Raw genomic sequence first — 230,686 nt, 5'->3', positions numbered from 1 at the left:
ATCGCCGTATTAATTAAATTGGACATAGGGTGTTGTTCCTTTTACACAGGCTTTTCCGCCCTGCGCGATTAACCAAATGCTGAAAGAGCAAATACGCCACATAAGTTAAATACTTTATCGGTCAGGGCGCGTAAATCTTGAATAAAAAAATCAAAATAGCCGGCTCAAATCGTGCGTATATGCTTTCGCCACTTTCTCACCTGAGTTCTTCATTTGCTGGATCATGCTAACCAGCTTCTGAGCATATTGCGGATCCGTTGCATAACCCGCTTTTTGTAGCGCATGAGCTGCCTGTTCAGCCGTTCCGGCACTCATCACCGCTGAATAACGTGGGTTGTTGGTGAGCAATTTCACATAGTCACCAATCGCTTCAATATAGGAATCGTACACTCGGAAACTAGCCTTGACCTTCTTGGCCACGCCCTGTTCATATTCTGTCGTGGTGATCTCCGTTGTCGGCCCATTCCAGCTACCGCCGGCTTTGATACCGAACAGGTTGTGACTAGGGCGCCCATCTTCGGTAGGAATTTCACGCTGACCCCAACCGGACTCAAGTGCCGCCTGAGCAATAATAAGATGGTGAGGTATGCCGCTATGCTGACTGGCAATCTGAGCGGGCAAGGAAATCTGAGACACAAAGTTACTATTGGATAGCGGTAAGGCTGAACCCGTAGCGGGCAGTTTAGGCAACGCTTTACGCACCATCTGTTCCACTGCCGCAGTTGGCATGGTTTTTAGCACATCGCCATCGAATGCTAATGGAACAGAGGGAACCGGCGCTTTAGCTGCTGTGGCATCGGGAGATTGTCGGGTTAATTGCTCAACCATGACATCCGCAAGCCCCAATCCCTTGCCCTTCGTTGAGATCTCCTGGGCAATTTGCTGGTCATACATTGAGGTATACAGACGCGTCTGATCGCTGTTGAAGAGACCGTCCTGCGGAATCGCAGAACGCATACTTTTCATCATCAATTGGACAAACACGCCTTCCATTTGTTGCGCAACTGCCCTGATACCCTCTTTACTTTGAGGATTACCTGAAACTTCACGCTTCAACGTATTCAGGGACTGCGCATCATAGGCCGCATTATTCAGCGTCTGCATATCACTCATCAGATAATTTCCAGTTTGGCACGCAAGCAGCCAGCACTTTGCATCGCCTGCAGAATAGACATCAGCTCCATCGGCGTCGCCCCCAGAGAATTCAGTGCACGCACAACATTGTTGAGGTTGGCGCTGGAATTGACTTGTTGTAAAGAACCGCCCGCTTGCTGCACCGAGATCTGTGTTTGAGGCGTTACCACCGTCTGGCCGCCACCAAATGGTGTATTAGGCTGGCTAACATTGGCCTGCTGGTTGATCGTCACAGAAAGGTTGCCCTGAGCGATAGCACAGCTATCCAGCGTGACATCGCGGTTCATCACAACAGATCCAGTACGGGAATTGATGATAACCTTGGCGTCCTGAATACCAACATTAACGTCAATATTCTGGATATCGGCCAGAAAGCGAACCTGAGAGCTGTTACCATGCGGGGCAAGTACCTGAATAGTCCTAGAATCCAATGGAGTCGCGCTACCACCGTATCCAGAGCGATTTATCGCATCACTCACCTTCTGCGCCATCGAAAAGTCGTCGTTCTTCAACTGCAGCATGATGGTATTCGATGTACCAAACGTGCTTGGCAACTCTCTCTCGATAACCGCACCATTACTGATTCGACCACCTGCAAGCTGGTTAACCTGAACACTGCTTCCGCCAGCGGATGCGCCAGCACCGCCAACCAACACGTTACCTTGAGCAAGGGCATAGACCTGATTATCGACCCCTTTTAATGGGGTCATTAACAGTGTCCCGCCGCGCAGGCTCTTCGCGTTACCGAGTGAAGACACAACAATATCAATATTCTGGCCAGCTCTGCCGAAAGGCGGAAGTTCCGCCGTGACCATCACCGCAGCAACGTTTTTCAACTGCATGTTGGTTCCAGCCGGGACGGTAATCCCTAACTGGGAAAGCATGTTAGTTAAGCTTTGTGTGGTAAACGGCGTCTGCATGGTCTGGTCACCAGAACCATCCAAACCAACAACTAAACCGTAACCAATCAACGCATTACCACGTACGCCCTGGATGTTTACCAGATCGCGAATTCTCTCTGCCGACGCGGGAGCAATATTCAGCGTCAGTAACGTCAGCAGTACAGTGAAAAATGATGCAATCCGCATGGCAGGCCTCTTAAGCTTAGAACGGAGAAACATTGAGGAAGAACCGCTGTAACCAGCCCATGTTTTGCGCTTCGTTAATATAGCCATTGCCGACATATTCAATACGCGCGTCCGCAACCTGGGTTGATGGCACCGAGTTATTACCACTGATGGTTCTCGGATTAACTACCCCAGAGAATCGGATAAACTCTGTTCCCTGATTAATTGCAATTTGTTTTTCGCCAACGACCTGTAGGTTGCCATTGGCCAGCACTTGCCCCACCGTGACCGTGATGGTGCCACTGAATGTATTATTGGCGTTAGCGCCACCTTTCCCGGTGAAATCATTCGTCCCAGTAGCATTCAATGCTGCACGATTATTGCCTAACGGCCCATCAAGGTACCGTGGTGTTGTCGCCACACCAAACGTCGAGGCGCCATTGCGAGCAGCATTAGCAGATGAACTTTTACTGGCGCTGACATTCTCCTGCAACACGATCGTCAATGTGTCGCCAATATTACGTGGGCGACGATCCTCAAACATCGGCTGGTAGCCATAATTCATCGGCTGCACAGTCTGGAAAATAGAACCATTGGGGCCCGCCAACACTGGCGATGCAGGCTGGGCGGTCGTAGGCCCAGTGACAACTTTATCATGCGGAATATAGGCGCAGCCGTTAAGTGCTAACATCGCGATCAATGCCAACAGACGGGGTCGGCGGAGTGGTTTGATAACCGACTTTGCATTTATTATCACTGCGGATATCGCCTTAAATTAATCTATTTCACATATTCACGGGGTAAATCAAAACCATATTTGCCCACTCACCGGGTGCTTATGGCCATCATTACCCCGTTAAACACTGTCTATATTGCTAACATCAGGCCACCAGAGCGCCCGCCCTCGTTCCTGAAAGTAGCGGGTTATTCATTACAGCTGGGTCAATTTCTGCAACATTTGGTCAGAAGAAGAAATTGCTTTACTGTTGATTTCATAAGCACGCTGCGTCTGAATCATCGATACCAATTCCTCTGCCACGTTGACGTTGGAGGTTTCGACATATTTCTGATACAGCAAGCCTGCGCCATTCAAACCCGGGTTTGTTTCATTTGGCGCACCAGAGCTCGCGGTTTCCAGATACAGGTTCTCACCGATGCTTTCAAGGCCGCTATCATTAATAAAGGTCGTCAGCGTCAGCTGGCCGATCTGGTTTGTTGCCGCCTGCCCCTGTACTTTAACGCTGACAATACCGTCACGGCCGATATTTAGCTCTGTCGCATTCGCCGGAACGGTAATAGCGGGCTGCACCTGATAACCGCTGGACGTCACTAACTGACCGTTACCGTCAAGCTGGAACGCACCATCACGCGTATAAGCCGTTGTACCGTCAGGCAGTTGAACCTGAAAGAAACCCTGCCCTTTGATGGCAACGTCTTTAGAGTTACCGGTTTCGGAAAACGTCCCTTGAGTATGAATACGCTCCGTTGATACCGGACGAACACCGGTACCTAACTGCAAGCCGGACGGTAACATCGTTTGTTCTGAAGACTGAGCGCCGGGCTGACGAATTGTTTGATACATCAAGTCTTCAAATACCGCACGCTGACGCTTGAAACCATTGGTGCTGACGTTTGCCAAGTTATTGGAAATAACGTCCATATTGGTTTGCTGAGCATTCAAGCCGGTTTTTGCAATCCACAAAGAACGGATCATTTATTCACTCCTGTGCGCACTCGGCGCTTAACCCATTGCTAATATCTGATTAGCGCGTTGTGCATTATCGTCGACGCTGCTAATGACTTTCATCTGCATTTCAAAGCGGCGAGCATTGGCAATCATATCGACCATAGTATCGACCGTGTTCACATTACTGCCCTCAATCACTCCCGGCATAATACGCACGGTGGGATCGTTTTGCAGAACATTACCACGTTGTTGCTGAGCCTGTTGCGTTAAGCGGAATAACCCGTCATCAGACCGCTCAACCTCTTGTCCTGTAGCCTTGACGAGCTTCAAACGCCCCAACTGAGCAATCGTATTCGGTGGATCCCCAGGGTTAAGAGCAGAAATCGTACCGTCAGGAGAAATACTGATCTGGGCCTGCGGTGGCACGTCAATCGGCCCACCGTCGCCCATCACTACACGCCCCTGGATAGTTAACTGCCCATCAGCGTTGATCTCCATATTACCATTACGGGTGTACGCCTCACCGCCGTTAGCCGTTTGTACTGCCAGCCAACTCTCTTTCGGTAAAGCGACATCCATTGCACGGCCGGTATAATTCATCACGCCTTCGGTCATATCAGCACCAGGCGTAGAGGCAACAACCAGCGTACGGGTAGGCAATGTCTGCCCATTGACTGGTACAGCTCGCAGTGCTGAGAGCTGTGCCCGGAACCCCGGCGTTGAGGCGTTCGCCAAGTTGTTCGCAGTAATCGCCTGCTTTTCCAATGACTGGCTCGCGCCACCCATTGCCGTATAAATCGCGTGATCCATGCAATGTCCCCGTCAGGATAATTAACGCAGGCTAACCAGCGTTTGCAGAATGGAATCCTGCGTTTTGATAGTTTGCGCATTCGACTGGTAGTTACGCTGCGCAACGATCATGTTGACCAACTCTTTACTTAGATCAACGTTCGACATTTCGGTGGATTTACCCACTAACTTACCCAGACTTCCAGTACCTGCCAGACCAACCACCGCTTGACCAGAGCTCGCGGTTTCAGACCAGGCGTTATCGCCTTCAGGTGACAAACCTTCTGGGTTGGCAAAGCTAGCCAGCAGAATTTGGCCCAGCGCTTGTTTCTGACCATTACTGTAACTGCCTTCGATCGTGCCATCATCATTGATAGCAAAACCAGTCAGCGAGCCAGGAGCGAAACCATTCTGAGTTGGGCTCTTATAGCTATATTCGGTATTTTGTTGGATACTGCCGGTTAGGTCGAGAACAAAACGATTCGTAGCAGCACCATTCGTACCCGCGATTTGAATAGAAAATCCAGGAACCGTTGTCGGCGTTGTGGAAGTCTGAGAGACTAAGGCACCATTCGCTCCAAAACTCAATGTTCCTGCATTTTGATACGAGGCTGATGTTACTGGTGTTATAGCACCATCCAGAGCGTAAGTTTGCCACGTATTGGGTGCTGTTTTAACAAAATACAGCGTGAAATCGTGCTTGTTACCTTGGCTGTCATAGGTTGTCAGCCCAGTTTTGCTGTTATAAGTGCCTTCTGCGCCAGGATTGGTAGCCCAGGCCGTTGTTGGAACAGAATCGGAGGATTTAAGGTTTGCTTTCAAAGCAGCCGTCGTTGTCGCACTCGACAGCATGTCCCCATCAGGAACAGTCAACGGAACCGGATCGGCACCCGTTTGTACGACTGGAGGTGTCCCCGCAACTGGGTAACCCGTCAGTTGCATACCTTGTGCGTTAACAATATTACGGCCGTTCAGCATAAACTGACCATTACGGCTGTAATAGATGGAACCGTTGGTATCTTGCAGACGATAAAAACCACCGCCGCTAATCGCGATATCCAGGTCTCGTGAAGAGGAGGTTACGGTACCATTACCGAAATCCTGCAATACCGATGCAACCTTCACACCCATACCCACTTTAGAGCCTGCAAACATATCGGCAAATGTGACAGTACCGGATTTAAACCCCACTGTTGCTGAGTTAGCGATGTTATTACCGATAACATCCAGGTTATTAGATGCCGCGTTTAAGCCACTGACCGCCTGAGAAAAACCCATGTCGTTCTCCAGATGAATTGATTAAGTCATATTCCAGGTAGTGCGTTTCACTGGAATAATGTGAAATTTCTAGCGTTACAGAATCTGCCTGACATCGTCCATGGTGGCTCTGCCACGCAGTCCTAAATCCAGCAATGCACCGCTATCGCCGCGAACGACACTATTTACCACCGCATAGCTCAATGGCTGAACAACTTGCTGTGCGCCGCCCGTGCTGGCAGCGACAGTGAAGGTATAGGCCCCATCTGGCGCAACTGTGCCATCAGAAAGTTTACTATCCCAGTTAAATGAGTGAACGCCAGCTGAAAGCGTCCCCAGCTCGATCGTACGAACGGCTTTACCTGTCGCATCATTAATGGTGACGGTAACCACTTCTGCGGCTTTCTCCAGTTCCACACCAAAGGGCGTACTGGTTTCTTTACCCACGAGAATGTCTTTCCCTGGGATCATGACACTGTGGCCAATCAGCGTTGTTGCCTGCATGGATTGGTTGTTATTGATCTGTCCGGAAATAGAACCCAGTGTGGTATTCAATTTTTCAATACCGCTCACCGTATTAAGCTGAGCAAGCTGGCTGACAAGCTGATCGTTGCTCATCGGGTTCGTCGGGTCCTGATTCTTCAACTGCGCAACCAGAAGGGTCAGAAACTGATTCTGTAGGTCAGCGCTGCTATTTTTCTCTACCGCTGTTGTCGGCGAAGTACTCGACGTACTCTGTGTTCTCGTTGCCGAGGACGTATCATTAATGGTTACAGACACTATTTCGTCTCCCGATTATTGCCCGATCGTTAACGTCTTCAGCATCATCGATTTTGTCGTATTCAAGACTTCGACGTTTGCCTGATAGCTGCGTGATGCAGAAATGGTATTTACCATCTCTGCCACTGGGTCAACATTCGGCATGCGAACGTACCCCTGCCCATCAGCCAGCGGATTACCCGGTTCGTAAACCAGACGTGCAGGTGATGGATCTTCAATAACATTAGCAACACGCACACCGCCAGTTGACTGGCCTGGAGCCGCATTCACTTCGAATACAACCTGTTTGGCGCGATAAGGTTCGCCATCAGGGCCCGTGACGCTGTCTGCGTTAGCCAGGTTACTAGCGCTCACGTTCAGACGCTGAGATTGCGCAGAAAGCGCTGAGCCTGAAATTTCGAATATATTTAATAACGACATGAATCTTTACCTTCTCATCGCGCTACGATCATGAACCTGACTGCAAGACCGACATCATGCCTTTAATCTGCCCGCCCAGAATGGTCAGACTGGTTTGATATTTCAGGCTATTATCGGCAAAATTAGTGCGTTCCCGGTCCATATCGACCGTATTACCATCCAATGCAGGCTGATCGGGTACGCGATAGAGCAAATCAAGTTCCGGCGGCTGAAAATTCTGTGCCGGTATATGCCGTACAGATGTGGTTTTCAGCGCGATACCCGTACCGTTTACCCGCCCTTGCTCCATCGTTTTACTGAGCTGGCTGGCAAAATCGATATCCCTGGCCTGATAGCCTGGTGTATCCGCATTAGCAATATTCGCGGCCAGAATTTCCTGCCGCTGGGCACGCAAGTTCAACGCTTCCTGCTGAAACCGCAACGAGGCGTCTAATTTATCAAGCATGCTCCCTCCGCAAGTTAGAATTTGGAGTGAGTAGGATAATTCTCATGATGACTATGCCATCGAACGAATAGACACCAAATGCAGCGCTATTTATTGCCTTAACCTCACGCTGACATCGTTACACTTAATGCCCGATATAATCAGAACCAGGAGAGCCGAACAGGAATGAAAACAATACATTATTACCTCTACCTGGCGGCGTCCTGTTTTTTCATCCTGTGTGCCCCTGTCAATGCGAACGATCTTCCTGCACAGATCAATCAATTTTTTGCTTCACGCTTTCAGGGAAGCGCGAATACCGTAAACGTTGTGATAAAATCGCCGGAATCACAGTGGCCACAGTGCGAAGTCCCCCAAATCACGTTGCCCGGGAATACGAAAATGTGGGGTAATGTCAGCCTGTCCATACGTTGTGGACAACAGCGTCGCTTCATTCAAACCGAAGTGCAGGTGACAGGGAACTATGTTACCAGCTCACGGCCGATAAACCGTGGAACAACGCTGACAGAAAAGGACATTCGTTTGACAAAAGGCAGGCTCGATTTATTGCCGTTGCGCCCTATACTGACGTTACAAGGCGCACAGGGTGCAGTCCTTTTGCGCGATCTCACTCCGGGCCAGGTGATTACCGCTTCCATGATCAGACGCGCCTGGGTCGTCAAGGCCGGTCAGTCGGTGCAGATTATCGCCCAGGGAGAAGGTTTCACGATTAATGGCGAAGGAAAAGCCATGAACAACGCGACCGCCGGACAGGCAGTCAGAGTCAGAACGGCAAATGGACAAATAATCAGCGGAATCACGAACGAAGATGGGATTATTCTGATCTCACAGTAATTAATTAAAGATTTGCTCACATTTGCCGATGATAGTTACAGAGTCATTACTGACGACGTTTTAAAATTGAACACCAATGTGATGGAAAATCCTGTAACACATTGATGATTAACTATTTATCCTCAAACCAGAGGGATGTATTATGAGTATTGATCGCACCCAGTCGCTGAAGCCGGTCAGTCAAGTGCAACAACGCGAATCTGGCGATATCGCTAAAACCAAACGCAAACAGGCTGAAGCTCAGTCTGAAGTCAGCGCCACGCAGGTAAAACTGAGCGATGCACAGGCAAAATTGATGCAGCCAGGTACGCAGGATATCGACATGAACCGCGTTGAAACCTTGAAGCAAGCAATTCGTGATGGTTCACTAAAAATTGATGCCGGAAAAATCGCGGATGCCTTGCTGAAAGAAACACAGGATTTTTTAGCAGGTAATTAATATCTATGGAAAATCTGCAATCGATTCTGGAACAGCTGCTGCATAATCTGCGTGAGCTTGATGCCGTGATGTCTGACGAGCAAGCGTTACTTTGCGCGGGGCATATTAATAGCATTGCTCTGCAGCAAGTGACAGAGAAGAAAACCTCCTTGCTGGCAACGATGCAGCATTTGGAAGCTCGACGTCATGAAGCCGAATCTGCACTTAGGCTACAAGCACCTTATGATGGTATTGAAAAGCTGTCTACTTGCTGGCAGCAGGTTCAAGAATTAACCAGACGTTTGAACGATCAGAATAAGCACAATGGTCTTCTACTGAGTCGGCATATTGCCTATACCAATGAAGCCATCAATATACTGAAGCCTCGTCATGGTCAGGGACTGTATGGTCCTGATGGTCAGTCGAAGGGGGTAACAGTGGGCGGTAGAAAAATCACGTTCTAAAAGTCTCTGCATTTCAGCGGAGACTTTCATCATCTAAAACTATTACTTTTTACATCAACTACTTATAGTTTACCGCAATATCGATCGTACGAACGCTGAACGTATGATTAATACGCCCATTCCCTGCAATGTAGTAGACAAAGCGAAACTCATTGTTAGCCGCCAGTCCCTCAAATGCCTGAGTCTGTCCGTCACCACTTCCGCCTAAATCAACACAACGCTGCGGTGTTTGTGAACAGAGCTTAACCGCAAGCCCTGTCGGTATCTCCGAATCAATAAGATGCCGCCAATATATTGTTGTGATAGTTTCCTCTGGCTTAACGGCAATGTTAGGCGTGAAAGCCGACGTGGTAACCATTTCACCACGGTAATCCAGTTTTATTCCGGCCATACTTCCGTTCCAACTACCAGGCGTCGCCATAGCACAGAGCGGAAGTACCAGCACAGCTACAGACAGAAAGCGTATCACCGTTCTCACCTCTGAGCTTCCCCTATAATCGATGTCATACGGATCTGGCGATGATCGCTGATTTCCAAATTAGACAGCACGGCCATGTTTGGCAGGCTACGATGCAGGAAGCGAGCGAGCAAAGCACGTAAAGCATGGTTCACAAGCAGAACTGGCGGTGCACCCAGCATTTCCTGCCGCTGTAGCGCCTGTTTCGCCTGTTCAAGCAGGCGATCGGCAAGACCAGGTTCAAGGCCACCGCCTCCCTGAAGCGCCTGTAACAGAAGACGCTCCAACGACCCTTCCAGACCGATCACCTGAAGCTCGCTGTCTCCTGGGAACCACTGCTGAGTGATGGCGCGTCCCAGAGCAACCCTGACTACAGTAGTAAGTTCATAAGGATCTGGCTGCACTGGAGCATGTTCAGCCAATGTCTCCATGATGGTGCGCATATCCCTAATAGAAACTCTCTCGCTAAGCAGATTTTGCAACACTTTGTGCAACGTTGTCAGTGTCACCACGCCAGGAATGAAATCTTCTGTCAGTTTTGGCATTTCCTGCGCAACGCGATCCATCAGTTGCTGAGCCTCCTGCCGTCCAAACAGTTCACTGGCATGCAATGCGATTAAGTGGTTCAGGTGCGTTGCTACTACGGTACTTGCCTCTACGACCGTGAACCCTTGAGCTTGGGCTTGATCTTTGAGAGCATTATCAATCCAGACCGCCGGCAGCCCAAACGCCGGATCCTGCGTGATATCGCCAGACAAAGAGCCAACCGCATTGCCAGGGTTGATCGCCATCCAACGACCTGGATGAGCCTCACCGCTACCCACCTCAACACCTTTCATCAATATACGATAGCTGGCAGGCTGAAGCTCTAAGTTATCCCGGATATGAACCACTGGCGGTAAATACCCCATCTCCTGAGCAAATTTCTTCCTGATGCTACGAATCCTGCCCAACAACTCGCCATCTTGCTGTGCATCAACCATTGGAATCAAGCGATAACCCACTTCCATACCTAGCGGGTCCTCAAGCTGTACGTCAGACCAGCTGGCTTCAATAACCTGATGCTTCTCCATCGCTGCGGGTATAGGCTGCATCTCAGGTTCTTTTTGCTGTTCCCCACGCATCCACCAGGCAAGCCCTAACAGAGATGCAGTGAATAACAGAAAGACAAAATTAGGCATTCCGGGAACCAACCCAATAAGCCCGATAACCGCCGCACTCAACACCATGACCCGTGGATTGTTGAATAGCTGGGTGACCATCTGCTGGCCAACATCCTGATCGGTACTCACACGAGTAACAATAACACCCGCTGCAGTAGAAATAATCAGAGCAGGAATCTGGGCAACCAGGCCGTCACCGATGGTGAGCAACGTATAACTTTCCGCTGCCTGCCCTACCGGCATGTTGTGCTGTACAACACCGACGATCAATCCACCCACAATATTGATGACCATGATAATCAGTCCGGCGATAGCATCGCCGCGCACGAACTTACTGGCACCATCCATTGAACCGTAAAAGTCTGATTCCTGCGTCACCTCAGCACGGCGTTTTTTCGCCTCTTCTTCACCGATGATCCCAGCATTAAGATCGGCATCGATCGCCATCTGTTTACCTGGCATACCATCCAGCACAAAACGCGCGCCTACTTCAGCAATACGTCCGGCACCTTTGGTGATAACCATGAAGTTGATTAAGACAAGAATGATAAAGACCACAATACCGATGGCGAAATTCCCCCCCACCAGAAAGTGACCAAATGCTTCAACGACTTTACCGGCAGCAGCGGTGCCCGTATGGCCTTCCAGTAAAATAATACGGGTAGATGCAACGTTGAGTGACAAACGCAGCAACGTAGAAAACAGCAGGATAGTAGGGAATGCAGCAAACTCTAGCGTCCGTTGCGTGAACATCGCAACCAGCAATACCATGATTGACAGTGCGATGTTAAAGGTAAATAGCAGATCCAGAATGAATGGCGGCAGCGGCAATACCATCATGGAAAGTATCAGCAGGATCAGTATAGGTCCGGCTAATATTTGCCATTGGGTACCTTTCATATTACTCGGTAAACGAAGCAAAGAGGCCAAATTAGCCATCAGTAGTATTCTCTTTAGCAAAATCCAGCGCATCAGGCACTGGTAAATGTTTCGGTTTTCTAGGAATTAATCCACCTTCCCGCTTCCAGCGTTTCAGTTGATAAACCCAAGCTAAGACTTCTGCAACAGCAGCATACAACGCAGCCGGAATGTGCTCTCCGACCTCTGAATGACGAAATAGCGCTCGCGCCAACGGTGGCGCTTCTAAAATAGGGACGCGATGCTCGGCCCCCAACTCACGGATACGTAACGCGATCTCACCCGCCCCTTTAGCCAACACTTTCGGCGCATTCATTTTTTTCTCATCATAACGTAATGCTACCGCATAATGCGTCGGGTTGGTGACTATCACATCAGCCTTAGGCACATCAGCCATCATTCTGCGTTGGGCTATCGCCCTTTGTTGCTGGCGGATACGGCCTTTAACATGGGGATCACCTTCACTCTGTTTATGCTCGTCCCGAATTTCCTGCTTGCTCATCCGTAACTTTTTGATGTGGCTCCAGACTTGCCAAAACACATCAAAAGCGACCATAGGAATAAGGCCCATAATGATGAGAAAGCCACACATTACGGCCAATTCTAACGCATCACCTAACGCCGCAATCGGCGATTCGGATATTAAATGCAATATTTTTGGCCAGTTATGAATCAAGAACAACGTACTAATGATCCCGACCATGACTGATTTTAATATTGCTTTAAAAAGCTCAGCCAGTGATTGGGCAGAAAATAACCGTTTCAGCCCAGAAATAGGATCTAATTTTTTGAAGTCAACTTTTAATGATTTGGTACTAAACAGTACCCCACCGAGCAGCAAAGGCGCAGACAGTGCAACCAAAACAGCCCCGAGCATAATGGGTATTAACGCCGATGCCGCCTGACGCAATAATGAGCCAACATGCCGTAGCATTTGGGTGTCATCACCAATCGTTGCGTAATCAAAATTTAACGACTGTGAGACAATTCTGGCCAATCGGCCAGCCATCGCATCGCCACCTATCCACAAAATAGCCAATCCTGCGACCATCATCAGAACAGAAGTCAGCTCTCGCGATCGTGGGATCTGGCCTTCTTCACGCGCCTTTTCCTCCTTTTGGGGAGTGGGGGCTTCTGTTTTTTCTAGATCGCTATCATCGGCCACTATGGCGTTCCTGTTACGACTTTCGGGATAGGAATTTGCTGCCTAGCATGACAAATACGGAAAAGTTTTATGGCTGGAACAACGAGAAAAACCAACGCTTCTTTAACGAATAGTACGGGTGAAAGGCGGGAAAAAATCGGATTTAGCTATTTATGGCCATAGATGCTGGCCATAAATAACTGGTCGATGGTGTTCAAAATTTTTTCAAAAAAGGGAATCATTCCCTTTCCTGAGGCAAAATGCATTAGAACCCAAGGCTATCCAGAAGGTCATCAACCTGATCCTGATTGGCGACGATGCCTGCTGCGCCTTTGTCCAACTGTGGTCCGTTCAGCAGACCATCATTTGCACGCTTAGGCGCATCTGGTTTTTCTGGAATATTTTCCAGCAACACCATCAGCAGTTGTTTTTCAATCTCCTGGACAACATCCATCATACGCTTGATAACCTGACCGGTAAGGTCCTGGAAATCCTGCGCCATCATAATTTCCAACAGTTGAGCGTTGGTAAATGAGGTATGCTGTGGTACATCTTCAAGATAGCTACGCGTATCCGTCACCAATTCACGCGCATCAGCCAGCTCAATTGGATTCTCAAACCATTCATCCCAACGATTTTTCAGAGACTTAGCATCAGCTTCTAGTTGGTTTTGACGTGGCTGTGCAGCCTCTACGCAACTCAGCGCGCGCTCTGCCGCTTGCGCAGTCATCTGGACAACATAGTCAAGACGATCGCGGGCATCAGGAATAGCTTCTGCTGCTTCTGCTATCGCATTATCCAGACCCAGCTCTTTCAAGCTGTCGCGCAACATACGAGTCAATTGGCCAATACGCGAAATGATCTCGGTTGCTGAAGCTGTGTCGTTCACAGACGGCATATGTGGCGTCATAAGATCCCCTTACATACCCAGTTTTTCGAAAATCTTATTCAGTTTTTCTTCAAGGGTAGCTGCAGTAAATGGTTTAACTACATAGCCGCTAGCACCCGCTTGTGCTGCAGCGATAATGTTCTCTTTCTTCGCTTCCGCAGTTACCATCAGCACGGGAAGGCTGGAAAGCGCACCGTCAGCACGAATAGTCTGGAGCAGCTCCAGTCCGTCCATGTTGGGCATATTCCAGTCAGAAATGACGAAATCAAAAGCACTAGCGCGAAGCTTGTTTAGCGCATCAGCACCATCTTCTGCCTCTTCTACGTTATTAAAGCCCAGTTCCTTCAGCAGGTTACGGACAATTCGGCGCATCGTCGAAAAATCATCCACTACCAGAAATCTGAGTTCTTTATCGGCCATACCTACTCCTAAAATATTTATTGCTCACCGAGAGCTGCTTATATACGTAATGCCTGTCCGGCAGAGATTTGTGCCAACATGCGCTGGCTCACCTGGTGCAAATCCACCACTTCATCAACGCCACCCATAGCAATCGCTTCACGTGGCATCCCGAAAACCACACAACTTGCTTCATTTTGGGCCAAAGTATAAGCACCAGCCTGGTGGAGTTCCAACATGCCGGCCGCCCCATCATTGCCCATTCCAGTAAGGATTACCCCTACGGCATTTCGCCCGGCGTATTGTGCAACCGAACGGAATAACACATCGACTGATGGACGATGCCGATTAACGGGAGGTCCATCATTTAAACGTACCTGATAGTTTGCTCCGCTACGCGCCAATTCAAGATGGCGAGCGCCCGGCGCAATGTAGGCATGGCCAGGAAGAACACGCTCCCCGTCTTCTGCTTCTTTCACCGTAATCTGGCACAACTTGTTCAATCGCTCGGCGAAAGATTTCGTAAAGCCTGGCGGCATATGCTGTGTAATCAGTAGTGCAGGGCTTGTCGGCGGCAGAGGCTGTAATACATGCCGTATCGCTTCCGTTCCTCCCGTCGATGCACCAATCGCGATCAATTTCTCACTACTGAGCAGTGGCATATGCTGAATAATTTTTGTCGGCTCTGCTGCGGTACTACGCTGCGGCAGGCGCGCCTTCGCTGCCATGCGAATTTTTTCCGCAATCAGCTCGCTATACGCCAACATCCCCTCACGAATACCTAACTGAGGTTTAGTGACAAAATCAATCGCACCAAGCTCCAGAGCACGAAGCGTAATTTCCGACCCTTTTCCCGTCAGGGACGACACCATGACAACCGGCATCGGGCGCAAACGCATAAGCTTCTCAAGAAAATCCAACCCATCCATACGTGGCATTTCAACATCCAGCGTTAATACCTGAGGATTGAATTTTTTAATCAAGTCACGAGCAACTAATGGATCTGGCGCAGTCGCGACAACTTCCATATCGGAATGGCTATTAATTATTTCAGTCATGATCTGACGCATGAGGGCAGAATCATCAACGCATAATACTCTTATCTTGCTCATTATCTTTCCTTAGCCAGCCCGTATACAGTTTGCCCACGCAAATAGAATTCGCGACTGATCTGGCTGAAATTCTCTGAATGCCCGGCAAATAACAATCCCCCCGGCTTAAGCATCGGGACGAATCGACGGAGAATACGCTCTTGAGTTTCTTTATCGAAATAAATCATTACATTACGACAAAAAATAGCATCGAATGGCGCGGGAACAGACCAATCAGGCGCGAGTAGATTGAGTTGTTGGAAATGTACCATTGACGCAAGCTCAGGACGAACACGCACCAAACCACTATGTGGCCCAGTACCGCGTAAAAAGAATCGCTGTAGCTGCTGTGGAGAAAGAGAGCGCAACTCTTCCTGACGATAGATGCCAGCCGTTGCCTTTTCTAATACCTGGGTATCGATATCACTGGCCCATACCTGGCATCCACTCGCTTTATTACCTAAGACTTCTGCAAGTGTCATCGCCAGCGAATAAGGCTCTTCACCTGTAGAAGCCGCCGTACTCCAGATAGTGTAGCCATTTGGACGTTTTCTGGCATGCTCAGCCAATATAGGAAAATGATGCGCTTCACGGAAAAACGCCGTTAGGTTTGTGGTTAACGCATTAACAAAGGCTTGCCATTCTGCGCTGTTAGGATCTGATTCCAGTAGCGCTAAATACTGACCGAAATCATTGATTCCAAGTAAACGAAGACGCCTAACCAAGCGGTTATAAACCATTTCACGTTTGTGATCGGCCAGGACAATGCCAGCACGCTGATATATTAATTGGCTGATTCGTCGGAAATGAGTGTCCGACAACGGCAACCGATCAACCATCTGCGTCAGAATAGAGGCAGACTCAGGGCGATTTTGCGACGGTGTACTTTTCATATCAAACCGCTCGAATAGTGTTTTTTGCTATGGTTTTTTTCAATCTGAACTTTCCTCTACAGCTAACGCAGGGTTTTTATTGTCATTCGTCAATTGCTCATCGCATTGCGATTAAAACTGACACTGTATTGGTAATACACTTTACAAGTTCTGCAAGCAGAGCCGGTTAGCGTGTTCGTTCTACCAAAGCCACATGCTGTTGGGTGGCATTTCCCTCTCATCACAGCTGTGCTACCTGCTTTATTCTTTGGCCTTAATGCCAAAGCCAGCCTCACCCCATCCTATCCATAACATAAGTTACAGATTGAACAATACCATGAATTACTCTGCTTCAAAGCACCAAGTGCTATATCGCTTATAAACCCCCAGGCACGCAGTGACAAATTACTCGCATGTTCATTTTTTAAATTATGACGAGTAAACAATCACCCAGCCACCTTATACATAAGCGGCTGGGGATTGGCTCAGTAACGCGCCCTACAGCTTGGTTATTTATAGCCTATACGACGGTTTTTATCAGAACGTTTCCCAATTATCATTGGGTGAACCTTCTTTCGCTTTCTTACCGCCATTTGCTGATGGCGCCAGCAATACAGGTTTTTGGCCTGTCGTTACTGCTGCCGTTCTTCTAAAAGAACCCGCATCTTCAGACAGACGGAATACAGCAACAGCCTGATTCAGCACTTTCACCTGTTCTTCCAGAGCAACCGCTGCGGCCGCAGACTCTTCGACCAAGGAGGCGTTTTGTTGCGTTACGCGATCCATTTCAGTCACAGCCTGACCAACCTGATCGATACCTTTACTTTGCTCATCTGAAGCTGAGGCAATTTCGCCCATAATATCTGTTACACGAGTGACCGCACTGACGATTTCTCCCATCGTCTCGCCAGCACTCTCAACCAGTACAGAACCTTCATCGACCCGGCTGACAGAATCTTCAATCAGACTTTTAATTTCTTTCGCAGCCTGAGCACTACGCTGTGCCAAGCTACGTACTTCGCCTGCAACAACCGCAAACCCACGCCCTTGCTCCCCTGCTCTGGCTGCCTCAACCGCCGCATTCAGCGCAAGAATGTTGGTTTGGAAAGCAATACCATCAATCACACTAGTAATATCGGCAATTTTTTGCGAACTTCCAGCGATATTGTGCATGGTTTTGACAACATTATCGACGACCTTGCCGCCCTTCTGTGCCGTCTCTGACGCGCTCAGCGCCAACTGGCTAGCCTGACGAGCATTTTCCGCATTCTGTTTAACGGTTGCGGTCAACTGTTCCATACTAGCTGCCGTTTCTTCTAGCGAAGCAGCCTGCTGCTCAGTACGTGAAGAAAGATCGTTATTTCCGGCACTAATCTCCGTTGCGCCGGTATAAATCGCATCGGCACCTTGTCGAACTGCGCTAACCGTTGAAACAAACTCACTTTGCATATGGCGAATACTGTCAGCCAGAATCCCCATTTCATTACTGCTGTGAAAATTAGTCGTTTTTGTCAAATCACCTTTCGCAATATGACGAATGTGTTCAACAATATTATTTAGCGGCTTGATTAATAGTTGTTGAATACCAATCCAGGAAATCAGCGCTAGCGCAAAAACCAGTATGACAATGAAACCAAGGATCCAAAGCGCTGAGTCGTAAGCGGCGTCATTTTTCGCTATACCAGCCTGATAAAGTTTATCGCTTTCAGCTTTATAGGCGTAATACGCTTTTTCAAAGTTGTCCTGAAAACTTTGTGTCGGTTGCTCAACAAACTTCTTGAATTCGCCTGCATTCAAAAACTGAATTAACTCCGTTAATGCGCCATTCAGAGCCACGTAATTGTCTTTTACGCCCCGAGTAACGTTTTCATCCTGACGCGCGTCCTGCGGCACTTTCTCATAGCGAGAGAAAAAATCATTTGCCACAGACAGCTGTTTTTGGGCAGAAACCAGAAGTTCTTTACCACCAGCACCAGCACCGGTCCCACTCGAATCAAGGGCAAAACGTGTACCTGCCCGGTTAAGTGTATTGCGAGTCTGTAATAAATATGACCATGCTGAATCCAGTTCAGAACGCTTTTGGTTAATAACCTGCGTTGAGCTGAAGATATCCTTATCATTTTTTAATGCACTAAAGAATAAACCACCAGAAATAAGCTGAAGTGCCCCAAACAACACCAGTACAAGCATCAAACCTGTAACAACTTTTATACGGTTAAACATATAACGCCTTTTGAGTAGACCAACCACCGATGATATCGGCACTATTCTGGATATCTTTACGAATTTCTGAACTGACAAGGATACGACTAAGGAAGGTTTTCGGGGCTACTTTCATAGCCCCAGAAGGCCGATGGATTAGGCTCTCAATACGCTATCAACCAGCGCCATTTCTTCGCTGCTCAACAGTTTTTCGATATCAACCAAAATCAGCATTCTCTCGCCCAGAGAACCCAAACCAGTCAGGTACTCCGTTGACAGGGTTACGGCAAACTCTGGTGCAGGGCGAATTTGGTCTGCGGTCAATGACAACACATCCGACACACCATCAACGACAATACCAACAACACGCTGACCAAGATTCAGAACAATAACAACCGTGTTGTCATCGTATTCAACATCCTGCTTGGCGAATTTAATACGCAGGTCAACAATCGGTACAATGACGCCGCGCAGGTTGGTAACACCCTTGATAAAGGAAGGTGTGTTGGCAATACGTGTTACCTGATCATAACCGCGAATTTCTTGTACTTTTAAAATATCAACGCCGTACTCTTCGTCACCCAGCGTAAAAATCAGGAATTCCTGTCCTACTGTTTCGCCAGTTAATTTCGTGACGCTTGCAAGTCCAGTCATGTTTTCCACCCTTTATTAACGATCTGTTTTATTAAGCAGCAGTTTCAACCACACGCTTTTCACGATTAAGCGCTTGTAACGCTGAAACATCCACAATCAGCGCAACGCTGCCATCACCAAGAATGGTAGCGGCTGAAACGCCTGGTACCTTGCGATAATTACTTTCCAGATTTTTAACGACGACCTGATGTTGCCCAATCAACTGATCGACCAACAAGGCATAACGTCGGCCCGCACTCTGCAGAATCACAACTATACCCTGAGTCGCATCCGTTTTAGCGCCATCCACATCAAAAATATGGAATAGCTCAACGAGAGGTAAATATTCACCACGAACTTGCAGTACACGCTCGCCACCGGCTAATGGGTACAGGTCTTCCGACTGAGGCTGCAGGGATTCCATCACAGCATTAAGCGGGAGAATAAAGACCTCGTTGTTAACTTTAACGGACATACCATCGAGGATGGCTAACGTTAATGGTAACAAGATTCTGATAGTCGTGCCTTTTCCAGCCTGGAAGTGGATTTCGACATGCCCACCCATTTCCTGGATATTCCGCTTCACCACGTCCATGCCGACACCGCGGCCAGACACGTCTGTAACCTTCTCTGCGGTGGAGAAGCCTGGGGCAAAAATCAACATGCCCACTTCTTCATCAGACATCGTGTCGCTCACGGCCATCCCTTGAGACAGAGCCTTAGCCAGAATTCTTTCACGGTTGAGCCCTGCGCCATCATCGATAACTTCAATACAGATGTTACCGCCCTGATGTTCCGCAGACAGCGTCAGGTTACCCACCGCAGATTTACCTGCAGCAACGCGTTTATCTGGAGATTCGATACCGTGATCAAGGCTGTTACGCACCAAGTGTGTCAGAGGATCGATAATACGTTCGATCAAGCTCTTATCCAATTCAGTCGAACTCCCCATCAGCGTTAGCTCGACCTGCTTATCCAATTTCGCAGCCAAGTCACGAACCAAACGAGGGAAACGGCTAAATACATATTCCATCGGCATCATACGAATGGACATGACCGATTCTTGCAGATCGCGGGCGTTGCGTTCCAACTGCCCCATACTGTTGAGCAGGTCGCCATGTGCCACAGGGTCGAGTTCGCTTGAGCGCTGTGCCAACATAGATTGCGTAATCACTAACTCACCGACGAGGTTGATAAGTTGGTCAACCTTCTCAACCGCTACACGAATACTGGTATCACCGGTTTTTGCTTTATTTTTTCCATTTTCCGGTGCAGCTTGCGGTTTTGCAGCAGCTGGCGCAGACGGTGCAACTGGCGCTACCGGTGCCGGTGCTTCGACTACCGCCAGTGTCTCCACAACTTCAGCAACGACAGGTTGGCTGGCTACGGTAGATTTAAAGCTAATTTGCTCAGGTTCAAGAACAAAACACAGTACAGCACTAATATCGTCTTCACTTTCAGACGTGACCAGTGTCACTTCTACGCTAGTATCAGTCTGGTGAGGATCTTTAACGGTCCCCAGATTACCAAGCTCTTCCAGCATCTGAGGTATTTCCTGAGATTTCAGGCCGGTTAATGCAATACGCATTTCACCTTTACCTGCAGCGCTAGAAGCCGAGCTGGCGGCGTTCTGTGTTGCAGCTGGTGCCTCAACCTGGGCAACATCACCATCAGCTTTAGACTCCAGAGCGAGCTGGCGCAGGGCCTGACAGATATACTCAAAGCTTTCAGCATTGGGTTCCTGCGCGGTTTTATAAGCGTCCAACTGATCCTGCATAATGTCTTTTGTTTCCAGAAACAGGTTGATGATATCAGTGCTAAGACGCATTTCTCCGCGTCTTGCCCCATCGAGTAGGTTTTCTAAAATGTGTGTAGTTTCCTGCAATACTTTAAAACCGAACGTGCCCGCGCCCCCTTTGATGGAGTGAGCTGCTCGGAAAATCGCATTCAATTGCTCGGTATCAGGCTCTGACGGATCCAACAATAATAAATGTTGTTCCATATCTGCCAGTAATTCATCTGCTTCATCAAAGAACGTTTGATAGAAAGCACTCATGTCCATGCTCACGTGGTCACCTCTGCTGTGAATCGCGGCTTATTGAGAAGGCGTCGCCTGACTATCGGGCGCAGCAGGCAACGCGGTGGTTGGCTGTTGACGCTCTGGAGCAGGAACTCCATTAGTTGGTTGTGGCGATGCTCCACCACTTCCACTCGTATTATTATCACTATTTTCGGCAGCCGGAGTGGTAGGTTTAGGCTTATCCAACCCCATATTTTGTAAATTTTCCGCCTTGTCTATATTTACAGCAGAGCTTTCTGCATTTTCTTCTTCAATATCCTTTTGAGCTTGTCTGCTCAATACCAACAAACTGATGCGTCGGTTAATCGCATCATTTCCACTTGCCGCCTGTTTAAGGTTCATTGTCGCAGCCATACCCACAACGCGCAAAACTTTTCCATCAGACAAACCACCAAAAATAAGCTCTCGGCGTGATGCGTTGGCACGATCTGCAGACAGTTCCCAGTTACTATAGCCACGTTCCCCTGTCGTATACTGAACATCATCAGTATGGCCTGAGATACTCAGTTTATTGGGGAAATCGTTCAGGATAGGCGCTATCGCACGCAGGATATCTCGCATGTAAGGCTCAACCTGTGCGCTCCCGGTTTTAAACATGGGGCGGTTTTGACTATCGATGATCTGGATACGTAACCCTTCATCGATCATCTCAATTAACAGATGTGGACGCAGTGCGCGTAGTCGAGGATCGGCCTCAATTAACTGATCCAGACGTTCACGCAATCTATTAAGTCTAACCTCATCCAGCTTTTTTTCCACGTTGTCTGTTTTGATGGCCTTTTTCACTTCACCATCTTGCTGGGTTGGATCGTTTCCTCCACCGGGAATCGGGCTGGAACTGTCGCTTGATTTAGAACCTGAAGTTAACGCGACCTTTAACGGGGTACGGAAATACTCTGCGATTTGGGCTAACTGCATTGGCGTAGAAATTGCGATAAGCCACATTACAAGAAACAATGCCATCATTGCTGTCATGAAGTCAGCGTAGGCAATCTTCCAGGAGCCACCATGGTGACCCCCATGTCCAGACTTACGCTTTTTGCGAATAATGGGATGTTGATGCTTCATGCGTTACTGTCCGACGCTTGCTGAGTCGGCGATTTCACACGACGAATGTGTTCTTCCAATTCGGTAAAGGAAGGACGCTCCGTTGAGTACAGCGTTTTACGACCAAACTCAACGGCAATTTGCGGAGCATAGCCATTAAGGCTCGACAGTAAAGTGACTTTAATGCACTGCAATACTTTGATTTTTTCTGAATTTTTCTGGCGCAGTAAAGCTGCCAATGGCGAGACAAAACCGTAAGCAAGAAGGATCCCCAGGAAAGTTCCCACCATAGCGTGAGCGATCATCATCCCCAGTTCAGCAGCAGGTCGGTCAACATAAGCCAGCGAGTGAACAACCCCCATAACGGCGGCTACAATACCAAATGCCGGGAGACCATCCCCCATTAGCGTCAAGCTCGTCGCTGGCACTTCGCTTTCATGTTCAATCGTTTCGATCTCTTCATCCATCAGCGTTTCAATCTCAAACGCATTCATGTTGCCGCTGACCATCAAACGCAAATAATCGGTAATAAATTCAACGATCGTGTTATCAGCAAGGATATTCGGATAGCTTGAGAAAATTTCACTCTCGCGAGGGTTATCAATATCAAATTCTAGGGAAAGCATGCCTTGCTGACGGGATTTGGCCATCACACGAAAGAGTAAGGCCATCAGATCCATATACAGGGCTTTATTATACTTGGAACTTTTGACCAAAAGCGGTAACGCTCGTAGTGTTGCTTTTATCGCCTTTCCATTGTTACCAACGATGAAAGCACCTACCGCCGCACCGCCGATAATCAACAGCTCCGAAGGTTGATAAAGCGCACCCAAGGCCCCACCGACCATGAGATAACCGCCGAGTATCGAGGCCACAATTACGATATAACCCAATATAACCAGCACAAGGAATCCTTATAATAAAAAAGGTGGGCGGAAAAAGTGAGATAAAACTGTGGAGCCGTAGCCAGGACGTTCTTGAAGGAGAAATCTATCACCGTCTTCACAACCAACAGTGATAGATTCACAAATCGCTACAGACTCAGACTGCGTGTTTTACCTGTTCATCCAGCAGTTGAGGTATTATATCGGCAAGATTTTGCGAAAGTTTACGCTTTTTTACCGCTCTGGAAGGGGGTTGGCACAAACTACAAACAAAACTGTTTTTAGGTTGATGAGCATGAGTAATGAACATCCCTTTGCAGCAATTGCATGACGACAGTTGCAGCATACCGCTGTCAACAAACCGGACTAATGTCCAGGCTCGCGTCAATGCCAACAGTGGAGAATCGCTCTGTGGCGCACACTGTTCGAGATAGAGCCGGTAAGATTTAATAACCGCTTCAACACCACTGCACTGTCCATTCTTGATTAAAAAGCTGTATGCGTTGTAGAACATTGATGAATGAATATTCTGTTCCCAGGTCATAAACCAATCCGTTGAAAAAGGTAACATTCCCTTAGGCGGCGGACTTCCTCTCAGTTCTTTATACAGTTTAATCAAACGTCCGCGACTTAACTGAGTTTCACTTTCTAACATCTGTAAACGAGCGCCAAGCGAAATGAGTTCCATTGCTAATTGGATATCTTTCGCTTCCTGAACAATACTTTTCTCCGCCATTACTTATGCCCTTTTCTTAGGCAGGTTTTCTTCTTTCGAAGTTAACTGTTGTAATAAGTGGCTCGACAACAGAATCCCTGTATGAATTTGCTGTAAATCATCCACACGCGATTCCTGAGTCAACACTTTGATTGTATTGTGATCGTTAAAACGGAAATGGCATATCAACTGGTTAGTTTCTGCCAATTTGACCATCTGCGGTAAAGTCAGTTGCATCAAGGTATCTGCCATCTCGTCATTGATTCCAAGACGAAACATCGCAGAAGCTTTTTCATCATTAATTAAGCGTTGCGCCAGTAACAAATAAGACAGATTAATGTCATAAATGTGTTTGAGTAATTCAGAGGTACCCATATTTCCCATCCCGACAGGCTATGTTTAAAACATAAGTTAGGTGATAGACCATATCGCCCAGTTCGAAAATCACTCTCCATTGATGGCATAAAAAACTATCGGTGCCAGATACTGCGAGTTACTACTTTATCATTTCTTATTCGGGCAATCGTTACTTGCCAACTTTACGCATCACGCTGCGAATCCGTTCATCCGTGGCTTTTTAGTCCCATCCAGGAGACCCACTCCAACCAAAGCATAGGATTAATCCTAAAACAGCGCAACTGTACCGCCTAATCCGTAGCACATACAACGCGACTGAAGAAGGATTTTGGTCATTATGTGATGCGGATCACATAAATGAAAGCGTTATGAGCCAAACCGTGTCTGGTCAGATCACTTTTATGCCTATTTTTACGCCAAAAACGCGCACGAAACGTTACAAAAAGATCCTTGAAAAGGATAAAAAAGAAACAATTTGCTTGCTATGTAAGTGATAGATATACAAAAAATCCATTGCATCTAAAACGCATACCTTTATGTAAGTTTATACCTTTCACGAAAAACTTACACTTTTTACCCAAAAAACTCTTAACCGCATGTTCTGAAGCAGAATTTATCCCTCTTCTGCCAGAGCACTGCCGTAACGATAACAAAACATATAGATATGACAGGAAAATGTAAGGAAAAAGATATTGCATTGATATTAAAGAAATTAGTGAGTTATCAGGATTGATTGCAGGTGCTATAGCATGAAATTATTCCGCTCTCAAACTTCACGCTACAGGCCGTGTCTTCAGGGCGCTACGTGAGTTGGGTGACCGAAGCAGTTACCGATCGCTTTTCACAACCCGGTTAACCAGCCAAATACCTGAACACACCAGGACGAGTGCAAAGAAATATTTCCACTCCAGGATGCTTTCATTAAGGAACAGCGCTGACAGTAGCGTACCAGATACCGGAATGAGGAAATTAAATGGCGCAACCATACCGACCCGATTGTATTTCAGCAGTTGGCTCCATAACGAAAAAGCAACTGACGAGAGCAAAATAAGATAGCCCAGCATCAGTACCGCTTTCCAATCCGGTATGATGAGTGTCCCGCCTGTACAGTATCCCGATATCGTTAAAATGATCCCGCCAATAGCCAGCTGATAACCGGTCATCACCATTGGATCCATCGTTTGTGATATTCGCTTACCATATATAGTAGATGCTGACAAAATAAAGGCCGCAATCACAACGAATCCATCACCTAACAGCGTAAAACCGATGCTCATTCCGTTACTATTGATATTAACGACCATCACACCGGCAAAGCCTAATATACAGCCAGTTAGCTTGTTGATATTTAATTTATCATTCTGGTATAAATAATGAGCAAGCAGCACACTGAAAAAAGTACTGGTTGCATTCATGATCGAACCTTTAACACCCGTGGTATAAGCCAGACCGATATAGAAAAAAACGTACTGCAGTGATGTCTGGAATATTCCCAGGATGCTTAGCTGGACTAACTGCCCACGCTGGAAGCGCCCGATAGACCGACCACTTAGCACGGCAAGCGCTAGCAGCAACAGCCCGGCGAACGCGAATCGGTAGCCTGCGAAAACGAGTTTTCCAGGAATATCATTATCTGGAATGTGAAACAGTTCATAACCATTTTTAATTGCCGGATAAGCACTTCCCCAGAGCAAACAGCATAATGTGGCGATAAAAAAAACAACTTTTTTATCAGAAAAAAAATGCGTGCGCTTTTCCAAGAAAAATTCCCCCGAAGATAGATTCGACATAATAGCGTTGAACCCCAGACAAATAAAGTTAGGAAACCAGACTCTTTATTTTTTATTATCATTCTGTATGATTTCGCATCACGTATTTCTCTTTTCTTTTTAAAGAGTTAAAAACGTGATCGGGATCGCACCGAATTTGATTAAGGTTTCTCAATATATGCCGATTATCTTTTACATTGGTTGTTTAGCTAATGGATTGTCATTAATGTAGACACTAAAATCTAAACGCCAATGCCACCACTAGTGGCATGGTAAATCATAAATTCCTGAGAATGAGTGAATGGATATGAAAATAACTTCAAGGTCTGAGCAGCACGCCGAGGCTGGCATGCTGAGCAATTTACGGCTAGTTCCCTTATTCGTCATTATTCTGGGTGGTATCATGCTGTTATTTGCAGCATCTATCGGCACATCCAGCTATTTTCTACAAAGCAGCAATCAGTCATTAGACGACGTTACACAAGAAATCGATACCCGCATGGGGATCTCAAACAGTTCCAACCATCTTCGTACTGCGCGTCTGTTGCTCATTCAGGCCGCTGCGGCTGCGCGTATTGGTGATTCTCAGGTCTTCAATGACAACCTGAAGCAAGCTGAACAGCGGCTGGAACAGTCAAAAAAAGCCTTCATGGTCTATGAAGAGCGTCCGGTTAAAACACCGCAGGATATGGCGTTGGACGGCGATCTGCGCAAATCTTATGATGCTTATGTCAATCAAGGCCTTATGTTGATGCTTACTGCTGCAAAACAGGGGCTGTTTGAAGAGGTCATTACTCTCGAATCTGAAGAAACTCGGGTTTTGGATTTGGCCTATAACAAATATTTGTTAGAGGCTGTCGCTTACCGCACGCAAAGAGCGAAAGAATTAAACGAAACTGCGCATAAAAACGCGCTACTCGGGTATTCGTTAATGGGGGGCAGCTTTGCTCTGGCGACCGTTTTAACGCTTCTGACGTTCTTCATTCTGAGAGGCATTCTCATCAAACCAATGAATCAGTTGGTTATGAGAATCCAGCGAATTGCGCAAGGCGATTTGACTCAAATGTCAGAACGTTATGGCAGGAATGAAATCGGTACGCTAGCCAGTAATGTTCAGCAAATGCAGTCTTCTCTGGTCACCACCGTCACTACCGTCCGGGAAAGTGCAGATTCGATTTATCAAGGTTCGACGGAGATTTCATCCGGTAACACAGACCTTTCCTCGCGAACCGAGCAGCAAGCCGCAGCACTTGAACAGACCGCGGCAAGCATGGAGCAATTGACTGCAACCGTGAAGCAAAACTCAGAAAACGCGCATCACGCAAGCCAGCTCGCAGCAAATGCTTCTGGAAAAGCCAAACAGGGTGGCGATATCGTTGCAAACGTCGTCAACACGATGAACAGTATTTCGGGTAGTTCAAAGAAAATCTCTGAAATTACCAATGTCATTAACAGCATTGCATTCCAGACGAATATCCTTGCGCTAAATGCGGCGGTTGAAGCAGCCAGAGCGGGAGAACAGGGGCGCGGTTTTGCCGTCGTCGCCAGTGAAGTTCGTAGCCTCGCACAGCGTAGTGCGCAAGCCGCAAAAGAGATAGAAACGCTGATTTCCGAGTCCGTCAACTTGGTCAACAGTGGTTCTGTTCTGGTTGATAACGCGGGCCAAACCATGAAAGAAATCGTCGATGCCGTGACTAACGTCACTGACATCATGGGTGAGATTGCCTCTGCCTCTGACGAACAAAGTCGGGGAATCACTCAGGTTGGCCAGGCGATATCTGAAATGGATAGCGTGACACAGCAGAATGCCGCGCTTGTTCAGGAAGCCAGTGCTGCAGCCGCATCGCTGGAAGAGCAAGCCGCGCTGCTGACCCGTGCCGTTGCGACATTTAAGCTATCCGGACATTTATCAGACGCACCTTCATCCCCTACCCGGCCGAACGCTCTGGTCGCGAAGGACCGTTCCTCACTAGCCCTCCCCCGCCAAGCCAATACGGAAAACGGTAACTGGGAAACGTTCTAATAGTACGACGGATATCATTGCGAGCATTGTTCACACGGACAATGCTCGTCTACCGATATCTTCCTTTTACTCTTTTTCCGGCAACGTCTTTGGCTCAACAAACGTACCATCTTTACTGTCAGCTTCATTGAAAAACCAGATACCGGCTGGGTAATCTTTTAATGCAACTAAATACATTATCCCTTCCTGGAACGTTTCCACAGCCAGAATCGTCCCTTCCCGGCGCGTTTTCCCATCGGTTTTAACTGTAACCAGATCATTAACTTTCATAAATTTATCTCAAAATAGCTTCTAACATCAAAAAAACAGCATTATCATTTGCAACTACGGTAGTAATAGTACCTGTATGAAATGATTAATTTTATTTGTTTTTAACAACGCCATATTGACCCTCTCTGTCATTAAATATCGATTATTCAGGCAAAAAATTGATTGTTTCTATCCTAGTACATCCGACATATTCGCAAAAGAGATTAAAAGTTGAACGAACTATTGAACGTTAATGAACAGAGAGATAACGGTGAGTTGGACTACAATCAAGTCATAACATCAGAATGGATGCAATTGATAGCCACAACCTCACAGAAATCTTTTAATCTACTGCGAACCCTCTCCGATCAGAAAGCGTCCGACTTTGCTGACGAGTTCTACTCTTACATGCTCAAAGATCAGGAAGCCTCCCTTTTTCTTTCCAGCCAGCAAGTCCACGATCGTCTCCATGGATCGATGAGCAAATGGATAGTAGATATTCTAACGAATACCGGGGAACATCTGTCTGACCTGATTAATCATCAAAAGAAAATTGGTCAGATTCATGCGCGTATTGGTATTCCCGTCGATCTGGTTGAGCGCGGAGCACGGCGTCTAAAATGGCACCTTTATGAAGACATCGCACAGGTCGCCGAGGATAAAGCACTGTGTTTTGACGCCATGCGTTTTGCCTCTATCTCTATGGATATTGCCATAGAAATCATGAGTAAAACCTATTCACAATCGCACGATCTCGCGGCCAAAAATGAAGAATCCTATCGGCTATTTTCCATTCTGGAAAATGCCAGTATGGAGAGAGAACGTCAGAACGCATCGCTACTAAACTGGGAAAATGCCTTTATTTTCAGCGTTGCCACGGGTACGCCTCTTTCCAGTATCCAAGACCTGAGTGATTCAGAGTTCGGGCTGTGGTTTAACCACAAGGGGAAATCCAGTTTCAGTAACATTCAGGGGATACGCACTATCGCCTCGATCATGACGGAAACGGATGAGTATATTCGCGGCTATAGCACGACGACACTACTGACCCAGCAGGATTACGCTCCGCTACTTAAATCTGTCAGAAGCAAGATTTATAAAATAAATATGCTGCTGGGGTCGCTATTTGACGAAGTCCAAAAACTGGAAAGCGGTAAGGATACATTGACCCTTCTGCTAAACCGTCGCTTCCTGCCAACCATTCTTCGGCATGAAATATCGCTGACAATGCACTCAAGTACCCCGCTCAGCATTGCCATGATTGATATTGACCATTTTAAAACCGTCAATGACACATATGGCCATGCGGCTGGCGATAACATCCTGAAAAGGATTGCAGAAGTTCTCTATGAAAGCACGCGGAACAGCGACTATGTTTTCCGTTACGGCGGGGAAGAATTCATGATCGTGCTTATTGAAACGCCCAAAGTTGCCGCCTACACCATCATCGAGCGACTGAGAAAGAAAATTCAGGATCACCCGATTTATCTCCAAAATGGTGAAAGCGTTACAATGACCATCAGCGCAGGCATCGCCGTGTATAGTGGCCATCCAGATTATGAATGTCTGATAAAAGCAGCGGATGATGCGCTCTATCAGGCCAAGGCCAACGGCAGAAATAGGATAGAATACGCGCCGGAAGAATAACGATTTACCTTGTTGCAAACCTGCGCGTATGGTCACAGTCGCAAAAGAATAGCCCGCTATTCTTCATCGCAGGTTTGCATCCTCTCGCTAATCAAACAGATGGATTCCCCCGCCATTGAACAAATTCACAGCATAAAAACAATAAACTATCGATTTTACTAACCAACCCGCCAGAAATTTGATACATATTCAATAAATAAGCATGATCGTCGACAATGCATCATGCAGTGAATCGTTGATAGTTTGATCTTATTTTACGCTGGGGAGGAACGAGCATTGCAGCGACAGCAGGTTTCATCGTCACGAATTTATTCGATTGGGTACGATCCAAAGACGCATAACCTTGAGATAGAATTTCATAATAAAGAGATCTATCAATATGTTGGCGTACCTGAATCTATCTATAAAAAATTTATTTCTGACGCTGTCGTCTCTAAAGGTCGTTTCTTTGATGGCGTGATAAAAGATAAATTTTTATGCCGAAAAATCAGATAAAAATTTAGCCATCACAGCGTCAATATTTGCCGTTGTTTCTTAACGACGACGTAAAGCGTCGCCTTGCGCCACATCTATTTGCCCTTTACTCTCTCAACCGTCTTCCAGCACCACAACTGATCATGTGAATTAACCATATATTCGGGAGGTATCTTCCCGATAACATCCCTTCAGACTGTGTGAGTATCTATCCTGTCTAACTAAGGAGAGTACCTATGATCGCATCGGATATTCAGGGGGCTAATCTTTTATTTGCCCAATCCAGTAAGCACGCAATTGCGCCAGATGAAGATACTTTCAAGATGGCACTTGAGAAGGCACAAGATAGCGGACAGATCTCCAGACACGAACCCAGCGCTAAAGTTGAGCCCCAGCGTTCAAAAGCAGCACAGGAATTTATGGACTGGGTCTCCATGTCTCATGAAGAAAGATTATTTTTCTCCGTACTTGCATCCATGGGAATATCCAAGGAGCAATATGAGGCAATGTCATTAGAAGAACGCATGGCATTAGAGCTCAAAGTACAAGAGCGTATCAAAGAAATGGCGGAACAAGGTCAACAACTCGCGTAATGACAATAAACACGCCTGTTATAGAGGTATGGGCGACACCTTAACGTCATTAACCTTATCGCCCGCCAAGTCAGCAAGTAAAAAATCCAGTAACGTACGCGTACTGGAGGGTAAGTATTTGCGTGAACTGTATAACGCATAGACACCTAGTTCCGGCAGTGAGTAGTCCGCCAAAATGCGAACCAAAGCGCCGGTACGAAGGTAGGGAGCCGTCGTAAAAGCAGGCAAATGCACGATACCTCCTCCTGCAAGTGCGGTGTGCAGAAGTACCATGCTGTCATTCGCTGCAAAGTTGCCCGTGACGTCCACTTCATCCATCATCAGATCTGTACCGTTAGCTGACGGAGCTTGAAAGCGCCAAACATTGCCAAAGCGAGTATGGTACAAGCAGTTGTGTTGCCTGAGATCGTCTGGCCGCAGGGGCGTTCCGTTGCGCGCCAGATAATCGGGCGACGCACAAACGACAGAAGCACAACGGGTTAGCTGGCGCGAAATCGCACTCGGTTCGAGCTTGTCACCGACATGAATAGCCAGATCAATCCGTTGCTCCACCAAATTCACCGACGCATCCTTCAGCACCATTTCGATAGCCACTTTAGGATATTTGGCAGCGTAGCGCCTCAGTGCATCCGCCAGGTAGGATTGACCAAATGAAATGCTGCTAGCAACCCGGATTAGACCGTTAGGTTCCTGATTTCGACTCTCAAGGGCCGCTCCAATGTCATCATTCAACGCTAAAATTTGTCTACAGTAGGACAAAATCTCGCTACCGGCACTCGTCAGCCCCAAACTGCGACTGGAACGATGCAATAACCGAACGCCAAAGGCTTTTTCCAGCGACGCAATGTAGCGCGTAGCCATGGCCCGGGAGATATCCAGTTTGTTTGCGGCGGCTGTAAGGCTCCCGAGCTCAACCACATCGACAAATACCTGCATGGCAACAAAGCGATCCATACCCCACCCTATTGTTCGAAATATGCAACGTTAGTTTGCATTATCTCCCATTTATTCGTCCGGATACTGCAACTATAGTCTGGGTTTTACTATCCGGACAAGAGATAAAGAATGAAAAACCAACGTCTTACCCCTCTGGCCATTTTCTTGCTTTGCTGTAGTACGGCCGCGATGGCTCATACCTCCCCTATGCAAGATGCCAACACCAAAAGCACCACGACTCCCGCACCGACAGGATGCGGGCCATCCTCAACCATCAACCAGCTTTTTGAAGAATTTGGAAGCAGCGGAAAAATGCCGGCAGAACTTGGACGCTGGCTGAATAATGCAAAAGCCCAGACTGTCGAGCCCTACAAGGCCTTTGATAATGTTTACTATGTCGGCATTTGCTGGGTTTCGGCATGGCTCATTAAAACCAGCGAAGGGCCGGTGCTGATTGATACGCTGTACGGTGAATTTACGGACCAGCTTATCGAGAACATAAAGAAAGTTGGCGTCGACCCGGCAGAGATCAAAATGGTACTGCTGACGCACGGACATTTTGATCATGTTGGTGGTGTATCTAAACTCAAGCAGTTAACCAACGCGCATTTTGTCATGTCTACGGAAGGCTGGCAGGAAGCACAGGCAGATGCGGCAAAATCACAAGGGAGAGCCGATGCCTGGGTTATGCCTGCTCCAACAGCCACGGACATTCAGGTTAAAGAGGGAAGCGAGCTGAAGGTCGGTGATACCACCTTTTATGCCTATCACACTCCTGGCCACACTTGGGGAACCACATCTTATGCGCTGGATGTCAAAGAGGGAAAGAACACCTATCACGCGATTACTATTGGAGGATTGGGGCTAAATGCTATCGACGGCACGCAGCAGGTTGAGGCCTATATCCGTAGCATCGATCATATCAGAGCAATGGTGAAAGACACCAAACGCCCCATTACCGTACACCTCACCGCACATCCTTTCAGCAATGGGCAAATTGAGGTGCAAAATCAGTTAAAAGTGCGTCAACCTAATCAGCCTCACCCTATGGTGGATGCAAAAGGACTACTCCAGCAGCTCGCTACGCTCCGCGCTGGTGCCGTGGAACGACTAGCAATCGAACAGGCGGGGGGCAAAAGTAAACGTTTAGAGGAAAGAAACAGTCCTTCTAGATAAGGGAAATGAGCCGAAAAAATGAAACTCCTGACCATCAGCCAGGCTGAGTTGATACCTACCGTAAAACCCCGATGATTGGTGGTCAGAATAAAAAACAAAAATAGTGCATATCTAGCGCTGATACAGAAATCATATTCGGAAAGATATTAGGAAAGGGACTTTCAGGCACAAAAAAACCGCATCTCGGCGGTCTACGACATTGCACGCAATGTGCTTATTTTAATTCGTTTTAAATCAATGGTGCCGGGGCGGGACTTGAAAAACAAACCCATCTTATTGAAAATAAAGACACATCATAAGTGAACATAGACGATATATCCTCATTTGTATACTCAGTCTTTTTCCCTTCACACCAGTGACTACTCGCCACACAATTCAACAGTGATGTTAAAAACGTTGCGATGCAAAATCTGATGTATAAATAACATCGGTACAACTTCATTCAGTGGTTAGATGCTATCGTGGTTTACTCTAGATAGCAAAACCGTTATCAAGACAGCGAGTGCATTTCTGGCAATCGGTTCACCGCTATCATCAGGTCTGGGGGGCTTTAGGTTGCTCCCTGTCCTCCATAAAATCAGAAGTGGCATCCTCGGTAGCAAACCAACCATCCCAGCTCTCCCCCGATGACGTAGTGATACGTGAGTGATCGATCGCAGTCGTATCTGCGTCTTTCACATCATCGGTCAATGCGGCAGTTTTTGAGATACTGCTATTCCCTTTTCTCATCATCGCCCTTCTCCCGCCAAACGATACGTGGCACATAACATGTCGTATCCCCCTTTTACATTACCAGACTAACATTACCATCAACGTAGCAACGAGATAGGTAACCTCCATCCAGCCCCCTAGCCTGTCGATAATCACCTTGCCGCCAACATCCCTGGATAATGTTTGGCAATTATATCGTTCATCTGATCGATCAGGTCAGGGCGTTTAAACGTGAGATGCCCAGTGCCTTTCTGAAAGTAACGCACGCTAAAGAACTCATCCTCGTATTCCTGCTGATGCGGATTATCACGGATATGGTCCATCAGCCGGATGGTGACATCGCCACGATTGTCGGGGATCGGTTTGCCATCCAGCAGATACAGCATACGCTCTAGATCGGCCAGTTGATCGCGTCGCCAGCCCCAGTTCAGGCCAAAGCCCCAACGGTTGTAGGTCACCAGATTGTTGATAATGATTCTCTTGCCGAAGTAACAAGGGTGATTGGTCTTGTAATCCCACGATAGCCCTTTGAATACATTGATTACCCCGCGCTCGAATACCTCCAGCTTACTCTGGTGAAGTTGCTCAAACGTGCTGAGAATATTGGCTTCACTGATGGCCGGTAGTTCCCCTTCATCGAGATTTTTATGCCACTGGCTACGCGCTTCGGCATCCATCAGCGACAGCATGCCGGATTTCAGCATCAGATCGCGCCAGATATTGCGATCCAGCGTGCGGGTGATGGCTGGCATCGCCTTATCAGGCGTTTCTGTCAGCCAGCACTCGTAGCGATGCCCCTGCTTTAATGCCCAGTCTTCGGCAGTACCGCCACCAATAGTCGCTGTGAGTGTTGAGATCGCCCGTAGCTGGTTGAGGAGCTGTTCTATCTGTTGCAGAGCGGCATCACGTCCGGTAACGATACGTTCGATATTGGTCGAGCAAATCAGCTCGGTGTGTTCGGTCAAAACCTCGGGTTCAATTTGCATAGTTTGTGGTCCATACATAAAAGCAAATGCGCCAACCGCTAAGGACTGGCGCATTATGCATCGGAGAGAGGAATAAACAGGTTTGGTGCGATGCGACTGGAAAGCCGCTCGCAATCTTTATGCCTTGAGCAAGCCAGTAGCACGTCTGGCACGGAGTACATCAACGGCAGTGAGAAACGGTGATTACTCCTGCCAGTTAAAACCGTCGCGATCGATACGCACCAGTTCGTATTTTTCCACCAGAAAATTGACGGCATTGACCAGCGTGATGCCAGCATCGATATGCGCCTGAATCACGTTTTCCTCACAGAATGGTGTGTCGTTCAGCGTCAGGCCGTAGTGCTTTTCCAGCAGGTAGGTCAGGAGTTGCTGCCAGACGGCTATAGGCGACGCACAGGGATTATCCTCCCGTGACGGGATTGCAGGTGTTGTTTGCATGAGAATATTCTCTTCAGATTAAGTCGATAAAATCAGGGAAACGTTCAGAATAGGGAGAGAAGCAGCGGATTATTGTGTTGCCGCTGAAGAGGGATAGATAACAATATACACGTAGCCAAAACTGCCCAGCGTATCGGCTTCACAGGTCCATTCATTGCAATACAACGTGATGCAACCCTGCTGACGGGGATTCAGTTCCCCCATGCGTAGCTTCTGTTCCAACAGCTTAATTAGCCCAGGGAAGCAACGTTCCAGATTTTGGGCTTCTGTTTTGCTAAACGTACCGATAAAGCTGGCCCGGTCTGCCAGATAATGCAGGCGGTGTCCTTCCTGCACCAGTCTGGCTCCAAATCGCGGCGTGACGGCACATTTTAGTCCCCATTCCGGGGTATCCGATGATGGCATGATGTTTTCCTTATAAGAATTCAGCGGTAAGCGTGTTCATCACAGCCAGCCACGTTCAGCAAACGACACTACCTCAGCACCGCCGACAACCAGATGATCGAGGACTCTGACGTCGAGTTGTGACAGCGCATCCTTCAACTTGTCGGTGATATGGCGGTCAGCCTGACTGGGCTCGGCACAGCCGGAAGGATGATTGTGTGCCAGTATCACGGCGGCGGCGTTATGACACAGTGCCGCTTTGAGGATTTCACGCGGATGCACTTCGGTACTGTTGATGCCGCCCAGCGCGATAATTTCCTTTTCTATCAGACGGTGTTGGTTATCCAGGTACAGCACCATAAAGACTTCGCGCTCCAGACTGCTGAGCTCCAGCATTAACCAGCTTTTGGTGTCCTCCGAGGTTTTGAACTGTCGCGCATTTTTACGCACGCGTTTTTCCAGCAGGCACAACGCCATCTGGATGATGCGCTGCTCTCTGGACGCAACGCTGCCTGCCAATGAATTACATGACATGATGGTTCCTTGTAATTGAACAGAAAGAGAGGAATGAATAGAAAAAGAGCAGGTCAGAGTAGCAATCCTATTCTTTTCAGTAACTGATATCCCTTGGCGTACTCATAGCAGCCAGTGACTGCTATGGCGCAAGGGAAAGCACGTGAGTTGGCCCATCAGATAACCTGTGGACCAGTAATTTTCAGAGCAAATAAACAACACAACGTTAGGGGGCGGCAAGCGCAGAAAGCGAGCTGTATCCACGTTTGATATCACAGTGCTTTGCATTGGCATCAATCAGGGACTGTCCCAACTTTTTGGCAAGCAACGTTGCTGGATACTGATAGCTCCACCCCATTGGGTTATGATCAAAGGTGCCATCGTTATAATAGAAATGAAAAACAAATGAGCCTGTTCGATAATCCAGCATATTGGAAATCGCTTTTGCCAGATTAGCCGAATGCAGACTATCCATGAGCGTTTTAGCGTGGTCAGCATTGTTATTCATTTGATGACTACCATCAGGATAATACTGCACGGTCATTCCTGTTGCGCCTTCGACGTTGTCACCGTAAATACCTTTCAGGTAGTACCGTATATTTAGGTGATTGTCTTTGGCATAACACGTCAGAACGAATTTCTCCGTGTTACGTCCCTTTTTACCGATAATGATAAAATCATCAACACCTGCCGCTATTTCGTTGTGTCTAACATCAACGGTGTCAACAACCGCATTCTTATAGCTAATTGGCTTGGGATCATAAGCAGCGGCATACAACTGAGAACTCCATAGCGATATAGCCAATAGCGTGGTTATCATTATATTTTTCATATAAATAGTCCTTTATGATGCCCTGTTGTTATTTTTCATCTGCGAGCGTGACATAGATGGCGTTGTCTGCTCGTACCTCAATCGTTAACGGTTGTTTAAAACCAGAATTCATCAATGCATAGGCCTGATAAAAGCGCCCTTTAACTTCTTCTTTTACATCAGTAACACGAATGCAATGCTCTTCAATTCCCTGACGTTTCATAATTTTTGTAACAACAGGGCAGGCACTTTGCGCCAGAAGATCTGTCCCTGACTGACTTTTAAAATGGTTACCAACCAACACGGAGAGGACAGTACAAAGCAGCCATACCTGCAATAAACGCCACGGTTTTCCTTGCCTTTCATCACGCTGACGTAGATAGACCATTGGCAATAAAAACCACCAGACTGCCGGTGCCTCTTTTTCCTGTTTCATCAGTTGCAGACGATCCAGTAATACCCAAATTAGAGAGAAGACGGTATAGAGCGTTAGGGCTACTTGTTGTGGCAGAAAAATTGCGGAAATGGCCCAGATGGCGGGAAGCCCGATAGCCATAGACCAGGCGTGACTATCATATTTGGAAAGCGGATACGGTTTAAACATAGTGAAGTTACCCTTTGAAAGTGAAGAAATGAATGAAATAGGAAAATAATCCTTATTAACCAGTTAATTGGATTGAGTGGCAGAAGGAGTGGCTTTAGCTGGCTGATGAAAGATCGTATAGGGATAGCGCAAGGAGAGATAATCGTTAATTCAGATCGATATGTATAAATCGATCGTCATTATCTATCATAAAAACGATCGATAATTATTTATTAATCGACATAAACTATCATAAATCAATGTTCGATCGTTAAAACAGATCATAACGAAAGTGATAACGCCACCACAGAAAAGGAATTAAAAGAAGATATGCCAAAGTGATTTAGCCAGTGAAATCAGACGTTCTCTTACTGTTAATAGAACTGTTGAAAATGCCTTGGAAGTGAGTATGTTGCCGATTGTCTCATCAAATATGTCGCCAACCGCATCGGCAAAACGCTCACGTGCACTGCCAATCACTTTTTCTGTTCTATACACGGTTCCCAGTCGGCCGACAACGACACCACTGGCTCTGGCTGGTAATGCCATGATGAATGTTTCCACCCACTGGTGCAGGTTGTACCCTTCCGAAGCAGAAACAGCCAAAACAGGGTGTAAAGGTTTAAAGGTTGATTCCACTCGCTCTGTCTTGAGCGTCAGATTTTTATACTAACTCTCAGAAGGGCGATTATTCTTCCACTCGCGGCAAGGTTCAATTTTGTCCGCCTGGCTGAGCACAAAAAGAAATCTGGTCGGGTCAGCACCAGCCTGAAGGAGTTTTCGGTAACATTGGATATCCTCATTCCAGGCGCGTTCATCTGCTTTCAGCACCCAGATAATCAAATCCAACTTCTCAGCCCATTCTTGATAAAGACGAGAATAGACTTTGTCGAGCCCTGGCGTTTCACCCACACCAGGAAAATCAATAAGGCTAAGGGTATGTGACTTGTAACTTACCTGATAACGTTGAATGCGCCGGGTACAGCCATTGACAGCATCCACTTTGGCAGGAGGAGGACTGAAAAGCGTATTACACAGGCTAGACTTGCCAGCGCCACTTTTTCCCATCAAACCAATAACAGGAGCATAATAAATAACCTTATCAAGCTGATAGCAAATACGGCCAGCGATATCATCGGGTAATGATGAAAATACAGGTGTAAGTAATACGAATGGTTGAGATATCTGTTTCATTTTATATCCTGCAATAATTAAATTATCGAATATCACAGGAATAATGTATTTCTAAAAAACAATTCAACTGCAATTAGGATAATTTATAAGGCTTTTTGAATAACTCACGGCCTTTTAAATTAAACCTTTCCTTATTAGATGAAACCGTAACACCCAGAATAGCATCTTTATTCTGAGATAGATTCTTTTGAATTGTTTTATCGTTAATTATTTCTTGCCAGGCTTGAGGCTCTCGCAATACGGGAATAAAAAAGCAGCCCTTATCATTACCCAGTTGTTTCCTATCAAAAATTGGTGCAACGCCTACATACCTATTAGGGATGGTCCGCTCCCACTGTTTATTGATAAGATCCGTTTGTCTCAGATAGCGAATATTGAAAAAATCATAACGACCATCATGCTTATCCCACAAATCTTGAGTAATAATAAACGGTTGATATACTAAATGGTATGCTATATTTAATGCATTCTTATCGATTAAAGATATCCTTCCCTCAAACTCTGTTTTTAGCAAAATAATATAATATTCATTTTTTGGTAATGGAATGTACTTTTTTATTACTTCCCCATAAAAATCATCATATATAGCAGCATTGATACTTTCATGAATCATGCCATTGTAATATTCGTTACGTTTGGTTTCAAGAGTTAAAGGAGAAATAGCAAGGCCGAATTGCTCCGATAATAGAAAAGATTGCGGTTTTGGTCTGTAGACTTCATAAATCATTATCCCTGATTTTATTATCGCTTTTTCCCGATTGCGTTCCATTTCCTGCCTGATTAACCCTTCGAGATATCCTGACTTTGTCACCCCCTGTTCTGCTGCAGCCTTTGTCACCCAGTCATAGGTTGTCGTATTGGAAAAGTAGGTTGTAATTTTATGCTTGCTTGCCATGTTCGATTGACCTTTAACTGCTAGATACTTCGTTATAGTAAGTCACTTTATTACATCAATCAAACAAAAAGTAGGTCACTAAAAAGTGACCTACTTTTAAACAAAAATATTTTATACAATGAGTTGTAATTAATCACACTGTTAAAAGCTGATGATAAAGCATACCCAAGAAAAGTCACCTTTTCCCCCGTAGATCCTTGCTCAGTAAGCGGTTCTGTAAAAAATTACGCCACAGACCATCAGTTGTAATCACAGAAATGTGGCTCCTCCCCACTAATGCGTCAGACGAAAAATCGGCGCTATGGCTAGGCAAAAAAACGATCATTCACAACATCAGAAGCCCGATGTGCAAAACCATTACTGGCAAAGAGATGCGCCTGCACGTAACTTCCTTAAAGTTTTTATGGGAGAGCAAGAATAGATAACTCCAGAGTAAAAATTCGTCGTCAAAAGGCAAAAATCGGGTACAGAGGCCAGGTAATACCTCGCTTCTTCGATTTTGAGGGTAAGGAACATCTATCGGATTGGATAATATCTATTAAAGAAGGGATTAATACACATAACGATATGATGATAAGCATTAGCTCCTATTTTAATCATCATCAATGACAAGTAAGACATCGTACATGCATACCTTATGTTGGGAGGCGTAGATACTTGAGTCATATGGGGTGGGACAACCTTGGTATCAGGTGTACAGCAGTCATTTATAGTAACAGAACGATGAGTACTGACCATTACCACTAACCTCGATATTTTATTTTTCAAAGGAATGTGCATTGTCTGAAACCAACATTCATTGAGACAATGCCATGAATAAAATTCCCCCTGAAAAATATAATAATTATTACCTTTATAAAATTAAAAAGACGCTGGAGTTAGCGGTACTAGCTCACCATAGAACGCTTGTTGTTCGCGTTGATTTGCATTTCCCTGATAATGTTCATGTTGAAAATAATAAGGCCATTAGCGCCTTTACACCGGCCCTAGAATCTCGACTCATAGCCAAATACAAACGACAGGTAAAGAAAAACCCCGGTAAACAGATTCACCAGTCAGACCTGCACTACGTCTGGGTCAGGGAGCAAAATCAATGTGGTACGAAAATCCATTACCACGCACTGCTCATGTTCAATAAAGATGCGTTCTATACGCTCGGTGATTACACACAAAGAGGCAATTTGGCAGATATGATCATTCAGGCATGGTGCAGTGCATTGAATCTGGATGCAGAGAAACACCGCACACTTGTCACATTCCCCACAAATCCTTGTTATTACCTGTATTGGGCAGACGCAAGCAAGGGTACCAACTTTGACGCCATAAATAGCCGCATTGAGTATATGGCGAAACACCGAGACAAGCAGTACAGCAGGAAAGTACGCACAATGGGATGCTCAGCCTAATGCTAAGCAATTCATAGAAACAATCCGCACCTTATTGATCACACTGGCTATTAGCGAAAACGAGCCAATGGGTTAGCACTCCTGCTATTTAGTTTTTTACGCGGTCTTCCATCCACTGAGGAGGGCTGTATTTTACATCAATCATCAGTCATTCCTCCTTTAACTTACTGACTTAAAGGAGATTTATCATGAGCAATACTACATCCCTGTTGAACGACCAGCTTGTCGACATGGTGTTTATCACGAAATTTACACAGCTTACTGATAAGTGGTTTTACAAACTGATTCAGGAAGGTGCATTCCCAAAACCGATCAAGCTCGGACGTAGCTCCCGCTGGCTGAAAAGTGAAGTAGAAACCTGGGTGCAGCAGCGTATTGAACAATCTCGCCAGTAGTCACGTCTTCATTCTCCCCTTTTTACCAAAACGCGAATAGCAGGACACCATCCGATGTTATTCGGCGAAGATTGGCTGTCTGTTATTCAGCATATTGGAGACATTTTTCAAGTGATACCTAACACGACGCTATCCACGTTGCTTGATAAGTACCAGAGGCATTCTGCCAGTAAAGGTCAGTCACCAGCCAACCCTTTGGGCAATGATTGACGAATAGGTTTTCTTCGCCTGCTTTGGTTACTGGAGAGATTATTACCCTGCTTGATATTGATAAATTTATAAGGACACCCTGCCCATCCATCGTCAATACCTTACAAATAGACGGCCATCTCACAGCCCTAACTCAAACTTTCAGCATAACTGCGCATTCTGCGCAACTTCTTGCTCACTTTCTGGTGGAAATCACTTTTTGCGCAATGGATGCCGTTTATTCTCGAGGTCTGCGCAATTTCTTGCTCAAATTTGACTTAGGGGAAATTTGACTTAAGTAAATTGACAGCAAAAACAATAATATAAAATCTGGCATGTGAATTGCTATGCAGAGCGTGAAGTTACTCATCACGTTCAACAACAAGGAGCAAGACTATGCCAACTCCATGCTATATCAGCATCGAAGGTAAGACACAGGGCAACATCACCGCAGGTGCCTTCACTTCTGACTCTGTCGGCAACATCTATGTGGAAGGCCACGAAGATGAAATGCTGGTACAGGAATTCAAGCACATCGTCACCGTACCGACCGACCCACAGTCTGGTCAGCCATCCGGCCAGCGCGTACACAAACCGTTCAAATTCACCGTGGCACTGAACAAAGCCGTTCCGCTGATGTACAACGCCCTGGCGTCTGGCGAAATGCTGCCGACCGTGACCCTGAAATGGTATCGCACCTCGGTTGAAGGGAAACAAGAGCACTTCTTCTCTACCGTGCTGACCGATGCCACCATCGTCGACATCGACTGCAAAATGCCGCACTGCCAGGACCCGTCAAAACTGGACTACACCCAGTTAATCGAAGTGTCGCTGGCCTACCGCAAGGTTGACTGGGAACACACGGTTGCCGGTACCTCCGGCTCTGACGACTGGCGTACACCGGTCGAAGCGTAATTTTTCTGTTTCTTTACCCGGGCTTGTCCCGGGTTTTCTGCGTGCACTGTCCTGAGGTCTGCTTCTCCCAGACCTGAGTGCAGACAACAGGGTGTTCATCACGGGAAGCGAGGGAATAAACGTGGCAAACAGTACAGGATTACAGTTCACGGTAAAGGTCGGTGCATTGCCCGCCTCGACCTTTGCCGTGGTGGATTTTCAGCTCAGCGAGGCCCTTAACCAGCCGTTTGCCCTGTCGCTGAATCTGGCGAGTGCCTTGTCGGATGTCGATTTTGGCGCCGTGCTCGACCAGCCGTGTGAGCTGCTGGTGTGGTACGAAGGCGAACTGAAACGGCGCGTTAGCGGGATTATCAGCGCATTCGCACAGGGCGATACCGGCTTTCGCCGTACACGCTATCAGGCAGAGGTTCGCCCGGCACTGTGGCGGCTGGGGCTGCGTACCAATGCCCGCATCTTTCAGGCGCAAAAGCCGGAGGCCATTATCGGTACGTTGCTGGAAGAGTCTGGCATTACCGATTATGCCTTTGCACTGCGTCACGACCACGCCCCGCGCGAATACTGTGTACAGTATCGTGAGAGTGATTTGGCGTTTGTCACCCGTCTGGCAGCGGAAGAAGGGCTGTACTTCTTCCATGAGTTTGAAGAAGGCAAGCATCGCGTCGTCTTTGCGGATGATGCCGGGGCGCTCAGCAAAGGCCCCGAACTGTTCTTCAACCTCGCCAATCAGGGACTGAGCGAAGGCGACTATGTTCGCCGTTTCCGCTACGCCGAAGCCGTGAGTACCGCCGAGGTCGCCCTCAAGGATTACAGCTTCAAAACCCCCGCCTACGGCCTGCTGCACAGCAAGATGAGCGGCGAACTGGCGCACCAGCGCGAAAGCTATCAGCACTTCGACTACCCCGGTCGCTTCAAGCAAGATCCGAGCGGCAAGTCCTTTACCGGCTATCGGCTGGATGCGTTACGCGCGAATGCGATGACCGGCTCGGGTGAATCCAATGCCGCGATGCTGATGCCCGGCAGCAGTTTCACCTTAACCGAACATCCTAACCCGACGCTGAATAGTGGCTGGCAACTGATTGCCATCACCCACAGCGGGCAACAGCCGCAGGCGCTGGAAGAAGAAAGCGGCGGTGAACCGACCACCTACAGTAACAGCTTCGAGGTGATGAGTGCCAAAAGCACCTGGCGTGCCGACCTGCCGTACAAACCGATGGTGGATGGTCCGCAGATTGCCACCGTGGTGGGGCCCGCTGGTGAGGAAATCTACTGTGACGAATATGGCCGCATCAAATTGCAATTCCCGTGGGACCGCTATGGCTCCAGCGACGACCAGAGCTCCTGCTGGGTACGCGTTAGCCAGGGCTGGGCGGGCGGCCAATATGGCCTGATAGCCATCCCGCGCATCGGCCATGAGGTCATTGTCAGCTTCCTCGAAGGTGACCCGGACCAGCCTATTGTGACGGGCAGAACCTTTCATGCCACCAATCCGTCGCCGTATACGTTGCCGGAGCATAAGACCAAAATGGTGATTCGCTCCGACACGCATCAGGGAGAAGGCTACAACGAACTGTCTTTTGAAGACGAGTCAGGGCGGGAGAACATCCATCTTCACGCCCAGAAAGACATGTCGGTCAAGATATTGCACGACATGACGACACGGGTCGATGCCAGCAAGGTGGAAAGTATCGGCGATAACCGCAGTACCGAAATCGGTCAACATCACCAGCACCGGGTCGGTGGCAATATGAACCTGACGATAGGCGGCCAGGGGCTCGGGTTGCTGGGCGGGTTGTTCAGCCTGATAGCCAACAGCGGTAAATTCATGAAAAAGGAATCGGCCAAAGTGGGTGAGCCCGGTGTGGAGCAGTTCGCCGATGATATCAATAAGGTGGGTGCAGCGGCAGAAACGTTATCATTGACGGCGGGAAAATCGTTTACCGACGCCGGCGGATTCAAAAGTAAAGCCGGGCTGGATTTGGCCTCAAAAGGCACCTCACTGGCCGGACTGCTTTCCAGTCTGATGCCCGGTTCCGGTATTTTTAACACCGTCGTCGAAAAGTTTCGCTCGGATACCACCGGGATTGCCAGTACCGAACAGGTTGGCCTGTATAAAAACACGCTGGTAGGTCACACCCAGACGCTGTCGGTCGGGCAGGTGCTTAAACTGCTGGTCGGCGATAAGTACGATATCGAGAGCAAAAGCTCCATCTTCTCCCGTACCAAAAAACATACGCTATACGCCAAAGAGAAAATGGTGATTGGCGGGCCGGGCGGCACAATTACTATTGATGACAGCGGTATCACTATTCAGGCGAAAAGCATCAAGCTGAAAGCACCGTCTATCGACATGTCTGGGGGAGCCGCAGAGCAGGCGGCGGCGCTAAGCAGTGACAAGCCGTTCACGGAAGAGTGTCCGTACAAGAAAAAATAAGGAGTCAGGATGCTGGAAAATCCCTATGACGCGGTGAGTGACGGCCTGAAACAGGTGGTATTTACCCCGGCGACCACAATGGTGGATGAACAAGAACACGCTCTCTATACCTATCTGTTGCTCAATGCAGCAGCCAGCCCGGACATCGCCATCTGTCTGGAGGGGTTCGCGCCACCTTACCGTTCGCTGTTTGATGTATCGGTACTGGATAGTCTGGGTCACGTTGCGCCGTATCTGGTTCAGATTGACGCCCACAGTGATGTGCTTGACTGGTGGCTGGCCGAAGGCTATATGCAGCAATGGGGCATAATGGTGCGTAGCACGCTACCGCTGATACCGCTGGTCAGGCATTTCAAAAAGTTCACCAAAGTCATCAATAACGGCAAAACCTACTTTTTCCGCTTTTATCAGCCTAAAACCTTTAATCAGTTTATTCCGCAACTGACGCCCGCGCAGCAGACGGACTTCTTCGCCACGCTGTATGCCGTCTATGCCGAAACGCTCAATGAGCCAGAACAACTCATGCGTTACACCCATGATGTCGGCGGATTACAGACGGCGCAACTGATAGTACCGGTTACGCTATCACCTGAGGAGAGCATGACGCATGTGGCAGTTTAATGACCTGCAAATGGAATCACACCTGATGAGTGACGAGGATTTCTCCCGCTGGTTTGTTGATGAGGTGATGGAGGAAACGCTGCCGGAGCACAAAGAGGGGCATACGCCAGAAACGCTGTACACCATGACGCGGAATGGTCGGGAGATAGCGAAAAAACTCGATATTCATAAACCGACCAATCAGGCGAAGTTTTTGTATTTCATGTGGGGCGTCGGGTCGAATTTCTTCGAGTTTGACGGCTTTAAGCAAATCCTGGCGGATACGACGCGGAAGGAAGATGAACGTCTGGACGCGCTGTTTACCGAAGTCAGCGAAGACCAGGGTGTAGATGCCCTCATGAACAGCCACCCTAATTACTGGTTTCCGAGTCTGAAAACATTTATCCGTCTGGATTAAGGGACAATCATGGCGAATATCAGAAAGCAAAGCGACAGCCCAGCACTGGAAGCCGATCGCAAGAAACTGGCTGAGCTTGAATCACAGTATGGTGAATTGCTGGTTGATGGTGGTCTCGCCGTTGCTGGCGCAATCCCCCCGCCAGCTGGAACGGTAGCCGATGCTGCTGCATTGGGACGTTCGTTATACAAATTGGACTGGAGTGGTGCCGCACTAGATGCTCTGGGGTTTATCCCAGTTATTGGTGACGGTATTAAAGGCGGCAAAATAGCAGCCAAGGTAGAGAAGCTTGCAGAGGCTGTCTCCGCAGCGAAAACAGCATTAACAAAAAAAATATTTACAACAACAAGAAAAAATGCAGAGAAGTACTGGAAGGAGTTGATAGCAAAGAGAAAAAAAGAAAAACTAGATAAAGAATTGAGTAATTGTAAAGATGAGAAATGCAAAAAACTGGCTCGTGAAAAATTTGAAAATGATAAATCCATGGACCCTGGTCGATTACCTTCTTCCGATAAAGGGAAGTGGGTAGACAAAGATGGCAACCCTAGTCCTCCAGGGACTGGGAAATATATGCCAGACCCAGAGAAAAATCCAAGTCTGTATGCTGCCGTACAGCGGCATGGAAAAGATGGGATCACGTTTAAAGACGGGCATCCAGACTTCTCAGATTTTCCTCCACTAAAGGACGGAAAAGTGATGGGTAAGGACGGTAAACCTTACCAAGTAGAAGTTGATATGCAGGGGAAAAAATCGGATTTTACCAAAGCTAAAAACGCATTAAAGGAAAAAGAAGATGTAACCCTTACTAAAGCAGATTCGGAATATGGTGTCTGGCATCATGAACCTGATGGTGTAACAATGAGTTATGTTGATAAAAGAGTGCATCATTCCTTTAAGGATGCCGAAACTGGGACTGTTAACTCGGGAACTCCTCATAAAGGTGGAGATTCGATGTGGCGTAGCGAGGATTATTAAATGACTATTGAAAAATCTGATCTTGATAACTGGGATATGGATGAACCCGATTTTACTCCAGATGTGAATAGAGTAAATGCATCTATCGCGTTTATTCAAAACGAGTTGGGGGTAGTGCTTTCTAACGAAATGCAAGAGCTGATGTTTTTAACAAATGACAAGCCCATTGGTCCGGTAGATGATATTGACAGTGTTTTGGCAAAATACAACGATGGAAGCAGAATTATCGGAATAGATATTATTTACAGTAGTAATTCCATTGTAGAATATACCAGGCTATCTCAGGAGTCTATTTACGAATCCCGTTCATTATTGCCCAATGGATTAATAGTTATTGGTTCTAGTTATGATGGAGCATCAGACTCCAGTATTGTTTATGACATTAGGAATAGTTCACCAACCTATCAACACATTTTTAATTGGCGATATTATGTCGATAATCTGGTTGTAGGTGAAGGGTTAGGGCTTATTGCTCGTTCATTGAAAGAGTTCTTAAGTATGCCAACATCGGAAGATGAGTTGTAATTTATACTCATGGCTCATCAATACAGGATGTTAAGGTTGGTCGAATATGTATTCTGAACATAAGGCGATATTTATTGAGAACTGGCCGAAAGAGTTGTTGGATTTATCGTTTTTGAGTGAGGGGTTTGAACTTCATGAGCGAGACGTTATTGCCATCGGAGCCAATACTCATGATTTTATGAATGCCAGAGGGCTACTGGAAAAACCACTATATTCTGCACAATTACGTGAAGATATCGAATATGCCTTGTCGGTGTTGAATAAACCGGCCTTTTTGCGATTCGGAGGTGTTAGCTACCACGATTATGCGCGTCCTCGGTTAGAGACGGTTGATGGCGTGATTGAACAACTCGCGGTCTCAAATCGTCGTGTCGCCTCCTATCTTTGGGATTGCCTGCAATCGTCAACACCCGTTTGGCTGTATCTGAGAGAGTGGCGTGAAATTCTCCGCTGGGGAGAATTCAGGTGCTTTATCAAAGAGGGCAAAGTGATTGGCGTTTCTCAATATCACTGTCTGGAATACTTTCCGTTTATCAAAGAAAAGGAAAACGAAATACGCCTTCAACTCATCGCTTTTTTACAAAAGCTCTTACCTGTATTACACGTTGATTCCGTGGTCGCAGATGTGGCGATAACTTATCAGGACAGCGAGTTTGCTACCACGCTGATTGAGCTCAACCCGTTTATTCAGCGGACGGATGCCTGCCTTTTTTCCTGGGTAAATGGTGGTGATTTTAATGGCCGTATTCGCATCAATCTAAGTGATGCAGATGCGCAAGCGGAAAAACAAAGAAGACCCTATTTATTATAGGAGGGAGTATGGGAAAGCCAGTGGCAATACTGGGACACATGCACGTTTGCCCGAAAGTCGAGCCCGGCCCAGTGCCACACGTGGGCGGACCGATTATTGATGCCGGACAGTCGATTGTTACTATCAACGGGATCCCTGTTGCTGTGGTAGGTGGTAAAACATTGTGTACAGGAGTCGGGATACCAGATGGATTGGTCGCGGGCTCATCTATCTTCACTATAGAAGGTAAGCCCGTCGTGAGAATGGGAGATAGTTGTGCCCACGGTGGTAAAATCGTGCAAGGATGGCCTACAGTGACATCAGATTAATTTCTTAAGTCTGTGAGTGAATAGTCCTGTGCCGTTTCTTTTCGCATAACATATGTGGCACAGGCCATTTCTGTTATCGGCCCGAATGATAAGCCACACATTCCCCTTCAAAATCTCCGTTGAGAATATATCTTCTTCGCCTACTTTGCTTACTGCACAGACCACCAACCCGTTTAATTTTCATGCCATTACGTGAATGCCTACTTAAAGCGCTTTTGATCGGTAACGCCGATCGATACGATCGCATCGATCTATCAAAACGATTATCTTTTGATCACCACCGTCGATAAGCTATTGCCGAGAATAACCATAACGTAATGTTTTATCTGTTTTTATTTCCATTATCGGGAAGGACTGACTATTGCCTGTTATCTGGTAAATCAATAATCAGCAGATAAAAATCATTCCATTGTTTTTGCCAAATCAGGACTGGTGCGCAATGACTCCGATTACCTCTCTTCATTTAACGATACGGAATCAACAGGATAAATCGGCCACCCGATTGAGCCAGGCGATTGAACGGCTTTCTTCGGGTCTGCGCATCAATGGTGCGAAGGATGATGCCGCCGGTCAGGCGATTGCCAACCGGATGACCGCTAATCTGAATGCCAACAGCGTCATCACTAACGGAATGAAAGATGGCCTCAGCCTAATGCAAACGGCTGAGAGCGGGCTTAATGCCATCAATAATCTGCTACAACGTGGCAGGCAACTCGCGGTGCAGGCGGCAAACGGTACGCTGTCCGATACAGACCAGACCAGCCTGAACGGTGAATATCAGCAGATTAGGGAAGAAATCGACCGTATCGCTTCATCGACTCAAATCTTTGGTCGTTACCCGCTGGCCCCTGCTGAACCGGGTCCTCAGCCAGCCAAACTGGGCGACACGTTGCCACTGGCTGAAAAGTTTCCTGTCCCCAATATCAATCATCAATTTCCTTCTGGGGTGATTTCGCTGGCTTACATTCCTGCTGGCGCAAAAAATATTACCATCACCATCGACTCATTAAGCGCCGATGACGATATCCAGCTATTTGCGCGAGATGGCAGGCATCTGGCCGGTACGCCTGCTGAAGGCGCAGACGCCGATATCGTCTGGTCAGCAAACGGCGTAGCGGATGAAACCACCATGAACACCGCCGTGATTACGCAAGATAACGGCTTTTTACCCAATGCCACCTACTCGGCAGATTCGCTGCTGCAAGCCGGGGAATACAATATCAACACAGGGGCGCAGACCACTTATCAGGGCATGACCATCACCTACAGTGGCGATGGTGACCGTTTTGAAGATGCCAACACCGGGGGATTTTACGATGGAAATGTGGGCGCAGCAAACCGACTGGAAAAAATTCATATTGATGAGGTAACGGAAGATCTGATTGTCATTGTGGTTGGCAGCGGCGTATTCAATAGCAACGCAAGCTGGGATGAACTTCCCACACCGACAGAGCCTGCACCGCCACTGCCGCCCTCCGTACCAATCAGCAAAGAAACGACGTTTGTTGTCGGAGCAAGTTTTGGCGATGCATTGCAAACGGTCACCATTAATCCAACGCCAGCAGATAGCCAATCGCTGGGGCTTTCCTCTGTGACGCTGGGTACACCTGAACAGGCCAGTGCGATATTAGCCACGTTCGATAATGCGCTGAAAAAACTGGACGGTTACCGCAGTGAATACGGCAGCCAGATGAACCGCTTCGAATCCGTCACTACCATGCTGTCACAGGAGAAAATTGCCACCGCTGCCGCCCGCTCCCGCATATTGGATGCGGATTATGCCCTTGAGGTTTCCGCGATGACAAAAGCCCAGATCCTACAGCAGGCATCGATGGCCGTCTTGTCGCAAGCCAATCAGCAGTCGGGAAACGTATTAAAGCTGTTACAGGGATGATGCGTCGTCAGATATCACTTTGCTATTTTTCTACTGAATCACTATCGCCATGAGCATTGAAATATTTAGCCGCTGCCCTTTCACCACGGCGGCGTTTACCTGTCTGGGAAATAAGGATGGCGGTAATGTACCCATCACTGTTGTTGATATTGAACACGGTATCGACATGACGCTATTGACGCACATCATTACCGCCAACCACCGAATGTTCATCATTATTCTCAACAACCGCAAACATGCACCGGTGATGGTGGCTAAAAAGGTATTGCTGTTATCAAAACACGCACCGATGAGTACGATTAAAAAAGTGATTTCTGCCCTGTCATCGTTCAGAGAAATAAAAGGCAAGACGATATCGTTATCACCGAATGAGAAAATATTCTTCGGCTATTGGCTGGACGGAATAGCAATAAAAACCATCGCAAATAAAATGGCGATAACCCATAAAACCGCCAACAACATGAAAAACAATATCTACAGAAAATATGGCATAAAGGATCTGCTCACCTTTTTACTCATCGCCAGAATCTCACATATGCAAAGTATCGCTGACGCCGAACATCACAGGGTCATCTACGTCGATAAGGTGGCATGAGGTAACATTCTGAGAGCAATAGGACGCTTGAATATCTCTGATTTCTAGAGTGTTGCTACCAGAACAATACTGCCGGATGAGGACAAGCTACCCGAACAGATAAAGTATGTTTTACTTTAACTGTAGATTTGTCTCATCCGGAGCCGCTCTCAATGGAGACTACTTAGCTAATCTAGTCCCAGACGTTCTCGCAATTCCTTAGCCAGCGAAGAATCATCAAGTTCTGCACTTATTTCATGGCGAATGGCATTATTAAATTTTTCACTACGCTGACAGCTATTATGGTAGCCGTGTGAAAGCCAATTCCAGCTACCAAGAATAATATAGCGACCATCGATCATTAATACTTTTTCATGGGTGCCTTCCACTAAACGAACAACATTTTCTTTTCCAAGTTTCTCACGATATTCCGCAACTAAAAGCTCATCGTTATCATCAGCTCGTTCAACACTTTGATGATAATAGCCATAATAGACTTTTACCTTAACACCACGTTGCTGAGTGGTAACTAGTTGTGCCAGCTCAGGTCTTTGATACTCTTTACTCCCCCGTCTTATCCATGGTGTGATGACAATCAGTTCCTTTTCACTCTGGGAGGCCAGCGCACTGAACGCCGCAATATGTTCACAGTCACGATAATAACGCTGCAAGCGTGGTGTTTCGCTCAGACCTGAAAATTGTGGATGTTGACTACCCTGTTCAAGAATAAAGTCATCCGCAACACTATCAGCAAGAACCTTAAGATATCCTCCTGCCTGTCGCAAACGGTGATAATTACCGACAACAATAAATTGCTGCCTGGCACGAGAAACCACCACGTTGAGCATATTAGGTGCGCCATTTTGGAAATTAGCTGTGTCCAGGGGATGAAAAATCACCGGACTATAAATGATGACATCAAATCCAACTCCTTGAAACTGATGCACAGTACCAATGCAGGTTTTCTGACCATGGTTCATACGCTGAGCAAGACGATTAATCAGCAATATCTTCTGATTAGAATAAGGTGTGACGATGCCAACATCCGAGGTCAAATCATATCCTGCTTCTTCAAGCTTATCCAACAGTTGCTCAATCGCATCGACTTCATCAGTATTGGTATTAACGACGTTCCCTTTTTGGCCTTCTACGCTGTAAAACATCAAATGGTGACCACCGGACTTCTCAAAGGCTCGGGCAATACGTTCAGCAGGTTTTGCCGTTTCTACCGTGACACCACGATAACCCGCCAACCGAATAAAGAGATCGGCAATCGGTTTCTGACACCGTCGATGCTCATCAAGAACAATACCGTTACCGATATCATCCGCTCGGCCAGAAAGAGAGCCCGCAGCTCGGTGCCAGCCCGTAACCGTTGCTGGAGAAACACGTTCATACAAGGTATTGTTATCTTTAAAGTGCCGCTCACGCAGTTGTGTTTGTAAATTTTCAGATAGGTTCCGAATCGGTTCGATTTGCAGCGGATCACCAACAATCATCGCTTTCTCACTCCGGCTCAGTAATGGAACCAGAGACTCAACAGAAACCATTCCAGCTTCATCACAAAGAGCCAGATTCCAAGGTTTATGGCCCTTGAGTTCATCAAGCTTACGATAACCTGCCATTTTCCAGGCAGATACCAGCGTCGTCGCCATCACCGGATAAACCAACGACAGCAAGGAATAGAATTCATCCAGCTTATCCAGCCAACGGTAATAGCCCGCGCTCTTGCTTCCACTGATCAGTGCCTGCCAGTGGGTTAGCACCTCTTCAAGTTCATTTTTTCGCTTCAACTGTTCCTGCCAAAGATAAGCAATAGCAGCTTCAAACATTTCGCGATGCTGGCTGATAAAACGTTTACGTAAAATATCGCACCAGCTTCCTTCTGGATAATACCGTTGATGCAGAGCCATTGTTTCTTGAGCATGCACGACTTTATTCCATAGCTCTTGTAATTCAGTCGTTTGGTTCTCCAAGTCCTGCAAGACCTTTTCTTGCTTCTCGTCAGGCTCACTCTGTAAAAGCAATTTCATCAGCTCAAGATTTTCTGGCTGTAGTGACAGTGCTTCTCCCGAATCAGCCAAAGCGGCTAACTGTTGATGAGAGTGTGCAGTAAGGTTGAAATACTGAAAATCCGCAGGTGACGCAGCGTGCATTTTCTGTAATCGTGCGCGGTACTTTCCTTCAAACAGGCGGGCCAGATATAACCTAATACCACTACGTGGGTAGTCTCGGTAATGAAGTTCAAGCGCAGGCCGTAATGGCGAATCAATCCAGCGAAGCATTTGTTCTGCATTATGCGGTAGTGCCCAGATTGCTTGCTGCGTTTGATAGGCTTTTTTTGCTTGCTGATAGCGTGCTTTTTTCTCGCGTAATAGCACAAGGCTTTGCGCTAACTGATCGGCTAAATCGGTAAGATCGCCAGGATGGTAAATGGATGCGCTCACTCCCTGCTGCTGCGCATAGCTAGCAAACACTGCTAGCTTCTCAGCAAAGCGCTCGGGGAGTTTTTCGACTTTCGTTGTATTCAATTCACAATCGACAACGGATTGGAGAGCAATAGCTTTGTGGTTCAGGTACTGTTTGTAACACAGAGTCAGCTCATCACGGTGTTTGAGCAAAATAGCCAAACTATGTCGTTGAGTTTCGTCATTGTAGCGCTCCTGCCGCCAGCGGCTTATGAGGTTTTCCAATCGAGGAAGCTCGTTCTGCACTTGCTTCTTGGAACCACCCTGGAACCACAGCCAGTCAAGGTTTTGGGTTAGTGGGTCCGCTCGCAGGTCATCAATAATATTTTCCACTGCTTTAATGGCAGTAGAGGTCACCAACATACCGAAATTACCGTCTTCCCTATCCGCAATGGCAAGCGCACGCGTGACGAGTTGCTGAGCAATCAGTGATTTAAATAACGTTGTTTTTCCCGTACCAGGGGCACCTTGTACTGCAATCAGACGCTCATCTTGATTAATTGCCTGAATGGCCTCCATCTGACCATGTCCAAGCGGATAATGCGTTTCAAACAATCCACTCGTTACCCGTTCATATATCTCAGGGGGATGATCATCACTATGGATACGATTGAGGTACTGCTCCAATAACGGGAATTCAGCCTTATTATTGTTACACAACCAACTAAAGTCTTCCTCATCACGCTTCAGGTTGTAATCTTCGTTATGTAGCGGTGTAACAAGAGCGTTAAATGCGTTTTCTAGTTTATGTTTACCGTTAGATTGCTGTATAACCCAGGCTTGGAGTGCTTCAAACGCGCTAATGAAGGAATCATATTTACGGCCAGTTAGCGCACTAACAATACTCATCATATGGCGATTTTCGCCTAACTCAGCCAACTGAATGCCAAACATCTCACGGAAGGCGAAAGGCAACGCGCTTACTAGTTGTCCATCTTTAACAGGTATGAGTAGAGAGCGATTTCCCTGCTCAAAAAACGATTTTGGTAGTGGGAAAGAGAACAGTGGCAAATATTTAACATTCGATTTTTCACGTTCAGATTCAATACAGCGTAGTAGTGGAAATAGCAGATTAACTGGCTCTACAGAGATGACTTCACCCTTTTTACCATATTTGACAAAATGCCTTTTCCAGTTTTCATACGTCTCAGTGGGTATATGAAGGCAGATACCATTTGGAACATCGTTACAATTGCTTTTGCTCAGTACGAGTTGGTGATCTTCATGCACCTGATTGGCTGAGATCTTACTTTTTTCTGCACCGCTACATTTCAGATAATCTTGCCATGCTGTGAGGATAATTTTTGAAGAATTTTTCATTATTATTGGTACGCCTTGTCAGTCCATGTCCTGTAAAATCGACCTCCCAATAATATCATAGACATTAAGATATTGGTTCAACTGACAAAAGCCTTAATCATCCATTAATACAAACAAGTAGCACTTTAACGTAGAGTCCAATTTGGCGATAAAATCCCGCATTTAAGAATTTTTTGAAAACGTCTTAAATGTCTCAAGAGGAATAAGCAGTAAGAGGGCTCCAAAGCCTTTTCTCCCCTTTCTTACCAGCTCAAAAATCACACAATTACGAAGGTACTTCCTAATTTTACGTGAAAAATTCTATAAAATTACGTAAAATATAACATAAAGACACTCTGCTTTTTGCTTAATAAATGGACGAAACTGATGGCTAACATTGACGCAGATTACTGCTACTCATTTCCAGCAATACGTGGCATACAGGCTGGACGTCCCTTTTATATCGCTACTTGTCCAATGCGCATCATCCCTAAAATTTTTAGTTTTGATGAGAGCGAAGTTCCACCAGAGCTACGAGCTCAGCGTATATTGAACAAGTCTCGTATTCCAGAAATGGTTCGTTATCTACTTGAAAATCCTAAAGACTATGTTTTCTCAGCGTTGACTGCATCAATTGCAGTTGATGTACAGTTCGATGAATTTTCTGGTTCGAATAATCTGGGAATATTACGGGTTCCCATGGAAGCTCAAATTCTCATCAATGACGGCCAACATCGTCGAAAAGCAATAGAGGATGCTCTTGAGGAGCGCCCTGAATTGGGGCAAGACAACATCCCAGTACTATTTTTTGTTGATGAAGGGTTAAAGCGTAGTCAGCAAATGTTTGCCGATCTGAACAAGTATGCCATACGTCCAAGTCCCTCTTTATCGGCACTGTATGATCACCGTGATATCAGCTCAAATTTAGCTCGATATCTGGCTATGTCCGTTGAACCGTTTGTTGGATTAACGGAACTGGAGAAATCCAGCATTAGCACACTATCCAATAAACTATTTACTTTAAGTAGCATTAAACAGGCAACCAAAGCTCTGTTGGGTAAAGATCCTAAAGAGGGTGATATTGAGGCAAACACACACATTGCTACGATTTACTGGCAAGCTGTTTTTCAGGTTATGCCAGACTGGCAACTAGCAGCAAGAAAAGAAGTTTCTCCCGCACAGCTACGTCAAGATTATGTACATGCTCATGGTATCGGACTTCAGGCGTTAGGATTGTTAGGTCGTTGTTTGCTTGCAGAATATCCAGAATACTGGCAACAACAACTATCGACACTCAAAACCTTTGATTGGCGTAAAAGTAACCCCGAGCTGATTAAACGGGCAATGCAGCACGGTAAGCTAAGTAAAACCAGTGCAGCTATCCAACTAACCTGTAATGCGCTAAAAGCCGCACTATCTATTCAACTCACTCCTGAAGAACAGGAGCTTGAAGCTCAAATGGTTGTCTCATGAGTAAATTAGTTCAGGCCTATGATTTGGCCGAATATGAAGATTTTATAAACCAGGAGCAGTTCGCCGGACGTCCTCTGGCCGAATATGTTGCCGAAGTACAAAGAATTTATTGTGCAGATAAGCGCCCGTGGGTAATTGGTTATAGTGGAGGAAAAGATTCTTCCGCCGTGATCACGCTAGTGTATCTGGCTTTACTCGGCCTCCCCCCGGAAATGCGCAGCAAAGATGTTTTTTTGGTGTCATCCGATACACTCGTTGAAACGCCAGTCGTTGTGGACCTGATTAAGAAAACGATGTCGCAGATTGAGGCGGGCGCAAAACGCAATGGCCTGCCGATTACTCAACATGCCGTGATGCCAAAAACTAATGAAACCTTCTGGGTTAATCTGCTGGGGAAAGGTTATCCGGCTCCAACCCGAAGTTTTCGCTGGTGTACCGAACGGATGAAGATCAACCCTGTCAGCGACTTTATTAAAGATAAGGTCAGCCAGTTTGATGAGGTAATTGTTGTACTGGGTTCGCGCAGTAGTGAAAGTGCTTCTCGTGCGCAGGTAATCGCAAAGCATAAGATCGATGGCTCACGACTGGCACGGCATACCACACTAGCAAATGCGTTCATCTATACACCTATTGATACCTGGGATGTAGAAGATGTCTGGAAGTTGCTGCGCGGAGCTTTTCGCTATGCGGTAGATGATGAAATTGAGGAGTGGGAAAGTCCGTGGGGAGGGAATAATCGCCCCCTGTGGACGTTGTATATGGACTCTTCCGCTCAGGGTGAATGCCCACTGGTAATAGATGAGAGCACTCCCTCTTGCGGAAATTCTCGCTTTGGTTGCTGGACCTGTACCGTAGTCACCAAAGATAAAGCGATGGAAAGTCTGATCAAGAATGGCGAAGAATGGATGTCGCCTTTGCTGAAATATCGCGATCTATTGGCGTTTACCACCGAGCCGGTGAATAAAGACACCTATCGCAACTACAAACGCCGCACCGGTAAGGTGAGCTATCAGTACGCTAAAGACGGTGAAGACCGCAGCGCAGAACGTAAACATGTTCCAGGCCCTTACTGGCTCAAATACCGTCAGCAGTGGTTAAAAGACTTACTGGAAATTGAGCGTGATTTAAACGCCCAGGGCCACACGATTACGTTAATTACCCAGCCGGAGCTGCACGCTATCCGCCAGGAGTGGTTGAAAGATCCTAACGAGCCAGACTGGCACGACACATTGCCGGGGATTTACCGCGAGGTATATCAGCAAGATCTGAATTGGGTGGTTGACGATCAGTCGCGCTTTGATGCCAGCGATGCTGATTTGCTGGCTCAGATAACGCAAGGGTTCGACGTAGTACCTGAAATGGTGATGAAATTGATTGAGCTGGAAACCTCGATGGAAGGGTTAAGTCGTCGTCAGGGGATTTTTGACAAGCTCGGCACAATTTTGAAGCAGGACTGGGGCAGCCTGGAAGAGATTCAGCAGCAACAGGCAACGCTGCAAAAACGCAACGATCGGGATATTCATCAGGACGAGGTGGATAAGCTAGAAGCTGAACTCCAGACTTTACAGCGCAGGATTATCGATGCGGGCGAATCGTCTGTGCTTATCGATGAGGAAAATGAACGTGCTCATTAAGCAACTAGTATTACATAATTTTCGCGTTTTTTGCGGCACACACACCATCGATCTGGCTCCCAGAAAGCGTCCGCATGAAGTAAACCCTCGCCCGATTGTTCTATTTGGTGGTTTAAATGGTGCAGGGAAAACATCTATTTTGTCGGCAATTCGACTGGCACTGTATGGGCGTTTAGCGTTTGGCTCGGCAATGCAGCAGCAGGAGTATGTTGAACAACTCGGAGCGCTGGTGCACAACGGGACGTATACAGCAGAGCGTCCGGATGAGGCCGCAGTAGAACTGACCTTTACCTACAACCAAAACGGCCATGAGACTGAATTCACCGTCACGCGTAGCTGGAAGAAAGGAAAGAAAGATCGTCTCTCTTTGCAGCAGGATGGACAACCGCGTAGTGAACTCAGTTATGACCAGTGCCAGGGGTTTTTGAATGAATTAATTCCTCACGGTGTTGCCGATCTTTTCTTTTTTGATGGAGAGAAGATTGCAGAGTTGGCGGAAGATGAATCCGGCAATATTCTGCGTACAGCGGTGCGTCGTTTGTTGGGACTGGATCTGATTGCCAGACTGCAAAATGACCTGATGATTTTTGTCAAACGCCAGCAAACCGCCCAGTTGGGTGGCTCCCAGCAACAGCAGGTTGAAGCGCTTGAGACAAAGATTAAAACATTTGCCGGTCAGGCGGAGAAATTGTTGGAAGAAGCCGATTTTGTCAACTCGCGGATTGAATTTTTATCCCAGGACATTATTCGCCATGAGGGATTATTAAATGCCCAGGGCGGCGCATTTGCTCAGACCAAAGCACAGGAAAAACTGAAAGTTGAAACGCTGTTAAAAGAAAAAGAGCATCTGGAAAAAACGTTACGACAAGAATGCGATGGGGCTTTACCCTATGCTCTGGCTCCAAATACATTGTCGCGTTTACTTGGGAAACTGGCTGATGAAACGCAGATCAAGCAAGCAAAAAGTTTTGAGAAAGAGCTAGCGCAGTTTTTAACTCAACTCCAGAAAGATATTACATTCCGCGCCAGTAGCGAGAGTAGTACAAAAAAAATAGCCACCGAGGTTATTTCTGAGAATTTGACAGCATATATAGCGACTAGGCCCAAAGGCGATTTGTTGTTTGATATATCGGAACGCGAAACGGGTATGCTCCAGCAGTCCATTGAGCAGGACAGCAAAAAAGCATGGCAGCGTTTTGATATGTACCGCCATCAATTAGCGGATATTGAACAACAACTGGAGCAAGCCGCAGCTAATATTGCTCGCGCCCCGGAAGACGAGCAGTTAATGGATCTCTTTGCAGCATTACGCGATCTCGATCATAAGCGTGAAAAACAGCGGCAAAAATATCGCTCGTTGCTGGAAGAGGCTAAACAGACGAAACAGCAGCAACTGGACTGTGTTCGTCAGGTACAGAAAGCACATGACATCACCCGTAGCCAACATGGTTTGAGCAGCGCATTTAAAAATGCGCAGGAGACCATTAACCTGCTCGATTACTACAGCGATGTGTTGACGCAGGCGCGAGTGAAAAAGTTATCTGCTAACTTTGAAATTGCCTATCACAAACTTGCTCGTAAAGAGGATTTACAGCTTAATGCGCACATAAATCCACAGACATTTGATGTTGAACTGGTGGATGAAAAGGGTTCGGTAATTAATCGTAAGCTGCTTTCTGCGGGTGAAAAACAGATTTATGCGATTGCCATTCTTGAGGCGCTAGCAAAAACTTCTGGGCGTGATTTCCCGGTGATTATTGATACACCGCTGGGGCGTCTGGATTCTCAGCATCGGGATAAGTTGATTAATCATTATTTCCCTGAGGCCAGCCATCAGGTAGTGCTGCTATCCACCGATACTGAAGTGGACGAGCGTTATTTCGTCGATCGACTGCGTGATGATATTTCTCATGCTTATGAGATTGTGTTTAATGCGCATACCAAATCATCTGCGCTGAAACCCGGTTATTTCTGGGAACTAACTAAGGAGGCTGTCTGATGCTCCCGAATCGAATGGTGCTTAGTCGTCAGACTGAAGACCAGCTCAAGAAGTTAAAAGGATATACTGGGATTACGCCAAATGTCGCGGCTCGACTGGCATTTTTCCGCTCGGTGGAGAGTGAGTTTCGCTATTCGCCTGAACGGGATAGTAAGAAGCTGGATGGCTCGCTAGTGCTGGATAAAATTACGTGGCTTGGGGAAACACTGCAAGCTACAGAACTGGTGTTAAAGATGCTTTATCCGCAATTGGATCAGAAGGCGATGATTAAGGCGTGGGCGGCGCATGTTGAGGATGGGATTGCTGCATTGAGAAATTATCGAAACTTAATTCAACTGGCCAATAATATTTAAGAAATAAACACTGGTTGTCTTTATAGACAACCAGTGTTTGAAATGATTTTATCTTATAAATTTATTCATCTTCATCATCATAAAGTGCTAAATTATCAAAGATCATATCATATATTATCTTAGCACTTTTTGATACAGCATCTAACTGCATGAATTTTGATTCATCAAGATCTCCTCCATCTAAAATCTGGTAGTAATCATCTGCAGATAATACCCTAGTTGAATCAATTTCATATCGTTCGTTCATATAGGAAAGGATATCCCTTAGAATTCGAAACAACGCTATCAATCCAATTGTCTTATTTAAGGATGACTGCTTATTTGATTTATCCCATGCATTAGGCCAGAGAGATCTTACCGAATTAAAGAAGTTAGAAACGTTTGTCGCTATTATAAAATCCTTATCAGAAAGAAAACTCTGCCGTAATGGATATTTAATAAGACTTTTATCATCTGTTTTTTCAAGACTATATTCCTTAGCTATTTTCCCACCTTTTTGTTTAGCCAAAAAATAGTTCCTATCTGACTTTGCATCGAAAGTTATCAATTTCATTAGGTTTTCAACAAATGCTGCCTGAGTCAGCGTTTCATTTGATATATTTGGTGTTGCCACTCCTAATCTTTTTATTCTTTTCTCAAATGGACCATCTTTTTCTTTATTCAAGAGCACAGCAATATCATGACATGTCTTTTCTGGACTCCTAGAGTATGCCAAAGACTCCAAATCATAAACTAAACTTTTGTTAACTTTTGTTTGAGCTAAGTTTACGGTTGAGAAGACATTAGCTTGTGTTGATATATCAGCATCAACGAATATTGTTATTAGCAACTCAAAGTCGGATACATCTCCAATGTCATTAATGAATGTTGTATTGCTATCGTCAAACCCTGCAATTCTATGCTGCCCATCGAGTATCTTAGCTAATTTACTGAGGTCATCGCCTTCATTTGGGGAAATAATGAAATCCCCATTATTCTCATTCCAGCTTAAATTATCCGAATTCATTGCAATTATTATTGAATTTGGAAAAGAAGAATCAACACCTGAGATATAGCTATTTATTTGTCTAACTCTAGACTCAATTAATGGTCTTTGGATGCCTATATAGTCATCAAGTTGTCGACTTTCGGAATCAGCCATTCGTCTCACATCAGAATACGTGATATTAACTAAATCCTTTGCCTTTATTTTTCCGAAATAAAACTCCCCAATAGGTTGAGATACTTTTAGTGCCTTTATAGTAATATTAGACATGTTCTTATCCCTTCGCCCCATTGAATTGCTCTTTCAAGCCATTGAATTGTGAGTCTCTAATACTCTTATAACTGGCTGCTGTTTTATGATTCATAAAAGCTGAATAATACCAGACAGTCAAAGAAAAACCGTATATGACCCATGCCCAAACACCTAGACCATTAGCAAAAACATCATTCAATACAGAAATATTTTTCTCTATTAAAATAACACCTGTCCGATAAAAAACAAAAGCCAATAGACCGGATATAAAAGATGTCAATGTTATTATAACAATAACTCCAAAATATGGCAGTGTATCTTTCTCACTTTTTCTGCTCTTGTTTTCCATAATTAAAAAAAAGAAAAAAGGAGTAATCAATGCAGATGTTAATAGAAAGACCTCACCCGATTTTACATTGGCATAAATTGCCTCCCAAAAAGTGATCTTCATTAGTTTCCATCTAAAAAAAGAATCAACAACAATGGGTAGAAATGAGCCTACCAACATCCAAAAACATTCATGCAAAGTAGATTTATGAGCATCTTTATTTATTTCTTTTATTTTATCAATACAATAGCTAAGAAATTTATCCTTATAATACTTTAACCCTTTCTCGATAGTTTCATCGATTTCGTTTTCAACAACCTCCTCTTCAATTACATCAACATCTAAGTTTGTATAAAGAGAATCCTTACCCTCTCCAGATATAACTTTGAAATATTTTTTAGGGCTTGAACTCGGAAAATTCAGTCCAAAAGTATGGATTCGTAGCTTTACGCGGATAACAGATTTAGGATCTTTCGCACCAAAATCATATAATTTTTGATCCATAATCTCCTGATAGACTTCTTCATAGGTGGCAGGCCTATCAAGCGTAATTAATGCTATCTTTATTGCTTCAATAATAGTCATCTATAACTCCCAAAATGCCCGATCGCGCATTTTCTTAACCCTTTTATCTCCATCAACATACAGGCTAAAATGCTTCTCAAGCTGCCGAATCTGTCCCATCAAAGACTCCTGCTCACCTTTATCATCAACATTAAACACCGCCTTGATATCCGCATTCTTAATCTCCGAGACTCGGTGGATAACCCACGTCAGAATATAAGAAGCATAATTATTTTCCCCAGTTTTGAAGTGGGTTATCTCCTGCGTTGACAGGATCGCACCAACGCCATACTCACGACCTTCTTTAAGGATCTTACGCAGACTGGAAAAATCCTGACGCATAAAGTTATCGGCTTCGTCCACCAGAATCATTTTAGTAAGCTGACGATAATCCCCTCGCACCGCTGGTTTACCGCGCTTTTGCATCTGCGCGTAAAAAAGATCCAGCGTGAGTGCGACCACTAGGTTTTGAACTTCTGGGGGATAGCCTGCCAGTTCAATCACGGTGACGCCATCAACCAATTCGTACAGACTGGTCATCCTTTCCGGGATAGTTTCGAATATCTTGTAACGCGCCAACTTAGAGAGTGCTGCGTAGAGCGAATCTTCTTCAACCTTCTCCTGATCGAGGAAGCGCTGCCATACATCTTCAATTGTCGGCGCAGTCCTTGACCATGTTGTCGGATCTTCAGGTGAAATCCCCGCAGCTTCGTAGCATTCTAAAATCAGATTTTCTAATTTGAGCTGCTGCTTATGGCCCAGACCATAGGCTTTCGCCATCGTTTCTGATAGTCCACCAGCGGTGTGGATTGGTAACATTGGCGTGTCGCCAAACAGAGATAAGGGGTTGTAAGGCAGCTTAAATAACTTGTACTTTTTAGCACCCGTGGCATCAAGAAAGGCCTCGTCCACATAGTCTGATTTGTAGTCGAAGATCAGCAAACCAATAGGTTTACCATCAACGTTACAGGACTGATTACGCATCAACTGTGTGACCAGCGATTTAGTAAACTGGGTTTTACCGGTGCCCATCGTTCCAATAATGCCGGTATTGGTATTCATGAACTTCGCGGTGTTGGTTGGCTCCCAATATAATGGGCTCTGACGCGCAGCATCATGACCAAACAGGATCTTTAATGGAGTATCGCTAATATCAGCTGTCAGTACCGGAACAGCAGGCTGTAACGACTCCGGTTCTGAAATGGACTGTGCAGCAGTCGGCGTTGTGACTTCTACCACGACTTTGTGTTGTGACGAACTGCCATCATACTCTGGCTTAAACAGGTATTTTTCCGGCACCCGGTAACGTTCTGCCAACGGTGGTTCATCTCCCTGCGCAGCAATCAACGAAGGCAGCAATGAATAAGGGATTTCGATCTGTAAGATATTCTCCGCTGTCTCTTTATAAGAGAGATCGAAGCAGGTTGCGCTGTCCACATGCGCCACGACGAAGCCGTCCACATAATCGGCCAACTCACCTAACTGATAGTCGCCCGTTAACCACCATTCGCGTCGATCCAGCAAGGGAGCCACTTTGTTGCTGTCCAGCACACCGTACAGACGCAGTTTCTCCACCTGCATCAGCACCTGACGAATAAAGAGCGCCCGGTACAATTGTGATGCCAGCGTTCGTGGTTCCAGAATGTCCTGCTGTAAATAACGTTTGAGCTCACGAGCCTGTTGGCCTGCATAGCTGTAGTCAGGCCGCGCCCCGGTTTTAACTTCCAGCGGTAACAGATAGAGGCGGTTTTCTTTGAAACCCACAAAGAGAACATCATCAGAGATCGCGCCGTTACGATAACCCTGTAAATTTCTCGATAAATCGCTCTCTTTCATTTTCAGCCCGACATTGCCGGACACACGGATCATTTCGGCCACCGATAACGGAATCCAGCAAATGTCGGACTGGTGCAACATAGATTGCACAAATTTGTACGCACCTATGATGCCGTGCTTCTCTTTACGCTCTCTTTCATTGGAGCGCAGCATTTTCAGCAGCCATTCGCCGTTAAAGGCATTAAATTCAGCCAGCAAATGCTGACTATCAACAGCAGGTTGCCCTGACTGGCTTCCGGTCTGGAGCAACCGCAGGAACAAATCAACCTGCTTCGTGACGGTGACGGCATCGTAGCCTGCGCAACTGGTGTACTGGTCAGAATAGTGGATAAGCACCACATCTTTCTGACTGGTGAAAAAGTCGAGAGTGACTTTTGGATCAATAATGGTGGTCCAGAGCGCGCTATTGTAGGAGTAATTGAGCAGCTGTTTAAAATTGCCGCTCACGGCCAGGCCGATCCCTTGTCCATGATACTGGCTGTTGCTTTGACGTGCAGGTTGCCACAGGCAGCCGATTAGTCGGGCAAGACGCAGGGCGCAGTAGGACTCAGTATCCACATCACGCAGTCCAAACGCGGTAAAGTAAGCATCCCCCTGCGTTTCGGCACCTTCCCCAGCGATCAATCCATGACACAATACCCCACTGGACGCATCTTCAATGCGGATCTGGCGGCAATCCACAGGTGCTGTATTGGTGAAAAATGCCAGATGTGCATAGGCCAGCTTGTCACTTTCTGACGGCAGGACAAACTTGCTGAACGTTAACCGGCTACGCAGCAGGTCAATCAGCATATCGGCTTCCGCTCGCCATACGCCGCTGTTCAGATCGAGATCGTTTTTAAGCTGCTCATAGCTACCACTTTCTGCAAAGTGATCGAACATATTGGGTAGCAAACGTTCATCGTAGCAGTTCACATGAACCGAAATAGCCTTCTCTTTTTCTTGCTTAAAATATTCTACTAATCCCAGAAACAGTTCTTTGGCGTTCCCTTGATTAATGGCATTGATAATCAACGCACTGTTTTCAGCGCTCTGGAACAACCGGGCGTAAGCGTCCGTGAACTCATTAAGTTTGTCTTTTACCAGACGTTTAACGTAGTCATGGCTGACCTGCCGCTGGGGAACCACATCAATCCAGAAGCGGTTTTCATCCACCGGCTGTAGTTGCGCGTATTCATGCTCACTGTGATAAACAAACGGCACTAACCCGGAAACTATCAAGCGATCAAGAGTGATCGGCGGTAGTGTGGCAAATGATGCCGAATCGTGCTGTTCCGACTCCGCAACGATAGTTTCTGCCAGTTGTAGATGGTAGGCCAGCACCAGAGGATGCAGCGGAGAGAGGCGCTCATGGCTATCATTGCGGCAGATCCCAAGGTGCAGAAGACGCTTCTCTTGTGCTGTCAGCGCTCTGCTCAGGCCTATTTGCTGGAGTGACTGTTCAAACGTAGTAACAATGTAGCTGACCAGTGTGCGATATTCTGCTGACCACGACACCAGACTCGGCAGGGTGTTACGACGATGATAGTAGGCAAATAACTGCTCATAAGCGTTATGGAGATCGGGGTAGCTGGCAAGAAGTTCATCCAGCGCAAACTCGCTATCGTCACTTCCCGTACCCAGCAGACGTTGCTCAATTAATGAGGCTTCCAGTATCAACAACTGCTGGCGTACACCGACGACCTTGTGTTCAGTATTATCGAGTATGATGCGCCCTTTTAGTCGGTTCCAGGTTGCATTGCCCTCTTCCTTAAACAATTTGTTGAAACGACTTTGGTCAAAAAGCAGTGGCAGCGTTAGCCCTTCTTCTGCTCCCGGTCCCTCTATGTTAAACGACAGACGGGAATCACCGGAAACGATCGCAAACTGAACTAGGTCACTTTGATTTGCCAGCGTCTCAAAATTCACCTGAGCATAATGCTGGCGGTCTATGTCTTCGCTCTCGTCATCCAACGTACAGGTCAGGTTGCCAGACTCGGCAATACGCAGCGTGTTATCTTCCAGTTGCAGGGTTATTTGTTCTTTACCTGGATCAATGCGGTAACAGTGCTGAATATCGTTTAGCCAGAATTGTCCCTGCTCGACCAACAACAGGCGAAATTTATACTCTTCGGCTGAATTATTGCGGTTGGTCAGTTCGAGACTAAAGAAGCAGGGATGCCCATCAAAAGGCACCGACGCCATAATGCGGGAAGTCTTGCCGCCCGCCCGGCTGGTGCGCCAGAAAGGTGCATTCTTTAACTGACGATTATGGGCAATCTTTATCTGGTTATCCTGAAGATCATTACCCTGAAAACTGAACTCCAGCTCAGCCTTTGATTGCCCTGGCTGCACCTGCACCAGCAGGCTGATGTCACGTTTGCCTGCCTTACTGGCGCTTTTCGCCCGTTGCCAAACCTCGCCGTTTTCGACGGAGACGTTCTCCAGCACCAGTTTTTGTTCACTATTCTGTTCTTTCTCTTTCCTGTAGTCGGAGAAATCGAGCTCACGCCAGTCATCTTTATCGTAAAAATGCTCCTGAATGAATTTTGAACTAAACTCAGGCAGCACATTCTCCAGCTGTCCACTGTAGCGTTCAACACTATCTTCTATCTGGCGATATAATTTCCGGTTTTCATTCAGTCGGGTGCCTAGCTGCTTCTGGCTATAGTTCAGTAGTTCATCATCTTTAAACAGATGAAGCTCGGAGAAATCCAGATTGCCATCATCCAGCAAGCGATACAGCGACGAGAAACCAAATACGGTCGCGCCTTCATCCAGTACCGTCGCCAGTTGATCCTCCAGCAAACAACGAGACAATTCCGAACGGTTACTATCAGTGGTAATAAGCTTTTCCAGTTGATGACTGAAAGTTTGTGGGTACCAGATAGCATCCGGTGCCGCCACGTCTTTCGTGCTGTTAATCAGGGTATCGAGCATACTGTTGTGAATAATCAACAGCGCTGTTTGGGCAAAAATGCCGCTGCGCCCTGCAACTTCATCGCGCAAATGAGAAATGTAGTTTTCTGTGAATGCTGGAGCCTCGGCTCCGTGCAGTACAGGAATAAGCTGAACACCATTGCAGGGGAGGCAATCAATATATTGCCCTGGCGCAATTTCCAACTGATTGCCGTCCGCCAGAGAGACGAATGCCTCCCAGAGTTTTAGGGCATTATCGGGATCGGGAGATTTGAACTGGTAGCGCTCGCCGGGCTGAATGATGCCACCTACCCATTCAATAAAGGTTTCTGCCAGATAGGTTTCATACTGTTTTACGGACATACACGGCGTCTCCACTATCACTCATTCGCTCTACATTTCCCATGCGTTCATAAAACGCCACCAGCGTTTGCGCCGACTGGTTGTCCAAATAAAAACCGCGCTGTTCAAAACCACGCAACAGTTCATGCAGGCGGAGTTTGTCATTTTTGCCCACAGTGAGATTAGTCAGTAACAGAAGACGATCCTGATTCAGCACCAGCACTTTCCCTGCCCGACCACGGACCTGAATGAAGTCAGTGCAAATCTGGCTTTCCAGCTCCTTAATGTAGTTCTTATTTATATCCGCGCGGTTAGTTTTTTTATCCTGGAATTGCTCTACGGCAACGGATAATAGCTGTTTGAAAGCACTTTCCAGGTTTGTTGCGCGGTCACGAGCAGGAAGATCTCGTTCTTCCTTACTAATAAATTTCTGTATGTAATCATTAATCTCATCTAACACCTGATTTGGGGGACCCGAATAATTCAAACAATCCTGATATACCTGCCAGAGAGGGCGTTTTTTCTCTCCTTTTACCTGCAACACCTCCAGCGCGGAAAGTATCGGGAACAGTTTTTCGTTCTGGCTGGCGAACAGCTTATAGCCATAACGTTTCACCTTTTCCCGTTCGGAGCTGGCTTTTTCGCTATCAAGAATAAAAAACAGTGATTTGCTTTGTGGTTCGCCGTCCTGCCAGTTGTCCAGATTGAGCGCCAGTTGAGCGCACCAGCTAAAGGCGTACAAACGTAGGGTGTTGGTCAATTCTTGTAAAAGGTATTGTGGGTGCTCTGCCAAAAACGCCAGATCGGACTGAAAACACGTTACCATATACGGAAGATACGGTTGCTCTTCGGCAAACGGTCCTTTCCCCAACAGCTTTATTTTTTCATTGAGCTTATTCAGCATTTGCTGCTCGATGAAGTTCAGTCTGTCCTGTATGGGATAACGAAGGCTGAAATCTCCCATCAAATTAGCAAACAGCGTGCCAAGTCGTTTATCTGCCGTTGAACCCGCACTTATTTTTTCACCATTAAACTGGGCGTGGAACAGTAAAAAAAGTGGGGAGACACGGAAAATATCCTGACTGGAAAAATACATCCGTTCCAGCACGGACCAGAATGCAGGCTCATCAAGCAGCTCCTGCAGATGTGTTTTACAATCTTCACGGAATTGTTCGGGATCGTAAGCTTCGATTTTGCGTTTCAGGGCGTAGCTAAGGACCAGACCGGTGACGAATTGCCAGCTAATATCGTTATTTTTATTGCGCACAGGCAGGTAACTATCCAGTTGATTGTTACCCACTTTTAACTCGTTTGCGATAGGGTACATTCTGCTAACCCTCCATACCGCTAATAGTGATCATATCGTCATCCGCCTTTGCACGATAAACCCGTTGTCTGCCATCATAAAATTTGATTTCGCTGCTGGATTTAGCCTGCTCCGCGATCAACTCAACAATTTCATCCAGTAACACGATGGCATTTTTATCGTATTTATTCGGACGATAGCCATTATTCAATTTGTCCAATAATTCGAACAAATTAAGCCCGATATGGATATGCGGTAGTGGATTTCGCCCCACCTTTAAATAGACATCGAAGCCAGTTGGATGAGCCGTATGTTTATTACGGATAGCATCCCAATCAGGCTTCACCTCTACCGGTGCGGTTATTTTTACCCCACCAAACTCACCCAAGAAGAACTCTTCTTTTTGCATACTTAATTCAGGTGCTTTGCGGTTAGCATAGCGCTGGATACCCGCGATAAGCTCAAAAGCATAGAAGCGATTCAGTGATCTTTTTTGCTCCGGATCTGCTGTGTAATTTCTATGCAAATGCCAGATTTCTGAGTAACGTTCAAACAACGATTCGTTAAAAAACGCGGAAAATCTCCGATGATAATCATTACCCAACGACTCGTGCTGCAACAGCCAGAAAAGCCGGATCAAGGAGGTTGCGTCACCGGGCTTAACGCTCTGGCGATCAAACTTAATGTGCAACGGCTCAAGTGCGGCTAAAAAATCATCGAGACCAGCGTCAACCAGTCCCAGTTCATAGCGCAAAACAAACTGATCAAGTTCATAGGTGTGCAATCTGGCGGGATCAAAATCAGAAATTTTTTTAATCAGATCATTTTCTGCACCGTTGAAGAGATTATCAAATAAGTAGCCAGGCCCCATCAACAGATGATGCAGAAAGTCCAGCAGCGCTCGGGTCGTGACAAACTGGTCTTTAATCAACCGCGCTTTAAAGAGCTGAGTAATTAATACATTCTGCACGCCAGGCATGCAAAGCAATTTAAAGTTTGCGACCTCTTTTAGATCTGGATTAATTGACTCATCGCGCCGAAAGATAAACTGAAATAAATTATTATCATCGTCACGAGTTAAGTTGTCTAATAAGGTTTTAATAAATGATGAATAGTTTTTATTTTCGTTAAACTGGAATTTAGGATAGTGTTCAAAATCAAAAAAAGAACAATTCTCGTTACGGTAAGGACGGCTCGCATCCTGCTGTGCTGATAAAAATGAGTCAATTGCAGATCGGAGCACCTGGTGGCATTCAGCACCTTCTCGGGCAAAGTTGGCAAGCATTCCGGTATTGATGCCAATGAGCAGCGGAGATGATTGCTGATGATGATTAGCAAATAAATCATTCAAAGCATCAATAGCTGATTGTCGAGGGGAAAAGCTATGCGTGGCATCCAAGTGGAAATTAAATCGCCGCTGATAGCGCGGATCTGACTGGAAACGGGTTAAAATTTCGGACTTTCCATCCCCACTACTGCCGCACAAAAAAATGATTTCACCGGGATTAGCAACATCCAAATAACGTTGTAGTTCGGTTTCAATCTCTTGTCTAACAAAGAGTTGATCCTTTAACTTGTCGAACTCATCCTTCTGCCGATGTGTCATGGTGGTTACAGAAAACGAAGATGACTTCGCAAGTACACTCAACGCTTTACGTAATGTGATCGCGCTCATAACCATCTGGTCTTAGAGAGAAAAATGTAACTATATTATACAAATAAGTATGTTCTCTACACCAGACTTAAAATTCGTTAAACTATCGCTCACTACTAAATATTCTGTGCCATATAATTAATTTCGATTATCATAATATGCAAGCTGTATACGATGCAGCCAGAATACAGCCTGCTTGTTTTATACATTACCCCGCCGTCAACTTCCCAAAATCAAACGGACTAACTCCCCTCTCCCGATTCGCATCGAGAAAATTAGCCCACCATTGCAGCATCAGCTTACGCTCATCCAGATGCTCTGCTTTATGGATATACGCCGCGCGAACGCCATTACGTTCCTGGTGGCTCATCTGTCGCTCTACCGCATCCCTAGACCACAAGCCCGACTCAATCAGTGAACTACAGGCCATAGTACGAAAGCCGTGACCACATACTTCCGTTTTAGTGTCATAGCCCATGGTTTGCAGCGCTTTGTTTACCGTCCCTTCACTAACGGGTTTTCGTGACGAATGATCGCCAATGAAAACCCATTCACAATGCCCACTCACTTCTCTAATTTTTTTAAGGATTTCCAGTGCCTGACGGCTTAGTGGGACAAGGTGTGGTGTGTGCATTTTTGAACCGCGTTCGGAGAATTTCACCCCAGGGATCGGTTCACGCTCTGGGGGAATCGTCCACAAAGCGCGTTCAAAGTCGATTTCCGGCCAGCGAGCAAAACGCAGTTCGCTGGAACGAATGAAAATCAGTAGGGAGAGGTTAATAACCCACTTGGTAAATTCACGACCTTTGTAACCGTCAATCCGGCCAAGAAGTTCAGGTAAACGTTCGAGCTCCAACGCTGGGCGATGTTCGACTTTGCCGGGCATAATCGCGCCAGCCATATCCTGCGCCGGGTTATAGTCAATCAGGCCGTTTTGTACGGCATAGGTCATGATGGCGGTCACACGTTGTTTTAAGCGTTTAGCCACTTCTAAGCGTCCTGAACGTTCAACGCTTTTGATCGGTGCCAGCAAGTCGCGTGTTTTCAAATCTGCGATATGTGTGCTGCCAATAGCGGGGAAAATATTGTCGCTCAGGCTTTTCAGGATACGTTCCCCATGTGATTCAGACCACTTCTTGTTGTCGGCGTGCCAGGCGCGAGCCACAACTTCGAAGGTCTTTTCATCCTCTTCCTGTTTCGCTTTTACCGCTTTCTTATGTTCGCGGGGATCGATGCCCGCAGCGACCTGTTTCCGAGCTTCATCCCGTTTCTGACGCGCTTCAGAAAGAGAGACTTCAGGATAAACGCCTAATGCCATGAGATGTTGCTTGCCACCAAAACGAAAGCGCAGCCGCCAGTATTTGGAACCATTGGGATGAACCAGCAGAAACATCCCATCACCGTCAGTCAGTGAATACTCTTTTTCTTCTGGTTTTGCCGAACGCACTTTGATATCGGTCAGAGCCATTATCAATATCCTCATAGGTGCTTACGGTGAGTATACAGAGCAAGATAGAACCAACATATATACTCAGATGTATACTCACAAGCAAGTTGATGTAGGTTGAATTGCGTTGACGTTGGGAGAGTATGGAATGAAGGGGAAGCCAGTAAAACCGTGGGTTTTAGGCAAAAAAATAGACGCCGGTTGACGTCTATTGATTTATCAATGGTGCCCGGGGCGGGACTTGAACCCGCACAGCGCGAACGCCGAGGGATTTTAAAAAGTTACACCACATCAAATAAAACAATAGGTTAAGTGATATCAAATGGTTGCGAATACGCAATAACACGAAATTTCACGCCACTCCTGTTTTTGCTGCCACCGAAAAACGCAGTTCCGCCACTACAATTATTAATCTGTAGTTAATGAATCGAACGGATTTAGGGTAACAGCCGCATCAAGATGATCCGGTGCAAAATGGGCGTAACGCATCGTCATGGTGATCGTGCTGTGACCTAAAATCTGTTGCAGTACCAGAATATTTCCGCCGTTCATCATGAAGTGTGATGCGAATGAGTGACGTAAAACGTGGGTAAGTTGCCCGCTCGGTAGTTCAATGCCTGCACGTTTAATCGCGTACTTAAAAGATTCATAAGCTGGAGTGAAAAGCGCCCCGCGTTTTTTAGGTAGCAGGCTGCGCATCTTCTCAGAAATTGGCACTGTTCTGTTCTTATTTCCTTTCGTTCTGGTGAACGTGACACGACTTGGCAGAATTTGAGATTGCCTTAAATCTTGTGCCTCGCCCCACCGTGCCCCAGTAGCCAGGCACAGTCGAACGATGATACCCAAGTCTTTATTGTCTGATTCGTCACACGCAGCCAGCAGGCGCTTTATTTCATCTGGATAGAGAAATGCCAGTTCCTGATCGCCCTCTTTGAACTGGCGTATACCATCCAGCGGATTTTCTTTATCCCACTCCCCCATCCTTTTCAGCTCGGAAAAGACCGCGCGCAGGTAAGAGTATTCACGGTTGACCGTAGCTTCTTTCAGAACGGCTTTACCCTTTGGATTCCACTCACCTTTCAGGCGTCGCTCGCGGTACACGGCAAACATATTTTTATCAACGTCGATAGCAAACGGATCACCTAAACGTTCACAGATAGCGAGTAATTTTGTGTAGCGGGAATCGCCGGATGATAGCGTTTTGCCGTGCATGTCATACCAGCGCTGAACCAGATCTTTCAGAGTGATATTACTGGTTGTGGTATCGATGCCTTTTTTATCGGCCATAAGGCGGCGCTCATAGGAAAGCGCCTCACCACGGGTGGCAAACTGTTTGCGAATGCGCTTACCATCGCGGCCATAAGGGAAGCACTGGCAAAGCCATTTGCCGGATGGAAGTTTGCTTACAGCCATATTCTAGACGAACAAAAAACGCGCCACAGCTAAAGCTATACCTGCTGTGCCAATGATAGTCGCGGCAATCCATTTTGTTTGTGCAGAAATTTCTTTATGGATAGACGACATTTCTTTCTGTAGATCGCTTTTGGTTGCAAACTCTTCCGAGCGTACGGATAGCTTAGCTAGATCAACTTTTATCTGAGCAATGCTGTCTTCCGCTTTAGCTACTCGTTTCAGTAACTCATCCATACCATCACCTCCACTACCGCCATTATCACTTTCTTTCATTCTATCAGCAAAAGGTAACGGTGCATCACGAAGCTGTACAACCTTATTATTGTCCTTATTCATCGTCAGCCTCCTTATCACTATTTTCGACCCATTTAAGAACAGGATAAACTCGGTAGAAACTTACGTGACCACAGTTTATGCAAGAAACTCGGTATTCGCAGTTAGATGGCCTGGGGTAGGCAGTTGGATCAACATATCGATAGGTAACATAACGCGTGACCAGAAAATTTATGGATTTTACTAGCTCTTCTGGTGATAGCTCACTTGCATTTTCTGGTAAATCGGCAGAACCAAGTGATCCACTTTCAGGAACAGATAATGCCGAAGAACCGCATGACAAACAATGTTGTGCAGCGCCCTTTGCAGAGAGGAACTCTGCAAACAACTTGGGCGTAACTTTCATTAATCTTTCTTTTAATTTTTCTTCTGCTCGCTCTCTATTGAGAGTTTGAGGTGCAAAAATTTCATCTAACCCTAGCTCTAGGGGGGATCTATTCTTATCTGTCATATATTGCTCTTAGGGATTTAAAATAATCACCACTTACATGCACCACGCAGAGGCTTAATCGCTTCTGACAACCCAGTCAAATCAAAACGAGCAGAAACCGGACTCTCGCTATACGGCACTATGGTTGTGTATAGCGACTTACTTTTCATAAGTTCCTGAATGAATGAAATAGTTTTACCAGTATAAAAAACGGCTTTATTATCCGTTGAGATATTCCACGTCTTTTTAACCGGCTTCTGAGAATCAACACGATGCGTCATATAAGTTTCATCTAAGCCAAGATAAGAGTCCCAATTCAAGAAAAGATTAGTTTTTCCTTCCTTACAGGTTAAAAATAATATTGGCATCACTGATTGACCAAAAGAACCTCGAATGGGTTCTTCAGCACTTATATAAACGTACACATTCCATGAGTCATCCAGCGGTGATTGCTCTTTGTTTATCACCCACTTTCCAACATCACCAGTAGGATTGCTGTCATCATTTGCGTCATTTTTCGAGTTGGCGGGTGCATCGAACTTTTTATCTACTTTATCGAAGCAGGCTAAGCGCTGCTTGTTATCACCAATTGATTTGCATGCTAATATTTCATCATTACTTAGGTTTAACTCTGCTGCAAAAGAACTACCGCATAATAAAAAAGTCATTGCTGTTAAAAGGTATTTTTTATTCATCAAAAACTCCATTTGATTAAAAATAAAATAAGAAATAATTTCTATATCAATGCGCCAGCCACATACCCAGCACGATCCCCACCGCAAGCACTGCGCCAAAAATCCGAGGTTCTGCTTTTAAGGTGTTTATCGCGTCTTGCCACGTTTGAATTTTTGGCGTTGATGAAGTCGGTGCAGGTGTAGTTCTACCCTGCCGCTCATCCAACCACCCCATAGCCTGCTGAAGCTGAGGACGGGTTAAATCAATTAACCGGCTAGTACCAAAATTGATGTGGCAGAACCGCGTAAGCTGTTCACGTAATTCATTCTGCTGCGTGCTTCTTAATAATTGGGACACTAATTTTTTATTGGCATCCTTTTCCCGACTACGATCATGTAACGCATTCAGGAAACTGAGCGCCGTGGAATACTGGCTGATGGTGATTTCTTCAATGCCATTCACACCAAGTTCAGCATGTAATCGACGCCAGACAAAACGCACATCTTCACGCCCTGCTTCCGCAATATCTTTCACCAACTGGTTTAATTGGGAACGCTGTGCGCTAACCAATGGGCGCAAATCTTCTTTAGTTTCTGGCGCGGCAATATTGATATTTTTTTCGTAATAATCACGTCCTGCGACCCGATTACTATCCCCTTGAGCCTCTACGGTCATCCATTACATCCTTGCTTACTGTTCTGAGTTATCCCGTGGTAAGGGCTGGCTCATAATCTTTATTAAATCTTTCTGAGATGCGGCATCATAATTAAGTGTATTCCCACTCTTATCCGTTATTGTGCATTCAGCTCTACGATCTTTATTGATGTACGCAATGATAATATTTGTTAGCATCTTCATGACCGCTACACCGCCACCAGTAGGAATAGCCACTTCAAGAAATTCCAACGCCCCACCGGAAAACATCATCGGGCTGCGTTCTGTTATCTGAAAGTTAGCCTCTTTGAGTTCCTTTTCTAAATTCCATATACTGCCACCACTAGCTGAAAAGCGGAGTGTCACTATGTTTATGTTGCTCATTGTTCCTGAATCCTTTTCTGGGAAATGTCGAACATTTTTTTTTGTAATTAAAAAAGCCTTTCGCGTGTTTTATCCTAATCGGCGGATCCAATTTTCATGGACAACCAGCCAAGAGAACCTTGAAGAGATAACTGGCGTTTGTGAATGCGTACCGCGTATTCTTCGCCTCCAAATTGAAGACCCAGAACGCCTCGCCCGTGGCATAGATGCAGTAAACCGAGAGAACGCCGAATCATCCCGCGATTAAAGCGCATCACTGCTACCCATCCTTAAGCCTCGTTCATCGGGGCTTTATTTTTTGCCTTCGTGATAGTCCCTGCCCGCTACGCGCTGGCCGCTACCCGTTACATTTATCGGTCCTGCCGTTGCAGAGCTACCCGCCGTCAAAGCGGCCAATGCAGCAGCTTTAACCGCTACAGGAGCTTTTCGGTAATGCCCGACTAGCTCTTGTTCATCATCACTAAGAACTTCGGCAGAGCGTTTACCTAAAACAACATATTGAATATCAACGCCAATCTTAGCTATTCCATTGAGATAATCAGCATCTGGCGATCTTTCGCCTTTCTCGTACTTAAGTTGGGCTAATTTCTTTACTCCGCCAATTTCACCAAGAGCCAATTGACTAAGGCTGAGGCGCTCTCTTTCTTCTCGAAGGCGCTCGCCGATATTCAAACGCATATTTTTTCCTTGACATGTATCCAAATGAATACCAGAATGCATTTCACAGGCTAACAGTGGATCACAACATACCATTATGACACAAGAAAATCATGATCTGAGCGCACAGTCCAACACCGGGGATCGTGCTGTAGGCGCAGAGAAGAAGTTGGGAATATTGGAAAATAACGAGCGGCTGAGTATCGCAGCCAGCCTTACGGAAAGTATTAATAAAAAGGCTGAAGAACTTGGAAAAAAGGTCTTCAGCCGAGATATAAAAATTATTCTGACACTAGCACTAGCAGCAGAAACAAAGCCTTGCGATGTGCTATCTAGATCAGATGTTAAGACTTGATAGCGTTGCCTACTGCATTGAATACGGTTGCGTACAGCTCTTCGAAAGTAATTGAGTTGTATGCGGGGAATGAACCATCACTTCTAACCGGAAGCTGATTTGCAACTAGCTGAGATAATTGCTGGAGAGAACCATTATTTAATGCAGCTTTTATCACTTCACCAGTTTCTTTAATTTGTAGTTCTTTGTTTGTCATTTCATAACATCCTTACTTTGTGTGAGAGCAGTGAGGATACCACGCGCCGGACGGAGGTGGCTAAAAACGCCGGCATATAAACCTTAATAGTGGGAGAAGTAACAATGGCAGCTATTAGTGAACAGAGATCGCGTTTACCGCGTGGTATTGCATCCAAGAACCCTACCCCAATGCGCTTATCGGACGATGAGCGCGACAAACTGGCAGCACTAGCAGCACAAGAAAGTCGCTCACTTTCAAGCATGGCCCGCCTGGTGTTTCTGCGGGGGCTGGAATCTTTTAACGCTCAAGGATAGCAGGTGGTGAAATGGCTAAGGCATTAAACATTAATATCACCGTTCCTACCCCATATGTTTCATTAAAAACATATTCAGAAATGACGGGGATACCATTCCGAACATGTGAAGGAATGGTTTCTGATGGACGGATTATCATTCGCCCCAAAAAAGGAAGAATGGAGAAAGTCGAGGTTAATTTAATCGCCATGCTTCGGGATGCGATAACCAATAGCGAAATTTAACGATTGCGGGGAAGAAAAATAATTATCAATACAGGGAGATTTATCAGACTCAAGGGGGAGTATTTAAATTCTGGTTGCTGTATTCCTTATGATGAAATAAAGACAATTGAAGATGCGGGTTATACTAAACGCTCTAGATATACCACTAGGGGAACGTTAATAAAATTTATTGATGGGAGCACGACCACATTAAACATACCGTATGAAAAAGTTATCAAGCAGTTAAAGAAAATCCCTGATTTTGAAATTTTAGGATAAGTAATGAAAAATGAAATGCTTGTCTTTTCAGGTATTGATCATGCGTTAATTAAGCTCAGTGAACATACCAGCATTTATCGCGGCTTTTCTATTATTCGCTGCCCCAGAACGGCAACGAATCCAATAACTCGTTATCGCATAAGTCAAGGCGATCAGTCATTCGGGCTATTTGATGCGTTAGGGCAAGCGACTTCTTATATCAACGACCTGCACAGCATGAGAGGTTCAGCATGATTAGCACAGCGCGTTTATTAAAAGAAAAATCACCATCCCCACAAGAAAATAAAGGCTGGCTGGAATTACCAAACGGCCAGCGTTTCCAGCCTACTCCCGCGCAGGCTTATTTTGCACCGTGGAGCAAAAAGCCATATATGCCAGCGCCTAAGCAAAAGCGCCGCTGGTTTGCCCTCCTGATGGGTATCGCGGCGTAACCGTCATGGCGAATACTGAAGCCGCCCGCGCCGTTCCGCTGAGTATCACGGACAGAACTGACGGGCTAAATCACATAGCAATGCTGAGAGGAAAATACTTCAACACGAATAGTGAAAAAGAAATGTGCCGGTTTATTGACGATCTGCGCGATGAAAGATTTTATGACGGAAACAGGAAAGATAGGAAATCAACGCATTCAGATAATATGCGCGTGCTATCAGCGATATTTGAATTAGCGGATATTGATAAAGGACGGCATGAACTGAAATTTAATGAACTGACAACTGAAGAAAAAACAAAGCTGATTAAGGCGATGAATAAACTTAAAGCAGTTGTGAGTTTATTCCCCAAACATTTAATTCTTTAACCGTAATAACTCCCGTTTTTAAAGGCGTAAACCCGCCGGGCTTTCTATTACCTGAAAAAAGGAAATCACGATGAGAAATGCAGAAGTTAAAAAGATGCAAGTCGTTGGCAGTGATGTAGATGTACTTGTTTCACTGCTGGGGAAAGCACGCTTGGAAGAAAAAAAATCCCAGCATTATGAGTTTTCTCAACGCCTGGAAGCGCTGGCCCTCCACGCGCAGCAAAAAGAATATTCCGCAGCAGAGGTTATCGAGCTGCTGCGCAAAGAAGCAGAACGCTTCGAGCGCTCGTCACAGGAGATCATCGCATGAACCACGTCATGATCGATATTGAAATAATGGGTAAGAATCCCCGCGCACCTATTGCCTCTATTGGTGCCGTGTTCTTTAACCCTAAAACAGGTGAGTTGGGTGAACAATTCTATTGCCGCGTCGATTTTGAAAACGACATGCTCAATGGCGCGGTGCCAGACGGTGACACCATCAAGTGGTGGTTGCGTCAGTCCTCAGAAGCCCGTGCTGAATTAATTAGTGATGATGCAACCCCGATTTGGGGCGCGCTTAGCGCGTTTAGCGACTGGCTGACTGATAACGCTGAAAGCCTGAAAGCGTTAAAGGTATGGGGAAATAGCCCATCTTTTGATTGCACGATCTTGAAGTCTGCGTTTGAGCGTACTGATATCGATATTCCGTGGAATTACTGGAATGAGCGGGACGTCAGAACAATTAAAGAAGTTGGCCGTGCGCTGTGTGTGGATGATCGCCCATTCACTGGTACGCAGCACAACGCCCTACATGATGCGGTAAACCAAGCGGCGCTGGTTTCTGCTGTTATGTCTCGGTTGGTTCAGAATCAAGGCGGTGAATTATGATCCGCCCGTTCATCAAATGGGCTGGGGGTAAAACCCGCGTCCTACCTGATTTGCTGCCTCATCTGCCAAAGGGTGATCGGCTGTTTGAGCCCTTTGTCGGCGGTGCGTCTGTATTCCTTAATACCGACTTTCCACGTTATGTGCTGGCTGATATTAACGCCGATCTGATTAATACATATCAGATGGCTAAGAATGCCACTCAGCCATTTATTAATACTGCGAAAGCGTTATTCGAAAACGGTAATAGCCCAACTGAGTATTATCGCAATCGCAACACATTCAACGCTATACATGAAGATGAGCGACTGCTAAAGGCCGCTTTATTCCTATACCTGAACCGCCATTGCTTTAACGGTATTTGCCGATATAACAACGCTGGTTTTTTTAATGTCCCATTCGGGAACTATAAAAAACCTTACTTCCCAGAGGCAGAGATAAAGCTGTTTGCTGAGAAAGCAAATGACACAACAACCTGCTTTATTGCGGAAGATTTCCGAAAAGTGTTGGCCGCGAAAGCGATAAACAAAAGCAGTGTTATCTATTGCGATCCGCCTTATTTGCCAGCCAGCGACACGGCCAATTTTACGCAATATCACCACGCTTCTTTTACCTCCGACCATCACCGAGATTTAGCGGCGCTGCTGCTGAGCGTAAACCTTTCACGCGGCGTGCCGGTCGTTATCTCAAACAGTGATACCCCTGCTACGCGCGAGATTTATCAGCACTATCAATTCCATGAAATCGCGGTTCAGCGTTCTATCAGCGCAAACGGCATCACGCGCGGTGCCGCAAAAGAAGTGATCGGCGTGCTGAATAAGGTTTGTGAGTAATGTCCGCACAGTGGGCCCATCCGTGGAATGCACCACGTCCAGCGATCTCCATGCCACAGGGGATCGCTGATTCATTTCATCCCTCTGCTGCAAATAGCACCGAGCCGCATCCAGCCGTCGAGCAGCATCTTAAGCGGTTAGTATCGCGCGCGGCTTTCTCCGATCTGGATTTCGATCAGGCCGTCGCGCGGCTGGACTACTTCGAGCCTAATTCAACGTTACTGACGATGCGCCGCCAGTTCGCAGAAGCTGAGCGGGACGAGCATCAAGCGGCATTACAAAACTGGATGGAGACGCCGGAAGGTGTCGAAGCGCGCTTGCTCGAACAACCGTTTTTTATCCGTGATACCTACAGAAAAAAAATAGAATGGCTACGCGCCAACCGCGAGCCGCGACACGTCAGCGCCTTTTTCATGGGAACCGTGAAAAAAGCCCTGCTGCGTCTTGATGCTGTGCGTGCCAAACAAGGTGTGCGTGACGGTTTTACGTCAGAGCTTGCCAGTTATTGGCACGCACGCTGGCAGCATCTGGCCGAGTTTACGAAACATGAAGTGATTAACGCCGGTCATGCTATCGCAGCCAGTATCACGGAAATGTTTGAAACCGAATGCGGCAGCACCTTGCCCGCTAATATGACCAATGACGAGATCCAGTCGCTTTTCTGGCATCTGGGCCGTGAAATGCTGGCGCTACGGGTAACGCCGCCGTGCTGGGGCGTGATCATTGGCGATAACGAATCAAAAAAACGTATTTGCTCCGCCATTCTGCGCATCATCAGCCCTGAATGGTGGGGGCGTAAGTTGTGGCGTTTGCGCTGCGAATGGCGAGAAAACCAGTTCCGCGCCATCGGCGTGATCCACAAAAAGCGTATGCCGTATGTCAGTATCGACGCGTTGAACCAGTGGCAGGAACAACGCCGCAAAAATCGTGAGTTCTTTAAGGCGCATGAACTGGTTGATGAAGACGGAAACGTCGCATCGTTGGAAAACATGGTGTACGCCAGCGTTAGCAATCCGGTTATTCGCCGTCACGAACTGATGACGCGCATGGCGGGCGTTGAAATGGTTGCTATATCACGCAGTGATGAAGGGATTTTCCTCACTATCACTTGCCCGTCCCGCTATCACTCCAATATTCAAAGCGGGCACCAAAATCCCAAGTGGGATCACACATCCCCCCGCGATGGTCAGCGCTATTTATGTAAGACATGGGCTAAAGCCATGTCGAAACTGAACCGCCGTGGCCTGCGCCCGTATGGCTTTCGCGTTGCCGAACCGCATCACGATTCAACACCGCACTGGCACGTATTGCTATTCATGCCGCCAGAAGACCGGAAAGAAATCACTGAAATTCTGCGTGAATACTTCATCGCTGTAGACCGCGCTGAGCTGGGGCGTAATACCGGCGCGCGCTTTAAAGCGAAGCGTCTTGATCCTAAGAAGGGTAGCGCCACTGCCTACGTTGCGAAATATATCAGTAAAAACATCGACGGCTACGCACTTGACGGTGAACGTGATAACGAAACCGGAAAGCCTCTGCGCGAAACCGCACGGTTTGCTATGGCCTGGGCATCTCAACATAACATCCGGCAGTTTCAGCCGTTCGGCCTGCCGCCCGTCACAGTCTGGCGTGAGCTGCGCAAACTGGCGAACCAACTTACCGCGGTGCAGAAAGAAGCCGGAACCTTCAAGCGCGGCGCTTCTCAGTTAGCCGATCCGGCAATGGATGCCGTGCTGGCTTCCGCTGATGCAGGCTGTTTCGCTACTTACATCGAAAAGCAAGGCGGCGTGTTAATCCCGCGCGAGCTATACACAGTGCGCATCGCGTATGAGGATGCCGACGAGCAAAACGACTACGGCGAGACACCAGAAAAAATCTTTGGTGTTTTCTCCCCGCGCTTAGGTGAGATATCGCGCATCTGTACCCGTCTCGTTAAGTGGAAAATCCGTAAAAAACAGGCAGCAGACGCAGGCGTTAATGATAGCGCCGGACGTGGTTTGGCTGTTATGCCGCCCACCGGCGGCACTTGGAGTTCTGTCAATAACTCTACGGGCGATGAAAAAATAGGCATTCCATGCGGCATAGCTAGGGATGACTATGTGAGCTGCTACCAGCCCGAGGGAGATATTGACGGCACGATAGAGCAAGAAAACATCGACTTTGAGCACATGACCGACACGGAGCGGCGTGGATTGCTCAATCGCCTCCGATCACAGCCGCCGGATCGGCGACATAAAGAACACTCGTCCACAACTCAGCCCCATAAAGAGACTGAAAAACAGACTGTTAGTAAGCGGTCGGACGACTGGCGCGCCAGCGTTGCAGATTTTGCCCGTTCGCTGGGCTGGGATATCAGCGCCGGTGAGGTGCGGCGATTGGAAACCGGCAACGCGATAACGCTCGCGGGTTATGCCTACGTTGCCAGCGCTGACGGTTGTCTGTATCGCGCGCCGACAAAGAAACAAAAAGATGTGGAATATCAGGACAGAGCGGCGGCGCTGCTACACCGTATCGCCATGTTACGTGACGTTTCATAGTCATAACCGGCTGTGCTGGCCAGCGCATCGATCACAGTCAGAAATGACGGGCTTCAGCATAGATGAAAATAGCTATGCGGTACCACAAGGGGAAAAAAATGGGATATCTGGGAAGCAAGGCCGCGTCAGGCGCGTATCAGAAAATTATCGCTAACATGCCACCGCATGATGTTTACGTTGAAACTCACCTGGGCGGCGGCGCAGTCATGCTGAATAAGCCGCCCGCACGGCTGAATGTTGGTGTTGATATTGACCAGATAACCATTGAGGAGTTTTGTCAGTTCAATCCTGAGTTTGTGGACACACTTGATACGCAGCTACGGATCATCAATGAGGATGCTGTTGATTTTCTGCAAAGTCACGACTTTGAAGTGATGGGTCGCACGCTGATTTACGCAGACCCGCCGTATTTGCCTGAAACCAGAACCGGAAACGCACGTTATCGGCATGAATACACGGTTGATGACCATCGTGAGTTGATCGCTATTCTGCGGCAATGCCCGTATTACGTGATGATTTCTGGTTATCCATCATCGCTTTACGATGAATTGCTGCACGACTGGCGCTCTATTGAATTTCAGGTAATGACTCGCGGTGGAGTCAGGACGGAAAAATTGTGGATGAATTACCCTGAGGGCGAGGCGTTTAGTTCGGCGTTTGCTGGTAAGAACTACATCGATCGTCAGCGCATCAAGCGAAAAGCAGAAAGATGGGCGGCAAAATATCGGGCGATGACGCCCGCGGAACGGCTGGCGGTGATGACTGCGCTTAATGGAGTTGACGCAGATAAATAAGAGAAAAGCCGCCAATAATGGCGGCTTTTTCTAGTGGCCGGTGCTGCCACGGCATTCTATTAGAACGTCGGGGATTCACCTAAATGAATCTGTTTTCCGGCTTGTTCGTTTTCCACGAAACGCTTCTATGGCGCGCAGGTCAGCATCCTGCATTCACTGATAAAATTGTAGCATTACAAGAAAATATACGCTCATAAGAAACGGATTTTATCACTGCGCAAACCCGCACACTAATGCACAATTTTTTTGATGCTATTACCCCCTTCACGCACCAGATCTGGCGCGGGTTTGCCCCTGCTGCACAACTGCATAAAAACGCGCTATTTTCGTGTGCGGGAGTGGCGGGGGAACCCTCGCGCGCTGAGGGGGATATGAGGGGTGTACTGGTTCATATGCTGCTGCATCCTCACCACGTCACCATTGCGCCGTTTCGAACTCAGTCAATCACGGCATCATTCGGCTGATGCGTCGCTCAGAATGGCATTCAGGCGCGTTGACGCAGACGTAAAAAAACCGGGCAACCTTGCGGCTGTCCGGCTTGATGTTTGATGGCTAGGTGAATGGTTTTGAATGACTTTCGCGGTTACATTGCACCTTCGGCCAGTGCATAAGGCTTGAACCGAAGTACCTCGATCCCCAGCCAGTCGTTAAGCTCTTTCAGGCTTTCCATTATCGGCATGAGTTCGTTGATGGCGAACACCTTCGCGGCCTTCTCCACGTCACCAAATCCCCCTGCATTGTTCGGCATAATCCCCATTAAATTAGGTGGGACACGGTGCGCGGCTAACATGTCGTCACGGGTCGCATCCTTGATGCCGGTAAACTCATCTTTGGCCGCAATCTGGCTGAATGGCAGGATTTGCAGGCCGTCTTTCTTCCCGCCTGCCGCGTAAACAAACAGGTTCTTAAATGCCCCATTACCACGCGCATCTTTCAGCGACTTCTTCAGTTGTTCAACGTCAGCATTGTTGGTGATGGGATCGGTGAGGTAGACGATCACCCCTGCATGGCTCCCGTTGATGTAGTAATTACGCCGGAACAATGTGGCTTCGCCGTTCAGCATCGCTGATTGGATTACCGCCATATATTCAGGTGTGCCGTATATCTCTTGGTGAATGCTGGGGCTTTTAACGTGGAACACACTGCCTGGCTCGAATTCGTGATCGTTGGCGTAGTACGTCACAAACCAGTACTGATCCAGGTTCTCCCCGCGCCGGGTGTACTTAGCATGGGTATGCTTTAGCTTCAGTGCCTGGCCGATACGGTTCTTTCTCAGTTCCAGATAGGCATTACCGAATACCAGAAAGTCGAGTACAAAGGCGCTGGCATCCTGTCGTGATAAAAGTGGGTGCGGCTCGTAGCAGGACATGATGACATTGCGTTTAAACAGTATCGGAGACTGATGATGCACAGCAACGTCAAACATCCGCGCCAGACCGTAGGTGCTGATCGGTGGTTCATACCAACGGCCATTTCTGGCGCATTCCATACAGTCCAGCAGGTCGCGCCTGTCCATAATGGGCTGTGCATCACCAAACGAGAAAGACTGTAGTGATTCAATCGGCTGCTGGATCAGTTCCCCTGTTACGGGTGTCTGTGTCGCTGTGCTGTGTTGGCTGGCCGTGCGCGAGTAATGTTTCTTACGTGACATGGTTAGAACTCCTGAATAAATCCATCATTACCGCCCGACTCGCTGCCGATTGGTTCATTGTGTAAGGCGTGCATGGTTGCCCATGCTATGTCGCCGTGACTGCTGCCTTTTGTCCTGTCTGATGCATACGACGTCATGCCGCCCTGCGTAACAAATTTCCGCACTGTCATGAAAGACCGCGCCAGCTCCATCATCCCCGCGTCGTACTCAAAGCGCCCCGCACGGATCAGCATTTGGGCTTTCAGTACCAGTTCGCGTTTAACGCTGGGTGAGTATTGATATTTCACGGCGGCGGGGAAAAATTTGACGACAAGCTGATGCACGGCGCTGCCGTTGCCGGTGCTATCAATGCCGATAAACTGAACGTTGTATTGGTGGGTCAGTTCCTTGATGACTTCGGCCTGTTTTTCAAATGTCATACCGCGTAACTGCCGTACCTCAATCACACGGAATTTGCCGCCTGGAACGGCGGGAGGAGACACGATAGACAGGCCGGCGCTGTCACCTGTGCCGCTGTCGCCGCTCGGATCGTAGCCTATCCATACGGGGCGATTACCTAACGGCCGCTGTGTGTACGGTCGCCAGTCCGGCCAGACGTCATCGTTGTAGCCATCCACACCGCAGTTAATCAGCGCGGTATAGTCAAAAGCCCGCTCACCGACGCTGACAAAGCGGCAGGCGTACAGGTTTTCAAAATCGTCAGGGCTGTTTTCAGACTTAATTTCATCCAGATCAACCAGGTCAAAACCTTGCTCTAACGTGTCATGGATGGTGACGACCTGCCGCCAGATATTGTCACCGCACAGCAACCCTTTCTTCAGTACCTTATGGGTAACGTCGATTTCTACCCGTTCCGCTTTAGGGCGGCTTTTGTTAAAGAAATCCCCTGTCCAGAACGTGTAGGCTTCATGTTCTTCACTTGATGGCGTGGAAAAGTACGTGCGGCGCAACCCTTTTTGCGTCGCCATCCCCGCCGCGACTTTACGCAGATTAAGAAAGTTGCTAACCCAAAAGAACTCATCAAAGTACAGATTGCCGGTGTAACTCTGCGCGGTTGCCGCTGACGTACCGAGAAAGTACAGCGTTGCGCCATTCGACAGCACGATCGCGTCACCGCCTTTCAGCTCCACGCCAATGCTGGAGGCCAGCAGTTGAATAAACCGCTTGAACTGGTACGCCTGCGCCCGACTGGCCGACAGAAAAATTTGGTTAGTGCCGGTTTCCAGTGCATCCAACAGCGCTTCACGCGCAAAATACCAACTCGCGCCTATCTGGCGGCTTTTCAGTATCGCGCGGTTACGCTGCTTGCGTTTTTTGTACCAGCGCTTTTGGTGCTCGTAGAGTGATTCCAGTACCAGGGCGCGCAACTCTGCGATCTGTTCGTCCGTAAAATGGTTCTTTGGCGCTTTCTTCCGCGTTTCCTTTTCCTGCTCCTTTCTTTCATCGCGTGAAAAACGTGCCATCTGACGCCCTAACAGGTCGATGGTCTTAAAGTCATGCGGCGTGAGGTCGTCTTTCTCTATCAGCCGCAAATAGCGTACTTCCGTGCGCTCCTGCGCCCGCTGGATCGGCGTGCTGTCATCCCACTTATCTCGACGTCGCCATGAATAGAGCGTGTTGTTACTCACCCCCAGCCGCTGAGCGATTTGAGGGATGCTATAAGCCTGCCAGTAAAGGCTTTTGGCTTCGGTGCGGATATCGGGAAGTAGATTCATGCATACAGGCTATCGCGCCCGCGCGCGGCAAAATATCGGCTCCTGTTGTCGTGGTTCAGCAACAACCCGCACCGATAGCGCCTGCGGTGAAGCGTGGCGATGATAGGGGTATCAGACAGTCACCCTGTTATCACCGGAGCATTACATGCCAATTTCAAAACCGTTTCTGGCCGCAGTCGAAGGCGCAACTTGCGACGGCCGCATCCTTGAGCGCGTGCATATTTCGCAAATGGCGAAAAACTTCAACAAACAGGTGCGCGGTGCGCGCGTGAACCTTGAGCACATTCGCGGTTACTCGCCAACCAGCGATTTTCGCGCGTATGGCGACGTGGAAGAAGTGAGCGAGTTTGAGATCCAGGACGGGCCGCTCAAAGGCAAGCTGGCGTTACAAATCAAGATTGATGCCACTGATGACATGGTGGCATTGAACACAAAGCGCCAGAAGATTTACCCCAGTATTGAAATTCATCCCTCTTTCGCTGACACCGGCGAAGCCTATCTGATGGGGTTGGGAATGACGGACGATCCCGCCAGTCTGGGCGTCGGCATTCTGGAGTTTAACGCCAAGTGCGGCGGAAAAGGCCCGTTGGATGGGCGTAAAACCAGCCCTGAGTGTTTCTTCACTGCCGCGGATACGCCCATCACGCTGGAATTTGAAGACGATGCGCCGACTGGCGACGCTGGGAGAAACTTCTTTTCCCGCATCACGGAACTGCTAACCGGCAGTCAACAACGGTTCAATAAAGAAAACGGTGAGCTGAAACAGGCTGTTGAACTGATCGCGCAAAGCCAGCGTGAGTTGTTGGACAAAACCGAAGCATTCAGTGCCTTACAGACGCAAAACACCGAACTGAAAGGCAGCGTGGCAACGCTGACGCAATCATTAACCGAGCTGAAAACACAGCTTGCCGGACAGGATGGCAACTTTAGCCAGCGCCCACCGGCCAGCGGCGGCAATCAGCAATCCAACGTCGTGTTAGCAGACTGCTAATCACCCTTTAAACCGAATATTGCAGGAACCTAACATGAAGAACGAAACCCGCGTGTTGTTCGACGCCTATATTAACCGCCAGGCAGAGCTTAACGGCGTACAACCTGATCACGTAACCAAGCAGTTCAGTGTTGCGCCATCAATCCAGCAAAAGCTGGAAGATAAAGTTCAGCAATCCAGCGAGCTGTTGCAAAAAATCAACATCACCGGTGTATCTGATCAAGAGGGGCAAAAGCTGGGGTTAGGTATCAGCGGCCCTATTTCAAGCTCGAACACATCAACCACGGAGCGACGTGAACCGAAATCTGTTCACACGCTGGATGATGATAAATTCCGCTGCGAGCAAACCAATACGGATACCTTTATCAGCTATCCACAATTGGATATGTGGGCCAAGTTCCCCGACTTTCAGCAGCGAATTAGTAATCAGATCATCAAACGAAAAGCGCTCGATCGCATCATGATTGGCTTTAACGGTACGTCGCGTGCCGCTAAATCCGATCTGGCAACCAACCCGCTATTGCAAGATGTGAATATCGGCTGGCTGGAGAAATATCGCCTTCATGCCGCACAGCGCGTGATGAACAACATCACCGTCACCAGCCGTGATGATGAAAATAAAGTCATCGCTAAGGGGGATTACGGCAACCTCGACGCCGTGATCTATGACGCCGTTAACTCACTGCTGGATGAGTGGTTTAAGTCATCACAAGATTTAGTGGTTATCTGTGGCCGTCAGATCATGGTCAGCAAAGAATACCCGCTGATTAACGCCATCAATACCAACAATCCTAACTCTGAAGCGTTGGCCGGTCAGTTGCTGGTATCGCGTAAAGCGATCGGCAATCTGCCCACCTTCATTGCGCCATCCTTCCCTGATGGCAGCATGTTCGTGACACCGTTTAGCAATCTGTCGATCTACTGGCAGGAAGATAAGCAGCGCCGTGCCGTGCGTGATGAACCTGAACGCAATCGTATTGCGACCTATGAGTCATCCAATGACGCCTATGTCATTGAAGACTACGGCACGGGATGTCTGATTGAGGGCATTACGTTCGCTAAAGCGGCGCAAGGCTAATTTCAACGGTAAGCAGGCCGGATAACACTCGGCCTGCATCAAGGGGGCATCATGCTGACACCTGCGCAGCGACATTTTCAAACGGTCATGGCTCAACGCCACGGCAAATCAAACGGCGGTGATGTTGAGCGTACCGCCTACGAACAGCAACTGCATCGGCTGAGGATGGATAAATCCCGTTTAAGCCAGGTGCAATCTGCCGCGACAAAGGCCGAACTGAAGCGGGAACTGTTGCCCGATTATCAGGGCTGGGTTAATGGCGTCTTGGCGTCAGATAGCGGCCAGGCTGATGAAGTGCTGACAACCATCATGATCTGGGCGATTGATGCCGGATTGATTAGCGATGCGCTGCGTATTGCTGATTATGTCCTGCGTCATCGCCTGCCGATGCCCGACCAGTACAAGCGCACCGTTGCCACCACGCTGGTTGATGAGATTTGTGATCCGGCACTGGCAGCATTTAAGGCTGATACAAACGCCGTCCCTTTGGCTGCTGACCTTCTGTTGTGGCTGGAACAGCTTACTGCTGGCGAAGACATGCCGGACCAGGTACGTGCCAAACTTTACAAGACGTTGGGGTACACCCTGCGACTGGATAATAACGAACTGAGCGCCGCGCGCGACTGGTTGCAACGGGCGGTCACCTTGTTTGATGGGATCGGTGTTAAACGCGATATCGAACTACTGGGACGAGCACTCAAGAAATCAACTGAGGCAGGGGCAGAAAATACGAATGCCCCACCTACGCCACCTGCGGATAAACCAGCCGACAAACCCGCAGCCAAAGCAACGAGAGCGCCGCGTAAATCGACGGCGGTGAAAGCATCACGAACTATGACACCACGCGCCAGAAAAAGCGCGCAGTAACCGAACGTGCCCCCGCGCACCAGGCGGCACGGCGTAATGCGAGCAATTTATTGTGTCGTGTTGCATCGTCCACCGCCTGTCTTTTGAGGTAACGCTATGAGCCTGATTGCAACAGAGCCAGTAAGGCCGGTCACGCAGGACGCCATCAACGATGGTGATGCGAAAGTGACGAGCCAGGCATTTTGGCCGGTGATTGTCCTGTCTGCTCTGCGTCGCGCGATGCGTCTTGATGGTCAGGTGACAACGGATCGCCTGATGGATAAAGCCATCGAAGCGGTTGCGCACGTTAACGGTCAGTTGGCCGACTGGCGACGCGGTCAGGAGCAGCGCGGCGTTGTCTTCCTGTCTGATGTTAAGTCAGAAAGCGCTGACGAAATCGACCAGATCAATGGCGAATCCGTGCTGGTCTGGCGCTACCGCCGTGCGGTGTATTCCATCACCAAAGCGCTGTTGATCGAGGGTTATCGCGATATTGACACCACGCGCGAGGGGGAAAAGCACGCAGAGGCGTTGAGTTCACAGATTGACACGCTGTGGCGCGACGGACGCTGGGCTATCCGCGACATTCTCGGTGTTAATCGTGGCCTGGCTGAGTTGGTCTGATGGACGTTCGTGCGCAGCAAAATGACACCGTCGACCTGCTGTGCTGGCGCTATTACGGCAGAACAGACGGCGTAACCGAAGGGGTTTACGCGGCCAATCCGGGATTGTGTGAGCGTGGGCCATTGTTACCCGCTGGCCTGCTGGTCACGCTGCCTGATGTCGCTGCGGCAACACAACAGGAAATCATACAGCTATGGGACTAACGACAGATCGCGTGGCATCGGCAATCACCTACTTGCTTGCCACGCTGATCGCAACCGCAGGACGAATGACGCTGAGCGACTGGGCAACGCTAATAGGGATTGCTATCGGGTTGCTCACATTTTGGGTGAATCGGAACCACAAAAAGAACATAGAGCGTGACCAGGCACAGCGCACAGACTTAATGCGTGAGTTGGTCAGGAAAGTTGATCATGAAAACCTGCCTGAAACGCTGGATGCTTTGCGCGTGATGAATGGGCAGGAAACAGGACGCAGAGGTCGTGATGTTACCTGAAGCACTGAAACAGCGAATCATTCCTGTCGTTACCGCGTGTGCATTGGCAATAGCCACTGTGTTCGTTGGTTTTTTTGAGGGTAAAGAGAACGCTGCTTACCGTGATATCGCGGGAGTCTGGACGATTTGCTACGGCCATACCGGTGATGTACAAGCCGGTGACTACAAGACAGATGCTGAGTGCGACGCATTGTTACAGCAGGATTTACAGCCCGCGTTTCATGCCATCGATCGGCTCGTTACGGTTCCACTCAGTGAGTTACAGCGCGCGGCACTAGCCAGTTTTATCTATAACGTCGGGACGGGTGCATTTGAGCGCTCGACGATGCTTAAAAAACTGAATCGTGGCGATATCACTGGCGCATGTAACGAATTACGCCGCTGGAACAAAGCCGCTGGGCGGGTCTGGCAAGGGTTAACCAACCGCCGCGAGGCCGAGAGAATGATATGTCTGGAAAAGTTATAGCGACATTAGCCGCCGCGCTGCTGTTTATCACGACTATCGCACTGGCTGACCACTACCGACAAAAATCACAGCGCCTTTCGGGTGAGGTGACAAGGTTAATCAACGAGCGGGACAGTACCGAGCGCATTATCAGTAATCAGCAACGTACTTTCCTGGTATTCAACACCCTGTCACGCGAGGCTGAGCATGATAAACGCCGGATACAACAAGATGCCGATACACGCAGCCAGACGATTAATCAGGCACTGGCCGGTCAAGTCTGTGCTGATGAGTTTGTGCCTGATGGCGCTGCTGTGCCGTTGCTCGACTACGCGAACCGTTTACGTGCCAATAGCGTGCGTTCCCTTGCCAGCGAACCTAACCGAACCGACAGTAATACCGCTGCCGCAGGGCGCGATAGTCAATAACCGGCTGACCTACGGCCAGTCGGTTAGCTGGAATAGCCTGCTACTGGCTGCGCTGGATAGTGCCAACCACGATAAGGCGAGAATTCGCCAGGCTGAACAACTGAGAGAGCAACAACATGCTAAAAGCGGAACTGCTGAGAAAAATCATTAGCGAACAGGTGCCGTGGTTGCGTGAAAATCCTGATCAACTGGTCGTCTATGTGCAGAAGGGTAATGCAATCAGTACCGGTGCGCGTTCCGCCTCCTTTGAGTATCGCTATACGCTGGAAGTGCTGGCGATGGACTACCCGCATTCTATCGATACGCTGATGGTTCCGGTGCTGATGTGGGCGCGGGTCTATCAACCGGACTTATTGCTTAACCCAGAACGGCGTAAAACGGGGATTACGTTTGAGGCTGACTTGCTGAGTAATAGCACTGCCGATTTATTGATCCGTATTCAGGCTGATGAGGCGGTCATCGTTACCCGTGATGAGACTGGCGAAATCAATGTTCGTCATCGGGCTGACCCACCTCCCGACCCGATGGAAGGTATGGACGGATGGTCACTGCTGACAAATGGCGATATGGCCAACACCGTCATTCATGATTCGACGGTGGGTTAGCGATGAGCCAGAACGATGCACTGTTTCAGGAACTGGATGGGTATTTGCAATCCGTTGTTGAGCACCTGGCGGCTAATCAGCGACGTCGTTTATCACGGCAGATTGCAACGGGCCTGCGTAAGCGCCAGCAACAACGGATAGCACAGCAACAGAACCCTGATGGTTCATCTTACGAGGGGCGAAAAAGGCAAGCCCGCCGCACACAAGGCGGTGTCCGGTTTATGTGGAAAAGTGAAGTGCGAGAGCTGCGTAACTGGCATAGCAGCAAAGGCCGCAGCGGTGAGCGAATGATTACGGGCTTTGATGTGGGGCGAGGTGGCTTACGCTCGTTTTTGCGTGCCGACATCGATCGCTACCTCAGTATTAACGTCAGCAGCGTCTCCACTGCACCGGCGCGTAAAGAAAAAATGTTCCGCAAGCTACGAACCGTCCGTTTTTTACGCATCGACACATCACCCAATAGCGCAGCGGTTGGTTTCAGTGGTCATGCAGCCCACATCGCCCATGTTCACCAGTTCGGCGAGACTGACAAAATAGGACGCTCGTCCGTGCGCTACCCCATCCGTGAATTACTGGGCCTTACGCCTCCCGATCTGGACTGGGTCGCAGATACAATTACGGACTTCATTCAGCCCGATTAGTTGTTACCGCCCCCTTACAATCCCCTTTCGTTGTGCGCTCGCGCGCGACACCTGAAACTGGCGCTATGAATTAATGACCGAGCGCCAGCCATGACCGCCAATGAGTTTGACCGCCTGCTGCATAACTTGATCCGTATCGGTACGGTTATCGATGTCGATCACGTGCGTCATCTGGCCCGCGTGGAAACCGGCGGGAATAAGACGGACTGGATACGCTGGGGCGTGGCACGCGCCGGTGATGCGCAAACGTGGTGGCCGCTGTCGATTGGTGAGCAGGTTGTTATGGTCGCGCCAGGCGGCGATCTGGAAACGGCGGTGATCGTATTAAGCCTGTACTCCAATCAGCACAGTGCGCCCAGCAACACTCCAAAGGTACACACCACTATTTATCCCGATGGAGCCAGTGAAACGTATGATGCCAACACCTCAACGATGACCGTTAAAGGCGTCAAAAATGTGATCGTTGAAGCGGCTGAATCAATCACACTGGACACCCCAAAAGTGATTTGTACCCAGCATCTCAGCACGCAAACATTCAGCGTAGAAAAAGGCGGCACGATGCAGGGCGATATCACCCACACCGGCGGCCAAATGTCATCAAACGGCGTAGTCGTAGACGATCACGACCATGGCGGCGTACAGCGCGGCGGTAGCAGAACGGACGGCCCGCAATGAGCAATGAAAAATATATCGGCATGAATGCCAGTACTGGTCGCGCGATTACTGATGATGAGCATATCAGCCAGTCAGTACGCGATATTTTAATCACCCCTGTCGGCAGTCGGGTGATGCGCCGCAGCTACGGATCACAGCTTTTTTCTCTGATTGACGAGCCTTACGAGCCCGCAATAAAGCTAAAGATAATGTCAGCCATCTACAGCGCATTAATGCGTTGGGAGCCGCGTATTACCCCAACAAAAATTACGCTGGAAACCCGTGGTGCCGGACTCGCTGCCGTTACGCTTCAGGCGCAGCGCACGGATAATCTTGCGGTGTTTAGCTCTACGATTTCACTACAGGGGGCACGATGAGCGGATTGATTGATTTATCTCTGCTGCCTGCACCTGATGTCGTTGAAACACTGGACTATGAAACGTTGTATGCGGAGCGCCGTGCGATGTTTATCGCTTTGTTTCCGGTAGAAAAACGGGATGCCATCACGCGCACGCTGGCGCTGGAATCCGAGCCGTTAACCAAGTTGCTGCAACTGTCTGTCTATCATGAGCTGTTATTGCGTCAGCGGGTTAACGAAGCGGCCAGCGCTAACATGCTGGCCTACGCCGCCGGAAGTGACCTTGATCAGCTCGCTGCCAACGTTAACGTGCAGCGCCTGGTTATTACCGCAGAAGATGCAGAAGCGATTCCCCCCGTTGAAGCGGTCATGGAGTCTGATGCCGATCTGCGCACGCGCGCGCAACAGGCATTTGAGGGGCTGAGTGTTGCGGGGCCAACCGCGGCGTATGAATTTCACGCGCGTAGTGCCGATGGGCGAGTCGCTGACGCCAGCGCAGTTAGCCCCAGCCCTGCCGCCGTCACAGTAACCGTGCTGTCGCGTGAAGGAAATGGCAGTGCCAGTGATGAATTATTGCAAGCCGTTAATGCTGCACTGAACGCCGAGAATGTGCGGCCGGTTGCAGACCGTGTAACCGTTCAATCCGTCGCCATCATTGCTTATGAAATTGCCGCAACGTTGTACGTCTATCCAGGGCCTGAAGCTGAGCCTATCCGAATTGCAGCAGAAACCCGATTGCAGGCGTATATCACTGCGCAGCATCGGTTAGGCCGTGATATTCGCCGCTCTGCCATCTTTGCCGCACTCCATGTTGAGGGCGTGCAACGCGTTGATTTGGAAAGCCCTGTAGAAGATATCGTGCTGGATAAAAGCCAGGCGTCTTACTGCGATAGCTGGGTGCTGAGTGTCGGGGGATCAGATGAATAACAGCCTGTTACCCGTCGGTTCGTCTGATCTGGAAATTGCCGCCGCAAAAGCCTGCGCAGAATTATCACGCACGCCGATCCCGTTACGCCAGTTATGTGACCCAGACAGTTGCCCGCCACGCCTGCTGCCTTATCTCGCATGGGCATTCTCTGTTGATCGTTGGGATGAAAAATGGCCTGAAATCATCAAGAGGCAGGCGATAAAAGATGCCTGGTTCATTCATCGCCACAAAGGCACCGTCGGCGCATTGCGTCGCGTTGTTGAACCACTTGGGTACCTGATTCGAATTACCGAATGGTGGCAGAACGGCGGAGAGCCAGGCACGTTTCGTCTGGATATCGGCGTACAAGATAGCGGTATTACCGAAGAAACATTTTTCGAAATGGAGCGACTGATTGCAGACGCTAAACCCGCCTCGCGGCACCTGCTGGGGCTGAATATCAACCTCGACACACAGGGCGCGGCCTACGTGGCTGCGCTGTCTTATGACGCCTCTGAGCTGACCGTTTACCCCTATTTTCCTGAAACTATCACTGTGTCCGGTCTGGATGTGACCGGGGCAGCACTTCATTTAATCGACAACGTGAGCGTAACCGCATGAGCGCAAAATATTTTGCCCTGTTAACCAACATCGGCGCGGCCAAACTGGCTAACGCGACCGCGCTGGGTAACCGACTGAACATCAGCCAGATGGCCGTCGGTGACGGCGGCGGCGTCTTGCCGACACCTAACCCGGCACAAACCACGCTGATTAACGAGACGCGCCGGGCAGCGCTCAATACCCTGAGCATTGACCCGAAAAACCCCAGCCAGATTATCGCCGAGCAGGTCATTCCCGAAAACGACGGTGGATGGTGGATTCGGGAGATCGGCCTGTTTGACGACGACGGCAATCTGATTGCTATCGCCAACTGCCCGGAAACCTACAAGCCCCAATTACAGGAAGGCAGCGGCCGCATTCAGACCGTGCGCATGATCCTGATTGTCAGCAGTACCGACACCGTGACGCTGAAAATCGACCCTGCTGTCGTGCTGGCAACCCGGAGCTATGTGGATAACGCGGTGATCGAGGTAAAAACCTATGCGGATAATCTGATGCGGCTACACCTCGCAGCGGCTGATCCGCACCCGCAGTATGCGCCAAAGGCCAGCCCGACACTGACGGGTAAACCTACCGCCCCCACGGCAGCACAGGCATCGAATGACACGCAACTGGCGACCACGGCCTTTGTGAAGTCGGCTATTTCGGCATTGGTGAACGGGTCGCCGGGCGCACTGGATACGCTGCAAGAGCTGGCGGCGGCGATGGGTAACGATCCGAGCTTCTCAACAACGGTACTCAATGCCATTGCTGATGTCACCAACAAGCAGAATGCGCACGCAACAGCCGCCGATCCGCACCCGCAATACGCACCAAAAGCCAGTCCAGCACTGACAGGCAAACCCACTGCACCCACGGCAGCGCAGGCATCGAATGACACGCAACTGGCGAACACGGCCTTTGTGAAAGCAGCCATCGGTGCATTGATTAACGGTGCCCCCGGTGCACTGGATACGCTGCAAGAGTTGGCAGCGGCGCTGGGTAACGATCCGAACTTCTCAACAACGCTACTCAATGCCATTGCTGATATCACCAATAAGCAGAATACGCACGCATCCGCCACCGATCCGCACACGCAGTATGCGCCAAAGGCCAGCCCGACACTGACAGGCAAACCCACCGCCCCCACAGCAACGCAGGCATCGAATGACACGCAGCTGGCGACCACGGCCTTTGTGAAATCGGCTATTTCGGCATTGGTGAACGGGTCGCCGGGCGCACTGGATACGCTGCAAGAGCTGGCGGCGGCGCTGGGTAATGACCCCGATTTTTCAACGACGATAGTAAACGCGCTGGCCGGGAAGTTGGAAAAAGGCCAGAACGGCGCAGATATAGTGAATAAAAAACTGTTCGCCAGAAATGCCAGCCTGCCCCATTTGGGGAGCGGGTGGGTTAATTTCGGCGGCAACGGCGGTACATGGACAACAGCGCAATTCATTGACTTTTTAGATGGTATGGGGGCATTTCAGCATCTGTATTTTGTGTGTGCGGGGTCATGGAGCTACGCGGTAAACCGGAAAATTACCGATACAGGCTGCGGGCATATTGAGTTGGCGGGCGCAGTCGTGGAGGTATTTAGTGACCGCTTTCATTGCAGAACGATCCGCATCACGACCCCGACAACATCAAGCGACGCGGAGGCGATACCGGGAACGTTTGTTTATATCGATAACGGTGCAGATTCCGCGCCCGGCTGGCGTCGTGAATATAATTCGAAGACCCTGCGCGCGGATGATATCGCGGCGCTGGGTGTGCCGCTTCGTGACGATAAGCAGATGTGCCGGGCGTGGGTGCGCTTTAATGAAAACGGTGAAATCAATGACGCATACAATGTGCAGTCAGTGATAAAAAACAGCACCGGTGATTTTACGATCCGGTTTAAAACCCCGATGAAAAATGAAAATTATGCCTTCACCTACACCGTGGGCGGGCGGGGCGACTCCATGAACATGTGTTCCGGCGCATCCCAACTGCCAACGGTTGATGCATTGCGGGTTATCAGTGTTTCAGCAACAGGGATCGGCAAAGGGGGCGATTTTCGGCTATTGGATTTCCCAGTCAATTCTGTTGTGGTTTTTGGCGGGGTCTGAAGAGGCACATTGATCGACGTAGCCGATCAATAACGCATAATCGATCTGTATAAACGTTTATAAAATAATCAGCGACGATGCCATTATGTCTATGGTTTTAAAATAATAATGATCCATCAGGGAAAGCGAAGCCCACTGTCCGCCAACGGTGGGCTTTTTTCATCGAGTACAGTTAAAAGTGACTGTGTTGTCAGGATAACCAGATATCCATATCGCCCAGCATTTCCCGCAAATCCTCGCTAACCCGCTCCAGATTCAGCGTAAATGAAATATGCCGTGCTTTACCGTCATTAAAAAACTCGGAGCGGGTTTTGTTAATGTTGGTAATCACGTACATACCGTAGATGTTGCCCGTCCCTTCGATCAGCGGCCAGGCTTTTCCTGTGTAGGCCATCGTTTCCAGAACGTTTAATGACACATCACCGCCGGTTATTTCTGGATACAGCTCGCCGGACAGTGTGATCTTATCTTCGCCCGCCCCGATGTACTGATAATGCGGAGATTTACCTACACGGTCATTCTTAACGTGTCGCCAAGTGCTGTCATGGCTCAGGGATTGGTACGGCGTAGTCTGCCGCATGAAAACGAACATACCCAGAATCATCATCATGATAAAAGCCCTATACGTGATCGGTCAGTTGTGAGCGCTGGCGACTCTGCTTGCGGCGTTCAATGTCATCAATTTCTCGTCGCAATCTGGCGACCAGTTTGTCTTCATCAAGGCTGCGAGCATCCTGAATCGTGATATTGATTTCATATTTGTCTGTGTTGGCCATACCGGCAGACATCGCCGTTTTCATCTGTGCTGCAGGTGAATGGATGGCCGGAACGTCTGCCCCAGCAGGTTGCACAGTAAACGGAAGGACGGAAGCGGCAAGCGCGCCGGCAGTTTGCTTCACACGCTCCAGTAACGGGATTTTAGGTTGTGCGGGCATAACATGTGATTCACGGTAGCCGTTCGCCAGCATGACGGCAGGTGGCACATTTTTAAAAACGATATCACCCAGTTTGTTGGGATCTTTTTTCTCTTCTGTGGTTGTCTTGCTGCCAGTCTTTGCTGTCGTTGGGTTGCTGCCAGTCAAATCCTGCAATACACCTTTGGGTTTAGGGGAATTGTTTTCGCCTGTCGGATGTTTGGCTGCTTCACCGGTTTTAATCACCGCATCGGCTTCTTTGGGGGGCTGTGGCTTCCACTCCTGCGCCACCATTTTCTTTTGTTTTTCATCCCATACGTACATAACCGGCTTTTTAGGTTCATAGCCTTTTTCCGGCATTGCGCCGTTCATGGAATTTGATGCCGAAATGGCGGCGTTTGCGGCTTCAGGGATAACGCCCAGCTTTTCAAGTATCCAACCAATTCCTTCGGCCACTTTCAAAATCACTGTCACTACGCCACCAATCGCCATTCCAACCACTTCACCAAACACTTTCCCCGCTTCTGTGCATTGTTTTAATGATTCCGATGAAGCGCTGACCGGTTCAAACAGTTTGGTGAACCACTCCCATACACCACTAATGGCCTGTCCGATCCCGTCAAAAATAGGTGAGAGCGCGGAGAAAGATTGTTTAATCGGTTCAAGGCCCGCACTCAGGCCACTGAAAAAACCGCTGAAAAACGCTTGAATCGGTTCCCAGTATTTGTAAATCAATACACCGGCCGCAACGATTGCCGCGCCGATAATGCCGATTGGGCTGAGCAACAACATGAAGCCAGTACGCAAGATGTTAAATACCGCCATCCCTGACCCGCTCAGTGCAGAAAATCCAGATGTCGCCAGCATCCGCACGCCATTACCCAGCGCCGATAGCGCCGCGCCTGGCTGAGTGAATACCATCAACAAGGAACGGCCAACGCCCTGAGCAATACCGCCGATCCCACCGATGCCACTGCGTATACTGGTAAGGATGCCACCCCACGCGCGAGTGCTGGACAGGCTACCAGTCATAACGCCGCTAAGCCTGCTGAACATACTTGTAACGGTGCCAATACCCTTACCACCGCTTAACAGGGATAGGCCAAGTTGCAGTTTGGAAAATGGCCCCATCAATATGCCTGTCGCAAGAGAGACGGTGCCGATGGCTGCGGTGAGAGCCAGTGCACCGCCAACAACCACAAGCAGCGTTTGAGCTAGCTCAGGGTTGGCCGTTACCCACTCACGAACGCTATTCACTAACGCCGTCGCGCCTTGAGCCAGTTTGCGCAAAACGCCTGAGTCATTTTCAAAGATGGCAAAACGTAGCCCGCTCAGTGCGCCGCCGAGCTTGTCGATATCCCCCGACAGGTTATCGCGTAACGTGCTGCCCATACGTTCAGCCGTTCCGCTGACATCGCTAAATTGGTCTTTGGTATTGGCTAGCGCTGACAGGAAATTAGGGATCTGATCGACAGACAGGTCTTCTATTGGTGTGCCAAATAATGCAATGGCCGCATTTGCCCGTTCGGCAGGGTCTTTAATCTTCAATAGCCCCTGCGCAGTTTGCTGCATCGCGTTACGTGCTTGCGCGCCACCGCTGGCGATGGCCGACGCGACACGTTTCGCATTCAAGCCGATAGTGTCATACGCCGCTACGCTGGCTTTGGACAGGTCAGAGCCACGGATAGAAAATTCTTTGACGGCATCACCGGTCTTATCCAGCGCAAATTTCCCCTGTTGCGCCATCTTGACCAGCAGTGTCATGGCTTCAGAACCGCTGTAACCCATGTTCCTGAAATGCGTTGAATACTCATGCAATATCTCAGGTAACTCGCCGCGCATCTGGGTAGACACGCGTTGCATTCCTGCCGTCATCAAATCGAATGCTTCATCGCTGCTGCGAGCCAGGCCATTTTTCATCATAATGGCGGCAATCTGGATGTGTTCCGCCGTATCGCCGCCAAGCACGGATTGCATATCCAATGCTTTGCGCGAGATCCTGTCTAATTCAGCTTCACCGACTTCCCCTAATGCCCCTAGTGAGCTACGCACTGCCGATACTGTGCTGGCAATATGGCTGAGGTCATCGCTCACGCCATCACTGTTAATGCTTTTGATTATGCGCGAGTACTGAGAGCCCATTGCGGAGGCTTCCGCATTTTGTGCGGCAATCACTGCCCCGCTTTTATCTGATTGCAGATTGGGGGTCATTATTCTTGCGCCGACATACGCACCGGCTGCGCTGGCACCGATTGCCATTGCCCCCGTGCTACGCAGATTACTCGCCGTCTGCTGCATCCGATCGTAGCGTGCACGCGCCTGTGTCACTGCGGCCAGTCGCCGTTGCTGTTCCGCTAACTGGCGGTTGTAGCGTGCAGTCTGATCGCTAATCTGGTCTGTCGCTCTGCGGCTGCGATCCAGTATCACGCCATGCCGTGCCAGCTCTGCCCGCAGTTGCGTTAACTGTTCGGTTTCGTTTGTCTGAGCGGTGGATAATTGCCGGATAAGCTCCCGCTGCCGTTTCAGCGCCGCGTTTTGTTCGTCCGTTCGCGTACTGGCTGCGCCAAATTCAGCACGCATCGCCGCCGCTTTGGCTTTCGCTTGTTCCAGTTCGCGGGTTGTTTTAGCCGATGCGGCGCTCAGTCGGTCAAAGCTGCTGGCCTGCCGTCCTAGTCCGTTGAGAGTGTTTTGTGTTGCTCTGATTTGATCGGCCAGCGCCGCCGTGCCGCTGCGTGCTGCACTGACGGGCCGAGCCATATTATTGATCGCGCTGAACGCCACGCGAATATTGAGATTGCGATCTGTCATTCCGAGTTTCCGCTTCTAACGGCCGCTCGGCTGTGCCATGCCAGCAGCTCATCTACTGGCATGGCATCCATCGCCGACGGCAACCAATGAAAAATTGCTGCGATGTCGGCCATCACCTCTTCAACACAGTTAAACGGGCACTGAATTACGCCGTTACCGCGCCCGTCTCGTTCGCTGGGAAAGAGGGTTGCAAAAAAGTGGCCACCGCATTGGATAGCTGGCAAAAGTCCCAGGTATCCATCGTGGTTAGTTCTTCTTTCGTCAGCGCTGGACTGGTGACACGCGGAAGCAACGTCAGTAGGCTATCAACATCGGACGTCATCACATCGTAGACCTTCAGCCCACGCAGCGATCCGGCTTGCTTCAGTGCGCCGGTGATCGTGACTTCTTTCACATCGCCGCCTTTACGCATGATCGGGTTTTGCAGAATGACGACGTTATTTTGTTTCTCAGTCATGGTAGAAATTTCCTGTTATAGCCCAACGTTAGCGCGGTGTTTTTCCAGCATATCGACACCGGCCACTTTATAAATCATGTTCAGCACATCCACTTCCATGACCTCTTCACCGCTGATCGTCAGCTTGAAGTAGGTATTCTTCAGCGTGTATTTATGTGCCGTATCTTCACCCACTTTGGCAGAGCCTGGATCAAGCTCGGTAAACCGGCCACGCGTCTGGATTTCACACGGCACCGCTTCGCCTGTAGCTTCATCCTGGTACGAACCCGCAAAGCGTGTTTGCATACCGTCAGCCGTGGAGACGCCCCATTTTTTCAGCAAGTTGGCATCCAGCCCGCCAAGCGTGATTTCCATATCCAGCGCGCCCGCATCAAAACCGAAGTCAATCGCGACAAAGCCAGGCATGCCGCCCGCCTGATAGTCTTCTGTCTTACGCGTGAGCTTAGGCGGTGTCACTTCCGGCACCTGGCCGAAATAGTTGTCACCGTCGATAAACAGATTGAAGTATTTAAGTTTCTTTGGCAGAGACATGATTTACCCCTTACCCGCTGAACGTATTAGCGAACGTCGCGAAGTATTCGTCAGTAAACTCCTGCACCAGATCCAGATGCTCCAATGGCGGAACGGGTGTGTAGTTGTACTTGATGGTTAATTTTCCAGTGCGCAGCGTTTCGCCGGTGTTGGTTTCTTTGTCATACCAACAGTTCGCACCCAGCAAACGGCCAGCGGTGACCAACGCCGTTAACTTGCGGTTGATGCCGTCCACAATATCTTTTGCCAGTGAGGGCGTAAGTGGCTTATCGATGTAGAAGAAATGCGCTTCTGCAATGGTATCCGCGAGGATTTGCGCTGTACGGGTGTAGCTTTCAAACAGATAGGTTTCACGGTCACAGGTACGTGATCCCCAAAAGCGAAAACCGTTTTGCTTAATCAACGTGGTGATGCCGTTGCTGTTCAGCTCGTCGGCGTCGGTATCGGTTCCCTGTAGCGTGAAATACACATCCTTGCTCAGACCTAGCACGCCGTTTACCGCAACGTTGGATAACACCTTGTGCCAGCCGGTTTCCGCATCAATTTTGGCACGCAGGCCAACCGCGAACGCTGGCGCGGGTACGGTCACATTTTCCCCTTTGGCCGTGTCATAGGCGATAAAATCAGGCCAGATCACCATCAATTCGCGCTGGGAGAAGTTCTCACGGTACGTTTTCGCCGCCGCGATGGTTGCGCAGTCATGTGCACTGACATAAGCAAACGCATTCAGTTTTTCGGCCATGACGGCCAGTTGCGCGGCAACGGCTTGCGTATCAAGTTCCGGCACAGCCAGTACACGCGGTCGAACACCAATCCGCGCCTCTGCCGACAGCAGCGCATACAGCCCCGTATAGCGTCCGCTGGCATCGGAACCACCGATCACTAACTGATCCTGTGTCGGTTTAGGTTCATTGCCTTCCGCCTGCGCATTCGCCGCATCAGCCACGCGGATCACCACCGTTTGAGGGCTGGCTTGATCGGAAATGCATTTCAGCGTCGTGTGTAACGTGCCTGTTTTTCCTGCCTTGCCCAACACGCTGGCAACGCGGGTGAGTAATACCGGTTCGTTTAACGGGAACGTCTCGGCATCGGCATCATCGGCGGTACACACCACGCCGATCACTGCCGAGTCGATATCGTTAATGATGGTGCTGAGATCCGTGGTTTCCCGGACGGTCACACCGTGATGATAATTAGTCGCCATGCTTGTTGCCTCAATGCGTCAAATGTCCGGCTTCATGATTGCGGGATTTCGTTGCAGGCGCACGGCGTTTGCTGTGTCTTAGAGTCGCGACAACCACCGCTGATTGTTCCTACGCGCGCGTAACGCGAGTATTCAGGCAGAGATCAGGGGGTAACAATGTCAATCATGGATACGGTAGGGGCTATTTCTGGGCGGCTGGACGAGTATTCACCCCGTCCGGCGTTTATGGTGAGGGTTGGTGATAAGCAGGTTACGGAGCTGAATGATCGGCTGATGTCGTTATCGCTGACGGATAATCGCGGGTTTGAGGCGGATTCGCTGGAACTGGTGCTGGACGATGCAGACGGAAAATTAGCCCTGCCGGAGCGTGGTGCGAAAATTACCGTGGCGCTGGGTTGGGCGAATGAACCGCTAATCAGCAAAGGGACATTTACGGTTGATGAAATTGCGCACCGTGGCCCGCCAGATCAGCTAACAATTAGCGCCCGCAGTGCCGACTTCAGAGAGTCATTCAACGTCAAACGCGAATACAGTTGGCACAATGTGACCGTGGGATTTGTGGTATCTGCCATTGCTAGCCGCTACGGGTTGAAAGCTGGTGTGACGGAACGGCTGGCAAAGCTGGAACTTGACCACGCTGATCAGACGAATGAATCCGATATCAGCTTCCTTACACGCATGGCGGAAATGGTTGGGGCAATCGCCACCATCAAAAACGGCATGTTGCTGTTCATTGTTCCAGGGCAAGCGGTATCACAAAGTGGCAAACCGTTACCGGCCATCACCATTACCCGCAGCAGCGGCGACAATCACAGCTTTCGTGTTGCTGATCGTGACGCCTATACCGGTGTTACGGCGTACTGGCTGGATCTGAATTTTGGCCAAACTAAGACGACAAAGGTAAAAAATAAACGTAAAACCAACACGCCCGATAAAAAGAAAGCGCCTGCATCCAGCAGTAAAGAGGGGAATTATCTGGAGGGAACGGAAGGTAATGTTTATGTCATGCGTTCGACGTTTAAAACCGAGCGAGCTGCAAAACGCGCCGCGGCGGCAAAATGGTCAAAACTGCAACGTGGGGCGGCAGAATTTAGTATGACATTAGCGCGGGGCCGTGCTGATTTATATCCCGAATTACACGCCCGCATGTCTGGCTTTAAAACGGTTATCGACAATGCCGATTGGATAATTACGCGTTGCGTCCATGAAATAAGCCAATCGGGATTTACTACATCGCTGGAATTTGAAGTGAAAATAACAGACTGGGCAGCAGACGATAATGATGATTAATACAACTGCTGTGTATAATACCAGTAACACCAACCGTTTGAGGGGTTGTCATGGCGATCAAATGTCCAAAGTGCCGCGCAACTGCAAAAACACGTACCAGCGTAGAACTCAGTCCATTGGTTCGACGTAGCTATCACCAGTGCCAAAACATGATGTGCGGTTACTGCTTTACCAGCATGACGCATATTGATGAAGCGCTGAACGAAACAAAACCCGCGCCTGGCGCATGTGTCCCCACCAATATCTTTCCCCGCAGTCACAAAGGGGAAAATCAGTTGGATTTAGCGCTGTAGATTGTTCAATCCGACTTAACAAAAGCGGCTGAATTCGTGGCCGCTTTTTTCATGCCTAAAATCGGCGCTGCCACTCTGCTGCCATTTTGCTGCCACTCGCCACTTTTCAGGCACAAAAAAACCACCGCAAGGTGGTTTAATTATAGTTTATAACTAATTGTTTTTATTAGCTTAAATCAATGGTGCCCGGGGCGGGACTTGAACCCGCACAGCGCGAACGCCGAGGGATTTTAAATCCCTTGTGTCTACCGATTTCACCACCCGGGCTTAAATATTGGAGGCGCGTTCCGGAGTCGAACCGGACTAGACGGATTTGCAATCCGCTACATAACCGCTTTGTTAACGCGCCAGAATATTTAGGTCTTAATGACCAACATCCGCTATCGCCGATGCTTTAAATTGGAGCGGGAAACGAGACTCGAACTCGCGACCCCGACCTTGGCAAGGTCGTGCTCTACCAACTGAGCTATTCCCGCAACACAGAACTCACTGATTCTCTTAACTTCTTACAAACCAGCGTTGCTGTTGATGCGGTGCATTCTACTGACCTGACACGATGAGTCAACAGAATTATCAAGCAACCACGTTCGTTTGCTGGTTTTTACGGCGCTTCGATCAAGGTTCAAGCAAATCGTGACGCGCGGCATTCAAATATTGGAACATGGACCAAAAAGTCAGCACAGCTGCGATATACAACGCCACCACACCAACACCTTCAACAATGCGCTCTGGGCGCCATAGCAAAGCAAAAAGCGCCATCATCTGAGCCGTAGTCTTCACCTTTCCTATCCACGACACGGCAACACTGCTTCTTTTGCCAATTTCAGCCATCCACTCGCGCAAGGCTGAAATAATGATTTCTCGCGCGATCATCGTAGCTGCCGGCAACGTAATCCACCAGGAATGATAGTATTCCGCAACCAGCACCAACGCGACAGCCACCATCACTTTATCCGCAACGGGATCGAGGAAGGCACCAAAACGCGTGGTCTGTTTCCAGCGGCGGGCAAGGAAACCATCAAACCAATCCGTCACGGCAGCAAACACGAAAATCAGCGCACAAAGCAGCGGTGCCCAGACGAACGGAAGATAAAACGCCAGCACAAAAAACGGAATAAGAGCAACACGAAACAGGGTAAGCAACGTCGGTATATTAAATTGCATAGCGCTTAGGTAACTATCTGGCTGGAGTGGATACTAAGAGTATGTTGCTACATTGTCCCTAGTGTTTCAATGCATGGAAGATCTTTTCTGCCAATGCATGCGAAATTCCTGGAACATTTGCAATCTCCTCAATACTGGCATTCATCAACGGCTGTAGCCCTCCCATGTATTTCAGCAGGGTTTGACGACGTTTAGGGCCGACACCTTCGATAAGCTCCAGCGTACTGGTATTCTTTACTTTTGCTCTCTTTTTACGATGTCCACCAATCGCATGGTCATGCGAATCATCGCGAATATGCTGGATAACGTGCAACGCGGGAGAATCAGGTGGCAGTGCTACGCCCTCGCCTGTCGCTTCAAAAAACAGGGTTTCTAATCCAGCTTTACGATCGCTGCCTTTCGCAACCCCAAGCAGCAACGGCTTATTTTTATCCCATGATACTTGTAACGAGTCAAACACGGCCTGAGCCTGACCAAGTTGCCCTTTCCCGCCATCAATCACAATGACATCAGGTATTTTACTCTCATCCAACGCTTTACCGTACCGGCGTCGGAGAACTTGCGCCATGGCAGCATAATCATCACCGGGCGTAATGCCACTGATATTATAGCGGCGATATTCCGAACGTAATGGACCATTGGCATCAAATACCACGCAGGATGCCACCGTCTGTTCACCCATCGTATGACTGATGTCAAAACACTCCATGCGATGGATTTCAGGCAGTTGCAAGACGCTTGCTAGTGCGGCCAGACGCTGATGAATTGTGGATTGTTGAGACAGCTTTGTGACCAACGCAGTGGCAGCATTCGTCCGCGCCAGTTTTAAATAACGAGCACGGTCGCCACGGGGCTTCGTCTGAATCTGTACTTTTCTCCCCGCAACCGCCGTCAGGGACTCCGTTAATACGTCTTTATCGGGCAAAGTGAAATCAAGCAGAATTTCTGCAGGAAGCGTTCGGCCTAAGCTTCCTTGTAAATAGAACTGCCCGACAAACGTTTGCACCACTTCACCTAATTCCGTACCACCAGGCACTTTGGGGAAATAGCTCCGGCTGCCAAGGACTTTTCCCTGCCGGATAAACAGGACATAGACGCAAGCCATACCCGCATCAAAAGCCACGCTGATCACATCCAGATCTTCGCCGTCACCGGAAACAAATTGTTTCTCCGTCACGCGCCGAACGGCCTGGATCTGATCGCGTATCCGGGCTGCTTCTTCAAAATTCAGGTCGCGACTGGCCGCTTCCATCCGGGAGATAAGTTGATTCAGTACCTGCTGATCTTTGCCAGACAAAAACAGGCGAACATAGTCAACCTGCTGTTGATAATCCTCTTCGCTAACCAAACCGCTAACGCAAGGCCCAAGGCAGCGACCAATTTGATATTGCAGGCAAGGGCGAGAGCGGTTGCGATAGACGCTATTTTCACACTGGCGCACTGGGAACAGTTTTTGCAGCAATATCAGCGTTTCACGCACGGCATTGCCGTTGGGAAACGGGCCGAAGTATTCGCCCTTCGCATGTTTGGCACCACGGTGAACAGCCAGACGTGGATGAGCATCACCGCTCAGGAAAATCATGGGGTAGGATTTATCGTCACGCAGCAAGACGTTATAGCGCGGCTGATAAAGCTTAATGTAGTTGTGTTCCAGCAGTAAGGCTTCAGTTTCTGTGTGCGTGATCGTGACATCAATATGCTTGATGCTTTTGACCAATGCCTCGGTTTTACGGCTGGCGACATGGCTGCGGAAATAGCTGGCAAGCCGTTTTTTTAAGTCTTTTGCCTTACCGACATAGATGACCGTATCGCCCGCATCATACATACGGTAGACACCAGGCTGGCTCGTTACCGTTTTTAAAAATGCCGAAGCATCGAAACTCTCACTCACTACTTAACAATGTCTCCGCGGTAAAAAGCCCATGCTTGATAGCCAGATGAGTCAACTCTACGTCGCCGTTGATATTCAGTTTGCTAAACATACGGTAACGATAGCTGTTCACGGTTTTAGGGCTAAGATTAAGCTGATCTGAGATTTCAGTCACTTTCTGCCCCTTAGTTATCATTAGCATAATCTGTAATTCGCGTTCAGACAAACACTCCAGCGGTGCGTCCGTTTGCGGCTCCAGTTGGCTTAATGCCATCTGTTGGGCAATATCAGAAGCAATATACCGTTTACCTGCGTGTACTGCTCGAATGGCGGAGATCACTTCCTGAGGGGCTGCAGCTTTACTCACATATCCCGCGGCACCAGCCTGCATGACTTTTGCGGGTAGCGGATTCTCCGTATAAATAGTGAGCATGATGACTTTTATATCTGGAGTAAAACGCAGGATCTTACGCGTTGCTTCAAGCCCACCGATGCCCGGCATGCTCATGTCCATCAGGACAACATCCACATCATTGCTTCGGCACCATTTCACGGCATCTTCACCACAACATGCCTCACCAACCACTTTCAGACCTTTGATATCGTCAAGAATGCGTCGTATCCCTGCCCGCACCAGTTCATGGTCATCAACAAGAAAAACGCTAATCAAAGAATAATTCTCCAAAAAAGGGAGTAACACTTACATAAAAAGTTGCTTGCAGGTGATACTACGTTGGTTTCAAAAAATAATGAACACTGATTTATATGAATATGTATTTTAAAATATGCCGAGAAGGAATAAAGCGCATTCCCGATCATAACAATATATCGTCAACCTGATGGTGTATGTCGATCACATTCTTAACATTTCAAATACGCCACGCAGTATAAACAGTGCGGTGGCACAAAATGTATAAAAAACAATGCAAATCAAATGGCATGCAATTGGCTTTACATCTTAAATGTCAATGAAAAGTCACTATTGTAAGCAGAATGTCATTAGATATTTTATCATCGCCTACCGATTTATTATACAAATAATATATTCAGTGAAGCACGTCCATAGTGAACATCATATGTATTAAACGAAACACATCTATAGCCTTTACCACGAAAAAACGCCAAGAATATAGACGCTCTTTTAATAAGTTAAATGCATAAAAAACAGTCACTAAAATGGCGTTATCCGCGAATAATATCAATCCACAATATGCTTTATGGTATACTCCCGTCTATCTGGTTCTGCCTGTCGCACCAGCGGTAACGCCCGCAGCAGGCGACGAAAAACATCTTTTTCTTGTTGAGGAGAAAACATGAGCAACGCAGATTTTTCTACTGCCGCATCCGCTGAAACACTGGCCCATGAGGTTACCTGCCTGAAGGCAATGGTGACGCTGTTATTAAAATCAATCGGCCAGGCAGACGCCGGTAAAGTTATCATCAATATGGAAAGATATATTGCTCAGTTGGAAGATACCGAGCAAGCCGCTGTTTTTGATAACACGATTAAACAAATCAAAACCAGCTACCGTAAATAGCACTATTTGCTACACCGCCATGTTAATTATTTGCTCTGGCGGTGTAGTGATATTTAGCATTGCTTTACGGATTAAAAATAGAGACTCTCGTCTATTTAATGCTGATGAGTTTCAAAAGTAGTGCCTCTTCTTTCTTTTTATATTGCGTTAATTCCGTCACCAACGCTTTATCCAAGAACTGTTTCCTCGAGAGTGCTTTTCTTTCATCAACCAGTTCTCTCAGCTCGGTGAAGCATTCATTTATTTTGTACTCTTTCGAACTTTCAGTACAAATTATCTCATGGATTGCCTGGCTCAGTTCAGACAACGAGACAACCGATTTTGGATCCTGGTGACTTTTTTCTATGACAGCCAGTAATTTTTCGAATCCCATATGAACCCCTCCGAAATCAAGCAGAAACTTGCTTATGGCTAACCAGGAAACTCCAGCTACCTCTAAACGCCGCCCCAGTGGTGTGAACACAGCCCTGTGCAAACTCGTCATACTCAAGCTACATACGCGCTGGCTACGCGACTCGGCACACTGATGTGTACTTCTGCGTGTTTCGTCCTAAAGGGCAAACGCCTTGCGCGTGAACATGTTACCTGTAACCCGAATTATTTAGAGCAGTTCAACCCGCAACATCATTATTACGCTCTATCGACTATCCCGTCTGTTAAGCATAGCACTTTATCACGACTCTTCAGGACGCGTGAGGCACGCCTTCATCAGACAGAGCGTGAGTTTCAACAATACCATCAGCCCGTTATATCTTCGCCGACGTTAACGTGCCCTCTGAATAAAAACACGCCAGAGAAAACCCGATCTATTAAGCAAGAAAAACCGTGAAAGAAACAAGATAAAATAAAAAATCAGAGAATAATAAAATAACGCAGAAAATACGAATGAATTTAAGAAAGGATATAATTAAAGAAAAGCTAACTAAAAAGAAAAACAATAATAACAAATAGGAAAAATTACTGTAAGCTTTTGATATTGTTGGTGGGTCGTGCAGGGTTCGAACCTGCGACCAATTGATTAAGAGTCAACTGCTCTACCAACTGAGCTAACGACCCAACGGGGAGGATTATTCTCCTCCCTGACTCGTCTGTCAAACACTTCATATTAATTTTTTATGCACGATAATAGCATTGTTAGCGATTGGTAAATTTGTTAACCTACTCAACCTATTTATCTCGGCCTCTCAGCGTTTTATATCCTCTTCATTTTAGGGCGAAAAATATACAGCATCACTTTACATCATTATCTGCCCTCTTTATGCCTGGCTATCTCAGACATCCGCTGTAATAAGTACCGCGGTTGCGCTATCTTATTTGTTTCGATTTTCGCAAACGAGAGCCACCAAAGAGCTCAAAAAAACATCACAGACAGAAACAGGAACGTGTACTTAAATGGCCGAACAATCAAAAGAAGCCGCAGACCTTGCCCCTGAACAGGGAGAGGGACTGCAACGGAATCTGACTAATCGTCATATTCAGCTCATCGCCATCGGCGGAGCAATCGGGACTGGGCTATTCATGGGCTCAGGCAAAACAATCAGCATGGCAGGCCCGTCGATCATCTTCGTTTATATGATCATTGGCTTTATGCTGTTTTTCGTTATGCGCGCAATGGGAGAGCTATTACTCTCCAACCTCAACTATAAGTCATTCAGTGACTTCGCGGCCGACCTGCTCGGGCCATGGGCTGGTTTCTTCACTGGCTGGACTTACTGGTTCTGCTGGGTCGTAACCGGGATCGCCGATGTCGTCGCGATTAGCGCCTACTCTCAGTTCTGGTTCCCCGATTTATCACAGTGGGTTTCGTCCCTGCTTTGCGTGCTGCTCTTACTTACGCTCAATCTGGCAACCGTGAAACTGTTTGGTGAGATGGAATTCTGGTTTGCCATGATAAAAATTGTCGCCATCGTTGCGTTAATCGCAGTTGGCGCTGTGCTGGTCATGATGCAATTCTCTTCTCCGTCAGGCAACGTCGCCTCTTTTACCAACCTCTGGAATGATGGCGGCATGTTCCCCAAAGGAATAAGCGGTTTCTTCGCAGGGTTCCAGATAGCCGTATTCGCCTTTGTCGGCATCGAACTGGTGGGTACAACGGCTGCTGAAACGAAAAACCCGAAAGTTGTATTGCCGCGGGCGATTAACGCTATCCCGATTCGCATCATTATGTTTTATGTTTTTGCGCTAATCATGATTATGTCCGTCACGCCCTGGGGCGCGATCACGGCAGATCGTAGTCCTTTCGTGGAAATGTTCGTGCTTGTCGGCTTACCTGCGGCTGCCAGTATGATCAACTTCGTCGTCCTGACGTCTGCGGCATCCTCAGCGAATAGCGGCGTTTTCTCCACCAGCCGCATGCTCTTTGGTCTGGCTAAACAAGGCGATGCACCGAAAAGCTTCGGTATGCTCTCTAAACGCGCAGTGCCTTCGGCTGGACTGATGTTTTCCTGTATTTGTTTGCTTTCCGGCGTAGTGCTGATCTACCTGATTCCGAACGTGATGACCGTCTTTACGCTGGTGACCACTGTCTCCGCAATTTTATTCATGTTCATCTGGAGCATCATCCTGTGCTCTTACCTGACCTACCGTAAAAAACGTCCTCAGCTACATGCCGAGTCATCCTATAAAATGCCATTGGGTATTTTCATGTGCTGGGTATGTTTGGCCTTTTTCGCTTTTGTTATTGTGCTGTTAACATTACAGCCAGATACACGGCAGGCGCTCATTGTCACGCCGCTGTGGTTTATTGTTCTGGCTATTGCTTATCAGTTTATTCGTCGGAAAAAGCAGGCTGTTGACATGAAGTAAAGCGTATAAATGCAAGAAAGGCGCGGACAACGTCAGCGCCTTCAATTTTTTTCAGCAAAATCACCCATAGCACAAGTATTCTCTATTATTGAATATAAATAATTCTCAATTGGATATGCGAAAATTAATATGCGATCAATTAATGTCGTTACCATTGATATATAAGAAAGTTATTCTCGTAATGAAACGGTTGTGATTCGATTGATGTTTTTTGCCAATAGTTCGAAAGCTAAGGAATTATGGTCATCCTTCCGCTGAGAAGCATCAGCAACCACACCTTCTATCTTCTTATTTAACTCATTGATTTTACTGTCATCAAATGTTGAAACAATAGCAGAAATCAGCATCTCTAACGATTCAATCTTCGCATTAAGCGCTTTTTCTCCAACTTCTTTTTCTGCCAGCTTTATTAAAAGATGAGAGAGGATATTATTCATTTGAACTCCTTAATCAAAAAAATAACCGTCATACACCCATAAGGCAACACCTGCCATGACGAACAGGATTAGAGAAAACATAACGAAGATTAATGTAACACTGTGAATGGCCTGATCGCTAGTGTCTATTACCATTTTAAGGAAATCATATTCACACTGCGGCAATAAAATGAAGGTGCATATAAATAAACCAAATAAATAAAAAAACTAAAAAACCATTTTATTTTTAAGAACGAAGTTCTCTGTGAGAAGAAGATCGATAATGCGATAAATTGTGATGAAGTTCACGAAAAAATAAAAACACATCGAATTCTGACAGAACATCAGAAAAGAAAGTCAGATGGAATAGCCAGCCATCGGGGAACAGCTGGCCTTAATCGTTAACGCTTACGCACTCATTGATTGTCGTGCGCCACTCACCGCATCCTTTGCCTGTTCACACTGTGACAATATCGTCTGTGCGTGAGAATAAAGAATTTTCCCCGCCTCGGTAGGCGTCACACCGCGCCGACTCCGCACCAGTAGCTGTTTTTCGAGTTCACTCTCCAGCGTCGCGACCTGCTGGCTCAGCGCCGGTTGTGCAATATGCAACAACTCAGCAGCCTGCGTCAGGCTACCGATATCAACGATTTTCACAAAATATTTGAGCCGTCTAAGATTCATGTCTGCCTCCTGAGTAATTACTCTAAAGAGGTAGCAAAAAGCGCGCCATATTATGTCCCTATTCCTAAGAAAAAGTGATACCTCATTGATAAGCCACGGGTAAAATAAGGAAAAGCAATGATTCTGCTAACCAACCTCCCTGATTTTGTCTGAAGAATCAGCCTCTGGCCCAATACTCGTCTGCACCATCCTAAAGCAAACCCTGCTATTTTAGAGTGCAAGCTTGCCCGCTAATCGACGCGTCTCACGGCTTTCCTGTGCTCAACTTGAGCAATAATTTCAATATGTTGGTTATTAGTTCGGCAATCAAACACCTCGAGCGATAACACCCTTTGACAACCCGAAACGCTCCCGCTATTATCCATCGCACTTAACCGATTCCTCTGTAGTTCAGTCGGTAGAACGGCGGACTGTTAATCCGTATGTCACTGGTTCGAGTCCAGTCAGAGGAGCCAAATTTAGAAAATCCCGCTTAAGGCAACTTAAGCGGGATTTTTGCTTTTATCATTTGATTCAATGCCCTCACGTGAAAAAGTATCTTCGGTGCACATTCCGTTTTCTCTCCGCATCGGAAGAATCAGGTGGTCAGATTTGGGGTCACGTTGGTTCGATGACGGAGTGACCCCCAAATGTCTCTTAGCGACTGTCTCGTAACAATGCGAAAACCCACGCCCCTCGGGCCTTCAGATAATCCCTTAATGGTAAACCCGCCATACTCGATGCATTTGTCACGCGCCCAGTCAGCCAGACAACACTCCCTGTGGTGATAATCACGAATGGGACCGTGGGTACTGCCGAATTTGATCGCTAGGAAATGAACCCAAACCGCGCATCGTCAACAGCACTTGCCTTTGCACACCACCGTTATGCTGCGGTTACCGTTCTGCGGGAGGGATACGGTTACTCAAGCGGCGGGCTGAATATTTAGGCGGTTCCTGTAAGCAGCCGCTGCATAAGCTGGCGGGTAAAAAAGACACCCGATATATGCTGGCCGCGCTTGAGGCAATAAGACGCCAGCCCTGGGCCTCTCCAGATAAAGTGGTGTTGCCCGGTCTGTCAGCAGCGCGGCTTTATGAGAAAGCGTTTGCGACAGGCAAAGACGGAGCATGGGGAACGGCATACTGGGCGCGAACTGGTCATGAGGCCGCTGAGACAACCGTCAAGAGCGGTGAAACATTCCAGCGTAAAGGGGCAGCCAACTGCACGGTCTATACCATCAATGATGAGGTTGTCGCAAAGTAGATCTGTCATGGTACCGGGAACCCCTTCTGGGGTTCCGAATCGGGTTAATCAAGCGGGTATTTCCTATAGCACTACGCCTCTGAGCGCGTATTCGATCTCGCCAGTGAACCACAGCAAAATAGTACCAGTGCAATCAGACAAGCCACGGCCTGTATCGCGCCCAGCGTAGTGACGGCAGGAAACGGCAGTACCGAGCCCAGCCAGGTTGTTAGCGCCGCCATTCCCATTGTCAAAAAACCAAGCAGCGCAGATGCCAGACCCGCCTCTTTCCCAAAGGGGCCCATAGTTATCGCCGTTCCCAGTGGATTCGCTAAGCCCATTCCCCAGAGGAATACAATCATGGAAAAGGTATACCCGCTCAGGCCTGGAGTCTCCGGCCCCAACAGCAGCAAGCTCCCACCGGCTAACGCGGTAGCGAGCCCCACCGATGCCACTCTTCTCGGGCCATAACGATGCGCCAGTCGTGGTGCCGCCATGCCTGCCCCAAAAACAACGAACACGGTGGAGGCGAAATAGAGCCCGGCCTGAAGTGACGATAGGCCTATCCCACTCATCAGAATCGCGGGTGCAGCACCGAAAGAGGCAAACAATCCGCTCATCAACAGACTCATTGACAGTGCCGGAAGGATAAATGCCCCATTCACAACCAGCTTGCCGTACGCCAATATCACGCCTGGAACCGAGTGTGGAGCCCGACGCTCGGTAGGATGTGTTTCTCCCAGCCCATGAGCATAGAAGACCGCGATAACAAAAGCGGCAAGTCCCACCAGTATAAAGATCGCTCGCCACCCCAATGTCGTGGTCAGCACACTTCCCACCAGCGGTGAGAAGCCAGGTGCCGCCGCCGTCGCGATCATCGTCAGCGATAGCGCCCGCGCCAGCGTTTCACCTTCAAATAAATCACGTGCAATCGCGCGCGCTAACACAGCGGCAGCACATATCCCCAGCGCCTGAATAACTCTTCCCACAATCAGCGTTTCAAGTGAGCCAGCAAGGCCGCCGACTACTGTGCCAATAATGAATATCGAGAGTCCTCCCAAAACGAGGTTCTTACGCCCGTAGCGATCCGACAGCGGGCCGACAACCAATTGAGCCAGCGCGAAAGTAATGAAAAAACTGGAAAGCGTCAGACCCAGTTCACGGGGGGACGCCCCAAGCTGCTCTCCGATATCCGGAAATGCAGGGAGAATGATGTTTGTAGACAATATGCTAATGGCCGACAGCCCCGCCAAGAGCGCGACAATTTTTCCGGTTAATCGTGGGGCTTCAAAGGAATACGTTTTCGCCATAATGACAGTGCTCATGGTGGTCTTACAGTAATGACTGGCGTGGAAATACGCACCACGCCAGCGGACTGGATAGCTCTCGCCACAACGTGTTGTCTGTGGCGATTTTGCAGATGGATTACCGCTTATACCGATATCGGTTTGTCGGCGTGTTTCTCATTCTCCGGGCGTATTTTGAACCAGATGGCATACATCGCCGGCAGAAATACCAGCGTCATGATGGTTCCCCCTAATGTCCCGCCAATCAGCGTGTACGCCAGCGTGCCCCAGAAGACGGAATGGGTAAGAGGAATAAAAGCCAGAATCGCCGCCATCGCCGTAAGCAACACGGGTCGAGCGCGTTGCACCGTTGCTTCCACCACCGCATGGAACGGATCGAGCCCTTCCTTCTCGTTATGATGGATTTGTCCGATCAGTATCAGCGTATTGCGCATCAGGATGCCCGATAGCGCGATCAGTCCAACAAGCGCATTAATACCAAACGGCTGGTTGAAGAGCAGCAGCGTTGGCACCACACCAATCAGCCCCAGCGGGGCGGTGAGGAAGACCATCACCATCGCCGACATTGAGCGCACCTGTAGGATGATGATCAACAGCGTGATGGCAATCATGATAGGAAACAGCGGTGCCATCGCGTTGGTCGCTTTTGCCGATTCTTCGATCGAGCCTGCCTGCTCAATACGGTATCCGGCGGGCAGCGTATCAATGATGGGCTGCAGTGATTTCACCATGATCGCGGACACATCCGGCGGCTGCAGTGTTTCGGCGATGTCACCACGAACGGTAATCGTCGGGGTGCGGTCCCGGCGCCGAAGCACAGGATCTTCCATTCGCACCTCGACATCACCGATCTGCAACAGAGGAATACGTTGTCCAGCAGCGCCGACTAGCGTAAAGCCTTCTATTTTTGCGGGATCGCGTCGAATATCCCCCGCGGCGCGCCCCATGACCTGCACAGAACGAATATCTTCACGTACAGACGTAATCGGCACACCGGAGAGCAAGAATTGAAGTTGCTGAGCAACCGCACTCGATGTCAGCCCCACCGACTGCAACCGATCCTGATCCAACGTGAAATGCAGTGTCGGCACCCGCGGGCCCCAGTCGGTATTGACCGTCCTCATCATCGGGCTGGCCTGCATCACCGCTTTCACTTTATCGGCAATCTCACGCAATGTGGCAGGATCCGGCCCCATGACGCGGTAGGCAACAGGAAAAGGTGAATAGGGGCCAAACACCAGTTGAGTAACACGGATACGCGCTTCGGGTGCCAAACCGTCAGCCGCCGCGTCACGAATACGGAATTTAAGTGCTTCACGCGCTTCCTGACTGTCCGTCAGCACGACAATCTTCGCAAACGACGGGTCGGGTAACTCGGGAGCCATCGCCAAATAAAAACGCGGCGAACCCTGCCCGATATAGGACGTAACGATTTTTGCTTCGTCCTGCTGCTTCAGCCAGTTTTCGATCTTCGCCGTCGCAAGGCTGGTCTGCTCAATAGACGTGCCATAAGACATCTGCACCTCCACCAGCACTTCAGGCCGGTCGGAGGTTGGGAAAAACTGCTTCTTGACCACGCCCATCCCGAGAATCGCGGCAACAAATACGGCAATAACGGTGCTGGCAACCATCCATTTCCGCGCGATAACGCGCGTCAGCAAACGACGAAACCGGTTGTAATGGCGGGTGTCGTAAATAGCCGCGTGTCCCCCCTCGACGGTTTTGATTTCCGGCAGCATCTTCACGCCTAAATAAGGCGTAAAAACTACCGCAACCACCCAGGATGCAATCAGGGCAATACCGACGATCCAGAACATGTTGCTGGTGTACTCACCCGCAGTGGACTGTGCGAAACCGTTAGGCATAAACCCCACGGCGGTGACTAGCGTACCTGCCAGCATCGGCGCAGCCGTGTGGCTCCAGGCATAGGCGGAGGCTTTGATACGGCCATAGCCCTCCTCCATTTTCACCACCATCATCTCGATGGCAATAATGGCATCATCCACCAACAGCCCCAGCGCCAGAATCAGCGATCCTAACGTAATACGATCGAAGTTCTTACCGGACGCCTCCATCACGACGAAAACAATAGCCAGCGTCAATGGCACTGCTGCCGCAACAACGACACCCACACGCCAGCCCATACTGACAAAACACACCGCCAGCACTACCAGCAACGCGACGAAGAATTTGATCATGAATTCGTCGACAGACGAACTGATATTCACAGACTGATCGGTAATCTTCGACAACGTCATTCCCAGCGGCATGCCTTCATTGATCTGGGTTGTCTCTGCATCCAGCGCTTTTCCCAGCGCTAAACCGTTCCATCCCTCACGCATCACAACACCCAGCAACAACGCGGGTTCGCCCTGATTGCGAACCAAGAAAGTCGCGGGATCGTCGTAGCCACGATTAACCGTTGCCACGTCTGACAGTTTCAGTGTTCTCCCTTGCGCGACGATCGGCGTGTCGCGAATTTTCTCCAGCGTGTCAAAAGCGCCGTCCAAACGAAGGAATACCTGCGGGCCGATGGTTTCAATCGACCCCGCGGGCGTGAGTACGTTTTGATTGTTCAGCGCGGAGAAAATGTCCTGAGGAGCAATACCCAGCGTCGCCAGCCGGTCATGCGAGAACGAGACAAAGATGCGTTCCGCCTGCTCACCGATAATATTGACCTTCTTCACGCCCGGCACATGCAACAGACGCTGACGCAACGATTCGGCATCGCGCACCAGCAAACGCTGGGGTTCGCCTTTGGCTTTCAGCGCAAAGAGCGCAAACGTCACGTCAGAGAACTCATCGTTGACCATTGGCCCAATCACGCCTGCCGGAAGGTTTTTGGCCTCATCACCGAGTTTTTTACGCGCCTGATAGAACTCTTCCTGTACCTGTGAAGGCGGCGTACTATCGAGCAGTGACAACATGGTGAATGAGAGTCCCGGACGCGTATAGGTCTCGCTGCGGTCATACCACTTAAGCTCCTGCATACGCTTTTCCAGCGGCTCTGCTACCTGATCCTGCATTTCCTGCGCGGTCGCTCCCGGCCATGCAGAGATAATAGTCATCTGTTTAACCGTGAACGGCGGATCTTCTGCCCGCCCCAGTTCAAAAAACGAGAGAATACCGGCCACGGTAATCAAGATGATAAGGAATAGTGTGATGGCGCGTTCGCGCACCGCGAGCGCCGAAAGATTGAACCGTACCTCACTCATGGTCGGTTCCCCGCCGCGTTGGTATCACGCTGTTCCGCCATACGGATCTCTTCGCCATCACGCAGTAGATGTGCGCCCAACGCCACAATCGGTTCACCGGGATGTAAGTCGCCGGTCACGCTTGCCGTGTCATCACCGAGCCCAAGCACCTGAACAGGGTGCCACGACACCTTGGCGGGTTCCCCTGCAATACCCCATACCCCCGGCCCTTTCCCTGCATCATAAATTGCGGCGATAGGCACCTGAAGAGCCTGCTCAGATAGCCTATCTTCAGCAATAGCGAGTGTGACAGTGGAGCCAAGCGGAGCGTTCGCCAGCGCACCGTCAAGTACATACCTCGCTTCAAAAGTGCGCGTCAGTGGATCAGCCGCATCGGAGAGCACCCGCAGTTTCGCGGGAACACGCTGTTGTTCGGTTCCATAGCGGGTTGCCTGCGCTTCGCTTCCAACCGCTGGGCGTAGCGTCTCAGGCAAATGGACGATCGCCTCCCGTTGCCCTGCCCGCGCCAGCCGAACGACAGGCTGACCTGCGCTAACTACCTGCCCCGGTTCCGCCAGCGTGTCGACCACCACGCCATCGGCGTCAGCGATCAATACCGCATACCCCGTAGCATTACGCGCCACATCCGCCTGAGCCTGTGTGGCGCTCAGTTCGGCTTTCGCCGTCTCGGCAGCAGCCTTTATCTGGTCATAAGCAGAAGCGGAGATGGCACCTGCCGCAACCAGACCACGATAACGTGCTTCGTCATCGGTCGCCTGTCTGGCGCGGGCGCGAGCCGCGGTAACGGCCTGCTGTTGGGCTTGAGCCTGCAGGCTGAGATCGATAGGGTCTAAGCGCATCAAAGGCTGACCGCGTTTCACGGTCTGCCCGGTGTCCACCAGACGTTCAAGGATTTTGCCTTGTACCCGAAAACCCAGATCGCTTTGAATGCGGGCAACAACGATCCCCGTAAACGAGCGAGACGTTTCAGCGGCGCTCACCACGGTAGCCGTTCTTACTAAAGGAGGCTGATTGCGGGGATCGTCGACGTCAGAAGCGTCGCCGCACGCCACCAGGGCGAGAGGCAACAGGCAAACAGCAAGAGTGGCAGAGTTGAGCCGAAGCATGGGTTCCCTTATCACGTTAACAGGACAGAAACCGCATTCTCCGACTAGTGACCAAATTTGTCAATGGTCACAATTTTAAGGTGCCAAACTACGCAATATTAACGACGGCAGTAACACCGCAGCGGACGCTGATGAATCCAGGTTGTATTGCAGTTGAATAGGGCAAGCATAAGGTCGCATCACCAGATAAATGGCATCTGCCGCCTCATCCAGCGGCGTCTTGCGTTCAAACTCCCCGGACTGTCGTCCCTCGAGAAGAATTTGCTGAACAAGCTGGCGTAACTTTTCTTCATACGCAACGGCTGAAGGCCACCGTTCGCGCGAGGATACCGCGGCGATCTCATAAAGCTTGCGATCGTGAAAAAATAAATCGCTACCCGCTTCTATCAAGGCTTTATACAGACGCCTCAGCTTTTCTGAAGCCGTTGGCGCATCCACCATCGCGGCGTTGACAATATCCATGATCCTTGCCAGTCGGTTAGTACAAATCATCTCTCCGATAGCCTGTTTAGAATCAAAAAACTTGTAGATGTAGGCCTTAGAAAAGCCAATCGCTTTGGCCAGATCGGACACGGTTGTCTTCTCATACCCAAAGTGCCCGAAGTGCTCAGTAGCCGCTTCCACAATCTGATCTCGAACGCTATGGTCCGACGGCCCGCGTGGGGACGGTGTATTCATATGTTTAGTCATTTCTCAAGCTTAGCTCACCGAACGCTGATTGACAACGAGTGACCAATATGTAATATGGTCACAGCCTTTTTGACTCAAGGAACTACTATGTTATCCCTCCGTACCCTTGCTTTGGTGGTAACGACTGGTGCAATAGCGGGTTGCGCCGTTGGACCGGATTATCACCGTCCAGACGCGCCACTCGCGGATCGTTATCAGACGCAATCTGCCGTAAAACCGTCTTTAGCAGAGCAAGGAAACGTCACTCAGGCAGCCAACCTTGCCGTCTGGTGGGAAAGCTTTAATGATCCCTTACTGAGTGAGTTAGTTTCAAGAGCACTTGCACAGAATCTTGATTTGGCCCAGGCATCCGCACGGATGCGTCAGGCACGCGCCGGGCTTGGCACAGCAACAGCAGCGCTGCTGCCCTCGGGCAACATCAGCGGACAAGCCGCCCGCGCCTACCAGTCGGTTGAAACCGCGCAAGGCCAGCTACTCAATACCGTTCCTGGCTATAACCGTTACGGCAATGCTTATGAAACCGACCTCAACGCCAGTTGGGAAATTGATGTATTCGGCGGGCTAAGACGTGGTCATCAGGCAGCGCTGGCTGATTATCAGGCTTCAGAAGCCGGTGTCGCCGCCACTCGTCTGGCCGTCGCCGCTCAGACAGCCGATACCTATATCACCCTGCGTGGATTACAAACGCGTCTGGCGATCGCCAACAGGCAGGTCAATACGCAGCAAGAACTGCTGGATAAGGTACAGCGGCTCCACAGTAAAGGGCTCGCCGCAGAGTATCAGGTTCGTCAGACGGAGGGCGCGCTGTCGCAGGTTCAGGCCACCGTGCCTGCGATCCAGACCGGGATCGATGCCGCAATGAACGCATTGGATGTCATACTCGGCACGCCTCCCGGCACGCATCAAGCCCAACTGTCTGCCTCAGGTGACATTCCACAACCGCCTTCGCTCATAGCAACGGGAACACCTGCCGACCTGCTACGCCGCAGGCCGGATATTATTGTGGCCGAACGCCATCTCGCGGCGTCCAACGCCCGCATCGGGGTAGCCATCAGCGAGTATTATCCTAAATTCTCACTCAACGCACTACTCGGCAACGCCACAGCGGTGTCGAGCGGCAACCTGTTCTCCAGCGGTGCCAGCCAATCGGCAGGCGTATTGGGACTACGCTGGCGGCTCTTCGATTTCGGCCGCATTAACGCTCAGATCGATCAGGCTAAAGGACAGGAAGCCGAAGCTCTCGCGGCTTACCGCCTGTCGGTATTACGCGCGACCGAAGATGTGGAAAACACCTTGTCGGCCGTAGTCAATCGCGAGACCCAGTCCGCAACGTTAACCGCGGGGGAAACCGCGTTAACCAGCGCGCGGCAGTCGTCCTTCATCGCCTACCAGAAAGGGACTGCCAGCCTGATTGATGTCCTCCATGCCGATGAAACCCTGCTGCAAGCTTCCGATGCTCGGGCTCAGGCCCAAACAGAAGCGGCGCGCGCGGCCATCGCCGCATTCAAAGCGCTCGGCGGCGGCTGGCAGCCCCCGGAAACCACCACGAAGACGTCATAGCCCCCCACGAACCTGAGTACAGACGTGTCATAGGTTGGCATCCGTACCGTTCCCAATAACCTACTGGAGTGATTAACATGACAGCAAAAAACCATGCCTGGGTGCTCATTACAGGCGCTTCAAGCGGATTTGGCGAGGAGTTCGCGCGGCAATACGCCTCACAAGGAAAATCGATCATTCTGGTGGCGCGTCGACTCAATAAGCTTGAAATACTCGCGGAGGAATTACGCGAACATTTTAAAATTGATGTCATCGTTGAACAGGTGGATCTTTCCGTGATTAGCGCAATCAGCGATCTGCACCGCCGCTTGCAGGAACGACATATTGTGGTCGATACATTAATTAATAACGCGGGCCATGGGTTGCAGGGCCGCTTTTTAGATAAACCCTTAAATGACGCGCTGGATATGATCACTCTGGATATCACCAGTTTGACAGCGTTAACCCGGCTCTTTGCAGAAGATATGCGCACCAGACAAAAAGGCCATATTTTGATGGTCGCCAGCCTCTTGTCGTATCAGGGCGTAAAACATTTTGCCGTTTACTCCGCGGCGAAAGCCTACGTTCTGCGGTTCTCCGATGCGCTGCATCGTGAGCTCAAAGGCGACGGCATCACTGTCACCGCGCTGTGTCCGGGCATGTCCGACACCGGGTTTGCCTCCACCGCCAAACAGAAACTCACCCCGGCGTTAAAACGTGTGATGATGCAGCCTAAACCGGTTGTGCAGGCTGGTATTCGTGCGCTTCAGGCCGGACGCATGAGCGTTGTTCCGGGGCTGGGAAATAAAGCAATAACATTCCTGACCTGGGCCACGCCACGCTGGTTACATCAGACCATCATGGCCCGTGTGATGGGGGTGTAAGAGATATTGTAGATAGAGAGATAAATAGAGAGAGATAAATAGAGAGTACAAACATAGCCTCGGGAGCATCCACCATGTATTGCGTTCTCGGGGAGCAACCCCCCCTCAAACATCATGACTTGCCACAGCAAAATAAAACGCGCTATCATCGCTGCGGCTATTCACTTTTACATCTTTTGATTTTCACCTTCGCTGAATTTTTTTCAGCGCGAATTTCTCTGCCTGCTCCCGACGATACCGAGTCAGGCATTATGATGTGAAAGGCCTTGTTCTATGTGTACACCTCAGATTCGTAATTTCTGCATTATTGCCCATGTCGATCATGGCAAATCCACCCTCGCCGACCGTTTTATTGAAATGACCGCCACCGTCGCTCAACGTGACATGCGTGAGCTGCTGCTAGATTCGATGGAGATAGAGCGGGAACGCGGCATCACAATAAAATTGCAAACCGTGTGTATGCGCTATCGGGATGAAAACGGCCAGCCGTATCAGTTCAATCTGGTGGATACGCCGGGGCACGTCGATTTTTCTGCGGAAGTCTCCCGTAGTCTGGCCGCCTGTGACGGCGCCATTCTCCTGATTGACGCCACGCAGGGCGTTCAGGCACAAACCATCGCCAACCTCAATCTCGCCCAACAAGCCGGGTTAACCATTTTGCCCGTCCTGAACAAAATCGACAGCCCACAGGCCAACGTGCCGCAGGTAATGCAGCAGTTGGCAGATATTCCTTCGTTGGATATCACTACCGTGCTGTCCGTCTCGGCCAGAACCGGAGAAGGCGTGGCGGCGGTGCTGAGTGTTGTTGCTCACCGCTTCCCGGCGCCAAAAGGGATCGCTAATGCGCCGCTGCGCGCGCTGGTGTTTGACTCACATTACGATCCCTATCAGGGCGCAATCATGCACGTTCGCGTGGTGGATGGCAGCGTTCAGGCAGGATCAACGCTGTGTTTCATGTCATCCGGCACGTGTTTCGACGTCACCGAAACCGGCGTTTTTTCTCCCCAACGCCAGCCTCGTCGCGTCTTGAGAAAGGGTGAAGTGGGTTATCTCGCTGCCGGATTAAAAGATGCCGCCGCGATTCGGGTGGGCGATACGCTGACCTTAGCCGATCGCCCCGCAACAGAGCCGGTTGCACGCTATCAGGAAATAAAACCTGTCGTATTTTCTGGGCTCTACCCCGATGCGGACGACGATCTGAAAGGCCTGCGCAACGCCATGAATAAGCTGGCGCTTAATGATGCGGCGTTGCACATGGCTCCCGATGTGTCCGCCTCACTGGGTGCCGGTTTCCGCTGTGGTTTTCTTGGGATGTTACATATGGATATTGTGCGTGAACGGCTCAAACGCGAGTACGGCATCTCCGTGATCGCCACCGCGCCCAGCGTGGAATATCGGGTTACATTGCATAACGGCCAGTGCCAGACCATCGATAATCCGGCACATTTCCCCGATGAAGAGACGTTAAATTTTGTCGAAGAACCCTATGTCATCTGCACGATTCACTCACCCCAGCGCTACGTTGGCACACTGATGGAATATGGCGCATCGCGGCGCGGGGAATTTATCGATATGCAATATCTTGATAATGGTCTGGTGGCACTCAACTGGACATTGCCGCTCAGCGAAATGGTCTTCGGCTTCTTTGATGCTCTGAAATCACTGACACAAGGCTACGCGACCTTAGACTATGTGTTAGATGGCTACCGACGTTCCGATTTGGTGCGTTGTGATATTTATCTTGATAGCCAGTTAGTTGATGCTTTCTCTTTCATCATTCCCCGTCACAAGGCCTGGCCGCGAGCAACCGAGATCGTGAAAACGTTGAAGTACGTGATTCCACGCAAGCTATATCCCGTCCCTGCTCAGGCCAAAATAGGCAATCGCGTCATCGCTCGCGAAGATATTCCCCCGCTACGCAAAAGCGCATTGGCACAAGGCTTTCAGGGTAGCCTGTCGCAAAAACAGCGCCTGATCCGTAAACAACGGGAAAACAAAAAACACAATACAGGGTTCTCAAAACGAGACATTCCGCGTGAGGCATTTATGGCTATTCTGGCGCTTGATGCCTAGTTATTGACGACGAAAACACAACGATCGGACGGATATCGCGGCAAGGATATCCGCCCCTTCATTTCTCCGCGGGCTTTTCCCTGCCCGCCGATGAAGGACAGTATCTTTTATCCTGCCGATAATTTATCCTCTCCCGCCTTTTGTTATGACATAAAAATTAAGCCTGCATATATGATCTCATCACCCGACGCAACGCCGACGCCAGCGCCCTCTGCGACGTCAACGCTTGCTGTATTACGCTCGCCCTCGCTGCTAATGCGCGAGGTCTTGGCGGGCACCATCACCGCGCTGGCGCTTATCCCAGAGGTGATTTCCTTTTCCATCATCGCGGGTGTTGATCCCAAAGTCAGCCTGTTCGCCTCCATCGTGCTGTGTTTCACCATGTCCTTTCTCGGCGGCCGACCGGCGATGGTGACAGCGGCGGCGGGTGCCGTGGCGCTGGTTATCGGTCCGCTGGTTCACGCACATGGCGTAGCCTATATCCTGCCTGCGGTGATCATGGCAGGCATCATTCAGATTCTTTTTGGGCTGGCCGGGTTGGCGAGGATGATGCGCTATATTCCCCGTTCGGTGATGATCGGCTTCGTCAATGCGCTGGGCATCCTGATTTTTGCCGCGCAGGTGCCGCATGTTTACGGACAATCCTCGCTTGTCTGGCTGCTGTTTGCGCTGACGCTCGCGATTGTTCTGCTGCTGCCTTATGTGGTGAAAAGTATCCCCGCGCCGCTGGTTGCCATTGTGTCGGTGACCGCGATTGCGATTTTTACCGGCATCACGGTGCCTAACGTCGGCGATGCTGGCCCGATGCAGCCCGGATTACCGAGTTTCACCCAGTGGCTGGTGCCGTTCAATCTTGAAACACTGCACATCATCTGGCCAACCGCGCTGAGTATCGCCTTTGTCGGGCTGATGGAGTCACTGTTAACCGCCAAACTGGTCGACGACATCACGGATACCCCGTCCAGCAAGCGCCGTGAGTGCTGGGGACTGGGCGTTTCCAATATCTTCGCTGGATTTTATGGCGGCATTGCCGGGTGTGCGATGATCGGGCAGACCGTGGTCAACGTGGAGTTAGGCAAAGCGCGCACGCGCATTTCCACCCTCGCCGCCGCGCTGGTGCTGTTGCTGCTGGTGACCGGGCTGAGCGAAATCATGGCGAAGATTCCGATGGTGGTACTGGCGGGCATTATGATGATCGTCGCGCTGAAAACCATGAACTGGCATAGCCTGCACCCCGCGACGCTGAAACGTATGCCGCTGTCGGAAACGCTGGTGGTTATCGTGACAGTTATTGCGACCGTCTCGACGGGCAACCTCGCTATCGGCGTGGCAGGCGGCGTGATCTTTGCCATCCTGCTGTTTGCACGCCGCGTGGCGCACGTCATTCATGCGGAGCGTCAGGTGAGCGAAGACGGCCAGTCGGTACATTACACGGTACGTGGGCCGCTCTTCTTCGGCAGCAGCAACGATCTCTTCGAGCACTTTCTCTATGCGCAGGACCCGCAGAATGTCACCATCGATCTGACGCACGCTCAAATCTGGGATGCCTCCAGCGTGGCGGCGCTCGACGCAATCGAGACCCGCTATCATCGCTACGATGCGAAAGTCGCGATCGTCGGGTTAGATACCCATAGCACCAAAATTCACCAGCGCCTGTCCGGGCATCTCTAAGTCATCCGGCGTTCGAAGACGGCTACTGTCTCGGACGCCAGCGTTGACAACCCGCACACCTCTGTGATTAGACTCAATGATAAGCAGGCTAACTTAAGGAAAGGGTTGATGAAAATTACCGACGTGCGCGTGATTCTCGCGAATCGATATATGTTTGTTGAGGTCACCACCGACGAAGGGCTAACGGGTATTGGCGAATCCGGTGCCTGGGGCTTTCTTGATGCCTCAAAAGGTGCCGTCGAGGCATTGCGCACGTATCTGATTGGGCAGGATCCGTTGCGTATCGAGCACCATTGGCAATATATGTACCGCTGCTGGCATTTCCGCGGCGCCGCCATCATGGGTGCGATCAGCGCCATCGATATCGCCCTGTGGGATATCGCAGGCAAATATTACGATACGCCAGTTTATAACCTGCTGGGCGGGCGCTGCCGCGACAAGGCGCGCGTTTATGCCCATGCGGGTGGTCGCACTACAGAAGAAACCATCGCCAACCTGAAACAGGCCAAAGCTGACGGCTTTACCGCGATTGGTCATCTGACGCCTTTTCTGGATGAGTCGCGCGACGCGCCCTACTTCACTACTCACGCCAAAGAGATCGGCGAAGCCATCGAGCGCATCGGCCTTTATCGGGAAGCGGTCGGTAACGATGTCGACCTGTGTATCGAAGTTCACCGCCGTCTGAAACCCGCCGATGCTGTGGTGTTCGCACGCGGCATTGAGCCGTTTTATCCCTATTTCATTGAAGATCCTATCGGCGCGGATAACTTCGATTCTATGGCTGAAGTGGCCGACAAAATCAATATTCCTATCGCCACCGGTGAACGCCTGAATAATCCACAGGAGTTCGCGATGCTGATTCGCCGCAACGCGGTCGCCTATGTACGCCCTGATGTCTGCATGTGCGGTGGGATTACCGGTGCGAAAAAAGTGGCCGCGCTGGCAGAAGCCAACGATTTAATGGTGGTGCCACACAACCCGCTCAGCCCAGTGTCTACTGCCGCCTGTTTGCAGATCGCCGTCAGCATTCCCAACTTCGCGCTGCTGGAATATCCGGGAGATGACCAGCCGGCACTGTCGGAAAAATTTGGGGCGACCGGCGTAGAGAACGGCGTGCGGAAAAAAGACGTGGTGAAGAACACCTTCAAATGCGTGGATGGGTTTATGGAGATTCCGACACAGTCCGGCATCGGTATCGAGCTGGCGGACGATCTGGAGAACCGCTTCCCTTATCGCCGTCGCGGCCTGAAAACCCGACTGCACGTCGACGGTTCCGTCGTCGATCAATAACCGTGTTTCGGCAGGTCGTGGCGACCAGATATCGCGCCACGACCTGCCGTGTTGCTCTTAGGGCGGTGTCTGATTTGCCATTTTCCGTCCTTCCCACTGCATCAGCAGACTCAGCGCCGCAGGCAGAGCAAGCAATGTCAGCAGCGTCGCGACCATCAATCCGCCGATAATCGCGTAGGCCATCGGCCCCCAAAATACCTGATGTGCAATCGGGATCATGCCGAGAATCGCCGCCAGTGCCGTCAGTATAATCGGGCGTGAACGGTGACTGGCCGCATTCACGATCGCCTCCACCACAGGCTGTCCGTTTTTCACGTTCAGATCGACCTCACCAATCAGAATCACCGCATTACGAATGATCATCCCTGCCAGCGCAATCGCCCCCAGCAAAGCCACGAACCCCATCGGTGTACCCGTCGGCAGCATGGCCGCAACGATACCAATCAGGCCAAACGGCGCGGTAAGGAACGCCAGCACCATACGGGAAATCCGCTTCAGTTGAATTATCAATAACACCAGCATCACTAGCAGCGTCACTGGCAGCACCGCATACACGGAACCATTACCCTTGTCGGACTCCGCCGCAACGCCGCCTTCCGTGATGTGGTAACCCGCAGGTAACGAGGCGCGATAGCGTTCAACGTCAGGTGCCAGTTTTTCAGACAGCGCAGGTGCCCGCACGCCCGGCGCCATGTCCATTTGCACCGTAATAAACGGTTCGCGCTGACGACGCCAGATAATCGGATCCTCAACGCCATACGTAACGGTCGCAATCTGTCCCAGCGGTACGGAACGTCCATCCGCAATCGGGATTTGCAGATTGGCGATCGTCGCGACGTCTCTGCGCTCCTGCGGCGTGCCGCGAACGACCACATCCACCAGCCGATTGCCATCACGCACCGACGTCAGCGTTGAACCGGAAAATATCGCCGCCAGCATACTCGCCACATCCTGCGAACTGATACCCACGGCGCGCGCTTCCGTCTGATTCAGCACCACGTTCACGGTGCGTTCAGGTTCACCCGCCGTCAGATTCACCTCACGAACGTCGGCTTGCTTCCCTACCAGACTGGCAAGCCCCTGCGCGATGTCGCGGACACGTTGACTGTCCGGCCCCGCCACCCGATATTTAAGCGGCCAGCCCACCGGCGGCCCCAGCTCCAGTGCCGATACCCGAGCGACGATGGAACTAAAATCCCGCTCCAGCACCTGATTCAACCGGGCCGCCAGCGCATCCCTCGCGTCCAGATTTTTTGCTACCACCACCAGTTGCGCGATATTTTCGTGGCTCAGCAAGACATCCATCGGGAGATAAAAACGCACCGCGCCCGATCCGACATACGTGGAAAAATGGTCAACATCGGGATCGTTTTTCAGCACGGCTTCCAGCCGTTTCGCCTGCGTTTCCGTCGCCGCCTGTGAGGCATTTGCCGGTAGCGTCAGGCTGACCAGCAGCTCCGGCCTGTCAGATGCAGGAAAAAACTCGCCCTCCAGTCGGGTGGCACCAAACAGCGAAATGACCAGAAGAATGAGAGTAATAGCCAGCGTCATTCCCCGGTGCGCCAACGCGTGCTGGAGCCACTGGCGATACAGTCGCCCTAATCGCCCCGGCTCGTCGTGATGGTGGCTAAACGTTTTTGGCAACAGCCAGACACCGAGCAACGGCGAAAAGAGAATCGCGACAATCCAGGAGCTCAGCAACGAAATCAGAACCACGACAAAGAGCGAAAAGCAGTATTCCCCCGCGCTGGATGCGGCAAAACCTACTGGAATAAACCCAGCGATCATCACCAGCGTCCCCGTCAGCATCGGAAATGCCGTGCTTTCATAGGCCCAGGCCGCCGCGCGTTTGCGATCCCAGCCCTGCTCCAGCCGTGACACCATCGCTTCCACCGTAATCATGGCATCATCCACCAGCAGCCCCAGCGCGATAATCAGCGCCCCCAGCGAAATGCGCTGTAGCCCGATACCGGTGATTTCCATACCGATGAAGGTCATTGCCAGCACAATCGGGATAGAGGCGGCCACCACTAGTCCCGCGCGGCTGCCGAGCGACACAAACGACACCGCCAGAACAATGGCAATGGCTTCCAGCAGCACTTTCACAAAACCACCGACGGCCCCCTTCACCACCTCGGCCTGATCGGCCACGCGTGTCATCTCAATCCCATGCGGCAGTTGCGCAGAGAGCGTATTCATTTTTTCGCGAATCGCCTGACCGAAATGCAGCATGTTGCCAGTGGGCGCCATTGAGATCGCCAGCCCAATGGCCTTCTCGCCATTAACCCGAAACGTCGGCGACGGCGGCTCGGCCGTTTCACGGTTAATCGTGGCGATATCGACCAGCGGGACAAATTTTCCGCCGATGCGTAACGTAATCTGACGCAGGCTCTGCTCGGAGGTAAACGCGCCGCTGACGCGCACGGCGATCTTCTCATCGTCGGTGCGAATAATACCGGCGGGCGTGACCGCATTCTGCGCTTTCAGTGAATCGATAACCTGCTGCGCATCAATCCCTAATCCAGCCAGTCGTCGGGGAGAAAACGTCACCACAATCTGTTCTTCTTCCACCCCCAGCATGTCGACCTTACCCACATCCGGCACACTCAATAACACCGAGCGAATATCCTCGACGCGATCGCGCAGCTCTCGCGGCGAAAAACCGTCGGCGGTGAAGCCATAAATCGTACCGAACGTGTCATCAAACTCGTCATTAACGGCAGGTGGGCTGACGCCATCAGGGAGCGAACTGGAAATATCCGTCATTTTCTTACGCACCGTATACCAGATATTCGGCACGGCAGACGGCGGCGTATCATCACGCAGGTTAACGAAAACAACCGACTCCCCGGCTCGGGTGTAGCTCTCGACATAATCGAGGTACGGCGTTTCCTGTAATTTTTTCTCCAGCTTATCGGTGACGAAATTGACCGTATCGCCCACCGTCGCGCCCGGCCAGGCGGCAGACACCACCGCGGACTTGATGGTAAACGCCGGATCTTCGTTGCGGGGCAAACGTTGATAACTCATCACGCCTGCCGCCATAATGACCAGCATCATAAAGGCGACCAGTTGCTGATTCGCTAATGCCCAGGCGGACAGGTTAAAACGTGCGGTCGATTGCGGTTCTTGTGCCATTAGCGACGCCCCTCTTCATCCAGCCGAATTTTCTCATCCGGCCGTAGCTTGCTGACGCCAGCGGTTACCACGCGGTCGCCTTGTTCCAGTCCTGCGGACAGGAAGATCGCCGTGTCGCTATAGCGGGCAACGGTCACTGGCTGCAAACGTACCGTCTGAGTCGCAGAATTCACGACATAGACAGCCGGTTGATCGCCCTGCCGGGTGAGCGCAGACGCAGGCAGTTCAATGACGGCAGTATCGGACTGCTGTATCGCACCATTCACGCTGGCACCCAATACCATCGTAGCAGGCGGCGAGGTTAACGTGACTCTCACTCTAAAAGTACGCGTAACGGGATCGGCTTGCGGACTGATATCCCGCACGCGTCCCTCAGCCTGAACGTTCGGCTCAGACAGCAGCGAAACGCGGATAACGCGCGAGGCAAGTGACTGATTGACTAGTCGCTCCGGCACATCAAACACCGCATCGCGCCCGCCCAGAGAGGCCAGCTTCACCACCTCTTGTCCGGCGCTCACTACCTGACCGGGGTTTGCGCTAACCGTCGTGATGACGCCGTCCTGCGCGGCCGTGAGTTGCGTATAGCCGAAACGTTCCTGCGCACCTTTCACCGTTGCCTGCGCGCTTTCACGACGGGAAGCCGCTGCGTCCCAGTTTGCCTGCGCTTCATCAAGCTGTACCCGCGCAATCGCCCCGCCCGGTGCCAGCGCCTTCATGCGCGAAAAGTTGCTTTTCGCCAGCCGTTCCGCCGAGATGGCGCTGGCTAAATCCGCCTGCGCGCTGCGCAGCTGATTTTCACTGTCGCGCGCATCGAGCGTCGCAATCACATCGCCCCGCTTCACCGACGCCCCCACATCCACCAGACGATTAAGGATGCGGCCATCCAGCCGGAAACCTAACGCCGTTTCTTCATGTGGGCGAACTTCCCCCGTTAACGTCACGGGTTCCCGGTTCATCGCAGGCATAACCACCAGCGTTTTCACCGGCCTGACGGGCGGTGATGCAGGTAAATCATCGGTGCTGTCGCAGCCGCTAAGCAGCAGAGCTGACAGCAGACAGCAGGCAAAACGGCTGACCATCATCGCATCCTCTTACTCATCAGATAACATCAGAACGAATACAGAACGGCCAGCGTGGCGCTGGTATCATTCCGTCGTTCCACCACCTGACTATCGGCAACCTTGTCAGTGAGCCAGGTTGAGGTCACCCCGACGTTCGTTGACCAGGCGGGGCTAAATTGATGCGTCCAATTCGCCCCCAGCGCATAGCCGTAAACGCCTTTTCCAACATGGTACGCTGCCAATCCAGAGCGCTGACTCTGCTGCGACGTCACGCCGTAGTAGGTTTGGTTAAAGCGGGCATCCCCCATCAGCACGTCCGCTGACAGCGCCAGCACATCGTCTTTTGCCGCAGACTGCCATACCGTGCTCTTTGCTCCAACGCGGTACTGGTTTCCCCTTTTTGTCTCACTCAGCGCAAATTCGCCGCTCGCTTCCAGCGCCAGCCACGGTGCAAACTGATACCCCGCCGTTACGGTGGTGGTGACCGATCCTTTCACCTTGCCCATGCCTTTCAGTCGGTTTGAGCCTGCGCGCCATTGGCTGTTTTTGTCATCCCTTCCCATGTCGTAGCCAATCGCGTGATCCAGATAAAAACCGGAAGGCGATTGGTATTGCCAGCCGATGCCGCGCGTGGAATCGAAATAGAGGGGGCCGCGCTGAATGGTCAGCACAGGCAGCGCGGTGGTCTGACGAGCTTTACTTCCCTGATAGCGTGGCGCATTTTGGGCGGCGACGCCCACGGTCACATCCGTGCGATCGCCCAAGAGCGAGGGCGACGATGCTTCCGACTCCGCGGCAAATGCAGTGCCAGATAGCACGATAGCGGACAGGCTGGTGGATAAAATCATTGTTGTTATGTTCATACATCCCCTCTTTAACGCGATAATCTTGCACCGTGGTGTTTCCCCGGCGGGTGCAAGCTAATTGGTGTTGGCTTTTCGGCACCGTGGCGAATTATGCTGATGCTTAGTCAAGAAACGCTTTGTGGTTTTTTAAGATTTCATCAAGAGGTCGTAATGGCAGAAAAACGGGTGTTAATTATTGAAGACGACATGGACGCCGCCAGCGTGCTCGAAGCTTATCTGCGACGCGATGGCTATCAAGTTTCTATCGCGTCTGATGGACAAAAAGGTCTGCACATGGCGCTGACCAGTAAACCCGATTTGATTTTGCTGGACGTGATGTTGCCGAAGATGAACGGCTCTGAGGTGCTGTCCGCCCTGCGGCAGCGCAGTAATATTCCGGTGATTATGGTCACCGCCATCGGCGACGAACCGGAAAGGATTGGCGCACTGCGCTACGGTGCGGATGATTATGTCGTCAAGCCTTACAACCCGCAGGAAGTGGTGGCGCGCGTACAGGCCGTGTTGCGACGCACCGGTTACGCCATTCGGGAAGAGGCGATCCTGACATTCGAAAGTTTATCCGTTGACCCGACCTCCGTGACGGCAAGCATTGCGCTATCGCCATCCGAATCCGTGGTTCTCGACCTTACCCCCACTGAATTCAATATTCTGGTGACGCTGCTCAAAGCGCCAAACCGCGCCTTTACACGGGGCGAATTACTGGAAGCCAGCCTGCCGGAAAGCGACGCGCTGGAACGTGTGGTGGACACTCACGTCCACAATCTCAGGAAGAAGCTCAACCAGCACGGCATCATCAATGTGCTCGTCACCGTCCGTTCCGTTGGTTATCGCTTCCGGTGAACCTGATGAAAAAATCGATCTTCCTGTCAGAAAAAATGTCGCTGTGGCGCTGGCTGTGTTTCCGTATTATTTCTCTGCTGCTCGCCACCCTGCTCATCATCGCTGCCCTGATGTGGCTGCGCTTCGCCGTCAACAATGTCTACGTCGAACAGCAGATGCCGGATGGAGTGCGGGCTGAGTTTCAGCTGTTAAGCAAACAGGAAGATTACGGAAACCCTCGCTACCAGCAGATTATCAATCAGTATTACGGCCCGGATTTCTTTGTACCGAACATTGCCAGCACCGACTGGCTGGTGCTCGCGATCATGATTCTGATCGCCTTGCCCACCGTCGTCGTCGTGGTTTTGTGGCGGGCTAGGCCGCTGTCACAGCAATTTTCCAATATTGCCAGCGCCGCACGCGACGTCGCTCAGGGAAAATTTGATACGCGCACGCAGCTTGTCGAACAGGCGCCGATGGAGCTGGTGACGCTGGCAGACGACTTTAATAACATGACCGCACAATTGGAGCGCTACGAACGGGAACTGCGTGAATCCAGCGCAGCGCTGGCTCACGAACTGCGTACGCCGTTAAATGCGGCGATGGGCCGCGTTCAGGGCATGCTTGATGACGTCTTCCCACGAGATAAATCACAGCTGACAATGGTCATCAAACAGCTCGAACAGCTCAACCACGTCATTCAGGATCTGCACTTCCTGTCACTCGCCAGAGCCGGACAGCTGCAACTGGTCCACACCCCTTTCTACTTCGACGAGCTCATCACCGAACGATTGACCTGGTATCGGCCGCAGCTGGAACAAGCCGGATTCCAGACGCATACGCATATTGAACAACGCGACTTTTGCCTTGCTGACCGCGAACGGTTAGGACAGGTGTTCTCGATTTTGATTGAGAATGCATTAAGTTACGCCAGCGATGGCCGCTATCTGGCAATTGATGTACGTGAAACGACGCTGCGTGAAAACGCGCCGTGCTGGCAGATTACCGTTTCCGATCGCGGGCCGGGGATTGAGCCAGAATCGCTGCCCCTACTTTTTGACCGCTTCTGGCGGGCAGAGCATTCACGCGGGCGACACTCCGGCGGCAGCGGACTTGGGCTATCTATCGCGTCAGCCATTATCACTGCACATGGCGGCACTATTTATGCAGAACACGGCAAGAATGACGGACTTGTCATCATAATGACGCTGCCTCGTAGTACCTAAAAGAACGGTACCTAAAAGAACGGTGCATTATCAGTAATTGCCAATAGTTAAAAAGCATAGCGAAATTATTGCTATGCCTTCCCTCCGGGAAAAACATGGCAAACCGTGGCAATACTCATCGACTACATGACGAGGTACACGGTACAACCCCAGACGCCACGCCCTGTAGCGGGACTCATCGCGCGCCAACGCGATTTTTCTCCCGCGCCATACTTATATTTATCTGGAATGAGATAAGACGAAAAAAACTAATTTCATTATAAGTATTTCGCTACTCTGCATGAGCGAAATATATCGCCTCGATTAAAACTCAATCATCAAGGTAACTATAATGAAACGTTCACTTCACCAGGTATTCATGGCGATCGCGCTGATTAGCGCCTCCTTTTTCAGTCAGGCCGCCGATACACAAACCTCGACATGGCAACACATCAAACAAACCGGTGAGTTACGCATCGGCGTGGCACAGGGCGAGCCCTGGTATTTTAAAAATCCGTCAACCGGAGAATGGGACGGCATCGGCTATAACATCGGCAAAGAGCTGGCAAACGATCTTGGGGTAAAACTGGTGACAGTGGAAACCACCTGGGGCAACGCCATCGCCGCCTTACAGACTGGTCAGATCGATACGATGTTAGTACTCGACCCAACGGAAGAGCGGAAAAAAGCAGTCGATTTTCCTGAGCAGCCCTTCTTCTGGTATGCGCAAGGCGTGTTGATTCGCGATGGCATTGCCGTCACCAACTGGGACGATCTCAATCGGGAAGATGTCAAAATCGGCGTCACGCTGGGCTCCAGCCCCGACCTGATTCTGACCAAACGTCTGCCAAAAGCGCAGCTGGTACGTTTTCCGAATATGGATGAAGGCGTGGCCGCGTTCTACGCTGGCCGGGTCGATGCGCTGTCCTATTTCCACCCTGCGCTGGCACTGCAGCAGGCTAAAGTCGGCAAGGGTAATCTGATTCTGCCGAAGCCGATTATTGAGGTCAGCACCAGCGGAGCAATCCGTAAAGAAGCCGATCAGACCTTCCATAACTTCCTGAATGACGAGTTTGCCAAGCTGTATAAGTCCGGTAAGACGCAGCACTACTATGAGCAGGCGCTCAAACTGCGTGGCGTTGACGTCAGCAAAGTGCCATCGGTCATTAAAGAAGACTGGAAATAAACCAAACGCGGTTAACGCGACAGTCCTGAACGGATTCAGGACATCTGCATTAGCGGGGTCAGCAGCGCGGCGACATCCTGACATTGTTCCAGTTCGGATAACGCCGCCGTTGCCTCCGCAACCGTTGCTGGGGCAAGTCGGGACGAGAGATTCTCCGCAAATTTCGCCATGATGCGGCTTTCCACCAGCGGGTGTTCGGCGCACCCCAGCGGAAACGCAATGCGCTCACCGCTCACCACCGTTCCCCGCGTGACAACATCAACCTGCAACACCGGCCGACGCGCCTGCGCCATCAACTGGTCGAGTTCGGGAGACACCTCAACGTGAACCTTATCGGCCAACGCCAGAAGTTCTGGGCTGGTTAAGGTGTCGTCCGCACTCCAGCGATGGCGCGGAATGCGATAGGCCAGACACGTCAGCGCAAACGGCAGGCTGAACTGCGCATCTGTCGCATTCTGCGGCCGTGCATCCATAAAATCAGAGGCCAGCCTCTGGCTTCCTTTGACCCAAATCTGCTCAATAGCCTGCGGCGACAGCGCCAACTCATGCTGTACGCGCTCGAAAGATTCCAGTGCGGTATGTATCCAGCGACAGGCCGGATAGGCCTTGAAACTGGCGTGCTGGATCGCCCACTCCTCTCCCAGGCCAGCAATCAATGCCGCTTCATCAAAGCGGTCAGATCCCATCATGCGCCAGAATCCCTGCTCGCCGGACAGCACATCTCTTGGCCCGATAATCCCACCGCGATGCAGCTCTACCCCACGGACGCCGGCTTCCGCTGCGGGCGCGTTGTAATCCTTGAAAGAGACCAGCGGCCGCTGCTGCCAGTTGTATTTGTGCAAACTGGGCAACGGCGTCAGCGACGCCGCCAGACCGATAGCGTTTTCTAACCCTGTGGCGTCACACCCTGTGAGCAATCCGTAAGCCACCGCCGCCCCGATCGATTCATGCTGGCACACGCCATAGACCTGCTGAAAACGCGCCGGGCTCGGTTGCTGAGACTGAATGATCCGGCCATTGATTTCATACGCGGCGGCCAGCGCGCAGATCAGCGTTTTGCCGTCGATCGGACGCGTACCGACTGCCGCCAATGCGGCGGCAACCAGCGAAGCGCCGGGGTGCCCCATACCGCGACCAGCAACTTCATAGCCATCATCGTAATCCAGCGCATTGATCGCCGCCGCATTCAAAAACGCCGCGCCGATAGCCGCCAGCGGCGCGCCTCCGTCCAATACCGGGCTGTTGCCTGCCGCATAGTGCAGGCGAGCAACGCGGGCGCAGTCTTGCACCACCTGGCTACCTGCACCGGCAATGCCGCAGCCCAGACTGTCGATAAAATGCAGCGCGATTTTTCTTCTTAACGCAGCGGGAATGTCCTGAATCGTCAATCGGTGGGCAAAGGTCGCGAGGCGCAACGTCGGAGGGAGTTCAGTAGCGTGAAACATCGGCATACCGCCATTCTTTTATAAATAAAAGGAATATTAGCACCACGTTTTATTATTTATTTATCATTTTTTCGACCTGCTAAGATGCATCGGTTCTAACAAAATAAGAAATGCATTTCCTAATTACGTTGTTTCCAGGGGCGCTATTTTATGTCTTATCAGTGGGATTTTTCCGCCATCTGGCCTTACCACCAGTTGCTGTTGGAGGGGCTATGGGGAACGATAAAGATCGGTGCCACCAGCATCCTGATCGGGATGCTGGCTGGCATGGTGCTTGCCGCCATGAAAATGTCGCCCCGGCGGCTCTTGCGCCTGCCCGCCGCGATGCTGATTGGCTTTTATCGTAATACGCCCGCACTGGTGCACTTCTTCTGGATTTACTACGCCCTGCCCGTCATTACGCCGTTAACGTTTTCGCCTTTCACCGCCGCCGTGATCGCGTTGTCCGCACAGTCCGGTGCCTTTTATGCCGAAGTTTACCGTGGTGCGATTTCCTCGATTCACGCGGGGCAATGGGAAGGGGCCAAAGCATTGGGTATGCCGAAATCGACCGCGCTACGGCGGGTTATTCTGCCGCAGGCGTTACGCCGGATGATCCCGCCCTTTATTGAGCGCTCGTTTGAACTCATCAAATCGACATCGCTGGCGTCCTCTCTGGCCTACAGCGAGCTGCTTTATCAGGCGATGCAGATCAACAGCCAAACCTACCGGCCGCTGGAAGTCTACAGTCTGGTGGCGGTGATGTATTTCACTCTGCTGCTGCTGATTAGCCTGTTCAGTCAACATATTGAGAAACGGCTGTCGCTGGCAGACCGTCGGCTCGCGTAAGGAACATCATGCACTATCAATGGGATTTCTCGCTGATCTGGGACAACCTTCCCGTGCTGCTGAAAGGCCTCGGCGTCACACTCGAACTCTGGCTGCTGGCCGGTGTGTTGGGAACCGTGCTAGGGCTGGTTTTCGGTCTTTTTCGCGTATTTGGCAAACGCTGGCTGTCGCTGCCCGCCAGAGTCTTTGTCGAAATCTTCCGTAATACGCCCGTCCTGATCCAACTGATCTGGTTTTATTACGCTTTCCCGGTTCTGGTCGGCATACAGTTCAGCACCTTTGCCGCCGCAGCGCTGGCTCTGACGCTGTATAGCGCGGCGTACTGTACGGAAATTTTCCGCGCGGGGCTGCAATCTATCGACCACGGGCAGTGGGAAGGCGCAAAAGCGCTGGGCATGCGGCAGGCGGTGATCCTGCGGCGCGTGGTTCTGCCACAGGTGTTACGCAACATGCTGCCCGCGCTCACCAATCGGATGATCGAACTGGCCAAGGTGACCTCGCTGGCTTCCATACTGGCCGTCAACGAACTGATGTATCAGGGGCGGCTGCTGAGCAGCACCTATTATCGTCCGCTGGAAATCCTGACGGTGGTCGCGCTGCTCTATTTCATCTTGATCTGGCCGGGGAGTTACCTTGCCGCACGACTTGAACGTCGTTTCCGTTCAACCCCCTAGTCTGACAGCGCCACAGGATTGCTATGAGTGAAACTATGACTTTAAATGAAAATCGTACTTTAAATGAAAATAGTACGTTGAGTGGAAATGAAGCGCTGAATGACGATATCGTCCTGCGCATTCGCGGGCTTCAGAAACGCTTTGGTGCCGTTGAGGTCTTAAAGGGGATCGATCTGGATGTACGCCGTGGCGAAAAAATTGCCATCATCGGCGGCAGCGGCTCGGGAAAAAGCACCCTGCTGCGCTGCCTGAATTTTATGGAGATCCCCAGCGCCGGCACCATCGAACTCGATGGCGTGGTACTGGGAAAAACCAATGCGCAAGGCCAGCGTGATTATCCCGAAAAGCAACTGTGCGCCGTGCGGGAACGCGTGGGCATGGTGTTTCAGCAATTCAACCTGTTTCCCCATCTGACCGTGCTGGAAAACGTGCGTGAAGCACTGGTGTCGGTGAAGAAAATGTCGCGACATGACGCGGATATCATCGCCAAAGCGCAGTTGGAAAAGGTCGGGCTGAGCAACAAGCAAGACGCGCGCCCCGGCAGCCTATCCGGCGGTCAGCAGCAGCGCGTCGCGATTGCCCGCGCGCTGGCGATGTCACCAGAGATCATGCTGTTCGATGAACCGACATCGTCACTGGATCCAGAACTGGTGGGAGAAGTGCTGCACACCATCCACGCGCTTGCAGAGGAAGGCCGTACCCTGCTGTTAGTCACCCATGAACTGGGATTCGCCTATCACTTCGCCGACCGCGTTATCTTTATCGAAAATGGCGTGATCCACGAAATGGGCAGCGCCGAGCAAGTGCTCAAAAATCCGCAGCAACCCCGTACCCAAGCCTTTCTCGCCCGCTTTGCCGAGCGAGCGTTTTAACTTATTATTCAGGAACAGCACGATGCAACCCACCTTATCCAGCCAAAGCAGTCAGGCCTATTTGCAAGATCCGCGTAACAACGACGTACAGGTATATGTGAATGGGGAATTTGTTCATCGCGACAACGCGGTGGTGTCGATCTTTGATTCCGGCTACGTGTGCGGCGACGGCGTATGGGAAGGCTTGCGTCTGGTTAACGGTCGCCTGATTGCGCTGGACGCCCATCTCAATCGCCTGTTTGACGGCGCTGCCGCGATCCAACTGGATATCGGCCATAGCCGGGAAGAACTGACTGATATTCTCCATAAAACACTCGCCATCAACGGCATGACCGATGGCGCGCATATTCGCCTGATGATTACCCGAGGGAAAAAGCATACGCCAAATCAGGATCCCCGCTTTATTATCGGCGGCGCCACCATCGTGTGCGTAGCGGAGTATAAAGTCGTCGATACGGCGGCGAAAAAGCGCGGGCTGACGCTGTTTACCTCCACCTATCGCACCAGTACGCCAGACGTCTTCGATCTGCGGCTGAATTCGCACAGTCGGCTTAATCTCATCCAGGCGCTGCTACAGGCGTTGCAGGCCGGTGCCGATGAGGCGCTGATGCTGGATCCGCATGGTTTTGTCGCCAGCTGTAACTCCACCAACTTTTTTATCGTCCGCCGCGGTGAACTGTGGACGTCGTCGGGCCGCTACTGCTTCAACGGCATTACCCGCCAGACCATTATCAACCTTGCAGAAGCCAATGGGCTGAAGGTCAAGGCGCAGGATTTTACGCTGGCAGAAGCCCTTACCGCTGATGAAGCCTTTGTCACCGGCACGCTGGCGGGCATCACCCCGGTAAAAGCGCTGGACGGTCGCCCGTTTAACCTCGAACACCGCCCGGTAACCGACCAGCTCAGCCGCTGGTATGAGGCGTATCTGCACGCGCAGTGATTGAGGCGCCATGTTCAACAACGAATTGATTCAACGAAATATTAACCGTCAGAAACATTTCATGTAACCTAAGCGCCACTTTTTCAAAAGAGCAGGTCAGGGAATGAAAGCCGTAAAGTTACTGTTTGGCATCCTATTACTGAATATGGTCATAGGGGTCAGCACGGCTATCGCCGCCCCAGATGACACCACACACCCTTTTTACGTGGGTAAAACGCTGGCACATCCGATCATTTCGGGCGCACGCGACAGCAGCGCCCTTCTGGTTTTCATTCAGGAAAATCAGGTAGTCAAAGGCTATTATTGCTTCTGTAGCGAAGAAGATAACAGTGCAGATCACCTTCCTCACCTGCTCGGTACCTTCCCCGATTCCACCATTGAATCCGTGTTTTATGCCGACGTGGACCAGGCGGGTCAAATCACGCTGGTGTTGAGTAAAAGCCATGGCAAGTTCGCCCTGCGCGGTTGGCGTTACATTGAAGACGGCAGCTATATTCCGGTGCTGAGTTTACAGCCGGTTCTGGACAAGCTGGTTCACGAGAATAAGGATCTCAATGCAACGTCGATAAAACGCGCCCTCGCCAAGCTTCCATCTTATGACTACAGCGCGCAGTACCCTAAGTTCGATAATCACGATTTCGATAACATCGACTTTACTCAGGGCAACGTTGTCGGCTGGTATCTTGACGATGGCACGCCTTCTCATGCTGCGAAACAGCCAGCAGACAACGTCTACGCCTATAAAAAAACCTTCGCGGAAAAAGACGGTTTATTTCTTACCGTAACCTTCCGTCGCGTGGAAGACAGCGCAACGCCCGGATTTCGCGCGACAGCCATCAGTTGGCAAGCTGACCCGGCTAAATTCAGCGGCAGCGAGAATGGGCCTTATGTCTATTACTCGCCGCAATATGGCTTAGTAAAAGGTTTTTTCCTACATGGCGTTCCTGACGGAAAATGGACCACCGTCGGCGAGAACTTCACCAGTTCAGGTAGCTATATAGCGGGACAACAGCAAGGCCAGTGGACCATCAGCGATGGGCAAGAAACGGCAACGGGATTGATGAAAAACGATGAACGTGAAGGCCGCTGGGAGATCGCCGACGGCATGGATGGCAATACACCAGAGCTAAGTGGCTTCGATACTTACCTCAATGGCCAGCGTCATGGCCCCAGCGAGCGCCGTCTGGCGGGCGTGCTGCGCTCGAAGGGCGATTATGTTGATGACCAGCCTGAAGGCATGTGGATCACCGAAAACGGCGAAGGCCCGTTTGTGAAAGGCGTGGCTAACGGTATGTGGAAACTCAAGACGGCTGACGGCGAGATCCAGCAGGTCGAACTGATCGCTGGCGTAAAGCAGGGAGAACTGCGCTGGAGTGATAAGCAAGGTCGTCTGACACAACTCATTCATTATAAAGATAATCTTCCTCACGGTGTGTACCAGAAGTTCAACGCTGCCGGAAAAATGGTTTATCAGGCTGACTATGTCATGGGAAAACTGGAAGGCCGTGAAATCGAATATTATGACGATGGCACCACTGTGCGCGCCGATCGCGGCTACCGCAATGGCGAACTCGACGGCCCGAATATCTATAATTTCCCTGACGGAAAACCGAAGTCCATATCAACCCTTGACCGCGGTTATGAAGTCGGACTGATGCAGGAATTCACTGCCACTGGCGTCAAAATTACCGAGCGTAATTACTGCCCTCTGTCGATGAGCGGTCGTGGCTACTGCGGTAAACAGCAAACCTTCAACCCTGACGGCACGCCGCTCACCGAAGCCGATTATCTGTTCAACCGCCAGCAAACCAATAATACCTGGTATGCGAACGGTCAGCGTCAGGATGAAACACGTATCGGCACCGATGACAGCTACACCCAAATCAGCTATTACCCTAACGGCCAGATGCAATGCATTAGTCGCGCGCAGGGTTTCAAGCCGTTGGTGGTCGATGGCAAAGAGTACAAAGATTATCAGGGCGCGCTGCGCCAGGGTGAAAGCGCCTGTTACTACCCCGATGGCAAAGTCAAAAGCAGCGGAGTCTGGAAAGACGGCAGACTGACCACCGGCTGTGAAACCCGTTTCGATGAGAACGGAAAACAAACCGCCCCCGGCCCTAAAGGCTGCGTGATTCCGAAATGGGAGTATGAACAATGAGATCCCACACAGGAAAAACGCTCAGTAATCGATGATTCTGCACGGGTGTGCGGGTGATTCATATCCTTTCGAACGTGGCACCGCATTGAGTGAGGTTATAGGGAGGCAGCTGCTTTCCATGACTCACTCAATACGATAACGATAAGCCCCGACGTTTTCTTGGGGAAATTGAGTCGCCGGGGTTTATAGGCCGCTCAGCGGTATTATTCAGCGACGACTCAGGTTTAAGATCTCGTTGGGGGTTGTTTGCTTTGGGCGAGGAGCGGACCTATCATTATGGTGTGTTTATCAACGGGGAGTAGATTTGCTTGAATACTTCAGTCGGCACCACGGGCAAGTTCATCTATTGTTTGACCAAAAACTCGATGGTAGTTAACGCTTTTGATAACCTGAGCACCGAGAGACTCATAAAACTTCTGTGCCAACGGATCTGCTGCCACCGATAACCAATCAAGTTGAAAGCACCCTCTCTCTTTAGCACGGCTTGCTATAAAACCCATCAGCTTTCTGCCAATTCCGGTCCTTCTGAAAGGCGCAGAAACAAAAAGCTCTTTGATAAACATTTGCCCACTGAGACGTGGTGAGGGGTACATCACTGAAACACATGAAAACGCAGCGATGACGCCATTGCAAACCACTTTGTGAACTTCAGTACTGGAGTTAGCTGCAAAGACCTTATCCTTCAAATAAGCGGACATGTCACTTCTGGACAGGCAAAGTTTTTGATTATAGTAGGTTTCCATTTCGATAAAAATATCAGCCAAATCATCATATTCGTATGGTTTGCAGATGGTGATATCCATGTATGTTCCCTAAGAAAAATGTAATGATTTATCATAGCGTACGACAAATCAAAGTGGTGGAACTATCACCAAAAATCTCTGCGGTGCATCATTAAGTTCGCTGAACTACTACCGTTGATTAATGAAAATTGTATTTAGCAACTTCCGCTGATGGCACAAAGCTGCCCTTTCTCCCATCAGGCAGTTATGGGTGAGGAACGGACCTTACAGTAGTATGTTAGACAACATAGAACATATTTAATCTGAAACCTCAAAATGAGATCACCTCCAGTGAAAATAAACCATTGCCTGACCTGTGGTCAGCCAATGAGCGAAGAACCAGAAACGTTAAATCTTGATTGTGGCGGCGATTGTTTAAGTTGTATGGCCTGGCATGGCGATCCAGACGCAATTGAGGTTGTTGAAAAACTTACTGGCGAGAAAGTTAACGTCCGCAAAAGTTCATATCGTTCCTTAAAGGGTTAAGTGCAACGCTGAGCAAGGGCGAAAATTTGCATCCCCAGTGAGTGAATCTATTAAGTAGAAACACTCAAAGCCAGATTAGAACTTGCTTGGGGTTGTCCCTATCACTGAACGAAATGCAGCAGAAAACGCGGCAGGACAGGAAAAGCCGAGTTGGTAGGCGATCTGTTTAACGGATACACCATTAGATGTTCCTGCATTGATGCACAGGGTTATCTGTGGAACGCCGAATGGGGCGGCAGTCGGGTTGTTCGTTACAGCCCAGAGGGAGAAACGCACGGTATTCTGTCTGCTCCTGCCATACAGACTACCTGCCCGGTGCTCGGTGGTTCGTCACTGAACACGCTTTTTTGCACCAGTGCTCGTGTTGGACTTACTTAGCCAACCACATATGACGGTGCACTGTTCAGTATCCGGTCACCATTTTTTGCCGGATTGCCTGAAAGCCGCTTTGGCTTAATCTCATCCAGGCGTTGCAGGCGGAAGCGGATGAGGCGCTAATGCTGGATCCGCAATGCGCGACTGATTTCTCAAGTAATAAGGAAAAGGACAACATTGTGTTTTCTTTCAGACGGAATTGTGGTGTGGAAAGTCAACCGTTACCATGAGTCCGCCTTCTGCAGACGTACTTAGGTATACGTTGCTGTTGTGTTGCTGCGCAACCGCTTTGACGATTGCCAGTCCCAGCCCGCTCCCACTTTGCGTCTGATTGGGATCGCGAAAAAATCTATCGAACACGCGCTCCCTCAATTCAACGGGAATACCGGGCCCTGCATCTGAGACACGTAACTGCGTGGATTGATCTAATGATCGTACCTCTACCTCAACCCGCCCGCCCTCAGGACTGTACTTCACTGCATTTTCAATGACGTTATCAATCAGCGACATCAGGCGTTCCCTAACACCGGTAACCCAAACTTCATCATGGGAGTAGAATTCAAGTTCAATCCTGCGCCCAGCCGCTAGCGGTGCCAACACGGCCATTCGCTCTTGTATGAGCGTCGTCAGCGGCACAGGCTCCATAACCGTATCAATGCGCGCTTCGCTGTGCATCAGCAGCAGCAGTTGATTGACGAGACGAGCAGCACGGCTATTGCTGCGAATAATCCCCGCAAGCAACGCCTGTTGGTTATCGCTGCTTATATAGGACTGCAAAGCCTCAACATTGATACGCATCGCAGCCAGAGGGGTACGCAGCTCATGAGCAGCATCTGCAATGAAAACCCGTTCCCTTTCAGCACTTTCTCGCACCCTGGCAAGAAATATATTAGTCGCGTCCACCATTTGGCTAAGCTCTCTGTGCTTTGGTACTTCTTTTAAAGGAGAGAGATCTTCTGGAGTGCGTAAGGCAATTTCATTGACCACCTTGTTCCAGGGGCGCATTGCAATGCGGATTGACAGCCACGCGGGAAACAAAAGAAAAGGAATGCAGACCAGCAGCGGCAATATGTAGTATCCACGCGAGTTCAGATATATAAAGAAGTTCCAGCCCCCGGCAGGGGTGACCAGCGTTACCTCCGCGTCGGAGTTCGCGGACTTTAGCGTACGGCTAGTCCAGGTGCGACCATCACGCTGAATGCTCTGAATTTTCCCATATCGGGTGTTTCTCACCCCCGCCGGAGCGCCGTCAGATGAATAAATTATCTCTTTATTCTTCCGAACGATTAGGCTGATTGACAGTGCTGGATCTTCCCCTCCGCCATAACCTTCCTGCAACGCCTTGCTGAACTTTTCCAGCACATCGGTTAGATCCTGCGGGCGATCCCCCAGACGATCAACCAATGTAAGAATGGTTTCGTAAGTCTTGTTGCCCAATAGCATAGCGGGGCTGCGCAAGTTCTCCCATAAAACGTAGGTCAGAAAAAGACACCAAAGCAGCGTAAGCAATAGCATTTGGGCGATAATAATTCTCCGTACGAGCGTTGGGATTCTCAGGTGGCGCCAAAAATTACGCATCAACCTGCCCCCTTCTGAATCGGTACGGTATCAATGACATACCCTACGCCTCTCACCGTTCGCACATAGCCCTCGCCGATTTTGCGACGCAAATTGCCCATGTGCACATCGAGAGGATTGCTCATGTTTTCTTTTGCACCGAATATCTTTTCTTCCAGAAACCGTCGTGTAAGCACGCGGTCAGTGCGCAGCATTAACGTTTCAAGCAGCGCGTATTCACTCGCCGTCAAATCGACATTACGTGTACCCACGGCCACGCGTCGAGTCGGCACATGGAGAGATAATCCTCGAATTTCTATCACCTCATCCTGAAAACCGTAACTGCGCCGCGCAAGTGCCCTCACTCTGGCCAACAACTCGGCGAGAACGAAAGGTTTGACGAGATAGTCGTCTGCACCAGCATCCAGCCCAGCCAGACGATCTTGCAGAGTACCTCGGGCAGTCAGGATGATAACGGGGATTCCCTTGAGCCGCTGACGCAGGCTCGCCATCAGGCTCATACCATCACCGTCGGGCAGGCCGAGGTCGAGCAATACAAGTTCTGGCACGCAGAGATCGAGTTGATGCAGCGCATCCACTTTACGGCGCACCCATATAACATCTAATCCTTGATCTTCAAGGGCAATACGCACGCCATTGCCGAGATCGAGGTCGTCTTCAATTAGGAGAATGTTCACAATAGTTACTTTATCAACAGTGCATGAAGAACGTCTGAAGAAAAAACGGTATCAGGAAATCTATCAGATTTGCAGCCCGGTACTTGCTTCAGTATTTCTTCATTTTTGGCTCATGAGAACTTCAGGGTGAGCATTCAAACTGGGCGTTCTGGTGTTTAAAACCGCTTGTATCGTAATCAGTTGAATCCACAAGGACTTCTTTAATGAGAAACATCGACCTGCATCATAAGTTCCTCCATTCGCTCTCAGGACGTGCCCTGAAAAAACTATTGTCGGGCGCTGTCCTGGCATTACTGGCTACCCCAACGTTGGCAGCAGAACAGAAACAGGGCAACGAGTTGACTCTGGGCGGAGGCGTGGATGTTGCGCCACGTTATTCTGGTTCGGATAAAAGCCGCGTCACAACTGCCCTGGTGATTGATTACTCTATGGTAAATGGTTTCTTCGTCAGCACCACACGTGGTATCGGTTACGGTAACAACATCGGCAAGTTGGATTACAGCGCTGCACTGAGCTATCGCGCAGGCCGTAAGGATCGTGACGTGGACAGCGACTCGATCAGCTACGGTAGCGACCACTTGCGAGGTATGGGTGACGTCAAAGGATCGGCTGTCGGTGTGCTTGGTCTGGGGTATAAGGTGACGGACTGGCTTAATTTACAAGTGCAGGCTGAGGTGCCGGTTTCTCAACGAAGCAATGGTGAAGCCCTGCATGTTGTCATTATCAGCCCGCTCTATACCTCATCGAAAAATTCCGTCACGCTGGCGCTGACCGGCAGTTGGGGGACGAGCGAGTACATGCAGACTTACTACGGGGTAAATGTATCCCAGTCGACCGCATCGGGGTTTGCCCAACATGATGTCGGATCTGGGATTTATGCCTATTCACTGAATGCTGACTGGACGCACAAGTTCAACCAAAACTGGAGCATGATTGCCGCAGCAGGCTTTACGCAGTTGACTGGTGATGCACGCAATAGCCCAATTGTTCAACGAAAAGCATCGCCTACCGGAAGCCTGAAGGTGACATATAGTTTCTGATCGTTGTTAGACGTGTGCTTTCAGGCAGATTGTGGCTATACACCGTCAATCAATACACATTCGAACCGCGCCAGTTCAGATGATGGGGCGGTACTCAGCTCACCCACTCGCCCTGCTTATGCCCTGTTAATCAGAGCATCTGTCTCATCTCAGGGGGCCCATAAAAATAAGGTTTTCTGAATAGATTCATCTGATGACCTGAAGTCAGGCTCTTTGTCGGACGTGTTAGTCTCCCGTCAAACCGCACCATCCGCTTTTGGCAAATCGGATCTTACTCACCGTGATGTTCACAGCGTCTGTTTTTGGCGCGAAGTGGCCAGACCGAGGGGCTGTCAGGTCTGCTTTGAGCGAGGTGCGAACATTAATCACCTATACTTCAACAGTTCGGCCAACTGGTGATATAGGCTATTTTACAGATTTACGGATACGTCTTTTCATCATCTGACGGCACACGGCTTTTCTCCATCAGTACAAAAGCATTATCCGTGCAGAATTCTATGTAAGCTCTAGCAGCCGCCGAAACATGCCTGTGTTTTTTATAAACCAGATGCAATGATGAGAAGGGCAATCGGGTCTGAGGCAATATCTCAATCAATTCTCCACAGTGAATGTATTCAGCAGCAAAAAATGCAGGTAATTCGGTAATGTAGGCGCCTGCCAGCGCTCCCGCACGCAAATGGAGGTAGTCATTTACCGTAAAGGTGGCTGGAACATCATAGGCATGCTCACCGAGCATCCATACCGGACGTGCGCCTATCACCGAACCCCAGGCGGCACAGGCGTAATTCCTGAGGTCTGATGGTTCTTTGGGAAGGTCGCTGTTCAGGAATAGTTTCGGGCTGGCGACCAGAATATGCCTGAAATCCATAAGATGGCGCGCCACAACACCATCATCAGCGATGCTTCCAACCCTTAGCGCGACATCAATGCCTTCAGAGATTAAATCCACCCGGCGCTCCGTCGTATAAACGTTAATGGCGATACCCGGATGCATCTGTTGAAACTGCCTGATGATCTCCCACCATGGTTCGAGTGACTGGGGCATAGTCAGGCGCAATCGACCGGTAATGCGGGTGTCGCCAGTTGTAAGAAACAGCTCTGCATCATTAAGTATATCGATGGCCGAACTGGCCTGGTTCAGCAGTTTTTGTCCCGCCTCTGTGGCACTGCAACCCTTCACTGTTCGTTCGAGCAGAACAACATTCAGCTCGTGCTCAAGTTCCGAAATCCTGCGACTTAGTGTTGGAAGCGGGATGTTATTTTGCCGTGCAGCAGCAGAGAGACTGCCGCAGCGGGCTGCCATAACAAACATCTTTAACGCATTTAAATCCATCTTGGCCTCTCAAATATGAAAACATCACTTTCAATTCAGGATCTACAGAGAACGGAGTTAGGGTATTAGAATATCGCTGTTTCCAATCATTAACTGCCAAGATTGTAGAGGAAACACAGGGTGAGAAGTACTGTCAGAGTATTTCTGACGTGATTAGATCTTCTCAAACTCTAAGCCTGGCCCCTGAAATAAGCTATCAGATATGAAAGGCCATGGTTTTACATCCACCAGGAAAACGACAGTAACATGAATGACATAGCATTAGCCTACCTGAACCGCCTTGGCCTTGATGCGGAACCGCCATCTCTCCAGGCACTCACCCGATTGCATCAGGCTCATGTTGAGCGGATACCATACGAAACTTTCTGGATACACCTCGCACAGGGGTGGGGAATTGACCCCATTGAGAGCTTCAGGAGGGCCGCGACAACCCGGCGAGGCGGTTACTGTTTTCAGCTTAATGGCGGCTTACATACGTTACTTCGCCACCTTGGTTATCGCGTGAGTATCAACCCCGCAAATGTCCACGGTGCAGAAGGCCCTGAACGTATAAAGCTGGAAAATCACGCCGCAATCATCGCCGAGGGGATGCCGTGTGAAAGCAATCCTAATGGCAGATGGTGGGTTGATGTCGGCCTTGGCGATGCACTGCATAAACAGATGCCGCTGATGAACACCACCGTTAATCAGGGTTCGATGCAGTTTGGAATGGAGGCTGTAGGCGAGGATGGCGTTGGCGACTGGCATCTCACGGCCGATCCATCATGCTGGATCGCTGGTGTCAGTATGGCTGAGCAGCCCGCTAACATGAGTGATTTCATCGACCGACATCACTTTAACGTGCACTCGCCAGAGTCGGGATATGCAAAAGTTGTCACTGCACAACTTCGCCGACCTGACGGTAAAACGATACTGCGAGGTTGCGTTCTCACAAAAGCTGACGGCAAAGTCGTGACGACTCACACCTCGGCGTCTCTACCGGAATGGCTGGACGTACTGAGCGCCGAATTCGACCTAACTTTCGACAATGTTCCCGCCGAATCACTTACAAAATTGTGGGCGAAAGTACGACAGATCCATGAAGAATGGCTTCAGTCACGCGATAGCGTGTAAAGCCTCAAGCTATAAATTCACCACTTATCGGATATTTCAGCGTCTCAAGCTGGGATTGCATCTGGCTAAAAGCTGGACGATCTAAACCAGGCAGCGCGGGGAAATTGATATGCAGGTCACGGAGATAAGAATGAGACAGTATGTTAGCGGTACTCTAAAGAAATCAGCGCTGATGATTACAGCGCTGATGGCAATAACGGTGCCAGGCGGCGCATTCGCGCACGAGGAAACGGCTGGTGAAAAAGCGCTGTGGGAACATAACGCTGATTTTCGCAAACAAATTGTGGAGGTAACGCCTGGAGTATACGTAGCCGTCGGCTATTCGGCGGCAAACGTGACGCTGATCCAGGGTAAAACTGGTTCTATCATAGTGGATACGGCGGCCAATCCTGCGGACGCAAAAGACATCGTAGAGGCTTTTGGCAGCCGACTTATCCATCCCGTACGAGCCATTATCTACACACATAATCATCCTGACCATTCCGGCGGAGCGACAGTGTTTGCAGGCAATGACAAGCCAGAAATTATCAGCCATAGTCTACTCGTTACGGCAAAGCCGGATACGGGGCGCGGAAAACGGGAGGGGGGTGACGCTTTTGGCACCGTTCTACCTGACGATCAGTTTATTAATGCCGGTACACAGCTCGAATACGGACGAAAAACGCCACACACACGCGAAGGCTTCCTGTCTCCTACTCAGACCTTTGATGGCGTCAGCAAGAGCCTGACGATAGCCGGGGTGAAAATGGAGCTTATCCATACTCCAGGCGAGTCTGATGAAAACACCGCCGTATGGCTGCCCGAACAGAAAGTCTTGATGACAGGTGATGACTTCCTTAAGACGTTTCCCAATATTGCCCCGCTTCGTGGTCTGCCTACCCGTCCTGTTGAGAAGTGGATCGACAGCCTGAACAAAATGATTGCCTTGAATGCGGATTACGTCATCCCGGGACATATGCAGCCAGTCAACGGTGCAGACGCTGTAAAAGAAGCGCTGATGGCATACCGAGACGGCATAAAAAGCGTATGGGATCAGACAATGGCCGGGATTGCCAAAGGCATGACTCCAGATGAACTGGTTCAGGCAGTAAGACTGCCTGCTGAGCTCGCAAAAAATCCTTACCTGCAGGAGTATTATGGCAGCGTGGCTTTTACCGTTCGTGGTATCTACGCGCAGCAAGCAGGCTGGTTCGACGGCAATGCCACACACATATATCCGCTAACCGAAAAAGACCGTGCGACACGCCTGCTGGCAATGACCGGTGGCAAGATAAAAATGCTGGATAACGCACGCCAATCCCTGCTGTCAGGCGAGTATCAATGGGCGGCTGAACAGACAGACTATGTTCTGGCCGTTGATCCGCACAACGCGGAAGCCCGAAAGCTAAAAGCTGATGCACTTGCTGCGCTGGGCGAATTGCAGAACAATGCGACTGCGCGTAATTACTATCTTACGACGGCGCAGTACCTGAAAAAGAATCCATAAAAAAATCCGGCATGAAGCATATGAACCGGATGCTGACAGGTGCACTCATCCGGTTTTTTTATTGTCTTACATTTTTTTTAATGTCCGCTTCTGGCACAAAGCGGGCAAGGCAGGTTCATCAGTTCCACTCTAAGCAAAAGCGAAAATTTGCATCTCCAGCGAGTGAATTGATTAAGTAGAAACACTCAAAGCCAGGTTAGAACTCGCTTGGCGTTGTCCCCATAACAGAACGAAATGCAGCAGAAAACGCGGCAGGACAGGAAAAGCCGAGTTGGTAGGCGACCTGTTTAACGGGCACATCATTAGAGAGAAGATCTAATGATGTATATATTCTGGCTCTCTGTTTCCACATTCTGAAGCTGAAACCTGTGTCATGTAAGAAACGACGGGAAAAAGTACGTTCCGACATATTCGCAATATCAGCCATGTCCATTAAGGTCACCTCCCACCGATGGCTGAGCATCAGCTCTCTTGCGGCACGAAATAAACGTTCATCACGCGGCATAGGGAGTTCCGCAGGCACAGATGGCGCTTCACTAAGAATTTCCAGTAGTAAAAGCGCCATTTTTCGCTGAGTCACACCGTTGTATTCATCAGTAAACAGACCCGTGATTAACGCCTTCAATAGCCCTGTCGCGTTAATGACATGAACCTGGCTGTTCCTCGTAAAATTTGTGCACTCCGCAATAAGACTGCGACTGACGTAGATAGCGCGTAATTCTGTATGGGACAGAAGGCTGTATGAGTGAATCATCAACGGTGGGCTCCACAGCGCACGCTGAGGAGGGATAACCCATCGCCTGTCTGCGGTTTCAACAAGCATAACCCCCTTGGTGGCAAACAATAGCTGCCCTTCAAGATGGTAATGGGGAGGATCAACCTCTCCACGTTGATAGGATATGGCAGTCCCTGACCATCCCGTCGTCTCATCGTGTCTTGGCGCTTTATCTATACAGACTGGCATCTCAAATTGAATCCCTTTGTTTACCATGACTCCGCTAACACTGCCCGACTGATCATTTTTGGCAGGGTAAAGCATGCTGAATTAAGGTTGTGACAAGCATTACAGGAGCATACGCCAATGCGAGTACATTTTATTGTGCATGAAAGTTTCGAAGCGCCCGGCGCTTATGAAACCTGGGCCATGAGTCGTGGTCATGAAATAACGTTTTCCCGTGTCTATGCGGGTGAAAAACTGCCGCAAGATGCCCGGGACATCGACTTGTTGATCGTGATGGGCGGCCCACAGGATCCTGCCTTCACCCTAGATCAATGCGCCCATTTCGATTCAAAAGCTGAGCAAGCGCTGATTGCCTCTGCAGTGAGTTTCGGTAAAGCCATCATTGGTGTCTGTCTGGGCTCTCAACTGATTGGCGAAGCGCTGGGTGCCCCGTTTGCCCACAGTCCGGAAAAAGAGATAGGCGTGTTTCCGATTTTTCTGACGGATACTGGCACCCAAAGCGAGCTGTTCTCTCACTTCGGAAGTCGGCTCAACGTAGGTCACTGGCATAACGATATGCCAGGCCTGACACCTGAAGCTAAAATTATCGCTTACAGTGAAGGGTGCCCACGCCAGATCGTTGCCTATTCCGAACGGGTTTACGGCTTTCAATGCCACATGGAACTCACACCGGACGTCGTCGAATTATTAATTGCACACTCAGATAGGGAATTAAGTCAGGCAGCAGAATATCGTTTCATCAACACCCCTGAAGAACTGCGGGCCCATGATTACAGTGAAATGAACAGGGTTTTATTCACGTTCCTCGATAAACTGGAATCATGCTACCGCCGGTCAAAAGCGTAGCGAAAATACCCTCATCCGAATGGCATCAGTAGTGCGATAAAGATATGCCGTCGTTTTTGGGTTGAGAAAAAGCCCCCAGCTTAGGCAGCCGTCGGGGGCTTAGCGGAAGAATATGTAGAACGTTACAGACCCAGCTCCGACAGACCGGGATGATCATCCGGACGGCGACCCAGTGGCCAGTGGAATTTGCGTTCACTCTCTTTAATCGGCATGTCGTTTATACAAGCGAAGCGGCGGTGCATCAGGCCATCGGCTTCAAATTCCCAATTTTCGTTGCCATAAGAGCGGAACCAGTTACCCGAGTCATCATGCCACTCATAGGCGTACCGCACGGCGATGCGGTTATCAGTAAACGCCCACAACTCTTTAATCAGACGATACTCAAGTTCTTTTTTCCACTTCCGCGTGAGGAAAGCTTTGGCCTCTTCACGATTGGTTGCAAACTCGGCGCGATTACGCCATTTGGTGTCCAGCGTGTAGGCCAGCGATACCTTTTCGGCATCTCGACTGTTCCAGCCATCTTCAGCGAGTCGCACCTTCTCAATCGCCGTTTCGCGAGTGAAAGGAGGAAGTGGCGGGCGAATCTGTTTATCGGACATGGGAGAGCCTCCAACATTTGGATATATCAGTAGCATGGGATTTTTTGAAACTCAGGCCCTAGTGAGAGGCCTGCTTCAACAACAGCTGCGCCACTTCTCTTGCGCTATCGGCTGCGCTGCAATCGCCCATCACGTGCGATGTCGTGATGGCACCCTCTATCAAAATCAGCAACTGTCTGGCTAAGGCTGACGGCTGCTCGATGTTTAATTGCCCGGTGAGTTCCAGCGTGTAATCCAGCAATTTTTGTTTATGCAGCTTCGCGATCTGGCGAACGGGATCGGCAGGGTCACCCACTTCTCCAGCCGTGTTAATAAAGGCACAACCACGAAAGCCCTCTGACTCAAACCAGCTTTTGAGTACAGTGAACATATTCAGGATGCGCTCCTGAGGGGTATTGCCTTTATCACATTCCGTTCTGAACCAGTGCATCCAGCGCTCATCGCGTGCATTCAACGCGGCGGCTGCCACGTCATCCTTGGTCGCGAAATAGCGATAAATACTTTTCCTTGCTACGCCAGAGGTCTTGACCAGAAGGTCCATGCCAGTCGCATGAATGCCATTCTGATAGATAAGGTGCTCAGCCGTCGCCAGGATTTTTTCTCGGGTGTCGTTTAGTTTTTTGTTCATGAATAAATGGTAGAACCATCGTTCTACCCAGTCAAGCGTCAGCCTGAAAACATTTTTCAAAAATGTGAAGAGTGCAGTCCGTGTGGGAGAGCGATCTGCTCCCCTACATCAATAGACCACGACATAAGCACGTTCGTTTCTGGCACAACGTTGAACAAATAAGGAGGGTAAAGTCGGTTAAGCGAAAGGAGACATGGCGTTGCTACAGGCGGCAAACGCCGCCTGCGAGCGTGAGTCGTGGTTAATAGCGTTCCAGCCAGTGGGCGTAAGGCGTTGGCAGCGTCCACGAGGCGCGTTCAATGCCCAGTTCGCGGGCGGCCTGATAGCTCCAGTGCGGGTTCGCCAAATGCGCTTTTCCTACCATCACCAGATCCAACTGACCCGATGCCACAGCCTGTTCAGCCAGTTCCGGCGTACCGAAGCCCCAGGCGGAAGAGACAGGAAGATCGGCCTGCTCACGCACCTGCTGTGCAATCGGTCCCATAAAGGCAGGCGCCCACGGAACATTCGCTTCCGGTGTAGAAAAACCGATGCTGACACTCAGCATATCCAGCCCAGCGGCTTTAAAGCGACGCGTCAGCTCAATCGATTCCTGCAAGGTTTCTTCATCACGTCCGTCAAATTCAATCACGCCGAAACGGGCGGTCAGCGGCAAATGTTGCGGCCACACGTCGCGAACGGCAGCCAGCGTTTCCAGCAGAAAACGGCTACGGTTGTCAAAACTGCCACCGTATTGATCGTTACGTTTGTTGGAGTGAACGGAGAAGAAACTCTGTGCCAGATAGCCGTGAGCAAAGTGCAGCTCCAGCCATTCAAATCCGGCTTCCAGCGCACGGCGAGCCGCGGCAACAAAATCGTCACGAACGCGCGCGATATCTTCCAGCGTCATTTCCTGCGGCTGCTTGGGCAAATTCGCGCCGAAAGCTTCTGCGGAAGGCGCGATAGTCTGCCAGCCGCGTGCATCACCCTCTGGAATATGGTCGTCGCCTTCCCAAGGGATATTGGCGCTGGCTTTACGTCCAGCGTGTGCAATCTGAATGCCCGGCACGGAGCCCGCATCCTTAATGGATTTGGCGACCTTGGCAAACGCCTGCGCCTGCTCATCATTCCAGATTCCAGTACAGCGCGGAGAAATGCGTCCCTCGGGGGCAACCGCCGTCGCTTCCACGATAACCAACCCGGCACCACCACGCGCCAGCGAAGCATAATGCACCTGGTGCCACTCGTTAATCAGGCCATCATTCGCGGAATAGGTACACATCGGTGGAACGGCGATGCGATTGCGTAACGTGATATCTTTCAGTTTGAAGGGTTGAAACAGTGCGGACATAACATTTCCTATTTCATTTGTTAATTTCGATAATTCGATATTAATCGAACAATGGATTTTAGACAACCCTATCGCTATAATTCACCTATGAGACCTTTTAAGCACCCATCCCCCGAAGAATTTACTCTTGAGCGCGTCCTGTATGCCTTGAGCGATCCGTTACGCTTATCCATTGTGCGTTGTTTATCCATACAGGAAGAAGCAACGTGTAGCGAACTTGACGGCGGTCGCCCTAAATCCAGCGTATCGCACCATTTTCGCGTATTGCGCGACTCGGGCCTGCTGCATACCACCAATATCGGCACCACACACATCAACCGACTGCGCCGCAGCGAAATGCAACAGCGCTTTCCTGGCCTGCTTGACGCCATTTTGTCTCAACCTGTCGAGTAACGTTATCCCGTCAATGGCGGCCTCTCCGCCATTACATATTCATGACACACATCCCTCCCTTCCACAGGCTCCGCCATTCCAACATTACTGCTTTGCTTTGCACTTCTATGAATATAGCGACCGACATTTTTCCATTACTCTGATGCTGATACGGGTTTTACGAGGCAGGGTCAGAACCGCATGGATTACTACATTGGCATTGATATCGGGACCTCAAAGGTCAAATCGGTGCTATTCGATGCCGATTTCAACGAACTTCAGATTGCGTCATCCAATACCGTTACTTACTCTCCGCAGCCCGGCTACGCCGAGCAAAATATGCACCATGTATGGGACGGCGTACTTTCCACCCTGAAAACGCTGGCTGCTTCGCCGCTGCTTCACCATGGACGTGTGCGAGCCATCGGGCTGACTGGTCAAGGCGAAGGTGTCTGGCTGAGCGATCGCCACGGGCAACCTATCCGGCAGGCCATCCTCTGGAGCGATACCCGGACGGCGGAACAGGTTCATCAGCTTAAACAGCGCCCGAATCTGGAAGCGGCGCTCTTTCCCGAAACCGGTTCTCCCCTGCTCCCTTGTAACAGCGCGCAGCAGTTACGCTGGCTGGCACAGCATCAGCCGGATGCGCTGAACAATGCCGACTACTTCTTTTTTGCCAAAGACTGGGTACGCTTTCGGCTAACGGGACAGGCGAATCTGGAACTGACAGATGCAGGGACGTCGCTGCTGGATCTGCATAGCGAAACGCTCTCAAAAACCGTGCTGGATAAGCTGGACTTACACGCCATCAGACCGCTTTTCCCGCCGCTGCTTTATCCCGATGACATCGCCGGCACGCTCAGCGACGCCATCGCCGCACAAACGGGTCTGCCTGCGGGAATTCCCGTCTGCGCAGGCGCACTGGATGTGTCCGCCGCCGCACTGGGCATCGGCGCTATTCACGACGGCGACATTTTCACCATTCTCGGCACCACCTGCTGCACTGGCATTGTCTGCCGGGGTTTAACGCAGGTGAGCCTGCAAACCCGGTTTGTCGCGCACGCCTGGCCAGGCCACTATCTCAACCTGTTCGCGATGCAGTCCGGCACGCCGAATATTGACTGGGCGCTGAGCACGCTGACCGACGATGCCGATTTTCAGGCCATCAACGCACGCATTGCCCGCGTACCGCCCGGCAGCGGTGGCGTTTTCTATCAGCCTTACCTTAATGGCGAGCGGGCGCCGTTTTACAGCACCTCAGCACGAGCGGGATTTTTTGGTATTGAGCAGTCCACGACTAACGCGCATCTACTGCGCGCGGTCTTTGAGGGGCTCGCCTATGCGATTACCGATGCGCTCAGCGGTTACCCTGCCCACGGCGATCTCTACATCGCCGGTGGCGGTGCCGCTTCAGCGATTTGGCTGCAAATCATCGCGGACTGCACTGGCCGACGGGTGATTGCCAGTTCGGTTAAGGAACTAAGCGCATGCGGTGCCGCGCGCCTTGCTGCTCTGTCCATCGGAGAAAGTGCCAACATGGTTCCTTCCGCCAATGCACAGGCCTCAACGTTTCTCCCCGATGCCGACGCCCATCGGCAGTATCAGACACTGTTTCCGATTTTTCGCCAACTGCGCGACCAGCTACAGCCGCTCTGGCAGGCACGGGCTCAGGCACTTAATGCACTCGACAATCACAACGCGGCGCGTTCGCACACGGCTCCTCGCTCACAGGAAAGTCTTGCCTCATGAAGATCATATTTACCGCCGAATACGGCGGCAGCCTCGATGCCTTTAAGGCACTGGGGGAATTGGTGGTAGACGGCTGGGCCATCGGTCAACCCAAACTGAGTGAAGCGGCGCTGATTCGACTGGCGGAGAACGCCGACGTGATCGTCACCAGCTATGACGATATTACCGCCCGCGTTATTGAGGCGTGTCCTCACCTACGGGTTATCGCCTGTACCCGCGCCAACCCGGTCAATATTGATATCGAGGCCGCACGCCGCCGAGGTATTCCGGTGCTTTACACGCCCGGGCGCAATGCCGATGCCGCAGCAGAATTAACGCTGGCGCTGATGCTGAATGCCACCCGCCACATCCCTCAGGCCCATAGCGCGCTAAAGCGCGGCGAATTCACGCGCGAAACCCACACAGTGACACAGACGCAGGATGGGTTACGGCAGGATGTGGTGTGGGACGTAGACAAAGACAGCCCGTATGAAGTTTTCAAAGGCGGCGAACTGCGTAATAAGACGCTCGGCATCATCGGCTATGGCAGCATTGGTCATCGGGTCGGGAAGCTAGCGCGCGCCTTTGGGATGCAATTGCTGATAGCGGATCCGTATGTCGCCGCCGAAGAGATCGACGAACCGGGCATGCGAAAAACCACGCTGGATGAGCTGTTTTCACAGTCCGATTTCGTCAGCCTGCATCTGAACAGCACGCCGCAGACCAAAGGGTTGGTCAACCTCGATAGGCTCAGAACGATGCGCCCTACCGCCTATCTGATCAATACCTCACGTGCTGCCGTTGTTGTCGAAGCCGATCTGATCGCGGCGCTACGCGAAAAGTGGCTGGCGGGTGCCGCACTTGATGTTTACGACAGCGAGCCGCTCTGGCGTCATCACCCGTTCATTACCGAATTTGATAATGTGGTACTCACGCCGCACATTGCCGGCGCGACGCGGGAGACGCTGGTGAAACACACCGCGATGATCGCCGCCGATCTGCAGAGGTTTATTCGCGGCGAACCGCTGCTTTACGAATGGAAATAGACGCGGCACCGCTCTCGTCGGTCAGCGTCTCCTAATAGGTAGGCGTTTCTGCCATAAACTTCAGCGTATCCTCCCAGTCAATCACGCCCGCATCAGACCCCAGACCGGTGGCGACCAGTCCTGAAACGGCCGAGCCAAGGCGGCAGGCCTGTTCCAGCGCCCAACCTTTCGCCAGACCAGCAATAAAGCCGCCGCAGTAGCTGTCGCCGCAGCCCGTGGTATCCGATACCGCCACGCGGTAGGCGGGAATGTGCAGCGTGACATCCTGGCCGAACACGTAAGATCCGGCGGCACCCGCTTTGAAAATGCAGGTGCCGACGCCGCGATCGAGAAAGAAAGCCGCAATCTCCGCCGGTGTAGTCAGGCCGGAGATAAACGCGGCCTCGTCCAGCGACGGCATAAAGTAGTCTACATCTGGCAGCAACGGCGTCAGCAGCGCCAGCGTCTCCGCATTTGGCGCGATAAGATCGAAACTGGTCGTCAACCCCTTCGCTTTGGCGTGTCGAAGCAGACGCGCGCTCTGTCCCTGATCCATTTTCGCCAGCAGCCCCGTGCCACCGTGGTGTAAGAAACGCGCATTGCACACGGCGTCAAAATCCTGCTCATCGATGAACAGGTGATCTGACGCGCCGCGATAGTGCAGCGCCGGACGCTCGCCGTCCGGCCGAATGGTCAGAATAGTCGCAGAGGTCGATGCCGCTGTCGTTCGCTGTATTAGCGAACAGTCGATGCCCAGCTTGCGATAGGTCGCCAGAATAAAATCAGCTTTTTCATCTTCACCGAGACAAGCGGCCGTCGCCGTACGAATACCGAGTTTGGCTGCATTCATCGCCGCACCGCTGGCCGTACCGGCGGGATTAAGGCGAATTTCATCGATAAAGTGGACACCACCGCCTTCGGGCAAACCGGTTACGGGTCGACCGGCGACATCCAGAATGGTTAATCCGACAAAAACCGCATCAAATTGGCTCACTCTCGCTCCTTCTTCACATTCTGTTTTTGATTCGTGTTCGATTCATTATTGCCGTTGACGCAGCCGCCCTTGCAGGAAAGAGAGCGCCAACGCCAGCACTAAAATCACGCCGCTCAGCGCATCTTTTACGATGAAATTCAGCCCCATCAGGTTCAAACCATTGGCGATCATACCGAGAAATAGCACGCCGATTAGCGTCCCCGCTACGTTGGGCCGCCCCTGAGCATGAAACGCGGTGCCGATGAACACCGCGGCAATAGCGTCCATCAGATAAGCCTGTCCGGCCAGCGGCGTAAACTGACGCAGATTGGCGGATAACACCACGCCGCCGATGGCACACGTCACCGACGTGACAATCAGCAGCCAGAACATCGTGCGCCGCACGTTAACCCCGGCAATCAGCGCCGCTGGCGCATTCAAGCCCATCGCGTGAATACGTTTACCAGCAATCGTCCGTTCAAATAACAGGTAATAGGCAAGCCACAGCACCGCCACAATCACGATCGGCACCGGAATGCCCCACAGGTCACCCACGGCCAGTTCGTGGTACTGCGGTGCCATCCGGCGGTAAGCGATCGGCCCGCCGCCTTCGGTGTTGATACGTTCGATGCTGCTACCGATAAACCACGTCCCTAGCGTCGCCAAAAATGGCTTAATGCGGCAGTGAATAATCAGCACCGCATTAACCAGCCCTACCAGCGCGCCCCCCGCCAACGCGGCCAATACCGCAGCCTGCCACGGCAGACCATAGACTTTGAGCGCCACCAGCGCGAAGGCGGCACCAAAATCCAGCGCAACGCCCACGGACAGGTCGATCCCACCCGCTGTTACCACCAGCGTCATGGCCAGCGCCACAATCAACAGCACCGCGCTGCCCTGCAGCAGGTTCCCCCAGTTGCCTAACGTCAAAAATACCGGGTTTTGCAGTGAGAAAAACACCAGAAAGGCCAGCAGGATGACCAGAAAGCCATAGCGGATAAAAAACGACAGACCTGGCTTGTTACCCGGCAGCACAGGCTGCGCCGCCAAAGAAGAAGGTTTCACGCGTGACTCCTTTGCCTGCGTAACGAGGCAGCAGTGAGCACCACCAGAATCAGTAAGCCCTTAATCGCGCCAACCCAGAAAATATCAACTCGCAGCAGCGCCAGGCCGTTCGACAGGGCATTAACCAACAGCGTGCCCAGCAATGCCCCCCAGATGGTGACCACCCGGCGGCGAGAGAACGCCGCGCCAAGAAACGTCGCCAATACCATCTCCAGCAACAACGGTTCTGCCGTGCCGGGCGAGCTGCCCGATCCTTGCGCTACCAGTGTCAGCGAGGCCAGCGCCGCCGCCAGCGCCCCTAACAGATACGAACCAATAACCAACGGGGTGTGAGAAATGCCCGACAGCTGCGCCGCTTCGCGGTTTCCGCCCGCGGCCTGCAAATGCTGGCCCCAGCGGCTATGGTGGACGATAAACTGAAACAAGACAAAAACCAGTAACATAAACCAGACCGCCAGCGGTAACCCGAGCAGGCTACTATCACGAAACGCCACAATCACCGGATCGCTAACGCTAATGCGCCGCTGCTGGGTGAGCAAATTGGTGAGTCCAATCACCGCAACGGAGCAGGCTAACGTCGCCAGTAGCGGGGGTAGCCGAATCGCCACCACCAGCGCGGCATTCACCGCTCCCGCCAGTAGCGCCGCCCCCACCACAAACGCAATCAACCACGGATAGCTGAACCCTGCGTTCGTCAAACCGTCGCTGATTATCGCTACGGCAAGTACCGCAATCGCAGGCAGCGAGAGATCGATACCGCCGGAGACAACATCATCACCGCCGCCCGTAATAACGCAGACCAGCCCGAAGCACAGCATTGCCAGCGGCGCACTTTGTCGCAAAATAATGGTGATATTTTGCCAACTGAGAAAGTAAGGTGCGCTCAGGCAGAGGAACAACAGCAACGCCGCAAACAGCACTAAGGGTATATGATTGAAAAACCCGGCTAAACGCGGCGTCGCTCGGAGAGATTGTAAGGCTCGTGTCATACCGCCTCCTGCATGCGACCGCTGCTGGTCAACGCCAACAGGCTATCCAGCGAGAGGCGTTCCGTCGGCACATCAGCGATGAGTTCGCCGCGCCACATCACCAAAATGCGATCGCACAGCCCCAGAAGTTCACCGTCATCGCTGGAAGAAACGATAACCGCTCGCCCTTCTGCCGCGAGCTGCCGGGTAAGCTGATAGATTTCCGCCTTCGCGCCAATATCAACCCCCAGCGTCGGTTCATCAAGAATAAACAGCCGGGTGTCCGTCTTTAGCCAACGCGCCAGTATCACCTTCTGCTGGTTACCGCCGCTTAAATTGCGCACGGGCACGCTGACATCGCGCGGTCGGATATCCAGCATCTGCGCCAGATGATTCGCCTGCGTAGTGGCTTTCTTACGCCGCAGCCAACCGCGCCAGGCGACAGCGGGCAAAGAAGCCAGATTGATATTGTCCGCCACGGATAGCGGTAAAATCAGCCCGTCATGGCGACGATCGCGCGGCACCAGCGCCATACGCTGCGCGATGGCCTGTACCGGAGAGCGCGGGCGCAGCGTCTGACCCTCGATCGTAATATGTCCTTCACGGGCGGGCGTGATGCCATAGATCGCATCAATCAGCGCCTCACGTCCCGATCCTAACAGCCCCGCAATGCCAACAATTTCTCCCGCCGCCACCTGAAAACGGATCGGTTGGAAATGCTGTCGATCTGTGAGCTGTTCAACCTGTAGCAGCGGTGTCTCACCTTTCTCTGTCTTCCGTTGCCCGTCAAACAGGCTGGCAATCTCTCGGCCCACCATCAGGCGAATCATCCCATCGATATCCTTGGTCTCAGGATCGTCCAGCGTCGCCACGCCCCGACCGTTGCGTAACACGGTGACGCGATCGCAGATATCTGCAATTTCATTGAGATAGTGAGAGACATAGATAATGGCGATACCACGCTGTTTCAGCGTCTGGATCGTATGCAGTAGCTGCACGGCTTCGCGTGCTTCCAGCGGCGCGGTTGGTTCATCAAACACCACCAGCCGTGCCTTGCCGTCAATCAGTGCCCGCGCAATCTGTACCAGTTTGCGTTCCGCCAGGCTTAACTCGCGAATCAGCCGGTTAGCGTCTATCGATAAATGAAAGGTGTGCTGAAAAAACTGCTCTGTTTCACGCCGCATCGCCCGACGATCAACGCCTCGCCAGCGGTTCACAGGCTCCTGTCCGAGAAACACCGATTCCGCCACGGTAAAGTGGGGAATCAGATGCAGTTCCTGATGGATAAAACGCACGCCGTGCGCGTGGACAACCGCTGGCGTCACGGTACTCAACCGCTGCCCATCGATAGCGATTTCACCGCCATCTGCGGCATAGACCCCAGCCAGCACCTTGATTAAGGTCGATTTCCCCGCGCCGTTCTCCCCAATCAGACCGAGAATTTCTCTTGGCCGGACCGTTAGCGAGACGTTGTCCAGCGCGGAAATCCCCGCAAACTGCTTGCTGATGTGCGTCATTGCCAGACCGCCGCCGGATGGCGACGGGGCTGAGTGATATCCCACCATAGATTATTTCAGGTCGCCATAGCCAAGCTGTTTATAGACCGCCTTGGCTTCCGCCTCCCCTTTGACGGGCAAGACCGGCACAAACGTCTGCGGCAGCAGCGTGGCACCCGCGAAATAGCGTGCGACGTTTTTCGCCGATGTTGTACCGATAAGACGCGGCTGCTGCGCAACGTTGGCAACAAACGGACTGCCTTTTTCCGCCATAATTTCCAACGTTTCTGGCCCAGCATCAATCGCGGTGACCTTCACGTCCTTGTCACGCCCGGTTTCTTCCAGTGCCTGCACCACGCCGATGGCAGGCTGATCCCAGCACGCAACGTGGATCGCATCCAACGTGCCTTTCGGATGCTGGCTCAGCAGTTCAAGGGTTTTCTTGCGCGCGTCTTCCGGTGAGTTGGAATATTGTTCAGCCAGTTCAGGCTGAATGATTTTGATCCCCGGATAGTCTTGCAGAACGTATTTCCACAAGTCATAGCGAATACCGCAGATACGCAGCGCGTTGGAGAAGGCGTTAAAAACGGCGATATTCCCTTTTCCACCCAGCGCATCCGCTGTATAACGCCCGATCGTCGAGCCGATCGCGTAGTTATCTGACGTCGTGTTATTGATGGAATAGGACGAGACATGATCGACGGTAAAAACCGGAATCTTTGCCTCACGCAACGCTTTAAACTTCGGCTCTACCGCGCTGTCGCCGAGAATGCTGATCACCGCATCGACCTTGCGCGCCAGCAGAATATCGTGGTTATTGGCATGGACCTGATTATCACGCCCTCCATCCACGCCCACAACCTGCCCACCGAGTTTCTCAATTTCTTCGGTCGCCCCTTTGTAGGCCTCACGGTCCCAAAAGTGCTGTGTTCCCACCACGGCAACGCCAATGGTTTTTCCCTTCAATGACAATGTCTCATCCGCTGCCTGAACCGAGGTCATTACCCCTGCAGCCAACACGCATGCAGCCAGGTGAGAAAAGCGCGTCTTCATCATGTTTATCCCGATTTTTATAAAATTATTAGCAGGGAAAGAGATTAGCAACGGGAAAAGTTAAATCGAAATAACAAAAATGATAATGGCTAGTAATTAAATGGAAATAGCGTTGATCGGCAGATGTAATGATTGTTAATCATTGAATTAGCAGGAATAAGTTATAAAAAAAGCATCTTGTTTTTTATCCCTATAAAGGGAATGGTTAAGGCTCTTCTATCCTGATGAGAAAAACGGCCATGACAACGCTCTCGATTTATCACCGCCCGCACATCACACAGCCCGTCCAGCAGCTCACCGCGTTTACTGACATCGCTTCCCTGCTCGCCAGCGCCGGGATCCAGTTGGAACACTGGCACACTGACGCACCGCCGCCTGACGCCAGCAACGAAACCATCTTGACGCAGTATCATGCCGATATTGAGCGTCTCAAACAGCAAGAGGGCTACACCTCTGCCGACGTGATCAGTCTGACACCGGATCATGCCGAGAGACTGCCGCTGCGGGAAAAATTTCTTCAGGAACATACCCATAGCGAAGATGAAGTGCGCTTCTTCGTGCGCGGCAGCGGAAGCTTCTTTGTGCCGATTGGCGAGCAGGTTTTCCAGCTTACCTGTGAGGCCGGCGATCTCTTACGCGTTCCCGCCAACACGCCGCACTGGTTTGACTGCGGCGAATTTCCTGATTTTGTCGCGATCCGCATTTTTACCAATCCAGAGGGCTGGGTTGGGCACTTTACCGGACGGGAGACGTTTCACTAATTCCACGATCGTTTCTGCATTTCTCCGCCGTTCCCTTTATACTGTGCGTTTTGTACCAAGACGAACGGCGAGACCCCTTCTGTAATGATGAACAACGATGTCCTGCGCAGCGTGCGCTATATGCTGAATTTGAATAATGACCACCTGCTGAAAATCCTGGCGCTGGTGGAGATGACCGTCCCTCCCCAGCAGTTGGCGAGCTACGTCAAAAAAGAGGGTGAGGAAGGCTATCAACCTTGCCCGGACATCGTGATGAGCTATTTCCTGAATGGGCTGATTCTGCAAAAACGTGGCAAAGATGAAAATCAGCCTGCACCGCAGTTTGAGCGCAAGATGACCAACAACATTATTCTGAAAAAGCTGCGTGTCGCGTTTTCGCTAAAAACGGATGATATTCAGGCGATCCTGCTGGAACAAAATTTTCGCATTTCAGTGCCGGAAGTCACCGCGATGATGCGCGCGCCCGATCATAAAAACTATCGCACCTGCGGCGATCAGGTGATCCGCTACTTCCTGAAAGGGCTGACGGCGCGAGTGCGCAAAGGCTAACCGCAACGCGTTAGCGAAAGGACGTGAGCGTTGCCTGACTGGCCTTTTTCTATCACAGGCATCAGCAACGCTCGGTTTTTAGTACGGCATCTTTTAATACGGTATCGTTTAATGCGATATTAGTGCTGTGTTTCATGCAGGATAGCCGTGACCAACTGCTCCAGCTCTTCTTCCTCAAGCTGAGTGACCTGCTGCACGCTATTCTTATCCATTCCCGTTAGCAATAAATTACGGGCAATTTGTCTGGCACTGTTTTTCATGCCCTGCTCCAATCCTTGCTGAATACCGCGTTGGATGCCTTCCTCGAATCCCATTTTTTTCAATTGTTCTGCAATCGTCATAATGTCCTCCTGACCGGTTGATAGCGGTGCAGCCAGTGCGTCAATGAAATCTGCGGGTTTGGATGTGTTTCCCACTTGTGCAATATAAGATAACAGCGTCCGACGCTGGGTCAGCGGCACCGACCAGCGTTCAAATAGTAACCCAATCTCTCGCGCCAACTCCAGCATATCACGGGTACGAATATGCTTCTGTACCAGTTCCAGTAACGCCATGCGTCGGTGTGTGCGAATCTCATCGTCCGGCATGACGGTTAAATCCACCAGTGGGAAAGGCTGTTCATACAGCGCTTGTGCCAGTACGGGATCGGCAAAGCTGTCCAGCCAGCGAAGGGGGTAGGGATAAGGACGGGTCTTACCGTGATAAAACAGCAGCGGTACCACCAGCGGTAAGCGATCATGTCCCTGATCCAGATGTTGCTGCATGGCAGCCAGACAATAACGCAGCAGTCGGAAAGCCATCTGCTTTTCCGGGCGGCTTTGGTGTTCAATCACACAGTAAATGTACCCTTTACCTGCGGAGGTGCGCAGCGAGTACAGCACGTCCGATATCCGCGCGCGCAGCTTTTCATCAATAAACGATGCCGACTCCAGTTGCAGCGTGCTGAAATCGCAGCGCTCACGGATTTCACTCGGCAGGTAAATAGTCAAAAAATCCCGTGCGACGGCGATGTCGCTCAAAAACTGTTTGAAAACCGCATCGTGCGATGGCATCTCGTCCCCTTCCCTGTCTGACGCTGGCTAAAAATTCCGTAGGGAGAGTAACGGGGATGCGATGATAAAGCAGAAAACCGCATAGAAAGTGGAAAGCGCCTCGAAGAAAAATCGGTTTACTTCAAGGCGCTGACTGTAGACGGGGAACTGTTGCCGTCAGGCGGCTTCATGTTTTTCCATCGTCAACCGCGCAGGAGCCGCGTCGACGTGCAGCGCCGGATGACGGCAGAAGCGGACGACGTCACCGACCACCAACAGACTGGGCGACTGTGGCTGATAACGTGCCAGCAATGCAGGTAAGGTCGCCAGCGTCGCCGTCAATAACCGCTGATCCGGCTGGGTGCCGCGTTCGATAATCGCGACGGGCGTCTGTGCTGACAGCCCGTGCTCGATCAGGCGCTGGCATAATCGACTGCTGTGGCTCAGCCCCATATAGAACACCAGCGTTTGTTGGCTGTCCGCCAGCGTCGGCCAGTCTAGCTGCGGTTCGCCATCGCGCGAATGGCCGGTCACGAAACGTACCGACTGTGCACAGGCACGGTGGGTCAATGGTAACCCCACGGCCGCCGCACAGCCTGTCGCGGCAGTAATACCCGGCACCACATAACAGACAATTCCGGCCTGCTGGGCATAGTCCATCTCTTCGCCGCCGCGACCAAAAATAAAGGGATCGCCGCCTTTAAGACGGATTACCCGCTGTCCGGCCTGCGCCAGCTCGACCAACAGCTGATTGATTTTTTCCTGTGACAGACGGTGGCAGCCGCGCGTTTTCCCAACGTCGATGCACAGCGCCTGTTCCGACACCAGATCCATAATCTCCGCCGACACGAGCCGATCGTAGACCACCACATCCGCCTGCTGAATTGCCCGCAGCGCCTTCAGCGTCAGCAGTTCCACATCGCCCGGCCCTGCGCCCACCAGCCAGATTTCACCGCCGAGTACGGGCTGACGCCGCTGCCCCTGCGCCAATATTGATTGTGTTGTCATCATGTCACACCTCACTACGCCGTGGCGCTCAACCTGCTTTCTTCAATTCATTGACCGTTATCGGTACGTGCTGACTCAATAACGCCTTCAGTTCGGGGATACAGGAACCGCAGTTAGTGCCACATTTCAGCGTACCGCCTAACGCAGCCACGCTGTGGCACCCTTGACGAATCGCACCGACAATGATCGCTTCACCGACGCTATAGCAACTGCAAATCGTTGCGCCTTGCTGCACCTGCCCCTGCGGTGCCTGACCTGCCAACAACGCATGCCGCTCGTGCGGCCGCTGCGGTGGATGGATAAACGCCTGGCACACCGCATCGCTGTCGATGCGCAACGCCTGCGCGCTGACATAGCAAGCCAGCACGACGCGGCCCTCGCGCCAGCCAATCAGGTGAAATACGCCGTTACCCTGCGCGATCTGACACTGCATATTTTCTAACCCATAATGTTCCGTCAACCACGCCTGCCAATCGTCCACTGGCACGCGGTCGGCAAACAGGTACTGTGTCACCCCGGCATGCGGAATCTTGCTCCAATACGTTGCGGGCGGCGGCAGAACGTCATGCTCTGCGGGTAACGTTAATGACGCGGTAGGTGGCTCGTCAGCAAAAAATAGCGTTGCCTGCCAGGCGGTATGCCAGGGTTGGATACGCACCCGGCTGTGCTTGCTTTCCGGTTGGCCGGAATGGGGATCGGTAATCGGCGCCACTAAGCTGTCGGCCCGCGCCTGTGCGCTGAACTGCTGATTCCAATGCATCGGCACAAACACGCTACCGCGCACCTGTCCAGCGTCAATCCGCGCCCGCGCCAGCATCCAGCCGTGCACCGACGACAGGCGTACCAGATCGCCCGCCTGAATGTCATGCGTCTGCGCATCCTGCGGATGCAGCTCGCAGTAAGGCTCGCTGATATGACGCATCAGTCGGGCGGCTTTACCGGTACGCGTCATGGTGTGCCACTGGTCGCGAATACGCCCGGTGTTCAGCACCAACGGATACGCCGCGCTCCATGGGCTTTGCGGCAGCGATGGGGTGACTGCCACCAGACGCGCTTTGCCATCGGCATGCCAGAATCGGCCATCGTCTCCCAGTCGGGCGCGCCCGTCTGGGTATGTCGTATTCACCGGCCACTGTATCGGTTCCAACTGCTGCCACTGCTGATTGCTGAGCGTCGCCAGCCCGCTGATATCAAACGCGCGGCTACCGTTATTCTCAAACCCGGACAGCGCCGCATGTTCACGAAAGATCTCCGCCGGATGCTGATAGGCAAATGCCTCAGCAAATCCCATACGCTGCGCCACCTGGCTCAACATCCACCAGTCGGCTTTGGCCTCCCCCGGCGCCGGCATAAAGGCACGCTGACGCGACAACCGACGTTCGGAATTGGTCACCGTGCCGTCTTTTTCTCCCCAGCCCAACGCAGGCAGTAAGATATCAGCGGTTTCAGCAGTATCGGTATGGCGCATCACCTCGGAGACGATCACCAGCGGGCAGCGTTCCAGCGCCTGTTTCACCCGGTCAGCATCCGGCATAGACACCACCGGATTAGTGCCCATAATCCACACCGCTTTAATCTCGCCGCGTTCCACGGCGCGAAACAGGTCCACCGCATTCAGACCGGGCTGTGTCGCCACGTTATCGCTCTGCCAGAATCGCCCCACGCGCTCGATATCCTGTGGCGTAAAGCCCATGTGGCTGGCAAGCTGATTAGCCAGCCCGCCGACTTCACGCCCGCCCATCGCGTTTGGCTGTCCGGTTATCGAAAAGGGGCCGGAACCCGACACACCGATTTTGCCGCTCAGCAGGTGAGCATTGATGATCGCGTTACATTTATCACTGCCCGAGGACGATTGATTAACGCCCTGCGAATAGAGCGTGACCACCTTGTCGCTCATGCTAAATAGATGATAAAAACGTGCGATATCGGCTTCATTCAACTGGCAGAACTCCGCCACCTGCGCCACCGACCACGCTTGTGCTGACGCTAATGCCGCTTCCACGCCGGAAAAACGCTCGGCCAATTCGGTGCGATCGATGCGTGGATCTTGCGCAATCCACTGCAACAGGCCGTTGAACAGCCCAGCATCGCTGCCGGGTTGCAGCGGTAAATGCAGATCGGCAATGTCACAGGTTGCGGTACGTCGAGGATCGATCACCACCACCTGCATCTGTGGCCGCTGCTGTTTCGCCTGCACCAGACGCTGATACACCACCGGATGTGCCCAGGCCGTGTTAGAACCGACCAGCACCACCACATCCGCCAGTTCAATATCTTCATAGTTACAGGGAACCGCGTCTGCTCCCAGTCCGCGCTTGTAGCCGATCACCGCAGACGCCATACACAGCCGCGAATTGGTATCCATATTGGCAACGCCAATGAAGCCTTTCATCAGCTTGTTGGCAACGTAGTAATCCTCCGTCAACAACTGACCTGAACCATAAAACGCCACCGACTGAGGACCATGTTGCTGCATCGTCGCCAGCAGCCGTTCAGCCACCGTATCAAGCGCCTGATCCCAGCTAACGCGACGCCCTTCCACCAGTGGCCACAGTAGGCGACCGTTCAAATCCAGCGTCTCTCCCAGCGCGGAGCCTTTGACGCACAGCCGGCCCAGGTTCGCCGGATGAGCGGGATCTCCGCTGATCTTTACCGCACCTTGCCCATCGTGTTCTGCCAGCACGCCACAGCCGACGCCACAATAGGGGCAGGTTGTCCGACAAACGCGCGCGTTCATGATGCTTTCGCCATAGCAGTGTCTGCCAGACCGACGCTTTCAGGCACGGCCAGCGGCTGACGGCATACCCAAATCTCGTCGTCCTCTACACGGACCGGCCACGCACGCACGTACAGCGCGCTGTCATCCGGGCTCACGCCATCACGCAGCTTGAAGCGTTTCTTGTACAGCGGTGAAATCACCACCGGTTCACCCGCCACGTCACCGATCAACCCACGCGACAACACATTCGCCCCGCTGCCCGGCTCATGGTTTTCTAACGCGTACACCTGCTGCTCGCTCCCCGGCAGGTGGAACAGCGCGATCTGCTGCTGCCCGAGGCGCACTGCCATGCCAGCATGACGCGGAATATCCCCCAGCGTCGCCACCTGTACCCACTCCGCTTCGTGCGCAGCGGGTTTCAGGGCTACCGGTTCTGGCGAGACCGCTTTCTCATGCTCCTGCGCCGGACGAATTTGTCCACGCTCAGGTACCATCACCACCGCTTCATCCGGGCTATCGCTGTTCAGGAAACCGCGGAATAGCGCCAGACGTTCCGGGCTTTCCAGCGTGGTTTGCCATTCGCACTGGTAGGCATCCACCACGCGCTGCATCTCTTTATCTAATTCTTCACCGATATTCAGGCTGTCTTCCAGAATCACCTGGCGCAGATAGTCGATACCGCCCTCCAGATTATCCATCCAGGTGCTGGTACGCTGGAGACGATCGCCAGTGCGGATATAGAACATCAAGACCCGATCGATGGTGCGTAGCAGCGTTTCCGTATCCAGATCGCTGGCGAAGAGATCGGCATGGCGCGGTTTCATGCCGCCGTTGCCGCACACATACAGATTCCAGCCTTTATCCGTGGCAATCACACCGATATCTTTACTTTGTGCCTCCGCACATTCGCGGGTACAGCCAGACACCGCCATTTTGACTTTATGCGGCGAACGCAGCCCCTTGTAACGGTGCTCCAGTTGGATCGCCAGCCCGGTGGAATCCTGCACACCGTAGCGACACCAGGTCGATCCCACACAGGATTTCACAGTACGCAGCGATTTACCGTAGGCGTGACCAGTTTCAAACCCGGCATCGATCAGCTCGCGCCAGATCGCGGGAAGCTGCTCTAAGCGCGCGCCGAATAAATCCACGCGCTGACCGCCGGTGATCTTGGTGTACAGGTTATAGCGCTGCGCCACCTGACCGATCGCGATCAGCCCTTCCGGCGTGATCTCCCCTGCCGGCACGCGCGGCACGACGGAATACGTGCCGTCTTTTTGGATGTTGGCAAAGAAACGATCGTTGGTATCCTGCAACGGCAGGTGCTGCGGTTGCAGCAGATAGTCATTCCAGCAGGACGCCAGCATCGACCCCACCAGCGGCTTACACACTTCGCAGCCTAAACCATGGCCGTAACGCTCAAGAAGGCTGTCGAACGAGCGGATCTCATGCACGCGAATCAGGTGGTACAACTCCTGACGCGAATAGGCGAAGTGCTCGCAAATGTCCTTCTTCACTTCGACACCGAGTTGTGTCAGTTCATACTCCATCACCTGTTTCAGCAGCGGCACGCAGCCGCCGCAGCCCGTTCCCGCTTTGGTGCAGGTTTTCAGCGCGCCCAGTTCACCGCAGCCGCCCGCCACCGCCGCCGAGATATCACTTTTGCTGACGTTATGGCAGGAGCAAATCTGTGCGCTAGCCGGTAAGGCCGCCACGCCCAATCCTTTCGGCGCATCACCAGAGCGTGCTGGCAAAATCAATCCTTCCGGCTGTTTAGGCAGTGGCATATCGTTGAGCATCATTTGCAGCAGCGTGCTGTAATCGCTGCTGTCGCCAATCAGTACCGCCCCCAGTAAACGCTTACCGTCGGCGGAAACAACGATTTTCTTGTAGACCTCGTTCGGGCCGTCCGTCCACTGGTAGCTTTGGCTGCCCGCCGTGCGCCCGTGCGCATCGCCAATCGAGGCGACTTCAACGCCCAGTAGCTTCAGTTTGGTGCTCATGTCCGCGCCGGTAAATGGCGTATCGCGCTGTGCCAGCGTATCCGCCACGCTGCGTGCCATCTGGTAGCCCGGTGCCACCAGCCCAAAAATTTGGCCTTTCCACAACGCGCACTCGCCGATGGCGAAAATCGCGTCGTCCGACGTCTGGCAGCGGTCGTCAATCACAATGCCGCCGCGCGGCCCTTTCTCTAAATCACAGCTATCCGCCAATTTGTCACGCGGACGAATCCCGGCGGAAAACAGCACTAAGTCGGTTTCCAATACGCTGCCGTCAGCAAAGCAGAGACGATGCAACGCCTGCTCGCCGTCGGTAATTTCCCGCGTTTCTTTGCTGACATGAATCTGTACGCCCAGCGCTTCAATTTTGCGCCGCAGCATGGTGGCACCGCCGTCATCCAACTGCACTGCCATCAGGCGCGGCGCAAACTCCACCACATGGGTATCCAGCCCCAGTTGGCGTAGGGCATTTGCCGCCTCCAGCCCCAGCAGGCCACCGCCAATCACTACACCGGATTTAGCCTTTTTCGCCTGTGCCGCAATCGCGTCCAGATCGTCCAGCGTGCGATACACCAGACAACCGGGGCGCGTATTGCCGGGAATCGGCGGAACAAAGGCATAAGAGCCCGTCGCCAGCACCAGTTTGTCGTAGGCGGTTTCCCTACCCTGCGCATCGCATACGCATTGACGTTCCCGATCGATAGCCACAATCTCACTGGCGCTGCGTAGCTCAATGCCGCTCTCGGCAAAAAAGCCCTCTTTTACCAGCGACAAGGAGGCGGCGCTGCGCCCTGAGAAATACTCGGAGAGATGGACGCGGTCATAGGCTTCATGGTGTTCTTCACCAAAGACGACGATGTGGTAGTGCTGATGCAGGTCGCGTTCAACCAGTTGTTCAAGAAAATAGTGGCCGACCATACCGTGGCCGACGACCACCAAAATAGGTTTGCTCATGACAGGAATCCTTACAGCCTCAGGCTGTGAGTCAGAATCGGGGGAAGAAAGGCCGAAAAGCAGCGAGGCAGGCGGAAGCATCTCGCCTTCGGTGGTGTTCTCCATTGCGGCCAGCAGACGCTGGCTGTCATCGGTGTCGCCATACAGCAAGACACCGCTCAGCCGCCCGTCGCGCAGTAGCAGACGACGGTAGTGCTGCGTCTGCGGATCAAACAGGGTGTACACCTCATCATCCGGTGTCGCGTTAATATCGCCGCCGCTGACCACGCCAATTCCCGTGACTTTCAGCCGCGTTGCCGCCTGTTCACGCTGATAATCTTTCGGTGCGTGTCCGGCCAGGCGCTGTGCCAGCAGCGTGGCATGGGCGAAACACGGGGCAACCAGCCCGAATGTTTCGCCATTGAGTTCACAGCATTCGCCGATCGCGCTGATGTACGGGTCGGCAGTTTGTAGCTGTCCGTCCACCAGCACACCGCGGTTACAGGGCAAGCCGCACTCGCGTGCCAGTTGGCTGGCGGGAATCACGCCCGCCGTCACCACTACCAGTCCGGCGGGGATCGTGCGGCCATCAGCCAGTGCAACTGCCGTGACACCGTGTTCATTACCGTGCAGCGCCATAACCTGCACATCAGTTTCACAGGCAATACCGCGTGCGCGCAGGCTGTCGCACAGCAGGCCGCTCGCCGTCGCGTCCAGTTGACGCTCCATCAGAATCGGGACGCGATGCAGCAACGTGACGTCGGCACCGCGCAGTTTCAGCGCCGCTGCCGCTTCAATCCCGAGCAAACCGCCGCCAATCACCACCGCAGGAACGGACTGGCGAATCGCCGTCAGCATCAGCTCGACATCATCCAGCGTGCGGAAACCGCACACGCCCGCCAGCTCGATACCGGGCATCGGCGGCATAAACGGTGTGGATCCGGTCGCCAGCACCAGATGATCGTAATGCAGTTGCCGTTGCGTCGTTGTTACCTCACGCTGCTGGCGATCGATATGGGTTACCCGCTCACCCAGCAAAGTGTTCACCGGCAGCGCCGCATCATCGTCGATAGCCGCAGGCGTCATCAGCGTATCCGTAAACGCTTTCTCGCCGCTCAATACTGGCGACAGCAGAATGCGGTTATAGCTGACGCGTGGTTCATCACCAATCACGGTGATGCGATAGCGCGTCGCGGCCAGTTGACGCAGCGCATCGACGAATCGTGCGCTCGCCATCCCGTTACCAATCACAATCAGATGCGGTTTCATCATCGTTCCGGCCTCGCTGTCAGGCTGCTTTAGGCTGTTTTTCATATAAGAAATGCAGCACCTGCTGGCGGTAATGGTGATAGCGCGGATCGTCGGCCAGTGCGACGCGCGAGCGTGGACGTTCCAGCTCGACCGTCATGATTTCACCGACCGTCGCCGCCGGGCCGTTTGTCATCATCAGCACGCGATCCGACAGCAGTACCGCCTCGTCTACATCGTGAGTAATCAGCACAATCGTGGTTTGCAAACGCTGCTGAATCTCCATAACAGCATCCTGAAGGTGCGCACGGGTCAGCGCATCCAGCGCACCAAACGGTTCATCCATCAGCAACACTTTCGGCTTCATCGCCAGCGCGCGGGCAATCCCCACACGCTGCTTCATCCCGCCGGAAATCTCATTCGGCCGCTTGTTCAGCGCGTGCCCCATGTGCACCAGTTCCAGATTGTGAGTAATCCATTCGTGCATCTCGTGCTTGTTCATCTGCCCGCGAAATACCTGACGTACCGCCAGCGCGACGTTTTCATAGGTGGTCAGCCACGGCAGCAGCGAGTGATTCTGAAAGACCACGCCGCGCTCCGGCCCCGGTCCGTCGATTTCACGGTTGTCACACAGCAGACCGCCGCTGCTCGGCAGCGTCAGACCGGCAATCAGGTTCAATAACGTGGACTTGCCACAGCCGGAATGGCCGATCAGGCTGATCGTCTCACCGGTATGAATGTCAAAACTCACCTGATCCAGCGCCAGAAACTCACCGCTGGCGGTATTGAAACGCTGGCTCACCTGCTGCACTTGAATAATCGGTGTTGTACGCATCGTCGGCTCCTTAGCGGTTGTCATAGCTGAAACGGTTAGCAATCCACACCAGTCCCTGCTCAAGCAGCAGACCGATAACGCCAATCACCACGATAGCGATGATGATGTTTTCCACATTCAGGTTGTTCCACTCATTCCAAATCCAGAAGCCGATCCCGACGCCGCCAGTCAGCATCTCTGCGGCGACAATCACCAGCCAGGCGACGCCAATCGAGAGACGCACGCCGGTCAGAACGTTAGGCAGCACCGCAGGCAGCAAAATTTTGCGCATGATGGTGAATTCGGAGAGCTTTAGTACACGCGCCACGTTCAGGTAATCCTGCGGGATACGGCGCACGCCTTCGGCGGTATTGAGGATCATCGGCCAGATGGAGCAGATGAAAATAGTCCAACTGGATGCCGGTTCCGCGCGCTGGAACAGCAGCAGCCCGATAGGCAGCCACGCCAGCGGGCTGACCGGGCGCAGCAGCGAAATAATCGGGTTGAGCATATTGGCCAGAAACGTAAAACGGCCAATCAGGAACCCCGTAGGAATGCCGACCAGCGCCGCCAGCCCGAAGCCAATACCCACGCGTTGCAGCGAGGCCAACACGTTCCAGCCGATACCCTGATCGTTCGGTCCTGCGATATAAAACGGATCGGCGAAGAGGCTGAGCGCCGCAAGCCAGGTCGCCCACGGCGTCGGGAAGTTTTCGCTGTTCAACGCGGCAATCTGCCAGACCGCCACCAGCAGACCCAACCCCAGTACCGCAGGGAAAAGCGGCTGAAACAGCTTACGCAGCAGCGGGCGGTAGGCGAAAGCGGGCGTTGCCGGTGCTTTTTCAGGTGCTGCCGGTTTGGTTGGCAGCGGCATAATTTCAGCGCTGTGTACGGTTTCCGGAGCGTTATCCGCGGTAATCGGAATGATTTGGGCCTGGTTTTTCATCATCAACCTCACTTATTTCTTCACGCTAAAACTGTTGGCATAACCCGCCGGATCGCTACCATCCCAGCGGCGGCCATCGATAAGCACACTGCTGCGCATGTCGCTACCGGGCAACGGCACATTTCCCACGGCCTCGGCCGCCTGCTTGTAGATATCAATCCGGTTAACCTGCTTCGCGACGGCCAGATAGTCCGGCTCTTCGGTGAGCAAGCCCCAGCGTTTATGCTGGGTGAGGAACCACATGCCATCGGACAGGTACGGGTAGTTCACGGAACCGTCGTGATAGAAACGCATCGCGTGTTCGTCTTTCCAGCTTTTCCCCAGCCCGTTTTCGTATTGGCCCAACATGCGTCCGACGATGGTTTCTTCTTTGGCATTGATGTACGCACGCCCGGCAACGACGCTGGCCGTCTCACGGCGGTTGTCCTCCGAGGCGTCAATCCAGCGCGAGGCATCGAGAATCGCGGCGGTCAGTGCACGGGCGCTATGTGGGTTGGCGTTCGCCCAGTCAGCACGGGTGCCCAACACTTTTTCGGGGTGATCCGGCCAAATGTCTTGCGAGGTAGCGGCGGTAAAGCCGATTTTTTCGCTGATGGCACGCTGGTTCCACGGCTCGCCGACGCAGTAGCCAACCATGTTGCCAATCTTCATGTTCATCACCATCTGCGGCGGCGGCACCACCACGGTGCGTACGTCGTTCAATGGATGAATTCCGGCGGAGGCCAGCCAGTAATAGAGCCACATGGCGTGCGTACCGGTTGGGAAAGTTTGCGCGAAGGTGTAGGTGCCCGCCGGGCTGGTGGCGATATACTTTTGCAGCGCAGCGAGATCCGTGACGTTGGCTTCACGCAGTTGGTTTGCCAGCGTGATCCCTTGTCCGTTCTGGTTGAGCGTCATCAGCGCTGCCATGTTGCTCTGTGCGCCGGACAGCCCCATTTGCAGACCGTACAATTGCCCGTACAGAATGTGGGCGGCATCCAGCTCGCCCGACACCAGCTTGTCGCGTACTGCCGCCCAGCTTGCTTCTTTGCTGGGAACAATCGTGATGCCGTATTTCTTATCGAAACCTTTCACTGCCGCCATCACGACCGAGGCGCAGTCCGTCAACGGGATAAACCCGACCCGGATTTCCTTTTTCTCCGGCGCGTCGGAACCCGCGGCCCAGGCGCTATTCATCAACCCTGGCAGCATCAGGCTGCCACCCAGTGCAGCACTCCCCAGCAGAAACTGGCGGCGAGAGACGGTCATGCTTTTGGTTTTGGAATCACTCATCAACGACACCCTTGCGCAAAACACCTTTTCAGGCGGTAAAAACAAAAACGGCGTCCACAAGCCCATGCAGAATCTGCACGCTTATGGACGCCGTTGTCCGATTAACACCTTCCGCACCGCCGTTGGCCCGAAACGCATTATGAATGTTTGGTTGTTGCTAATGAGTTAAAGCAAGGTTTGTGCCAGATGTCACAGTTTTGCGTATTGCCGAGCGGGATTGTTTAATCGGGAAGTGAACTGAAATTTCGGTAACCACATGTAAATTATGATTATTATTTCGTGCGCGAGAATATTGCCATTTCTATGCTACGCCGTAGCACGCGCCCGACACGGGGCGCTCAGTCGCCGCCGCCCCGTGACCCGTGGCTTTTTCGCGAGAAATAACGTCGCTACGCGATACCTTCAGAAAAAACAGTCTCTTAGCGGACCGTCGTTGACGCGCTCCCGGCGCGGCAACGACTTTCGCGGCTTCCCTGCCGCTCATCCTAAGCCTGTTTTTCCTTCAGAGTTATTTACGCTCGACAGCGAGAACCAACTACGCACGAAACCATTTCACACCGTCAGTGACTCCGCTATTGACTCCACGATTTCCTCTTCACAAGACGGCGTCTTGCACCGCCAGCAAGCAGAACACGCACAGTTCATGTGCATATACCTCTTAAGGGGTATCTCCGAAGACATCTGCTACCGCGAGCATCGCCGTTGCGATGTCAATCAGCTTTTTATTCTGGCTCATCGCCATGCGGCGCAGGGTTTTGTAGGCCTCTTCTTCGCTTAATCCACGGTGTTGCATCAGTAAGCCCTTCGCGCGATCGATCTGTTTTCTTTCATTTAACGTCGCTCGTAGCGCAGCCAGTTCATGATCCTGCGCCTGTAAGCGCCGCGACTGTTGCTGTACCAGCGACAGCAGCGATCGCCCCAGCTGTGGGCTGACGCCATCACTATGTAGCCAACCGGGAGAGGCACTCTGCCCTTCCACATCGTGACCAGCGATAAATATCGAATAACCGGGTTCGTCCTTCTCCTGCTTCGCCATCAGCTCTTCGAGGTCCGCCCGTTGATCGCTGCACGCTTTCTCCGCTGCCGCAATACGGGTACGACAGCGCTGCATCAGCGTCTGCTCCAGTTCATCTTCCATCTGTTTCATTTCATCGATGCGCCGCGTGGCAATCGAAAACCAGTGCAGGCTGTCGGCTTCCGACAGCTTTTCTATCGGGCTGCGGGTGCACACAATCCGGCGCAGACGCTCAAACTCGCTGTCTACCGCGATAGCATGCCAGCGCTGCTGGTTTTCTTCATCGCTAAAACTGAGAAAGGTATCGAAGCAGCGTTCCTGCCGCTCAATCAAATCCAGCAGCTTTTGCCGGGTTTCCTCATCAACACTGCCCGCCGCATAGGCCGCCGCACCCATAGCCCGCTCCTGCCCCGCCAGTTCTTTCCCCTGCATAAAGCTGAACATGGCAATCAGCGCGCGGGAAATCCCCGGATCGGCCGCCGTGTCCGAGACTTCAAAAACCAACGCCAGCAGGTTACGGACAATATCGTTGAAAAATGTCATCGCCTGCGGCTGAGGTAACAAGCGCTGGCGAATCTGCTGGCGCAGCGCGGGCAGCAGGCTCAACGCATAGACCACGCTGGCGACACGGCTGAATAGGCGGCTCGCCTGCGGCAGTTCTGCCGTCATTTTCTCCAATCCGGCCAGATGCGTCATCAAGTGCGTCTGTGCCGCCTGCACGTCTTTCTCACGTAGCGCCAGTTCGTCAGCGAAAAAGCGGCCGTCGGAGCAAAGAAACAGGTTGGCCGTTCCCCGTTCGCGCTGCAATAGATGCACAAGCTGGCTGATTTTCCCCACCAGCTCACCACTTTGCAGCAGGTAGCGCAGGCTGTTCAGCTCACACTGGCGCGAGGCAAGTAAAAATCGAATTGTCGTTGAAGGCTCCGCCACCATCGCTGTCTCTCCTGAAAAAACCACTGTCAGGAAGATGCAATTAGCGCGCCATTTGCATCAGCTCACGGTTATCAGGAAGTAAGAACATAGCATCCGCTCAGTGACTGCCGCTTCCGCACGCGTTTCACTTCCATTTTTAAACTCCGTTACTAAACCCGCCGCACCGCAAACGGTACTCTCTTCATCGTTACTAAAACTGTTTGATAGACATCGGCACGATACTGATATCGGCGTGGAAACAGACAGAAACTCACAGTAAAAGCCGCATCGTAGCGCTGTCATAATCCATAGGAAGGCATGAACATGGCGAATTTATCTGAACAAGAAAGCTGGATTGATGGGATTTATCAGCTTGAGACATCGGATCCCGTTGTCGCAGGTCCAGGAGGAATCTCCAACCGTCAGGCTGAGCAGTTAGCCAGCCGCACGGCTTACCTGAAAAAAATGCAGGAAACCACTGGCGAGAGTTTGCAGGTACATCTCGCGGCCAGCGATCCGCATTCCCAGTATGCCCCGAAAGCGAGCCCTGCTTTCACTGGAACGCCCACCGCGCCCACCACCGCGCAGACAGCAAACAACACGCAAATTGCCACCACAGCATTTGTGAAAACGGCCATTGCCGCACTGATCAACGGTTCTCCGGCAGCACTGGATACGCTGCAAGAGTTGGCAAATGCGCTAGGCAACGATCCGCACTTCAGCACAACCCTATTGAATGCGATTGCTGAGGTGAAAACTGACGCGGCCAGTAAGCTGAATGCTCATGCTTCCATACTCGATGCGCACCCTCAATATGCCCCAAAAGCGAGTCCGGTATTCACAGGAACCCCAACCGCGCCGACGGCTGCCTCCGGTTCTAATGACACGCAATTGGCGACAACGGCCTTTGTGAAAGCCGCCGTAGCCGCATTGGTTAATGGTTCTCCTGCGGCGCTCGATACGCTGCAAGAACTGGCTAATGCGTTGGGCAATGATCCAAATTTCAGTACAACCGTACTGAATGCACTGGCCGGGAAACTGGCAAAAGATCAGAACGGCGCGGATATCCCGAATAAAGCTGAGTTTCGTCAGAATGTGGGGTTGGGGAATGTGATGATGAAGGGAGAATTTGGCTGGGGCGATGACGCAGTCATGATTCCGGATGGAACAAACGTTCAGGATTATTTTGCTCAGTCGCCTGCTTCTGGAGTCTACCGCTGTTATCTGCCATTAGGTATTACGCAAGGATTAGCGGCGGTTTTTCTTTTCACCTTCACGAAATGGAATAAAAACCACGCAACATTAATTGCAACATCACTGGGTTCTGATACTCAGTGGATGCTACAAAATACGCTACAAGATGGCACATGGAAAGGATGGGGAATCTTTTGGAATAATCAAAACATACCCAATCCAATGTCAGTTGGTCAGTATGGTTTTGGTGGCTTTGGCGCAAAAATATCAATGCACGACGATGCATTTTTACCTTTTTTACGCAATATGTCCAATCCATCACAGATAATACGAAATGACGCAATTAACTCGATAGCAAAACAGTATTCACCAGCACTAATGATGCGTGCGGATGATTTGTGGACTGTTATATCCGCGGGAATATCGCCAGATTCGACTACAGCATATGGTGGAGTAGAAATTGCTACGGGAAATAACGATGGAACCGTTACAACAAAGTACAGCGTTTGGACTGATCAAAATTTACCCGCTCCGTTCGGCGCATCAATCAATAGCGGAATAATCCATGACTGCGATTTAATCACTCCCGGCACGACAGCGCTATGCTCTGGGACTGCAAAAAATGGCCCCGGCTTCTATGCGATAGTTTTTAGCGCATATGGACATTCCAATCAGTACATCATCCAAGTAGCCCGTGCATATGGCGGTGGACAATTTGCAACCCGTGCGAGAAACGGAGATGTAAATCAGTGGACGGAATGGTCGCACACATGGGATTCGTCTACTCTAAAAAACCCCATAACAGCCTCCGAACTAGCAGGTATGCCGCAGCTATTCCCCGGCGCTGTTGCGCCAGCAGGGTGGCTGAAATGCAATGGCCAGCAGTTCGATACTGCACAATTCCCTGTTTTAGCGTCCCGCTATCCGTCCGGTTTCCTACCCGATTTACGCGGCGAATTCGTACGCGGTTGGGATGACGGACGTGGAGTTGATGCAAGTCGGGCACTGATGTCAGCGCAGGGTGATGCTATCAGAAACATTACAGGAACATTTAACCCTGGCGGGTGGGGCATTAGTGCCGATGGTGTATTTTCTCGCGGTGACACGCGGGGATCGAACAGTGGCCAATTTCATGATTCTGCGTTAATCACATTTGACGCATCAACAGTCGTACCCACAGCTAACGAAAACCGTCCCCGCAATATCGCCTTTAACTACATCGTGAGAGCAGCATAATGAGCAACTATTCAACCCAAATTAAAAACGCAGAACTGAACGAACGTGGATTAGCCATCAACACCGGGTGGATTACGGTTTATCACGTGAACCCGGCTACGCGGGAATATCAGAGCGCCAGCTATGAATATGTGATGCAAGGTGTTGGCCTGCCCGCCGACAGCTATGCCGACGAACCGCAATTGCCGCCTGTCGGCCAAGCCTTGCGCCGTAGCGCAGATGGTAAGGCCTGGGAACAGGTGCCAGACTATCGCGGCCAGACGGTTTACAACACAGAAACCCGTCAGGCGCAGACGGTAATGCAATTCGGCGATCTGCCTGAAAATATGACCTTTCTGGCTCCAGCAACCGAGTTTGATCAATGGGATGGTGCGGCCTGGGTGACAAATCGGGAGGCGCAACAGCTTGCCGCAGCCCAAAACGTGCAGCAAGAACTGGCGGCACGGCGCGCGGCGGCAAACACCCGCATTACCGAGCTGAGTTACGCCGTTGACTTAGCCATTGCCACAGATGAGGAGCAAGAACGGCTAACCCAATGGAAAATTTATCTGGTCGCGTTGAGCCGCCTTGATCTCACTGCTGCATCCGTCGTGTGGCCAGTAGCGCCCTCCGTGTAATCGGTGTAACCCGCATCCATTACATCAATAATGGTGTGCCGTATTTAGCATACGGCACACACGCCTTATCGCCCTCTCTTTGAGCAGAACATTCTGATAATTTCTAATTATTTTTATCGCCAAATGTAAAATAAAATAAAAAATGAAACTGTTATATTTATATATTTCAAATCTGTACTATTTAAATTAAAATAAGTCACTAACACATGAAAAAACCAAGCATAAAATGATAATAAGTTTAATTTAAATAAAATTAAAAACCAAGAATAAGTTAAAATTAAACATATAAAACCAAAAAATCAACATTAACGATAAAGACGTCAAATCGAAAAACTGTACTATTTATCCTTCAGTTTTTGCACGGTATAATCTCAACACGTTTCACTCACTATTTATTCTTATCTCACACCGATCAGTGATCGTTAATTTCCGACGGATGCAAATTCCGTCGACGGTAATTTATTCGCATTTATTCATCACTATTTATTCCGGCAAGTATCGGAATAACTGCATTTTCCTGCCTGAAGTTAGGAGCGTAACATGTTTGATGTCGTTGAGCTGTCGCGGCTGCAATTTGCCCTGACCGCCATGTATCACTTTCTTTTTGTCCCGCTAACGCTGGGGTTGTCTTTCCTGCTGGCCATTATGAACACCACGTATGTGTTAACCGGCAAGCAAATCTACAAGGATATGACCAAATTCTGGGGCAAGCTGTTCGCCATCAACTTTGCGCTGGGCGTGGCAACCGGTCTGACGCTGGAATTTCAGTTCGGTACCAACTGGTCTTACTATTCTCACTACGTGGGCGATATTTTTGGCGCGCCGCTGGCGATGGAAGGGCTGATGGCGTTCTTCCTCGAATCCACGTTGATCGGCCTGTTCTTTTTCGGTTGGGATCGTCTGACTAAAGTCCAGCATATGCTGGTGACCTGGTTCGTTGCGCTGGGCTCCAACTTCTCCGCCCTGTGGATTCTGGTCGCCAACGGCTGGATGCAAAACCCGATTGCCGCTGAGTTCAATTATGAAACCATGCGCATGGAAATGCTGAGCTTCGCCGAACTGGTGCTGAACCCGGTTGCGCAGGTGAAGTTCGTCCACACCGTGGCAGCGGGCTATACCGCTGGTGCGATGTTCGTCCTCGGGATCAGCTCTTACTACCTGCTGAGAGGCCGCGATATTGCCTTTGCCAAGCGCTCGTTCGCCATTGCAGCGAGTTTCGGCCTGGCTTCGGTGCTGTCCGTCATCGTACTGGGTGATGAATCCGGCTATGTGATGGGCGACGTACAGAAAACCAAGCTGGCAGCGATCGAAGCCGAATGGGAAACACAGCCTGCACCGGCCTCTTTCACGCTGTTCGCCATTCCTAATCAGGAAACGATGCAGAATGAGTACGCCATCCACGTCCCCTATCTGTTAGGGCTCATCGCCACGCGTTCGCTCGACAAACCCGTCGTCGGCATTAAAGACCTGATGGCGCAACATGAGATTCGTATTCGTAACGGCATGACAGCCTATGGTCTGCTGGAGGAGCTGCGTTCAGGCAACACCGATCCCGCCGTTCGTGCCCAATTTGAGGCTGCCAAGCGAGATCTTGGCTACGGCCTTCTGCTTAAGCGCTATACCGATGACGTCGCCAACGCCAGCGAAAACCAGATTCAGCAGGCAACCAAAGACTCAATCCCGCGCGTCGCACCGCTGTATGTCGCGTTTCGCCTGATGGTGGGCTGCGGCGTGCTGATGCTTGGCATTTTTGCGCTGTCGTTCTGGAGCGTGATACGCGGCCGCATGGGACAGCGTAAATGGCTACACCGCGCCGCGCTGTACGGGATTCCCCTGCCCTGGATCGCGATTGAATCCGGCTGGTTCGTCGCCGAGTACGGCCGTCAGCCGTGGGCAGTCGGCGAGGTTCTGCCTACCGCCGTTGCCAATTCTTCACTGGAGGCACACGACATTCTGCTGTCGATGGGGCTGATTTGCGGACTGTATACGCTGTTTCTGATTGCGGAAATGTATCTGATGTTCAAATTCGCCCGACTGGGGCCAAGCAGCCTGAAAACCGGCCGCTACCACTTTGAACAACCGACCGCATCGTCCCTCGCAACACCTGCAAAACCGTAACGGGAGCCATAATAATGCTGGATTATGAAACATTACGCCTGATTTGGTGGGGATTGATTGGCCTGTTGTTCATCGGCTTCGCCATCACCGACGGCTTTGATATGGGCGTGGGCATTCTGCTGCGCCTACTGGGCAAAAACGATACCGAGCGGCGGGTGATGATCAACGTGATCGCTCCACACTGGGACGGCAATCAGGTCTGGCTGATCACCGGCGCGGGCGCGCTGTTCGCCGCCTGGCCGATGGTCTATGCCGCCGCCTTTTCCGGTTTCTATTTCGCCATGATCCTGGTACTCGCCGCCCTGTTCTTCCGCCCGGTTGGCTTTGATTATCGCTCCAAGCTGGAAAACCGCCGCTGGCGCAATATGTGGGACTGGGGCATTTTCATCGGCAGCTTCGTCCCCACGCTGGTGTTCGGCATCGCACTTGGGAACCTGTTGCAGGGTGTGCCGCTGAGCGTCGATATGTATTTGCGCCTTACCTATCACGGCGGATTCTTTGGCCTGTTGAACCCGTTTGGGCTGCTGGCGGGCGTGGTAAGCGTCGCCATGATCGTCGCACACGGCGCGATTTACCTGCAAATGCGCACCACCGATGCACTTCAGCGCCGCGCGCAAAAAACCGTACTGTTTTCCTGTGCACTGATGAGCCTCACCTTCTTACTGGCTGGCTTCTGGGTGCAAACCGGCATCGACGGCTACGTGATTACCTCAGCTATAGATAAAGCGGCCCCGTCGAATCCACTGCACAAAGAGGTGGCGCAGCAGGCCGGTGCCTGGTTAGCCAACTTTACGGCACATCCTGCGCTGTGGGCGATCCCCGCGCTGGGCGTGATTCTGCCGTGGCTAACAGTGCTCTTCTCACGCCTGAACCGCTGCGGTTGGGGTTTTCTGACCTCGTCATTGACGATTGTCTGCGTGATTCTGACGGCAGGGATTACGCTGTTCCCGTTCATTATGCCTTCCAGCTTTGCCCCTAACGTCAGCCTGACCATCTGGGATGCCACATCCAGCCAGCTTACGCTTCAGGTGATGACCATTCTGGCCTGTATTTTTGTCCCCACCATCCTGCTTTATACCAGCTGGTGTTATTACAAAATGTTTGGCCGGGTCGATGCCCGCTACATCGAAGAAAATAAGCATTCCGTTTACTAAGGATTTGAGGAGAAAGAAGATGTGGTATTTCGCCTGGATACTCGGCACGCTGCTGGCCTGCGCATTCGCGCTGGTCACCGCATTAGCGGTAGAGAACCATGAAGCGGGGAAAGACGCGTCATGAGAAAACGAAGCGCCCTATCGGCGCTTCATCATTCAGGGCAAATATCGTCACCAGGGCAGACGAAATCAGCCAGGGGCGTTAGAATGCAGAGGCTATGCCCACATCGGATACCCTCTTCAACCTGAAATCAGACGACGACATGACAACACCCAGACAGGACAAAACGCCGTGGTGGAGCCAGGGGAAAACCCCGGACTACCGTTTCTCATTAGCGAATGAACGCACCTTTCTGGCGTGGATTCGCACCGCGCTGGCGTTTCTCGCGGGAGCGGTGGGTATCGACCAATTTACCGTGCACATCGATCCGCTGGTGCGTCAGGGGCTGTCGCTGTTGCTGGTGGTCAGCGCGGCACTGCTCGGTGGTCTGGCCTATCGTCGCTGGGTCAACAATGAAAAAGCCATGCGGCAGGAAAGCGATATGCCGTATACGCCAATGCTGCTGATCGTGACGCTGTTTATCACTCTCATCGCCATCGCACTCGCCGCCATGATTCTATTCGGGTAATACATGGAAACGACACGCGATCCGGGATTACAGCCGCAGCGAACTGGCATGGCCTGGTCACGGACGCTGTTCGTCATGTTAATCAATAGCCTGCTGTGTTTTCGTCTGAGCATGGTGGACGACAGCCGAGCGGTGTTTGCCTGCGCCATTCTGCTCTTGTGCGTTGCCGCGCTGATGTCGGTGCTGGCGATTTTGCGCTACCGTTTTAATGCCTGTTGCCAATCGGTGCTATCGCGCGCCAGTCAGGGATTGATCGTGCTCACATCGTCGTCAATAGTGCTCACCGCACTGGTCTTGCTGCTGCATTTCAGCGGCGTGTGGTAGGCCCCGATTTTCTGTCATTTTTTGTTTTCTGAAAAGAAAGGTTTTCTGAAAGAAAGGCGGTGAAGCCCAAACGCGCTTCACCGCTGAGATGGGCTATTCGATCGAACTTTCCGGGAACAGGAAGGGGTTGATGCTACTGCGAGAAAAGCCTTCTTCCTCCATTTTCACATCCAGCACCAGCGAAGCCAGATCGTCGGCGACGGCTTCCACACGGTGATCTTTTTCCTGATATAGCAGCTTCAGATATGTGCCACAGTGACCGCAGCTTTCTGCCTTAATTGCAGAATTTTCGCTATCCAGCGACCAGTAATTGAGATCGCTCGACTCTTCACAGTTGCTGCATTTCACCCGCACCATGTGCCATTCACTCTCGCACAGATTGCAGTGCAGATAGCGCAAGCCGCTGGACGTGCCTAACTGCACCACGCCCGATACCGGAATACTGCCACACACCGGGCAGAACTGACGATGTTCGCCGGGTACTGCGCGCGCTTTACCGGGCAGCAGGCTTGCCATCTGTGCCCAGAACAGCGACAGCGCCGCCCAGATGAACGGGGCTTTATCATTATTTTCAGCACGAAACTCATGTTGCAGCAGCGCCGTTGCCTGTTCTTCCAGCTCCTGATCCGAGGCTTTTTCCAGATTCTCCAGCGTGGATAATACCTGCCCGCTGGCATCCGGCTTCAATTCTTCAATCAGCGCACGCAGCAGCGTGTGCCAGTGCGCATCACGCGGGAATACTGCGATATCAAGCGGCGGGCGTTCGCCAGACTGGGTCAACACGTCACTCAGGTCAAGCTGCAACGGATGATCGTGCAACACCTTCTGCTGGGCTTCCACTACGCCAGCGGCGAAGGTGAGGTAATCCCCCAGAGGGTGATCTTCAGCTAGCTGGCGCAGACGCTCCGCGCGGCTGCTGTACAGGCTTTTTAGATTGGCAAACAGCAACGGAGGAATATGCCCGTCCACTGTCGATTTTTCATTCTGTTCTAACTGTTCCTGAGGAACAATGCGAATACTCATCAGGGGGATTTTTCCTGTTGTTTACGTTGTCTATCCGATAGATTTCGGGGTGCAGGAAGGCCGCCAGCGCGGTCCGAAAGATAGCGGGTATAGCTCACCTTTAGTCGGGATTATACGCACCGTGCCTGATGGCTTCCTGATTTCCGGCAAGGTTATGGCTGTTTTTCGCCATCGATGCTGCCACCTTCCGCCATGGCGCAAACAGTAACAGAAAAGCGGCAAACATCTCCACACCTCTAAAGGGGTGATCGCGCCAAACACTCACCTATCTGTGCTCGAATCAGCGAAGCCAATACGATCACGCTTTGCTCGCAGCGCTCGTCCCATGCGTAAGAGGCGTTGAAGCGGAAGTAGCGATCGTATTTGTCGCCGGTCGTGAACATTTTCCCCGGCGCAATGCTGACGCCCCGCGCCAGCGCACGGCGGTATAGCTCCGTGCTGCTGACGCCTTCAGGTAATTCCAGCCAGAGAAAATAACCGCCTTGGGAATGATTAATGAGGACGTCGCCCGGAAAGTGCCGACGCAGCGACTGTAATGCCGCGTGTTTACGCTGCTCCAGCGCCCGCCGCAGGCGGCGCAAATGGCTGTCATAGCTGCTGGTCGCCAGATAATCCGCAATCGCCAGTTGCATGGGTGCGCTGGTTGATAAGGTACTCATGAGTTGTAAACGCTGAATGCTGCCCGCATAGCTCCCTGCGGCCACCCAGCCAATGCGGAACCCTGCCACCAGATTTTTAGAAAACGAGGAGCAGTGCAGGACCGCGCCTTTTTTATCCAACGCTTTCGCGGGCAGCGGGCGTTGCAGTCCCGTGTATAGCTCGCTGTAGACATCATCTTCTACCAGCCCGACGCCGTGTTTTTCCAGCATCGCCACCAGCCGCTGCTTCTTCTCCCAGGACAGCGTGCAGCCGAGCGGGTTATGAAAATTGGTCATCAGCCAGCAGGCTTTGATCGGATAGTCGTTCAGCGCCTGCTGCAACGCATCAAGATCGATGCCCTGCTGCGGATCGGTTGCAATCGCAATCGCCTTGAGTCTAAGGCGTTCAATCGCCTGTAGCGCGCCGTAAAACGCCGGAGATTCGATCACCACGTAATCGCCCGGCTCCGTCAGCACCTGAAGGCTGAGATTAAGGGACTCCATTGCCCCCGCCGTAATCACAATCTCATCGGGCGAGACGGCAATCCCCTGCAACGCATAGCGCTGAGCGATATTCTTCCTTAAGCTCTCATTGCCCGGCGGTAAATTATCCAGTGCGCTGTGCGGCTGCATATGGCGCGCCACCGAGGCCAGCGAGCGCGTCAACTGACGCTGTGGAAAAAGCTGCGGGTCGGGAAACGCCGATCCGAACGGCATCACTGCCGGATCTTTGCTGGCCTGAAGCACATCAAAAATGAACGCGTTGACGTCCACGTCTTCGGTAAGCTGTACACGCTCCTGCCCCACGGGCGAGTGCAGGCTGTCCGCAGGTAGTGCGGACAGCTGTGGCGCCGCGTAATAACCCGACTGTGGACGCGACACAATCAGCCCCTGACTTTCCAGCAGTTGATAGGTGTGCAGCACGGTCATCAGGCTCATACCCGAATGCAGTGATTTCTCCCTCAGCGAGGGCAGTTTGTCGCCCGGCTGCCAAATCCCTTCCTGAAGTTGCTCACGGATCTGGTGAGCGAGCTGTTCAAACTTTGCCATAGCGCTACGGTTTCGGTGGGTGAAGCTGTCATGATTATTGGCTCGATCATCACCAATGAGTGACGATCGAGAAGGACGTTTTATCGCGCATAACGCGTTGCTCGAGGGCTATTTCGCCGCGTAGCGTTGTACAAAATCCAGCAGGATCTTGCGCGCCCAGACCGGTTCTTGTGGGATATCCATCATCCGATCGACATCCCAGCCGCCCTGTCGCAGCGCCGTTTCATTATGGCGCAGACACGTCAGCATAATGTCCGTGCTGAATTCAGGGTGGAACTGCACGGTCAACACTTTCTCGCTGTAGCGGATAATCTGGCAGCCGTCCATCTCTGAGCTCGCCAGCACCTGTGCCCCTTCAGGCGCTTCCAGCACGGATTGCTGGTGGGTCAGATAAGCGCCGAACTGCTGCGGATAATCACGCAGTAATGGGTCTTGTGCAGCGGCTTCATTCGTTGTCACAACCTGAACACCGACTTCCTTGCCGTTCGGGTTATCCCCTACTTTGCCGCCCAGCGCATCGGCCAACAATTGATGCCCATAGCACACGCCCAGCAGCGGAATCTCCGCGTAATAGGCTTCACGCAGCCAGCCAGCGGTATATTCACTCCAGTCCAGCCGATCCGTGACCATCGACCACGAGCCGGAAATAATCACCGCCGCCAGCGTATCAAACGGTGGCAGCGACTCGCCACGATCGGGACGCACCACCTGTATCAGCTGTGAATTCCCCTGTACTGCATCGCTAAACCATTTCCCCTGTTGCCCAACCTGAGAGGCAATGCCTTCCGGCGGTTGGCCCAACTGAATCACCAGCAATACCTTTTCGCTCATCGTCCTGTTCTGCCCGTACTTGAAAATACTATCAGCCTGAAAACCTACGTCTGAAAAATCATAAGAATATGGCACGCACGGCTTCTTATGAACGCACTTGAGTAGCTACAATTTGTCAAAAAGGTGGATCTGTCTGAACGCGAGAGGATAACTCTTTGACCTTCAGCCAGAACTGCGCAGAAGAGACGATCTTCCCCAACGCATTAGCTAATGACTCCTGATCCCAACAATCGACTCTTTCACCTTGATACTCAATCGTAAAAGGGTAACCATCGGCATGTTGTTCCCATATGGCAATATTTGAAATAACACCATCATATATAATGCCCAAGCCCCCTTTTGGTCGGATGCTAAGTTCACGGTCATTGTCATATTCTTCTATTTTTTCCCATTCAGAAAACGGGTTGGCTTTACGAACTCGATTTATTGTTAAATGCCCATTCAGCTCGCTTTCTAACTCTTTATTTAATAAGCGAAAGACATCCCCAATATCTTTGTGATTTTTTTCAACATGGGAGGCAGATTCCTGTCCTGCCTTAATAAATTCTTTAAATTGAAACATTCGCTGCCCCTTTTTTTCTGACACAACCAATGACAGGCATGTGGTCAAAATAATGCTGACTATCCAGAATAGCAGCACGCAATACATCCGTTAGTACGACACCTGTCGCCGCCTCATCCAGATACCACGGTCCCGAACTAAGGAAATTACCCGAAAAAATGATCTGATCGAAAGCCGACCAGACATTACGACTCCCCGATTTACTATAACAGGTTCCAAAATCATGTTGCCGTTCTTCAATTGAGAATGGCACTCGGGCCGAGAGCGTTTTCCAGTAGGGGTTATAGAGCCAATAATCAGGCTGAGAGAGTACCAATGCACGATCGTTGGTTGCCGAAAGGTTTTTAAACAGGCTGTGGGCATAGGGTTCATCGTTATAATCGCCCATTAGAATCACCTGCTGCTTATCAGCAAGAAGAGAATCAACAAAGCCCCTTAGCCCGATAGAGCATTTATTTCTAAAATCCTCAGCAATGGTTCGTAACTAACTCGGCCAGTGTGAAACCAACATGTTTATTTCGTAAGCCGCTTCCGCTTTAAACGCTATTTTTAATTGCTGTGCAATTTTGAGCGATGAGCTGCCAATTCGGCCAGTATGCGTCTTCCCTTGGGTGACCGCGATGCGAGTTGAACGATAAAAATAGCCGATATCAAATTGGCCTCCAGTTGGCGTAGTGTCATCCATAAATTCGGATGCAATATCGATGTCCAGAAGTCCTTCAACCAGTAATTGGAAAGAGGTTTGATTCACTTCACAAACTGCTAATAGATCAATGTGTTCATGAATAAAAAGATGTCTGATGATCCCAACAGCATCGGCGACATTACCCCGACTTTGCCAATCTTTTATACCAGGAGGCGATATCGCACAGTTCCAAAAAGCAAAACGAAAACTCAATGTAATCAGCCTTGAGAGAGGTAATCCTATGCATTGAATTTAATCACAAATCGCTCTTCCAAGGTAATACACTGGGTGAAATTTCGCACTGCTTCGCAGATTCAAAACATCACCCAACCAAAAAACGCAGAGAGCGCAATCAAAAACAGAAAAGATTAGATGGAAGGCTGTTGACGATAGGCCAGAGAGAAAACGTCATAAAAATCTACGTCGCCTTTCGTCCTCTGAATTTTCTCTATCCCCGCCTTCACCGCAGACGGTACCTGCTCATTGCGTAGCAGTTTATCCAGCGTGTCCTGCGACACGTGGCGGATTGTAAACCACTCGCCGTTATAGCACACACGTAAATCCAGAGTGTCGATGTCTTCAAAGCGATAGGTTGGATTAATATCCATCGAAAGTGCCAGCGTCATCACCAGCAGGAAAACGGTAAAACCGATCAGATACGGTAAACCAAAATAAGAGGCATAAAAGAGGATGAGCGCGACCGGCACGTAGCTCACCAGCATCGCGGTAAACAAATAAGGGTGAGACTGCATGAATTTACGGCTGAAACGTATTTTATTGTCGCGTTTTTCTTCCCGGTTAATGCGTTCGATCTCTTCGGTAAGAAGGCGTTTTACTTCGTCCATCGTCGTCACCATCATGCTTAAGGAATACAACACTGCTGGCGTCGATTAGAACATAGCCATATAAGAGATAACAGATACAGTTTTCGACAGATTGACTATAACAGTTTGTCTGCTGCCGGGAGAGAGTATCCCGACAGCATTAGATGACGGCGTCGTAGGGATTACGGAATGGCAGGCATGGTGAGATCGGGATCGATCAGATTATAGATCTGATTGCCAAACACAGGCTGTTGCAGCAGTTGATCAACCGCCAGCGCCACATCCCAACGTGACACCAACCCCAACGTCGCCGCGCCTTGCATCAGTTGCGCATTGTGTGTCGCCACCACATCCAGCAGGCCACCGGGACGCACAATACAGTGATCCAACGAACTGCTTTGCAACCAGCTTTCTGCCAGCGACTTCTCACGTACCGCGAAGCCAAACGCGGCTCTGGCGCGTGGCGACAGCAGCGGCCAGCTATCACCACAGCCCAGCGACGTCACCAGCAGCATACGTTTGATGCCCGCCTGTTCTGCGCCATCGATCACCGTCCGGTGCCCCTGATAATTTACCGTACCGCCGCCCATTGTCGATACCACAATGGCCGAGGGGCCGGCCACACGGCAGGCTTCTGCGACCGTTTCCGGGTCGCAGGCATCGCCTTCCACTACCGTCATCCCCTGCTCACGCCAGTGTTTGGCCTGTTCAGGATTACGCAAGACAAGTACGACCGCCTGCTCGCACTCAATCGCGCGCTGTAATAAACAGGCGCCAACCCCATTGCCCGCGCCGAAAAGTAACCACGTCATACCTGCTCCGGTTGTAATTCACTCGCCAGCGCGCGGAACGCCTCAACCTGAGCGCTCAGCAGTTGGCGGTGGCTGTCTCGTCCAAGGAAGATTTTAAACATCGCCGCACCGTTGGCATTAAAGAACACCACGGACGCCGTGTCCATCCCCATAAACTTACGCTCAATAAACGCAATGTGCTGACAGCTCGTCGCCCGGATGTGTCCACTCAGGCCATTTTTGCCACGTAGGTTAAAGTAACCGTGGCGATGTGTACCGGTTGGCAGCTCACTCTTGAATTCCAGAATTGCGTCCGCCGTATGGCTAATCAACGTCACTTCACCCCAGGTCGCTATTGTGTCCCACACCTGATCGAAACGATCGCCCGTCGCCAGCGTACGCTGCGCCGCAGGCAAAGCCTCAACGACGGCAAACAGCGAGGTATTGTACTTTCCGGCAATCTCTTCCAATGTGCCATCAGGGTTGGTTGCCAGTAATTCATTCAGTGTCATGGTCATGGTTGCGTCTCCGGTTAGTGCGCATGCGCTTCGGCATTCAGCTGAGGGATAATTTGTTGTAATGCCTGCATCAGGTTGTTTGCCCAGAAGCGACCATCGTTGGTCAGGCGCAGACAGGTGGAATCGTCACAGGTCAGCCCGGCCTGATGCCACTGGCTAAGTAACGGCTGAAGTTCACGGGCATGTGGAGTCAACTGAGGCAGCGTGATGCGGCCCACTTCAATCCCCGCCTGAAGCTGATGCTGCCATGGCCCAGTCGGACTGGCGGGCGTCATCATCATGATCGGTTTTTGCCCCTGATCGATCTGCTGATAATAGCGCTCCAGACTGCGTTCCATCATGTAGGCTTGCCCGTTTATATTGCCACCCGCGCCGCTTCCCATTGCCAGACAGTCCGCACCTTGTTTAATCAACAGGTTGTACAGATTGCGTTCACGCGTGGTGCGCGCCCAGTGGCTATTGCTGAGCTGGTGCCACCCAGCGTCAGCCAGAAACGCTGCGCCAGTCCGATAGAAATCACGTCGCGCAACCACATCAGGCAATGCGACACGCTGGTTTTCGGCGGCTTTCGCCAGCGGCGTTGTCGGTAACAGATTGAGCGCATACAGATCGACGCCGTCTAATGGTAAATCGCTGACGATGGCCAGATCTTCGCGCCAGATTTCCGGCGTTTGTTCCGGCAGGCCAAACATCAGATCGCACACCACTGCGGCCCTGTCTCGCTCGCACAGGCGTTCAAGGAAACGGATTGACTGCTGTTTATCCGACGTACGCGCCATACGCTGACGAATGCGGGTATCAAATGTCTGAATCCCGATGGAGAAGCGGTTCGCTCCCGCATCCAGACAGGCATCGATCCGTTCATCATCAAAATCCATCGCCCGCCCTTCTACCGTGATTTCACAGTCTGGCGCCAGCGGCAGTGAGGTGCGGATCGCACGAATAATTTGCGACAATTCATCGGCTGCCAGCGCCGTTGGCGTGCCACCGCCAAAGTACACCGCATGAATGGGCGCAGACTGGTGCAGCGGGCTGTCCGCCTCCATCGCCAGTTCCTGCAACAGGTAGCGGGTATAGGTCGCCGTGCTGTCATCACGCAGTTTGTTCTGGTAAAAACCACAGAACGTGCAATGCGTCGCGCAGAAAGGAATATGCAGATAGAGCAGACGTTTACGCGCAGGCACAGTTTGCTGTTTCAGCGCCTGCCAACCGGGCGGAATCTGTTCTGGTGAAAGTGGCACATGGTTGCGCCAAGGCATGGCCATACGTCGGGCGCTAAAAGGCTGCTCACCGGGCTCGGCATAATACGGCGTCAAATCGATGTTCATTAACGGCCCCCAAATAATCAATAAAATAAATTAAATGATAATTATTTTTATTTGGCAACGAGGAGAAAACGTAAATGGATGAGCTGAATTTGAATACAGCAAAATAATAACAGGGGTTAACAAACTGTTTTCTTTTGTGCAAACTGAAAATCATGCATAAAAAACGTATTGCTATTTTATTTCAAAGGGTTACGGTATATCCCTCTTTGTTTTTTTAACAAGTACGAAAAAAAAACAGCGTTTATTAAAGTTCGTTAATTTGAGTAATAAATACAGGCAGGATCGGAGAATGTTTCCGTCCGATGGCATCGGCGAAAAGAAATAAACAGCGCACAGAGAGAACGAAAGAAAGGAAGATAGCCGACCTTCAGGCCATGATTTAGGCCTGAAAGTCGGCATAGGGCTTACTGAATACCCTGACTACGCAGGTAATCTTCATAGTTACCGGTGAAATCAATCACTTTATTTGGCGTAATTTCCAGAATACGGGTCGCCAACGAGCTGACAAATTCACGGTCATGAGAGACGAACAGCAGCGTCCCTTCATACATTTCCAGCGCCATATTCAGCGATTCAATGGATTCCATATCCAGGTGGTTGGTCGGTTCATCCATCACCAGAATATTCGGACGCTGCATCATCAGCTTACCGAACAGCATGCGACCTTTTTCACCACCGGATAACACCTTCACTTTCTTCTTGATGTCATCCTGGCTGAACAGCAAACGACCGAGTATGCTGCGCACGGCCTGCTCGTCGTCTTTTTCCTGTTTCCACTGGCTCATCCAGTCAAAAACGGTCAGCGTCTCATCGAATTCGTATTCGTGATCCTGTGCGTAGTAGCCAATTTTTGAGTTTTCAGACCATTTCACCGTACCGCTATCCGGCTCGAAATCACCGACCAACGTTTTCAGCAATGTCGATTTACCGATACCGTTGGCACCCAGAATAGCGACTTTCTCACCCACCTCGACCATCAAACCCAGCTTGCTAAACAGCGGGCCATTATCAAAACCTTTGCTCAACGCTTCAACTTCCAGCGCATTACGGAACAGTTTCTTATCCTGATCGAAACGGATAAACGGGTTTTGACGGCTGGACGCTTTCACTTCATCCAGCTGGATTTTATCGATCTGGCGCGCACGCGATGTCGCCTGTTTGGATTTAGAGGCGTTGGCGCTAAAGCGGCTAACGAACGATTGCAGTTCGGAGATTTGCGCTTTTTTCTTGGCGTTATCGGCCAGTAGACGCTCACGAGCCTGCGTCGCGGCCGTCATGTATTCATCGTAGTTACCGGGGTAAATACGCAGTTCGCCGTAGTCCAGATCCGCCATGTGCGTACAGACCATATTCAGGAAGTGACGGTCATGCGAAATGATGATCATGGTGCTGTTACGCTCGTTCAGCACCTGCTCCAGCCAGCGGATAGTATCGATATCCAGGTTGTTGGTAGGTTCGTCGAGCAGCAGAATATCGGGATCGGCAAACAGCGCCTGCGCCAACAGGACACGCAATTTCCAGCCGGGAGCAATCTCACTCATCAAACCATAGTGCTGCTCAACCGGAATCCCTACGCCCAGTAACAGTTCGCCGGCACGAGATTCTGCGCTGTAACCATCCATCTCACCGTATTGTACTTCCAGATCGGCAACTTTATAGCCGTCCTCTTCGCTCATTTCAGCCAATGAGTAGATACGATCGCGCTCTTCTTTTACCGCCCACAGCTCCCCGTGGCCCATGATGACGGTATCCAGTACGCTGTATTTTTCAAAAGCGAACTGATCCTGACGCAGTTTACCCAGGCGCTCATTAGGATCGAGGAAGACATTACCGGCGCTCGGCACCAGATCGCCACCGAGAATCTTCATGAATGTAGATTTACCGCAGCCATTTGCGCCAATCAAACCGTAACGATTGCCACCGCCAAATTTAACGGAAATGTTTTCAAACAACGGCTTGCTGCCGAACTGCATGGTGATATTGTTGGTACTTAACACAGCACTTATACTCGAGTCGGAATGTGATTTGGCGCGCATTATGCCACAAGCGCGCGACAGGATCGCGGTTAGTTTTGAGTAATATTTAAGCGATAGCGCATACAGGAGAGAAATGCGATGCCGATAGTACGTCGTTTCAAACAGGTCGACGTTTTTACCCAACAGCCTTTCAAGGGCAATCCGCTTGCCGTCATTCTGGAAGCAAATGGATTAACCGATGCGCAAATGCAGAATATCGCGCGTTGGACAAACCTGTCAGAAACCACGTTTGTCCTGCCAGCCACCGATCCTCTGGCGGATTACCACGTACGCATTTTTACGCCAGAATCGGAAATGCCCTTTGCCGGACACCCGACGCTAGGCACCGCGCATGCTCTGCTGGAAGAAGGATTGCGCCCTAAATCCCCAGGTCAGTTAGTGCAACAGTGCGGTGTTGGCTTAGTGCCGATCAATATTCATGACGATGGCAGTCTGGCTTTTCACGCACCGCAGGCCACCCTGGTTCCGTTCGGTGACGAGCATATGCCACTGCTGGAAAAAACGCTTGGCATTACTGGTTCTGATAATGCTGCTATCGATAAACGCTACCCGCCCACCGCAGTACACATGGGTATTCGCTGGCTGGTGATTCGTGTAGACAGCGCCGACACCTGTCTGAACATCACACCCGATGCAGACGTGCTCTCAGCCGTGCAAAACCTCAGCCAGACTAATGGCATCGCTATCTACGGCCCGCACGATAACGCGACGCCAGCCGATTATGAAGTTCGCGCGCTCTATATTGAACGTAGCCATCTCAAAGAAGATCCGGTTACCGGCAGTGCCAACGCTTGTCTGGCAGCGCTGCTTCGCCAGCAGCACTCGACCAATAACGTCACCGCGCCACTCAGTTACCTGGCACGACAGGGTACAATGCTGCACTGCGATGGCCGGATTACCGTCACTTACCTGAACGATGAACCTTGGATCGGCGGGCACAGCGTCACGATCGTTGACGGTACCTTGCAGGGATAAGGGAGGGATTTTATGGAAACGCCGGTTGTAGATCCGTTATTTGCAGACAAACTGTATGAGCTACGTCATCAGCCCCATCTGCGCCTAACGATACAGGAAGAATGCGATGCCGATGCGCTCTTCACCCTGATTCAGCAGGAAAAAGCGCGTCTGCGGCGGACGTTACCCTGGCCGGACTCCGTCAAGAACGTCGATGACACCCGTGAAACGATTCGTGGCAACCGGAAGGCATTCTTCGACAAAACGTCCGCCGTATATGTTATCCGCTGGGACGATGCGCTGGCTGGCATCGTCTCCTTCAACACGATTCAGGATAAAGAAGGCGTCATCGGCTACTGGATCGCCGAAGCCTTTGAAGGTAAAGGCATCGTTTCTCAGGCTGTCAGTACACTAATAGCCGCCTATACCGATGCGAATCTCGTTGGGCGCTGCGTCATCAGAGCTTCAACCGCCAACACGCGTAGCAACGCTGTCGCCCAACGGCTTGGCTTCCGCTTTCACCACACGGAGAAAGACGCCGAGCAGATTGGCGAGCAGTGGTTCGATCACAATATTTATCACTATCCCACCTGATATTACCTCGCATACTTTCCATCACCTGATGCGCTGACCTTCCAACTGCGTATCAGGTTCTTTCGTTCCGCGACGTGTTTCGCTTATCGTGTCGTTATATTTTTGTGACTAACATCACAAAAATGTTGAAATCCGATCTCATCTTCGCTACCATTAAAAACGTGATGAACATCACAATTAACTAACCCGTTAGAGGAGTCTGATAATGAAAACTTTTCGCAAAATCAGCAAATTCTTTAAAAGAATGGGAGATGTTTATGTCAGTTACTGTGAACGTATTGGGTCAATCATCAGCCCGTTCTGATTGTGATATAAACAATCTCTAAAGCCGCCTCTTACAGGCGGCTTTTGTTTTTTCAGTCTCCCTTTCACCCTGTTCATCCCCCTTTCCTTTTTGTCTACCCACACGTCGCAGATTTGTGCAGCACACCGCATGCCTGAACATTCTCTTTTAAAAACAGCTCAATGCGTTTTCCTCTCACGGCAAAACCACCGTTAACAGGCTATGCTTTTCTCTAGCTGTACTTGCTTCGCGTCCCTGACGTCTGCGCTAAAAGATATACCCTAAATAATTCGAGTTGCATGAAGGCGGCAACCGAGCGAATCCCCAGGAGCTTACACAGGTAAGTGACTGGGGTGAGTAAGGGCAGCCAACGCACAAGCAGCTTGAAGTATGACGGGTAAAAAGGACATGACTATGAGTAAAGTGAAACAACAGGATATTGACCGTCTGATCGAACTGGTTGGCGGACGCGAGAATATCGCGGCTGTCACGCACTGCATCACTCGTCTCCGCTTCGTCTTGCACGACTCGTCCAAAGCCCATCCCAAAAACATCGAAGAGCTGCGTATTGTTAAAGGGTGTTTTACCAACGCCGGACAATTTCAGGTCGTGATCGGCACCAACGTGGATGAGTATTACAAGGCACTGCTCGCCACGACGGGAAAAGGCGAAATCAATAAGGAAGAGGCCAAAGTCGCCGCCCGGCAAAATATGAGCTGGTTTGAGCGCAGCATTTCGCACTTTGCCGAGATCTTTTTTCCGCTGCTACCTGCGCTTATCAGCGGAGGCTTGATCCTCGGCGCACGTAACGTTATCGGCGATATCCCGATGCGCGACGGGCAAACGCTGGTACAACTCTACCCCACCTGGCAAACCATTTACGATTTCCTCTGGCTGCTGGGCGAAGCCATCTTCTTCTATCTCCCCGTTGCGGTCTGCTGGTCAACCGTACGCAAAATGGGCGGCACGCCGATCCTCGGCATCGTACTCGGCATCACGCTGGTATCGCCGCAGCTCATGAACGCCTACCTTATCGGCCAACAAACGCCTGAAGTATGGAATTTCGGCTGGTTCACGATTGAGAAAATCGGCTATCAGGCACAGGTCATTCCGTCCGTCTTAGCCGGGATGGCGCTGGCAATAATCGAGACACGGCTGAAGAAAATCGTGCCGGATTACCTCTATCTGGTGGTCGTACCCGTAACCTCACTTATTCTGGCCGTGTTCCTGGCACATACCTTAATTGGTCCGTTTGGCCGTATGATTGGTGATGGCGTCGCCTGGGCGGTTAAAGCCGTCATGACGGGTAGCTTTGCCCCCATTGGCGCCGCGCTGTTTGGGTTCCTGTATGCGCCGCTGGTCATCACGGGCGTGCACCAAACAACGTTAGCGATTGATATGCAAATGATTCAAAGTATGGGCGGCACACCGGTTTGGCCGCTTATCGCGCTGTCCAATATTGCGCAGGCGGCGGCGGTCGTCGGGGTGATTCTCGTCAGCCGGAAAGCCAACGAGCGTGAAATTTCTGTTCCCGCCGCGATTTCCGCTTTTCTTGGCGTGACCGAGCCAGCGATGTACGGTATCAACCTGAAATACCGCTTTCCGATGTTGTGCGCCATGATCGGTTCCGCCGCCGCTGCGCTCATTTGTGGCCTGTACGGCGTAACAGCAAATGGCATCGGTGTCGGTGGATTGCCGGGCATTCTCTCCATCAAGCCACAATTTTGGGGCGTTTTCGCTCTCGCCATGCTGGTTGCCGCCGTCATCCCGATTGTATTGACGTCGCTGGTCTATAAACGCAAGAGCCGCAATGGCACGCTGGATCCTGCATAGAGGCCATACATAGATTAGGAGGATTGTTCATGACTACCTCGCTTCCCTGGTGGCAAAACGGCGTGATTTATCAAATCTACCCGAAGAGCTTTCAGGACAGTACCGGAAATGGCATTGGCGATATCGCTGGCGTCACCGCCCGACTCGATTACCTGCAACAGCTGGGTGTCGATGCGATCTGGCTGACGCCGGTTTACCTTTCCCCTCAGGTTGATAACGGCTATGACGTCGCCGATTACTGCACCATCGACCCAACCTACGGCACGATGGCCGATATGGAAACGTTGATCGTAGAAGCGCACCGCCGCCGTATTCGTGTCGTCATGGATATGGTGTTCAACCACACCTCGACGCAGCACCACTGGTTCCTGAACGCGCAGGATCGCCGCAGCCCCTATCGCCATTTTTACATCTGGCGTGATGACAATGGCGGTGCGCTACCCAATAACTGGCGGTCAAAATTTGGCGGCCCGGCCTGGCAGTGGCACGCGGAGAGCAAACAGTATTACCTGCACCTTTTCGCCACTGAACAGGCCGACCTGAATTGGGAACACCCACGCGTGCGGGATGAATTAAAACAGGTCTGTGAATTTTGGGCGGATAAAGGCGTGGACGGGCTGCGACTAGACGTCATCAATCTGGTCTCCAAGCAGCAGGATTTTCCGTCCGATATTCAGGGTGATGGACGCCGTTTCTACACCGATGGGCCATTGATTCATGATTACTTGCAGGAATTCAGCCGGGATATTTTTCAGCCCCGCGGTTTAATGACCGTCGGCGAGATGTCATCGACCTCGCTGGAGCACTGCCGCCGCTACGCTGCGTTGGATGGTAGTGAACTCTCCATGACGTTCAATTTTCACCATCTGAAAGTCGATTATCCCAATGGGGAAAAATGGACGCTGGCGGAGCCTGACTTCATCCAGCTCAAGCAGATTTTCACTCATTGGCAGCAGGGTATGCACAACCATGCCTGGAATGCGCTGTTCTGGTGTAATCACGATCAGCCACGCATCGTGTCGCGTTTTGGCAATGAAGGTGAATTCCGCGTGCAATCCGCCAAGATGCTGGCAATGGTGCTTCACGGTATGCAGGGCACGCCTTATATCTATCAGGGCGAAGAGCTGGGTATGACCAATCCCTGCTATACGCAGATTGAACAATACCGGGATATTGAAAGCCTGAATCAATTTGCTGTACAGCGCTATCGGGGTCAGCCAGAGTCACAAACCTTAGCAATCCTCGCCAGTAAGTCGCGCGATAACGGCCGTACGCCGATGCAATGGGATGCCAGTAACCATGCCGGATTTACGACCGGCACGCCGTGGATAGCACCGTGTAAAAACTTTACCCAGGTCAACGCACAGCAAGCATTGGCAGATAAAACGTCCGTTTTCTACACCTACCAGCAGCTCATCGCGATGCGTAAAGCGCTGCCGCTGCTGACCTACGGAGACTATCAGGATTTGCTGCCGAACCATCCCTGTATCTGGTGCTATCAGCGTAGCTGGGAAGGCCAACGGCTTCTGGTTCTGGCAAACCTCAGCAAACAGACTCTGCGCTGGCAGCCTCCCCTTGATCTCCACGATCGCCGCTGGCGACTGCTATTCAGCAATTACTCTGATGCTCAACCTCAACCCGCAATACTGGAGCTACGTCCGTTTGAAGCCATATATTGGGTACAAGGCATGCCGGAGAAAGAGGATAAGATCCAGGAATAGAGGATATCGGAGGATGTAGCGGGGAATCCCGCTACATGATGGCAGAGGCTAGCGCTTAGCCAGCAGCAATCCCAACACCAGACCGACGGTGGCACCGATACCGATACCGTGCCAGGGTTTGTCATGCACATACACATCGGCTTTGTCGGCTACCTGCTTGGCGCGTGCATAATAGCTGTCCGTTACGCCAATGCGGGCTTTGACTTCCAGCAGCGCTTTTTCTGCCCCCTTCTTCAAATCAAGGTAGGCCTGATCTGCCTGATCGCCCGTATAGCGCAGTACCTCATCCAGCGTTTCAGACAGAAGTTTTAAATCATCATCGACACGAATTTCTTCAGGCTGTTTTTTGGTTGCCGCCATAGAGTGCTTCCTTCTGTTATGAGAAATCATTGGTTATGAAAAACCATGAGTTATAAATCGTTGTCTTCTTAACTATAGACAATTTTTCCTGACCTCTACGGCTTCAGCAGACCAGATCATTCCTAAAACGCACCTTGCCTGCTATCACCGCCGCCCGAGAAAGTAGTGATTTTGCTGACAAAAAAACGCCGTTGATTCTCATCAACGGCGTTTCGTGACTCAACCCGACTCTCGGCAGCGGTTACAGCATCGGCTGCGCCAATTGCACCAGAGAGATAAGCGGCTGTGGATACAAACCGAAGAACAATACTGCGATGGAAGAGATCAGTACGACCACACCACCCGCCGTTAAGGCCCAGTTGTTTGGCGTATCACGCTGTAGCTGTTGAGGAGCAGTCAGATACAGGCTCACCATTACGCGCAGGTAATAGTACAAACCGATGGCGCTACCCAGCACGACCGCACCCGTCAGCCACCACAGCTCCGCATTAACACCGACAGCCAGCACGTAGAATTTACCGAAGAAGCCCAGCGTCATCGGGATCCCCGCCAGCGACAGCATCATCACCGTCATCACCGCAGACAGAATCGGTTTATGCCAGAACAAACCACGGTAAGAGAACAGCGAATCGGCATCCGGGCCACGGTACGGGCTGGACATCAGGCTAACCACACCAAACGCGCCCAGGCTGCTGAACAGGTAACCCACCAGATAAACGCCGACAGTTTCCAGCGCCAGTTGATGGCTCTGAACCGCGATCAGAGCAACCAGCAAATAACCCAGATGCGCGATGGAGGAGTAACCGAGCAGACGTTTGATGTTGGTTTGCGATACCGCCATCACATTACCGAACAGGATCGATGCAAACGCGATGATGCCCAGCACGATTCTGACAGACTCGCTATCGGCCATCGGCGCGTACAGGAACAAACGCATTACCGCGCCAAAAACGGCAATTTTACCGGCCGTGGCCAGAAACGTAGACACGGGAGCAGGTGCCCCCTGATACACATCAGGTGTCCACAGCTGGAACGGAACCAGAGACAGCTTGAAGCCCAGACCGACAATCATCATCCCCAGACCAGCCAGCAGCAGCGGCGCATGGATTTGGTGATCGCTCAGGCTCTTACCGAGGCTGGAAAAGCTCATATCGCCCGATTCAGCATAAATCAGCGCCATGCCAAACAGCAGGAAGGAAGACGCCGCCGCCGACAGCAGCATGTATTTAATACTGGCTTCCAGCGAACGTTTCTGACGGAAGGCATAGCCAACCAGACCAAACAGCGGAAGGGAGAGCAGTTCAATCCCGATGAACAGCGACGCCAGATGGTTGGCGCTCGACAGCAGGATTCCACCCAACGCAGCAATCAGCACCAGCAGGTAGAACTCATCGCGGTTGTCCGGGTAGCCTTGCAGCCACGGATAGGCAAACGTACTGGTAGCCAGACTGGCAAGCAGAACCAGCCCGGTATAGAACATTGAGAAGCCATCAACACGCAGTAGCGGCGTCACGTCCGTTGGGCCAACCTGACCGACAAAGTACAGTGACAGCAACGCAATATTCAGGCCGATAACCGTCATGGTTGCGTTGACAAAATGGTTGCGTCGCCACGCAATGCACAGCATCACAACCACTACCGTCAATCCGACGATCAACAGCGGCGATAGCGCAATTAGTTGTTGAAGAGTTATTGTCATGGCGAATTACGGCCTTGTTGTTGAAATAATTGAATCTGGAGCAGACGACATAAACCACTGCTGGATATTTGACATCGCGGCACTGGAGGTATCCAGAATCGGTTGCGGGTACACCCCTAACAACACCAGTAATACCACCAACAGCATCACGATAGACAATTCGCGGAGCGACATACTCTTCAATGGCTCATCAGATTTAGGCGCGCCGTAGTAAGCACGCTGCATCATGATCAGTGAGTAGACTGACGCAAATACCAGACCGAAGGTTGAGATCACCGTAATCACCGGCACAACCTGATAGCTGCCGAACAGAATCATGAATTCGCCAACGAAGTTGCCCGTTCCTGGCATCCCCAATGTCGCCACAGCGAAGAACAGAGACAGCGCAGGCAGGAACTTCAGACGCGACCACAGGCCGCCCATTTCACGCATGTCACGGGTATGCAGACGTTCGTACAGTTGACCACACAGAATAAACAGGCCAGCAGCAGACAAGCCGTGCGCAATCATCTGAATCACCGCGCCCTGATAAGCCAGTTGATTACCGGAATAGATGGCAATCATCACGAAGCCCATGTGGGACACCGAGGTGTAAGCGATCAGGCGTTTAATGTCAGTCTGTTTAAACGCCAACCAGGCACCGTAGAAGATACCAATCACACCCAGCCACATGGCAATCGGTGCAAAGGCATGTGACGCGTTAGGGAACAACGGCAGGCTGAAACGCAGCAGACCATAGGCCGCCGTTTTCAACAGGATCCCCGCCAGGTCAACAGAACCCGCCGTTGGTGCCTGACTGTGTGCATCCGGCAGCCAACCGTGCAACGGCACGACAGGCATTTTTACAGCAAACGCAATGAAGAAGCCCAGCATCAGCAGATATTCAACACCATATGACATCGGCGTCTTCAGCAGGTCTTCATAGTTGAACGTCCAGACACCGGTGGCATTGTGATGCACAAAAACCAGCGCCAGAATCGCAATCAACATGATCAGGCCACTTGCCTGGGTATAAATGAAGAACTTGGTCGCCGCCGTAATTCTGGTTTTACCGTCAGAGCCTTTATGCCCCCACAGTGCAATCAGGAAGTACATCGGCACCAGCATCATTTCCCAGAAGAAGAAGAACAGGAACATGTCGATGGCAAGGAACACGCCGATAACGCCGCCCAGAATCCACAACAGGTTCAGGTGGAAGAAGCCCTGATAGCGCTGAATTTCATTCCAGGAACAGAGGATTGCCAACACACCGAGCAGCCCCGTCAGTACCACCATCAGCAGAGACAGGCCATCCAGCGCAAGATGGATACCGATGCCGAAGCGCGGGATCCACGGCACATAGAACTCGGATTGCCATTGTGGTACGCCTGTCGGCGCGGTCAGTGAGTAACCGCCTTGCAACCACAGTTGCAGAGACAGTACGAGTGTCAGCCCCATTGCAATCAACGCGATCCAGCGCGGTACCTTCGTACCAAAACGCTCTAACTGCCAACACAGCAGACCGCCGATAAAGGGGAGAAGAATTAGCCAAGGTAGTAGCATGGCGTTTTGTGTCCCTAAATTAAAGAAATCTGAAAACTTGCCGTGGCGGGCATCCCTCTCTGCGGAATGCCCTACCTTTCATACGTTACCGGATGCTGCTTTACACCAGCAGCAACAAGGCCAGCACCAGCACGGCACCAAAGCCCATCGAGGCAACGTACCAGCGCAATTGACCATTCGCACTGAGCGCCAGCCCACGGTTACCCCAGCGGGTAATCGTGGCCGGGATGGTCATCAGCCCATTTAACGGATCACGCTGCAACAGCTTCGCGATAGCCAGATACGGTTTAACAAAGACGTGGTCGTACAACCAGTCGAAGCCCCACGCGTGGAACCACCAGGTCGAGAAGAAACGACCCGGAGCACTCTTCGCGATGCTGCTCACCGCCTGACGTTTACCCAGCCACAGCACAGCAGCAAGCAGAATACCGGCAATCGCCACCACGCCAGAGGTAATTTCCAGCGTCATTAACTGGCCGTGTTCAAGCTCAGTCGTCGCTGGCAACACACCGTGCAACGGTGGAACAATCATCGCACCAATAAAGGTGGACAGAACCATCAGCACGACCAGCGGTAAGTGGTGAGAAATGCCTTTTCCTGCATGCGCTTTGGTTTTCTCTTCACCGTGGAACACGATGAAAATCATACGGAACGTATACAGCGAGGTCATGAAGGCACCGGCCAATCCCGCCACCATCAGATTGATGTGACCATTTGCCCATGCGCCAGCCAGAATCTCGTCTTTACTGAAGAAGCCCGCGGTAACCAGCGGCAGTGCAGCCAGCGCCGCGCCCCCGACCAGGAAGCAGACATAAACCAGCGGAATCGTTTTACGCAGGCCACCCATCTTGAAGATGTTCTGCTCGTGGTGGCAGGCCAAGATGACCGAACCAGAAGAGAGGAACAGCAGCGCTTTAAAGAACGCATGCGTCATCAGGTGGAAAATTGCGGCATCCCATGCCTGAACGCCCAGCGCCAGGAACATGTACCCAATCTGGCTCATGGTGGAATAGGCCAGCACGCGCTTGATGTCGGTTTGCACCAGAGCAGCAAAACCTGCCAACACCAGCGTTACCGCCCCCACAATACCGACCAGATGCAGGACATCCGGCGCCATCAGGAACAGGCCATTGGTACGTGCAATCAGGTAAACACCCGCGGTAACCATCGTCGCGGCGTGGATCAGTGCAGAGACTGGCGTTGGACCGGCCATCGCATCCGCCAGCCAGGTTTGCAGCGGCAGCTGTGCAGATTTACCGACCGCACCACCCAGCAACATCAGCGTAGCCCAGGTGATTTCCGGTGAACCTTCAGCCAGTTTCTGCGGTGCTAATACCATCAGCTCGCGGAAGTTGAGCGTACCCAGTTCTTTGTAAAGGATGAACAGCGCAAAGGCCAGGAAGACGTCACCCACACGGGTAACGATGAAAGCCTTCATTGCCGCCGCACCGTTCTTCGGATCGGTGTAGTAGAAACCGATCAGCAGGTAACTGCACAGCCCCACCCCTTCCCAACCGAGATACATCAGCAACAGGTTATCTGCCAGTACCAGAACGACCATACTCGCGATAAACAGGTTGGTGTAGGCGAAGAAGCGAGAGTAGCCCTCTTCTCCGCGCATGTACCAGGAGGCAAACAGGTGAATAAAGAAGCCAACGCCCGTTACAACGGACAGCATCGTCAACGAGAGGCCATCGAGCGTCAGCGTTACGCTGATGTCGAAGTTACCCACAGCCATCCATGTCCACAAATGCTGATTAAAGAAGGTAACGCCGCCGTGCTGTTGGCCCATGAAATCGACCACAACCCAAGCGGTAACCAACGCTGCCAGACCAATCGAGCCAACACCGACGGTCGCGGACGTATTTTCCGACCAGCGACCACGGGAAAATGCCAGCAACAGAAAGCCGAGCAGCGGGAAGAGTATTGTTAAATAGAGTAAGTTCATCCGCGCATCTCACTGACTGTATCAATATTCAGGGTCTGACGACGACGATACATCTGTAACAACAGCGCCAGACCAATACTGGCCTCAGCTGCTGCCAGCGTAATCGCCAGAATGTACATCACCTGACCATCCGGCTGCTGCCAGTAACTTCCCGCGACGACAAATGCCAGCGCGGCAGCGTTGATCATAATTTCGAGACTAATCAACATAAACAGCAGGTTACGACGAATCAACAGACCAGTCAGCCCTAGAACAAACAGGATAGCGGCTAAAATCAACCCATGTTGTAACGGAATCATGCGCGTTCCCCCGTTATTTTCTTCTCAACGTCCTGGTTCGCGCCTTCTTTACTGACAACGTCACCACGTTTATCTTCACGACCAATGTGGAAAGCGACAACCAATCCTGCCAGCAGCAGCATTGACGCTAATTCAACGGCCAGAACATAAGGCCCGAACAGGCTGATACCCACGGCTTTCGCCTCAACAGGCGTGCCAGTGATTCCCTGCTCTTTCAGGCTGAGGATCGCGTTGACAACAATCACCAGCAGCGCCAGAGAAAGAATGCCAGGTCCTACCCAAGCGCTGGGTTTCAGCCAATTCCGTTCTTGTTCTTCCACGGAGTTACCGAGGTTGAGCATCATGACGACGAATACGAACAGCACCATGATGGCGCCGGCATAAACGATGATGCTCAGCGCGCCGGCAAAGTTAGCCCCCAGCGAGAAAAAGACGCCCGCAATCGCCATAAGCGAGGTGACCATATACAACAGTGCATGCACAGGGTTGGTATGCGTAATGACGCGCAATGTCGCCAGTATCGCAATCAAGCCTGTGGTATAAAAAGCGAATTCCATGCTAGCTCCTTAGGGCAACAGGCCTTTGACATCAATGGGTTTGGCTTCGTTTTCCGCTTCGCCTTTATCTTTCCCATCGATTGCCATACCAGCCATCCGGTAGAAATTGTATTCCGGATATTTACCCGGCCCCGATATCAGCAGATCTTCTTTCTCGTACACCAGATCCTGACGTTTGTAATCGCCCATTTCGAAATCCGGCGTCAGCTGGATAGCGGTTGTCGGGCACGCTTCTTCGCAGAAGCCACAGAAAATGCAGCGTGAGAAGTTGACGCGGAAGAACTCGGGATACCAGCGACCATCTTTGGTTTCCGCTTTCTGCAATGAGATACAGCCGACCGGACAGGCCACCGCACACAGGTTGCAGGCAACGCAACGCTCTTCACCATCGGGATCGCGCGTCAGCACGATACGACCACGGTAGCGCGGCGGTGGATTCACAGGCTCTTCGGGATACATTCTGGTTTCGCGCTTCTTGAAAGCATTCGAACCCACCATACAGATACTGCGTATCTGGGTGCCGAAACCAACCACTAACTCTTTCAATGTCATGGTTTATTCACCCCTTCTTAAGCGTTGTACAAAATGACGGCCGCTGTCGCCAGCAGATTCAAAAGCGTTATCGGCAGACAGACTTTCCAACCGAAAGACATCACCTGGTCATAACGCGGACGGGGTAACGAAGCACGAATCAGGATGAACATCATCATGAAAAAGCCCGTTTTCAGCGCAAACCAGACAAATGGAGGCAGAATTGGACCATGCCAGCCACCGAAGAACAGCGTCACCATCAGCGCAGAAACCGTAACGATCCCGATATATTCCCCGACAAAGAACAGACCGAATTTCATACCGGAATATTCAATGTGGTAACCATCGGCAATTTCCTGTTCAGCTTCAGGCTGGTCAAACGGGTGACGGTGACACACCGCCACGCCTGCGATGGCAAACGTAATGAAGCCGAAGAACTGCGGGATAACGTTCCACAGGTGTTCCTGAGAATCGACGATGTCACGCATGTTGAACGAGCCAGCCTGTGCGACAACCCCCATCAGCGACAGGCCGATGAACACTTCATAGCTCACAGTCTGAGCGGAAGCACGTACCGCACCCAGCAGTGAGTATTTGTTGTTACTCGCCCAACCAGCAAACAGCACTGCGTAAACCGCTAAACCCGCCATCATCAGGAAGAACAGGATCCCGATGTTCAGATCGGCGACACCCCAGGTTGGCGTGATCGGCACAATCGCAAAGGCAATCAGCATTGACGTGAACGCGATCATCGGTGCCAGCGTGAAGATCACCTTATCGGTAAAGTTCGGCACCCAGTCTTCTTTGAAGAACATTTTGATCATGTCAGCGACAAGCTGTAATGAACCGCCCCAACCTACCCGGTTTGGTCCATAACGTCCCTGGAAAAGACCGAGCAGTCGACGTTCACCCATACTCATGAATGCGCCACAGGTCACCACAACCAGCAGAATTACGATCGCTTTTCCGACGGAAATCAGGATCTCGGTTAATTCCGGTGTTAACCAACTCATTGTGCGGCCTCCCGCAGATTTTCAACGGTTGCACCCGCCAGCACCGGCGCAATACCCGGCAAGCCCAGCGGTAAACCAACCTGTCCCTGACTCAATTCCGCACTTAAGCGCAGTGGCAGACGTAACGTTTGTCCTGCACAGGTCAGCTCCAGCAACGTACCGGCGTTCACACCTAGCGTTGCCGCATCGGCCGGGTTCACCATCACGTAAGGCTCTGGCATACGCTGCTGAATCACGTCAGAACGCTGTGACATTTCATCACTGCCAAACAGGTGATAATACGGCGCAACGCGCCATTGACCCGCTTGTGGGACGAAAGCCGCAGGGATGTTGTCGAAATACGCCAGTGAACCTTCTCCGGCCTCAATCATACGCACACCCGGATCGCCATGACGCAGATGTCCACCCACTTCATCCTGGAATTTGTTCCAGGCTTGCGGTGAGTTCCAGCCTGGTGCCCAGGCAAATGGAATCTGCTGACGGTTGGCTGTCGGGCTGTTGTTCCCTTCCATTGAGAAGGCGAACATGGTGTCTTTATCAACAGGCTGACGCGGTTCGTGCACACTGATATTGGCTCGCATAGCGGTACGACCACTGGAGCGAATCGGTGAACGCGACAGTTTCTGACCACGAATACGGAACGAAGCATCCGGCGCGGCCTCTTTGATCGCAGCCAACTGCGGCAGTGCCGCGGCACACGCATCAATCACGTTATCCAGTTGCGTCCAGTCAACCTGACGGCTGTTGTAAGTGATATACAGCGAGTGCAGCCAGCGCCAGCTTTCCAGCATCACAACTTTGTCGTTGTAGTACGTTGGGTCATAAACCTGGAAGAAACGCTGAGCACGGCCTTCCTGGTTCACCAACGTACCGTCGCTTTCGGCAAAGCTGGCAGCGGACAGAATCATGCTGGCTTTGTCCATGATGCGAGTACGCTGGTGGTCAACCACAATCAGGTTCTCCGCTTTTTCCAGCGCGGCATCAACGCGAGCGATTGGGGCATGACGGTAGAGATCGTTCTCCAGCACCACCACGCTGTCGGCGTCACCGTTTTCCAACTGCGCCAGCGCCTCATCCAGCGAACCACCGCCCATGATTGACAACCCGATGCTGTTAGCAGCAGGAGCAACAAAGGTAATACCGACGTCAGAACCGCGATTCTTCAGCGCCTTGGCAACGTTTGCAGCCGCAGAGATGACTTCTTCGCTGCCAGCATTGGTGCCGGAAATGATGAGTGGTTTTTTCGCACCGGCCAGCGCCTGTACGATGATATCGACTTTCTGGTCAAGACCCGCAGCCAGATCGGCAACTGCCGGCGCGCTGCTATCCAGACCGTGTGCAATAGCAAAACCAAGACGCGCCTGATCGGCAACCGGCGCACGGTAGTTCCACGCTGCGATGTCGTCCAGACGAGTGCTGTCTACGTTAGTGACAAACAATGGATGCTTGGCGTGTTGACCAATGTTCATGATCGCCGCGATCTGCCAGTCAGCCACTTTCTGCGCTGCCGCCATTTCACGGGCTTTGCCTTTCACAGCCTGACGAACGGCCAGTGCGATACGTGCCCCCGTCTGCGTCAAGTCTTCACCCAGAATCAGAACCGCATCGTAGCCTTCGATTTCACGCAGCGCTGGCGTTCTCACACCGCTTTCGCGCAGCACTTTCAGGATCAGTTGCAGACGATTTTGTTCTTCCTGCGCAATACCGGTGTAGAAGTTCTCTGCCCCTACCAGCTCACGCAAAGCGAAGTTGCTTTCGATGCTGGCACGCGGCGAACCGATACCGATCGTTTTCTTCGCCTGACGCAGCACATCCGCCGCACCTTGCAGTGCCTGATCGGCATTCAGCGCGATCCAGTCATCACCGCGACGTTGCAGCGGCTGGCTCGGACGGTCTTTCTGATTAACGTAGCCGTAACCAAAACGGCCGCGGTCACACAGGAAATAGTGGTTTACGCTACCGTTAAAACGGTTTTCGATACGACGCAGTTCGCCATAACGTTCACCGGGGCTGGTATTACAGCCGATGCTGCACTGTTGGCAGACGCTCGGTGCAAATTGCATATCCCATTTACGGTTATAGCGCTCAGAGTGCGTTTTATCGGTGAAGACACCGGTAGGACACACTTCAACCAGGTTACCGGAGAATTCGCTTTCCAGCGTGCCATCTTCCGGGCGACCGAAATAGACGTTGTCGTGCGCGCCGTAAACGCCGAGATCTTTGCCATCCGCATAGTCTTTGTAGTAACGCACGCAGCGATAGCACGCGATACAGCGGTTCATTTCATGAGAAATGAATGGACCGAGATCCTGATTGCGGTGGGTACGCTTGGTGAAGCGATAGCGACGGAAGTTTTGGCCCGTCATGACCGTCATATCCTGCAAATGACAGTTACCGCCTTCCTCACACACTGGGCAATCGTGCGGGTGGTTGGTCATCAGAAACTCAACTATCGTCTTACGGAATAGCTTCGCTTCTTCATCTTCAATCGCGATGAACGTTCCCTGGGTTGCCGGTGTCATACAAGACATCACCAGACGACCGCGGGTGTCTTCCGCGTTTTGATACTGCTTTACCGCACAGAGGCGGCAGGATCCGACGCTCCCGAGCGCGGGGTGCCAGCAAAAGTAAGGAATATCAAGTCCCAGAGTCAGACAAGCTTCCAGAAGGTTGTCCGCTCCGTTTACTTCATACTCTTTGCCGTCTACATGAATAGTAGCCATAGTCAGCATGCTTCCATAATGGCCCGTGTTGCCACGAGCGCTAATCAAAAATTCTGTATACCCTCATCTTTCAAATCACAAATGCGTTGGCTATCTGCGCCTGAAATCTGTTGGGTTTATAGAGGGTGGCTTATTTGCGCCACCCTGCGGATACATTCACTGCATCTCGCACGTATTGAGCGATAGCTTACCAGCGCTCTTTCAACAGGTTAGGCTGAATACCGCCAATCGCTTTGACGTTGCCTAAATACTGTTTAGAGATACCCGCTTCGAATTCTTCCCGGAAATACTTGATGGCACTTTGCAGCGGCTCAACCGCACCCGGCGCATGCGCACAGAAGGTGTTACCCGGTCCGAGGAAGCGGCAAAGCTGTTCCAGCGTTTCGATATCGCCGGGCTGACCTTCGCCCTTCTCCAGCGCACGCAGAATCTTCACGCTCCACGGCAGACCATCGCGGCACGGCGTACACCAGCCACAGGATTCACGGGCGAAGAACTCTTCCAGATTGCGCGTCAGCGAAACCATATTGATTTCGTGATCGACAGCCATCGCCAGCGCTGTACCCATACGGCTACCAGCTTTCGCAATGTGCTCAAAATCCATTGGCAAATCGAGATGGCTTTCCGTCAGGAAATCCGTACCGGCGCCACCCGGCTGCCAGGCTTTCAGCTTCAGGCCATCGCGCATACCGCCCGCATAGTCTTCCAGAATCTCACGCGCCGTGGTGCCGAACGGCAGTTCCCACAGGCCCGGATTCTTGACGCGACCGGAGAAGCCCATCAGTTTCGTGCCCGCATCTTTACTTTTACCCGCAGACAGCCCCTGATACCACGCCGCACCGTGTTCGATAATCGCCGGGACGTTACACAGCGTTTCCACGTTGTTGACGCAGGTTGGTTTACCCCAAACACCCGCAGATGCCGGGAACGGCGGCTTAGAGCGAGGGTTGGCACGACGGCCTTCCAGCGAGTTAATCAGTGCCGTTTCTTCACCGCAGATGTAACGCCCAGCGCCCGTATGCACGAACAGCTCGAAATCGAACCCGCTACCCAGAATATTTTTGCCCAGCAGACCCGCCGCTTTCGCTTCTTCGATTGCACGACGCAAGTGGACAGCAGCTTCGATGTATTCGCCGCGCAGGAAGATGTAGCCGCGGTAGGCTTTCAGCGCAAAGGCGCTAATCAACATACCTTCAACCAACAGATGGGGCTCTTGCTCCATCAGCAGGCGGTCTTTATAAGTCCCAGGTTCCATCTCATCCGCGTTACACAGCAGGTAGCGGATGTTCATGCTTTCGTCTTTCGGCATCAGGCTCCACTTCAAGCCTGTCGAGAAGCCCGCGCCGCCACGCCCTTTCAGGCCAGCGTCTTTAACCAGTGAGACCACTTCATCCTGCGCCATGCCGGTTAACGCTTTTTGCGCGGCGACATAGCCGTTTTTGCTGCGATATTCATCCAGCCATACCGGCTGTTTGTCCGCGCGTAAACGCCAGGTCAGAGGATGCTGCTCAGCAGTCAGAACAATGTTTTTACTCATTGATACTGCTCCAATAACGATTCAATTCCTTCCGGCGTCACATGGCTGTGGGTATCATCGTCAATCATCATTGACGGCCCCTTGTCACAGTTCCCCAGGCAGCAGGTCGGCAACAGCGTGAAACGTCCATCGAACGTCGTCTGTCCCGGTTTGATGCTGAGCTTACGCTCAAGCGCAGCCTGAACGCCCTGATAGCCATTGATGTGGCACACGACGCTGTCGCAATAGCGAATGATGTGGCGCCCAACCGGCTGACGATAAATCTGGCTATAGAACGTCGCTACGCCTTCCACGTCACTGGCTGGAATGCCCAATACATCAGCAATCGCGTTGATCGCACCATCCGGTACCCAGCCGCGTTCTTTCTGCACAATTTTCAGTGCTTCAATTGACGCCGCGCGCGCATCTTCATAGTGATGTTTTTCGTGCTCAATCGCGTCACGCTCGGCGTCGCTCAACACAAAAACGTTGTTATCAGAAATGTTGCGTTCAGAAATATTGTGATCAGGCATAATTAGCGGTCCACATCTGACATAACGAAATCAATACTGCCGAGGTAAACGATCAGATCGGATACCAGACATCCGCGAATAACAGAAGGAATCTGTTGCAGATGTGCGTAGCTCGGCGTGCGAATACGGGTACGGTAGCTCATCGTGCCGCCGTCACTGGTCAGGTAATAGCTGTTGATGCCCTTTGTTGCCTCAACCATCTGGAATGATTCATTGGCAGGCATAACCGGACCCCAGGAAACCTGAAGGAAGTGGTTAATCAGCGTATCGATATGCTGCAATGTGCGCTCTTTTGGCGGCGGCGTCGTCAGCGGGTGATCCGCTTTGAACGGCCCTTCCGGCATGTTCTTGAGGCACTGATCCAGAATACGCAGGCTTTGGCGCAGCTCTTCAACCTTCAGCATCACGCGGCTATAGCAATCGCTGATGCCATCGCCGACAGGCACTTCAAAGTCGAAGTTTTCATAGCCGGAATACGGACGCCATTTGCGCACGTCAAAACCGATACCTGTAGCACGCAGACCCGCACCGGTTACGCCCCAATCCAACGCTTCTTTCGCATTGTAGGCGGCAACGCCCTGAGTACGGCCTTTCAGGATGGTGTTCTGCAGCGCAGCCTTAACATAGGTATCCAGGCGGCTCGGCATCCAGTCGAGGAATTCACGCAGCAGACGCTCCCAGCCGCGTGGCAGATCGTGCGCCACACCGCCGATACGGAACCAAGCCGGGTGCATACGGAAGCCGGTAATCGCTTCAACCAAATCGTAAATTTTCTGGCGGTCAGTAAACGCAAAGAACACCGGTGTCATCGCACCGACGTCCTGAATGTAGGTACTGATATACAGCAGGTGGCTATTAATGCGGAACAGCTCGGACAGCATCACGCGAATCGTTTTAACGCGATCCGGCACCTCAATACCCGCCAGTTTTTCTACGGCAAGCACGTACGGCATTTCGTTAACGCAGCCGCCAAGGTATTCAATACGGTCGGTATAAGGGATGTAGCTGTGCCAGGACTGGCGTTCGCCCATTTTCTCCGCGCCGCGATGGTGGTAACCCACGTCAGGCACGCAGTCGACGATTTCTTCGCCATCCAACTGCAGGATAATACGGAATGCACCGTGTGAAGATGGGTGGTTTGGACCGAGGTTGAGGAACATGAAGTCCTCATTTTCAGTGCCGCGCTTCATTCCCCACTCTTCCGGTTTGAACGTCAGCGATTCCATTTCCAGATCTTCTTTCTGCTTGGTCAGCACGAAAGGATCGAATTCGGTCGCACGCGCCGGGTAATCTTTACGCAACGGGTGCCCTTCCCACGTCTGCGGCATCATGATGCGCGTCAGGTGTGGGTGACCGTTGAACGTAATACCAAACATTTCCCACGTTTCACGCTCATACCAGTTGGCATTCGGGAACAGTTTGGTCACGGTCGGTACGTGCAGATCGCTCTCGGCCAACGCGACTTTCAGCATGATGTCGCGGTTACGCTCGATGGAAATGATGTGATAAAAGACGGAGTAGTCGGCGGCAGGTAGGCCTTCACGGTGAGTGCGCAGACGCTCATCCATACCGTGCAGGTCAAACAGCATGACATAAGGCTTCGGCTGTTTTTTCAGGAATGCGACAACGTCCAGTAATTGCTCACGTTTGACCCACACAACGGGAATGCCTGTGCGGGTAGCTTGTACAGTAAATGCATCTGGTCCAAAACGGTTACACAGCTCGCCAACGACCGGATCGTCAAGGTGATCGCGGGTTTGCCAGCCTGGCTGAGCGAGATCGTGTGTCGTTAAATCTGTCATAAATATGTCACCACATTAAATGTGCTATTTCTGTATCTGATAATGACCGCACACTATTATCGGGGTATTACACGGTCACCGGGTTTATCATCTACAGGTCAAATCTCATCAGGCGAACGCAGGTTTGTCACCGCGATTCGCTCGCCGCGTTTGCGCTCACGCTCAGATTGCATATTGGCACGGTAAACGCCCTGTTCACCTACCACCCATGACAGAGGGCGGCGTTCTTTACCAATGGATTCTTTCAGCAGCAACAGCGCTTGCATGTAGGCTTCAGGACGCGGAGGGCAGCCTGGAATATACACATCAACAGGCAGGAATTTATCTACGCCCTGAACGACGGAATAGATATCGTACATACCACCGGAGTTAGCACAGGCGCCCATGGAGATAACCCATTTAGGCTCAAGCATTTGCTCGTAGAGACGCTGAATAACGGGGGCCATTTTGGTAAAACAGGTTCCCGCTACGACCATGAAGTCAGCCTGACGTGGCGATGCACGCAGAACCTCAGCACCAAAACGCGCCACGTCATGAACCGCCGTAAATGACGTCACCATTTCTACGTAGCAACAGGAAAGGCCGAAGTTGTACGGCCACAGGGAGTTCTGACGCCCCCAGTTCACCGTATCGTGTAATGCATGTTCCAGTTTGCCCATGTAGACACTGCGGTGAACATGTTGCTCCAGAGGGTCGGAAACGATCTCCTGACGTTGCAGGGGATAACGGTCATTCTCACCGTCCGGCTCTATGCGGGTGAGCGTATAGTCCATCTTAAAATGCCTCGCTGTTACTGCGGATGAGTGTTGGTAGTGTTGATGATGTCTGATTTAACGACTTGTCTCTTGGAACGTACCGGGGTCCAGTCAAGTGCCCCAACGCGTACCAGATAAATCAAACCAGCCAACAGCACCAAAATGAAAATGGTTGCTTCAATGAAGCCAATCCAGCCGCTTTCTTTGATAGACACCGCCCAAGCGTAGAGATAGAGGGCTTCAACGTCGAAGATAACGAAGAACATAGCGACAAGATAAAATTTAGCAGACAGACGTAACCGCGCTGAACCCACTGAGTCGATCCCAGATTCATAAGGTACGTTTTTGGCCCTGGCTCTGGCTCTCCCCCCCAGCAAGAATCCACCGGTCAGCATGAAGACGCAAAGGCCTACGGCAATGATAAGGAATAGCCCAAATGCCCAATGATGGGCGAGGATTTCAGTAGTTGTTGACATTCTCTTTGCTTACTCATCAAAAGTGGCGGGTAACATCCCTGCTCTATTATCGGCAGTTAATGCGCCACATCGATTAAAAGGAAGGATTAATAACCACAAAAAAGCATGGAAACGTATCAGGTAAGCCTTGCTTGGTATGGTTGAGCCCCTAAATTTGTAACCTTTTTTTCAACCTTACTAAAAATAACAGTACATTACTTTACATGCACGCTGTTTTGTTAACATTTTGTGTTCTCACCCGTAGCTAAATCGAGTCAGTCCTTTTGTCGGTTAACCAACGTGCAGCGACACAGGAAGCAAGTTCACTGCGTCACTATACCATTTTCACAGAAAATGCCTGTTCTCCCATGGGGTTATTAGGGGTATTTTTTGATCCAGCACACATTTTTACCAATTTAGTTAGTAAAAAAACCACGAGATGCTGGACAAGACGGGACGCCAATTTCCATAACATTATTTTAAAAAAACAGAACCAGCGTTTTATAATTCAGAGATAACTATTTATCTCGCTACGCCTAGCCTGTTGATGTGAAATGGAAAACGCAAAGTGGGATCGGAGTGAAGAAATCAGGGCAATAAGACGCTGCCAATGCAGGTTTAACACCTTAGTCATAAATCATCATCATTCGGGGTGTATCCCTACCCTCCCCGAATGATAGTTAACTACCCATTACGATTAGATCGCGTCCTTCAGCGACGGATCGGAAGACAACTTATCATTCGTGCTGTTTGCTAACATACTGACAGGCGTAATGTGAGAGGGCTTCCCTGATTCAATCACATTGAAAATTGCCGTCGCCAGTTCATTCTCCTGATTAGGGTTCTGGCAGAGGAAATAACGCGTTTCAGGCAATCTCGGCAACCCTTCTTCTTCACCCAACACCCGCAGTTCCGGGCTCATCATTTCCACCGAACGCACGGTGATACCCATGCCAGCCTTCACCGCCGCTCGCACAGCAGATAGCGTTGAAGCCACGTAGGCGATTCTCCAGGGAATCCCTGCGGCCGTCAGCTGCTGCGTCGCCAAGGAACGGAAAGGACTGGGTTCATCCAAAACAACCAAGGGGACAGGTTCTTGCGATCGGAACTGATAATCCGCCGCGCAATACCATAACGTCGGGGAGCTCCGTAATAACACATGAGGAAACACCACACCGTTCATTGTGGTAATGACCAGATCTATTTTCCCCTGATTCAGCATATCCATCATTTCAGCGCTGCGTTTTACGCTGACATTGACGGAGAGCTTAGGAAATACCGATGTCACCCGGTGCAAAATATAAGGAAGGATGGTGTCTGCCGTATCGTCAGACGCCCCGATGGTCAGCGTTCCCTGAATATCGCTGTACATTAATGAAATACAGGCTTCATCATTGAATTGTAATATTTTTCTGGCATAACCCAAAAACTGGATGCCGTGTTCGGTCAGCAATTTATTACGCCCGTGCCGGGCAAAAAGCTCCTTTCCGATGAGTTGCTCCAGCCGCTGCATCTGCTGGCTGACAGCCGATTGAGTCCGATTGACTGCGGTCGCCGCCGCTGCAAATGTATTTAAATCTGCAACGGCAACAAACGTCCTCAGTAAATCAAGATCGAGATTAAGTACTGGTCGATTTACACTGGTCATACGATTTTTCACTTATCTATTTTAATTTTAACAAAATATTCCTGGTGTTTTATTACATGTACAGGTAATGACCGATACATTTAAAGACACTATCGCAGACGCACGATAAGGGCAAAAAAATACTTATATTTCGTTACCCCTATCGCCTTTCCATTGGTAAGACATCACTAATTAAATGGCTCACCAGTCTTAATCCTTCATTCAATAACAACGACACTTTCTCTTTATTTCATCTTGCGAAATAAATACGCTTCACACTTAAATAAACGAGCCTTCCCTGTCACCCTATTCTGGCGCTAAAAAAGTGCGGCATGAATAGTCGTCCGCCCCCCTACCATATCGCACCATCCAACGAGTACACAACCATATAGTGTAGATGCGCAATCATTTGCAGCAAAAGCGATAATCATTCTTCAAAAGGTACTACAGGAGGAGTACATTAAGCAGGTTATGCTATTCCGTATGGGAATATGCGCTCTCTGCAGAAGGTTCGTACTATTTATGTCTCCGATTGAAAAATCCAAGAAACTGGAGAACGTATGCTATGACATCCGTGGCCCAGTCTTAAAGGAAGCCAAACGGCTTGAAGAAGAAGGTAATAAGGTCCTTAAGCTGAATATTGGCAACCCAGCCCCTTTCGGCTTTGAAGCACCGGACGAAATTCTGGTCGATGTCATCCGTAACCTGCCAACCGCACAGGGCTACTGTGATTCAAAAGGCCTCTATTCCGCCCGCAAAGCCATCGTTCAGCATTATCAGGCGCGGGATATGCGCGATATTACGGTTGAAGACGTCTATATCGGCAACGGTGTGTCCGAGCTCATCGTGCAATCCATGCAGGCACTGCTTAATCCGGGCGATGAAATGCTGGTTCCTGCGCCGGACTACCCACTTTGGACCGCAGCCGTTTCTCTGTCTAACGGCAACGCCGTTCACTACCTCTGCGATGAGTCCTCCGATTGGTTCCCCGACCTGGATGATATCCGCAAAAAGATCACGTCCAATACTCGCGGTATTGTCATTATCAACCCGAACAACCCAACGGGCGCGGTCTACAGCAAAGAGCTGCTGCTGGATATCGTGGCGATTGCACGCGAACATAACCTGATCATCTTCGCCGACGAAATTTACGACAAAATTCTGTATGACGATGCGCAGCATCACTCTATTGCCGCACTCGCGCCGGATCTGCTGACGGTCACGTTCAACGGCCTGTCCAAGACGTACCGTGTAGCGGGTTTCCGTCAAGGCTGGATGGTACTGAACGGTCCGAAAAAACACGCCAAAGGCTATATTGAAGGGCTGGAAATGCTGGCTTCCATGCGGCTGTGCGCTAACGTGCCAATGCAGCATGCGATTCAGACTGCGCTGGGCGGCTATCAGAGCATCAGCGAATTTATTCAGCCCGGCGGACGTCTGTACGAGCAGCGTAACCGTTCCTGGGAACTGATCAATCAGATTCCCGGCGTATCGTGCGTAAAACCGCGCGGCGCGCTGTATATGTTCCCACGCATTGATGCCAAACGCTTTAATATCCACGACGACCAAAAACTGGTGCTGGATCTCCTGTTACAGGAAAAAGTGTTGCTGGTTCAAGGAACCGCATTTAACTGGCCATACCCCGACCATGTTCGCATCGTCACGCTGCCGCGTATCGATGAGCTGGATATGGCAATCCACAAATTAGGGCGTTTCCTGGGGCACTATCACCAGTAACCCGACCCAATTGTTGTACCTGTCTTCGCCGGGCAATCATCGCCCGGCGAAAACCTGACCTTCGTTTGCATAATCTCCGGCAAGTCCTCACAATAGACGTCCACGATATCGCTATTTCACCGTGCTGTTGTCTGAGAGATCGCCATGAATCAGAGCCACTTTTTCGCCCACTTATCTCGTCTAAAACTCATCAGCCGCTGGCCGCTCATGCGTAATGTGCGCACGGAAAACGTCTCCGAGCACAGCCTTCAGGTCGCCTTCGTCGCGCATGCGCTGGCGGTCATCAAAAACCGCAAATTCGAGGGTAACCTGAACGCAGAACGCATCTCGCTTCTGGCGATGTATCATGATGCCAGCGAGGTGCTGACCGGCGACATGCCGACGCCCATCAAGTATTACAACGCGCAGATCGCACATGAGTACAAGAAAATAGAGAAGATTGCGCAGCAGAAACTGGTTGAGATGTTACCGGAAGAACTCCAGCAGGATTATCGGATGCTGCTGGACGACAGCTACACCAGCGAAGAAGAACGCGCCATCGTTAAGCAGGCCGACGCGCTCTGCGCCTACCTGAAGTGTCTGGAAGAATTATCCGCAGGAAATGCAGAGTTCACGCTGGCCAAAGCGCGGTTGGAAAAAACATTGCAACTGCGCCACAGCCCGGAAATGGACTATTTCATGACAGTCTTTGTTCCCAGCTTTAGCCTGTCGCTCGACGAAATCAGTCAGGATTCTCCGTTATAGCGAACATCCACTATAACGGGCAGACATCGTCAGAACGGATACAACCACGGCACCATCACCACGCTGACCAGCATCACCAGAACGGTGAAGGGAACGCCAACGCGCACAAAGTCCCCGAATTTATAACCGCCCGGCCCCAATACCAGCGTATTCACCGGTGACGAGACTGGCGTCATAAATGCGGCGGATGCCGCAATCGCGATGATCATCGCAAAGGGATACGGTGACACGCCCATCTGCTTCGCCGCAGCAATCGCAATAGGCGCCATCAACACCGCTGTCGCCGTGTTGGAAATAAATAGGCCAATCACGGCACACAGCACAAACAAACACACCAGCATCACATGCGGCCCTGCGTCCCCGGCAACATCCATCAGCCCTTTAACGATCAGCGTAACACCGCCGGTCTGCTGCAACGCCAGCGCAAACGGCATCATCCCGACAATAAGGATAATGCTCGGCCAGTGAATCGCCCGGTAGGCGCTTTCCATGTCAATACAGCGGAATTTACCCATCAGCAAGCAGGCGATCAGCGCGGCAATCGCATTCGGTATCTCATCCGTCAGCATCATCGCCACCATCAGTGCAAGACAAAATAGCGCATGTGGAGCCTGACTCACCGCGGGTGCGACGTCATCAACTTCGGCAGGAAGATTAAGCAAAAGGAAGTCGTTTTTCTGTGTATGTAACTGCCGGATCATGCGCCAGTCGCCCATCACCAGCAGGATATCACCGAGCTGGAGCGGTTCATCGGCAAGGATACCGTCCATCGCCTCACCTGCCCGGCGGATCCCCACGACGCTCAGACCATAGCGGCTTCGAAAGCCGACGTCGTACAGCGTTTTCCCCAACAGTTCGGAATCAGGGATCAACGAGACTTCCGCCATCCCCACATCACGTGCCTGCTCAGAAAAATATTCACCGCGCAGTACCATGGGTTCTAGCCGCTGCGCAGTACAAAATTCACGTAAATCCACTTCCGATGCTGACATGTCGATCAGCAGAACATCGTTCAGGCGAAGTTCGGTATTGCCCGCTACGCTGATCATCACGCGGCGAAACTTACGCCAGCGTTCAATCCCCACCACGTTCGCCCCAAAGCGCTGACGCAGGCGTAAATCATCCAGACGGTGGCCGATAAAAGGCGATCCCGGACGAATCGCCAGTCGGCGCGCCCTGCCCGTCAGCCGGTAATCACGAATCAGATCGCGGAACGTTCTTCTCTTCCACATCTCTTTTGCTGTTGCTGTCTCCGCGCCGCCAAGCCAGTAACGCGCCACCATCATATACGCCACGCCCAACAGCAATACCACTATCCCTATCGGCGTCACGCTAAAGAACCCGAAACCTGCCACCCCTTCGCGCATCAACTCACTGCTCACCACCATATTCGGCGGTGTCGCTACCAGCGTCATCATGCCACTAATCAACCCGGCGAAACTCAGCGGCATCATTAGCCTTCCGGGGGAAATCTTCATCCGTGCGGAAACACTCAGCACCACGGGAATAAAAATCGCGACAACCCCAGTGGAACTCATAAAGGCTCCCAGCAACGCAACGGTGACCATCAGTAGGATCAGCATCTTCATCTCACCGCTGCCCGCCACGCGAACCAGCCAATCACCGACCTGATAAGCAACACCGGTACGAACCAATCCTTCACCAATAACAAACAGGGCCGCAATCAATATCACATTCGGATCGCTGAACCCGACCAGCGCTTCAGATAGCGTCAGCGTGCCGCTCAGAACAAACGCGATGATGACCAACAGCGCTACGACGTCCATGCGTAATTTATTGGTGGTAAACAACACAATGGCGATCAGCAACAGGGATAAAACCCAGAGAAGTTCGCTATTCAAAACGGTTCCCCTGACGGAAAAATGCATGTTGAGGTGTGGGTTCGCATACCCTGAAAAGGAGAGCCAACGCACGGGCAGCTTGAAGTATAACGGGTATAGTCTGCCATAAAAAAACCTCGCGGATGCGAGGTTTGATCATATTTAGTCACAGTTTTGTCATTATGTTACAGACGGCCTATTGGCGCAGATGTACCTTAGCGCCGTTCGGTAAGGGTTCTATTTCTATCTGCTCCAGCGAATCAAGGATCAGATCGACCTGATCCAACTTTGGCGTATCCGCTGGCGCCTTCACCGCAATGACCTTACAGCCCGCGGCCAGACCTGACAGCACGCCTGCTGGCGCATCTTCAACGACAACACACTCTTCTGGCTTCAATCCTAGCTGCTGTGCGCCAAGTAAGTAGGCATCGGGGTGAGGCTTACCTTTGGCAACCTGCTCCGCCGTAATAAAGGCACGAGGAGCAGGCAGCTCTCCACGGTGATGACGGGCGCTGGCAATCGGGACCGTGCCGGACGTCACAATGGCCCAGGGAATATTCAACGCATCCAAACGCTCCAACAGCGCCTTCGCCCCAGGCATGGCTACGATACCCTGCGTATCAGAGGCCTCGGTTTTCTCCAGCGCATCAAACTCCTGTTGAATCGTTTCTTCGCTCTGCCCTTGAAGAAAGTGGCGCAGGGACGTGATTGCCTGCTTGCCATGAATAAAATCCAGCACTTCCTGTGGTTCAATACCGTGATCTTTTGCCCAGTTAATCCACGCACGTTCTACAGCCGGCAGTGAATCGACCAGCGTACCATCGAGGTCGAACAGAAAACCTTTACACTCCACAGAAAGCCCCTTATTCATTAATCAGGCGTTGATGACCTGTGCGATCTCCACCGCACTCAAGTGATACTGGCGCGGGCAGGATTGCCAGACAGCCAGCATTCTGTTGTATTTTTCCCACATCTTTGTCTGCGCGTTAAACCCATGCGTGCCCGAATCAAAGTGGGGGTAGCGCCCTTCAACATGTACCATAAAGCGTACAAAACCGAGGTAGCGCGCTTCCGTTGCGGCATCAAAGCCCAGGAAGGTCAGACGTCGTTCGTCCAAATCCTGCTTATCTTTCAGATTGGTCCACGACACCTGGAGAGCATGGTGCATTTCCATGATGTTAATAATGGTGCGGCAGACTTCTTCAGTCAGTTCACCAAATTCACGATCCAGTTCGCGCATCTGCAAACCATAACCACGCTCAATGATCGTTTGTAGCCGACGATAGCGCTCGGCGTTGTCAGGATCGAGCATCGTCATCATTTTGTATTGGTTTGAAAGGATCAATCTCTGGGCATTCGTCATTTCCATGTTGCTCTCCTGAACCCTCTTTGGTGTAAGCCAATGTCGCTAAATAGGTATTAACCGCAGAATCGCATACTGAATCGTGTCACGATAGCGGTAGGCACCGCTTCTTTGATTTGAAACAGGGGAAAGAACAAAATAGCTATCAACCCTCACACAGCCTGACGCCGATCACAAATCATCAAGGAAGGTTTTATCAAGCTGGTTGAATGCCCGCTTCAGCACATCCGCCAATGATTGGTAAGTAGGCGCTTCTTCCAATGGGGCCAATGCCTGACCTGACTCCAGCAGCTTATGACGAATCTCATGGAACCACTGTGCCAGCGTCGGCGGTAAAGGCGTCACGGAACGGCGGCCAAGCCACCAAAGGCCTTGCAACGGCAGGCTACAAGCAAACAGCGCGGTGGCAATGGCCGGGCCGAGCTGGCCGCCGAGCGCAATCTGCCATGTTAAGGTAAACACCGCCAGCGGCGGCATGATGCGGATGCCAAACCGTGTCGCTCGCGCTACACGGTTTTCAGGAAAGACTGGCGCCAGTTGCTTTTCTGCCGGCCACGTCTTCATGTAATGCTGCCCACGTTGGAGTAGCTGTAGCCAACTGATTCTACTGTCTGGTTTCGTCGCCATAGCCACACCTCAACTTTACAGATAAAAAATAAAACTTTTGCACAAATCAACAACTCAAGTTGATAAGGTTAAAATATATTTTGTGTTTACCCTACGCTATCGGTATCCTAGATCGGCCTTTTGGCCGCTGTATACCTAAAGTAGTATGACTACACGCAAGGAGTATAATTCCCTTCGCGACATAAGCGCAGCCAACGGCCATAACGCGGTTATTCATCGCTTTAAAAGCTGCGGTTTACATCAGGTCGATGTCACGTTGTTGTAGAGATGAGTTATAGCGATTAATTGTTGTAACGATTACCCGATATAACATACGTCATAGTATCGACCCTATTTCACCATTGTGTCTGGTGTATCACACCAAGGTATGATGTTAATCATAAATGCCAGCGGCGGCATGCGATACGCTATGCCCTGTATGACATTTTTTTAACCATGTATAACAAGTAGGTACTTCCATGTCGAGTAAGTTAGTACTGGTTCTTAACTGCGGTAGTTCATCCCTGAAATTCGCCATCATCGATGCGATTAACGGAGAAGAGTACCTGTCTGGTTTAGCCGAGTGTTTCAACCTGCCTGAAGCCCGCATCAAATGGAAAATGGACGGCGGTAAACACGACGCCGAACTGGGTGCCGGTGCAGCTCACAGCGAAGCGCTGAACTTCATCGTTAATACCATTCTGTCTCAGAAGCCAGAGCTGTCTGCTCAACTGGTTGCTATCGGTCACCGTATCGTTCACGGCGGTGAGAAGTTCACCCAATCCGCGATCATCACTGATGATGTTCTTCAGGGTATCAAAGATTCCGTACCTTTTGCACCTCTGCACAACCCGGCGCACTTGATCGGTATCGAAGAAGCACTGAAATCCTTCCCACACCTGGCTGATAAAAACGTCGCTGTCTTCGACACCGCGTTCCATCAGACCATGCCGGAAGAGTCTTACCTTTATGCACTGCCATACAAACTGTATAAAGAAAACCACATCCGTCGCTACGGCTTCCACGGCACCAGCCACTACTTTGTTTCTCGCGAAGCCGCTAAAGTGCTGAACAAGCCGGTAGAAGAGCTGAACGTCATCACTTGTCACCTGGGCAACGGTGGTTCCGTTACGGCCATCCGCAACGGCGAATGCGTTGACACCTCTATGGGTCTGACGCCGCTGGAAGGTCTGGTTATGGGTACGCGCTGTGGCGATATCGACCCGGCTGTGATTTTCCACCTGCACGACGCACTGGGCATGGATGTAGACAGCATCAACAAATTGCTGACTAAAGAATCCGGCCTGCAAGGTCTGACTGAAGTGACCAGCGACTGCCGTTACGTTGAAGATAACTACGAGACGAAAGCAGACGCGAAACGTGCAATGGACGTTTACTGCCACCGTCTGGCTAAGTACATCGGTTCTTACAGCGCCCTGATGGAAGGCCGTCTGGATGCCGTAATCTTTACCGGTGGTATCGGTGAAAACGCCGCAATGGTTCGTGAACTGTCGCTGAAAAAACTGGGTCTGCTGGGCTTTGACGTCGACCACGAACGCAACCTGGCTGCACGCTTCGGTAAAGGTGGCAACATCGCTAAAGATGGCACCCGTCCAGCGCTGGTTATCCCGACCAATGAAGAATTGGTCATCGCTGAAGACGCTTACCGTCTGACAGCGTAAGACAAGTAACCTCCCAACACCGTCAGCCAAGGCTGACGGTGTTGTTTTTGACTAACGAGCAACCGTAAAGAGGTTCGGCCGTGTCCCGTATAATCATGTTGATCCCAACTGGCACCAGCGTCGGTCTGACAAGCGTCAGCCTGGGTGTCATCCGTTCCATGGAACAGAAAGGCGTTCGCCTGAGCGTGTTCAAACCTATCGCCCAGCCGCGCAGTGGCGACAATACGCCAGATCAAACGACCACCATTATTCGTGCGAATTCCGCTATCAACGCCGCCGAGCCGCTGGCGATGAGCCGCGTTGAAGCCCTGCTGAGTTCTAACCAGCAAGACGTGCTGATGGAAGAAATCATCGCGCGCTATCACGAAAATACCAAAGACGCCGAAGTCGTTCTGGTTGAAGGTCTGGTTCCTACCCGTAAGCACCAGTTTGCTAACGCATTGAACTATGAAATCGCCAAAACGCTGAACGCAGAAATCGTCTTCGTACTGGCGCTGGGTAACGACTCCCCGGCACAGCTGAAAGACCGTATCGAACTGGCACGTTCCAGCTTCGGCGGCAGCAAAAACAAAAACATTACTGGCGTGATCATCAACAAACTGAATGCGCCGGTAGATGAGCAGGGCCGTACTCGTCCTGACCTGTCTGAAATCTTTGATGACTCCACGAAAGCCAGCGTTGCCAACATCGATCCGAAGCAGCTGTTCGCTAACAGCCCGCTGCCGGTGCTGGGCTGCATTCCATGGAGCTTTGACCTGATCGCAACGCGCGCCATTGATATGGCGAAGCACCTGAATGCGCGTATCGTCAACGAAGGTGACATTCAAACGCGTCGCGTTAAGTCTGTGACCTTCTGCGCACGCAGCATTCCTCATATGCTGGAGCATTTCCGTCCGGGTTCACTGCTGGTGACCTCCGCCGATCGTCCTGATGTTCTGGTTGCCGCTTGTCTGGCTGCCATGAACGGCGTGGAAATCGGTGCCCTGCTGCTGACTGGCGGCTACGAAATGGATCCGAGCATCGCCAAGCTGTGTGAGCGCGCCTTCCAGACTGGCCTGCCTGTATTTATGGTCAACACCAACACCTGGCAGACCTCACTCAGCCTGCAAAGCTTCAACCTTGAAGTACCGGCTGATGACCGTCAACGTGTTGAGAAAGTGCAGGAATACGTTGCACGCCACATTGATACCCAGTGGATCGACTCACTGAGCGCAGAGTCTGAGCGTTCACGCCGTCTGTCTCCACCAGCATTCCGCTATCAGCTTACCGAGCTGGCGCGTAAAGCAGGCAAACGCATCGTGCTGCCAGAGGGTGATGAGCCGCGTACCGTTAAAGCCGCCGCTATCTGTGCTGAACGCGGTATCGCTCACTGTGTGCTGATCGGTAACCCGGAAGAGATTCAACGCGTTGCCGCCGCTCAGGGCGTAGAACTGGGCAAAGGCATTGAAATCGTCGATCCGATTG

At 51.0% G+C, this 230,686-nt stretch carries 219 protein-coding genes, 5 tRNA genes and 3 pseudogenes (2 of these 227 cut by a window edge); 96 read left to right on the top strand and 131 right to left on the bottom strand.

Going from position 1 to position 230,686, the window contains the following annotated elements; all coding sequences use genetic code 11:
* The 10 genes from flgK to flgB all read right to left on the bottom strand — a co-directional run.
* Positions 1-26, bottom strand: the 5' portion of a protein-coding gene (gene flgK, locus WCT94_RS05705; RefSeq protein ID WP_336868450.1) for a flagellar hook-associated protein FlgK. It extends 1,657 nt beyond the left edge of the window; only the first 26 of its 1,683 coding nucleotides appear in the window; its start codon is at positions 24-26; its stop codon lies off the left edge, out of view.
* 124 nt (positions 27-150) lie between these two features.
* Positions 151-1,113 (bottom strand): flagellar assembly peptidoglycan hydrolase FlgJ, encoded by a 963-nt coding sequence (gene flgJ / locus WCT94_RS05700; protein ID WP_336868448.1) that lies wholly within the window; start codon positions 1,111-1,113, stop codon positions 151-153.
* Positions 1,113-2,222: a flagellar basal body P-ring protein FlgI gene (locus WCT94_RS05695; RefSeq protein ID WP_336868447.1), complete on the bottom strand. Its 1,110-nt coding sequence runs from the start codon at positions 2,220-2,222 to the stop codon at positions 1,113-1,115. Before WCT94_RS05695 ends, flgJ begins: the two co-directional genes overlap by 1 nt.
* 16 nt (positions 2,223-2,238) lie before the next feature.
* Positions 2,239-2,952, bottom strand: a complete 714-nt coding sequence (locus tag WCT94_RS05690; protein ID WP_336868486.1) for a flagellar basal body L-ring protein FlgH — start codon at positions 2,950-2,952, stop codon at positions 2,239-2,241.
* 180 nt (positions 2,953-3,132) lie between these two features.
* Complete coding sequence (gene flgG / locus WCT94_RS05685; RefSeq protein ID WP_014915905.1) at positions 3,133-3,915, bottom strand: flagellar basal-body rod protein FlgG; 783 nt, start codon at positions 3,913-3,915, stop codon at positions 3,133-3,135.
* Between the two features lie 27 nt (positions 3,916-3,942).
* On the bottom strand, positions 3,943-4,698 hold the full coding sequence (locus WCT94_RS05680) for a flagellar basal body rod protein FlgF (RefSeq protein ID WP_336868446.1): 756 nt from the start codon (positions 4,696-4,698) through the stop codon (positions 3,943-3,945).
* A 21-nt stretch (positions 4,699-4,719) separates the two neighbouring features.
* Positions 4,720-5,955, bottom strand: coding sequence for a flagellar hook protein FlgE (gene flgE / locus WCT94_RS05675; RefSeq protein WP_336868444.1), 1,236 nt, complete (start codon positions 5,953-5,955; stop codon positions 4,720-4,722).
* 75 nt (positions 5,956-6,030) lie between these two features.
* Positions 6,031-6,714 carry a flagellar hook assembly protein FlgD gene (flgD, locus tag WCT94_RS05670; RefSeq protein ID WP_336868442.1) on the bottom strand — a complete coding sequence of 228 codons (684 nt, stop codon included), beginning with the start codon at positions 6,712-6,714 and terminating at the stop codon, positions 6,031-6,033.
* A 15-nt stretch (positions 6,715-6,729) separates the two neighbouring features.
* Positions 6,730-7,134: a flagellar basal body rod protein FlgC gene (flgC, locus tag WCT94_RS05665; protein ID WP_015840801.1), complete on the bottom strand. Its 405-nt coding sequence runs from the start codon at positions 7,132-7,134 to the stop codon at positions 6,730-6,732.
* A gap of 28 nt (positions 7,135-7,162) precedes the next feature.
* Positions 7,163-7,579: a flagellar basal body rod protein FlgB gene (flgB, locus tag WCT94_RS05660; protein WP_336868440.1), complete on the bottom strand. Its 417-nt coding sequence runs from the start codon at positions 7,577-7,579 to the stop codon at positions 7,163-7,165.
* A gap of 165 nt (positions 7,580-7,744) precedes the next feature.
* Between flgB and flgA the strand changes: the two genes are divergently transcribed.
* The 3 genes from flgA to WCT94_RS05645 all read left to right on the top strand — a co-directional run bounded on the left by flgA (position 7,745) and on the right by WCT94_RS05645 (position 9,295).
* Positions 7,745-8,413 carry a flagellar basal body P-ring formation chaperone FlgA gene (flgA, locus tag WCT94_RS05655; RefSeq protein ID WP_336868438.1) on the top strand — a complete coding sequence of 223 codons (669 nt, stop codon included), beginning with the start codon at positions 7,745-7,747 and terminating at the stop codon, positions 8,411-8,413.
* Between the two features lie 142 nt (positions 8,414-8,555).
* Positions 8,556-8,852, top strand: a complete 297-nt coding sequence (gene flgM, locus WCT94_RS05650) for a flagellar biosynthesis anti-sigma factor FlgM (RefSeq protein WP_319848210.1) — start codon at positions 8,556-8,558, stop codon at positions 8,850-8,852.
* A 5-nt stretch (positions 8,853-8,857) separates the two neighbouring features.
* On the top strand, positions 8,858-9,295 hold the full coding sequence (locus WCT94_RS05645) for a flagella synthesis protein FlgN (protein ID WP_336868437.1): 438 nt from the start codon (positions 8,858-8,860) through the stop codon (positions 9,293-9,295).
* A 58-nt stretch (positions 9,296-9,353) separates the two neighbouring features.
* Here WCT94_RS05645 and WCT94_RS05640 read toward each other — a convergent pair whose 3' ends face one another.
* The 15 genes from WCT94_RS05640 to WCT94_RS05570 all read right to left on the bottom strand — a co-directional run bounded on the left by WCT94_RS05640 (position 9,354) and on the right by WCT94_RS05570 (position 25,906).
* Complete coding sequence (locus tag WCT94_RS05640; protein WP_336868485.1) at positions 9,354-9,716, bottom strand: flagellar protein FlhE; 363 nt, start codon at positions 9,714-9,716, stop codon at positions 9,354-9,356.
* 53 nt (positions 9,717-9,769) lie between these two features.
* Positions 9,770-11,854, bottom strand: coding sequence for a flagellar biosynthesis protein FlhA (gene flhA, locus WCT94_RS05635; RefSeq protein ID WP_336868435.1), 2,085 nt, complete (start codon positions 11,852-11,854; stop codon positions 9,770-9,772).
* Positions 11,847-12,998 carry a flagellar biosynthesis protein FlhB gene (gene flhB, locus WCT94_RS05630; RefSeq protein WP_180742566.1) on the bottom strand — a complete coding sequence of 384 codons (1,152 nt, stop codon included), beginning with the start codon at positions 12,996-12,998 and terminating at the stop codon, positions 11,847-11,849. The genes flhA and flhB overlap by 8 nt, the downstream gene beginning before the upstream one ends.
* A gap of 244 nt (positions 12,999-13,242) precedes the next feature.
* On the bottom strand, positions 13,243-13,887 hold the full coding sequence (gene cheZ, locus WCT94_RS05625) for a protein phosphatase CheZ (RefSeq protein ID WP_336868434.1): 645 nt from the start codon (positions 13,885-13,887) through the stop codon (positions 13,243-13,245).
* Between the two features lie 9 nt (positions 13,888-13,896).
* The gene (cheY, locus tag WCT94_RS05620) at positions 13,897-14,286 is read right to left on the bottom strand and encodes a chemotaxis response regulator CheY (RefSeq protein WP_005970714.1); all 390 of its coding nucleotides are present in this window, start codon (positions 14,284-14,286) and stop codon (positions 13,897-13,899) included.
* 38 nt (positions 14,287-14,324) lie between these two features.
* A complete protein-coding gene (locus WCT94_RS05615; protein ID WP_180742564.1) occupies positions 14,325-15,377 on the bottom strand; it encodes a protein-glutamate methylesterase/protein-glutamine glutaminase in 1,053 nt (350 codons plus the stop codon).
* The gene (cheR, locus tag WCT94_RS05610) at positions 15,377-16,249 is read right to left on the bottom strand and encodes a protein-glutamate O-methyltransferase CheR (RefSeq protein ID WP_014915918.1); all 873 of its coding nucleotides are present in this window, start codon (positions 16,247-16,249) and stop codon (positions 15,377-15,379) included. The genes WCT94_RS05615 and cheR overlap by 1 nt, the downstream gene beginning before the upstream one ends.
* A 516-nt stretch (positions 16,250-16,765) precedes the next feature.
* Complete coding sequence (locus WCT94_RS05605; RefSeq protein ID WP_336868433.1) at positions 16,766-18,451, bottom strand: methyl-accepting chemotaxis protein; 1,686 nt, start codon at positions 18,449-18,451, stop codon at positions 16,766-16,768.
* A 135-nt stretch (positions 18,452-18,586) separates the two neighbouring features.
* Positions 18,587-19,084: a chemotaxis protein CheW gene (gene cheW / locus WCT94_RS05600; protein ID WP_319848216.1), complete on the bottom strand. Its 498-nt coding sequence runs from the start codon at positions 19,082-19,084 to the stop codon at positions 18,587-18,589.
* Positions 19,085-19,115: 31 nt separating this feature from the next.
* Positions 19,116-21,119, bottom strand: a complete 2,004-nt coding sequence (gene cheA / locus WCT94_RS05595) for a chemotaxis protein CheA (protein ID WP_336868431.1) — start codon at positions 21,117-21,119, stop codon at positions 19,116-19,118.
* A 39-nt stretch (positions 21,120-21,158) separates the two neighbouring features.
* The gene (gene motB / locus WCT94_RS05590; protein ID WP_336868430.1) at positions 21,159-22,211 is read right to left on the bottom strand and encodes a flagellar motor protein MotB; all 1,053 of its coding nucleotides are present in this window, start codon (positions 22,209-22,211) and stop codon (positions 21,159-21,161) included.
* On the bottom strand, positions 22,208-23,095 hold the full coding sequence (gene motA, locus WCT94_RS05585) for a flagellar motor stator protein MotA (RefSeq protein WP_336868429.1): 888 nt from the start codon (positions 23,093-23,095) through the stop codon (positions 22,208-22,210). The genes motB and motA overlap by 4 nt, the downstream gene beginning before the upstream one ends.
* A gap of 136 nt (positions 23,096-23,231) precedes the next feature.
* Positions 23,232-23,810: a flagellar transcriptional regulator FlhC gene (gene flhC, locus WCT94_RS05580; RefSeq protein WP_015840815.1), complete on the bottom strand. Its 579-nt coding sequence runs from the start codon at positions 23,808-23,810 to the stop codon at positions 23,232-23,234.
* A gap of 3 nt (positions 23,811-23,813) precedes the next feature.
* Positions 23,814-24,164: a flagellar transcriptional regulator FlhD gene (flhD, locus tag WCT94_RS05575; RefSeq protein WP_015840816.1), complete on the bottom strand. Its 351-nt coding sequence runs from the start codon at positions 24,162-24,164 to the stop codon at positions 23,814-23,816.
* Positions 24,165-24,973: 809 nt separating this feature from the next.
* Entirely contained in the window at positions 24,974-25,906 is a 933-nt protein-coding gene (locus WCT94_RS05570; RefSeq protein ID WP_442955477.1) for a DMT family transporter, read from the bottom strand.
* A 310-nt stretch (positions 25,907-26,216) separates the two neighbouring features.
* Here WCT94_RS05570 and WCT94_RS05565 point away from each other — a divergent pair, with 310 nt between their 5' ends.
* The gene (locus tag WCT94_RS05565) at positions 26,217-27,938 is read left to right on the top strand and encodes a methyl-accepting chemotaxis protein (protein ID WP_336868425.1); all 1,722 of its coding nucleotides are present in this window, start codon (positions 26,217-26,219) and stop codon (positions 27,936-27,938) included.
* A 66-nt stretch (positions 27,939-28,004) separates the two neighbouring features.
* On the opposite strand, the gene dsrB is transcribed toward WCT94_RS05565, so the two are convergent.
* Complete coding sequence (gene dsrB / locus WCT94_RS05560) at positions 28,005-28,208, bottom strand: protein DsrB (protein ID WP_319848221.1); 204 nt, start codon at positions 28,206-28,208, stop codon at positions 28,005-28,007.
* Positions 28,209-28,418: 210 nt separating this feature from the next.
* On the opposite strand from dsrB, the gene WCT94_RS05555 reads away from it, so the two are divergent.
* From WCT94_RS05555 to WCT94_RS05545, 3 genes are all read left to right on the top strand, one after another.
* Positions 28,419-29,834 (top strand): diguanylate cyclase, encoded by a 1,416-nt coding sequence (locus WCT94_RS05555; RefSeq protein ID WP_336868422.1) that lies wholly within the window; start codon positions 28,419-28,421, stop codon positions 29,832-29,834.
* Positions 29,835-30,110: 276 nt separating this feature from the next.
* Complete coding sequence (locus WCT94_RS05550) at positions 30,111-30,329, top strand: KTSC domain-containing protein (RefSeq protein ID WP_180742553.1); 219 nt, start codon at positions 30,111-30,113, stop codon at positions 30,327-30,329.
* A gap of 215 nt (positions 30,330-30,544) precedes the next feature.
* A complete protein-coding gene (locus tag WCT94_RS05545) occupies positions 30,545-30,901 on the top strand; it encodes a hypothetical protein (protein ID WP_336868419.1) in 357 nt (118 codons plus the stop codon).
* A gap of 18 nt (positions 30,902-30,919) precedes the next feature.
* Here the strand turns inward: WCT94_RS05545 and WCT94_RS05540 are convergent, their stop codons facing one another.
* Positions 30,920-31,855 (bottom strand): LysR family transcriptional regulator, encoded by a 936-nt coding sequence (locus tag WCT94_RS05540; protein WP_336868417.1) that lies wholly within the window; start codon positions 31,853-31,855, stop codon positions 30,920-30,922.
* Positions 31,856-31,966: 111 nt separating this feature from the next.
* On the opposite strand from WCT94_RS05540, the gene blaCAR reads away from it, so the two are divergent.
* Positions 31,967-33,013 (top strand): CAR family subclass B3 metallo-beta-lactamase, encoded by a 1,047-nt coding sequence (gene blaCAR, locus WCT94_RS05535; protein WP_336868415.1) that lies wholly within the window; start codon positions 31,967-31,969, stop codon positions 33,011-33,013.
* Between the two features lie 534 nt (positions 33,014-33,547).
* Here blaCAR and WCT94_RS05530 read toward each other — a convergent pair.
* The 10 genes and pseudogenes from WCT94_RS05530 to WCT94_RS05485 form a co-directional block, all read right to left on the bottom strand.
* A complete protein-coding gene (locus tag WCT94_RS05530; protein ID WP_051122287.1) occupies positions 33,548-33,745 on the bottom strand; it encodes a hypothetical protein in 198 nt (65 codons plus the stop codon).
* 131 nt (positions 33,746-33,876) lie between these two features.
* On the bottom strand, positions 33,877-34,710 hold the full coding sequence (locus WCT94_RS05525; RefSeq protein ID WP_336868414.1) for a DUF4942 domain-containing protein: 834 nt from the start codon (positions 34,708-34,710) through the stop codon (positions 33,877-33,879).
* Between the two features lie 186 nt (positions 34,711-34,896).
* Positions 34,897-35,148: pseudogene (locus WCT94_RS05520) on the bottom strand (TA system toxin CbtA family protein); the annotation flags it as partial.
* Positions 35,149-35,217: 69 nt separating this feature from the next.
* Positions 35,218-35,553, bottom strand: coding sequence for a type IV toxin-antitoxin system YeeU family antitoxin (locus WCT94_RS05515; protein WP_336868413.1), 336 nt, complete (start codon positions 35,551-35,553; stop codon positions 35,218-35,220).
* 39 nt (positions 35,554-35,592) lie between these two features.
* Positions 35,593-36,066, bottom strand: coding sequence for a RadC family protein (gene radC, locus WCT94_RS05510; protein WP_336868411.1), 474 nt, complete (start codon positions 36,064-36,066; stop codon positions 35,593-35,595).
* Between the two features lie 205 nt (positions 36,067-36,271).
* Complete coding sequence (locus WCT94_RS05505; RefSeq protein WP_336868410.1) at positions 36,272-36,877, bottom strand: hypothetical protein; 606 nt, start codon at positions 36,875-36,877, stop codon at positions 36,272-36,274.
* A 28-nt stretch (positions 36,878-36,905) separates the two neighbouring features.
* Positions 36,906-37,460, bottom strand: coding sequence for a hypothetical protein (locus WCT94_RS05500; RefSeq protein ID WP_336868408.1), 555 nt, complete (start codon positions 37,458-37,460; stop codon positions 36,906-36,908).
* Positions 37,461-37,757: 297 nt separating this feature from the next.
* On the bottom strand, positions 37,758-38,078 hold the full coding sequence (locus WCT94_RS05495; protein WP_336868407.1) for a hypothetical protein: 321 nt from the start codon (positions 38,076-38,078) through the stop codon (positions 37,758-37,760).
* Between the two features lie 30 nt (positions 38,079-38,108).
* Positions 38,109-38,633, bottom strand: a complete 525-nt coding sequence (locus tag WCT94_RS05490) for a GTPase family protein (RefSeq protein WP_336868405.1) — start codon at positions 38,631-38,633, stop codon at positions 38,109-38,111.
* 73 nt (positions 38,634-38,706) lie between these two features.
* A complete protein-coding gene (locus WCT94_RS05485; protein WP_336868403.1) occupies positions 38,707-39,528 on the bottom strand; it encodes a hypothetical protein in 822 nt (273 codons plus the stop codon).
* 812 nt (positions 39,529-40,340) lie between these two features.
* On the opposite strand from WCT94_RS05485, the gene WCT94_RS05480 reads away from it, so the two are divergent.
* The 12 genes from WCT94_RS05480 (at position 40,341) to WCT94_RS05425 (ending at position 50,990) form a co-directional block, all read left to right on the top strand.
* Positions 40,341-40,934, top strand: a complete 594-nt coding sequence (locus WCT94_RS05480; RefSeq protein WP_323666277.1) for an inovirus Gp2 family protein — start codon at positions 40,341-40,343, stop codon at positions 40,932-40,934.
* Between the two features lie 188 nt (positions 40,935-41,122).
* Positions 41,123-41,329: a helix-turn-helix transcriptional regulator gene (locus tag WCT94_RS05475; RefSeq protein ID WP_336868399.1), complete on the top strand. Its 207-nt coding sequence runs from the start codon at positions 41,123-41,125 to the stop codon at positions 41,327-41,329.
* Positions 41,330-41,914: 585 nt separating this feature from the next.
* Entirely contained in the window at positions 41,915-42,433 is a 519-nt protein-coding gene (locus tag WCT94_RS05470) for an Hcp family type VI secretion system effector (RefSeq protein WP_005967076.1), read from the top strand.
* Between the two features lie 121 nt (positions 42,434-42,554).
* Positions 42,555-44,864, top strand: coding sequence for a type VI secretion system Vgr family protein (locus WCT94_RS05465; protein ID WP_442955476.1), 2,310 nt, complete (start codon positions 42,555-42,557; stop codon positions 44,862-44,864).
* Positions 44,865-44,873: 9 nt separating this feature from the next.
* Positions 44,874-45,485, top strand: a complete 612-nt coding sequence (locus WCT94_RS05460) for a DUF4123 domain-containing protein (protein WP_336868398.1) — start codon at positions 44,874-44,876, stop codon at positions 45,483-45,485.
* Complete coding sequence (locus WCT94_RS05455; protein ID WP_010279420.1) at positions 45,472-45,882, top strand: hypothetical protein; 411 nt, start codon at positions 45,472-45,474, stop codon at positions 45,880-45,882. Before WCT94_RS05460 ends, WCT94_RS05455 begins: the two co-directional genes overlap by 14 nt.
* A gap of 9 nt (positions 45,883-45,891) precedes the next feature.
* Positions 45,892-46,857, top strand: coding sequence for an HNH endonuclease (locus WCT94_RS05450; RefSeq protein ID WP_010279417.1), 966 nt, complete (start codon positions 45,892-45,894; stop codon positions 46,855-46,857).
* Positions 46,858-47,382, top strand: a complete 525-nt coding sequence (locus WCT94_RS05445; protein ID WP_010279414.1) for an SMI1/KNR4 family protein — start codon at positions 46,858-46,860, stop codon at positions 47,380-47,382.
* Between the two features lie 46 nt (positions 47,383-47,428).
* Positions 47,429-48,193: a regulator gene (locus WCT94_RS05440; RefSeq protein ID WP_336868396.1), complete on the top strand. Its 765-nt coding sequence runs from the start codon at positions 47,429-47,431 to the stop codon at positions 48,191-48,193.
* Positions 48,194-48,201: 8 nt separating this feature from the next.
* The gene (locus WCT94_RS05435) at positions 48,202-48,501 is read left to right on the top strand and encodes a PAAR domain-containing protein (RefSeq protein WP_010279407.1); all 300 of its coding nucleotides are present in this window, start codon (positions 48,202-48,204) and stop codon (positions 48,499-48,501) included.
* 439 nt (positions 48,502-48,940) lie between these two features.
* Positions 48,941-50,395 (top strand): flagellin N-terminal helical domain-containing protein, encoded by a 1,455-nt coding sequence (locus tag WCT94_RS05430; RefSeq protein ID WP_336868395.1) that lies wholly within the window; start codon positions 48,941-48,943, stop codon positions 50,393-50,395.
* Between the two features lie 49 nt (positions 50,396-50,444).
* Entirely contained in the window at positions 50,445-50,990 is a 546-nt protein-coding gene (locus tag WCT94_RS05425; RefSeq protein WP_336868393.1) for a helix-turn-helix transcriptional regulator, read from the top strand.
* Positions 50,991-51,157: 167 nt separating this feature from the next.
* On the opposite strand, the gene WCT94_RS05420 is transcribed toward WCT94_RS05425, so the two are convergent.
* Positions 51,158-54,757: an AAA domain-containing protein gene (locus WCT94_RS05420; RefSeq protein WP_336868391.1), complete on the bottom strand. Its 3,600-nt coding sequence runs from the start codon at positions 54,755-54,757 to the stop codon at positions 51,158-51,160.
* A 366-nt stretch (positions 54,758-55,123) separates the two neighbouring features.
* On the opposite strand from WCT94_RS05420, the gene dndB reads away from it, so the two are divergent.
* Genes dndB through dndE form a run of 4 tightly spaced genes read left to right on the top strand, consistent with a single transcriptional unit; the run spans position 55,124 to position 60,195 of the window.
* Complete coding sequence (gene dndB / locus WCT94_RS05415; RefSeq protein ID WP_336868389.1) at positions 55,124-56,209, top strand: DNA sulfur modification protein DndB; 1,086 nt, start codon at positions 55,124-55,126, stop codon at positions 56,207-56,209.
* The gene (dndC, locus tag WCT94_RS05410) at positions 56,206-57,843 is read left to right on the top strand and encodes a DNA phosphorothioation system sulfurtransferase DndC (RefSeq protein ID WP_336868388.1); all 1,638 of its coding nucleotides are present in this window, start codon (positions 56,206-56,208) and stop codon (positions 57,841-57,843) included. The genes dndB and dndC overlap by 4 nt, the downstream gene beginning before the upstream one ends.
* Positions 57,833-59,842 carry a DNA sulfur modification protein DndD gene (gene dndD / locus WCT94_RS05405; protein ID WP_336868387.1) on the top strand — a complete coding sequence of 670 codons (2,010 nt, stop codon included), beginning with the start codon at positions 57,833-57,835 and terminating at the stop codon, positions 59,840-59,842. Before dndC ends, dndD begins: the two co-directional genes overlap by 11 nt.
* Positions 59,842-60,195 carry a DNA sulfur modification protein DndE gene (dndE, locus tag WCT94_RS05400; RefSeq protein WP_115240040.1) on the top strand — a complete coding sequence of 118 codons (354 nt, stop codon included), beginning with the start codon at positions 59,842-59,844 and terminating at the stop codon, positions 60,193-60,195. The genes dndD and dndE overlap by 1 nt, the downstream gene beginning before the upstream one ends.
* A gap of 61 nt (positions 60,196-60,256) precedes the next feature.
* On the opposite strand, the gene WCT94_RS05395 is transcribed toward dndE, so the two are convergent.
* From WCT94_RS05395 to WCT94_RS05340, 12 genes are all read right to left on the bottom strand, one after another.
* Entirely contained in the window at positions 60,257-61,450 is a 1,194-nt protein-coding gene (locus WCT94_RS05395) for a DGQHR domain-containing protein (RefSeq protein ID WP_336868385.1), read from the bottom strand.
* A gap of 4 nt (positions 61,451-61,454) precedes the next feature.
* Positions 61,455-62,345, bottom strand: a complete 891-nt coding sequence (locus WCT94_RS05390; protein WP_336868383.1) for a hypothetical protein — start codon at positions 62,343-62,345, stop codon at positions 61,455-61,457.
* Positions 62,346-67,421, bottom strand: a complete 5,076-nt coding sequence (gene dptH, locus WCT94_RS05385; protein WP_336868382.1) for a DNA phosphorothioation-dependent restriction protein DptH — start codon at positions 67,419-67,421, stop codon at positions 62,346-62,348. It lies immediately after the preceding gene.
* A complete protein-coding gene (gene dptG / locus WCT94_RS05380) occupies positions 67,402-68,727 on the bottom strand; it encodes a DNA phosphorothioation-dependent restriction protein DptG (RefSeq protein ID WP_181838191.1) in 1,326 nt (441 codons plus the stop codon). The genes dptH and dptG overlap by 20 nt, the downstream gene beginning before the upstream one ends.
* 4 nt (positions 68,728-68,731) lie before the next feature.
* A complete protein-coding gene (gene dptF / locus WCT94_RS05375) occupies positions 68,732-70,381 on the bottom strand; it encodes a DNA phosphorothioation-dependent restriction protein DptF (protein ID WP_336868381.1) in 1,650 nt (549 codons plus the stop codon).
* A 187-nt stretch (positions 70,382-70,568) separates the two neighbouring features.
* Complete coding sequence (locus WCT94_RS05370; RefSeq protein ID WP_336868380.1) at positions 70,569-71,828, bottom strand: tyrosine-type recombinase/integrase; 1,260 nt, start codon at positions 71,826-71,828, stop codon at positions 70,569-70,571.
* Positions 71,829-72,215: 387 nt separating this feature from the next.
* Positions 72,216-73,220, bottom strand: coding sequence for a phage integrase (locus WCT94_RS05365; protein ID WP_336868378.1), 1,005 nt, complete (start codon positions 73,218-73,220; stop codon positions 72,216-72,218).
* Between the two features lie 3 nt (positions 73,221-73,223).
* A complete protein-coding gene (locus WCT94_RS05360) occupies positions 73,224-73,556 on the bottom strand; it encodes a hemolysin XhlA (protein WP_336868377.1) in 333 nt (110 codons plus the stop codon).
* The gene (locus tag WCT94_RS05355) at positions 73,549-74,004 is read right to left on the bottom strand and encodes a hypothetical protein (RefSeq protein WP_336868375.1); all 456 of its coding nucleotides are present in this window, start codon (positions 74,002-74,004) and stop codon (positions 73,549-73,551) included. Before WCT94_RS05355 ends, WCT94_RS05360 begins: the two co-directional genes overlap by 8 nt.
* A 26-nt stretch (positions 74,005-74,030) precedes the next feature.
* Complete coding sequence (locus tag WCT94_RS05350; protein WP_336868373.1) at positions 74,031-74,678, bottom strand: type VI secretion system-associated protein TagO; 648 nt, start codon at positions 74,676-74,678, stop codon at positions 74,031-74,033.
* Positions 74,679-74,724: 46 nt separating this feature from the next.
* Positions 74,725-75,333, bottom strand: coding sequence for a hypothetical protein (locus tag WCT94_RS05345; RefSeq protein WP_336868371.1), 609 nt, complete (start codon positions 75,331-75,333; stop codon positions 74,725-74,727).
* Between the two features lie 15 nt (positions 75,334-75,348).
* Entirely contained in the window at positions 75,349-75,696 is a 348-nt protein-coding gene (locus tag WCT94_RS05340; protein ID WP_336868370.1) for a hypothetical protein, read from the bottom strand.
* Between WCT94_RS05340 and WCT94_RS05335 the strand changes: the two genes are divergently transcribed.
* The gene (locus tag WCT94_RS05335; RefSeq protein ID WP_336868368.1) at positions 75,680-75,943 is read left to right on the top strand and encodes a hypothetical protein; all 264 of its coding nucleotides are present in this window, start codon (positions 75,680-75,682) and stop codon (positions 75,941-75,943) included. The two genes, WCT94_RS05340 and WCT94_RS05335, sit on opposite strands and share 17 nt — an antisense overlap.
* Before the next feature lie 44 nt (positions 75,944-75,987).
* Here the strand turns inward: WCT94_RS05335 and WCT94_RS05330 are convergent, their stop codons facing one another.
* The gene (locus WCT94_RS05330) at positions 75,988-76,374 is read right to left on the bottom strand and encodes an XRE family transcriptional regulator (protein ID WP_336868367.1); all 387 of its coding nucleotides are present in this window, start codon (positions 76,372-76,374) and stop codon (positions 75,988-75,990) included.
* Positions 76,375-76,450: 76 nt separating this feature from the next.
* Here WCT94_RS05330 and WCT94_RS05325 point away from each other — a divergent pair, with 76 nt between their 5' ends.
* Positions 76,451-76,708, top strand: a complete 258-nt coding sequence (locus tag WCT94_RS05325) for a hypothetical protein (RefSeq protein ID WP_336868366.1) — start codon at positions 76,451-76,453, stop codon at positions 76,706-76,708.
* On the opposite strand, the gene WCT94_RS05320 is transcribed toward WCT94_RS05325, so the two are convergent.
* Positions 76,698-76,904 (bottom strand): hypothetical protein, encoded by a 207-nt coding sequence (locus WCT94_RS05320; RefSeq protein WP_336868365.1) that lies wholly within the window; start codon positions 76,902-76,904, stop codon positions 76,698-76,700. The genes WCT94_RS05325 and WCT94_RS05320 overlap by 11 nt on opposite strands.
* 307 nt (positions 76,905-77,211) lie before the next feature.
* On the opposite strand from WCT94_RS05320, the gene WCT94_RS05315 reads away from it, so the two are divergent.
* The 9 genes from WCT94_RS05315 to WCT94_RS05275 all read left to right on the top strand — a co-directional run bounded on the left by WCT94_RS05315 (position 77,212) and on the right by WCT94_RS05275 (position 83,512).
* Positions 77,212-77,424 (top strand): hypothetical protein, encoded by a 213-nt coding sequence (locus WCT94_RS05315; protein WP_039538336.1) that lies wholly within the window; start codon positions 77,212-77,214, stop codon positions 77,422-77,424.
* A gap of 261 nt (positions 77,425-77,685) precedes the next feature.
* On the top strand, positions 77,686-77,916 hold the full coding sequence (locus WCT94_RS05310; RefSeq protein WP_336868363.1) for a hypothetical protein: 231 nt from the start codon (positions 77,686-77,688) through the stop codon (positions 77,914-77,916).
* Entirely contained in the window at positions 77,913-78,113 is a 201-nt protein-coding gene (locus WCT94_RS05305) for a phage filamentation protein Fil family protein (protein WP_336868361.1), read from the top strand. The genes WCT94_RS05310 and WCT94_RS05305 overlap by 4 nt, the downstream gene beginning before the upstream one ends.
* A gap of 5 nt (positions 78,114-78,118) precedes the next feature.
* On the top strand, positions 78,119-78,481 hold the full coding sequence (locus WCT94_RS05300) for a DUF5347 domain-containing protein (protein ID WP_336863162.1): 363 nt from the start codon (positions 78,119-78,121) through the stop codon (positions 78,479-78,481).
* 70 nt (positions 78,482-78,551) lie between these two features.
* Positions 78,552-78,791, top strand: a complete 240-nt coding sequence (locus WCT94_RS05295) for a DUF2732 family protein (protein WP_336868360.1) — start codon at positions 78,552-78,554, stop codon at positions 78,789-78,791.
* Positions 78,788-79,351, top strand: a complete 564-nt coding sequence (locus WCT94_RS05290; protein ID WP_336868359.1) for a 3'-5' exonuclease — start codon at positions 78,788-78,790, stop codon at positions 79,349-79,351. Before WCT94_RS05295 ends, WCT94_RS05290 begins: the two co-directional genes overlap by 4 nt.
* Positions 79,348-80,181 (top strand): DNA adenine methylase, encoded by an 834-nt coding sequence (locus WCT94_RS05285; protein WP_336868358.1) that lies wholly within the window; start codon positions 79,348-79,350, stop codon positions 80,179-80,181. The genes WCT94_RS05290 and WCT94_RS05285 overlap by 4 nt, the downstream gene beginning before the upstream one ends.
* The gene (locus WCT94_RS05280; protein WP_336868356.1) at positions 80,181-82,718 is read left to right on the top strand and encodes a replication endonuclease; all 2,538 of its coding nucleotides are present in this window, start codon (positions 80,181-80,183) and stop codon (positions 82,716-82,718) included. The genes WCT94_RS05285 and WCT94_RS05280 overlap by 1 nt, the downstream gene beginning before the upstream one ends.
* Positions 82,719-82,816: 98 nt before the next feature.
* The gene (locus WCT94_RS05275) at positions 82,817-83,512 is read left to right on the top strand and encodes a DNA adenine methylase (protein ID WP_336868354.1); all 696 of its coding nucleotides are present in this window, start codon (positions 82,817-82,819) and stop codon (positions 83,510-83,512) included.
* Between the two features lie 583 nt (positions 83,513-84,095).
* Here WCT94_RS05275 and WCT94_RS05270 read toward each other — a convergent pair.
* Entirely contained in the window at positions 84,096-85,163 is a 1,068-nt protein-coding gene (locus tag WCT94_RS05270) for a phage portal protein (RefSeq protein ID WP_336868352.1), read from the bottom strand.
* A 2-nt stretch (positions 85,164-85,165) separates the two neighbouring features.
* Positions 85,166-86,878 (bottom strand): terminase large subunit domain-containing protein, encoded by a 1,713-nt coding sequence (locus tag WCT94_RS05265; RefSeq protein WP_336868350.1) that lies wholly within the window; start codon positions 86,876-86,878, stop codon positions 85,166-85,168.
* 145 nt (positions 86,879-87,023) lie between these two features.
* Between WCT94_RS05265 and WCT94_RS05260 the strand changes: the two genes are divergently transcribed.
* The 16 genes from WCT94_RS05260 to WCT94_RS05190 all read left to right on the top strand — a co-directional run bounded on the left by WCT94_RS05260 (position 87,024) and on the right by WCT94_RS05190 (position 97,662).
* Complete coding sequence (locus tag WCT94_RS05260; RefSeq protein ID WP_336832123.1) at positions 87,024-87,869, top strand: GPO family capsid scaffolding protein; 846 nt, start codon at positions 87,024-87,026, stop codon at positions 87,867-87,869.
* Positions 87,870-87,903: 34 nt separating this feature from the next.
* Positions 87,904-88,947 (top strand): phage major capsid protein, P2 family, encoded by a 1,044-nt coding sequence (locus tag WCT94_RS05255; protein WP_336868349.1) that lies wholly within the window; start codon positions 87,904-87,906, stop codon positions 88,945-88,947.
* 51 nt (positions 88,948-88,998) lie between these two features.
* Positions 88,999-89,814, top strand: a complete 816-nt coding sequence (gene gpM, locus WCT94_RS05250) for a phage terminase small subunit (RefSeq protein WP_336868347.1) — start codon at positions 88,999-89,001, stop codon at positions 89,812-89,814.
* Between the two features lie 96 nt (positions 89,815-89,910).
* Positions 89,911-90,417 (top strand): head completion/stabilization protein, encoded by a 507-nt coding sequence (locus tag WCT94_RS05245; protein ID WP_336868345.1) that lies wholly within the window; start codon positions 89,911-89,913, stop codon positions 90,415-90,417.
* Positions 90,417-90,620 (top strand): tail protein X, encoded by a 204-nt coding sequence (locus tag WCT94_RS05240; protein WP_180777721.1) that lies wholly within the window; start codon positions 90,417-90,419, stop codon positions 90,618-90,620. The genes WCT94_RS05245 and WCT94_RS05240 overlap by 1 nt, the downstream gene beginning before the upstream one ends.
* Positions 90,611-90,913 carry an HP1 family phage holin gene (locus tag WCT94_RS05235; protein ID WP_039490566.1) on the top strand — a complete coding sequence of 101 codons (303 nt, stop codon included), beginning with the start codon at positions 90,611-90,613 and terminating at the stop codon, positions 90,911-90,913. Before WCT94_RS05240 ends, WCT94_RS05235 begins: the two co-directional genes overlap by 10 nt.
* A complete protein-coding gene (locus tag WCT94_RS05230) occupies positions 90,903-91,379 on the top strand; it encodes a lysozyme (RefSeq protein ID WP_336868484.1) in 477 nt (158 codons plus the stop codon). Before WCT94_RS05235 ends, WCT94_RS05230 begins: the two co-directional genes overlap by 11 nt.
* Complete coding sequence (locus WCT94_RS05225; protein ID WP_336868343.1) at positions 91,361-91,786, top strand: hypothetical protein; 426 nt, start codon at positions 91,361-91,363, stop codon at positions 91,784-91,786. Before WCT94_RS05230 ends, WCT94_RS05225 begins: the two co-directional genes overlap by 19 nt.
* Positions 91,704-91,937: an Rz1-like lysis system protein LysC gene (gene lysC / locus WCT94_RS20810; RefSeq protein WP_442955475.1), complete on the top strand. Its 234-nt coding sequence runs from the start codon at positions 91,704-91,706 to the stop codon at positions 91,935-91,937. Before WCT94_RS05225 ends, lysC begins: the two co-directional genes overlap by 83 nt.
* On the top strand, positions 91,903-92,391 hold the full coding sequence (locus tag WCT94_RS05220; RefSeq protein WP_336868341.1) for a phage tail protein: 489 nt from the start codon (positions 91,903-91,905) through the stop codon (positions 92,389-92,391). The genes lysC and WCT94_RS05220 overlap by 35 nt, the downstream gene beginning before the upstream one ends.
* A gap of 2 nt (positions 92,392-92,393) precedes the next feature.
* Positions 92,394-93,032, top strand: a complete 639-nt coding sequence (locus WCT94_RS05215) for a phage virion morphogenesis protein (protein ID WP_336868339.1) — start codon at positions 92,394-92,396, stop codon at positions 93,030-93,032.
* Between the two features lie 90 nt (positions 93,033-93,122).
* Positions 93,123-93,707: a phage baseplate assembly protein V gene (locus WCT94_RS05210; RefSeq protein WP_336868337.1), complete on the top strand. Its 585-nt coding sequence runs from the start codon at positions 93,123-93,125 to the stop codon at positions 93,705-93,707.
* Positions 93,704-94,063 (top strand): GPW/gp25 family protein, encoded by a 360-nt coding sequence (locus WCT94_RS05205; RefSeq protein ID WP_121268465.1) that lies wholly within the window; start codon positions 93,704-93,706, stop codon positions 94,061-94,063. The genes WCT94_RS05210 and WCT94_RS05205 overlap by 4 nt, the downstream gene beginning before the upstream one ends.
* A complete protein-coding gene (locus tag WCT94_RS05200) occupies positions 94,060-94,971 on the top strand; it encodes a baseplate assembly protein (RefSeq protein WP_336868335.1) in 912 nt (303 codons plus the stop codon). The genes WCT94_RS05205 and WCT94_RS05200 overlap by 4 nt, the downstream gene beginning before the upstream one ends.
* The gene (locus WCT94_RS05195; RefSeq protein WP_336868334.1) at positions 94,964-95,572 is read left to right on the top strand and encodes a phage tail protein I; all 609 of its coding nucleotides are present in this window, start codon (positions 94,964-94,966) and stop codon (positions 95,570-95,572) included. The genes WCT94_RS05200 and WCT94_RS05195 overlap by 8 nt, the downstream gene beginning before the upstream one ends.
* The gene (locus WCT94_RS05190; protein ID WP_336868332.1) at positions 95,569-97,662 is read left to right on the top strand and encodes a phage tail-collar fiber domain-containing protein; all 2,094 of its coding nucleotides are present in this window, start codon (positions 95,569-95,571) and stop codon (positions 97,660-97,662) included. Before WCT94_RS05195 ends, WCT94_RS05190 begins: the two co-directional genes overlap by 4 nt.
* Before the next feature lie 190 nt (positions 97,663-97,852).
* Here WCT94_RS05190 and WCT94_RS05185 read toward each other — a convergent pair whose 3' ends face one another.
* From WCT94_RS05185 to WCT94_RS05160, 6 genes are all read right to left on the bottom strand, one after another.
* Positions 97,853-98,272 carry a phage tail protein gene (locus WCT94_RS05185; protein WP_336868330.1) on the bottom strand — a complete coding sequence of 140 codons (420 nt, stop codon included), beginning with the start codon at positions 98,270-98,272 and terminating at the stop codon, positions 97,853-97,855.
* 10 nt (positions 98,273-98,282) lie between these two features.
* The gene (locus tag WCT94_RS05180) at positions 98,283-101,384 is read right to left on the bottom strand and encodes a phage tail tape measure protein (protein WP_336868329.1); all 3,102 of its coding nucleotides are present in this window, start codon (positions 101,382-101,384) and stop codon (positions 98,283-98,285) included.
* Positions 101,381-101,446, bottom strand: a complete 66-nt coding sequence (locus tag WCT94_RS20805) for a GpE family phage tail protein (protein WP_317178529.1) — start codon at positions 101,444-101,446, stop codon at positions 101,381-101,383. Before WCT94_RS20805 ends, WCT94_RS05180 begins: the two co-directional genes overlap by 4 nt.
* An 83-nt stretch (positions 101,447-101,529) precedes the next feature.
* Complete coding sequence (locus WCT94_RS05170) at positions 101,530-101,841, bottom strand: phage tail assembly protein (protein ID WP_336868327.1); 312 nt, start codon at positions 101,839-101,841, stop codon at positions 101,530-101,532.
* 15 nt (positions 101,842-101,856) lie between these two features.
* Complete coding sequence (locus tag WCT94_RS05165; protein ID WP_161545801.1) at positions 101,857-102,372, bottom strand: phage major tail tube protein; 516 nt, start codon at positions 102,370-102,372, stop codon at positions 101,857-101,859.
* 10 nt (positions 102,373-102,382) lie between these two features.
* Complete coding sequence (locus tag WCT94_RS05160) at positions 102,383-103,576, bottom strand: phage tail sheath protein (RefSeq protein ID WP_336868326.1); 1,194 nt, start codon at positions 103,574-103,576, stop codon at positions 102,383-102,385.
* A gap of 156 nt (positions 103,577-103,732) precedes the next feature.
* Here WCT94_RS05160 and WCT94_RS05155 point away from each other — a divergent pair, with 156 nt between their 5' ends.
* Both WCT94_RS05155 and WCT94_RS05150 read left to right on the top strand, forming a co-directional pair.
* On the top strand, positions 103,733-104,866 hold the full coding sequence (locus WCT94_RS05155) for a phage late control D family protein (RefSeq protein WP_336868325.1): 1,134 nt from the start codon (positions 103,733-103,735) through the stop codon (positions 104,864-104,866).
* 50 nt (positions 104,867-104,916) lie between these two features.
* The gene (locus WCT94_RS05150) at positions 104,917-105,159 is read left to right on the top strand and encodes an ogr/Delta-like zinc finger family protein (RefSeq protein WP_015840867.1); all 243 of its coding nucleotides are present in this window, start codon (positions 104,917-104,919) and stop codon (positions 105,157-105,159) included.
* A gap of 180 nt (positions 105,160-105,339) precedes the next feature.
* On the opposite strand, the gene WCT94_RS05145 is transcribed toward WCT94_RS05150, so the two are convergent.
* The 6 genes from WCT94_RS05145 to uvrY form a co-directional block, all read right to left on the bottom strand.
* Positions 105,340-105,426 (bottom strand) — tRNA-Leu (locus WCT94_RS05145).
* 8 nt (positions 105,427-105,434) lie between these two features.
* Positions 105,435-105,508 (bottom strand) — tRNA-Cys (locus tag WCT94_RS05140).
* 51 nt (positions 105,509-105,559) lie between these two features.
* Positions 105,560-105,635: transfer RNA gene (locus tag WCT94_RS05135), tRNA-Gly, on the bottom strand.
* Between the two features lie 139 nt (positions 105,636-105,774).
* Positions 105,775-106,323 (bottom strand): CDP-diacylglycerol--glycerol-3-phosphate 3-phosphatidyltransferase, encoded by a 549-nt coding sequence (gene pgsA / locus WCT94_RS05130; RefSeq protein ID WP_010279374.1) that lies wholly within the window; start codon positions 106,321-106,323, stop codon positions 105,775-105,777.
* Between the two features lie 58 nt (positions 106,324-106,381).
* On the bottom strand, positions 106,382-108,214 hold the full coding sequence (gene uvrC, locus WCT94_RS05125) for an excinuclease ABC subunit UvrC (RefSeq protein WP_336868323.1): 1,833 nt from the start codon (positions 108,212-108,214) through the stop codon (positions 106,382-106,384).
* Entirely contained in the window at positions 108,207-108,863 is a 657-nt protein-coding gene (gene uvrY / locus WCT94_RS05120) for a UvrY/SirA/GacA family response regulator transcription factor (protein WP_010279369.1), read from the bottom strand. Before uvrY ends, uvrC begins: the two co-directional genes overlap by 8 nt.
* Positions 108,864-109,506: 643 nt before the next feature.
* Between uvrY and WCT94_RS05115 the strand changes: the two genes are divergently transcribed.
* Positions 109,507-109,731 (top strand): DUF2594 family protein, encoded by a 225-nt coding sequence (locus tag WCT94_RS05115; RefSeq protein WP_336868322.1) that lies wholly within the window; start codon positions 109,507-109,509, stop codon positions 109,729-109,731.
* Between the two features lie 91 nt (positions 109,732-109,822).
* Here the strand turns inward: WCT94_RS05115 and WCT94_RS05110 are convergent, their stop codons facing one another.
* Positions 109,823-110,194 carry a hypothetical protein gene (locus tag WCT94_RS05110; RefSeq protein WP_336868321.1) on the bottom strand — a complete coding sequence of 124 codons (372 nt, stop codon included), beginning with the start codon at positions 110,192-110,194 and terminating at the stop codon, positions 109,823-109,825.
* A 517-nt stretch (positions 110,195-110,711) separates the two neighbouring features.
* Positions 110,712-110,787: transfer RNA gene (locus WCT94_RS05105), tRNA-Lys, on the bottom strand.
* A gap of 336 nt (positions 110,788-111,123) precedes the next feature.
* Between WCT94_RS05105 and cycA the strand changes: the two genes are divergently transcribed.
* Complete coding sequence (gene cycA, locus WCT94_RS05100; protein WP_336868320.1) at positions 111,124-112,536, top strand: D-serine/D-alanine/glycine transporter; 1,413 nt, start codon at positions 111,124-111,126, stop codon at positions 112,534-112,536.
* 170 nt (positions 112,537-112,706) lie between these two features.
* Here the strand turns inward: cycA and iraP are convergent, their stop codons facing one another.
* Both iraP and WCT94_RS05090 read right to left on the bottom strand, forming a co-directional pair.
* Positions 112,707-112,973 (bottom strand): anti-adapter protein IraP, encoded by a 267-nt coding sequence (gene iraP / locus WCT94_RS05095; RefSeq protein ID WP_075278214.1) that lies wholly within the window; start codon positions 112,971-112,973, stop codon positions 112,707-112,709.
* Between the two features lie 393 nt (positions 112,974-113,366).
* Positions 113,367-113,636 (bottom strand): annotated as a pseudogene (locus tag WCT94_RS05090) (LysR family transcriptional regulator); the annotation flags it as partial.
* Between the two features lie 379 nt (positions 113,637-114,015).
* Between WCT94_RS05090 and WCT94_RS05085 the strand changes: the two are divergent.
* Positions 114,016-114,091 (top strand) — tRNA-Asn (locus WCT94_RS05085).
* A gap of 529 nt (positions 114,092-114,620) precedes the next feature.
* Entirely contained in the window at positions 114,621-114,878 is a 258-nt protein-coding gene (locus WCT94_RS05080) for a hypothetical protein (RefSeq protein ID WP_336868318.1), read from the top strand.
* A 71-nt stretch (positions 114,879-114,949) separates the two neighbouring features.
* Here WCT94_RS05080 and WCT94_RS05075 read toward each other — a convergent pair whose 3' ends face one another.
* From WCT94_RS05075 to WCT94_RS05060, 4 genes are all read right to left on the bottom strand, one after another.
* Positions 114,950-116,167, bottom strand: a complete 1,218-nt coding sequence (locus WCT94_RS05075; protein ID WP_336868483.1) for a multidrug effflux MFS transporter — start codon at positions 116,165-116,167, stop codon at positions 114,950-114,952.
* A gap of 122 nt (positions 116,168-116,289) precedes the next feature.
* A complete protein-coding gene (locus WCT94_RS05070) occupies positions 116,290-119,379 on the bottom strand; it encodes an efflux RND transporter permease subunit (RefSeq protein WP_336868316.1) in 3,090 nt (1,029 codons plus the stop codon).
* Entirely contained in the window at positions 119,376-120,485 is a 1,110-nt protein-coding gene (locus WCT94_RS05065; RefSeq protein WP_336868315.1) for an efflux RND transporter periplasmic adaptor subunit, read from the bottom strand. Before WCT94_RS05065 ends, WCT94_RS05070 begins: the two co-directional genes overlap by 4 nt.
* 75 nt (positions 120,486-120,560) lie before the next feature.
* On the bottom strand, positions 120,561-121,175 hold the full coding sequence (locus tag WCT94_RS05060) for a TetR/AcrR family transcriptional regulator (protein WP_336868314.1): 615 nt from the start codon (positions 121,173-121,175) through the stop codon (positions 120,561-120,563).
* 87 nt (positions 121,176-121,262) lie between these two features.
* Here WCT94_RS05060 and WCT94_RS05055 point away from each other — a divergent pair, with 87 nt between their 5' ends.
* The 5 genes from WCT94_RS05055 (at position 121,263) to WCT94_RS05035 (ending at position 128,632) form a co-directional block, all read left to right on the top strand.
* The gene (locus WCT94_RS05055; RefSeq protein WP_336868312.1) at positions 121,263-122,735 is read left to right on the top strand and encodes an efflux transporter outer membrane subunit; all 1,473 of its coding nucleotides are present in this window, start codon (positions 121,263-121,265) and stop codon (positions 122,733-122,735) included.
* Between the two features lie 77 nt (positions 122,736-122,812).
* Entirely contained in the window at positions 122,813-123,598 is a 786-nt protein-coding gene (locus tag WCT94_RS05050; protein WP_336868311.1) for an SDR family NAD(P)-dependent oxidoreductase, read from the top strand.
* 273 nt (positions 123,599-123,871) lie between these two features.
* Positions 123,872-125,671: a translation elongation factor 4 gene (lepA, locus tag WCT94_RS05045; RefSeq protein ID WP_336868309.1), complete on the top strand. Its 1,800-nt coding sequence runs from the start codon at positions 123,872-123,874 to the stop codon at positions 125,669-125,671.
* 171 nt (positions 125,672-125,842) lie between these two features.
* Positions 125,843-127,342 (top strand): SulP family inorganic anion transporter, encoded by a 1,500-nt coding sequence (locus WCT94_RS05040; RefSeq protein ID WP_336868308.1) that lies wholly within the window; start codon positions 125,843-125,845, stop codon positions 127,340-127,342.
* A 108-nt stretch (positions 127,343-127,450) separates the two neighbouring features.
* On the top strand, positions 127,451-128,632 hold the full coding sequence (locus tag WCT94_RS05035) for a mandelate racemase/muconate lactonizing enzyme family protein (RefSeq protein ID WP_015840886.1): 1,182 nt from the start codon (positions 127,451-127,453) through the stop codon (positions 128,630-128,632).
* Between the two features lie 57 nt (positions 128,633-128,689).
* On the opposite strand, the gene WCT94_RS05030 is transcribed toward WCT94_RS05035, so the two are convergent.
* From WCT94_RS05030 to WCT94_RS05020, 3 genes are read right to left on the bottom strand one after another with little or no spacing between them, the layout of a single operon-like run.
* Positions 128,690-131,770: an efflux RND transporter permease subunit gene (locus tag WCT94_RS05030; protein WP_336868306.1), complete on the bottom strand. Its 3,081-nt coding sequence runs from the start codon at positions 131,768-131,770 to the stop codon at positions 128,690-128,692.
* Positions 131,770-132,852 (bottom strand): efflux RND transporter periplasmic adaptor subunit, encoded by a 1,083-nt coding sequence (locus WCT94_RS05025; RefSeq protein ID WP_336868304.1) that lies wholly within the window; start codon positions 132,850-132,852, stop codon positions 131,770-131,772. The genes WCT94_RS05030 and WCT94_RS05025 overlap by 1 nt, the downstream gene beginning before the upstream one ends.
* Positions 132,853-132,878: 26 nt before the next feature.
* Complete coding sequence (locus tag WCT94_RS05020; protein WP_336868302.1) at positions 132,879-133,694, bottom strand: MipA/OmpV family protein; 816 nt, start codon at positions 133,692-133,694, stop codon at positions 132,879-132,881.
* 153 nt (positions 133,695-133,847) lie between these two features.
* Here WCT94_RS05020 and WCT94_RS05015 point away from each other — a divergent pair, with 153 nt between their 5' ends.
* From WCT94_RS05015 to WCT94_RS05005, 3 genes are all read left to right on the top strand, one after another.
* Positions 133,848-134,537, top strand: a complete 690-nt coding sequence (locus WCT94_RS05015) for a response regulator transcription factor (protein ID WP_336868300.1) — start codon at positions 133,848-133,850, stop codon at positions 134,535-134,537.
* 5 nt (positions 134,538-134,542) lie between these two features.
* Entirely contained in the window at positions 134,543-135,742 is a 1,200-nt protein-coding gene (locus tag WCT94_RS05010) for a sensor histidine kinase (protein ID WP_336868298.1), read from the top strand.
* Positions 135,743-136,073: 331 nt separating this feature from the next.
* A complete protein-coding gene (locus WCT94_RS05005; RefSeq protein WP_277518025.1) occupies positions 136,074-136,907 on the top strand; it encodes a transporter substrate-binding domain-containing protein in 834 nt (277 codons plus the stop codon).
* Positions 136,908-136,942: 35 nt separating this feature from the next.
* Here the strand turns inward: WCT94_RS05005 and WCT94_RS05000 are convergent, their stop codons facing one another.
* Positions 136,943-138,352 (bottom strand): MmgE/PrpD family protein, encoded by a 1,410-nt coding sequence (locus WCT94_RS05000; protein ID WP_336868482.1) that lies wholly within the window; start codon positions 138,350-138,352, stop codon positions 136,943-136,945.
* 150 nt (positions 138,353-138,502) lie between these two features.
* On the opposite strand from WCT94_RS05000, the gene WCT94_RS04995 reads away from it, so the two are divergent.
* The 5 genes from WCT94_RS04995 (at position 138,503) to WCT94_RS04975 (ending at position 143,824) form a co-directional block, all read left to right on the top strand.
* Entirely contained in the window at positions 138,503-139,180 is a 678-nt protein-coding gene (locus tag WCT94_RS04995; RefSeq protein WP_268579649.1) for an amino acid ABC transporter permease, read from the top strand.
* An 8-nt stretch (positions 139,181-139,188) separates the two neighbouring features.
* Positions 139,189-139,854 carry an amino acid ABC transporter permease gene (locus tag WCT94_RS04990; protein WP_336868294.1) on the top strand — a complete coding sequence of 222 codons (666 nt, stop codon included), beginning with the start codon at positions 139,189-139,191 and terminating at the stop codon, positions 139,852-139,854.
* Between the two features lie 35 nt (positions 139,855-139,889).
* Positions 139,890-140,726 (top strand): amino acid ABC transporter ATP-binding protein, encoded by an 837-nt coding sequence (locus WCT94_RS04985; RefSeq protein ID WP_442955474.1) that lies wholly within the window; start codon positions 139,890-139,892, stop codon positions 140,724-140,726.
* 22 nt (positions 140,727-140,748) lie between these two features.
* Positions 140,749-141,666 (top strand): aminotransferase class IV, encoded by a 918-nt coding sequence (locus WCT94_RS04980; RefSeq protein WP_336868291.1) that lies wholly within the window; start codon positions 140,749-140,751, stop codon positions 141,664-141,666.
* 103 nt (positions 141,667-141,769) lie between these two features.
* The gene (locus WCT94_RS04975; protein ID WP_336868289.1) at positions 141,770-143,824 is read left to right on the top strand and encodes a hypothetical protein; all 2,055 of its coding nucleotides are present in this window, start codon (positions 141,770-141,772) and stop codon (positions 143,822-143,824) included.
* Positions 143,825-144,141: 317 nt separating this feature from the next.
* On the opposite strand, the gene WCT94_RS04970 is transcribed toward WCT94_RS04975, so the two are convergent.
* Positions 144,142-144,627, bottom strand: coding sequence for a GNAT family N-acetyltransferase (locus WCT94_RS04970; protein ID WP_336868288.1), 486 nt, complete (start codon positions 144,625-144,627; stop codon positions 144,142-144,144).
* 306 nt (positions 144,628-144,933) lie between these two features.
* On the opposite strand from WCT94_RS04970, the gene WCT94_RS04965 reads away from it, so the two are divergent.
* The gene (locus WCT94_RS04965; protein ID WP_164671843.1) at positions 144,934-145,092 is read left to right on the top strand and encodes a hypothetical protein; all 159 of its coding nucleotides are present in this window, start codon (positions 144,934-144,936) and stop codon (positions 145,090-145,092) included.
* Positions 145,093-145,167: 75 nt separating this feature from the next.
* Here the strand turns inward: WCT94_RS04965 and WCT94_RS04960 are convergent.
* Positions 145,168-145,278: pseudogene (locus WCT94_RS04960) on the bottom strand (helix-turn-helix domain-containing protein); the annotation flags it as partial.
* On the opposite strand from WCT94_RS04960, the gene WCT94_RS04955 reads away from it, so the two are divergent.
* Positions 145,243-145,470 carry an SMP-30/gluconolactonase/LRE family protein gene (locus tag WCT94_RS04955; protein WP_336868287.1) on the top strand — a complete coding sequence of 76 codons (228 nt, stop codon included), beginning with the start codon at positions 145,243-145,245 and terminating at the stop codon, positions 145,468-145,470. The pseudogene WCT94_RS04960 and the gene WCT94_RS04955 sit on opposite strands and share 36 nt — an antisense overlap.
* A 186-nt stretch (positions 145,471-145,656) precedes the next feature.
* Here the strand turns inward: WCT94_RS04955 and WCT94_RS04950 are convergent, their stop codons facing one another.
* Together WCT94_RS04950 and WCT94_RS04945 are read right to left on the bottom strand one after the other, a co-directional pair.
* A complete protein-coding gene (locus WCT94_RS04950; protein ID WP_336868285.1) occupies positions 145,657-147,045 on the bottom strand; it encodes a sensor histidine kinase in 1,389 nt (462 codons plus the stop codon).
* Complete coding sequence (locus WCT94_RS04945) at positions 147,045-147,722, bottom strand: response regulator transcription factor (RefSeq protein ID WP_336868284.1); 678 nt, start codon at positions 147,720-147,722, stop codon at positions 147,045-147,047. The genes WCT94_RS04950 and WCT94_RS04945 overlap by 1 nt, the downstream gene beginning before the upstream one ends.
* A 203-nt stretch (positions 147,723-147,925) precedes the next feature.
* Between WCT94_RS04945 and WCT94_RS04940 the strand changes: the two genes are divergently transcribed.
* Positions 147,926-148,762, top strand: a complete 837-nt coding sequence (locus tag WCT94_RS04940) for a MipA/OmpV family protein (protein ID WP_336868283.1) — start codon at positions 147,926-147,928, stop codon at positions 148,760-148,762.
* A gap of 418 nt (positions 148,763-149,180) precedes the next feature.
* On the opposite strand, the gene WCT94_RS04935 is transcribed toward WCT94_RS04940, so the two are convergent.
* Positions 149,181-150,095 (bottom strand): LysR family transcriptional regulator, encoded by a 915-nt coding sequence (locus WCT94_RS04935; RefSeq protein WP_336868282.1) that lies wholly within the window; start codon positions 150,093-150,095, stop codon positions 149,181-149,183.
* A 246-nt stretch (positions 150,096-150,341) separates the two neighbouring features.
* On the opposite strand from WCT94_RS04935, the gene WCT94_RS04930 reads away from it, so the two are divergent.
* Both WCT94_RS04930 and WCT94_RS04925 read left to right on the top strand, forming a co-directional pair.
* Entirely contained in the window at positions 150,342-151,208 is an 867-nt protein-coding gene (locus WCT94_RS04930; protein ID WP_336868281.1) for an arylamine N-acetyltransferase family protein, read from the top strand.
* 109 nt (positions 151,209-151,317) lie between these two features.
* The gene (locus tag WCT94_RS04925; protein WP_336868279.1) at positions 151,318-152,694 is read left to right on the top strand and encodes an alkyl/aryl-sulfatase; all 1,377 of its coding nucleotides are present in this window, start codon (positions 151,318-151,320) and stop codon (positions 152,692-152,694) included.
* A gap of 196 nt (positions 152,695-152,890) precedes the next feature.
* Here WCT94_RS04925 and WCT94_RS04920 read toward each other — a convergent pair whose 3' ends face one another.
* Positions 152,891-153,658: an AraC family transcriptional regulator gene (locus WCT94_RS04920; protein WP_442955479.1), complete on the bottom strand. Its 768-nt coding sequence runs from the start codon at positions 153,656-153,658 to the stop codon at positions 152,891-152,893.
* A gap of 117 nt (positions 153,659-153,775) precedes the next feature.
* Between WCT94_RS04920 and WCT94_RS04915 the strand changes: the two genes are divergently transcribed.
* On the top strand, positions 153,776-154,501 hold the full coding sequence (locus WCT94_RS04915; protein ID WP_336868277.1) for a type 1 glutamine amidotransferase: 726 nt from the start codon (positions 153,776-153,778) through the stop codon (positions 154,499-154,501).
* Between the two features lie 122 nt (positions 154,502-154,623).
* On the opposite strand, the gene WCT94_RS04910 is transcribed toward WCT94_RS04915, so the two are convergent.
* The 3 genes from WCT94_RS04910 to WCT94_RS04900 form a co-directional block, all read right to left on the bottom strand.
* Complete coding sequence (locus tag WCT94_RS04910; RefSeq protein WP_336868275.1) at positions 154,624-155,100, bottom strand: nuclear transport factor 2 family protein; 477 nt, start codon at positions 155,098-155,100, stop codon at positions 154,624-154,626.
* 58 nt (positions 155,101-155,158) lie between these two features.
* A complete protein-coding gene (locus WCT94_RS04905; RefSeq protein ID WP_336868273.1) occupies positions 155,159-155,728 on the bottom strand; it encodes a TetR/AcrR family transcriptional regulator in 570 nt (189 codons plus the stop codon).
* A gap of 241 nt (positions 155,729-155,969) precedes the next feature.
* Positions 155,970-157,058, bottom strand: coding sequence for an NADH:flavin oxidoreductase/NADH oxidase (locus tag WCT94_RS04900; protein ID WP_336868271.1), 1,089 nt, complete (start codon positions 157,056-157,058; stop codon positions 155,970-155,972).
* An 87-nt stretch (positions 157,059-157,145) separates the two neighbouring features.
* On the opposite strand from WCT94_RS04900, the gene WCT94_RS04895 reads away from it, so the two are divergent.
* The 3 genes from WCT94_RS04895 (at position 157,146) to WCT94_RS04885 (ending at position 160,204) form a co-directional block, all read left to right on the top strand.
* Entirely contained in the window at positions 157,146-157,451 is a 306-nt protein-coding gene (locus tag WCT94_RS04895) for an ArsR/SmtB family transcription factor (protein ID WP_336868269.1), read from the top strand.
* Between the two features lie 180 nt (positions 157,452-157,631).
* On the top strand, positions 157,632-159,179 hold the full coding sequence (locus tag WCT94_RS04890; RefSeq protein ID WP_336868268.1) for an FGGY-family carbohydrate kinase: 1,548 nt from the start codon (positions 157,632-157,634) through the stop codon (positions 159,177-159,179).
* Positions 159,176-160,204, top strand: a complete 1,029-nt coding sequence (locus tag WCT94_RS04885) for a 2-hydroxyacid dehydrogenase (RefSeq protein ID WP_336868266.1) — start codon at positions 159,176-159,178, stop codon at positions 160,202-160,204. The genes WCT94_RS04890 and WCT94_RS04885 overlap by 4 nt, the downstream gene beginning before the upstream one ends.
* Before the next feature lie 31 nt (positions 160,205-160,235).
* On the opposite strand, the gene WCT94_RS04880 is transcribed toward WCT94_RS04885, so the two are convergent.
* From WCT94_RS04880 to WCT94_RS04860, 5 genes are read right to left on the bottom strand one after another with little or no spacing between them, the layout of a single operon-like run.
* Entirely contained in the window at positions 160,236-161,177 is a 942-nt protein-coding gene (locus tag WCT94_RS04880) for a carbohydrate kinase family protein (protein ID WP_336868265.1), read from the bottom strand.
* 45 nt (positions 161,178-161,222) lie between these two features.
* Complete coding sequence (locus tag WCT94_RS04875; RefSeq protein WP_336868264.1) at positions 161,223-162,221, bottom strand: ABC transporter permease; 999 nt, start codon at positions 162,219-162,221, stop codon at positions 161,223-161,225.
* Complete coding sequence (locus WCT94_RS04870) at positions 162,218-163,210, bottom strand: ABC transporter permease (protein ID WP_336868262.1); 993 nt, start codon at positions 163,208-163,210, stop codon at positions 162,218-162,220. Before WCT94_RS04870 ends, WCT94_RS04875 begins: the two co-directional genes overlap by 4 nt.
* Positions 163,207-164,754 carry a sugar ABC transporter ATP-binding protein gene (locus WCT94_RS04865; RefSeq protein ID WP_336868261.1) on the bottom strand — a complete coding sequence of 516 codons (1,548 nt, stop codon included), beginning with the start codon at positions 164,752-164,754 and terminating at the stop codon, positions 163,207-163,209. Before WCT94_RS04865 ends, WCT94_RS04870 begins: the two co-directional genes overlap by 4 nt.
* Positions 164,755-164,757: 3 nt before the next feature.
* On the bottom strand, positions 164,758-165,738 hold the full coding sequence (locus WCT94_RS04860) for a sugar ABC transporter substrate-binding protein (RefSeq protein WP_431891977.1): 981 nt from the start codon (positions 165,736-165,738) through the stop codon (positions 164,758-164,760).
* A 239-nt stretch (positions 165,739-165,977) separates the two neighbouring features.
* On the opposite strand from WCT94_RS04860, the gene WCT94_RS04855 reads away from it, so the two are divergent.
* Entirely contained in the window at positions 165,978-166,499 is a 522-nt protein-coding gene (locus WCT94_RS04855; RefSeq protein WP_336868259.1) for a 1,2-dihydroxy-3-keto-5-methylthiopentene dioxygenase, read from the top strand.
* Positions 166,500-166,583: 84 nt separating this feature from the next.
* A complete protein-coding gene (locus WCT94_RS04850; protein ID WP_015840924.1) occupies positions 166,584-167,048 on the top strand; it encodes a DUF1456 family protein in 465 nt (154 codons plus the stop codon).
* Positions 167,049-167,167: 119 nt separating this feature from the next.
* Here WCT94_RS04850 and WCT94_RS04845 read toward each other — a convergent pair whose 3' ends face one another.
* From WCT94_RS04845 to WCT94_RS04810, 8 genes are all read right to left on the bottom strand, one after another.
* Positions 167,168-168,100 (bottom strand): Rpn family recombination-promoting nuclease/putative transposase, encoded by a 933-nt coding sequence (locus WCT94_RS04845; protein WP_336868257.1) that lies wholly within the window; start codon positions 168,098-168,100, stop codon positions 167,168-167,170.
* Between the two features lie 156 nt (positions 168,101-168,256).
* Positions 168,257-169,090 carry a uroporphyrinogen-III C-methyltransferase gene (gene cobA, locus WCT94_RS04840; RefSeq protein ID WP_336868256.1) on the bottom strand — a complete coding sequence of 278 codons (834 nt, stop codon included), beginning with the start codon at positions 169,088-169,090 and terminating at the stop codon, positions 168,257-168,259.
* A gap of 25 nt (positions 169,091-169,115) precedes the next feature.
* Positions 169,116-171,824, bottom strand: a complete 2,709-nt coding sequence (locus WCT94_RS04835; protein WP_336868254.1) for a nitrate reductase — start codon at positions 171,822-171,824, stop codon at positions 169,116-169,118.
* Positions 171,821-176,008, bottom strand: coding sequence for a nitrite reductase large subunit NirB (gene nirB, locus WCT94_RS04830; RefSeq protein ID WP_336868481.1), 4,188 nt, complete (start codon positions 176,006-176,008; stop codon positions 171,821-171,823). Before nirB ends, WCT94_RS04835 begins: the two co-directional genes overlap by 4 nt.
* Before the next feature lie 19 nt (positions 176,009-176,027).
* A complete protein-coding gene (locus WCT94_RS04825; RefSeq protein WP_015840929.1) occupies positions 176,028-176,822 on the bottom strand; it encodes an ABC transporter ATP-binding protein in 795 nt (264 codons plus the stop codon).
* A gap of 10 nt (positions 176,823-176,832) precedes the next feature.
* The gene (gene ntrB, locus WCT94_RS04820) at positions 176,833-177,747 is read right to left on the bottom strand and encodes a nitrate ABC transporter permease (protein WP_015840930.1); all 915 of its coding nucleotides are present in this window, start codon (positions 177,745-177,747) and stop codon (positions 176,833-176,835) included.
* Positions 177,748-177,759: 12 nt separating this feature from the next.
* On the bottom strand, positions 177,760-179,019 hold the full coding sequence (locus tag WCT94_RS04815) for a CmpA/NrtA family ABC transporter substrate-binding protein (RefSeq protein WP_336868252.1): 1,260 nt from the start codon (positions 179,017-179,019) through the stop codon (positions 177,760-177,762).
* 658 nt (positions 179,020-179,677) lie between these two features.
* Complete coding sequence (locus WCT94_RS04810) at positions 179,678-180,967, bottom strand: nitrate- and nitrite sensing domain-containing protein (RefSeq protein ID WP_336868250.1); 1,290 nt, start codon at positions 180,965-180,967, stop codon at positions 179,678-179,680.
* Between the two features lie 303 nt (positions 180,968-181,270).
* On the opposite strand from WCT94_RS04810, the gene WCT94_RS04805 reads away from it, so the two are divergent.
* The 7 genes from WCT94_RS04805 to WCT94_RS04775 all read left to right on the top strand — a co-directional run bounded on the left by WCT94_RS04805 (position 181,271) and on the right by WCT94_RS04775 (position 188,218).
* Positions 181,271-183,376 (top strand): tail fiber protein, encoded by a 2,106-nt coding sequence (locus WCT94_RS04805; RefSeq protein ID WP_336868249.1) that lies wholly within the window; start codon positions 181,271-181,273, stop codon positions 183,374-183,376.
* Entirely contained in the window at positions 183,376-183,993 is a 618-nt protein-coding gene (locus WCT94_RS04800; protein WP_336868248.1) for a tail fiber assembly protein, read from the top strand. Before WCT94_RS04805 ends, WCT94_RS04800 begins: the two co-directional genes overlap by 1 nt.
* Before the next feature lie 540 nt (positions 183,994-184,533).
* The gene (gene cydA, locus WCT94_RS04795; RefSeq protein ID WP_181847782.1) at positions 184,534-186,111 is read left to right on the top strand and encodes a cytochrome ubiquinol oxidase subunit I; all 1,578 of its coding nucleotides are present in this window, start codon (positions 184,534-184,536) and stop codon (positions 186,109-186,111) included.
* A gap of 14 nt (positions 186,112-186,125) precedes the next feature.
* Positions 186,126-187,265 (top strand): cytochrome d ubiquinol oxidase subunit II, encoded by a 1,140-nt coding sequence (gene cydB, locus WCT94_RS04790; RefSeq protein ID WP_336868247.1) that lies wholly within the window; start codon positions 186,126-186,128, stop codon positions 187,263-187,265.
* Between the two features lie 19 nt (positions 187,266-187,284).
* Entirely contained in the window at positions 187,285-187,389 is a 105-nt protein-coding gene (gene cydX, locus WCT94_RS04785) for a cytochrome bd-I oxidase subunit CydX (RefSeq protein WP_010278781.1), read from the top strand.
* A gap of 139 nt (positions 187,390-187,528) precedes the next feature.
* Positions 187,529-187,894 carry a YidH family protein gene (locus WCT94_RS04780; RefSeq protein ID WP_336868246.1) on the top strand — a complete coding sequence of 122 codons (366 nt, stop codon included), beginning with the start codon at positions 187,529-187,531 and terminating at the stop codon, positions 187,892-187,894.
* Positions 187,895-187,897: 3 nt separating this feature from the next.
* On the top strand, positions 187,898-188,218 hold the full coding sequence (locus WCT94_RS04775; RefSeq protein ID WP_180741968.1) for a DUF202 domain-containing protein: 321 nt from the start codon (positions 187,898-187,900) through the stop codon (positions 188,216-188,218).
* A 93-nt stretch (positions 188,219-188,311) separates the two neighbouring features.
* Here the strand turns inward: WCT94_RS04775 and fdhE are convergent, their stop codons facing one another.
* From fdhE to WCT94_RS04715, 12 genes are all read right to left on the bottom strand, one after another.
* The gene (gene fdhE / locus WCT94_RS04770) at positions 188,312-189,241 is read right to left on the bottom strand and encodes a formate dehydrogenase accessory protein FdhE (RefSeq protein WP_336868245.1); all 930 of its coding nucleotides are present in this window, start codon (positions 189,239-189,241) and stop codon (positions 188,312-188,314) included.
* A 100-nt stretch (positions 189,242-189,341) separates the two neighbouring features.
* A complete protein-coding gene (locus tag WCT94_RS04765) occupies positions 189,342-189,467 on the bottom strand; it encodes a hypothetical protein (RefSeq protein ID WP_336868244.1) in 126 nt (41 codons plus the stop codon).
* 10 nt (positions 189,468-189,477) lie between these two features.
* On the bottom strand, positions 189,478-190,929 hold the full coding sequence (locus WCT94_RS04760; protein WP_336868242.1) for an aminotransferase-like domain-containing protein: 1,452 nt from the start codon (positions 190,927-190,929) through the stop codon (positions 189,478-189,480).
* A 108-nt stretch (positions 190,930-191,037) separates the two neighbouring features.
* Positions 191,038-191,760 (bottom strand): glutamine amidotransferase, encoded by a 723-nt coding sequence (locus WCT94_RS04755; RefSeq protein ID WP_336868241.1) that lies wholly within the window; start codon positions 191,758-191,760, stop codon positions 191,038-191,040.
* Between the two features lie 115 nt (positions 191,761-191,875).
* The gene (locus tag WCT94_RS04750; RefSeq protein ID WP_336868239.1) at positions 191,876-192,322 is read right to left on the bottom strand and encodes a hypothetical protein; all 447 of its coding nucleotides are present in this window, start codon (positions 192,320-192,322) and stop codon (positions 191,876-191,878) included.
* Complete coding sequence (locus WCT94_RS04745) at positions 192,309-192,710, bottom strand: hypothetical protein (protein ID WP_336868238.1); 402 nt, start codon at positions 192,708-192,710, stop codon at positions 192,309-192,311. Before WCT94_RS04745 ends, WCT94_RS04750 begins: the two co-directional genes overlap by 14 nt.
* Before the next feature lie 96 nt (positions 192,711-192,806).
* Positions 192,807-193,220 (bottom strand): hypothetical protein, encoded by a 414-nt coding sequence (locus tag WCT94_RS04740; protein ID WP_336868237.1) that lies wholly within the window; start codon positions 193,218-193,220, stop codon positions 192,807-192,809.
* 155 nt (positions 193,221-193,375) lie between these two features.
* Complete coding sequence (locus tag WCT94_RS04735; protein ID WP_336868235.1) at positions 193,376-193,852, bottom strand: YlaC family protein; 477 nt, start codon at positions 193,850-193,852, stop codon at positions 193,376-193,378.
* Positions 193,853-194,013: 161 nt separating this feature from the next.
* Positions 194,014-194,643 carry an NAD(P)H-binding protein gene (locus WCT94_RS04730; protein WP_336868234.1) on the bottom strand — a complete coding sequence of 210 codons (630 nt, stop codon included), beginning with the start codon at positions 194,641-194,643 and terminating at the stop codon, positions 194,014-194,016.
* Positions 194,640-195,140, bottom strand: a complete 501-nt coding sequence (gene hutX, locus WCT94_RS04725; RefSeq protein WP_336842335.1) for a heme utilization cystosolic carrier protein HutX — start codon at positions 195,138-195,140, stop codon at positions 194,640-194,642. The genes WCT94_RS04730 and hutX overlap by 4 nt, the downstream gene beginning before the upstream one ends.
* A 14-nt stretch (positions 195,141-195,154) precedes the next feature.
* The gene (gene hutW, locus WCT94_RS04720; protein ID WP_336868233.1) at positions 195,155-196,468 is read right to left on the bottom strand and encodes a heme anaerobic degradation radical SAM methyltransferase ChuW/HutW; all 1,314 of its coding nucleotides are present in this window, start codon (positions 196,466-196,468) and stop codon (positions 195,155-195,157) included.
* Positions 196,469-196,872: 404 nt separating this feature from the next.
* Entirely contained in the window at positions 196,873-198,465 is a 1,593-nt protein-coding gene (locus WCT94_RS04715; RefSeq protein WP_319848292.1) for an ABC-F family ATPase, read from the bottom strand.
* Between the two features lie 117 nt (positions 198,466-198,582).
* Here WCT94_RS04715 and WCT94_RS04710 point away from each other — a divergent pair, with 117 nt between their 5' ends.
* From WCT94_RS04710 to treC, 4 genes are all read left to right on the top strand, one after another.
* Positions 198,583-199,479 (top strand): PhzF family phenazine biosynthesis protein, encoded by an 897-nt coding sequence (locus WCT94_RS04710; RefSeq protein WP_336868231.1) that lies wholly within the window; start codon positions 198,583-198,585, stop codon positions 199,477-199,479.
* A 12-nt stretch (positions 199,480-199,491) separates the two neighbouring features.
* Positions 199,492-200,052 (top strand): GNAT family N-acetyltransferase, encoded by a 561-nt coding sequence (locus WCT94_RS04705; RefSeq protein WP_336868230.1) that lies wholly within the window; start codon positions 199,492-199,494, stop codon positions 200,050-200,052.
* A 697-nt stretch (positions 200,053-200,749) separates the two neighbouring features.
* The gene (treB, locus tag WCT94_RS04700) at positions 200,750-202,168 is read left to right on the top strand and encodes a PTS trehalose transporter subunit IIBC (protein WP_336868229.1); all 1,419 of its coding nucleotides are present in this window, start codon (positions 200,750-200,752) and stop codon (positions 202,166-202,168) included.
* 29 nt (positions 202,169-202,197) lie between these two features.
* Positions 202,198-203,889, top strand: coding sequence for an alpha,alpha-phosphotrehalase (treC, locus tag WCT94_RS04695; protein WP_336868227.1), 1,692 nt, complete (start codon positions 202,198-202,200; stop codon positions 203,887-203,889).
* A gap of 48 nt (positions 203,890-203,937) precedes the next feature.
* Here the strand turns inward: treC and elaB are convergent, their stop codons facing one another.
* The 15 genes from elaB to lrhA form a co-directional block, all read right to left on the bottom strand.
* The gene (elaB, locus tag WCT94_RS04690) at positions 203,938-204,249 is read right to left on the bottom strand and encodes a stress response protein ElaB (protein WP_010295366.1); all 312 of its coding nucleotides are present in this window, start codon (positions 204,247-204,249) and stop codon (positions 203,938-203,940) included.
* Between the two features lie 241 nt (positions 204,250-204,490).
* On the bottom strand, positions 204,491-205,948 hold the full coding sequence (nuoN, locus tag WCT94_RS04685; RefSeq protein ID WP_336868226.1) for an NADH-quinone oxidoreductase subunit NuoN: 1,458 nt from the start codon (positions 205,946-205,948) through the stop codon (positions 204,491-204,493).
* 6 nt (positions 205,949-205,954) lie between these two features.
* Positions 205,955-207,490: an NADH-quinone oxidoreductase subunit M gene (nuoM, locus tag WCT94_RS04680; RefSeq protein ID WP_319848298.1), complete on the bottom strand. Its 1,536-nt coding sequence runs from the start codon at positions 207,488-207,490 to the stop codon at positions 205,955-205,957.
* 100 nt (positions 207,491-207,590) lie between these two features.
* Positions 207,591-209,438 (bottom strand): NADH-quinone oxidoreductase subunit L, encoded by a 1,848-nt coding sequence (gene nuoL, locus WCT94_RS04675; protein WP_336868224.1) that lies wholly within the window; start codon positions 209,436-209,438, stop codon positions 207,591-207,593.
* The gene (gene nuoK, locus WCT94_RS04670; protein WP_005969835.1) at positions 209,435-209,737 is read right to left on the bottom strand and encodes an NADH-quinone oxidoreductase subunit NuoK; all 303 of its coding nucleotides are present in this window, start codon (positions 209,735-209,737) and stop codon (positions 209,435-209,437) included. Before nuoK ends, nuoL begins: the two co-directional genes overlap by 4 nt.
* Positions 209,734-210,294, bottom strand: a complete 561-nt coding sequence (gene nuoJ / locus WCT94_RS04665; RefSeq protein WP_015840960.1) for an NADH-quinone oxidoreductase subunit J — start codon at positions 210,292-210,294, stop codon at positions 209,734-209,736. Before nuoJ ends, nuoK begins: the two co-directional genes overlap by 4 nt.
* 9 nt (positions 210,295-210,303) lie before the next feature.
* Entirely contained in the window at positions 210,304-210,846 is a 543-nt protein-coding gene (gene nuoI / locus WCT94_RS04660; protein ID WP_010278884.1) for an NADH-quinone oxidoreductase subunit NuoI, read from the bottom strand.
* A gap of 17 nt (positions 210,847-210,863) precedes the next feature.
* Positions 210,864-211,838 (bottom strand): NADH-quinone oxidoreductase subunit NuoH, encoded by a 975-nt coding sequence (gene nuoH, locus WCT94_RS04655; RefSeq protein WP_225085246.1) that lies wholly within the window; start codon positions 211,836-211,838, stop codon positions 210,864-210,866.
* A complete protein-coding gene (gene nuoG / locus WCT94_RS04650; RefSeq protein WP_336868222.1) occupies positions 211,835-214,561 on the bottom strand; it encodes an NADH-quinone oxidoreductase subunit NuoG in 2,727 nt (908 codons plus the stop codon). The genes nuoH and nuoG overlap by 4 nt, the downstream gene beginning before the upstream one ends.
* Positions 214,562-214,748: 187 nt before the next feature.
* Positions 214,749-216,098, bottom strand: a complete 1,350-nt coding sequence (gene nuoF / locus WCT94_RS04645; protein ID WP_336868220.1) for an NADH-quinone oxidoreductase subunit NuoF — start codon at positions 216,096-216,098, stop codon at positions 214,749-214,751.
* A complete protein-coding gene (gene nuoE / locus WCT94_RS04640; RefSeq protein WP_015840965.1) occupies positions 216,095-216,610 on the bottom strand; it encodes an NADH-quinone oxidoreductase subunit NuoE in 516 nt (171 codons plus the stop codon). Before nuoE ends, nuoF begins: the two co-directional genes overlap by 4 nt.
* A 2-nt stretch (positions 216,611-216,612) precedes the next feature.
* Complete coding sequence (gene nuoC, locus WCT94_RS04635) at positions 216,613-218,412, bottom strand: NADH-quinone oxidoreductase subunit C/D (RefSeq protein WP_271873612.1); 1,800 nt, start codon at positions 218,410-218,412, stop codon at positions 216,613-216,615.
* Positions 218,413-218,510: 98 nt separating this feature from the next.
* Complete coding sequence (locus tag WCT94_RS04630; RefSeq protein ID WP_005969846.1) at positions 218,511-219,185, bottom strand: NuoB/complex I 20 kDa subunit family protein; 675 nt, start codon at positions 219,183-219,185, stop codon at positions 218,511-218,513.
* Positions 219,186-219,202: 17 nt separating this feature from the next.
* On the bottom strand, positions 219,203-219,643 hold the full coding sequence (locus WCT94_RS04625; RefSeq protein WP_015840967.1) for an NADH-quinone oxidoreductase subunit A: 441 nt from the start codon (positions 219,641-219,643) through the stop codon (positions 219,203-219,205).
* A gap of 676 nt (positions 219,644-220,319) precedes the next feature.
* The gene (gene lrhA, locus WCT94_RS04620) at positions 220,320-221,270 is read right to left on the bottom strand and encodes a transcriptional regulator LrhA (RefSeq protein WP_336868218.1); all 951 of its coding nucleotides are present in this window, start codon (positions 221,268-221,270) and stop codon (positions 220,320-220,322) included.
* Positions 221,271-221,771: 501 nt separating this feature from the next.
* Between lrhA and WCT94_RS04615 the strand changes: the two genes are divergently transcribed.
* Both WCT94_RS04615 and yfbR read left to right on the top strand, forming a co-directional pair.
* A complete protein-coding gene (locus WCT94_RS04615; protein ID WP_014916029.1) occupies positions 221,772-222,986 on the top strand; it encodes a pyridoxal phosphate-dependent aminotransferase in 1,215 nt (404 codons plus the stop codon).
* Between the two features lie 144 nt (positions 222,987-223,130).
* Positions 223,131-223,730: a 5'-deoxynucleotidase gene (gene yfbR, locus WCT94_RS04610; protein WP_336868216.1), complete on the top strand. Its 600-nt coding sequence runs from the start codon at positions 223,131-223,133 to the stop codon at positions 223,728-223,730.
* 29 nt (positions 223,731-223,759) lie between these two features.
* On the opposite strand, the gene WCT94_RS04605 is transcribed toward yfbR, so the two are convergent.
* The 4 genes from WCT94_RS04605 to yfbV all read right to left on the bottom strand — a co-directional run bounded on the left by WCT94_RS04605 (position 223,760) and on the right by yfbV (position 227,561).
* Entirely contained in the window at positions 223,760-225,592 is a 1,833-nt protein-coding gene (locus WCT94_RS04605) for an SLC13 family permease (protein WP_336868215.1), read from the bottom strand.
* A 175-nt stretch (positions 225,593-225,767) separates the two neighbouring features.
* Positions 225,768-226,424, bottom strand: a complete 657-nt coding sequence (locus tag WCT94_RS04600; protein ID WP_336868213.1) for a sugar phosphatase — start codon at positions 226,422-226,424, stop codon at positions 225,768-225,770.
* Between the two features lie 21 nt (positions 226,425-226,445).
* Complete coding sequence (locus WCT94_RS04595) at positions 226,446-226,940, bottom strand: YfbU family protein (RefSeq protein ID WP_336868212.1); 495 nt, start codon at positions 226,938-226,940, stop codon at positions 226,446-226,448.
* Between the two features lie 165 nt (positions 226,941-227,105).
* Positions 227,106-227,561: a terminus macrodomain insulation protein YfbV gene (gene yfbV / locus WCT94_RS04590; RefSeq protein WP_336868210.1), complete on the bottom strand. Its 456-nt coding sequence runs from the start codon at positions 227,559-227,561 to the stop codon at positions 227,106-227,108.
* A gap of 458 nt (positions 227,562-228,019) precedes the next feature.
* Between yfbV and ackA the strand changes: the two genes are divergently transcribed.
* The gene (gene ackA / locus WCT94_RS04585; RefSeq protein ID WP_336868209.1) at positions 228,020-229,222 is read left to right on the top strand and encodes an acetate kinase; all 1,203 of its coding nucleotides are present in this window, start codon (positions 228,020-228,022) and stop codon (positions 229,220-229,222) included.
* A gap of 80 nt (positions 229,223-229,302) precedes the next feature.
* On the top strand, positions 229,303-230,686 hold the 5' portion of the coding sequence (pta, locus tag WCT94_RS04580) for a phosphate acetyltransferase (RefSeq protein WP_319848309.1). The gene runs 755 nt beyond the window's last position; the window shows 1,384 of its 2,139 coding nt (coding positions 1-1,384); the start codon lies at positions 229,303-229,305; its stop codon lies beyond the right edge, outside the window.

Source organism: Pectobacterium sp. 1950-15 (assembly GCF_037136835.1).
Taxonomy (GTDB): domain Bacteria; phylum Pseudomonadota; class Gammaproteobacteria; order Enterobacterales; family Enterobacteriaceae; genus Pectobacterium.
Note: the sequence above shows the minus strand (reverse complement) of the source record. Positions and strands in the feature narration are given on the sequence as shown.

Coding starts and splice junctions, on each gene's coding strand:
- flgJ (WP_336868448.1), bottom strand. CDS start 1,113: ATGAGTGATATGCAGACGCTGAATAATGCGGCCTATGATGCGCAGTCC.
- WCT94_RS05695 (WP_336868447.1), bottom strand. CDS start 2,222: ATGCGGATTGCATCATTTTTCACTGTACTGCTGACGTTACTGACGCTG.
- flgG (WP_014915905.1), bottom strand. CDS start 3,915: ATGATCCGTTCTTTGTGGATTGCAAAAACCGGCTTGAATGCTCAGCAA.
- WCT94_RS05680 (WP_336868446.1), bottom strand. CDS start 4,698: ATGGATCACGCGATTTATACGGCAATGGGTGGCGCGAGCCAGTCATTG.
- flgE (WP_336868444.1), bottom strand. CDS start 5,955: ATGGGTTTTTCTCAGGCGGTCAGTGGCTTAAACGCGGCATCTAATAAC.
- flgC (WP_015840801.1), bottom strand. CDS start 7,134: ATGTCGTTATTAAATATATTCGAAATTTCAGGCTCAGCGCTTTCTGCG.
- flgB (WP_336868440.1), bottom strand. CDS start 7,579: ATGCTTGATAAATTAGACGCCTCGTTGCGGTTTCAGCAGGAAGCGTTG.
- flgA (WP_336868438.1), top strand. CDS start 7,745: ATGAAAACAATACATTATTACCTCTACCTGGCGGCGTCCTGTTTTTTC.
- flgM (WP_319848210.1), top strand. CDS start 8,556: ATGAGTATTGATCGCACCCAGTCGCTGAAGCCGGTCAGTCAAGTGCAA.
- WCT94_RS05645 (WP_336868437.1), top strand. CDS start 8,858: ATGGAAAATCTGCAATCGATTCTGGAACAGCTGCTGCATAATCTGCGT.
- WCT94_RS05640 (WP_336868485.1), bottom strand. CDS start 9,716: ATGGCGACGCCTGGTAGTTGGAACGGAAGTATGGCCGGAATAAAACTG.
- flhA (WP_336868435.1), bottom strand. CDS start 11,854: ATGGCTAATTTGGCCTCTTTGCTTCGTTTACCGAGTAATATGAAAGGT.
- cheZ (WP_336868434.1), bottom strand. CDS start 13,887: ATGACGCCACATATGCCGTCTGTGAACGACACAGCTTCAGCAACCGAG.
- cheY (WP_005970714.1), bottom strand. CDS start 14,286: ATGGCCGATAAAGAACTCAGATTTCTGGTAGTGGATGATTTTTCGACG.
- WCT94_RS05615 (WP_180742564.1), bottom strand. CDS start 15,377: ATGAGCAAGATAAGAGTATTATGCGTTGATGATTCTGCCCTCATGCGT.
- cheR (WP_014915918.1), bottom strand. CDS start 16,249: ATGAAAAGTACACCGTCGCAAAATCGCCCTGAGTCTGCCTCTATTCTG.
- WCT94_RS05605 (WP_336868433.1), bottom strand. CDS start 18,451: ATGTTTAACCGTATAAAAGTTGTTACAGGTTTGATGCTTGTACTGGTG.
- cheW (WP_319848216.1), bottom strand. CDS start 19,084: ATGACTGGACTTGCAAGCGTCACGAAATTAACTGGCGAAACAGTAGGA.
- cheA (WP_336868431.1), bottom strand. CDS start 21,119: ATGAGTGCTTTCTATCAAACGTTCTTTGATGAAGCAGATGAATTACTG.
- motB (WP_336868430.1), bottom strand. CDS start 22,211: ATGAAGCATCAACATCCCATTATTCGCAAAAAGCGTAAGTCTGGACAT.
- flhC (WP_015840815.1), bottom strand. CDS start 23,810: ATGGCGGAGAAAAGTATTGTTCAGGAAGCGAAAGATATCCAATTAGCA.
- flhD (WP_015840816.1), bottom strand. CDS start 24,164: ATGGGTACCTCTGAATTACTCAAACACATTTATGACATTAATCTGTCT.
- WCT94_RS05565 (WP_336868425.1), top strand. CDS start 26,217: ATGGATATGAAAATAACTTCAAGGTCTGAGCAGCACGCCGAGGCTGGC.
- dsrB (WP_319848221.1), bottom strand. CDS start 28,208: ATGAAAGTTAATGATCTGGTTACAGTTAAAACCGATGGGAAAACGCGC.
- WCT94_RS05545 (WP_336868419.1), top strand. CDS start 30,545: ATGATCGCATCGGATATTCAGGGGGCTAATCTTTTATTTGCCCAATCC.
- WCT94_RS05540 (WP_336868417.1), bottom strand. CDS start 31,855: ATGGATCGCTTTGTTGCCATGCAGGTATTTGTCGATGTGGTTGAGCTC.
- blaCAR (WP_336868415.1), top strand. CDS start 31,967: ATGAAAAACCAACGTCTTACCCCTCTGGCCATTTTCTTGCTTTGCTGT.
- WCT94_RS05530 (WP_051122287.1), bottom strand. CDS start 33,745: ATGATGAGAAAAGGGAATAGCAGTATCTCAAAAACTGCCGCATTGACC.
- WCT94_RS05525 (WP_336868414.1), bottom strand. CDS start 34,710: ATGCAAATTGAACCCGAGGTTTTGACCGAACACACCGAGCTGATTTGC.
- WCT94_RS05515 (WP_336868413.1), bottom strand. CDS start 35,553: ATGCCATCATCGGATACCCCGGAATGGGGACTAAAATGTGCCGTCACG.
- radC (WP_336868411.1), bottom strand. CDS start 36,066: ATGTCATGTAATTCATTGGCAGGCAGCGTTGCGTCCAGAGAGCAGCGC.
- WCT94_RS05505 (WP_336868410.1), bottom strand. CDS start 36,877: ATGAAAAATATAATGATAACCACGCTATTGGCTATATCGCTATGGAGT.
- WCT94_RS05500 (WP_336868408.1), bottom strand. CDS start 37,460: ATGTTTAAACCGTATCCGCTTTCCAAATATGATAGTCACGCCTGGTCT.
- WCT94_RS05490 (WP_336868405.1), bottom strand. CDS start 38,633: ATGAAACAGATATCTCAACCATTCGTATTACTTACACCTGTATTTTCA.
- WCT94_RS05485 (WP_336868403.1), bottom strand. CDS start 39,528: ATGGCAAGCAAGCATAAAATTACAACCTACTTTTCCAATACGACAACC.
- WCT94_RS05480 (WP_323666277.1), top strand. CDS start 40,341: ATGAATAAAATTCCCCCTGAAAAATATAATAATTATTACCTTTATAAA.
- WCT94_RS05475 (WP_336868399.1), top strand. CDS start 41,123: ATGAGCAATACTACATCCCTGTTGAACGACCAGCTTGTCGACATGGTG.
- WCT94_RS05470 (WP_005967076.1), top strand. CDS start 41,915: ATGCCAACTCCATGCTATATCAGCATCGAAGGTAAGACACAGGGCAAC.
- WCT94_RS05460 (WP_336868398.1), top strand. CDS start 44,874: ATGCTGGAAAATCCCTATGACGCGGTGAGTGACGGCCTGAAACAGGTG.
- WCT94_RS05455 (WP_010279420.1), top strand. CDS start 45,472: ATGTGGCAGTTTAATGACCTGCAAATGGAATCACACCTGATGAGTGAC.
- WCT94_RS05450 (WP_010279417.1), top strand. CDS start 45,892: ATGGCGAATATCAGAAAGCAAAGCGACAGCCCAGCACTGGAAGCCGAT.
- WCT94_RS05445 (WP_010279414.1), top strand. CDS start 46,858: ATGACTATTGAAAAATCTGATCTTGATAACTGGGATATGGATGAACCC.
- WCT94_RS05440 (WP_336868396.1), top strand. CDS start 47,429: ATGTATTCTGAACATAAGGCGATATTTATTGAGAACTGGCCGAAAGAG.
- WCT94_RS05435 (WP_010279407.1), top strand. CDS start 48,202: ATGGGAAAGCCAGTGGCAATACTGGGACACATGCACGTTTGCCCGAAA.
- WCT94_RS05430 (WP_336868395.1), top strand. CDS start 48,941: ATGACTCCGATTACCTCTCTTCATTTAACGATACGGAATCAACAGGAT.
- WCT94_RS05425 (WP_336868393.1), top strand. CDS start 50,445: ATGAGCATTGAAATATTTAGCCGCTGCCCTTTCACCACGGCGGCGTTT.
- WCT94_RS05420 (WP_336868391.1), bottom strand. CDS start 54,757: ATGAAAAATTCTTCAAAAATTATCCTCACAGCATGGCAAGATTATCTG.
- dndB (WP_336868389.1), top strand. CDS start 55,124: ATGGCTAACATTGACGCAGATTACTGCTACTCATTTCCAGCAATACGT.
- dndC (WP_336868388.1), top strand. CDS start 56,206: ATGAGTAAATTAGTTCAGGCCTATGATTTGGCCGAATATGAAGATTTT.
- dndE (WP_115240040.1), top strand. CDS start 59,842: ATGCTCCCGAATCGAATGGTGCTTAGTCGTCAGACTGAAGACCAGCTC.
- WCT94_RS05395 (WP_336868385.1), bottom strand. CDS start 61,450: ATGTCTAATATTACTATAAAGGCACTAAAAGTATCTCAACCTATTGGG.
- WCT94_RS05390 (WP_336868383.1), bottom strand. CDS start 62,345: ATGACTATTATTGAAGCAATAAAGATAGCATTAATTACGCTTGATAGG.
- dptH (WP_336868382.1), bottom strand. CDS start 67,421: ATGTCCGTAAAACAGTATGAAACCTATCTGGCAGAAACCTTTATTGAA.
- dptG (WP_181838191.1), bottom strand. CDS start 68,727: ATGTACCCTATCGCAAACGAGTTAAAAGTGGGTAACAATCAACTGGAT.
- dptF (WP_336868381.1), bottom strand. CDS start 70,381: ATGAGCGCGATCACATTACGTAAAGCGTTGAGTGTACTTGCGAAGTCA.
- WCT94_RS05370 (WP_336868380.1), bottom strand. CDS start 71,828: ATGGCTCTGACCGATATCAAAGTGCGTTCGGCAAAACCAGAAGAAAAA.
- WCT94_RS05365 (WP_336868378.1), bottom strand. CDS start 73,220: ATGGCTGTAAGCAAACTTCCATCCGGCAAATGGCTTTGCCAGTGCTTC.
- WCT94_RS05360 (WP_336868377.1), bottom strand. CDS start 73,556: ATGAATAAGGACAATAATAAGGTTGTACAGCTTCGTGATGCACCGTTA.
- WCT94_RS05355 (WP_336868375.1), bottom strand. CDS start 74,004: ATGACAGATAAGAATAGATCCCCCCTAGAGCTAGGGTTAGATGAAATT.
- WCT94_RS05350 (WP_336868373.1), bottom strand. CDS start 74,678: ATGAATAAAAAATACCTTTTAACAGCAATGACTTTTTTATTATGCGGT.
- WCT94_RS05345 (WP_336868371.1), bottom strand. CDS start 75,333: ATGACCGTAGAGGCTCAAGGGGATAGTAATCGGGTCGCAGGACGTGAT.
- WCT94_RS05335 (WP_336868368.1), top strand. CDS start 75,680: ATGTTTATGTTGCTCATTGTTCCTGAATCCTTTTCTGGGAAATGTCGA.
- WCT94_RS05340 (WP_336868370.1), bottom strand. CDS start 75,696: ATGAGCAACATAAACATAGTGACACTCCGCTTTTCAGCTAGTGGTGGC.
- WCT94_RS05330 (WP_336868367.1), bottom strand. CDS start 76,374: ATGCGTTTGAATATCGGCGAGCGCCTTCGAGAAGAAAGAGAGCGCCTC.
- WCT94_RS05325 (WP_336868366.1), top strand. CDS start 76,451: ATGACACAAGAAAATCATGATCTGAGCGCACAGTCCAACACCGGGGAT.
- WCT94_RS05320 (WP_336868365.1), bottom strand. CDS start 76,904: ATGACAAACAAAGAACTACAAATTAAAGAAACTGGTGAAGTGATAAAA.
- WCT94_RS05315 (WP_039538336.1), top strand. CDS start 77,212: ATGGCTAAGGCATTAAACATTAATATCACCGTTCCTACCCCATATGTT.
- WCT94_RS05310 (WP_336868363.1), top strand. CDS start 77,686: ATGAAAAATGAAATGCTTGTCTTTTCAGGTATTGATCATGCGTTAATT.
- WCT94_RS05305 (WP_336868361.1), top strand. CDS start 77,913: ATGATTAGCACAGCGCGTTTATTAAAAGAAAAATCACCATCCCCACAA.
- WCT94_RS05300 (WP_336863162.1), top strand. CDS start 78,119: ATGGCGAATACTGAAGCCGCCCGCGCCGTTCCGCTGAGTATCACGGAC.
- WCT94_RS05295 (WP_336868360.1), top strand. CDS start 78,552: ATGAGAAATGCAGAAGTTAAAAAGATGCAAGTCGTTGGCAGTGATGTA.
- WCT94_RS05290 (WP_336868359.1), top strand. CDS start 78,788: ATGAACCACGTCATGATCGATATTGAAATAATGGGTAAGAATCCCCGC.
- WCT94_RS05285 (WP_336868358.1), top strand. CDS start 79,348: ATGATCCGCCCGTTCATCAAATGGGCTGGGGGTAAAACCCGCGTCCTA.
- WCT94_RS05280 (WP_336868356.1), top strand. CDS start 80,181: ATGTCCGCACAGTGGGCCCATCCGTGGAATGCACCACGTCCAGCGATC.
- WCT94_RS05275 (WP_336868354.1), top strand. CDS start 82,817: ATGGGATATCTGGGAAGCAAGGCCGCGTCAGGCGCGTATCAGAAAATT.
- WCT94_RS05270 (WP_336868352.1), bottom strand. CDS start 85,163: ATGTCACGTAAGAAACATTACTCGCGCACGGCCAGCCAACACAGCACA.
- WCT94_RS05265 (WP_336868350.1), bottom strand. CDS start 86,878: ATGAATCTACTTCCCGATATCCGCACCGAAGCCAAAAGCCTTTACTGG.
- WCT94_RS05260 (WP_336832123.1), top strand. CDS start 87,024: ATGCCAATTTCAAAACCGTTTCTGGCCGCAGTCGAAGGCGCAACTTGC.
- WCT94_RS05255 (WP_336868349.1), top strand. CDS start 87,904: ATGAAGAACGAAACCCGCGTGTTGTTCGACGCCTATATTAACCGCCAG.
- gpM (WP_336868347.1), top strand. CDS start 88,999: ATGCTGACACCTGCGCAGCGACATTTTCAAACGGTCATGGCTCAACGC.
- WCT94_RS05245 (WP_336868345.1), top strand. CDS start 89,911: ATGAGCCTGATTGCAACAGAGCCAGTAAGGCCGGTCACGCAGGACGCC.
- WCT94_RS05240 (WP_180777721.1), top strand. CDS start 90,417: ATGGACGTTCGTGCGCAGCAAAATGACACCGTCGACCTGCTGTGCTGG.
- WCT94_RS05235 (WP_039490566.1), top strand. CDS start 90,611: ATGGGACTAACGACAGATCGCGTGGCATCGGCAATCACCTACTTGCTT.
- WCT94_RS05230 (WP_336868484.1), top strand. CDS start 90,903: ATGTTACCTGAAGCACTGAAACAGCGAATCATTCCTGTCGTTACCGCG.
- WCT94_RS05225 (WP_336868343.1), top strand. CDS start 91,361: ATGTCTGGAAAAGTTATAGCGACATTAGCCGCCGCGCTGCTGTTTATC.
- WCT94_RS05220 (WP_336868341.1), top strand. CDS start 91,903: ATGCTAAAAGCGGAACTGCTGAGAAAAATCATTAGCGAACAGGTGCCG.
- WCT94_RS05215 (WP_336868339.1), top strand. CDS start 92,394: ATGAGCCAGAACGATGCACTGTTTCAGGAACTGGATGGGTATTTGCAA.
- WCT94_RS05210 (WP_336868337.1), top strand. CDS start 93,123: ATGACCGCCAATGAGTTTGACCGCCTGCTGCATAACTTGATCCGTATC.
- WCT94_RS05205 (WP_121268465.1), top strand. CDS start 93,704: ATGAGCAATGAAAAATATATCGGCATGAATGCCAGTACTGGTCGCGCG.
- WCT94_RS05200 (WP_336868335.1), top strand. CDS start 94,060: ATGAGCGGATTGATTGATTTATCTCTGCTGCCTGCACCTGATGTCGTT.
- WCT94_RS05195 (WP_336868334.1), top strand. CDS start 94,964: ATGAATAACAGCCTGTTACCCGTCGGTTCGTCTGATCTGGAAATTGCC.
- WCT94_RS05190 (WP_336868332.1), top strand. CDS start 95,569: ATGAGCGCAAAATATTTTGCCCTGTTAACCAACATCGGCGCGGCCAAA.
- WCT94_RS05185 (WP_336868330.1), bottom strand. CDS start 98,272: ATGATGATGATTCTGGGTATGTTCGTTTTCATGCGGCAGACTACGCCG.
- WCT94_RS05180 (WP_336868329.1), bottom strand. CDS start 101,384: ATGACAGATCGCAATCTCAATATTCGCGTGGCGTTCAGCGCGATCAAT.
- WCT94_RS05170 (WP_336868327.1), bottom strand. CDS start 101,841: ATGACTGAGAAACAAAATAACGTCGTCATTCTGCAAAACCCGATCATG.
- WCT94_RS05165 (WP_161545801.1), bottom strand. CDS start 102,372: ATGTCTCTGCCAAAGAAACTTAAATACTTCAATCTGTTTATCGACGGT.
- WCT94_RS05160 (WP_336868326.1), bottom strand. CDS start 103,576: ATGGCGACTAATTATCATCACGGTGTGACCGTCCGGGAAACCACGGAT.
- WCT94_RS05155 (WP_336868325.1), top strand. CDS start 103,733: ATGTCAATCATGGATACGGTAGGGGCTATTTCTGGGCGGCTGGACGAG.
- WCT94_RS05150 (WP_015840867.1), top strand. CDS start 104,917: ATGGCGATCAAATGTCCAAAGTGCCGCGCAACTGCAAAAACACGTACC.
- pgsA (WP_010279374.1), bottom strand. CDS start 106,323: ATGCAATTTAATATACCGACGTTGCTTACCCTGTTTCGTGTTGCTCTT.
- WCT94_RS05115 (WP_336868322.1), top strand. CDS start 109,507: ATGAGCAACGCAGATTTTTCTACTGCCGCATCCGCTGAAACACTGGCC.
- cycA (WP_336868320.1), top strand. CDS start 111,124: ATGGCCGAACAATCAAAAGAAGCCGCAGACCTTGCCCCTGAACAGGGA.
- iraP (WP_075278214.1), bottom strand. CDS start 112,973: ATGAATAATATCCTCTCTCATCTTTTAATAAAGCTGGCAGAAAAAGAA.
- WCT94_RS05080 (WP_336868318.1), top strand. CDS start 114,621: ATGCTGGCCGCGCTTGAGGCAATAAGACGCCAGCCCTGGGCCTCTCCA.
- WCT94_RS05075 (WP_336868483.1), bottom strand. CDS start 116,167: ATGGCGAAAACGTATTCCTTTGAAGCCCCACGATTAACCGGAAAAATT.
- WCT94_RS05070 (WP_336868316.1), bottom strand. CDS start 119,379: ATGAGTGAGGTACGGTTCAATCTTTCGGCGCTCGCGGTGCGCGAACGC.
- WCT94_RS05065 (WP_336868315.1), bottom strand. CDS start 120,485: ATGCTTCGGCTCAACTCTGCCACTCTTGCTGTTTGCCTGTTGCCTCTC.
- WCT94_RS05060 (WP_336868314.1), bottom strand. CDS start 121,175: ATGACTAAACATATGAATACACCGTCCCCACGCGGGCCGTCGGACCAT.
- WCT94_RS05055 (WP_336868312.1), top strand. CDS start 121,263: ATGTTATCCCTCCGTACCCTTGCTTTGGTGGTAACGACTGGTGCAATA.
- WCT94_RS05050 (WP_336868311.1), top strand. CDS start 122,813: ATGACAGCAAAAAACCATGCCTGGGTGCTCATTACAGGCGCTTCAAGC.
- lepA (WP_336868309.1), top strand. CDS start 123,872: ATGTGTACACCTCAGATTCGTAATTTCTGCATTATTGCCCATGTCGAT.
- WCT94_RS05040 (WP_336868308.1), top strand. CDS start 125,843: ATGATCTCATCACCCGACGCAACGCCGACGCCAGCGCCCTCTGCGACG.
- WCT94_RS05035 (WP_015840886.1), top strand. CDS start 127,451: ATGAAAATTACCGACGTGCGCGTGATTCTCGCGAATCGATATATGTTT.
- WCT94_RS05030 (WP_336868306.1), bottom strand. CDS start 131,770: ATGGCACAAGAACCGCAATCGACCGCACGTTTTAACCTGTCCGCCTGG.
- WCT94_RS05025 (WP_336868304.1), bottom strand. CDS start 132,852: ATGATGGTCAGCCGTTTTGCCTGCTGTCTGCTGTCAGCTCTGCTGCTT.
- WCT94_RS05020 (WP_336868302.1), bottom strand. CDS start 133,694: ATGAACATAACAACAATGATTTTATCCACCAGCCTGTCCGCTATCGTG.
- WCT94_RS05015 (WP_336868300.1), top strand. CDS start 133,848: ATGGCAGAAAAACGGGTGTTAATTATTGAAGACGACATGGACGCCGCC.
- WCT94_RS05010 (WP_336868298.1), top strand. CDS start 134,543: ATGAAAAAATCGATCTTCCTGTCAGAAAAAATGTCGCTGTGGCGCTGG.
- WCT94_RS05005 (WP_277518025.1), top strand. CDS start 136,074: ATGAAACGTTCACTTCACCAGGTATTCATGGCGATCGCGCTGATTAGC.
- WCT94_RS05000 (WP_336868482.1), bottom strand. CDS start 138,352: ATGTTTCACGCTACTGAACTCCCTCCGACGTTGCGCCTCGCGACCTTT.
- WCT94_RS04995 (WP_268579649.1), top strand. CDS start 138,503: ATGTCTTATCAGTGGGATTTTTCCGCCATCTGGCCTTACCACCAGTTG.
- WCT94_RS04990 (WP_336868294.1), top strand. CDS start 139,189: ATGCACTATCAATGGGATTTCTCGCTGATCTGGGACAACCTTCCCGTG.
- WCT94_RS04985 (WP_442955474.1), top strand. CDS start 139,890: ATGACTTTAAATGAAAATCGTACTTTAAATGAAAATAGTACGTTGAGT.
- WCT94_RS04980 (WP_336868291.1), top strand. CDS start 140,749: ATGCAACCCACCTTATCCAGCCAAAGCAGTCAGGCCTATTTGCAAGAT.
- WCT94_RS04975 (WP_336868289.1), top strand. CDS start 141,770: ATGAAAGCCGTAAAGTTACTGTTTGGCATCCTATTACTGAATATGGTC.
- WCT94_RS04970 (WP_336868288.1), bottom strand. CDS start 144,627: ATGGATATCACCATCTGCAAACCATACGAATATGATGATTTGGCTGAT.
- WCT94_RS04965 (WP_164671843.1), top strand. CDS start 144,934: ATGAGCGAAGAACCAGAAACGTTAAATCTTGATTGTGGCGGCGATTGT.
- WCT94_RS04950 (WP_336868285.1), bottom strand. CDS start 147,045: ATGCGTAATTTTTGGCGCCACCTGAGAATCCCAACGCTCGTACGGAGA.
- WCT94_RS04940 (WP_336868283.1), top strand. CDS start 147,926: ATGAGAAACATCGACCTGCATCATAAGTTCCTCCATTCGCTCTCAGGA.
- WCT94_RS04935 (WP_336868282.1), bottom strand. CDS start 150,095: ATGGATTTAAATGCGTTAAAGATGTTTGTTATGGCAGCCCGCTGCGGC.
- WCT94_RS04930 (WP_336868281.1), top strand. CDS start 150,342: ATGAATGACATAGCATTAGCCTACCTGAACCGCCTTGGCCTTGATGCG.
- WCT94_RS04925 (WP_336868279.1), top strand. CDS start 151,318: ATGCAGGTCACGGAGATAAGAATGAGACAGTATGTTAGCGGTACTCTA.
- WCT94_RS04920 (WP_442955479.1), bottom strand. CDS start 153,658: ATGCCAGTCTGTATAGATAAAGCGCCAAGACACGATGAGACGACGGGA.
- WCT94_RS04915 (WP_336868277.1), top strand. CDS start 153,776: ATGCGAGTACATTTTATTGTGCATGAAAGTTTCGAAGCGCCCGGCGCT.
- WCT94_RS04910 (WP_336868275.1), bottom strand. CDS start 155,100: ATGTCCGATAAACAGATTCGCCCGCCACTTCCTCCTTTCACTCGCGAA.
- WCT94_RS04905 (WP_336868273.1), bottom strand. CDS start 155,728: ATGAACAAAAAACTAAACGACACCCGAGAAAAAATCCTGGCGACGGCT.
- WCT94_RS04900 (WP_336868271.1), bottom strand. CDS start 157,058: ATGTCCGCACTGTTTCAACCCTTCAAACTGAAAGATATCACGTTACGC.
- WCT94_RS04895 (WP_336868269.1), top strand. CDS start 157,146: ATGAGACCTTTTAAGCACCCATCCCCCGAAGAATTTACTCTTGAGCGC.
- WCT94_RS04890 (WP_336868268.1), top strand. CDS start 157,632: ATGGATTACTACATTGGCATTGATATCGGGACCTCAAAGGTCAAATCG.
- WCT94_RS04885 (WP_336868266.1), top strand. CDS start 159,176: ATGAAGATCATATTTACCGCCGAATACGGCGGCAGCCTCGATGCCTTT.
- WCT94_RS04870 (WP_336868262.1), bottom strand. CDS start 163,210: ATGACACGAGCCTTACAATCTCTCCGAGCGACGCCGCGTTTAGCCGGG.
- WCT94_RS04865 (WP_336868261.1), bottom strand. CDS start 164,754: ATGGTGGGATATCACTCAGCCCCGTCGCCATCCGGCGGCGGTCTGGCA.
- WCT94_RS04860 (WP_431891977.1), bottom strand. CDS start 165,738: ATGAAGACGCGCTTTTCTCACCTGGCTGCATGCGTGTTGGCTGCAGGG.
- WCT94_RS04855 (WP_336868259.1), top strand. CDS start 165,978: ATGACAACGCTCTCGATTTATCACCGCCCGCACATCACACAGCCCGTC.
- WCT94_RS04850 (WP_015840924.1), top strand. CDS start 166,584: ATGATGAACAACGATGTCCTGCGCAGCGTGCGCTATATGCTGAATTTG.
- WCT94_RS04845 (WP_336868257.1), bottom strand. CDS start 168,100: ATGCCATCGCACGATGCGGTTTTCAAACAGTTTTTGAGCGACATCGCC.
- cobA (WP_336868256.1), bottom strand. CDS start 169,090: ATGATGACAACACAATCAATATTGGCGCAGGGGCAGCGGCGTCAGCCC.
- WCT94_RS04835 (WP_336868254.1), bottom strand. CDS start 171,824: ATGAACGCGCGCGTTTGTCGGACAACCTGCCCCTATTGTGGCGTCGGC.
- nirB (WP_336868481.1), bottom strand. CDS start 176,008: ATGAAACCGCATCTGATTGTGATTGGTAACGGGATGGCGAGCGCACGA.
- WCT94_RS04825 (WP_015840929.1), bottom strand. CDS start 176,822: ATGCGTACAACACCGATTATTCAAGTGCAGCAGGTGAGCCAGCGTTTC.
- ntrB (WP_015840930.1), bottom strand. CDS start 177,747: ATGAAAAACCAGGCCCAAATCATTCCGATTACCGCGGATAACGCTCCG.
- WCT94_RS04815 (WP_336868252.1), bottom strand. CDS start 179,019: ATGAGTGATTCCAAAACCAAAAGCATGACCGTCTCTCGCCGCCAGTTT.
- WCT94_RS04810 (WP_336868250.1), bottom strand. CDS start 180,967: ATGGTGGCGGAGCCTTCAACGACAATTCGATTTTTACTTGCCTCGCGC.
- WCT94_RS04805 (WP_336868249.1), top strand. CDS start 181,271: ATGGCGAATTTATCTGAACAAGAAAGCTGGATTGATGGGATTTATCAG.
- WCT94_RS04800 (WP_336868248.1), top strand. CDS start 183,376: ATGAGCAACTATTCAACCCAAATTAAAAACGCAGAACTGAACGAACGT.
- cydA (WP_181847782.1), top strand. CDS start 184,534: ATGTTTGATGTCGTTGAGCTGTCGCGGCTGCAATTTGCCCTGACCGCC.
- cydB (WP_336868247.1), top strand. CDS start 186,126: ATGCTGGATTATGAAACATTACGCCTGATTTGGTGGGGATTGATTGGC.
- cydX (WP_010278781.1), top strand. CDS start 187,285: ATGTGGTATTTCGCCTGGATACTCGGCACGCTGCTGGCCTGCGCATTC.
- WCT94_RS04780 (WP_336868246.1), top strand. CDS start 187,529: ATGACAACACCCAGACAGGACAAAACGCCGTGGTGGAGCCAGGGGAAA.
- WCT94_RS04775 (WP_180741968.1), top strand. CDS start 187,898: ATGGAAACGACACGCGATCCGGGATTACAGCCGCAGCGAACTGGCATG.
- fdhE (WP_336868245.1), bottom strand. CDS start 189,241: ATGAGTATTCGCATTGTTCCTCAGGAACAGTTAGAACAGAATGAAAAA.
- WCT94_RS04765 (WP_336868244.1), bottom strand. CDS start 189,467: ATGTTTGCCGCTTTTCTGTTACTGTTTGCGCCATGGCGGAAGGTGGCA.
- WCT94_RS04760 (WP_336868242.1), bottom strand. CDS start 190,929: ATGGCAAAGTTTGAACAGCTCGCTCACCAGATCCGTGAGCAACTTCAG.
- WCT94_RS04755 (WP_336868241.1), bottom strand. CDS start 191,760: ATGAGCGAAAAGGTATTGCTGGTGATTCAGTTGGGCCAACCGCCGGAA.
- WCT94_RS04750 (WP_336868239.1), bottom strand. CDS start 192,322: ATGTTTCAATTTAAAGAATTTATTAAGGCAGGACAGGAATCTGCCTCC.
- WCT94_RS04745 (WP_336868238.1), bottom strand. CDS start 192,710: ATGGGCGATTATAACGATGAACCCTATGCCCACAGCCTGTTTAAAAAC.
- WCT94_RS04735 (WP_336868235.1), bottom strand. CDS start 193,852: ATGGACGAAGTAAAACGCCTTCTTACCGAAGAGATCGAACGCATTAAC.
- WCT94_RS04730 (WP_336868234.1), bottom strand. CDS start 194,643: ATGACGTGGTTACTTTTCGGCGCGGGCAATGGGGTTGGCGCCTGTTTA.
- hutX (WP_336842335.1), bottom strand. CDS start 195,140: ATGACCATGACACTGAATGAATTACTGGCAACCAACCCTGATGGCACA.
- hutW (WP_336868233.1), bottom strand. CDS start 196,468: ATGAACATCGATTTGACGCCGTATTATGCCGAGCCCGGTGAGCAGCCT.
- WCT94_RS04710 (WP_336868231.1), top strand. CDS start 198,583: ATGCCGATAGTACGTCGTTTCAAACAGGTCGACGTTTTTACCCAACAG.
- WCT94_RS04705 (WP_336868230.1), top strand. CDS start 199,492: ATGGAAACGCCGGTTGTAGATCCGTTATTTGCAGACAAACTGTATGAG.
- treB (WP_336868229.1), top strand. CDS start 200,750: ATGAGTAAAGTGAAACAACAGGATATTGACCGTCTGATCGAACTGGTT.
- treC (WP_336868227.1), top strand. CDS start 202,198: ATGACTACCTCGCTTCCCTGGTGGCAAAACGGCGTGATTTATCAAATC.
- elaB (WP_010295366.1), bottom strand. CDS start 204,249: ATGGCGGCAACCAAAAAACAGCCTGAAGAAATTCGTGTCGATGATGAT.
- nuoN (WP_336868226.1), bottom strand. CDS start 205,948: ATGACAATAACTCTTCAACAACTAATTGCGCTATCGCCGCTGTTGATC.
- nuoM (WP_319848298.1), bottom strand. CDS start 207,490: ATGCTACTACCTTGGCTAATTCTTCTCCCCTTTATCGGCGGTCTGCTG.
- nuoL (WP_336868224.1), bottom strand. CDS start 209,438: ATGAACTTACTCTATTTAACAATACTCTTCCCGCTGCTCGGCTTTCTG.
- nuoK (WP_005969835.1), bottom strand. CDS start 209,737: ATGATTCCGTTACAACATGGGTTGATTTTAGCCGCTATCCTGTTTGTT.
- nuoJ (WP_015840960.1), bottom strand. CDS start 210,294: ATGGAATTCGCTTTTTATACCACAGGCTTGATTGCGATACTGGCGACA.
- nuoI (WP_010278884.1), bottom strand. CDS start 210,846: ATGACATTGAAAGAGTTAGTGGTTGGTTTCGGCACCCAGATACGCAGT.
- nuoH (WP_225085246.1), bottom strand. CDS start 211,838: ATGAGTTGGTTAACACCGGAATTAACCGAGATCCTGATTTCCGTCGGA.
- nuoG (WP_336868222.1), bottom strand. CDS start 214,561: ATGGCTACTATTCATGTAGACGGCAAAGAGTATGAAGTAAACGGAGCG.
- nuoF (WP_336868220.1), bottom strand. CDS start 216,098: ATGAGTAAAAACATTGTTCTGACTGCTGAGCAGCATCCTCTGACCTGG.
- nuoE (WP_015840965.1), bottom strand. CDS start 216,610: ATGCCTGATCACAATATTTCTGAACGCAACATTTCTGATAACAACGTT.
- nuoC (WP_271873612.1), bottom strand. CDS start 218,412: ATGACAGATTTAACGACACACGATCTCGCTCAGCCAGGCTGGCAAACC.
- WCT94_RS04630 (WP_005969846.1), bottom strand. CDS start 219,185: ATGGACTATACGCTCACCCGCATAGAGCCGGACGGTGAGAATGACCGT.
- WCT94_RS04625 (WP_015840967.1), bottom strand. CDS start 219,643: ATGTCAACAACTACTGAAATCCTCGCCCATCATTGGGCATTTGGGCTA.
- lrhA (WP_336868218.1), bottom strand. CDS start 221,270: ATGACCAGTGTAAATCGACCAGTACTTAATCTCGATCTTGATTTACTG.
- WCT94_RS04615 (WP_014916029.1), top strand. CDS start 221,772: ATGTCTCCGATTGAAAAATCCAAGAAACTGGAGAACGTATGCTATGAC.
- yfbR (WP_336868216.1), top strand. CDS start 223,131: ATGAATCAGAGCCACTTTTTCGCCCACTTATCTCGTCTAAAACTCATC.
- WCT94_RS04595 (WP_336868212.1), bottom strand. CDS start 226,940: ATGGAAATGACGAATGCCCAGAGATTGATCCTTTCAAACCAATACAAA.
- yfbV (WP_336868210.1), bottom strand. CDS start 227,561: ATGGCGACGAAACCAGACAGTAGAATCAGTTGGCTACAGCTACTCCAA.
- ackA (WP_336868209.1), top strand. CDS start 228,020: ATGTCGAGTAAGTTAGTACTGGTTCTTAACTGCGGTAGTTCATCCCTG.